This is a genomic window from Brumimicrobium glaciale, assembly GCF_004152935.1.
GTDB classification, from domain to species: domain Bacteria; phylum Bacteroidota; class Bacteroidia; order Flavobacteriales_D; family Crocinitomicaceae; genus Brumimicrobium; species Brumimicrobium glaciale.
Window position 1 is genome coordinate 519,043 of the sequence record NZ_SETE01000001.1, and the last position, 230,686, is coordinate 749,728.

Genomic DNA, 230,686 nt, shown 5'->3' on the forward strand with positions numbered 1-230,686 from the left:
TCAGAAGTTTTGTTGCAACAGCTTTGTTTGGTGCAATCTTCAGTTGGTTGCACTACAAATTACAATGGCAAAGTGTAAATAACCTAGCAGTATATTTTGATGCTAATTTAATGAGCAGTAATCCTGGTTTAGGAAATTACAGAGGTGTTCAATTGAGCGCAATTTTAGCAGCCAATAAAACATTGTTGGGTTATATAATTATCACAGGAATTGGTGTGTTAGGTTTCATACTGTTCCACCAGTTCGGTTCTTTGAAATATAAAGTAGCACGATATAATTTTCACCGTTCGGAAAGGATTATTAAAAAAGAAAAGAAAAAGGTTTTGGAAATTCGGTAATGGATTTTAATGTGGTGGCGCAATGCCATGTGGTGGTGCAATGCCATGTGGAGGCGCAATGCATTGCGCCTCTACATGGCATTGCATTTTTATTTTGCTGCATTAAAATACCTAGCCACACCTTTTCTATCCCAATCTTTAATCGCTTGCAATGGGTCCGACTGTCTCAAAATATGTTTTTTTACACTCCAACTAAAAATCTTCGCTGCGAATTTTTTCATTGGGGACACAGATTCCTTAACACTTTCGAAATACGTTGTAATTGTATCTTGTCTGAAATGTAAAATCTCTTCCAAATCATCTCCGTCTGCATAATATCCACAATGGAAATTATGATTTGCAAAGGCATTTTTTGGGAAATCTAATTCACCTAATCCAAATATTTTGAAAGATCTTGAAAGGAAATCGTGGTAACTGATTCTGCACTCTTCTCCACCACCAAGATTAAATATTTGCTTCGACAATTCATCTCTTTTTTCTACAGCATTTGCAAATGCTCTTCCTGTATCTTTTGGCGTTGTGATTTCCATTGAAGTTGCCAAAGGCATGTGGAACATCAATCCTGAAATCTTGTGATTGTCGGCTCCCATAATTGCTGATAATCGGAAAATACTCCAATCCAACTGACTATTTTGTAAAGCATTTTCGGCTTGAATTTTTGTTTTTGCATATTCATCTCCAACGCTTGGTTGAAGTGGATCGCCCACTTTAATCATTGGATTCTCCAATCTATCTCCATAAACAGAAACGGATGAAGCATACAAGAAAAATGCATTTTTAGAATGTTCCTCTAATACTGAGATGAGGTTTTTTGTTCCTTCCACATTCACTTTAAAGGCCAATTCAGGCATTTCATCTGCTAAGGGTGGAATAATCGCTGCCAAGTGAATTACAAAATCCACATCTTTGGCCATTCCAATTAAATCTTCTCTTTTCGAAATATCGCCATAATGGACCGTGACTTTATCTGAATAAGCTTCATAGAATTTTTCTGTTCGTTTGTTCTTTTGATCAAAAGCAACGATTTCTAAATCCTTATTTTCGCATAATTTGTTAAGCACGTTTTGTCCAACAGCTCCTGAGCCACCTGTTAATATGATTTTCATGTTTTAATATTTTTAAACCGAAATAAATCGGTGTGATTTTAATTTTTAATTAAAGTTCAATTAAGATAGAATTTAATACGGTTGTTGGGTTCGTTGATAAGATTTTTTAACAAGTAAGCAAGGTTTCTTTTTTGATTGAACTTAAGTAAAAAGCGTTATTTTTATTCACCTTGGAATACTTGAATGGCATAAATGATTCCAGAATCTTTTCTTATGGTAACAGCAAAACCAAAATATTTATAACTCATGTTCTGCATGTTTTCACGGTGTCCTTTTGATGCTTTCCAGGATTCAAACATTTCCGAAGCAAGTTCATTTAAATATTCTGAATTCTTTGTTTTATCAAAATCGATATAGGTATAAGTGGCATTTTCACCAACAATATACTGAGCTTTATAATTCCCTGTTTTAATCATTGAAACTCTTCTCACTGGAGTGCTGTAAGGAATGTTATTTGACTGAAGATGGCTTAAATCGTTTATAGCAGCATTATAATCTGATTGCAATTTAGCTGCTTGATCAAGTTCCTGGTCTGATTTAAGTTCACTTCTTTTAGTTATTTTATTTCGGAATTTGTTGACCAAGTCAAGCATTTCTACATTGAGGAACTCCTCTTGTTCTTTGCTCAATTGTCCGGTTATTGGAACGTAAACCAATAATGAACAAGTTTCCATTGTTTTGGGTAGATATTTAACAGATTTCTCTGCTTTTCTTAATGAAGAAAACTTGTGTGAAACCTTATCAAATAAGCAATCGATAACTTTTTTGTCATTTTCAGATTTCTGTTGATAATTGTATTTATTGTAAAATTCTTCCTTTGCTTTTTCTAACCAAGGCTTAGAATTACTTGAAGATTGTCCTAAAGAAATAAACGGAAATAAGATCAATATTAAAATAAGATTGCGAATCATAACAGTTCCTTTATGAGTGAATAGAAATTATAAACAGGGATTCATTTTCAATCAAATATCGATAAAATTTTAGAGAATTAATTTATTTCTCCATAAATTCTAAAATCTCATCATAACGATTATTGAAAGACCAAAAATACTGAAGCACCATTGGAATATGTCTTTTATTAATGATGTCCAGTTTCACATCGGGTTGAAATTTATTTAATTCTTCCAAAAATTTCCTTACCGAAACATCAATCGATTTATAAGTTTTACTTCCCAAGTAAATCTTGAACTTTGGACTTTTATCAGTTAAGAAATAGATTGGTGAAGCGGCTTTCCAGTTCTCTGGATTATCTGTCCAAGTGGCGAGGTAATCATTCTCAACGGTTGGTGGATAATTTAATAAATAATTATGCATGTCCAAACCTGCAGCATCATTCAATATGATTCCGGCGATACTTTCTTCGTCAATTCCATATTTTGGATTTAGTGTTGCCAAGGCGATTAAATGACCACCAGCTGAATGTCCAGTTAAATAAATCTGAGAGACATCACCACCATATTGATCTATGTTTTCTTGAACCCATGTAATAGCTTCTGCAATTTGCTTGGTCATGGTTTCATAATTAGCGTTTGGACTAAGCGTGTAACCTGGAATTACGGTCACAACATCTTCACGCGCAAAATTCTTTCCGAAAAATCCATACGTTTCTTTCTTGCCAGAATTCCAGTTTCCACCATGAACAAAAATTAAAACTGGATTCTTTTTTTCCGTCTTGTTTTTGGGTTGATAAATATTCATTGTCGGAGTTTCAACACCAGCGACTATATTTTCTGAGTCAGCTGATAAATAGGAGATATCCTTGTGTTTTGTTATCGAACAACTGAATAAAATTGGTATAAAAAACAGGGAAATTATGGTCTTTTTCAGCATTTAAATTTGAGATTAATTAATCTTTAGATTTGTAAGTCAAGCGAATATAATCAGATAAAAAACAATTAAAATTGAATCTTGTTCAAGAATCATACGCAATAAACTTTTATTTCTGTGTCAAAATAAAACATGTTATTCAGTCTATAAATAAAATTTCAATGTGGTAATTTCCTACAAATCTTAAGCAATTGATTTAAAAACACCTTCTAAAAATAGAATTTCCAATCTAATTAGTGTCCGCAAGAAAACTAATCATTTTTAAGTCTTTGATAAGAAAACTTCAAAGACTATTTAATCATTCATAATCCCATTATCAATCCATTGTTTAACCTGATTCACATTACAGTCACTTAATTTTGAACCTAAATACGGCATAGCAACATAACCAGGGTCATGATTGATGGTACCATATAATCCGCCAGAAGCCGCGAAAGGTAAAATTTCATTGTAAGTTGTTAGTGGAATTCCAGCAGAAGGAGCGGAGCCACTGTGACAACCCAAACAATTATCTTGAATAATAGGAAATACAGCACCTGAAAAAGTAAAATTGGTTTCGTCACAGTCAGCACAAAAATTGTTTGCTGCTCCTTGTTTAATCCATTTTTCAATGATGGCTATATCGGCATTTGATAACGGAGAATTTGGAGGTTCAGGCATAATTTTATTGGGATCTGTTTCTGTAATAACAGCGTACAGATTAGAATTTGCTGGATCAAATGGATCAACACCCGCAGTATTTATTATGCTTTGGTAAGAAGTTAAATCTACACCACCTTTTGAACTTCCGCCACCATGACAACCGGTAACAGAACAGTTTAACTGAATAATTGGCATTACATCTCTATTGAAATAAGCCGTATCGGGACTACATCCTTCTGGGTTATTGCCAGTAGTATCTGTAACAGTTTCCATTGGTTTAAAGGGCTGAATAGGTTCATGTCGACAAGATGAAGTGATACCTATTAAAAAAGGGATGAGGACTAATAAATAGTTATGTTTTTTCATTATTTAAATTCTTTAGGTTTTTTTACAGTAAAAACACGGCTTACATTGAATCCAAAATGAATGTCTCCTTTAAACCAATTACCTGTTGTTTCTCCAACTAAATAGCGTTCGGTCATTCCTCGACTATTGGTAAGGTGCAATTGGAAAACGTGACCTCCAGTTTCAAGATCAACTCCGATAGAAAATGAATTTTGCACATCTTCTCCACCAATTTTACTAGCGATTTGTCCTGGCGGGATATAATGATACTCAGCATTTAAACGGAGTGAGCCTGACAATCGAAATGATGTTCCAAGCCCTATTGCATAAATAGTGTTTTTATCTTCTGCCGTTTTTACAAGATTTCGGTGAATAACTGTTGGCATGAGTTGCAATGAAAAGAAATCTCCAAATTTTCGAGCTATTAAAAGTGAATGATTGAAGTTTAATCTAGACGAAAAATAGTTTATACGATCAGGATTCGCCCATTCGCGAGAATCAGCGTAAATATTTGAAACAATAGTAGCTGTAAATGGGAAGTTTTTAGCACCAGATTTTTGACGTAGAAACTTCCATTTTACCGTACCATCATAAGTTTTTTGAAATGAAGAACGACCAATACCGATATTTATATTGTCCGTTAAACCATATTCAAACCCCATTCGAATGGTAGCATTATCGATTCCAAATAAATCTCGCCAACCCGAATTTAATCTTCCAAATCTATGTCCGATTAAATATTGAAGAACTCCCTCCCCGTTGGTTTCTACAGAATGGCCACTTACCAAGCGAGTTGATTTAAAAGTCGCAATTGTATAATTTGTAACTGGTTCTTCTGTTTCTTCGAGCATGTCCAGCAAGTCATCTTGAGCTTGTAAAGTGCTTGTACTTATGCATAAGATGCAGACAATTTTAATCCATTTTTTCATAATCCATTTTTACCTTAATCTCAATTGTTTTGGAAATATTTCCACGCACAATTGATGGGATCTTAATTTCATAGTCCTCAGGAATGGCTATAAAAGTGGATGTTCCAATTATGTGATTTGAATTCGTTTTTGATAATGAAATTTTCTCTTCAATTTCTTTCGTCACTCCGTGAATGGTTAAACTACCTTTAATTGTGTATTCTTTTGGGTTTTCAGATAGTTCAGCGCTAGAAAAGTTAATTATCTTTCCTTTGAATTTTGCTTTGGGAAATTTTTCACTTTCTACATACTTCTCATTGAAATGTTCTTGCATCAATGCTTTTTCAAATGTAAATGCTTTCATTAATAGAGAAAATGCGATTTCTCCATTTTCTGCGTCTATTACACTTGAAACTTGATTGTTAATTGCTTCAATATTCTCTATATCTGTTTCAGAGAAAAACTGAATTGTACCTGTCCGAGTTATGTGTTTTTGTCCGAAGATTCCAAAACTGAAGCATAATAATGCTGTAATTAATGTTACTTTTTTCATGTTGTTTTTTAGTTATTAGGAGCTCCGTCATCGAGCCACTTTGTTATGTGTAAAATTTGACAATCTGATAATGGAACGCCAGGAGGCATGTCTTTAGAAATGAGAACCCGATTTTTAAATTCTCCATCATCAACTTTTGCTTTTATCTGATTGTAATTCTCAAAAGTACCAGGTGCAGTTCCTCCAGCTGTATGACAGCCAGTAACAGTACAATTCATATCAATAATTGGAAAGATATCTTTGTTAAAACTAACAGTAGTTGTATCGCAATCAACCTCTCCATAGAGATACTCTTCGTTATCTTTATAGCAGCTTGATAGCACTAATGCCATCGTTAAATAAACAATTGATTTATATTTCATATCTATTTTATTAACTGGGAGTTATTGAGAACGACATCCATTAAAAAGCCTTGACATTGCCCTTTTATAGTGACAATTGAACCTTTTGTAATTTCTTCATCTTGTTTGTATTTAAAAGAACAATTCACTCCGCCAGCCATTGCCATATCTGCTTCTAGAATAATATTTGAATCATTGTCATTGTTTTTGACACTGATCACTTTTCCTGTTACTTCAATAATTTTATTTTCATATTTTTTGAGTGCTTCTGATTCATTATTTTCAAATTCATTAAATAAATCATTAGCACCAATAACATAATCGGAGGTTGTATTTTCAAGTGTAGGTACTTTCTTGTTGAACATATAATACCCAATACCACCACCAACGATAATAAGGGATAAAATTCCTAATAGAATATATTTTTTCATTGATTTCATTTTATTTAATATTTAATTCAACTAATAATTGAATAGATCACATAATATATACGAAAAAAACAAGCGTTTGGATTTATTGTGTTGCTTTTAAATTGAAATTAATTCATTTTCAGACGAATAGGTGGTGATATTTGTGCCGAGTTATCTCACGTTGTGTCGACCTGAACTTAAAAATCCAACTGAAAATAATAGGTTTGTCTCATTAAATAAATCATATCCAATTTTAAGATCCTTCCATAAGTTAGTTTTGTCAGGATCTCTGGCGTACTTTTTATTCAGTTCTGCAAGTTTTTCATCTGTCAATTTCGCTGGGAAGATCGTAACTGGAATTGTTTTTTGACCATTGTTTCTCGCTTCAACTGACAGAATAAAAATTTCTTTAATGAGGTCGTTTGTCATTGGGAGACAGCCAATTGTTACGCATTCACCATGAATAAAGATGTCTCCGCCAAGTTTTCCTTTTATTCCTAAAATTCGATCTGACTTGTTGGGGTAATTAATTCCTAATGAAAGATGATATGTGCTCGATGGATTGAATCTATTGATATGATAAAATCCTTCAGGAACTTGTAAATCTCCTTGTTTTCTTTTTGGTCCTAGAACTCCAGAATTTCTGCAAACATCATATTTCTTAATCAATTGGAACTTCGCATCTGTTGAATTCTTTCCCCAGATTTCGACTTCCTTTTCGCTTTTAAATGCACGAATGTAGATTTGTAGTTTGCTGCGGTCTATTTCTTTGGTTTTCAATAAATTTAAAATCGTAGCTTCTTTGGCTTGATATGCTTCTCTAACACGTGGATATTTGAGTTGTTCTTGTTTGAAATTATCTGCGCTAAAAGCAAAAAATACAAAGCCCAAGAGTATAAGTATAAATCGATTGTACATGTTTGGTTTTTATTGGTTAACGAAAGGATGATAAAAAAGTTATAAAACCGACTCATATACGCTAGTAATTATTTTAAAAGTGTTACTGCGTTATTTAAAACTTTATGAATTTTGAAAAATATCTTGGAAGCTATGTACAGTGCTATTCTTAGCGTCAATTTTCAATCTATCACAAAATAAAAACTTTATTCTTAATGCCATGATTATGAAAAAATCAGTACTCATATTTCTATTTTTAATTGGAGCTGTAGCTTCTCAAGCCCAAAATATAAGAATTGCAGACAGCCGAGATTTTCTTTACTCCGACTTTTTTGTAGCTATTGTTGCTGGAGTGCTGTTGGCATTAATTTTCCAAATTGTATTGACAGCTTTATCTGTAGCAATGGGAATTACCATGATTGGGAATGTTAAAAAGAAATATGCCAGAAATAAAGCCAAATTGGATAGTGCGAGAGGTTCAAATGAATTTACTTTGGCTGATGATGATGATGATGAGGAAGGATTATCAGGAGTGAAATTCAGTTCTGCCTTTGGGATATGGAGTTTAATAACCACAGCAATTTCATTGTTTGGTGCTTGTGCTTTGGCCCTTAATTTGAGTTTTTTCGGAACTTTAGCTTCTAATTTAACGATTGCCTTAGTGATTTGGGCCTTGTTCTTTATGATTTTATTTTACTTAGAAACGAAGATTGTTCACACTTTAATTGGAGGTTTGGTAACTACTGCAACTGCCGGATTAAAATCTTCTGCGGGAATAGTGAAAGACTTGTTTAAGATTGCGCCTTCAAATAAAAAGGAGTCTGTGATTGAAAAAACAATGGATAAAGTAAGGCGAGATTTTGACGTGAATTTGAGCACAGATAAAATCACTAGAATATTAGATGATTTCCTTGAAGAAATGGAACAAGAGGAATTAAATTTTGAAGATTTAAAAGCCGATTTGACCAAGGTTATTGACAATCCCAAGGAATCTTTGTCAATAATTAAATCCAGGATCAATAAACTTGATGAAGGAGCCATTAAAGATTTAGTCACTAATAATAGATTCATCAATGAAAATGATATTGAAAAAATAACATCGGAAATTAATGAAGCTGTTGAAAATGTTAAGGTCAAAATTGATAAAATTGAAAGAAAAGTATTTGAGCAAATAGAATTAGCAAAGCGAAAAGCAGTTATTCAAGCTGAACATGCTAGAAAAACAGCAGCTTCTGCAGCTAGGTGGTTGGTATTAACTGTTGTTTTTTCTGGTGGAGCAGCAATGTTAGGAGCTTATTTAGAATTGCTGAAATAAAATTATATTTACTATTTTTAAGGCTCAAAAGGACGATTAAATAAAGCAGTCTATTGATTTTTAACTGATATCATGAGAGAATTTAAAGTTAATTCATTACCATTAAAGGACGTAATAGAAAGCTTATCCAGGTCTTTTAATGTTCCTTTCAAAGAAAATTGTGACGAGTTTTCATTGGCCATTCCTTCGCGTTTAGGAATAGGGCAAATTCGAGGAGTTAATTTTGACAATGGTTTAGGTATTATCACTTATGACTGTCAATTTTATGAAGATATTCGAATCAAATTTACTGTTGATGAAGTGCATCCCATAAAATATCTTTATTCTGCTCAAGGTTCAATTAAACATTCTTTTGCTAATGAATCTGAGGTTCATAAAATTGATCAATTCAAATGCGCTATTGTTGCCAGTGAAAAAAGTATTGGACATATTTTAACTTTCGCTAAAAATGAAAATCACAAGATCTTAAGTTTGGAAATAGACCGAGAGAAATTTTCAAAGAATGCAAAATGTGAAATTAACAGTCTCGGCTCCAAATTGAAAGCACTTTTTAAAGATACATTGGCAGAAAAAACGTTTTATCATGAAGGATTTTACGGTTTAGAATTCAAGGATATTTTTACGGAAATATTGAAGTACGAAGATAAAATGCTTATTAGGAAATACCACATGGAAAGTATTGCTTTGCGAATTTTTGTAAATCAAATTATTCAATATGAAGACGATTTAAGCGGAGAAGATAAAAGCTCAATAATAAGAGTGAATGAATTGAATAAAGTGGATGAGTTAAACAAATATATTCAATTAAATTTAGACAAGGATTTGACCATTTTAAGTTTATCTCAACAATCGGGCTTAAATCCTAATAAACTTCAATTCGCATTTAAACACATGTTTAAAGCAACTGTTAATGAGTATGTAACACATCATAGATTAGAAGAATCAAAACGTTTACTTCAAAATAAAAATCTGAATATCTCAGAAGTTTTAGGTAAAGTAGGATTTGAAAGTAATAGCTATTTCTCGAAGATTTTTAAACGAGAATTTGACATGAGTCCAAGTGAATATAGGAAATTGGTAGAGTAGGGTTTTTGATTCAAATTCTTTAAAATAACTTCCCTTGAATACTAACTGAATTCTTAATCAAATTCATCGCTCGGGTCCATTTAGAAAAAACTTCAATTGGAACTGGATAATCTAAATCTTTTAATTCTTCTTTGAAAATCCATGGAGCGAGAATCTTATTGTCATCAATGTGGCGCAATTCAGGAATCCATTTTGCGATATATTCGTTTGCTTTATATTTCAAACCTTGATTTACTGGATTCGTATAATAGATTTCAAAAGCTTGAACATGCCAATTCAACCAATTTGCACTTACGTCGTAATCAATTAATTTCGATTCAAAATAAGCTGCTCCCCAAGTCCAATCGATTTTTAAATCATGAACGAAATAGCTTGCACAATTCACACGACCTCGATTACTCATGTATCCGGTTTCGTTCAATTGTCGCATGTGCGCATCAATAAATGGAATTCCAGTTTTTCCATCTTGCCAACGTTTAAACTTTTCTGAGTCATTTTCAAAAGCGACATCTTTATTTTTAAAACCTTTGGTATGGAATATTTTATTGCCAAATTTCATTCCTTTAAAGGTGAAATAATCTCTCCAAACCAATTCAAAAACGAGCCACCAAGTACTTTGGTTTTTCTTGATTTCAGTTTCATATTTCTTTACTGTTTCATAAATCGTTCGCGCCGAAATACATCCCAAAGCGAGATAAGGTGAAAACTTCGAACTGTAATCCATTCCCAAAGACTTATTTCTTGACCAACGGTAACCTGTTAAATTTTCAGATTCAAAAGTATAATGTTGCAGTCTTTCAAGCGCTTTTTCTTCTCCTCCTTTTAGATAAGGTTGAGCAGCGTTGTATTCTTCCTCAGTAAATCCATATTTCGTGAAAGTTGGGAATTCTGTAGAAACTGCATTGGGATGACTTTTAAATTCTTTAGGAGTTTCAAACGTTGTTCTAGGATCACTTTCTTTAGCCGCTGGAATACGATAAGCTTTACTCGTTAAAGGAATTTTGTCAATTGTAAAAGGAATATCGTCAATGTGATAAAGCGTTTTTCCCCAATAAAAATTGAATTCAACCTCAGGCAATTTATCTTGCACTTGTTTTACCAAATTCAATTCTTCTGACGCATATTCGGTTTCTCCATAAACAGAAGAAATAGCGTATTCTTGAATTAATCTTGGAATGATTTCAACGGCGCTTTTATCGCTTACAATTAAATGGCCTCCATTATTTTCTAGCTTTTCCTTTAATGCATTAGCGGATTGCTCTAAAAATTTGAATCGATTAATATCTGATTTACGAAATCCTAATTTTAGATTTTCAAAGAGATGAGGTTCGACATAAAAGAAAAATACCAATTGTTCGCATTGTTCCACAGCTCTAGTTAAGGCTTCATTGTCATGAATTCTTAAGTCATTTTTAAACCAGACTAATCCTGTTTTCATGTGCTATTTCTTAAAATTATTCATTTTTACATCACTCAACATTTGATCTGCAACATCTTTGTTTTCGTTATTATGAAGGACAGAAATATCTCCTGTACTTTCAAATATAACCGCTTTCACTTCACTAAATTCATGCACATTGGCTTCTCTTAACTTTGCAATTAAATCACTTTCTCCAACATTACATTTTTTCAATGCATCATAAATAATTTCTCCTTGCCACATAATTAATTGCGGTTTATTGGTGAAAAGTTGCTTAAAGGCATCCACTTTTCTAACTAAAAATGAAAATAACGTTTGAAAAGCGATAATTGTAACCAAAGCAATTCCACCTTTCAGAAGTGACTGATCACTATTTAAAATAATGGAAGCCAAAACAGAACCGACTGCGATAGTTGAAGCGAAATCAAAACTCGACATCTTTGCAAATGTTCTTAATCCGAAAATGCGTGTGATAATTATGATAATAGTAAAGATTCCTAAAACGGAGAGAATCAACATAAGTGCGTCTTGTAATGTCATGAGTCGTTGTTTTATAGTATAGTTTCGATAATGAATTAAATATAATAAATGTTGAAGGTCTAAAGGAAATTATTTTAGGATTTTTGTGAATATTGAGATGGATTTTGCTGGTTTGTTTTCGAAAATGCTACAATTGAAATATGCCGTAGACACGTTCTGTTAGAAGGTGTTGATAAACGGCGAAGTAATTTGATAGCATTAAGAGGGATTAATTTTATTGATAGCATTCCGAGGAATCCTTTGTTAGTATAAAAACCAAACATCGCTAAAAAAGCGATGTAGTTTTTTCATTCCTATAAATCACTTTCAAGACGAAAAAGTCTTGAGCGATTTATAGGAATAAAAAAACCCGTAGCTAAAAAAGCTACGGGTTTTCTTTGGCGGAGAAAGAGGGATTCGAACCCCCGGTACCCTGCGGTACGCTAGTTTTCAAGACTAGTGCATTCAACCGCTCTGCCATTTCTCCGGGGCAAAGATACTCACATATATTTTTCCGGCAAGTGGAAAATGAAGATAATTTCAAACTATTTTATTTAACGCTGATTTTCAATAGCTAAGGATTGAATTATTTTTCTGTTTCCTCGATAAAAGTTACATTATAGTCAACAATCTTTATTTTTTTGCTGAAAACCTTAAATTTGCATAGCTTTATGCTTTATTTCAATTCGAAAATATGAAGAATATAATTTTGATGCTTTTTGCTGTTTTATTCATTGGTGTAACAGCGTTTGGACAAGATAAAAACCTAAAAGCTTTTTTGAGTGAAGGCCAATTCTATGCTCCAGAGGCAGGGAACTACATTGAAATTCAATTGAATTTTGTGGGATATAGTTTAGAATACATTGATAGGGCAGAGGAGAAATTTGCTGAAGTGGAAATTAGTCAAGTGTTTTCACAAAACGATACTGTGGTTGTAGCAGATAAATATTTGTTGAAAAGTCCATTGGTTATAGATAGCTTGGTGGAAGATTTTCATGATATTCAGAAATATTTATTGGCTCCAGGGAAATATAGATACGATTTAGTGATCAGAGATATCAATTCAAAAGAAAAACCCACTTCTGTTACAAAGACAATAAAAATTAAAGATATGACTGATGAATTGGCGTTTTCGTCTTTCATTGCTGCAGAGTCAATCAGATCAAATCCACAATTGCAATCTATTTTCACGAAATTGGGCTATGATGTTGTGCCAATGGTGGGAGATTATTATCCAACTGAAATTCAAAATTTACTTTATTATATAGAAGCGTATAATACTGATGCTACAATTGAAGATTCTGTTTACGTGGTGGAACAAAAAGTTATTGGAAGAGATGTGCGTTTAGATTTAGAGGAATACACACGTTATTTTAGATATAAAAATTCACCAATTCAATCCATAGCAAAAGTGATTGATATTAGTATGCTGCCAACTGGAGCTTATACTTTAGAGCTGAATTTGTTGAGTCGAGATAAGCAAATTTTAGCACGTTCTGCATTTGATTTTGATAGAAATAATACCGAAGAAGTAAATGATTTGTCGTTCCAATCTACAGTTTTAGATCCTGCTTTTGAACAGAGTGTTCCTGAAGATTCATTAGGATATTATGTAGCGAGTTTAATTCCAATCTCTCGTCAAGGTGAAGTAAAAAACATCATTCGTATATTAAAAGAGAAAGATAAGGAGCAGAATATGCGTTATTTACAAGCTTTTTGGCAACAAACTAGTCCTGAAAAACCTTATGAAGGTTGGGTGAAATATAAAGCACAAGTTGACAAAGTAGAAGCTTTATTTGCGACAAATTTCCAAGTTGGATTTGAAACTGATCGCGGTCGTGTTTTTCTGCAATATGGTGCTCCAAATACCGTTATTGAGCAACCTTCTTCACCAGCAGAATATCCTTATGAAGTTTGGCAATACGATAAAATTAAGCAGTATTCTAACAGAAGATTTATTTTCTATAGTCAAACTAACTTGAATAAGGATTACACTTTATTGCACAGTGATATGGTTGGCGAGCTTCAAAATTACAGATGGAAATACGCCTTAAATAAAAGAAGTACGCCAGATTCGAATTTAGATGATCCAACTGGTGGTGCAAATCCTCATTTTGGTGGAAATTCTTCGAGATATTACAATAGTTACTGATAAAATTTGTCGCATTTGAAAACTGCTGTTGTTATTCTCAATTGGAATGGATTGTCCTTTTTGAAACAATTCCTACCCACTTTAATTCAAAATACTTCGGAAGCTGCTATTGTTGTGGTGGACAATCAATCGACGGATGAAAGTATGGCTTATGTCAAAGAAAGTCATCCTGAAGTTGAAGTAATTGTAAATACAAGTAACGGTGGATTTGCCAAAGGATACAACGATGGTTTGAATCAGTTGAAAGGTCGATTTGAATATTATGTATTGATAAATTCAGATATTGAGGTGACGCCAAATTGGTTAGCTCCTTTGGTTGCAAAACTAGAGAATAACCCTAATATAGCTGGAGTTCAACCGAAAGTTTTGGCTTTTCACAAGAAAACACATTTCGAACACGCTGGTGCAAGTGGAGGATTTATGGATAAAAATTATTATCCATTTTGTCGAGGTAGAATTTTTGATGAAGTAGAGGAGGATCTTAATCAATACGATAACGACAAAGAAGTTTTCTGGACTACAGGAGCATGTATGGTTATTCGTTCAAAAGTTTACCACAAGCTCGGAGGGCTAGACGAAGATTTCTTTGCTCACATGGAGGAAATCGATTTTTGTTGGCGTGCGAAAAAGCAAAATCATTCATTTTATGTTGTGCCAGCTTCAAAAGTATATCATGTTGGCGGCGGAACATTGAATTACGAAAATCCAAGAAAAACATTTTTAAATTTTAGAAATAGCTTGTACACGATTCATAAGAATCATGTAGGATGGCTTTTTGGAAAGATTTTCTACCGGTTAATTTTGGATGGAATTGCAGCTGCGAAATACTTAGTAGGATTTCAATTCAAACATATTTTTGCGATTCTTAAAGCGCATGGTGCCTATTATTCGAATATTTCATATTTGAATAGAAAACGCAAGCAAATTCAGAATGAAAGTACAGAATACAATAAAGCTGGGTTGTATAAAGCTTCATTATTGTGGGCTTATTTCTTTAAAAGAATTAAGAAATTTGAAGGATTGAATAAACGATTTTTCGTGGAGTAGATTGGTTATGCTAAGAAATTACTTCTTCAATTTCAAGAAATAATCCAAAGCTAATTCATATCCAGTCATTCCAAAACCAAAAATGCAACCTACTGCAACTGGACTAATTAAACTCTCGTGTCTGAAAGATTCTCTTGCCGAAATATTCGAAATATGAACCTCAACTACAGGGATTTCGATTGCAGCAACAGCATCACGAATTGCAACAGAAGTATGTGTATATCCACCAGCGTTTAAAATGATTCCATCTGCTTTTGCATCATGTAAAGTATTGATTATTTCTCCCTCAACATTACTTTGATAAACAGAAACATGAACTCCTTCTTTTTGGATTTCGTGAATATATTCATCAAAACTTTTATCTCCATAAATAGAAGGTTGGCGTTTTCCAAGAAGATTCAAATTTGGGCCGTTGATGATTAGAATTCTCATATTGCTTTTATTTTCATTTAGTTATTCTGAATGTGAATTTAGAATATTTTCAAGTCAAACGAGTTGTTTTTGATTAACATCCATAAAATCAACATCGGTATTAAACTTTGGAGTGATTTTAAATTATTGAGTTCTCAAATCAATTCGTTTTACAATATTAATAAAATTACGTCAATACTCATATAATCCTTAAGGGATAACATGTGTTAACCTAAGACGTAAGTTCTAGGTTAACGTAATTAATACGTTACAAAGTGCTGGAAGCACGACACCATTTCTCTTTAATTTCATTAAATTCAACCCGTGGATCAATGGAAAATATACAATCGTGATTTTGTGAACTACCTAAAAATCGAAAGAGGATTGGCAGAGAATTCAATTTTTGCCTATCAGCGAGATTTAGAAAAACTCAGTGACTTCTGCTCTGATCGTTCCATTGAACCCAAAAAAGTAAGTTTAGAAGTGCTCAAAAACTTCATTGCTGATTTATATGATTTAGGATTGTCAGCTCGTTCTCAAGCAAGAGTAATTAGCGGAATAAAACAATTTTTCGATTTTATGGTTTTAGAAGGAATTCGAGATGAAGACCCGAGCAGTTTACTCGAATTACCTAAAATAGGAATGAAATTACCTGTATTTTTGAGTATAGCCGAAATTGATGAGATGATTGGAGCGATTGATTTAAGTAAGCCCGAAGGTCACCGCAATAAAGCAATGCTAGAAACTTTATACAGCTGTGGATTGCGTGTAAGTGAATTAATTAATTTAAAATTTTCCAATATTTTCTTCAAACAAGGTTTTATTCGCGTAATTGGAAAAGGAAATAAAGAACGTTTGGTTCCTGTGAGTCCATCTGTGGAAAAGGAAATCGGAATTTATGTTTCTGGAACACGGAACCACATGCATATTCACAAAGGTCATGAAGATTTTGTGTTTTTAAATCGCCGAGGAAGGCAATTGACACGTGTTATGATTTTTACAATTGTGAAGAATTTAGCATTAACGATCGGACTCAAGAAAAAAGTAAGTCCGCATACATTCCGTCATTCATTTGCAACGCATTTAATTGAAGGAGGCGCGAATTTACGAGCCATTCAAGAAATGTTGGGACATGAATCTATAACCACAACCGAGATTTATACGCATTTAGATCAGTCATTTATTCGAGAGGCGATAATTAGTTTTCATCCGAGGAATAAAAAATAATGGTAGAGACGCAATGCATTGCGTCTCCACCATAGCGCATTGCATCTCCACCATACCGCATTGCGTCTCCACCATTATAAAATCAAATCGTCCGCACATATCATTTTTAATATGAAATCCCATATGTCATTTTTTATTCGCAGTTGTCCTTGATATTTGTTATTTTTGATGAAAAATATAACTATGGGATGTTCAAGTTGTGGATCTGGAGGAGGAATTCCTACCGGATGCAAGAGTAACGGGACCTGTAGCTCTGGAGGATGCAATAAACTTGGCGTTTTCGATTGGCTTGCAAATATGCAATTACCAAGCGGAAAAAGTCAATTTGATATAGTTGAAATACGATTTAAAAACAGTCGAAAATCTTTTTTTAGAAATTTAAAAGGATTTGAATTGAATGTTGGCGACGTTGTTGTCGTTGAAGCAAGCCCGGGCTATGATGTCGGGGTTATTTCAGTTGTAGGAGAACTTTCCAGAATACAGCTTCAAAAAAAAGCACCAAACTTTAAGGCTCACGAAGCACGAAAAATTATTCGTCATGCTTCACAGGAGGATATTGATAAATGGGTGGCTTCGCGTAAAAACGAAGAAAGCGTGATGCACAAAGCGCGTGAAATGGCGATTCATCTGAAACTCGATATGAAAATATCTGATGTTGAATATCAGGGTGATGGTTCAAAAGCGACGTTTTATTATACGGCAAATGGTCGTGTAGACTTTCGTCAGTTGATTAAAGATATGGCGGATAATTTCCGTGTACGTATTGAAATGCGACAAATTGGTGCAAGACAAGAATCTGCTCGTTTGGGTGGAATTGGATCTTGTGGACGTGAGTTGTGTTGTTCAACTTGGTTGACAGACTTCCGTTCTGTAAGTACAAGTGCAGCAAGGTATCAGCAACTTTCATTGAATCCGCAAAAGCTTGCGGGACAATGTGGTAAGCTAAAATGTTGTTTGAATTACGAATTGGATATGTATATTGATGAACTGAAAAGTTTTCCATCTACAGAAATCAAATTGTATTCAAAAAAAGGATCTGGAATTCACATTAAAACCGATGTTTTCAAACGATTAATGTGGTATTTACATCAAACAGATGATAAGTCAGGACCTGCATTGGTAGCTCTTTCACCAGAACGCGCAAAAGAAATTATTGCGATGAACAAGGAGAAGGAAAAACCAGAGGATTTAAAAGACTTTGACCAAGCAACGTTTGATACGAAAGCACCAAAAGCACCAGATTATTCCAATGTCGTTGGACAAGATGATTTGAATCGTTTTGATAAAAAATTCACCAAGAAGAAAAAACGTAAGGGAGGTAAGAAAAAACCTACTGGAAATGCTGGAGGTGATGTTAAAACTGCTGACTCAAAAACTCCAAAGGCAATTGATAACAGTAAATCAAATGATGTGAAATCTGCGGACAATAGGCCAAAACCGAAAGGAAAAAGACCTGTTAAGAAGAATCCGAACGCAAAAGTAAATCCGAACGATAATAAGCCGGATGATAAAAAGCCAGCAGGGAAAAAACCTGTGAAACGCAATCCAGACGATAAAGCAAAACCAGTTGATAAAACTAAGTCTGCTGAGAATGGTAAGCCGGTAGAAAATAAATCTGCAGATAAAAAACCAAATACCAATAAACCAAGGCCTGCTAAAAAACGTCCGCCACGTAAACCGGGAGACGAAAGTAAGCCAACGAATAAAGGAAATAACGATAATGAAAAAAGCAGTTAAAACACTTTCTTTTATTACGGTTTTAGGACTGTTTACATTCTTGCAAAGCTGTGGTGAACAGCCCTACTTTGATCAAGTGCATAACTTTGATGATAAATCATGGGACAAAAAGGACACTGCTATTTTTATAGTAGATGTCCAAGATTCCTTGACCAATCATGATTTCATTATTTCGTTGAGAACAACAACGGACTATATGTACAGCAATTTGTGGATTTATGTTTGGGTTACTGCGCCAGATGGATCGACTTCAAAAGTTGCACAGAAAATTCCAATGGCAAGACCTGATGGTTCTTGGGTTGGAAGAGTTTCTGGATCATTGGTTGAAAGTAGATTGCGTTTTGATTCTAAGCCTTTCCCAATTAAAGGAGAGTATGTTTTCAAAATGGTGAATGCAACACAAGAAAAATCGATTACAGATGTGATGGATATTGGTTTAAGGATTGAATAAGATTTAAATGCTATTTAAAATGGTTTTAAAAACTGTTTAAACGAATAAAATTACAAACGACTGACTCATTGGGTTGGTCGTTTTTTTTTTTGAGATGGATGTTTTGAAACGATAGCCAAAAAGATGTTTTGTAAATACTTTGATTTGTAAATTTTGTGTACTAATGAACTAATAAGTTTTCTTTAAACCTTGTCCAATTTAGCCTTTGTTTAATTCCGATTCCGATGTAGGAAAAGTGAGTAGTAATAGTTTCTGAATCTACAATATAGTCTGCATAATGTGTTTCATAAGTTGCATAAGAACTTACAGTTGTAGTATTATCCCCAGTCGTTGTTTTAGCAACTCTAAAACTAAAATATTCATTAAAATTTCTGTTCATCTGGAACTGAACTAAAAAATCTAAATGATCATTAATTTTATAAGAAAGACCCATAAAATATCTAAATAAAATAATAGGATTATTTTCAACCTTGTATTGCTCCTTTTTATTTTTAAACTGTACAGAGTAAGAAACACTGCTGTTTTCAGAAAACACAAGAGCTTCATCATTCTCAAATTCCTTTGTGTAATCCTTGTAAATACGAGGAGCCCAATCGATACCAAAACTAATTTGCATATTTTCACCCAAGTTAATTCTTTTCTCTAAGCCTAAACTCGGTAAAAATCTGTAATTGTAAATAGAATGAAAACTTTCATTTAATTTTTGATTACCTCCTATTGGGTAGCGCAACTCGTAAAAAGTCTGCCCAAACCCAAATCCTAAATTCAAAAATATTTTCCTTTTTTGATTTAAGGACTGACTAAACTTAAACATGTATTCGGTATCGAAAGATGCATTAGGTTTTCTTTCTTTATTTGAAAAGAGATCAAAATACTTATCAGGATGGGTTCCAGAACCAAAGTAACCATTGTTTGGTGTGCCGATTGAAACAGTATATTTCAATTCTGTTTGGCCTAATGCCATGTTTGTAAAAAAAATAAATGATAAAAAATAAAAATACCTCATAATGAATATATTAATCTAAACCCCAAGTTAAATCGGCTAATTTTAATTAAAGTGTTGTTTAAAGGGTTTCGTGTGAATCCAATTCCATTGGGCGCTGTTGGTATGAATGAATATCTTGTAGTTGTAATATAATCATCCCTAATAACCAATTGACAATATGTTCTCAGTAAAATCTTTTCTGATATCTTAACTTTAGAACCAATATTAAAATAAGGAGTAAGAGCGCTAATGATTTTGTTTGAGTTATTTAATTTTATGAAATTGCTATACAATATGTTATTGAGCTGCGGAATGAGTAACTCATTAGTATTTTCAACTTGGAATGTTTTTCCTATTAGATAATCAGGAGAAAAACCACATTCGAAATAAACGGATGAATTTGTTTGTTTCATTATTTTCTCTATTCCTATCCCTATCTGAATCTTCAATTCAAGAGTAGAAAAGTTATAGAAACCTAATGATTTTCCTCCAGCCTCAAATTCTTGTTTAAATCTATTTTGTTGATAACCAGATCCAACATTATAGTAAAGTAAATTAAAAATTTTTTTTGATTCAAAACCAACCAGTAAGCTATTTGCAGTTCTGCTTTCTAAAGGATTAATGTTAAAAGGTTCTTCAACGTCAAAATTAATTGACGTTGAAAAACTAAAACTATTTTCATAATATATGCTTTGTGCAAGTGTCGTGTCAATTGAAACTAGACAAATTATTAAACCAAAATAGGTTCTTACTGACTTGACCAAAGATTTATACTTGCACATACTTCAGTGGTTTTAGTAATTCATTTTTCATAATTTTAGTAATAGGGTTACCAGTATAGGTTGCAAGTTAATAATAATGTTTAACTATTTTATCATTACAACAACTAATCGTATAATTCAATTTTCCTTTAAAATTGATTACTCTTAAAAAAGGAAAAAAGGATTCATCCGGTGCTCACCCAACGCTCGAAAATTCTGTCACTCCGATGACTTGCAACTACTGAGGAATACCTTTTGAAAGAATTGAGACTTAGCTAGGTAATCCAATTTAGTAAAAGATATGGAATTTGAAAACTGAATAACTCTTATACTAAAACGTCCCTACGCAAAAAAAAACGGCCACTACATTTCGTAGAAAGCCGTTCCAATATTTTTTATCAAACTCTTCTCGTGTCTTTTTTTTCTCTGCGTATCTCTGCGAAAACTTCGCGAATCTTTGCGTAATTCTTTTCACCGCAGGTGACTCTACCCTAATTTCATCTCGGGAACATTATCCGGAACAACCAACTTCCCTTCAGTAGCCTTTTGAATCTCTTCAACAGTAACTCCAGGCGCACGCTCAATTAAATGAAAAGCTCCGTCTTTTACTTCAATGTAAGCCAAGTTCGTTACGATTTTCGTTACACAGTTTACTCCTGTCAATGGCAAAGAACATTCCTTCAAAAGTTTAGATTCTCCTCTTTTATTGGTGTGCATCATTGCAACGATAATGTTTTCAGCAGAACCTACTAAATCCATTGCTCCACCCATTCCTTTTACCATTTTCCCTGGAATTTTCCAGTTGGCAATATCACCGTTTGCAGCAACTTCCATTGCTCCAAGTACAGTTAACTGAACATGATTTCCTCTGATCATTCCAAAAGAAAGTGATGAATCGAAAAATGCCGCTCCAGGTTTTGCGGTAATGGTTTGTTTTCCTGCGTTAATTAAATCTGCATCTTCTTCTCCTTCATAAGGGAAATTCCCCATTCCAAGCACTCCGTTTTCTGATTGAAACTCAACCTCGATTCCTTCTGGAACGTAATTAGCAACCAAAGTTGGAATACCAATTCCTAAATTCACATAAAAGCCATCTTCTAATTCCTGCGCAATTCGTTTTGCAATCCCAATCTTATCAAGTGCCATATTATATTCTGTTTTGATCTTAATTTAACAAAATCAAATATAAGTGATTTCTTTTGTTTTAGGATAGTTTTTGATAAAAACTCTTTTTTGAAGATGTGTTTTGATAAGGAATGTAATTTGATACATTAAAGTTTTTATTATTAGTTTGGAAACGTTAAGTTTAGGTAGTGTAAAAGAATTCATCTAAACTGAAGTGATATGACATTAAAAGATCTTATACAATCAAACTCATGGTTAAGTATTGAAACTATTTTGTTGAAATTATATCCAGGTGAAGAAGTAAATAGATTTGCTTATTTGGATGTTTTTGAAGAACTTTTGTACATGAATCCTGAAGACGCAGAGATTGAAATTGTGGTAGCAAATCAAACAGATGATTTTGACGGAGAGGAATATGTAGACGTTTCTGGCAGTTATAAAAACCCAAAAAACGAAGAAGAAGAGTTTTCGCAAGCACTTGAGTTTACTCCTTGGAATGAGTGGTTGGGAATGGAGATTAGTCAAGAAAGTTTACATCACTTTACTGAATTAGAAGTTATAGCACATTGTCTATTCGAAATGACTTTTATAGGTTTTGAAGAAGAGGTCATACAAGAAGAGATGGAATCCATTCAAAGTAGTATGGAAGATTATTTAAATATGCCAGAAGAGGAAAAGGAAGAAAATACGATTTCTTTCGAAGATATTTTTAAGGACTTGGATGATGAAGAGGAAACTGAAGAAGGTGAAAGCAAAGAATAGCTTTAATTGAAAAGGCTGTTTTAAGCTGAATTTGGTATTAGAAATATTTATGCATTTTAAAAAGTGTTGGAAGTGTCAAGTTTGAACCCCGTAATTTCCTAATTCGGTTACGAAAAGATATATTTGCCGCATCCAACATCAATAGATTTAAATATCAAATTACAAAGATGAATATCCAAAAACTCAAGATTCCCGCTATTATTTTATTCGCTATTATAATTGTGATAGGAATAAGTTGTAGCACAAAGACAGAAGAACTCAAGGATTTTAAGGAAGTAATGAAGTTGGAAAATATTGAATATACTTTCATTAATATGGATGAATATTTTCCTTCTAAGAAAGTTAAAAAAGCGGATCAAGCCTTTGTTTTCCCTCAAATAAAGAACATTCAACTTCCTGAAAGTTTCAATTCTAAAGAAGTTAATTACAATACGCAGAAATTTATTGACTCCTCTTATACCCAAGGTTTAATTTTTATACAAAATGATACCATTCTGTATGAGGATTATTGGAGAGGTCAAACAGGAAGTGTAAAACATATTTCTTGGTCTATGTCTAAATCTTACGTTTCTGCATTGTTTGGAATTGCCATGGAAGAAGGTTACATCAAGAGTGTTGAACAAACAGTGGGTGAATATTTACCCGAATTAAAGGGCTCTGGTTATGAGGGTGTGAAAATAAAAGATGTTTTGCAGATGTCAACAGGAGTGGGGTTTGACGAAACATATAGTGATCCGAATGCAGATATTAATCGATATTGGGATGATTTTGGAAATGGAAAGTCTCAAGACAAATTTGCTGCATCTTTAAAAAATGAAATAACACCAGGAACGTTCAATCAATATGTGAGTATTAACACGCATGTGTTGGGCATGATCATCGTGAAAGCTACGGGGAAAAGTTTAACAGAATATTTACAAGAAAAAATTTGGAAGCCCATTGGAGCCGAGTTCGATGCGTATTGGATTGCGGATGGAGAAGGAATGGAAATGGCACTCGGAGGATTAAATGCTGCTTTAAGAGATTATGCAAAATTAGGTAGACTTTATCTCAATAAAGGAAATTGGAACGGTAATCAAATTATACCTCAAAGCTGGGTTGAAGCATCAACGCATTCAACGGAAGAACATTTGCAAGCCAATAGCGAAAACTCATCCAGTCCAACTTTTGGTTATGGATATCAATGGTGGATTCCCGATGGTGACCAAGGAGAAATAATGGCTATCGGAGTATTTAATCAGTATATTTATATCAACCCAACAACGCATACTGTTATTGTTAAAAACTCAGCGAATAAGAATTATTATGATGGAAGTAATCTTTATGCTTCAACTACAACTCATTTGGAGTTTTTTAGGGCATTGGCTGGGGTGAAACGGAAATAATTGAGAATGGAAAGAAGTGTTTTTTTGAAAGCTAAGTGTGATAGGTGAAACAATCATTAAAATACCTAAGTATCACAAATATAATTGGATTTTCAATTGTCTCTCTTGCGCTTATAATTCATTATCTCGTAAAACCATTTGTATGGGGGGATTGGTTAATTGTTATAAATCTTCTGACGAGTACACCATTCATCATAGCTGGAGTAATGACTTTGAAAATGATTAAAAATCCTAATGAACGTCATATTCAAAATATGTTAGTCATAGTTTTTTTAATTATTTGGTTGCCAAGTTTAGGACTTCCTTTGGCATTCGAATATGGTGGTCTTTTAATCTGCTTATCGATTCTTTTAGTGGGTCTTTTGGGGTTACTTAAAGTTAAAGAACCAATGAATAAATTGATTTTTATTAATTTGGTGAGTACATTGTTTTTACTGCTTAATACTTTAATTGTTGTAGGGGTTATAATCGAAAAATGATTTCGGTTACAAAGTTTCTTAACATTGTTGATAATAGAAATTAAAACACAGAACAATTTTTAAATACCGCCGAAATTTCGTAAATTGGTATTATGAACGAAGTCTCTAAAATAGAATTAGATTTTATAATCGACAAATTGACTAACTCTATTGAGAATGTGAAAACTGGAGATAGTTTTCCTACAGAAATTTCGTTATTAAATTCTGTGGAATTAAAGTTGATAATTAAAAAGAATGGTTGGAATTTTAATTGGAATAAAGAATTTCAACAACCAGAAAAAGATGTTTACAAGCTAACAATAGTTGGTAATCCGAACATAATACAAGGACTTATATGTTTAGAGGTTAAGAAAGATCACGTATATATGCATTTAATTGAAAGTGCGCCATTTAATGTTGGGAAGTCGAAAGTTTATTTAGGTATTCCAGGTAATTTGGTGGCCTTCGCTTGTAAATTATCCTTTCAAAGAGGAGGTGAAGGTTATATATCATTTATAGCGAAAACTAAATTAATTGACCACTATATAGATACTTTAGATGCAATTCATTTTGGTGGCCATTTAATGGTGATAACAACTGAATCCGCATTGAAATTAATAGGTAAATACTTTAAAACATAAATATATGACACTAATAAAAGAACCTTTGGATGTAGACTTCGAAGTTGATCCAAGGCCATTAACTAAAAAAGAGGAAAAGGCCATTAGCGATTTTATAGAAGCTGACAAAGAAAAGCGCTTAGCTAAAATAAAACGAATGAATAAAAGAAAGGCTAAAGCGACTGAAAAAGCAGACTAATTACTGAGTAATTGGTAGCACTTTGTTTAACTTACTCTAAGTATTGAAGCTTTATCACCACAATTTTATTCAAATGAAGATAAGAGTGAAAATACGATTTCTCTAGAAGATTTTCTGTAAAAATTGGATAATGAAGAGGAGTGAAGAAAGCTGTAGCTCATATTGATTGTTTTATCCAGCAAACTCAAATCAAAATTATTATTATGCCAAGACAAAGTATTTCATTTACAGAACCAAATGATGAGTGGTTAAAGGCCCAAGTTGAGAACAAAGAGTATTCTAGTAAAAGTGAACTGGTTAATGATTTAATTAGAAAAGCTAGAAAACAGCAAAACGAGATTGATTGGATAAGAACAAAATTAGATAAGGCTGAAAAGAGTGGTTTTACTAATGATAGTAAAGAGCAGATACTAGCCGAATCAAAATCATAATATGATGGCACTCACCCTGAATATGACAAAATAGATGCTGACACAATTTAAAATTAAAGCTATGAACATTAAGCCCATTAAAATCGATATTGATTACCGAAATGCACTTGAGCGTTTAGAAGTGATTTTCGATGCAGCAGTTGACACAAAAGAAGGTGATGAAGCTGAAATTCTATCACTATTGATTGAGAATTATGAAAATGAGCACTATCCTATCGAAGCGCCCGACCCTATTGAAGCAACAAAAATCCGAATAGAAGAATTAAATTTACGTCAAAAGGATTTGGTTGGAATAATTGGTGGTAAAAGCAGAGTATCCGAAATTCTTAACAGAAAAAAACGATTGACTGTGGATATGATTCGTGAATTAGAAGTAATTCTTAAAATTTCCGCCTCTGTTTTGGTGAATGACTATCAAATTGTGAAAAAATAGGATAATATGCTTACCAGGTACTCTGCTAGTAAGTCTAGATTTATGTTCTAACTCTTTAACAGCACTCTTTGCTTTCTGATGAAAATAAGTATGATTTTACCTAATTGAAAGATAGGCAATATTTATTATTAATGATCTCAAGCAATCCGCGTTTATCCGAGAATTCACCGTAAGTGAAAAATCCGCGCGCATCCGCGTTGCTAAAACGGTGACTGAGCATGTCGAAGGCCCGCGTCATCCGCGTTCCATTACAGCGCAAACAAAAACCAATCCTCCTACAAAATAAACCCAACCCCAGCAGTAGTATTACTCTTCGTGTCAACCAAAATAAAAGCTCCATTTCCCTTGTTTTCATCATAAGCATCAAAATGAATTGGTTGTGCCAACTGAATCTCCACTAATCCTAAATCATTCATGTTGAGTTGACTCACTTTTTCAGTTGCACCAGTTGTATCGGTGCTTATTTTATGATTTATTGATTTCACTTTTGACTTCACCAATTTTACTCCGTGTTGTAAAAAATAAGTCGAAGCTGCTTCCAAAGGTTTGTTGTCCATCCAGCAAATCTTCGCCATAATACTTTTCGATTCTTTTGGAAGTTCTTCTGATTTCACAATTAAATCTCCTCGTGAAACATTGACATCATCCATCAAAGTAATCGTGATCGATGAACCTTTACTTGCGCTTAAATATTGCTGATCGAAAAATGAAATGGATTTAATTTGTGATTTTCTACCTGATGGAAGTACAGTAACGTCATCTCCAACTTTCAATTCTCCGCCTTTTAATTTACCTGCATAACCTCTGAAATCATGAAATTCTTCCGTTTTTGGTCGAATAACTGTTTGAACCTGAAAACGTGCTTTGGCTTCTTCTTGAATATCTTCCAAACGAATGTTTTCTAAATGCTCCATCATCGTTTCGCCTTTAAACCAAGCCAAGTTTTCAGATTTATCCACAACATTGTCTCCGTGTAAAGCACTCACTGGAATAAATGTAATATTTTGATCTTGGTAATCTGAACCTGAAATCAAGCTTTGGAAATCTTCAACAATTGCATTGTATTTTTCTTGATTGAAATCGATGAGGTCCATTTTATTCACGGCCACAACTATCTCTTTTGTACGCAATAAATTATTGATAAAAAAGTGACGTTTGGTTTGCTCAATTACTCCTTTTCGTGCATCAATTAAAATGATGGAAACTTGAGAAGTAGAGGTTCCTGTAACCATATTCCTTGTGTATTCAACATGTCCAGGAGTATCTGCAATAATGTAAGAACGGTTGGGTGTAGAGAAATAAATATGCGCCACATCAATTGTAATTCCTTGTTCTCTTTCTGCAACTAATCCATCAGTTGCTAAAGAGAAATCTAGATAATCGTAGCCTTTTTGTTTGCTGCTGCGTTCAATTGCTTCTAATTTATCGTCGGTTAAAGAATGTGTATCATATAAAATGCGACCAATCAATGTTGATTTTCCATCGTCTACACTTCCAGCCGTGCTCAACTTTAAAACTTTGTTTTTATTTCCTACCATTTTGAATGCTTTTACTGATTTTCGCTTTTCTATTTTCCTGATGTAATCCTAGAAATAGCCTTGTTGTTTTCTTTTTTCCATGGCTGCTTCCGAACGTTTATCGTCGATTCTTGCGCCTCTTTCGGAAATAGAAGATGCTGCAATTTCTTCCACTACTTTATCAATATCGAATGCTAAAGATTCAACGGCAGCAGTGCAACTCATGTCGCCAACAGTTCTGAATCGGACAATTTTTTCCACAACGAGTTCATCGTCTTCACGGAAAACATATTCATCATGTGCCGACCAAATCATTCCGTCACGTTCGAATACTTTTCTTTTGTGAGCGAAATAAATCGAAGGAATTTCCATCTTTTCTTTTTGGATATAGCTCCAAACGTCTAATTCTGTCCAGTTTGAAATGGGGAATACACGCACATTTTGTCCAAAATCTATTCTTCCATTCAACATGTCAAAAACTTCAGGTCTTTGGTTTTTTTCGTCCCATTGTCCGAAGTCATCACGAACAGAAAACACACGTTCTTTTGCCCTTGCCTTTTCTTCATCTCTTCTTGCACCGCCAATACAAGCATCAAATCCATGTTTTTCTATCGCTTGCAATAAAGAATCAGTTTGCAACATATTTCGACTGGCATATTTTCCACTTTCTTCTTGTACATTTCCAGCGTCGATATTGTCTTGCACATAATGCACATGCAATTCTAAATCTAATTCTTCCACCAATTGATCACGAAATGCTATCGTTTCTGGAAAATTATGTCCTGTATCAATATGTAAAAGTGGAAAAGGAATTTTAGCAGGATAAAAAGCTTTTTGCGCTAATCTTACGAGTGTAATTGAATCTTTTCCACCTGAAAATAGAATTACAGGCTTATCAAATTGACCAGCAACTTCTCTGAAAATATAAATTGCTTCGTCTTCTAATGGATTGTTAATTACTTTTTCATTCATAATTTAATGTTTTTCTATTCGAATTACTGATGAATTCCACATTCTCTATTTTCCAAAACTTTTGTAGGATCGTAATAGTTATTTTCGTTGGGTAAATGATGTTCTGCCAAGTATTCATCCAGCTCTTCATCTGAATAATTATAGAACGGACTTACTTTCAATACACCATCTTTTCCTTGAGAAACGATATCTATTCCATCACGAAAAGCAGTTTGACCTTTTCTTAAATTGGTAAACCAAACATCTGGAGAATGAATTTTCATGGCTCTTTGGAAAGGTTCTAATTTTACTTGATCGCTGAATGTTTTATGTTCTGGGGTATCTACTTCTGGAATTCCCAAAACAACATTTCTAAATCCAACAGATTGTTGAGGAACATAAATGTGAATATTCAAATGGAGTGTATCAATCAACTCTTTCGCATGACGATAAGTTGCAGATGTGTTGTACCCCGTATCGCACCAAACAACTTCTAGCGTTGGCGAAACTTGAGTTGTCAGATGTAGAATAGCACTTTCATAAGGTCTGAAATTCGTTGTGATAACTGGCTTGCTTGCATGTCGAATTGCCCATTGTACAATTTCTACTGGACTTTTATCTAACAATGATGCGTTAATTCCTTTTATATCCATAATCTATTTATTTCCCCATTTAATACCATTCCACAAGCGTTCATGGAAATAATAAAGGAGTGTTTTTGTCAATAATTCGAATGTTCCAATTGAAAAGGCTATACTTAAATTGCCCGAAATAAACCAAGAGATAAGAACAGTGTCTAATGTGCCTAAAGTCCGCCATGAGATTGCTTTAACAATACTTCTTGAATGTCGTTCTGACTTTCCAGTAGACTTTTGATTCGCTTTTATATTGTTATAAACTTGGTCTATTATCATTTTACTACATTAACCCTATCGACTTGATGGGGAATGGCAAAAGTATTTTTAATTTGTATATTAAAATATGATAAAAATCACTTTTTAGGAATGAGGGATGTTTTTATCTTTTGTTATGCTGCATGGACGATTATAATCTCCGCTGCAGTAGCACTACTGCCTAGTCTTATCTTGAAATACTTACTTGGAACTTTAGATTGTTACCTTCGATTGTTGCCTTCGACAGGCTCAGTCAACGGGATAACTCTTCGGTGACTGAGCTTGTCGAAGGCGGCGAATTCATTGCTATATCGGATGTTCTACTTAGAGCTTTCCATTGTAAGTTGCGCCAAGCTTTTTTGTTTCAAAACTTTTAAAGTACTATCGCGAACTTCCAGCATCAAACGATTGATTCCACATGTTTCTTCATCTGGACAATCGTCGCATTTTTCGTAAAAGTTTAGGCTAACACATGGCACCATTGCTATTGGACCACTTAACAAACGAATGATATCGCTCATAAAAACCTCCTTAGGATCTTTGAGTAAATAATATCCACCACCTTTTCCTTTTTTAGAAGATAGAATTCCTCCTTTTTTTAAGGTGAGTAGAATTGTTTCAAGAAATTTATGAGAAATATTTTCAGCTTCAGAAATGATGGCAATTGGGATTGCTCCATCACTTTCATGACTACAAATGTAAGTCAAGGCTTTAATTCCGTATTTCGTTTTTTTAGATAGCACTTTGCAAATTTAAGAAAGTTAAATCAATTTAGGATTTTCATTTGAATCGAACAAAAATTAAGAAAAAACATGATTATTCTCACATTCTCAATTTAGAATTCTTCAATTTTAGGGTTATTTCAAAACCTTCTTATCTTTGTCTTGTTAATATTTTAGCAAAGAATTATTAGTCAATGGAGATACGTAAAAAGAAAAAAGTTGGAGTTTTATTATTACAACTCGGAACACCAGATAGCCCAAGCGTCAAGGATGTAAAAATATATTTAAAAGAATTTTTAAATGATCCAAGAGTAATTGATTATAAATGGCTTCCAAGAACACTTTTAGTGAATGGAATTATTATTCCTTTTCGTGTGAGAGGTTCTTCCAAAATTTATAAAGAATTATGGGAATTAAGTGGTGGTATTTCTCCACTTGCGAAATACACAGAAAGTAAAAAGAAATTGCTTCAAGAGCGATTCAAAGATGATGATGTAACGGTTCACATGGCGATGCGTTATCGTGTGCCAACCATGGAATCTGTTTTGGAAGAAATGCGTCTTCAAAATTATGATCATATTATTGTTTTACCGTTATTCCCTCAGTATGCAAGTGCTTCGGGAGGAACTGCAATTGATAAAGCGGTTAAAATAATTAGTGATTGGTGGGTAATTCCTGAGATTTCAACTATTTCAGATTTCTATGATCATGAAGCATATATTGACGCAATTGTTGAAAGATCGAAAGAGTTCGATATCAAAAGTTATGACAAAATAATGTTCTCCTACCACGGCTTACCAGATCGCCATGTCGATAAAGTGTATGACGATGGCTTATGTGAAGATCAGCCGTGTGAAACTGAAATGAACGATAAAAATAGGTTTTGCTATAAAGCGCAATGTTATGCAACAACACGTTTAATCGCTGAAAAAATTGGTTTAACAGAAGATGATTATACAGTTTCTTTTCAGTCAAGACTTACAAAAAAATGGTTAACTCCTTTCTCTGATAAAGTGATTGAAGAATGGGCCGAAGAAGGAGCGAAGAGAGTGCTCGCTTTTAGTCCAGCCTTTGTCGCTGATTGTCTTGAAACATTAGTAGAAATTGGTGTTGAATATGATGAAGACTTCAAGAAAATGGGTGGAGAGATTGTTCAATTGGTACCAAGTACAAATGATCATCCGAGGTTAATTGATTGTTTGGAAGATTTAGTGAGACAGAAAATGTAATGAGTAGGTTTGGCACAGTAGTGGAACAGCAACGTAACACCGCCTTGTGAAGAGAGTAAAATATATTTTAAATGCCATTTGCTTTTGTGTGAATGGCATTTTTTTGAGTCAAAAATGTCTTTCTAAATCAGCTGAAATACGAAATCACCACAGTTTAAAATCCGCGATTATTCGCGTTGCATGCAGTTCTGCTGAGCTTGTCGATGCATCCGTGTCATCCGCGTTCCATTGAAGCACAGTACAAAAAATAGCGTGAAATTAATCCTTATTAAACCTCCAAGTATAACCCAAAACCAATTCCGAAGCTAAATATCCAAACCTTTGTTTGGCAATCGCACTTTTGTCATCTGGACGATTTCTCACTTTTACTTGGTGAACAAAACCTGCTGACAGATTCGTTTGTAGGAAGATGTGATTAAAGAATTCTAGTCTTAAACCCGGATGAACTGAAATTCCATAACCTGAAACAGAAATTGTTTTTCTATCAAATTGATTGGCGAAATTCAAGTCATTGAAAGACAGAATTAATCCTGTTGAAACTGCTGCTTGGGCACGAACTCTAAACCAATTATTTTCTCCAACAGATAAGAGATTGAAGTATCTTGCTAATTCAAAACGGATATAATTTAAGCCATCAGAATTTTCGTAATGGATATCATCATAATTTGTTGGAGACAATTGGTTGTCATATTGTCCGCTCCATAAATCACTTATTCCCGGTGTAACATATCCATCCAAAATAACATCTTGCGGATGATCCATCAAATATTTCATGTGATCATAACCAACAGTTAATGACCAATTGTCTTTGAAAAAGTAACCCAATCTTAGATTAAATTGTGGAATGGTGATTTTTTTAATGTCCAGATAATTCATTGATAATTTTTCAGGATTATCTGAAGCTGTCATGTCTTTCATCGTAAAATCATAGCCTCGTCCAACTAGCGTTAAATCACTTTTTGTGTAAGCGCTTCGATTATATCCCCAATAAAAATAGAATCCACCTTTATCCGTTTGGTTGGTACTTTGCGCTATTGTTGATGAATCGAATGATAAAATGATTCCAAAAATCAAGAGTAAAAGGGATTTGAATATAGTATGCTTCATTGTATTTTCTTTAACTAGTGCAAATTTACACTTTATTTCTGAGAGAGTTGAAAACAATGAAAAATGAAGAATTAAAAATGGGGTTTACTCATATTCATCGATCAATTATTCTTTGGCTAACACCGTCTATCCCGTTGGGAATTAATTAAGACAAAACAATCTATATCGGATACTCTCAATGAATTTCACATTAGTCCTTTAAGTATGATATGTAATACGGTAAGAACTCTGGTCCACGCTAATCAATTTTAAAAAATGAAAAGTTGAGTTCAAAAATTTTTCATTTTTCATTTTTCACTTTTCATTCTAGAACTTTCATTCATCATTTCAATAAAGCCCAATAATGTAAAACCTTTTCAATATCTTTACGGCTATGAAAAGGTTTGCCAATAAAGTAGTTTGGATTACGGGAGCTTCCTCAGGAATAGGGAAGGAGCTCGCGGTGCAATTAGCTCAATTAGGAAGTAAATTGATTTTGTCTGCACGAAATGTGGAGGAATTGGAGAAGTTGAAAGCGACTTTGGAAAATTCGAATCAACACATGGTTTTGCATTTAGACTTAGCTGATAACGGACATTTTTCGGAATTAGCGAAACGAGTAATAGAGAAATATCAACGCATTGATTACCTTTTTAATAGTGGCGGAGTTTCGCAACGTGCAGAAGCTTCAAAAACTGCTATTGATGTTGATCGCCGAATTATGGAGGTGAATTACTTCGGAAATATTGCCTTAACGAAAGCTGTTTTACCCTTTATGCAAAAGCAAAAAAGCGGACATATTATCATTACTTCGAGCATTGCTGGGAAGTTCGGATTTTATCTGCGTTCGGCTTATGCTGCTTCGAAACATGCTTTGCACGGTTATTACGAAAGTGTATTGCTTGAAGAAGCGAAAAACAATATTGCGGTGACAATCGTTTGTCCCGGGAAAATAAATACGCCAATTTCAACAAGTGCTTTGACCGAAGATGGAACTGCACACGGTGTGATGGATCACAATCAAGAGACGGGAATGTCGGTTGAGGAATGTGTGAATCAAATGTTGAAAGCCACCTTGAAGAAAAAGAAAGAGGTTTTAATTGGCGGAAAAGAAATTTTAGCGGCTAAGATTAAGCGATTTTCTCCAGCATTGTTTTGGAAGATTATTAAGAATCAAAGTCCAACATAAAGAATAGAGTTAACAACTTTGAAAATAAAATTTTAAAGACAAGGCTTGCGAAGATTTTTATTGCAGGCGTTTATATTTATAAATACGTCGCCCTGCGAAGTGCAGAGCTTGCCGAGGTAAGCTTGTCGATGGGACTGCCATAAAAAGCTAGCGAAACGCAGTATTTGAGGTCTTATTTTCAAAGAATAAAAAGGAAATTATGAAAATATTAATGGTATGCTTAGGAAATATTTGTCGTTCACCAATGGCAGATGGATTGATGCGTAAAAAAGTAGCAGATCATAAATTGGATGTTGTTGTAGACTCAGCAGGAACGGGAGATTGGCATGTTGGTCATTCACCAGATGAGCGCATGATTGAAACAGCTAAAAGAAATGGTGTACCGATTGATGAATTGCGAGGGAGACAATTTAAGGTAGAAGATTTTGATGCGTTTGATCGAATTATCGTGATGGATAAGAGCAATTTTCAGAACGTTAGAAAAGTAGCGAGAGACGAAAAAGATGTTCAGAAAATCGAGATGTTTTTAGATTTAACGCATCCAGGAAAAGATTTAGAAGTTCCAGATCCGTATTTTGGAGGAGACGAAGGTTTTCAAGATGTATTTGACATGTTGAATGCAGGAACAGATGTGATTTTAAAAGAATTAAAAGAAATTAAAGAAAATGACTAAAGGTAAACTATACCTCATGCCCACGTTATTGGGTTCAGAAACTTGGGATCACGTTATTCCAGCAAAAGTAGCAGAATTGGCTATAAATACACGCTATTTTGCAGTGGAAGATTTGAAATCTGCTCGTCGTTATTTGCGAAAATTGGACAGGACTTTTCCTATTGATAAATCAACGTTTTTTATCTTAAATAAAAATACACTGCCTACAGATTTATCGGCAATGTTGGCTCCTTTAAGAAATGGTCATAATGTAGCAATTATCTCTGAAGCTGGTTGTCCAGGTGTTGCTGATCCCGGTGCTGACTTAGTTGCTTTGGCGCATCAAAGAGGTGATTTTGTGAGTCCATTAACGGGGCCTTCTTCAATTTTATTGGGGTTAATGGCAAGTGGATTTAATGGTCAATCTTTTTGTTTTAATGGATACATTCCAAAAGAACGCAAGAAAAGAGTTTTCACATTTAAAGATTATGAACGTGAGGTAAGTAAGACTGGTCAAACACAGATTTTCATGGAAACACCTTTCCGCAATAATAACTTGTTGGAAGATTTACTGAATGAATGTTTGGACGCTACTTTTCTGTGTATCGCTTGTGATTTGACATTGCCAACAGAGCGTGTTCAAACCATGACGGTTGCAGAATGGAGAGAGAAAGCTTTTGATTTGAATAAAAGACCGACTATGTTCTTGATTGGAAAGCCTTTTGCGATGTAATTAAACGGCCTTAACTTATTGGTCTCACAAATATTAAAACAATGCACTTTAGGGCATCTAGCTTGAGCTTCTAAAGAGTTTTGTGTCCAACAATAAAATTTAGATGTTAGGCATTGACAAAAGTCTAACATCTAACATCTAAATTTTTAGATTGTTATAGAATTTTAATTTCATTTGGACCTATGGTGCTTTTAGTCCATAGTGCTTCAGTTTAAAACTACACATTTAGTCATGAGAGATATAATGTTAATTCTTCATTTTATTGGCCTTGCCATGGGATTAGGAACCGCTTTTGCACATGCTTTTTTAGGTTTTTCTGCTTCTAAGTTGTCAAATGATGAAGCGCTAAAACTCAAACTAAACACTCAGATTCTTGGCAGAATGGGAAGTATTGGACTTCTTTTATTGCTGGTTTCAGGTGTTTATCTTATTCTTCCTTATTGGAGTTCACTTTTATTGTTGCCTTTATTAGTGATTAAATTGGTGCTTTTTGTTTTACTGATTGTCCTTTTAGCATTGATAAACTTCTTAGAAATCAAAGCAAAAAAAGCCATTAATCCAGAGACTCTATATAGAAAAATGGAATTGGTGGGGAAGTTGGCTTTACTCACACCAATAGCAATTGTTGTTTTAGCCGTGGGTGTTTTTCACTAAGAAAGTAAAACGACGGATAGCGTAATTTATCAAATGGTTGGAAAAGAAAATTTACGAGGGTTTTCAATTATCTTGTCTATCAATTTTATGGTTCTACCACTATTTTAATGGGAACTCATACAATATGGATTCTAAAATATTTATCAATAATTATTCATTCTTCAAATAACAAGCTCCAGAGGAGCGACATATTAATAGCCAAGTACACTAGTGTACTTGGTTATTAATAAACAAAAAACAAACTCACCGAAATCGGCATAATTGCATGCAATTATACCGATTTCGGTGGGTTTGTATAGAGATGGATTACATTCATATCTACTAATATGTCGTTCCTCTGGAACTGAAAATATTAAACCCATGTACTGCAGTTATTTGAACGTAAAAATCGAAACATCTATATAAAACCAGTTTTGATAAAATGGAAAGGTTAATGGTTTAACCATTAAAATAGTGGTAGAACCAATTTTATAAAAGAGCTAAGTCTATTGTTAAGTTTTCCGATAGAATTTGAATAACATTTCAGGAAATCCAACAAGAAAGGTCTACATTTTCATAGCTTTATATGTTAGACCAAAAACTTATGAAAGCGAACTCATTTTTATCCAAGATTACTATTTTATCAATCTTTGTTTTGATGTTTACTGTTTCTGCGTGTAAAAAGGAAACTTCAAATCCAAATCCAACACCACCGTCAACTTCTAATTGGGATATGGAAGCTAATTTAATTTATGAGGATGGCAGCGTTGTTGATTTTAAATGCAATTTTGATACAAGTAATCCATTTGTCTATCCACAAGTTTCCCATGAAGATAGCGCTTCCTATTTTTTTCTGCCAGGAAATTATGGTCAAATCAACTTAATCATTCAAGGGAATATAAATGGACCAGGAAATTACAGCTACACAGATTGGCCTGAAGATGGAGATATTGGAGTCAATATCAATGTGATGGGTGTTGGGAGTTCTGGAGAATCTGAATTTTATGCGAATTATGAAAGCTATTCTGGAGCAGCCACTTTCAAAGTAATTTCTTTTGCCAATAACCATATAAAAGGAACTTTTTCTGGGAAGCTTTTTCAAGATGCAGGAAGTAAAGTAATCATCATCGAGAATGGTAGAGTGGAAACTGATTTAGTAGAATAGAAATTAAATATAACAAATCGTTAGTGAATCTCCTTCCACAACTAATCACTTATTAGTAAATTTGCAGAGCGCATGTTTAGGCATTATTTTGCTGACCTTAAATATTACCAATAGCGCATATTCAAAAAAAGACTATTGCAGAAGCAATAGAAAAGACATTTGATTTGAAATTTTATGTAATTTAAATACGAGTAAATAATGAAACAGATTTTATTAATTAGTGTACTTTTTATGTTTATTGGTTGTGCCTCAAAAACTGAGAAATTAAATTCAGGAATGAAGCCGTTTATGACCAAAAATTTCCCTGATGCAAATTATGAAGTCATTGTTACTAATGATCTTCATCAATTGGTTATGAATGATGAAGGGAACGTTATGAATCAAGACAATTATGAGCCAATTGCTGCAAAAACATTCAGTGAAATATATAAGGTTTTTCTGATGTCTTCAGAAAGTGCGAACACAGATTCTAAGTTTGAGATTCTATATGAAAATGAATCAATGACTTGGAAATCTGATCGACTTACACTAAATGAATTAAGTGAGATTTATAAGTCAAACTCAAAAGTTGACTAGAAAAATCATTGGTTTGTAAAGAGAATAAGTAAGAAACTCGTTGCTAAAAAGTGACGGGTTTTTTTGTGTTTTGGTTCTTGTTTCTTGTGATGTTATTTTCTCTAGATGTCTCTTTTATAAATTGTTAAGTTATGATGAGTATTAGCTAGTATTTATACTTATTCAATATCAATTCTCGTACTTTAAATCCAATCCATCCAACAATAAATCCAATTAATATTCCAACGATTAAATCCCCAGGATAATGTTTTCCGACATAAATTCTGCTGTATGAGAAAAGTAGAATCCAAACCGTTAGCGGGAAAACGATATATTTATAGTAAGGTTTTAATATTAACGCAATTAGTGTAATCATCGCCATGCCGACAGTTGCGTGAGAAGAAACAAATCCAAAATCACCACATTCCTTTCCTTTTGAAGCCAATGGAAATCGCATTTCAGTTCCAATTTCAAAAATATTACAAGGTCTTGGACGAGCAATTCCATGTTTCATTAAGTAGGAAATTACATAAGCAGTGGCAACAGTTCCAAGTATCATAAATCCACTTACGACTGCCGATTTAAAACCAGTTTTCCATAAAACCAATAAAGCGAGCAATCCGTATAATGGAAATGCCAAATATTTGTCAGTAATGAACAACCAGAATCCATCCCATGATTCAGTTCCCAAGTTATTCAGAAAAAGAAATAACTGATCATCAAGTTTTAGTAAATTTCCCATGTTGATTGTTTAAAAAGGAGAAACAAATTCTTCAATTTAATAGTTGATTTTTAGAAATAAAACCCTGAAATAAGTAATAATTTTTAATGCTTTTTTTTAAACTACTGACCAAACAATTGCAATTGTTCCCACTATAAAACAGTAGATAGAGAAATAAGAAAGTTTGCTCTTTTTCACAATTGAAATCATCCAAGTACATGCGATTAATCCTGTTACAAATGCGGCTACAAATCCTAAGGATAAAGATAGAAAAGGAATATTTTCTCCTGAGAATCCTCCATCTAAAAGGTCTTTTGCTATTTTACCAAATATCAATGGAACAACCATTAAGAAAGAAAAACGTGCAGATTTCTCACGGTCAATTCCTAAAAGAACTGAAGTTCCAATCGTAGCTCCAGAGCGAGAAACCCCTGGGAGAATAGCAATTGCTTGCGCGATTCCAATGATAAATGCATTCTTAAAACTCACATCCTTATTAGTGTTTTTCGCTTTGTCCGCTAGGAATAGGATGAGGCCTGTAATCAACAACATAAATCCGACCAACAAGATTTGACTATTGAAAAATGAATCGATTACGTCTTCAAAAAAGAATCCAACAAAAGCAGCTGGAATCATGGATAAAATGATTTTCAAAGAGAACATTAATTCATCATTCTTTTTGAATTGAAATAATCCTTTTAGAATTTCAGCAACGTCTTTTCTAAAAACGACAAGAGTACTTAAGGCGGTGGCGAAATGTAGCACAACAGTTGTCATCATGCTTAATTCTCCAACATCTTCATTCCCGAAAATAGCTTTCACGATTTCAAGATGTCCACTGCTCGAAACTGGAAGAAATTCCGTTAACCCTTGTACAATTCCCAGTATGATTGCTTCTAAGATTCCCATTTAAATTGTTTTTTAGAAAGCGCTAAATTAATCATATTTTTCTATGAATTATTTCCCTTTCCAGTTTTTGATGCTTTTGAAATGAATCATTCATTACGCTCCTTCAATACCTGCTCAATATCCTCTAATTTGAATCCTTTCGCTTTTAACAAAATCAAATAATGATACATCAAATCAGCGGCCTCATTCTTAAATAAATCGGCGTTGTCGTCTTTGGCTTCAATTACCAATTCGACTGCTTCTTCACCTACTTTTTGAGCCACTTTATTGATTCCTCTTCTGTACAATTGATTGGTGTATGAACTTTCATCATTTTCATCAATCCTTTGGTGAATAATAGATTCTAAAGTGTACATAAATCCTTTTGGAGTCTCTTCCTTAAAACAAGAAGTGCTTCCAGTATGGCAAGTTGGTCCAGCAGGAATTGCTTTAATCAATATACTGTCTTGGTCGCAGTCAATTTGAATGTCTACAACTTCTAAAAAGTTTTCTGAAGTTTCTCCTTTTGTCCACAGTCTATTTTTGCTTCGACTAAAAAATGTTACTCTTCGCTCAGCTTTTGTTTTTTCGTAAGCTTCCTCATTCATGTAGCCAAGCATAAGCACTTGTAAAGTATTGTTGTCCTGAACTACAACTGGAACTAAGCCATCTCCTTTTTTAAAATCTATCATCGTATTGCAATTTTTTGAGTTTTTAAATAATCTTTTAACTGTGGAATAGGTATTTCACCATAATGGAAAATACTTGCTGCTAAAGCACCTGTAGCACCCGTTTTTTCAAATACATCTTTAAAATGTTCCATTTTCCCTGCACCTCCTGATGCAATAATTGGAATATTCACTGCTTCTGAAACCTGTTGCGTAATGTCTAAAGCAAATCCACTTTTCGTTCCATCGTTGTTCATCGAAGTCAATAAGATTTCTCCTGCACCTAATGCTTCAACTTCTTTTGCCCAATTCACCGTTTTGAGTGGTGTAGCCGTTCTTCCACCATGAACAAAAACTTTCCATTCGTTGTTTTCAAATTTTGTGTCAATGGCGACTACTACACATTGACCTCCAAATTCTTGAGCAATTTCTTTGATCAATGTTGGTCGTTTTACAGCCGATGAATTAACACTGACTTTATCTGCTCCCGCTTTTATGATTTGACGCACGTCTTCAACCGAATTAATTCCTCCGCCAACGGTAAATGGAATGTTGATTTCTTGTGCGACTTTTTTCACTAAATCAATCAAAGTTTTACGATTTTCTATGGTCGCGGTAATGTCTAAAAAAACCAATTCATCGGCGCCTTCCAAAACGTACTTTTTTGCTAATTCGATTGGATCTCCAGCGTCTTTTATGTCAACGAAGTTAATTCCTTTCACCGTTCTTCCATCCTTGATATCCAAACAGGGTATAATTCTCTTTTTCAGCATGATTAAGCTATTTCGTTTATGAATTCGGTTAGTTGCTTCATTGTGATTTTACCTTCGTAGAAAGCCTTCCCAATGATTGCTCCTTCACAACCCATTTCATGGAGTAAATACAAATCCTGAATACATGAAACTCCACCGCTGGCAATGAGTTTGACTTTACTTTTCTGAATGATTTCCGAATAGAGTTCGTTAGAGGTACCGGCTAACATTCCATCTTTTGAAATGTCTGTGCATATCACATAGCTTGCGCCTTCTTTTTCATAATCTAAAATGAAATCTACGACATCAACATCAGCACTTTCTGTCCAACCGTTGGTTGCTATTTTTCGGTCTCTGCAATCCGCACCTAAAATAATTTTATCGCTGCCGTATTTTTGAAGCCACCCTTTGAATACTTCAGGCTGCTTCACTGCGATACTTCCTCCAGTAATTTGATTGGCGCCACTTTCAAATGCTATTTTTAGGTCTTCATCTGATTTTAATCCGCCTCCAAAATCTATTTTTAGATTCGTCTTCGAGCAAATTTGTTCAAGAATTTTGTGGTTGATGATTTGCTGTGCTTTTGCTCCATCTAAATCCACAACATGTAAAAAGTTTATTCCATTGTCTTCAAATGCTTTTGCAATTTCTAATGGATTTTCGCTGTATACTTTTTTTGTGTCATAATCTCCTTTGGAAAGTCTTACACATTTTCCATCTATAATGTCGATTGCGGGTATAATTCTCATAATTTCAAAAAGTTTTTAAGGATTTTCATTCCCACATCTGCAGATTTTTCTGGGTGAAATTGCGTTGCGTAGAAGTTGTCTTTGTTAAATGCTGCACTAAATGGATTGATGTAATCACAAGTCGCAATGGTGTTTTCACAAACCTCAGCATAATAACTGTGAACGTAATAAACATCTTCTTCCAATTCAACGTTTTCAAAGAGTGGACCTTGCAATTCCGTGCAATTATTCCATCCCATGTGCGGTACTTTTTCCTTTGGTGGAAATAATTTAACGGGTGTATCGAAGATTCCCAAACATTCGGTTTGACCTTCTTCAGAACTTTTGCACATGAGTTGTAAGCCTAAGCAAATTCCTAAAAAGGGTTGCGTAATGGAACAAATTACTTCGTCAAGTTTTCTCTCTTTCAAATATTTCATTGCAGAACTTGCTTCACCCACTCCGGGGAAAATTACTTTATCTGCAGCAAGAATTGTTGCTTTGTCATCCGTGATTACACTTTCATAACCTAAGTTGTTAAGTGCATTCTGAACAGACTGAATATTTCCTGCGTTGTATTTTATTATTGCGATCATAATGTGCCTTTTGTACTCGGAATACTGTAGTTGCCAGTCTTGCTCACGGCCATCTTAATTGATTTAGCAAATGCTTTGAAAATTGCTTCAATCTTGTGGTGTTCATTTTCTCCTTCTGCTTTAATGTTCAGGTTGCATCTTGCAGCATCACTGAATGATTTAAAGAAGTGCATAAACATTTCCGTCGGCATATCTCCAACCATTTCACGCTTGAATTCCGCTTCCCACATTAACCAAGGTCGACCACCAAAGTCAAGTCCTACTTGCGCCAAACAATCATCCATTGGTAATAAGAAACCATAACGTTCGATTCCTTTTTTACTTCCCAAAGCTTTTAAAAACGCTTCTCCTAAAGTTATCGCAACGTCTTCAATGGTGTGGTGTTCATCTATTTCTAAATCCCCTTTGACTTGAATTGCTAAGTCGAGGTTTCCATGCTTTGCGATTTGCTCTAGCATGTGGTCGAAAAATGGAATTCCAGTATCTAATTTTGATTTTCCACTTCCGTCTAAGTTGACTTCAATGGCGATAGATGTTTCGTTGGTAATTCGACTTACTTTTCCTTTGCGTGGAATGGCTTTTAAGAATTGATAAATTTCACTCCAGTTTTTCGTGCTTAATGCTGCTCTTTCATCTTCTTCTCCAATAAAAATGGCTTGAGATTTAAGATTAATTGCTAATTCTACATCTGTTGCACGATCACCAATTACAAATGAATTCGCTAAATCGTAATTTCCGTGAATGTATTTTTGCATTAATCCCGTTCTCGGCTTTCTTGTTGGTGCATTGTCTGCTGGAAAACTCTTGTCAATCAATATGTCATCGAATATCACTCCTTCATTTTTAAAGGCTTGAATGACTTTGTTTTGTGCTGGCCAAAAAGTATCTTCTGGAAATGAATCTGTTCCTAGTCCGTCCTGATTTGTCACCATGACTAACTCATAATCCATTTCTGTAGCGATTTTTGCCAACCACTGAAAAACGCCAGGATAGAATTCTAATTTTTCTAAACTGTCCAATTGATAATCTACTGGAGGCTCAATTACAAGCGTTCCGTCTCTGTCTATGAATAGTGCTTTTTTCATTGTATGTTTTTTAATCTATTAATTAATGTGTCGTTTTCTTCTGGTGTTCCAATTGAAATACGAATACAGTTTTTCACTTGCTTATTTCGATTTCGTGTAATGATATTTTGTTCTACCAATGTTGTATAAATTTGATCTGCATTTTCTACTTCAATAAGAATGAAGTTGGCATCTGAAGGGTAGATTTTCTTTACTTTTTCAATCTTTAAAAGTACGTTTTCTACTCTTTTTCGTTCGCTTAAAATCAGGTTTAAATTCGCTTCATAATTATTGAAGTTGTTCAGAGCTTCGTTTGCTGCCTTCTGATTTAATTGACTGATGTTGTAAGGCGGTTTCACTTTGTTGTATAAACTAATGATTTCATCACCAGCATAAGCTGTTCCTACTCTTGCAGCAGCCAATCCCCAAGCTTTACTGAAGGTTTGACTCACAATGAGATTATTGTATTGATTAATCTTTTTGGTAAGCGAATCTCCTTCTGCAAAATCGATATAGGCTTCATCAACAATTACAATTCCTTTAAAATTTTCAAGAATAAAGTCAATTGCTTTCTGGTCAATTAAATTCCCTGTTGGATTGTTGGGCGAACAGATGAACATCAACTTTATCTTGCTGTCATCGAAGTAAGGTTTTAAAGCTTCTAAATCAATTTGAAAATCTGCACTTAAAGGCAATTGTATTAATTCTACGTTATTGATTCCAGCAGAAACATCATACATTCCATAAGTAGGAGAGAAGGTCAATGCTTTGTCTTTTCCAGGATCACAGAAAATCCTAAAGGCCAAATCTATAACTTCATCGCTTCCATTTCCTATGAATATATTTTGCGGAGTGACTCCCTTTAAATCTGCTAATTTCTGTTTGAGTTCACTTTGGTAAGGATCAGGATAACGATTCATAGTTCCAAATGGATTTTCATTGGCGTCTAAAAAGATTCCTTCCTTTCCAGTGAATTCACTTCTCGCGCTAGAGTAAGGTTGTAATTCCAAAATGTTGGAACGCACAAGATTTTTAATTTCTATCATTTCTAATTTCATTTAATCTTAATGTAACGGCATTTTTGTGTGCAAATAATCCTTCAGCTTCTGCCATGATTTCAATGGCTTCACCTATATTCTCTATTCCTTGTTGATTCAATTCTTGAAAGGTGATTTTCTTAACAAAACTGTCTAAAGAAACACCGCTGTAATTCTTCGCAAAACCATTTGTCGGCAAAGTGTGATTTGTCCCGCTGGCATAATCTCCTGCAGATTCACAACTATAATTTCCTAAGAATACTGAACCTGCATTGGTAATGTCATTCACGTATTGATTGGCATTTTCTGAAGCGATGATTAAATGTTCAGGAGCATATTGATTACTAAATTCAATACATTCAACCATGTTTTTAAACACAATCGCTGTACTGTTTTCCAATGCTTTTAAAGCGGTGTCTTTTCTGGGTAGTAATTGAACTTGTCGCTCTACTGCAATTTTACATTTAGTTAGGGTTTCTTCAGAATCACTTAACAAAACCACTTGACTATCTGGACCATGCTCAGCTTGAGAAAGTAAGTCTGCAGCAACAAATTCCGGATTGCATGTTCTGTCGGCAATGACCAATACTTCGCTTGGACCAGCAGGCATATCAATTGCGACTCCCATTTGTTGAATGAGTTCTTTGGCTTTTGTCACATATTGGTTTCCTGGTCCAAAAATCTTATAAACTTGAGGGATTGTTTCTGTTCCAACTGCCATTGCAGCGATTGCTTGTGCGCCTCCAGCTTTGTATATCTTAGTGATTCCAACTAGATCTGCAGTGAATAAAATCGCAGGATTGATGGTTCCATCTTTACTTGGTGGCGTACATAAAATAACTTCTTTACATGCCGCTATTTTTGTTGGAATTCCCAACATGAGAATCGTTGAAAATAGGGGAGCGCTTCCTCCAGGAATGTACAGTCCGACTTTCTCTATTCCGACAGATTTTCTCCAACATTTTACTCCTTTTACAGTTTCTATAACTGCTTCAGTGGTTTGTTGTGAGGTGTGAAAAGTGTAAATATTACCATACGCCAATTGAATGGCATCCTTGAGTTCTTGTGGTACCGAAGTCTTCGCTTTTTCAATTTCTTCTTTGGAAACAGTCAGCTCGTTTAATGTTACTTTATCGAATTGAAGCGCATATTCTTTCAATGCTAGATTACCTTTTGATTTTACGTTTTCAATGATAGAAGTAACCAAATCACCGAGTTCTTTCTGATCTATTGCTGGACGCTTTGTGAGCGCATTCCAGTTTTCTTTTGTTGGATTATTATATGTTTTCATTAGCTCACCATTTTATCGATTGGTACAATTAAAATATCTTCAGCGCCTGCAGTTTTTAAAGAATCGATTACATCCCAGAATTCTCCTTCAGCAATAACCGAGTGCAAGGAACTCCAGCCTTCTTGCGCCAATGGAAGAATCGTTGGACTTTTTAGAACAGGTAGAATTTTTGTTACCGCTTCAATTTTATCATTGGGAACATTCAATAGAATGTACTTACTGTTCTTAGCTTTTTGAACGGCTTTAATTCTGAATAGTAATTTGTCTAGAATTTCTTCTTGTTCAGCATTCAGTTTTTTTGATTTTACCAAAACTGCTTCAGATTGAAGAATAACTTGTGTTTCCTTTAATCCATTTCTGAAAAGTGTATTTCCAGAACTTACGATATCACAAATTCCATCAGCCAAACCTATGTTAGGAGCAATTTCCACAGATCCTGAAATTGTGTGAATTTCAGCTTGAATATTGTTTTGGTCTAAGAATGCTTTTAAGGTCACAGGATAAGAAGTGGCAATCTTTTTATTGTTCAGATAGTTGATGCTTTCATCTTCTACATCCTTTGGTACAGCCAATGAAACCCTGCATTTTGAAAAGCCTAATTTTTCGACAATTTCAACTTGTTTTTGTTGTTCAATTAATAGGTTTTCTCCAACAATGGCAATGTCGACAGTTCCATCTTCTAAATATTGTGGAATATCTGAATTGCGCAGGTACAAAATCTCCATCGGGAAATTAGCTACGGCTACTTTTAATTGGTCTTTCCCATTGTCTATGGCAATACCACAAGCTTTTAGGAGATTTAGCGAATCTTCATTTAAGCGTCCGCTCTTTTGGATTGCAATTTTTAATTTACTCATTTCTTAATTTAAATAATGGTCTGAGTAAATTTTTGGGCACAAAAAAAACACCGTCTGATTTACTCAGCCGGTGTTTAATAGATATATTATTTTAATTACATATCATTATCAACTCGCCTGAGGGCAAATATGAAAATGATGATGATGTAATTGTATAAAATTCATTTTGTGTTTTTTCTTGGGGTAAATGTACTGTTTTATTTAAAATTTGAACAACTAGAATCAATTTTTATCAAAAAAGTGACAATTTGGATTTAAGAAGTTCCTATATTTTTAATTTTATTCCTCCTTCCATTTTTCAGGATTTTCGATAATGTACTTTTCGATATTGTAAAAAGCCCAATTATTCCTTATGACGTGGTCATGAAATCGAGTTTTCCATTTGAAATTAGAATTTATTAACCGTGCTTTCATTGTCACCGAAGATTTGAATCCTCTCATTATCGATCCAATATTTTTTGATTGAGGTCCAAATTTACTTTTCACATTGATATCGTTTAATGAATTTTGAGAATTGAATTCATTTTTGCCAATTCTAATAATAGCATGAATATGATTAGGCATTATTACATATTCACCCATCGTTAAATTCATGTCAGGCCTCATTTCAAAAGTTTTTTCCCATTCATTTTTTACAATTTCGCCTATTTTTGATAATTGAGCTTTTTTATCTGTAATTTCTCCAAAGAAACATTGTTTATCGTAAGTTAGAACAGTTATAAAATAGTCAGCGCACCAAGCATAATTCCAATTTACCCATCGAAATGTATCAACACGGTATTTGTTTTTATATAGCCTTTTCATGATTTTGATTTAAAGTGGTTGTTTTGTTTAATTACCATTAAGATAACCAAAATGTTTAGATTTTAGATTATGGTCATCATTTTTTTCCAGTGGAGGCGCAATGCATTGCGCCTCCACGGGAAAAAAATGCACCACCACAATCCAAAATGTACCACCACAATTCAAAATAATCCCACCACAAAACAAAATTACCCTACCACAATCCAAAATTACCACCCCACATTTTAAAAATTCCCTACCTTTACCACCCATAACCCTGCAAAATTCAAAAACAACCCACATACCGTTCCATTTGGAAATTAGCATTACCAGCTATGCTTGGTGGAATCGTGGAACCCGTTCTTTCATTAACAGACCTCGCAGTAGTTGGAAATATCGGTTATGATAGCTTTGCAGATTCCAACGAAAATCTATCGGCAGTTGCAGCAGTGGGAATTGCAGGAAGTTTAATTTCTGCTTTGGTTTGGATTTTTGCTCAAATGAAAAGTGCAATTTCGGCAGTAGTTTCGCAAGCTTATGGTTCAATGAGAATGCGCGTAATGTCCAGTTTGATTCCACAAATGATATACTTCAATGCCATTGTTGGAGTTTTGGCTATGCTAGGAACATATTTTACTTCCGCTTGGGTTTTCGAAAATTTACTTTCTGCAACTGGTCCTATTTTGGAAGATGCCACAGCGTATTTCAATATTCGGGTTTTAGGATTTCCTTTAACGCTAATCACGTTCTCGATTTTTGGCGTTTTTAGAGGCGTGCAAAATACGTGGTGGGCCATGGTGATTTCAATTATCGGAGGAAGTGTGAATATTATCTTGGATTTTATTTTCGTCTTGGGTTGGTGGGATTTAGTTGAGCCAATGGGAGTAGAAGGAGCAGCTTGGGCAAGTTTCATTGCTCAGATTGTGATGTTTGTGCTCACCATTTACTTCCTGTTGTATAAATCAAAAATCAAGTTAATTCACACTTTAAGAATTAGTCCAGAGTTTGTAGGCCTTTTATTGATTGCTGGAAACCTTGTCTTGAGAACAATTGTTCTAAATATTGCTTTAATGTTAACGCACAAATTCGCCAATATTTACGGAACTGCTCAAGCAGCAACTCACGCTGTAATGCTTAATTTATGGATGTTCTCTGCCTTCTTTTTGGATTCTTTTGCAACTTCAGCGAATGCTATGGCAGGGAAATTCTTGGGAGCGAGAAATAAAGAAGCAATGCAAAGAAACCTCAACCGTAATCTGCTTTTAAGTGTAATTGTCTCTTTTGCTTTGGCCGGATTACTCTTGATTTTTAATAGTTCGGTAATGGGATTGATTATTAATAACGAAGAAGTTTGGAATTTATACCCTTTAATTCTACCATTATTTGCGCTTTGTTTACCCATAAATGCACTTGCTTTTACTTTGGATGGTGTTTTTAAAGGAATGGGAAAAGCAAAGTTTTTGAGAAATATCTTATTTATTTCTACAATATTTGGATTTTTACCTGTATTATTAATCGGACATCAGTTTATGCCGGGACTACAAATAATATGGTATGCGATTATAATGTGGATGGTACTGCGCGGATTTATTCCTTACTTTTATTTTAAAAAGTGGATAAAACGTTTTTAATAGACTCTTTTTATAACGAACAAAAGTTATTTTTGTTGGGTGTTTGGTTATCAACCCACTCAAAGTTGATGTCCGTCATTAATAACACATAAATATATTTAATAGAATAGATGGGTACAGTAGATTTAGACGCAATATATATAGATGCAATTTGGTTATCAATGGCTTTTTTAAGTGGATTGTTGATGAAGCGTTTAGGACTTCCTGCATTGTTAGGCTTTCTTGCGACTGGATTTTTCCTTAGTATTTCAGGTTTTACAGAAGGTAATTTAAAGGAAATTTTAGGTCCACTTTCTGATTTAGGGATTATCTTGCTCTTGTTTACCATCGGATTAAAAATCAAAATTAAGCAACTGATTAAACCCGAAATATTGATTACTGCTTCCTCTCACATTATTATTACAACACTTGCTATAGGTGGAGTTATTTTTGGGGTGAGTTTCTTAGGAATTCAGTATTTCGCTGATATGTCAATTCAATCTGCATTGACAATTGGTTTTGCATTGAGCTTTTCAAGTACTGTTTTTATTGTAAAGTCACTTGAAGAACGTGGAGAAATTACTTCCCGACATGGACGTTTTGCTATTGGAATTTTGGTTGTACAAGATATCTTTGCGGTTGTCTTTTTAACGGTTTCTAAAAGTGTAATGCCTTCTGTTTGGGTATTGGCTTTGCCTATTTATTTATATGTCATAAAATTAGTTTTAGACCGACTACTTAATAAAGCGGGTCATGGTGAATTACTGACTGTTTTTGGTTTCTTCGCACCTCTAATTGCTGGCGCACTCGCTTTTGACTTAGTTGATTTGAAATATGACCTAGGTGCTCTGGTAATCGGAATGCTAATGGTAAATCATCCAAGAAAAGAGGAGCTGTACGACAGAATGTTGAGCTATAAGGATTTCTTTTTAATTGGATTCTTTATCAATATCGGATTGTCGGGAGTACCTTCATTAACAAATATCATTATCGCGTTTTCACTTCTGATATTCGTAGTATTCAAAGGACTTTTGTTTATTCGAATATTCTCTTATTTCCAACTACGGGCCAGAACAAATTTCCTGACTTCTTTGCACTTGTCAAATTACAGTGAATTTGGACTAATCGTGGGTGCTGTTGCTGTTTCAAATGGAATGATAGACAGTGATTGGCTGACAACGTTAGCTATATTTATGAGCCTTTCTTTCTTACTTTCTTCACCAATTATTTCTCGTTCTTATGAATTGTTTGAGAAATATCAAGGTACATTAACGAAGTGGAACAGAACATCAAAAGAGATAGATAAACAAGCTCAAATTAGCGGAGAAGCAAAGTATGTTATCATTGGTTTGGGAAGTATTGGTTTGCCTGCTTATTATCACCTCAAGGAAAGTTTTCCAGACTCTGTAATTGGAGTCGATTATAATGGAGACAAGGTCAATCAACTTAAAGAAGAAGGGAATAATGTTGTTTGGGGAGATTCCACCGATAGAGATTTCTGGGATGAATCGAATTGGGAAAGAGTAGATGTTGTTGTTTTAGCAATGAGTGATTATGCCTCAAATCACAACACGATGAAGCAAATCAATAAAATGAAAACGAGAGAATTCAAAATTGCTGCTATCTGTCATTATGAAGATGAAAAAGAAATATTCGAAAAACTGAATGTAGATTATATCTATGACTATAAAAGCTCAGTTGGAGAAGATTTCGCGCAACACGCAATGGAGAAAAGCCGTAAAGTGGTACTTTAAATCAATTACGAATTTTCTAATTACGAATTACGAATTCGTGGTTTGTGTTCGCTTTGCTCAGGTTGATTTATAAAGATATAGCGGGTCTTTAAAATAAATAAGGTTTGAATTTCTCAGTGTATTAGTAATTAGAGTTCTACTCAAAGTCATAAAACATACTATTCAAGTATTAAATACGATGCTGATAATTCGTAATTAATCATTCGTAATTCATAATTACCTAGTGTAGTCTTTGAAAACCTCTTCCAAGGTCTTTTCTTCTTTACGAATCGTCAAAATCAGTAAATTCTCTTCTTGCGCATACGCTGCAATGGTTTTACGTAAGTCAATTCCAGAATCAGATTTGACTAAGAATGTTGTTTTGGTAATTTCTTCAACCCTTGAAATATTTGGAACTTTAGCTAAACGATTTCTAGAAATTTCAGTATCAAATTCAACAAATACCACCTGACTATTTACATCGGATTGTAATTCACTAGCTTTTGCATTGGCTACCAATTTACCGTTTTTGATAATGATTACTCTGTCACAAATCGCTTCAACTTCCTGCATGATATGCGTTGAAAGCATTACTGTTTTTTCTTTACCAATTTTTCTGATTAACTCACGAATTTCTGACAATTGATTTGGATCTAAACCAGAAGTTGGCTCATCTAAAATAAGTACCTCAGGATCATGAATAATTGCTTGAGCTAATCCAACCCTTTGTCTATATCCTTTCGAAAGTTGCCCAATTACTTTGTGTTGTTCTTTTTGCAGTCCAACCAATTCAATTACTTCAGCAACTCTGTCTTTTAGCTTCTTTACTTTGTAGATTTTCCCCACAAAAGCTAGGTATTCCTTAACGTACATGTCCAAATACAATGGGTTGTGTTCAGGAAGATAACCGATTTTCTTTCTTACTTCAAGCGAATGCTTTTTTATGTCCATTCCACAAACTTCAACGCTTCCTTCTGTTGCAGGAATAAAACTGGTAATGATCTTCATTGTAGTCGATTTTCCAGCTCCGTTTGGACCTAAGAAACCTAAGATTTCACCGTTTTTCGCTTCAAAAGAAATATTGTCTACTGCGGCTTGTTCTCCGTAGTATTTGGTAAGATGTTTTACAGAAATTGACATGGTATAATTTTATAGTACGAAGATAGGATATTGTAACATTTTGAGTCTTATAATCTGTTAAAAGATTTTGTTGTTCATGTTTTTCGAAGGAAAATCGCGCGTTAAACATTACCAATTAAACATTAATAATTATTTCCATGGTTTTATCCAAAAAAGCAAATTCCGCATACTGGGCGAACCCAATAGCGGAATTTGTAATCATTAATAGAAGTACGAAAACGTTCTTCATATTTTAAATTAGTTTACTGCTGGTGCACCACTGTTGTTAACAGGTGCTCCTCCTTGAGGTGCAGCTTTTACATTTCCTTTGATACGAATAGTTTTTGTTGGCTCGTTAGTCGCATTTGATTGTAACGTAACGCTTTTTCCAATAATCCCTACACGTTTAGTGTCATACTTTACTTTTATAACTCCTGATTTTCCTGGAGCGATTGGCTCACGTGGCCATTGTGGTACAGTACATCCACAAGATCCTTTTGCGTTTGAAATAACTAAAGGCTCGTTTCCTGTGTTTGTAAACTTAAATTCACAAGTTCCGTCTGCATATTGACTAATTGTTCCGTAGTCATGTGTTTCTTTTTCAAATTCAATTTGTGCTCCTGATTCAACAGCTGATTGAGCGATTGCTGAGTTCATTCCTAAAAATGCGGTGAACAATAGGCTTAGTGTAAATAGTACTTTTTTCATGTTTATAATTTTAGTTTCAACCAAATATATATCGAATTAACCTAGCATTCAGTTTTTTAACAAAGCCTTAACACGAAAGGCTTATTGAAGTTAAAGCTTTGTTAAAAAATGAGCTAAAACCTATCTTTTATGAAAAAAAAAACGGTTCTATATGATTTTATGTGGGTAGTTTTAAAATCTATGGTTTTAATTGAAGCTAAACGATTGTTAATTTGGTTCTACTTTTATTCAAATGGAAACTTTCTATTAAAATAAATTTCTCTTAATCTTATAAGTCCTTGTTAATTAAGTATTTATTATTCTAAGTCCCCGAGGGACGGCATGTTAATATGGATGGACGTAAGTCCATCCGCCAAACGATACAAACCGAAACAAAACCTAACAAAATCGACCTAATTGCATGCGATTAGGTCGATTTTGTTGGGTTTTGTATTATCTCTATTTGTTTTAAACCAAGGACTTACTTCCTTGGCTATCAATATGCCCTCCCGCCGGGAATAATTAATTGAAATACAGACCGCCATGTGCTTTCTTGTAAAAATGAAATGATAATTCTGATAAATACTTTAAAATACAACTCGTGTAGGTTACAGTTAAATGCGTAGTAGAACTATTAATTCTTTCGAAGGATTAAGATTACCCACAGTATTTCATATAGAGCCAAAAAAACCATCTGCATAGTTAACAGATTGGATTATAATTCTAACAAAAGTCTTTACGTGTTGTACTTTAAAAGATTAAATCGTATTGAATAATCTATAAATATTATTGCGGGTGCTCTGTTTTTACCTTTTCCATATCACCTATTATTTGAAGTTCAATAAGTTCTTCAAAAGATTTGTCGATATGTTCTAAACGAAATTCATATTGTTCACGCTTTTCTTCAGACAGATTTTCAATAGCCAACAAACGATTAGCATAATGCTTGATCTTTTCTTTGTTATTCATATTGTAATCGTAATAATTCATTTGCAATTCCAACAAACCAATTTTATCTTCTGTATTTGGATAGTTATTCAATAAAGTATCTCTCCATTTTACAGCTTCTTCCTCAATATTTAGTTGAAGATATATTCCAGCAATTTTCCCTAACGCTTTTTCTGCATAAGGATCATTTGGGAAGGTTTGATAAAAGTCTTTGTTTCTATTAATCGCTTCATGATAAGCAACCCTGTTCATTTTGTATTCTGGTGATTTAATCGCTTCATCCATCATGACTTTCAAAGAATCATCCATTTCCTTAATGGAAGCTTTCATACTTTCCACAGTCATTTCTTCTTTTTCTTCCTTTACTTCTTCATTATTTGAATTACACGAAGCAAATACAATCAGCACACTAAAAACGTAAATTATTTTTTTCATTATCTTTTTCTTTTAGTAACGGGAAATTTCATGCGGTAGTCTATATCAACTATACCTTTTGAAATATTAGCTAGTTTTTTAGTTAATAATTTTTTCTTTAGGGTAGAAAGATGATCTGTAAATAAGATTCCATCTACGTGATCATATTCATGTTGAATAATTCGTGCAGCATATCCATCATAAGACTCTTCATGGAATTTAAAATTCTCATCAAAATAGGTAATGGTAATTTTTTCTTTTCTAAAAACGTCTTCTCTAATCGTTGGAATACTCAAACATCCTTCTTGAAAAGACCATTCTTCACCTGTTTCTTCTTCAATAATTGGATTGATGAAAACTTTTTTAAATCCATCTAAACCTGCTGCTTTAGGATCTGGTTCGCCATCTTCGTCATCTTCTGCAAAAGGTGATGCATCAACAATGAATATTCTAATAGATTTTCCAATTTGAGGTGCAGCTAGCCCAACTCCATGCGCGTTATACATCGTTTCCCACATGTTGTCGATAAGTTCCTTCAAACCTTCATAATCCTTATCTATTTCAACTCCTTCAGCTTTTAATACGGGGTCACCATATGCTACAATAGGTAATATCATACTTTAATAATTTCTACAAAAGTAATGATTCAAAAGGACAAAAGCTTAATTTGATTAACGAATTGAACGGTCATTGAAAAGTACATACCCAAAGCTTAATTGCGTTACAAAAGATTTATCTTGCTTCGGGAAATAATTCGTTGAAAGCCTCAATGGACCAATAGGTGTATGGAAAATTAATGAAGCACCAATCATTGGAAGTCCTTCTTCAAATAAATCAGAATATCCGAATTCACCTTCATCTTGAAAACGAATGATTTGTCTAAATGGTTGAAAGAAATAAGGCTCAATTCTAAACTCGAAATACTTATTGTAATTAAAGATCAAATTCAGACCTCCTCCAATAAATTGTGGTGCTCTATATTCCCTTAAAAACAATGGTTTACTATCTGGAAGTGGTGAGAATTCTGTCATATTTAAAATCGAAGCAGTATAATTGGCAAAAAGCGATTGAGAATTTAGAACAGCTTTTCCATACAAACCAATTTTAAAGTAGGAACCGATATCATAAAATTTTTGTCCTTCCAATGACACATTTATCCATCGGTGCTGTCTTCTTAAATCATATTCTTTGTCAGGAATATTTCCAGAAACACTATTTTCTTTTCCTTGAACATAGCGAATACTTGATTTCAAAAATGCTCCTTTTGATGCCCATTGTTTTCTATTTAAGGTGTTGTATTCAAAATTTAAAGCTACCGATTCTCCAATGAAACTGGTTACATCAGCTGTATCACTTTCTGAAAAATTTAATGTTTGATAATATTGATCTGTGTTTTCAAAAACCTTGATGTCCAAAGAAGTTTTACCATTACTTGTGGTTGGAATCCCAACATTTATACCATAATACATTTCATTTTGAATCAAAAATGAAGGATTAATATCTTCAAAGAAAGTCGATGAACTTCGGTAATAATCCCATCTATTTAATACAAAAAACGGACTTATTCTGATTGGAAATAGGGTTGGTAAATCATAATCTACTTTAATTTTAGTAGAACCATAAAATTTCCCGAAGTATGCTTCACCATGAACTCCAACCGCCCCTTTGCCTAAATCCCAATAAGATAAACCAATGTAGGCTGTGTTTACTGGACGTGAAGAAAAATGTCCTCCAACACTTAACGTTAAAGGTTTTTGCTTTGTAACATCTAATGAAAGAGCAAAAGTGGAATCACTCTCTTTTTCTAATGTAGGAAAAATGTACTTAATTTGATGTGTAGCATAAGCTCTGTAGTAGCGTTTTCTAAATTCGTCAAGTGTAATTGGTTCTTTTAAAGTGTCTCGTTTAAAATTGTCTTCAACGAAAGATACATCAGCAGGAGTGTATGAAGAAACTTTAATTGAACTGATCTTGATAGGTTTTAACTTTGCTCTAAATTTAATTCTTCGTTCTTCAAGTTCAGATACTTTAACTCGTTTTTGAACATACAGAAGAATACTGTCAATATAAACCTGTGCAGCATCATATCCACTTTTAATGGCTTCATCAGCTCTTTCAAACTCAAAGGTTCCAAGGTCGTTTTGAGGTTCTATAATCACACCGTAAGAACAGGGGAGTTCAAAGTTTGTCTTCTGTACAAACATGGTTGTGATTTGACTAATGATATCATCTTCACTAGGCGCCGAAGCGTTTAAAGAAACATTACTTCCTACAATATAGTCGACAGGAAATTCATGGTAAAGGACATCAGCAGGGAAGTTATTGTAAAGTCCACCATCAAAAAATAATTTTCCATCTATTCGAATAGGGTTAATGTAGAATGGATAAGTCATGGAGGCTCTAACAGCTGCATTCAGATCTCCTTTTTTAAAAATCACACTTTCTTTTAGGTAAATATCAGAAGCCACACATCTAAATGGAACAAATAGCGAATCGAAATCTTTTCCAACCGAGGCTCCAGTATGTCCAATAAGGCGCATCGTTTCGAAGTCTAAATAGGAAGGAGTTAAGAAATTTGTAGGAAGGGATTTCACGAAAACACTGTCTTTTGCAAAGTTGATGTTCAACATTGAAGCGTCTTTTGATTTTTCCCTCAATAAAAAACGTTCTTCTTTTGAAACTGTACCTGAGGTCATTTTTTCAAAATGTTCTGATAAAATATAAGCTTTTATCTCATCTGGTGAATATCCTGAAGCATACAAAGCGCCAATTAATGCTCCGGCACTGGTTCCTGAAATATAATCAATTGGAATTTCAGCTTCTTCTAATGCTTGGAGCACGCCAATATGCGCTAAACCTGTTGCACCTCCGCCACTTAGGACGACTCCTACGCGTTGAGCTGAAACATTTGTAGAGCAGAATACACCAAAAACAAATAAAAAAAGTAAAATCTTGTCTTTCAAGCTATTTTAAATGAGTTAATTTGTACAAAAGTATAAGATTTTACCTTAATTCCGAAAAAATAATAAATGCTTGAAGTTTTAGACCACATTGGATTGTTTGCTTTTGCTATAAGTGGTATGTTGACAGCTGCAAACAGAAATCTTGATATTCTTGGTGGATATATCATTGCTTTTATCACTGCTTTAGGTGGTGGAACGATTAGAGATTTACTGTTAAACGTTGATATTGCTTGGATGACTTCATTGTCTCAACTGCTTGTCGTGATTGGTGGTGCAACAATAGGAATGATTTTTAGAAAAAAATTAAGGTCTTGGAGAAGAACATTGTCTATCTTTGACACCGTAGGAATTTCGGTGTTCACTATTGTGGGTGTCCAAAAAGGATTATCTCATGATGCTTTGGCAATAACGGCGGTGTTTTTAGGCATGATAACAGCAACTTTTGGAGGATTGTTGCGTGATGTTTTGTGTAATGAAATACCATTGATTTTCAAAAAAGAAATTTATGCCATACCTTGCTTGCTAGGAGGAACGTTTTATTTGCTAGGCGATTATTTTGGTCAAGGTGATACCACCTGGCTTTTGTGGTCAAGCATGATTTTTATCATCGCATTTAGAACTTTAGCGGTACTGTTTTCATGGAAACTACCATTAATAAGAGAATTTAAATAATACAAATGAAAGATTTAGTAATTACTGTTAAAACACTTTTCGGATTTGAAGAAATACTCAAAGAAGAATTGAATGAATTGGGATACGATAACGTTGAAATTTTAAATCGAGCGGTTCAACTGAATGGTGATTGGGAAGATGTTTACCGTCTTAATTACCGTTGTCGATTAGCAATCTCTGTTCTTGTAAAAATTAAATCTTTCAATATATATAAGGAAGAAGATTTATATAAAGAAGCAAAGAAAATTGACTGGCCAGCTTATTTTGATGTAGATAAAACATTTGCAGTTAAAGGTGCAGTTTTTTCTACGCTATTCACGCATACGCAATATCCATTTTTAGTTGTTAAAGATGCAATTGCCGATGTGTTTAGAGAGAAGTGTGATGACAAACGTCCTGATGTGAATTTGAAATCACCGCAGGTTATGTTTGATGTTTATATAAAAGAAAGAAACGTTGTAATTTCCTTAAATACAAGTGGTGTTCCTTTGTTTCAAAGAGGTTACCGACAAGAAGTGGGTGAAGCTCCAATGAACGAAGTACTTGCTGCAGGAATCTTGCGCATGTCAGGTTGGGACAGAAAATCAACTTTGATTGATCCAATGTGTGGTGCTGGAACTATTGCAATTGAAGCGGCTCTTTGGGCTGCAGATATTCCAGCAATGATTGAAAGAGGTCACTTTGCATTTAAGAATTTTAAATCTTTTGATGCTGATGCATGGGAAAGAGTTAAAGGCGAAGGAAATAGTCGTCCGATTAAATTGGGGTTTGATATTTTAGCTTCTGACATCGACGGTGAAATGATTCAAAAAGCACGTAGAAATAGTAGAATGGCTCCAATCGGAAACATGATTACTTGGGATATTAAAGATGCTCTGGAATTAGAAGCTCCAAACGAAAAAGGAATCATGATTTGTAATCCGCCTTATGGAGAACGAATGGGTGAGGAGGTTGAAGAATTGTATACAGAAATGGGAGATTTGTTTAAGCAAAAATTCTTAGGATATGATTGCTGGGTAGTTTCTTCTAATGTTGATGCCTTAAAGAATATTGGTTTAAGACCGAGTAGAAAAATTAAAGTTTTCAATGGTAATCTTGAATGTAGTTTGCGTCAGTTCCAAGTTTTTGCTGGATCAAAAAAATATGACAATACTGAAGATGAAGAGGACGGAATTATTGCTAAGCCGAGAGGAGTCAGAAGAGAAAAGCGCAAAAGAGAAGAAAGAGTTGAAGAGGAATTTGTAAACGAAGAAAGAGCTTCAACACCAACAAGAGAGGAGAAGCCTTCAAGATATGATGATGAAAATCCAAGAGATGATAAGCCTTCTGAAAAAAGAGTAGCGAAAGAATACAATCCAACAAGAAGGGTGATTTCGACTCCAGAAAGAACTGAGCCTCGTAAGAGTGCTGCTTCAAAATATGGTGCAGCAAAATCTTCTTATTTAGCAGCTGATGATGATTCGAAAGATAATTCTGACGATGATAGAGCATCTAGCTATTCTTCACCTAGAGAGGAAGCTCCAAGAGAAGAAAAAAGAAGTGTTGCCAAAAAAGAAACCAAAGAATACAATCCAACACGCAGAGTAATTGAGTCAGAACCAGCTGCACCACGTGAAAGTGCTGCTTCAAAATATGGTCAAGCGAAATCTTCTTATCTTTCTGTAAATGAAGATAAAAAGGAGAGTGATGATAAAAAAGAATCTACTCCAATTGCTGCAAAAGAAGATTCAGTAGAGAAAGAAGAACCGAAAAAAGTAGAAAAGAAAGCTGCTGAGCCAAGACTTGGAGCATCGAAATATGGTCAAGCACCTAAATTCATGGCTGCTATTGATTCAGATGACAAAGAAGGTTCAAAAGAAGAAGTAAAGTCTGAACTTGAAGCGGAAGAACCGGCAAAAGAAGCAAAAGCTTCAACTAAAAAAGAAGAGGTAAAAGAAGAAACTGTTGATGCTAAAGAAGAGAAGACTGCAGAAGTTCAAGAAGAAGCTAAACCTGAAACTCCAATTGAAAAAGTTGAAGTAAAGGAAGAGACTATCGATTCATCAGAGCAAACAATTGAAGAAATTCAAGAAGAGGCTAAGGAAGAAGCTAAACCTGAAACTCCAATTGAAAAAGTTGAAGTAAAGGAAGAGGCTATCGATTCATCAGAAGAAACAATTGAAGAAATTCAAGAAGTTGCTGAAGAAGCTGAAGAAGAAGTAAAAGCTGAAACTCCAAAAAAGAAGAAAAAAGACATCGATTTAGAAGATGATTTGGAGGAGCCTAAAGAAGAAGAAAAGTCTTTGAAAGATAAAATTGAAGAAATGAAAAAAATGAGAAAAGGGGAGTAGTTTTCTTTTACTTTTAAATATTAAAAGTCCCGAATTGACAAATTTTTGTTGGTTCGGGATTTTTTTATTGAGTTACATTCTGAAAAATATCCGAGGAGCACCGTGGTTTGAATCATATCATTGAGTTGCTCCTTCAGAGCGCAAAAAAAACACTTAATACAACAGGGCGCGTTGCATCCTGCTGAATTAAGTTGGGCTTTCAGCCCGTTTAAAATTTCCCACTGAATGTATTGACATCCATCCAAGAAAGTATATCTCAATTAGAGTTATTTAAAAATGTCATTAACAAAGCATTTCATCTATGAGCAATGTCCCTCTGAATGAATTATCTCAAAAAAAAACATCGCAGCAGTACAACTGCAGCGAAGCTTTTTTTTTGAGATAATTCTAAGTAAAGTAGCTAATGCAGATTTAGAATCCGAAACTATAATTTCTTAGTTATATTTTTTGTTAGCAAGCGCTGCGCTGAGCCTGTCGATGCGGCGCGCTTGTTTTGAAAAATAATGAGTTGACTTTTGTCAATGCGATGCCCAGAGCTTGTTGTGGGGATTTATTTTTCAAAACGAGTGCAAAGCAGCTAACGGTAATTATAGTTTAAAATGAATCTCCTTCGACAACTTCAACTCTTCTGGCTCCACCTTTGGCGTATATCCAAACAAGCGCATAAACTTAATCGCTTTAGCGACACGATCTGGCACATCACTGTCCCAATTTTCATCATCTTCATGACGTGTAATTTTTGCTAAAACGTCATCAGCGTTGATGTTTAATAAACTATAATCGAACTGAGAAAGTGCTTCAATTTTTTCGTTGTCAATCATGTAAGTAAGCAATCCTTTTAAATGATTTGGAACAATAACATCCTTAAATTCATACAATTCTCCATTATTGTAATTGATTGCTGGATAAATGTACATCTTTGCATTTCTTCCAAATCCCTTTCCGAAAGCTTCAAGTAAACCACCATTTAGGTGCGTGTAATATTGCTCATCGAAAATATTGTGGATATTGTAAATTCCTAAAATGATTCCCATTTTATATCCTTTGGTGATATCACTTAAATAATCTACCATTTCATAATAGCGCAGATAATTTGAAATCATTACAGTATAACCCAAAGCTCCTAAAAGCTCTGCTCGGTCAACAAAATCCATATCCGAGATTTGTCCGCCAGAAGTTAAATCACGCAATGTCAATTCAAAAACCTCTCTAACATCTTTTTTCTGAACTCCTTCTTCCTCGTAGAATTTTCCTCGGGCACTGTTCAACATGTCAATATGCACCTTAGTAACGGGTCTAAATCGTCCACGCATTAGCAGAATATTCTTCTTGTATAATTTACTCGCAGGCTGAAGAACTTTACCTGTTTGATCAAACATTGTAGCTTCAGTAATTCCTCTTTTTACAAGATTAAGCGCTAAGATTCTATTGTCTATTTGTTCAAAGTCTGGACCTTCAACATGCAACATGTCAATTTCAATTCTGTCTTTTGGTAAATGATGGACTAAACTATTGATGAAATAATCTAACTCTCCAGTCGCATGAAAATAAGCTGCATAAATCAAATTAACACCTAAAATCCCTAAAGCTTCTTGTTGCGCTCTGTTGTTATGATCGTGCATTTTAACATGCAAAATGATATGATTTGGTGGAGTGTTTGGATTAATTTGAAATCTCAAACCTACCCAACCTTGACCTTGATTTGTTTTGTGGTAATTTAATGACTCTACGGTATTGCAAAATGAGAAGAATCGCGTATGTTCTTTTCGAGAATCTAAACTAGTCGTCACCATTTCATACTCTTTTTTGAGCATGGTTAACAACCTTTCCTCACTGACATAACGTTTCGCTTTTCCGTAAATACTATCAGACACTTTCATGTCATAAGCAGAACTCGCAAAGGCAATTGTTCCCGAGCTTCCTCCAGCCCTAAAAAAGTTTGCTGCAACCTCTTGACCAGCGCCTATTTCAGAAAAGGAACCATAAATATCTGAGTTCAGATTTATCTTTAATGCTTTTTCTTCTGTTGTGAGTCTTCTCCGGTCTTCCATGAATCATTTTTATTGTGAACAAATAAACTAAAATAAAGGCGTATTTCATAGGTGATCTATGAAAAAATCAACCAAGTTGGTAAAGAATCAGTGTGAGCTAGGTTTTTTGAATTTTGGGTTGTTCAAAAACTTATGATCAGTAAATGTTTTTAAGAAAGTTTTTATCAATTGATGTTCCTGAGCATCCAGTTGAACACCACCTTGGTGAGCGAATTCTATCATCGGGTCAATGGTCGGACTTTCCACGATTCCAAAGGAATAATGGTTGATTACTTCATCTAAATTTGAAAATCTTCCGTCGTGCATGTAAGGTGCTGTGAATTCAATATTTCTTAAACTGGGAACTTTAAATTTCCCTTGATCGTTAGTATTCCCTGTGACTTTCATTCTTCCAATATCTGAAAAATTATCATCCAAACCATTGTTTGAAAACAAACCTTGAACTTCCATAAGCGGTCCATCATGACAATGCAAACAATCTCCATTTGTTAAGCTGAAGAACAAATCCATTCCTCCCCATTCTTCATTCGTGATTTGGGTGTAAAGATTCTGCTCAAATGCATTCAAAGGTAGGTTGTTTCGGTATTTGTACATCACATCATATTTTGATTGACTCGAGATAAGCGTTCTTAAAAACTGGGCAATAGCTTTAGAGATATGAGTAGAATCAAAATCTACAACTTCAAAAACACGGTAGAAATCATTTTGATATCCTTCAATTGCATTTAGTTTTTGTGCTGTAGCATCCCAACTTTGATTCATTTCAATTGGATCTCTAACCGGATGCAAAACTTGCTCTTCAAGTGTTTCTGCTCGACCATCCCAAAAGTAAGCACTTTGCCAACCTAAATTAACCAATGACATCGATTGACGAACGCCGATTGTTCCATTTACTCCGCTTGAAAATTGATTAGGATCAGAAAAACCATTGGCTTGATTGTGACATGAAGCGCAAGAAATAGAATTGTCGAGACTTAAACGTGTGTCATAAAAAAGCCTTCTTCCTAGTTCAACTCCCTCCACTGACATAGGATTGTCTTCTGGAATTGGCATCGCTGGAAAATGACTTGGAATTTCAAGTTGATAAGGAGTTATAGACATATCGACTTCATTCTTCTTACAAGAAAAGAACAAGATTGAAATAAATATGAATATTATCTTCTTTTTCATACTTCTATTAATGTTTAACTTTTTCTAATGTATAATTATTAAGGTTTAACGTGGTTAGCGCTGGACTTTTCCACAATTTTAACGCAGTTAAAATTCAATATCCACGCGCGTTAAACATTAATAATTAAACCTTACTTACTTAACGCTTTCACGAAGTTATTTATTACTTTTTCGCTTAAAGCAATTTGCCCTGGATTTGTGTGCGAAATTCGTTCTGTTTTGATGTCAATATCTTCTGTTTCACCATCAAATATTTTATACAAATCCAGTTGAATATTGGTTTCAAATAATTGACTGTTTACTTTCATCCAATTTAAACCTTGAAGACTAAAAGACCTCAATAAATCATCATTTCCAATATGATAAGCGAAATTCGTCATCTCAGAACCATCTTGCAATGCAGAAGTATCTGCTTTCCCTTCAATCATCACAAAAATATAACCTGTATTCCATCCCCAATGCATATCTCCAGAATTTAGAATAAACAAAGGATCATCGGCATCTCTAGCAGAAGGATCTTCATGATTTTGTGTTGCGTCAACTCCAATATTTGCAGTTATAGAAGTGAATTCAGTATAATTCCCAACGCCTTCCCAAAGCAAACGTTTGTCCTTTTCAAATTTATAAACGCCAGATTGAAAAAGCTGTTTTCCGTTATCTTTGAAATTGGTCATGATAATATTCAACTTTGTAAATTCAATTGTATATCCTTCTTGTGTTGTGTAAGTCTGATTAAATTCCATCGGAACACCCTGATAATTGGGGATAATGTTTACACGTGCTTTTAATTCCATTTCCTCTGGAGAGACTTCTTTTGGTTGCTTGTTGTTACAGGAATACATTAAGCCAGCGAAAAAGAGAAGTAGTAAAAGTTTTTTCATTGTGTTTATTAATTATTTAAATGTACAATATTTTTTCTTGAGAATCAAAAATCTTTCGGTAGTGGGTCTGATTTTATTTAATTGTGATGCATTTTTAGCTTCTTCATATTACAATCTAAAAATGAGCTGACCTTACAGGACGTATATGTTTGGTATTGTATTTCAACCCAAGGCGATGCCTTGAGTTGAAATAAGCTGACCTTTCAGGCCGATTTCTTAGGTTGATTTCATAAGATGTAAAATACAATTCCTAATAAATATCTATACGGGCTGAAAGTCCAACTCAATTCAGCAGGATGCAGCGCGTCCTGCGAAATAAGTAATATAATCCTGCGCCCTAAAAGGCCAATTCACATAATTTTACGTTCAAAACCATCTAAACTTGATCAATTAATAAAGTGATGTTTTGTTAATTTTTTACATCTCTATCTTGAGAAATAGAATTCTAATAATAGATTGAAATGTAGAGGAGGTAGACATAAGTTCTTCTCAAAAATCAAATAATTAATCTCTTAAAATTCCATTTAAAGACGATTTATATATTAAATTAGTTGGTTCTTCATATATACAATCATGCAAAACGAAACAATAAAGCCACTTACAATTTATAGCGCTTCTGCCGGAAGTGGAAAAACATTTTCTTTGGTTCAAAATTACCTTAAACTGACTTTGGGAGATAATATTTCTCAGAAGAATTTTGGTAAAATATTGGCCATGACATTTACCAATAAAGCAGCATGGGAAATGAAAGAACGCGTTATTCAAGCTTTAGATTGGTTGGCTTATCCTGAGCGAAAAAGTGAAAAGGAAAATAAGAAAGCAAAAATGTTATTGTCGGCGACTCAGGTTACGACAGGTTTGCAGCCACATGTGATTCAAGTACGTTCGAAAAGAGTTTTATCTGAAATTCTGCATAATTATGAAGATTTTAATATCCTGACAATTGACAAATTCAGTCTGCGTTTAATTCGAACTTTTAGTCGGGATTTAGATTTGCAAGAAGACTTCGAAGTGACTTTAGATCAGAATGTTTTACTAGAACAAGTGATCGATGAATTGATGTCTAAATTAGGAAAGCCAAATGAAGAAAAGGTGACCAATTTAGCATTGAATTATGCAAAAAGTAATGCTGATGAAGGAGATAAATGGAATTTTAGAGGAAGCTTAATTGAATTCAGTAAAGTCTTGACCAATGAAAAAGACCAAGACTACATTCAAGAATTATTGAAAAAAGATTTCAATGAGGAAACATACAAAGAGATTAACGCTGAATTAAAAGAGCTAGGAGCAAAGCATTTACAAAAATGTTTGGACATATATCAATATTTTCAAACCCTAGGAACTTCAGAAAGTGATTATCCTGGTAAATCACGCGGAATTCATCCGATATTAGAAAGCTTGCCTTCACGTACTTTGACAGATGCTAAACCTCCTTCAGCTGCTATAATCAAGACGATTAGTGGAGAAAGTGTGAAGCCTGCGCATAATGTTGATGGTCCATTGATGGGTATGATGGAAGAGCTTTTCGCAATGGAAGCCAAGCTTTCGGAACGTGTTTATACTTTGATTAAGATTAAATCGAACTTTTATAATCTGGCTTTACTGAAATATATTTCTAAGGAATTAACGATTTTCAAAGAGAAGAAAAACATCATCGGAATATTTGAATTTGGTCAGCGCATTGCCGAATTATTGAAAAAGGAAAATGCTCCTTATATATACGAACGATTAGGAAATCGCTACAATCACTATTTGTTGGATGAATTTCAAGATACGAGTAGATTGCAATGGGTAAATCTTATTCCGTTGGTTCATGAATCAATGTCAAATAACTTTGAGAATTTAATTGTTGGAGATCCAAAACAAGCGATTTATAGATTTAGAAATGGATTGGTTGAACAATTTGTGAAATTACCTGCCATTTATAATCCAGAAAATGATCCGAATTTCGCTCAGCTTTCTGAGTATTTCCTTCAAATGGGAAAGAAAGTTCCTTTGGAAGATAATTACCGTTCAAAAAAGAACATTGTGGAGTTTAATAATACTTTTTTCAAGCGCATGTTGGGAGAAATGCCAGCACATTTTGAAGAGTATTATAAGGACATTCGCCAAAATCCAAAAGGAGCAGACGGAGGATTTGTTTCCATAGATTTTATTCCAGAAAAAAACAAAGAGGATGTAAATGAACTAGAGAATACCTTTCTTTTGGAGAAGGTAAGTAAAAGTATTGAAGATGGTTTTGATCCAGGAGATATTTGTGTGCTAACCCGAGGAAAAAAGGAGGGAAGACGTTATGCAAAAGGATTAATCGAAGCAGGGAAAGGATATAAAATTGTAAGTTCAGACAGTTTGTTGGTTTCTTCAGATGCTTCTGTTGGATTATGTATTGACTATTTGAATTTAAGAAGAAATAGCGGAAATAAAACCACTCAAATTAAATTTGCAACGACATTTTATCGCCATCAAAAGAAAGATCCAATTGTGGAATTGAACAACTTTTGGAGGAATGAAAAGGTTGGGAATTTTGACTTCGAAGCATTTGTAGTAAAAGAATTCGACGCAATGGAAGAACTGTTTTTTCCTTATGAAAATCTATATGGTTTAGGAGAGAGTTTTATTGCTTTAATGAAAATGAGTGAACTTAGAAATCCATATTTACATCACTTGTTAGAATTGTATCAAAACTACGATCTAAAATTTGGTCCAGATATTCGTGGATTCATTGATGAGTGGAATGCAAAGTTGAAAAACAGTACCATTCAAATGCCAGAAAACAAAGATGCCATTAAGATTATGACGATTCATAAATCTAAAGGATTAGAGTTTCCTGTGGTGATTATTCCTAATTTAAGTTGGGGCATTAAAACAAGTTGGGGAAATCATTTTGTGGAAGCAGAGCAGGATGTTGTTTTATATTCTAAACTGAGTAAAACTAATGTTCCTGACTATATGATGAGTGCTTATAAATTGGAATATGATCAATTGTTATTGGATGAATTAAATACTTTGTACGTGGCATTTACGCGGCCAAGTGAGCGTTTGTATGTGATGGCAGAAACGAAGCAGCCTTCTGCAAAAGATGGATTCTTTACACAAATTAATCAGCCTGTTGCATTATCAGTTGAAACTTGGAGTGATGAGCAAGTAACGGAAAAAACAGAAGAATTCATCAAGTTTGGTGAGGAAACTAAAATCATAAAAGACGATTCAAAAAGTGGAGGAGAAGGAACGAATTTCATCCCAAAAGACTTAAGTGATTTCCTATGGTTTCCAGAATTGTCATTACAAGATGAAGAAGCATTAGAAAAAGAAGTCTTCAATGAAGAACAGCAATTTGGAAATGAATTGCACTTGGTTTTATCAGAGATCAAACGTGACAATCCAATTGATAAAGTGATTGCTAAATTAAAAATGGAAGGTTTAATCGATCCAAAATTCGAAGAGGAAATCATGAAAACTGCCAATGCAACTTATGCGCTTTTAGAAGATCAAGATTTTGCCAAGAATGCAGATAAAGTATTAGATGAACAAGATATTCTCATCAGCGAAAAGGAAGTTAAACGTCCTGATAAAATATACATCTCAGGAAGTAAAGCTGTAGTGGTAGATTTCAAAACTGGTGAGCCATTGAATAAACACAATTCGCAGGTTTTCAATTATTGCAAGCAATTGAGCGATATGGGATTTGAGGAGACAGAAGGGTATTTATTGTATACGCAGAATTTAGAGTTGAAAAAGGTGAAGTAGATTTTCGAATAATAGCTGCCGCAAGTTTGTAACTCATGGTTGCTATTATTCTAAATTCCTCTACAAATTTGAATAAAGAATCTATTTAATACTAATCTCCAAATTCTTACCTAATCCCGTTTCTATTATTTTTCTTAAAGTTCCTAATTCGATATCGCTTTTATCATTTTCAATTCGGGAAATATGGGCTCTGGAAGTTCCACTCTTAATAGCTAATTCCTGTTGAGTTATACCTAATGATAATCTAGACTCCTCAATTAATTTCCCTACTTTTAAAGCTGATTCTAATTTTTCAGTTCGACTATACTTTAACAATACATCTGCTCCAATTTGATATGGAACTTTCATTTTCTCTTTTATTCTAAAACTACTCCACCTCTTATTCCTAAAACCCAAATTTTCACATTTTCTATAAACAACTTAAAATATCAAATCAGAATATGTAATTTTATTCTTTATTCTTTATTGTATTGCAATAAACAAACACTATTAACATAAAACTAAAAATGACAATATGTTAGATTTTTTACTCAGCGGTGATGCCTTAATGGCTTTGCTAACCCTTACTTTTCTGGAGATTATTTTAGGGATTGACAATATTCTATTTATTTCCATTAGTGCAGGGAAATTACCAGAAAATCAGCGCAGAAAAGCGACCAATCTCGGTTTGCTTTTGGCATTGGTTCAGCGTATTATTTTATTGTTCTTTGTTTCGTATTTAACCAAATTACAAACTCCTTTTTGGACCGTTGAAACATCTTGGATTTCATTTGAATTAAACGTTCAGAGTTTGATTCTACTTCTTGGAGGTCTGTTCTTGCTTTATAAAAGTACGACAGAAATAATGGAGAAATTGGAGACGGATAAAACGGAAGATCTTAAAAAACAAAAACCTAAATCATTAAAAGATGTGATTCTACAAATCTTGGTGATTGACCTCGTTTTCTCAATTGATTCAATATTGACCGCTGTTGGAATGACCAGCGGATTACATCCAAATAACAATTACACTTTGGTTTTGATGATTATTGCAGTTATTATTTCTATTATCGTGATGATTGCTTTTGCCAATAAAATTAGAGAAGTTATTGAAAAACATCCAAGTATGCAGATTTTAGGATTGGCATTTTTGATTTTAATTGCATTCTTGTTAATTACCGAAGCAGCGCACGTTTCTCACGCTATTGTATTCAATAATGAAGTGGGAGTAATTCCAAAAGGTTACTTGTATTTTGCGATTGCATTCTCATTAGGAGTTGAAATAATCAATATTCGAATGAAGAAATCTAAGACGAAAAAAGCGGAATTATCAAATAAAGAAGATTAATTTTATTCAGAACACTTTGGTCATTTTAATGTGACTGAAGTGTTCTTTTTACTAGAAATTATAAAAATATCCATTCACTCTTTTAACTGCTTTTAGCGTAGTGATTTCATCTTCTTCCCAGTATTTTCTTCCCCAATCCATCTTCGGGTGAAGGGTTACCTCATTCACAATTGAAGTTATGTACCTCGCCTCAATTTCGTCTACATTTTTGTAGGGTAAACGCGAATAATCTTGAATAGATTTGTTGAAAATCATGCTGTAGAATGTTGATGCAATTAAAAACGAACCCAATTCACTCTGGTGGTAATCATCACTTGCATATAAGTTGTAATTTGGATATTGATCTCGGGTTTTTTCCCAAACTTTTCCTACTGGGGCAACAGCTACTTTGTACATCTCGCTGAAACGATTGTATTGTTTTTGAAGACGCTCTTGCATTTCTTCATATTCAATAGATTTCCTTTCATATTCAATGTAGATTCCATCTTTATAACCCCATGTCATAAACAATAAAATTTTTGCATTTGGATGATGACGACGCACACTATCGATGATTATTTCTCCGTATTTAAGTGTTTTCTCCTTCAATTGGTGCTCGGCATATAAAGGCTCATAACTCAAGGCTTGCAAAATTACATAGTCCCAAGGTTCTGCTTTAATCATTTCATAAGTTTGTGGATTTTTCGCATGAAAAGCCCAATCTTTTCCACCTGTTGTAACTTGGGCAGTATATAAAGATTCTCCTTCTCGTTTAGCAATACGCTCTAATTTCTTAGGCATTTGATAATTCATCGTGAAGCTATTTCCAATGAAAAGAACATTTTTGGTTTGCCCAATTCCATAAACAGAAAAGATTAAAAACGATAGAAAAAGTATATGCTTCATTTGATTTTTTTAAAACAGGATTTAATTATTAATGAGTGAATTGAAAGCTTAAATTATGGATTAAAAATCCTTAAATATTGTCCGCCGTTGTATTCAGCAGCATAAGCACGCAATCCCCATTTTGTATCTCCACCAATAATAGAGCCATCATACAAAGAAAATTGAGCGTCAGAGCAAGGGTCGTTTAAAACCAGGAAGTTACTCGGGTCTGGCACTAATCCTGTTTCACAATCAAAACTTCCTTCTGCTGGGGAATGTCGGTCAAAAGCAACGAAAACTTGCATACTTTGACGATAAACGATAACTCCTTTCGAACCAATTCCAGACACATAAGCCCATCCGCCAACTCCTTGCAGATCGACATAGGAAGGTAAATTGAGATTTATATTCGCATCAAAAGAATAATAAGGAACAGGATGTTGCTTATTTTTCGTACAGCTAAGTACTGTAAGAATCAATGCTAAAAAGAATAAATTGCGTAAATTCATTATATATTAATAATTGTATACAAATTTATAATATTTAGAACGATTTCCGTTGCTCGAAAGTATTTCAATCTTTATAATTTTTAATTTAGGACACAGAAAGTCATCTTATTTGGTCAACATCTAAAAATGGATCATGTTTACAAAATGTTATTTATTGATCAAAATTGACCTCAAAAAGTAGTTAACTAAGTTCCATTTTCAAAAACTCTTCTTCGGTTTTAAAAATCCAAGATTTATTGTTTTCATGAAATTCAGAAAGATATTCTTGTTCCGCTTGTCCTGGTGTTGGAATTAAAATCCCTTCATTTTTTGTTTCAATTAAATCCATTAATGTTGAATATCCAGCTCGACTAATTACAGTTTTACTTTCTAATAATAATTCAGTGAATTCTCCATGACTTGGAGATGAAATTGCTGTAATTAATTCGGAATTTAAACTTTCATCATACAATTCTTCTGGAATAATAACCGCAGATTTTTGATTGCTTTGCTCCATTTTTTTAATGAATAAATCTAACAATTGCTTATTGTAAGGAGCTGGTCCGCTAATTATTCCCAAATACTTGTATTGTTTCACCTTCGAAGTTGAATTTTCTTTTAGTACATTTTTGAAACGAGAACAAGTTCCAATAAAATACTTATTCCTGAGGTTTCCATTACTCAATTTACCACTGAATTCTTGCTCAATTGTATCAGGAATCCAAATTTCATTAAATTTTGAAAGCAGTTTTCTATTCCACATTTTAGCTAATAAATTCCAATCTGAAACAGGAAGATTCACTTGGTGAGAAATAATAACACTTTTTACTTTTTTTGAAATAAAACCAAACCGTTGATCTGAAATAATTAAATCAGGATTAAATTTCTCAACCAAATCCTTTACTCTTCGTTTTTCATCTTGTAGAAATAAGTGCAGAGCGCGGAAATTTTTTATAATATCTAAAGTCCAATTTCCATTTCCTTTAAACTTGAAAGGATATCCTTCGTGTGGCACATACCAAATTTCAGGAAAATAATTTCTATAGAAACGCTCCTGACTTTCATCACAACAAATAATTACTTCGTTTTCATTCGCTAAAAGCCATTGAATTATGGGGACAGTTCTACTGACATGACCCAAGCCCCAATTTAATGGGCTCAACAAAATTCGAGAATGTTTGATAGATTTTATGAGCGTTTGATGCACGTCAATGAGAAGTTTCTATTTTTGTACGACCAAGTTAATAAATAATGGCTAAAAACAAGCTTTTTAAATTCGACGAGATCACGAAAATGGATCACGTTTTAGAACCGTCTGTTGAAATGACGCTCAACAATGAAATTGATTATAAAGGAGATTGGCATTCCCGATTCTTTAAAAATGACAATCCAATAATTTTAGAATTGGGCTGTGGAAAAGGCGAGTATGCTGTTGGATTGGCACGGAAATATCCGAATCAAAACTTTATAGCTGTAGATATCAAGGGAAATAGAATTTACATCGGAGCCAAAGAAGCGGAGGAAGAAGGATTGAACAATATTTTCTTTTTACGAACCAAAATTGATTTTATAGATTATTATTTTGAAGAAAAAGAAGTTGATGAAATTTGGTTAACATTTTCAGATCCCCAACCGAATAAACCAAATAAAAGATTGACTTCAAAGACTTTTATTGATCGTTATAGAAAAATTTTAAAGCCGGGTGGAATTATTCATTTGAAAACGGACAGTGATTTACTTTTCGCATCAACAGAAATAGAGATTAAGGAACATAACTATAACTGCCTTTTTACAACTTGGGATTTGTATGGAGATTTAGATAAATTGCCGCAAGCGAGTCAAGATATTTTGAAGATTAAAACACACTACGAAGAGCTCTTTACAAAGAGAGGATCTCAAATAAAATATTGTAAGTTTACTGTGAATTAATCAATTATTGATGAAAAACTTCGATTCCATAAGCAGTCAAACAAAAGATTTTTTTCAACGTGTTTTTGAAATTACTAGATTGATTCCTGAAGGACGTGTGACCTCTTATGGAAGTATTGCCAAAGCACTAGGAACGGCGAAATCTAGTCGGATGGTAGGTTGGGCAATGAATGCTTCTCACCGAGAAAAAGATATTCCAGCGCATCGAGTAGTCAATAGAAATGGCGTTTTGACAGGTAAAATGCATTTTTCTCCCCCAGAAATTATGCAAGAACGTTTGGAGAAGGAAGGAATTAAGGTGATTGATGATAAAATTGTAGATTTTGAGAAGTATTATTGGGATCCGCAAACAGAACTAGGAAATTTCTGAATATAAAATCCATTTTCTGCGTTGCATTAAAATTTGAAAGCAGTCATTGACAAGAGTCAACTCCTTGTATTTCAGATTCCAACGCGCCTTGCTAATGAATCTTATATTTAGAAATTAGGATTTTAACGAGTGAGTTCTCGTAGGCTTTGATTTTTTTCTCCCGCAGATATTCGCAGATTACGCAGATTTTTTTTGGAATATGTGAGCGCTATGTTCAAAATGTTATCCATGAAACTATCTTTTTTTATTCATTTCTATTCCTCTTCTCTTTTTCTCCGTGTATCTCTGTGAAACCCCTCCTTTATCTCTGTGTAATAACCAGTGCCACAGGTACTCTCTGCGTCCCGACAGCTGTACGGGACTCCGCTCCTCCGCGCAACTCTGCGAAATTCTTCTTCTTCTTCTTCTTCTCTGCGAATCTCTGCCCCTCCGCGAAACTCTGCATCATTCTACTTCTACTCTTTTTCCTCCCAAACCCACTTTAAATAAAAAACATCCTTATTTTTGAACTATGGTATTTGTAACAGGAGGTACAGGATTATTGGGGAGTCATTTGTTGGTTGAATTAACCCAGCAACATGATAAAATCACGGCTATTTATAGAAACAAATTGAAAATAAATACCGTAAAAACGTGCTTCGATTATTACCTCAAAGAGAAGTCTGCAATGCATTTTGATAAAATCAATTGGGTCGAATGCGATGTCCTTGATATTCCCTCGTTAGAAGAAGTTATTCAAGGACATAAGGTAGTCTATCATTGTGCTGCTATTGTTTCTTTTAGTAAGCGAGATTTCAATCAAATGATGGAAATTAACCGTTATGGAACAGCCAATATGGTGAATTTAGCATTGGAATTTGGAATTGAAAAGTTTTGTTTTGTGAGTTCAACTGCAGCGGTAGGAAATAAAGATATTCCGGAGAATGTTGAAGTAGACGAAAATGGAAAATGGATTTTGACCGATGAAACAAGCGGTTATTCAGTTACAAAATACAGTGCAGAAAAAGAAGTTTGGAGAGGAATTGAAGAAGGTCTGAATGCTGTTATTGTAAATCCATCTGTGATTTTTGGTGCTGGAGATTGGGACGAAAGTTCGATGAAAATCTTTAAAACCGTTGGAAATGGATTAAAGTTTTATTCTCCCGGAGCCAATTCTTTTGTTGACGCAAGAGATGTATCAAAAATTATGGTAGAATTGATGAACCGAGAAATATTTAATGAACGCTATTTATGTATCGGAGCAAATGTTTCATTCAAACATCTTTTCGATTTAATTGCTAAAGAATTGGATCAAAAACCGCCAAGTAAAAAGGTTAATCCAATTCTAATGGGAATCACCTGGCGACTTTCTGTGCTTTGGGCAGTCTTGACTTTCTCAAAACCTTTGATTACAAAATCTGCGGCAAGAAATGCTTTCAATACCATTAAATACAGTAATCAAAAAATAAAAAATGCAATCGGGTATGAATTTTATTCGATTGAAGAAACTGTGAAAAATGCTGTAAAAGGTCGTTTGAATTAATGTTATTTTTGAAACAATAATTATATTTCCATCTTTTTAAGATAATGCTCAAAACACTATCCAACATAAGACCAAAAAAGTTCATTTTTCCAATGATGCTCCTCGCTTTGGCTTGGATTTTCTACAATCATCCTCATGTGAGTGAAATCGCAGCTGGAATTGCAATTCTTTTGTTTGGAATTATCATGTTGGAAGACGGATTTAACGCTTTTGTTCAGGGGCCAATGGAGCGAATGCTCAAGAAAATGTCTGAAAGCGTCAGTCGTTCCTTTAGTTTTGGATTTATCACCACGGCCATCTTACAATCGAGTGGATTGATTAGCGTTGTCGCAATTTCGTTTTTAAGTGCAGGATTAATCTCCCTAAAATCGGGAATTGCCGTTGCTTTTGGTGCCAATTTAGGAACAACTTCAACAGCTTGGTTAGTTTCTACACTTGGTTTTAAACTCGATATTGCTTCGTTCGCTTTTCCTATTTTAGCATTTGGAATTGTGTTTGTTTTACAAAAGAATTCTGCTGTAAAAGGAGTTGGATATGCCTTAGCTGGGTTAGGATTTTTCTTTTTGGGAATAGAATTCATGCAAACTGGTTTTGAAACCTATCAAGACAAATTTGATTTATCGAGCATCACTTATGACGGATTGCCTGGTGTATTTGTTTTTGCCTTTATAGGAATTTTACTCACCATTATTTTTCAATCTGGTAGTGCAGTGATTGTTCTTGTTTTGACTATGTTGCAGACTTCTCAACTTGAATATTTCAATGCTCTGGCACTTGTCGTTGGAGCAAATATTGGTAACGTGGGCACAATGATTCTTGGAGCATTAAATGCAAATACCAATGGAAAACGACTTGCAGGAGCACAAGTTATATTCAAATTATCAGCTGGAATAGTGAGTTTGCTTTTGATATTTCAATTGGCAGATTTTGTTGATTTCTTTGCCAAGAATGTTGGAGTGGATGAAGATAATTTCGCAATAAAACTTTCAATATTTCATACTTTATTTAATCTCATTGGTTGCGTTTTAATGATGCCTGTTTTACATTATATCATTAAGTTTTTAAAACGTTTAATTCCTGATAAGAGCGATGATACTATGGAGGTTGCTAAGGCTAAATTTTTAAATAAAAGTGTCTTGAAATATCCGCAATCTACCATTCGCGCATTATTAGATGAGAGTAAGAATTTATTTGAAGAGACAACACTTACAATTGTAGCTAAAGGTTTGTACATCGATCCAAAAGCGATAAGAAGTGAGGTAGATATCGAAGAGATTATAGCTGATGAGGAAAGCGAATATGACATTGATGTGGAGGAAATGTACTACACAAAAGTCAAAATTATCTATGGTAAAATCATTAAATATGCAACACTTTCAGAAAGTGAGTTTGCATTAACCCCTAAAATTTTATCAGCATTTGGCAGGGTAAAGGATGCGAGTAGAAATCAAGTTTTGATTATCAAAAATATACGAGGTTTACATAAAAATGTGAAAATGTATATCAATTCGGATAACGAATATATTGAAGAGGAATATGAAAAAATGAGAAAGTTTGTTGCACATACATTGAGACAAATTCACATTCTCCAAAAGAATCCTGAATCGGTAAGTACAATGATGAAAATTGATGAGATCAAAGAAACTGCTTCAACAAGAGATTTATTGTTGAGCGGAAGGTTTGAATATCTTATTCGTGAACGCAAGATATCGAGTATTATGGCTTCCTCATTAGCCAATGACAGTAGTAATGTCAATGAAATTGTTCTAAAATTGATTGAGTCAGCTGAATTGCTTTATATCGAAAGAAATTATTTGTTAAAATTGGCTGAAGAAGGATAGGCTTTTATTTAATAAATCACAACATCTTCAAAATATTCTAAACCTTTTAGATGTTGTCTCAGAATTAGTTTTAATTTCATAAGAAAAGAAACCATGACTTTTGCTATTGGTGTCGTAATTGGAATTTTAATTTTAGCTTTTATTTTGTTCGCAAGTGAAAAATTCACAGTGGATAAAACAGCATTTTTTATTCTTGTAAGTTTACTCATCTTTGGAATTGTTACTCCCGAAGAAGCGGTTTCGGGATTTTCCGATAATGCTGTGCTCACCATTTTATGTTTAATGATTATCGCAATTGGATTAGAGAAAAATGGCGTTGTTTCTTTGATGGCTCAAAAAATCATTCCGATTACTAAATATCCGCTGTGGTTTTTCTTACCTCTCTTAATGATTACCGTCGGATTTTTATCTTCTTTCGTTGCAACAACAGCGGTGGTAATTATCTTTATTAAATTGGTTAATGAATTGGATAAACAAGGGAAAATTGATCGTTCTAGGGTTTTATTACCCATTTCATTTGCCGGAATTCTTGGTGGAAGTTGCACTTTAATGGGAACAAGTACGAATTTAATTGTTTCAGATATTTCTAGAAAGAGTGGAATTGGTCGCTTTGGATTCTTTGAATTCTCTGCTGCTGGAGCTATATTTTTGTTGGTTTCAATTCCAATTATTTACCTTTTATCAAAGAAGTTTTTACCAAGAACTCCTAAAGCTGATGAATCAGATTCGGACAATAAATTTGAATACATCACGGCTGTAAAAATTAAATCGGAGTCTAAATTAATTGGGAAAAAAGCGAATGAAACAGCAATTTGGGAAGAAAATGACATTCGATTAGTTAAAATTCAACGGGGAAGACGGCATTTAAGTTTTGACTTAGAATCGGAAATTTTACAGGAAAACGACATTCTTTGGCTTGACATGACAATCGAAAATATCACTTCACATACAGAAAGTTTAGGATTGAAAATTTTAGGTGTAGATCAAAACCTGATTGAAGAACAGCTGACCAATGAATACCATGAGGTTATTGTATTGCCGAATTCTCGTTATATCAACATGACTATTGAGGAGTTCAATTACAGTCTGCCTGACAACGTTTTAGTTAAGGGTGTGAGCAGTAGTAAAAACAAATCGAATCATGGAAGTTACTTTAATAAATTCGTTTCAAAGAAATTTCTAATACCAGGAAATCGTGTTTTATTATCTGGAGATTTAGGTGAAATTCAGAAAATTGCGAAAGACAATAATCTTCTTTTTGCCAACACCGTTATTACGAATCCATATATTCCAACCTACAAAAAAGTGATTTGTTTGGTCGCTATTCTAATGGTTGTTGTTTTATCCGCTACCAATACTTTCTCTATTCTTAAAAGCTGTTTGCTGGGAGTAGGATTGGTCTTGTTTACAGGATGTATTCAATTAAAAGATGCTTATGCAGGAATAAATTGGCAAGTAATTTTCTTATTGGCTGGAATGATACCATTGGGTGTAGCCATGAAAAACACAGGAACGGATGTATATATTGCTGAACATTTATTTTCACTTTTAAAGGCCGTTCCCACTTCAGTTACTGTTTCCATAATTTTTGCTTTTACGATGCTCATGAGCGGTTTCGTGTCCAATAATGCTACAGCAATAATTGTAGCTCCAATTGTAATCGCTGTTGCTGCAAAGTTGGGAATTAATCCAAAACCATTATTGTATGCAGTAATGTTTGGTGCGAATTTTAGTTTTTATACTCCGATGGGATATCAAACTAACGCTATTATTTATGGAATGGGGATTTATAGATTCAAACATTTCTTGATTATTGGAGGAGTACTTTCAATTGTTTTATTGATTTTAGCTTCAATTTTATTGCCAATAATGTATTTGTAAAATGGTAATCTTCATCCAAAATAGTGGTGAAATTTAACTGCTATTTGTGATGTTTATTCTTGAAATCAAATTTTATGATACGTTCATTGCACTATTTCAATCCCAACTTTTCAACCAAATCACCAATCGAGAATTTTTTCATTTCAGTTTCTAATTCACTGAAACTTTCCTTCGTCGCACTTTTAATAAATTCACCATTTTCTAATAAGTGAATTTCATCACAGGTTTCTGCTAAAGTTGAAAATATGTGAGATGAAATTATTACTGTTTTTCCTAATTCCTTAAGTTTTTTGATGATCTCTACAATCATGATATTACTATGAATATCTACACCATTGAAAGGTTCATCCAAAATGTAAACATCATTTTCTTGCAGGAGAATTGCTGTTAAGGCTAATTTCTTCTTCATTCCTGTTGAATAAGTTGACGCATATTGATTCAACGGTAAATCAAAAATATTCCTCGAATTTATTTCTATATTTTTGATTTTACGTGCATATAAAAGCAATTGAATATATTCTTTTCCTGTAATTCGAGTGAAGAAATAGGGATCTGTAAACAGTAATCCCAAGTGATTTTTTAGTTGGTCATAATGAGTACCAATTTCTCCTTCGTATTTTTCTAATTCTGCGATACATCTAAATAATGTCGTTTTTCCAGAGCCATTTTCTCCAACAATTCCATACACTTTTCCTTTTTCAAAAGAGATGTTGATGTCTTTTAAAACGAGCTTATTTCCAAATGACTTTGATAAATCTTTAATGTGAATCATTGTCTAATATAAAGTTTAATTGTGTAATGGATTTAGAATAGAAAATAGGAATAACAATCAGCAAAAGAGGAGGGAAGAATACACTTGCAAATAAGAGAATGCCTTCAGGTAAGTTCATTTCATTGGGGAAAACTGAATATTTTGCTAAAATCATAGCGATGAGATATAAGTAGCTCAGCATCAAAAATACTAATGATATTTTTATTTCCTCTGGAAAAAATACAATTAACGAAATGATTATTGGGGAAATTAATAGCGTAAGAAATAGAATTCCTGTTCTAATTTTATTCATTAAAAATCCTTTAGAGGAAAGACTAAAATTCCAAACATAAATTTCATTTTCAGGTTTCGAATAATAAGTTAAAACAACAATTGTAATGAGTAGCATTGAGAAAATTCCCAAGTTAAAATTCCCTGCTAGAATCGATTGATAAGTTATAAAATAGGCAAGAGGAAACATGAGAAATGTCTTCCTAAATCCAACAAGAAATTCAAATGGTTTTCTGCCAAAAGGAGTCGGAATAGTGTAATTAAAACTATTGCTGAAATTAAAAATAGAGAGAAAAGTTGATAAGGGAATTAGAATTAAAACCAATAAAAAAGAGTTTTCAAATAACAGGAATAGTACAAATGGCAATCCAACTAAAAGATTCTCTATGCTTCTTAATTTTCTATAATCGTTAGTTGAGAATACTGTTTTCAGAAAGTCATTTCTACCGCTTTCACTTAATTTTGAGATTAAGGCAATAGCAATTAGACAATAAATATATTCAGCAAATTCTGTTAGAGAAAAAAGAGTGAATGAGATTCCATAGAAGATTAAAAATGTTAATCCATAACCAAGGATTGGACTTAATCCAATTTCATCGATTTTCCTGTTGAATAATGAGAATTGTAGCTTGAAGTACGCTTTCATTTTTTGAATTATTGACTTTGAAAACGCATTTAGAGTTAAATTGTTGTTTTAGGAAATTCTAAAATATTTTATTTTCAGCGTACTTATAAAACAACCTTTCTAAACCCCAATATCCTCATTCCACAACTCAGGTTTTTCAGCGATAAATTGATCCATTAATTCCTTGCATCTTTTGTCATCTAGCACAACCACTTCAACGCCATTTTCTTTCAATAATTTCTCAGCTCCAAGAAAAGTTTTATTTTCTCCAATGACCACTTTCGGAATTCCATAAAGTAGAATTGTTCCAGAACACATGGGACAAGGAGAGAGTGTTGTATATAAAACAGATTCCTTATAAACGGATGCCGGTTGTCTTCCTGCATTTTCTAATGCATCCATTTCACCATGTAGAATTACGCTTCCTTTTTGAACTCTTTTATTGTGTCCGCGTCCAATAATTTTCCCGTTGTGAACTAAGACTGAACCAATCGGAATTCCACCTTCAGCAATTCCAATTTCAGCTTCTTTGACTGCTTCTAAAAAATTTGTATCCATGTTTTTTTGTTTGAAAAAGTATAGTGACAAGTTAGAAATAAAATTAGACTCCCATTCTAATAACAAAAAAGGGAGTCTAGTTTTATGTTTTTGTTATGGATTTGTTGACCACAATGAAGCGCTTTTTAACATTGCTCTTTTTGGTAGTTTTAACCCAGCCATAATTATTTCTGCAAAATCTTCAGGCTGCAAAACACTGTCTTGAGAATCTTTATCTGCTATACCTAGTTCAACCGACATATCAGTTGCAATTGTACTTGGAGTTAAAGTGCAAACTCTAATGTTGTTTTTACGCACTTCTTTCATTAACGATTCCGACATTCCAATAACGGCAAATTTAGAAGCTGAATAAGCAGATGTACTTGCGTTTCCACTTAAGCCTGCAGTTGATGAAACATTAATTATTTCACCTTCGTTTTGCGCTATTAAATGTGGTAGAACCTCTTTTGTCACATAATACATTCCCATAACATTGGTTTGAATTATTTGACTCCATTCATTTACTTCCATTTCGTTGAAAGTTCCGAAAGCTGCAATTCCAGCATTGTTCACCAAAATATCAACACCACCTAGTTCTTCAATGATTTCTTTGATTCCTTTTTGAACTTCTTTGTAGTTACCTACATCAAAAATAGAATAAATTGCGTTAACTCCAATCGCTTTTAATTCTGCAACTGTTTCTTGCAAAACTTGTTCATTTCTACCTGTGATTGCTACATCGATCCCTTCTTTAGCGAAAGCAATTGCTGTTGCTTTTCCAAGACCTCTTCCACCTCCTGTGATTATTGCTTTTTTGTTATTTAAAGTTCCCATATTGATTTTTAGAATGTGATGTAATTCTGATTTAATTGTTGAGTATCTCAAGATAATCGCCTAATTTATGAAAAAATAGGCGTAGTTGTTCAAGTTGAAAATCTAAAATAGGTTAATGAATTATTCCATAGTTTTCATTTATCTTCGATTTAAAAATCAAGCTGATTTAAGACAAAAAAGCCCTAATAGATTGCGATTTATATCGCATGAATTAATCCTTGTTAATTACCTTAAGAATTTTACTTGCAAAATCAAGTTGACCTTCCTCGCTTGTTAAAATTGTTCTATCTTCTTGATTGGAAAGAAAACCTAGTTCTACTAAAGCACTTGGACAATTTACGTTTTTAAGAATATTAAAGTTTGCGTTCTTTATTTGATTGTTAGCGATACCAAAAATTTGTGCAATATTTTGGGCCAACTGTTGAGATTTTTCAATCTCCTTATTGTTTTCACTGATGTATATTTCAGTACCGCTTTTACTTTCATCTTGATGGAAATTTGCATGTAGAGAAATTACAAAATCAGGATTTATTTTATTGATCATTTTAGTTCTATCTTCAAGAGAAATAAATGCATCTGAATTCCTTGTTAGAATAATCTTTGTATAATTACTTTTATGATTTTCTTGTATCTTTTTAGCAATACTCAATACCACATCTTTTTCACTAATATTTTCAAACTGTGCTCCCGAATCTTTCTCACCGTGACCAATATCAATTACTATGATTTTTGTGTTAGTATCCGCAAATGCGAAAGTGAATGTCAATAATGCTATTCCGATAAATTTTAAAATGTTTTTCATTGTTTCAGTTTTAATAAATAGTGTTTTAATGTTTCGTATTAATCCAGTTTAAATTTAATAAAATATTTGAATTAGATATTGATTAAAACATGTAAGTTGTTGTCAATCAAATGTGGAAAATAAAAAATACCAATAAATATAATTACTGACTAATATGTAAGATCCATAAACCAAAGGTTATTCATTGTTATTATCTTCAAATATCCTTTTTATATGGCTGAGGGTTTTTTACTAAAATAATTTTAAATAACGCATTCATTAGAAAATACAATGGGGTTTTAATTATTTGAACTAATTTTGCTTAAATAAATACAACTTATGAGATTCTATAAACTATTACTTGCAGCGACATTTATCTTTGTTAGTCTATTTTCAAGCGCTCAAACTTATATAAAACCAAGATTTGTTGGAACGCCTCAACCAGGAACTTGTAACAATACAGTGGTTTGTGAAGTTTATAACTTTGTAAATCATAATCAAGCGCGGCTAGTCAATGAACATGATAATAATTTGCAAGTAATTCAGCACTTAGACACTATTCATAATTTTTGCTATGATATTGGTCTGATGCAAGATCATAACTTTGCGCTCGTTAGTTCAAACGGTTTTTATCCTACATTTTATGTATATATTCCACCCGCTCTGCCAAAATATGAATTTAATATCATCAATTATCAGCCGCCAACAGCTGATACTGTAAGAGATGGGTCTATTACTATTCAATTTGATAGTGTAATGACTAGTTCTTCATTCACCTCCACTTTTATCGACGCTAATAACTCATTATTAAATATTGTAACGTCTTATCCAGATAACTACACTGTTAGCTTTGACAGTTTAAGTGAAGGAATGTTGTATTATGCATTTCAGGAAACGGTTAATAACCAAGTTGTTAATGAAAACTATATTTATTTAGGAGATTTTGACAAAGAGATTGTTGATACAGGCTTGCAGGTTTCAGTAAATTACCAGCATTCGAATGGGAATTGTGAAGGTTTTATTGACGTTTTCCCTACCCAGATTTATCCTAATAGTAATATGATGATTGTTTGGAATGATGATCAAGTATCTAACAGTTTTTCAAGAACGGCTTTATGTCCAGGAATGTACGCTTTCCATGTGATTGAAGCATCACCTGCTATGTGGTATTCTGGTTATATTGATACCATTATAATCACAAACAGCAATGATAGTTTTATCGATTCAAGTCTCTATAATGTTATCCTTGATGACACAATTACTTATCAAATCGACAATTGCTCCTTTGATTACAATTTACCAATTGACTCTGTGGATTACCATTTAGACACTATTTCGCTGTCGCAAGGTTATTTAACAGGTTTGTTTCAATTAACGATATATCAACAACAGCAAATAACCTATGTTGAAGATACAGTTTATGCCTTAATTAATTCTAATACATTATTAGACATTGTTTTATATTGTAACAATACTTCAAGTTTTTTAGAAACGAAAACGCCTACTCCAGATTTTCAGAGTAAGCAATTTTTAATTATGCTTAATAGCAATGGAGTCATGCATGGGAACGAATTAAGTCTAACATCTCAGAGTTATCCAACTATTTCAATTTTCCCTAATCCAATGGTTAACGAATTGAATATTAATTCTGGAAGTGAATCAACCATAGATTTGATTTATTTAATTGATTTACAAGGTAAGAGGCAAATTTTTAATACTCCAAAAACCTCAAATGTTAGTTTAAATGTTTCTGAACTTTCAAATGGAACTTACATTTTGTGGTACAATATAAATGATACATGGTATCAATATAAGATCGTTAAATAACCAACTTCTTTACCGTTATAAAAACAATCAGCTCATTTGGAATGTGAAACCAAATGAGCTGATTTTTGTAAAAAGCTCTCCGTAATTTTAAGAATTATGTAAAGCCTTTTCAATGGACTGCCCTCCACTAATAATTTCAAAAGTCTGATTATGTTTTACATCGTCTGCTAAAGCTTCAACCAAAGTTTTAGCGACATCTGATCTTGAAATTTCACCTTGCTTATTTAACTTTTGCTGAAGCTCAATTTTTCCTGTTCCATCATCATTCGTTAAACCTCCAGGTCTAACAATGCTGTAATTCAATCCACTCGCTCTTAGATACTCATCAGCATTTTGTTTTGCTTTTAAATATTCTTCAAGTTCTGGCATTATTGATGGATTATCGGCTCCCATAGAACTTAACATTACAAACTTTTTCGCTCCAGCTTTTTTTGCAGCATCAGTAAATCGTTTTGCTCCTTCTTGGTCAACTTCCTTCACTTTGTTTCCTCCTGATCCGGCTGCGAAAATTACTTTATCTGCATTTTTTAATGCATCGCTTAAATCATTTTCTAAATCACCAAGAACAGTTGAAACATTTTCTTTTTCGAAACGCTCTTTTTGTTCTTGCTTTCTAACCATCGCAATTGGAGTATAGTTTTCTGATTTTTTCAGTAAATCAATAATAATTCTTCCTGTTGTTCCATTTGCTCCTGCGACTAATATGTTTTGTTTTTCGTTTGACATTTTATTGTTGTTTTTTAGTTTTTGTTTGATTTGTTCTAATTGAAAATGTACGTATAACTAAAGGAAAAACAAGGTTGTTTATGATATTTTGGATTGAATAGAAGCTGTTTTAAAGGTTTTTAACGGTTGTTTAAAAGATAATTACAATTAAGATGAATCAATAGGTCATGATTGTTTATTGGTCTCAGAAATAGTTAAAACTATGCTCCCGATAAGCCATCGGGATTAGTGCATCTAGCTTTAGCTTCTAAAAACCTTTATATTAAACATTAGATGTTAGAAAAAAGACAAAAGTCTAACATCTAACATCTAATATCTATTTTTTTTGATAGTTATGGAATTTTATTCTCAAATGAACCTATGGCACTTTCAGTCCATAGTGGTTCAGTTTTGGCTTGATGATAACTTTCATTTTCAAGCACTTATTCAAATATTTCTATTCTTTCTTCACGTCATAACGATCAAGCATCATCACTTTATTCCATGCTGCAACGAAATCCTTGACAAAGCGTTCCTGTCCATCATTAGCACCATAGACTTCAGCAATGTTGCGCAGTTGGGCATTGGAGCCAAATATGAGATCACATCGGGTTGCTGTGTATTTTGTTGCTCCGCTTTTTCGGTCGTTAATATTGAACAGCATTTCGTTTTCATTTTGGGGGACCCACTCAAAGTCCATACTTGTTAGCACCTGGAAGAAATCATTAGACAATTGGCCTGGGCGATCAGTAAATACACCGTGTTTTGAGTAATCGTAATTTTGTTCCAATACACGAAGTCCACCTACTAATACGGTCCATTCTGGAGCATTCAAGCTAAGGAGTTGTGCTCTGTCCAGAAATATTCGTTCAGATGGAACTCGGAAATCTACTTTATCATTGTGGTAGTTTTTGAATCCGTCAGAAACTGGCTTCAGATAATTGAAACTTTCTATATCAGTAAGTTCTTGTGTAGCGTCTGTTCGTCCTGGCGTGAAAGGTACTTGAATATCTGTTCCTGCATCTTTAGCAGCTTTTTCAATTGCAGCACAACCACCTAAAACGACTAAATCAGCTAGGGAAACTTCCTTGTCACCTGATTGATTAGCATTGAAATCGCTTTGAATTGTTTTAAGCATCTTAAGAACCGATTTTAGTTCAGAAGGTCTATTCATTACCCAGTTTTTCTGCGGATCTAGTGCTATGCGTGCTCCATTGGCACCTCCTCTTTTGTCAGAATGACGGTACACAGCCGCTGAGGACCATGCTGCAGAAACTAAAGCTGATACACTTAAATCACTACTTAGGATTTGTTTTTTTAAATCGACGATATCGTTATCGTTCACCAATTCATGTTTACAAACAGGCACTGGATCTTGCCACAACAAGTCTTCCTTCGGTACTTCAGGACCCAAATAGCGATCTCTTGGTCCCATATCCCTATGTGTTAATTTATACCAAGCTTTTGAAAAGGCTTCTGTGAAATAATCAAAGTCATTTAAGAATTTCTCACATATTTTATTGTAAGCTGGATCTACCTTTAAAGCAATGTCTGAAGTCATCATCATTAAATCATTCATCGTTCCATTTAGATGTGCATCTGGAGTTTTAGGAGCACTTAAATCTACAGGAGTCCATTGAATGGCTCCGACAGGACTTTCTATCTTTTTCCACTCAAATTTAAACAAGTTGATCAAGTAGTTATTGTCCCATTTTGTTGGATCTGGCGTCCATGCACCCTCAATTCCATTGGTCATTGTATATTGTGCAAATCCAGTACCTTCTGGGTTCTGCCAGCCCATCCCCATGGCTTGAATAGGCGCGGCTTCTGGCGCTGGACCTATCTTATCGGCAGTGACTTTGCCGTGACTTTTTCCGAATGCGTGTCCACCGGCTATTAAAGCTACCGTTTCCTCATCGTCCATCGCCATGCGTTTGAAGGATTCTCGAATTGCTCTTGCGGAATCCATTGGTTCTCCATTTCCACCAGGTCCTTCTGGATTTACATAAATTAAAGCCTGATGGGTAGCGCCAAGCGGATTTTCAAGATCACGGTTCTCATCAGAAGGTTCTCCCTCCCAACGAAGCGTTTGGGTTACCATCTTATCAGGATGACCGTCTTTGTATTCACCTACTTTTGATTCCTCAAAAGGCTTGCCGTCCCAAAATTCTGGTCCCCAGTAAGTGCTTCGGTCGGGTTCCCAAGCATCACGTCTTCCACCACCAAAACCATAGGTAGGAAAGCCCATGATTTCTAGAGAACAATTACCCGTCAAAACCATAAGGTCTGCCCAAGAAAGTGCTGCTCCATATTTCTTTTTAATAGGCCATAAGAGACGTCTAGATTTGTCGGTATTTCCATTGTCCCACCAAGAATTGATAGGTGCAAAGCGTTGCAAGGCCTGTCCTGCGCCACCTCGGCCATCGGCAATACGATAAGTTCCAGCTGCGTGCCACGCCATTCGAACCATTTGTGGACCGTAATTATTGTAATCTGCTGGCCACCATTCTTTTGAATCAACAAGTAAAGCTTTAATATCTTCCTTCAATTGCTGAAAATCAATTTGATTAAAAGCTTCGCTGTAATTTTCATCACTTATCGGATTGGCTGCCGGCTGGTCTTGGTGTAGCAGTTCTACTTGTAATCGGTTGGGCCACCAATCATCTACTTGGGGATGAGTTCCAGCTGCGCCTCCCACGCGGGTACCTCGAAATGGACATTTTCCTGAATCTTCTGGATTATCATTATTTTTCATATTAGATTTTTTTTTGAACTATTAAATTACTGATTAATATCAATAATATTCCGAAAACGAACTTCTTCTGCATTCGAGTTTGCGCGTTCGACATGCAATGGTTCTAAAATTCTTTTGTTACTAAGTTTTCAATGTGATTCATGGTTCTGATAATGAGAGTCTTGTGTTCTTTTGTGTTGATTTATTTAAAATATCTTTAAATTATGCAAAAACAAATCATCACTTATTAAAGCTTTATTAAAATTTACTAAAAATTGTTAGAATCTGAAAATTGGACAAATTTAAAATGTAATTGACTTATCATTTTTATTTTAGAATGGGTTTGATACATCTGAAATAAGCTTAATGTTTCCTGTTTTTGATTATTCGATAACTTTGAAGATGATTTTTTAATTGATACTTGTGTTTGTTCTTATGTTAGAAATTAGCAAAGGGTAAATCGCAATTCCTCAAAAAAAAATAGCGAATCAAGTTTAAAACTCAAGTCTCCATTTCTAATTTGTGTGTGAATTAAATTTTAATCTTTTCATTAAATATTTTGCTGCTCATTCGAAAGCAGCTAAACTTCATCGATTAGTTTGCAAATGATCTTATTCTAAAATAATTTTGTAATGTCCAACAAGCGCATGACGTTCAAAGGACAATAACCATAAATCAAGTGATTTTCTTTCTTGGTCTGAAAAGTGAAATATTGGACCATCAACCCCAATTTTATGACTGTCTAGCCATTTGTTGTCTTTATCCAAAAACATTGCGTAGTAGGAAGAGTTTTTTGATTTGGTCTCAATGTGTTTTGTGTATCCTTCATAGAATGAATGATTTCCTATCCCCATTGAATTTTTCCAACCGTTACTTACTTCTTGCTCACTAAGCATTGGGAAGGCGTTGAGATTAAGTCCACCGATAACTAATTTTGTTTCTTTATCGGTTATTCTATGTTTAAATTCTAAAACCATTTCGTAAAGTGTGTCACGACTAGACTTAGTTTTAATTTTCAATAATTCAACATTTTTTAAATGATAAAGTCTTCCTAATTCCGTTTTTCTAGGATCTTTTTTATTGTAGAAACCTGGTGAAGAAAATGTCGCAAACAAAGTAGAATCAGATTGAAGATCTCGCATTGTTTTAAAAGTATCTGGTTTTATAATCTCTTTGAATTTCTTTTTTCTTGCTCCAGTTAAAGGATACATTTTGTCTGATAAATCTTGAAATTCTATTTTCACAGTATCGATTACTGTTCTGAGAATATCTAAATCAACTTTTTCGCTTTTCGGATCTACCCATTTTTCCATTGGTTTCTTGTAAACTGAAAACGGAATATCGTTTTTTTTCTCAAAAAGTTGAGCATATAGGTTTTGGGGGAAATCAAACCACCCATGTGCATAAGGCAATGTTTCTCCCTCTTCTTCAACGAATAAAATAACTTCCCATAAGTAAGAATTGAGACAATTTCTCGCTAAATCTACTCTCACTATTTTATTCATGTTAGAAGAAAACTCATCTTGCATAAAATGAATTTGATTTCTGTTCCATTCTTGATTTATACATGAAATATAACTTAGGTATTCGTCAGATTTTATAGACTCAGGAATAGTTGGAATAAGTTCCGAGATATCTAAGTTGTCAAGTGAAACCGAATCTGAATTATTAGAGTAAAAAGTAAAGTTCCACTTGAATGTTTCTGAAGTGCTTTCAATTTTACCTTCTGTAAAAAAGATGTTTTTGTAATTTTTTGACCGGAACCCAATGTCTGGATTGTCTGGATATTCGTTGTCAGACATGTTCGTTATCACAAATGATAAAGGTTTTTCTTCTTCTTTCTGATCTGACTTTTGACTATTCGTGTTACAGCTGATGAGTAAAATTGTCAATATGATTATGGATAGAAGATTTTGTTTATTCATTTCTTCAATTTTTGTTTGTAAAGGATTCATGATTGGGAGTTGAGTCATTTTAAAGTAATGTGAATAACTAAAAGTACTTACATCAACGTCCCTATTTTGCTAATGTACAATTATTTTATTGTCGTCACAACCTTGCGTATTCATTGTGATTAATCGGTTTTTTGTAACAATTCTATAGGTCAACATGAGGTTAGTTTAGATCATGTTTTAAATAAAAAAAGCGACTCAAGTTTAAAACTCAAGTCGCTATTTTAATGTGCTTTGTGATTAAATTTTACTTCAATCTTTTTAATAAATATTCTGCAACTAATTCTGAAGAAGCAGGATTTTGACCTGTAATCAGTAAACCATCCTCAACTGCGTAAGAAGCCCAGTCGCCAGCTTTAGAGTAAATTCCTCCGTTCGCTTTTAACATGTCTTCAACCAAGAATGGAACGATAGAAGTTAGTTGAACCGCCTCTTCTTCACTGTTTGTGAAACCAGTTACTTTCTTTCCGTTTACTAATGGAGTTCCATCAACGTTTTTAGTGTTTTTGAAAATTGCTGGTGCGTGACAAACTGCGGCAACAATCTTATCATTTTTGATGAAATCTTCAATCAATGCAATAGAATCTTTGTCTTCCGCTAAATCCCATAGTGGCCCGTGACCTCCAGGGTAAAAGACAGCATCATAACCCTCTTGATTTACAGAAGCTAATTTCACTGTTTTTGATAAAGCTTCTTTCGTTTCTTCGTCTTTGTGGAATCTTTCCGTTGCTGAAGTTTGCGCATCTGGCTTATCACTGCTCGGATCAATTGGTGGTTGACCACCTTTTGGAGAAGCCAATGTAATTGAAACTCCTTTGTCTTTTAGTAAATAATAAGGTGCTGCGAATTCTTCAATCCAAAATCCTGTTTTCTCTCCTGTGTCTCCCAATTGATCATGAGACGTCAATACAAATAATACTTTCATAATTTCTTTTATTTTTTAAAGTTTAACTACCATTTTTCCTTTGTTCTTTCCTTCGAAAAGATCTAAGAAGGCTTGTGGTATATTTTCAAATCCTTCTTGAATTGTTTCTGTGTATTTCAATTTTCCTTCTTGTAGCCATTCCGCTAATTGCTTAATTCCTTCTTGATGTTTATCCGCAAAGTCACCAATTATAAAGCCTTGCATAGAAGAACTGTTCTTTACTAAAAACGGCTGTACGCTTATGCTTTTTGGTGGTGTGGTGTCGTTATAAACCGAGATTGCTCCGCAGTTGATTGTTCTTGAAAATTTATTAATGTTAAATAGAACTGCGTCTGAAATTTCACCACCTACATTGTCAAAATAAACATCTACACCATGTGGACAAGCTTTTTCAATCGCTTCGGACATGTCTTTAGTGGTTTTGTAATTGATTCCTTCATCAAAACCGAATTCTGATTTCAGCATTTCAACTTTCTCATCAGTTCCTGCAATTCCCACTACATGTAAGCCAAGTATTTTTCCAATTTGACCAACGATGCTTCCTACAGCTCCGGCAGCTCCTGAAACGAGAAGTGTTTCCCCTTTTTTAGGTCTTCCTATTTCTGTTAATCCTAAATAAGCGGTAAGTCCAGTCATTCCCAAAATCCCCAAATATGCAGAAAGAGGAGCTTTATTGGAATCAACTTTTATCAATCCATTGGTTTTCGCTACTTGTGTTTCTTTCCATTTTAGCATTCCAGATACGAAATCTCCTTCGCTAAAATTAGCGTCTTTAGATGCTAAAACTTCTGCAATAACACCTGAAGAAACAGGTTCGTTAAGCACAAATGGCGGAATATAAGAGGGTGCATCGCTCATTCTTCCTCTTAAATATGGATCTACAGAAACGTATTTAGTTTTTAATAGAACTTCTCCGTCTTTTAGTTCAGGAATTGCTGAATTGGTAAAGTCAAAGTCTGTTAGCTCTGGCTTTCCTTTTGGTCTGTTTTTTAAATTTATTGTTTGTGTTGTGCTCATACTATTTTGATTAAAGTTTTATACTATTCCATGCCATTTCGTAAGCCTCGTTGACATGTGTTTGTGTTAATTTATTTATTCCGCGTTGTTGCATATTCATTAAAAATGCGATTGGATAAACAGTAAATGCATAAAGCATATAAGGAGAAACGGGCTTAATAATTTCTTCTGTTATTCCGCGTTTCCAAAGCTCAATTAGTGGATGTAAATGTTTCAATCCTTCCTGTCTGCTTAATTCATCTATCATTGGTGTATTGTCACATTGCGATAGAAATAAAGCCTCATCGACTTCTTTTAACTTGAATTTGGCAATGTTCATCCAGATTTTTTTAAATCCTTTTTCTACAGCGAAATTCTCCTCATAATCTTTGAAAGCAAATTGTGTGAAAGCCTTCTTTACTTCGATGTAAGCTTGATTAACTAAATCTTGTTTGTTTTCGAAATAGAGATAAATTGTTCCCGGAGAAACATTAGCCATTTTTGCAATTTTTGACATTGGAGCAGCGTGAAAACCATCATTGTTTACAAGGTTTATAGTTGCCTTGATAAGTGCTTCTCTTTTTAACTGACTTTTTGGAATTGTGCTCATGTTTTATTTATTGCTGATGCAAATGTATAAATAAAAATGAACGTTCATTCATTTTATGTGGAAATTAACTTTATTTGGTGAATAAATATTAAAGGTATATTTGAAGTTTCTAGACTAGTTAAGCAGTACTTTTATTGGTTCTAACACGAATTTAATGGAAGTCTATAATAAGTAAAAGTTCCAAAAATTGTTTAAAAGAGATTCCTCGGCGTTTTTATTCTTTTGGAAGAATAAAAACTTTGTCGGAATGACAGCTCGTCGGGTAGGTTTTCGGAAAAAAATGCTCCTCAAGCGGAGCTTGAGGAGCATTTTTTTCCGATTTACAGAACTAAAACCTTGTCATTCCGACAAAGTGAAACGCCGAGGAATTCGCACTTTGTCGATGTTAGACTTTATAATCGCTTAGAAAGCTTATTTACATAAACACCCATTAAAATAAGGGTAGAACCCTTTTATTTCAAGATTAAACATTAGTATTTTAGGAAAAAAATAAACAATACGATTCTTAATCCATAATTGACTCATAAATAATTAAATTTATGAGTCATTTGAAAGCTTTGTACATAAGTTGAATTTCAGGTGAGAATTTAAAAACTATATTATGATGAAAAAAATCTTACTATTTGGGTCAATTTTATTTGTAGGATCCCTTATGGCTCAAAGAACTGGAACAAACACTGCTAAAATAGATTTCACTCAATACCCAACAGTTCCAATAGAAGGAATGGAAAAACTTGGAATTCAGATTTACACTGCCGACCTTCCTTTTAACAAAGATACACTGCGACAATATCTTGGTAACATGGATATGATGAAATCCGATGTTGAACAATTGTCAAAAGTAGGTTTTCAAGGAATAAATGAAGTTAGCTTAGTTGGTGGTGAAGGAGATATAACTATCGATATGGCATTTGGATCACCAACAATCGTCTCTAAAGAACAAAAAACATCGTCTTGCGCGGGTTCTCCAGAAGGTTGCACGCAGTATTATTACACCATAAAATACCGTTTACCTGCATTGGTTCAAGCGAGAAACTCTGTAGGTGTTTTGGAAACTTGGGAGTTGAATTCTTTAATGAATCTTCAATTTGGTAATGAACAAGTAGAGCAATTCGAAAAATTAGAAAATGGATCATCTACCTCCATTCATGTAATCAACTACAGAAGCGAAACCCAATTAACTTCAGCTTTCAATGAAATAGGAGAAGCATCTTTGGTTCGAAAAGGAATCGTTAACCATATCGGAAACATGGCAGAAAGTGTTTACGAACATCTTTTCTTTGAAGAAACTACATTGAAACTTGACATTGCTTTTGGTAAAGGAAATGCTGCGGACTATACCGAAACCGAAGAAGCTTCTTTAAGTGCGGTTGCAGCTTTGGAAAATAATAATTATCCTTCCCTACAAAGTTCTATCAAAATTTGGGAATCTTGGTTAGACCGTTACGATTCAGAAGATAAAAAGGCTGCAGTTAATGATAAAGTAGCGCAAGGTTTTCATGGAAATCTGAGTATTGCATATACGTTTACTGAAGAGTTTAGCAAGGCCCGAGATCATTTGGATAAAGCAGTAGAATTTTCCCAAAGTGGATTTGTAAACGAAAATGAAGTGAAAGACCTTAAAGCATTTTATGCTTTTATCGACAAACAAGAAAAAGTAAAAAAATACAATAGTGATTTAAACCCTACTGAGTTTTTTATTGCACCCGATATTAAAAAATTATTAGGTAAAAGAAAGTATAATGAGGATATCGATTTTTTGATTGCAGAAGATAAATATGCAGAAATTTCTAAGAAACATAACGCAAATGCACCAAAAAAAGACCTTAGCGAAATGACTGTTGAAGAGTTTATTAATCAAGATTCTCAAGAAGGTGGAGCTAATGAAACTAATGATGAAGAAGTTTCATTAGAAGGTCGAGTAGAGAACGATATGCTTATTTTAAGTGGACTTGTTGATGCAAACATGAGAGGAAAAGCACTTCCAAGTTCTATTTGTGAGTATCCTGAAATTAAAACAATTCGAGCTCGAAATATAGGGTTTACAAGTATTCCAGATTGCATGAATCAGTTGACTAAGCTCGAAAAATTATATATTAATAGTAATTCATTTGAAGTTTTACCTGATGTATTTGCAACAATGAAGAATTTAGAAGTTCTTGATATCTCCAGCAATAATTTGAAAAGTTTACCAGCTTCAATTTATACGCTAACTCACCTAGAAAAGATTTATGTTTCAGGTAATCAATTGTCTGACGCTGATATGAAGAAACTAGTAGAGTCTCTTCCTAATACTAAATTCAAATAAATTTCAGCTCTTCCTTCTACTTTTTTATTCCTTAATGAATAGAATTTGGGAAGGAGGAGTTTTTATTGATTCAATTCAAGGGTCTTTTTTTAGAACAAGGATTTTTGGTTTTAGGACTGTTAGCTTTAAAGGTTTTTTATCATGAAAAGGTAGGTTGAAATTTTAAAGGAAGTTCACTAACATCAGAAAGTTTTTGTTTTAGATTGTCTTTAGAATTATTTCTTTTGAGTAGAACTCAAAAGAATACCCACCAAACTTCCCGTGATGCGTCATAGAAATGGAAACATTCAAAACCTCATCTTTAAAATAAAGCAAAGGAACTCCAGATTCTGTTTTTCTAATTTCTAAATCATCAGCATCTAAATTATTAATCTTCGAGAAATCTTTAATTAATTCTTGACGGATAAAGACACTTTGCTGGTGAATATCATTTTCGGGAAGTTTAAAAATAGAAGTCTCTATTTCAGAATTGCTGGAAGTAGAAGTACTGAAAATATAGTTTTCATTAATTCGAGTTTTCGTTTTTAGAATTAATGAGTCAATCTTAACTTTTCCATTTTCTAAATCCTCCAAACTACATTCAATCTTTCTCGGATTAAAAAACCTTTCTCCACCAGCTTGAATAAATACTTTGTAAGCGCTTTCTTTCATGCTCCACATTTTCCAAACGGTTGTGAATTTGTCTTTAGAAGCAGTAATTAAACCTTGCTCTTTTGGTGTGAATAGCTTATCAATAAAACCGGGTCTTTCCCAACCGATAGTTTTTGAGTCAGATGTTTTGCTGGAAGAGCGTTTCGTTTCTTTAATATCCACGATGTCGTTTCCGACCATTATTTTTCTGCAACTTTAATTTTAATAATCTCTAAAGCAGCTTTCACGCTCAACATTTTGTCCATCGAATCATTGTCAATATCAATATCGTATTTGTCTTCGATATCTAAAATTATATCTACAAGATTTGCTGAATTTATCTTTAAATCTTCTATGAAATCTGTGTCTTCATGTAGATTTTTATATGCTTCTTCGTCTTGAATATAAGGTTTAATTAAGATTTTTAATTCGTCAATCATTTCTATTTTATCACTCATTATTTCTTGATTTTTTTAAATATTATACAACCGTTTACATCACCAAATCCAAAACTTGCTTTGGCAACAATATTAATTTCTTTTTCTATTAATTTTTGAGGAATTTTATCTGCTGAAATTAGGGAAATAATCTCTTCGTTTAAATCCTCACAATTGATGTTTGGAAAGATAAAATTGTTTTGAATTTGTAAAACACTTGCCACACTTTCTATTGCTCCCGAAGCTGATAAACAGTGTCCAACCATCGATTTCAAAGAATTAATATATGGAAAATCATCTCCTTTTAAATCTAAAGCTTGCGACCAGTTTTCAATTTCGGTAAAATCTTTTATTGTTGCCGTTAAATGTCCGTTTATTGCATCAATATCCGAAGCTTTTATATTCGAATTTTCTACAGCTTTTTTAATGCAACGTTGCACCGATTCTGAATTAGGTGCTGTCATGGAACCACCATTTCTTTGTCCACCAGAATTGACTTCTCCACCTAAAATTTCAGCGTAGATTGTAGCATTTCTTTCCAATGCACTTTCTAAAGATTCTAAAACTAATGCACCAGCGCCACTTCCGGGTACAAATCCAGAAGCCGAAGCACTCATTGGCCGAGAACCTTTTTCTGGTGATTCGTTGTGTTTGTAGGTTAAGACACGCATTGCGTCAAATCCTCCCCAAACATAAGGGCCTTCATCGCTTGTTCCGCCAACAATCATTCGTTTTGCTCTGCCTGCTTTTATTCGGTCAAATCCCATTAAAATAGCTTCGGTTCCAGTGGTGCAAGCGGAAGAATTTGTAGTGACTTGGTTTCCTAGTCCTAAAATCCCTCCCAAATATGCACTCACGCCGCTTGCCATTGTTTGGGCAACGACGGTGCTTCCTAATCGCCTAACTTGTTTATCGTCTACTTTATAAATGGCTTCTCGAAATCTTTCAATTCCAGAAGTTCCAGCTCCGAAAATTGTTCCGCTGTCATAATCAGTGGTTTCGGAAATTGAAAATCCTGCATCTTTCCAAGCGTCCATTCCAGCCATGCAGCCATAAAGAATACCAGAGCTGTTAAAACCTCTCAGTTGTAATTCGGTTAAATATTCTCGTTTTAATTCTTCTGATACTTTTGGTTTTCCGCCAATGCAACAGGAGAATCCTAAGTCCTTTAAGTGCGGATAAAATTCAACTCCTGAAATTCCATTTTTTATGGCGTGCGTAAAATCTGTTAATCCAATTCCATTTGGAGAAACTACACCAAGACCCGTTATTACAACTCTGTTTTCCATAATTTGCTATTGAATTCAGTACTTTACTTCAGTTTTTTAGTAGCAATCATTCCGGCAATTTTACCTCTGCAAACCAATTCTTCATTTAAGTTAAACATTTCAACCTTACATTTCAATTTATTGAACCGAAAATATTCCTTTTGACTTTTTACAATGACTTTTTCGCCGGGGAAAATAGGTTTATAGAAATCAATTTCTGATGAGGTTAAAGCAATTTGTATTTCATCAATAGATTCTCCAGATTCATTCATCAAGTAAATTCCAAATGAAACTAAGCCAATTTGAGCCATGGATTCCGTTAAAATAACACCTGGCGTAACCGGATTATTTTTAAAATGCCCTTTATAAAAATCATGATTTTTATCGAAAGTGTAAGTTCCAGAAATCCCATTTTCATTTACTTCTAAAATCTCATCTACAAATAGAAAAGGCTTTGCGTAAGGAAGTTTGGCTATAATTTCTTTGAAAGTCATCATTTGAATTGTTTTAGCTTAAATATTTTCTAGCGTTTTGAAGTATGCTTACCATTTCAATAACAATCTTTGTGCTGTAAATCCGGGGCCAAAACTCAACATTAATCCAATATCTCCTTTTTGAGGATTTTGCTCCATAAACCTTTCCAAAACATAAAGGACAGTTGCGCTCGACATGTTACCATATTCTTTCAGAACCGCTTTTGTGTTGTCAATGTTCTTTCCTAAAGCTCCAAATAATTCTTCAATGGTTTGCACAATTTTCTTTCCTCCGGGATGAAAAATCAAGTGATCTACATCTTTAATTTCTAGTCCGTTTTTCTCCAGAAATGGATGAACAATCATTGGGAAATGGGACGCAATTTTTTCTGGAACCTCTTTGTCTAAAACCATTTGAAGTCCAGTGTTTTTTAATTCAAATCCCATCATGTGCTCCGCATTATAAAAGTGATACATGGCATCATCAATTATTTGTGGACCTTCTTCATTTTCGTAAGAAGAAAGAATCGTACAAGCACAACCGTCTCCAAAAATTGCAGCACTCACAATATTTGTCATTGAATAATCTTCAATTTGAAAAGTCGAAGTAGGCGATTCTACAGCAATCACAACAGCCCGTTTATTTGGATTCGCTTTCAAGAAGTTATTGGCGTAAATCATTCCTGAAACTCCAGCTACACAGCCCATTTCTGTTACAGGAAGTCGAACAATATCTTGATTCATATTCAATTTGTTAATCAAATAGGCATCAACAGACGGAATCATAATTCCAGTGCAACTCACGGTTATGATATAATCAATATCGGTCGGTTTTAAATTGGCTTTGTCTAACGCTTTAGTTAAAGCACCTTCCGCTAACTTTATAGTTTCTCGCTTATAAATATCGTTCTTTTCCTCGAATGATGTTTTCATAAACACTTCTTCTGCAGCCATGATTGAATATCTTCTATCGACTCCAGCATTTTCAAAAAGTTTAATCACTTTTCGCTGGTATCTTTCTTCTTGACCGTCCAACCAAATCTTTAGAAATGGAATTATTTCTTCGGTTGACCTTGAATAGGGCGGAAGTTGTGTTGCTACAGCTGTTATTTTTACGCTCATGATTTCTTAATTATCCATTGGTAACGAAATGCCCAACGCCAAGTTATAGTGCTTTTGTATTTTATTTCTTTTGAAAACCGTTCGAAGTCTTCGCGTTTAAATGCTTTTAAAATGGAGGTTAAACCGTCTTCTCGTGTCATCTTGTTTTTTATTCCAGAGGTAACAATATTAAAAAGAAAGTAAGCCATTTTGTGTCTGTGTAAATCATTTATTAAAACTCCAATTGTGGAGTTTTTCACCAAGGTTTGAACAAATTTCAATGCAACCTCATCTTCAAAATGATGAAGAAATAAAGTACACATGGCAATGTCGTATTTGTGTGTTTCAAATTGTTCTCCTAGAACATCTTCTTTGCTAAAATTTAGTTCAGGAAAATCAGTTGATAGCTTATTCGCATAATCAATAGTTGCTTGATTTGCATCTATTCCTAACAATTGAAATTTGTAACCGTTACTTCTTCCAAATTCAGCTACTTTTCTCAGCATATCTCCATTTCCACAACCCAAGTCAACTATACTAATTGTTTTGTCCTTTGGCTGATTTACTAGAATCTTTTTCAGACCATCAATGGTGATATTATTTCCACCAAGCCATTTATTAACCTTAGCCAATTGGTCAAGTGAATTAATCAACAAATCTCCGCTCATGTCAAGATCATCCATGATCTCAATTTCCTTGCTTCTGTGTTTTGTATCTATCATTATTCTAATTCTGCTTTCATTGGTTTTCCATGTGTTTTTTTAATTACATGCGGCAAAATAAACGGGAAGGTTTTTAAAAATACCATAATTATTTCAGAAATTAAACCAAGTCGGAATAACCTTGCGATGATATGTCCTGATTTTAACCGAACGCTAAATTCTTTGTTCCAAACTTTAGTGTATTCTTTTTCTAATTCTGCTCTGGATTTTATCTTTCCGGATTTATATTTCAAGATGCGCAAAGAAGCCATTTGAGCTGCTCGAATTGCCATGCTCATTCCATTTCCCGCCAAAGGATGAATCATTCCTGCGCTGTCACCACACATTAAAATATGATTTTCTACGGGCTGTTTCGAAGAAAATGAAACTTGACTTATCGTTAAAGGTTTCTCGAAAGTCATTTCATAATTCTCAAAAACTTCTTTCAAATATTTGTTTTTACTCAAGACTTTCTGTTGAAAATCTTCTATGTTTTTATGTTTCTTGAATGATTTATAATCTGCGATGTAGCAAACATTCACTAAATCAGTTTCTACTTTGGAAATCCCACAATATCCTCCTACGAAATTATGTAATCCAACTGTATTTTCTGGAAAATCACCTTTATAATGAGCTTTTATTCCTAAAAAAGGAGTCTTTTTCTGAATGAATTCGCGTTCCATTTTTATATCCAAATTAGAACGTTTTCCAAAAGAACCAATCACTAATTCCGATAAGTAAGGCTCGTCTTGATTTGTATAAACCTTAAATTGATTGTTTTTAAATTGAATATCAATAACATTTTCATGCAAGATTTCAGCTCCATATTGCTTGGCTAATTTCGATAATTCCCAATCGATACAATAGCGACTAATTCCAAATCCTCCGAAAGGTAATTTAGCGCTAATAGATTTGCTCTTGTTTGTGCTTAAAGTAAAATCAGTAATTTTTTTAGCACCGAATTCGAAAGGATCAAAACCCAATGCATTCAAATAGGGCAGGACCTCATTAGAAATATATTCCCCACACACTTTATGTTTCGGATATTCGTTTTTTTCAATCAAAAGTACGGACAAGCCTTGCTTTGATAAATGTACAGCAGATGTTAATCCAGCTAGTCCTCCTCCAATAATGATTGTATCGTAAGTCATGAATGGATTATTTTTGTAGGGTTTGTGAGTGGGTATAACAATTTGGTAGGGTTTTGGTTTAGAGTAATCTCAACTCTATTATTAAAATCATTGATGGCACTAATTGGGCGAGAATTCATAATTATTTTGGGATATTTCAAATATTTCGTTGAGATGTTCTTTAATTACTTCAAAATTTTCTTCTGGTGTTTTAATACTTGTTGTCAATATTTCATTGTATTCATCATCTAAGGATAATTCGCAAAAAGTAATTACAATATATGGTTCATCTTCATAGGCCAGTTCATTCTCAATAAATACAGATATTCCATATTTGATTTTAGTATTCTGAATCGTTGTTTTGTAAAGTCCAAAATCACGATAATAGCTTAAGTTTTCCTTTGTGATAATTACAGATTCTCTACCAAAGATATTCCATAATGTTGGGCGGGTCAAGATCCAGAAAATAGCAACAGAAAATAATATAGCACCAATTTTAACAGAAGGGTTATTGGTCTTTGAAGTAATTGAAATTAATAGAATGGGCAATGAATAAAGACAAATATTAATTGATATAAGAAACCATTTCACCCAGTTCCTCACCTTACTTTCTAATGTAACGTACAGTGTTTTACCATCTGAGAATATTAGTTTATCATTCATTCAAATTCTTTTGTCTTTCGATTCTTGCTCTTGCTTCAATCATAAGCGAATGTAGTTTTTGCTCTAACTCTTTTTTGGATGGTAATTCAGTCCAATATTCAGCTACCATTATACCGTCTTTTTGCATTTCTAATAATTCTATTTGCTCATTGCTTTTACCTGCACAAAGGATTAATCCAATAGGTGTGTTTTCACCTTCTTGCTTTTCGTATTTGTCGAGCCACTTCAAGTAAAGTTCTATTTGTCCTTTATGGCTAGGTTGAAATTCGCCCAATTTTAATTCAATGGCAACCAGTCGCTTTAATTTCCTGTGATAGAATAAGAGGTCTAAATAGAAATCTTTACCATCAAGAATGATTCGTTTTTGTCTTTCTATAAATGAGAAGCCTTTTCCTAATTCTAAAATAAAATTTTCCAACTCCTTAATGATTGCACTTTCTAAATCATTTTCTAAATATCCGTCTTTTAATCCTAAGAAATCAAGGAAATATGGGTCTTTGAAAGTGTTTTGAATAGGTTCTAATTCTTGAGATGCTTGTACATTGGCTATTTCGTTACGCTCAAAAGCTTTGCGTTCGATTTGATGAGTTAAAGTGCGTTTACTCCATTTTGATTCTATTGATTTTTCAATATAAAACTGTCGTGCTTCTTCAGTTTTTACGCCTAGTAATACGATAAAATGTGTCCAACTCAATTGTGTCACCAGCGGTGACACAATGTTTTGGTCCGGAAATAAATCAGCAAATTGCATCATTCTTCTCACGTTTCTCAAGGTGTAACTTCTACCAAACTTCTGTTCTAATTGTTTTGCTAAAGTGGCAATAACCTGTTCGCCATACTCTGCTCTTTCATTTTTTAAAATGTGTTCACTAATTTTTTTTCCGATGTACCAATAGGTCATGGTGAGAATGCTATTTACCTGCTGTTCGACTTTCCTTTTTCCTTGCTCAATAATTTGTGCAAGATCTTTAAAAAGTGAATTGTCTATTTCTTTATTCATATGTAAAATGCTTGAATTAGATATCTAATTTTTAATTTGAAATATTTTATGTTGATATTTTGAACATATAAAAAACCAATTATTCATCTACTAAATATAAGCTTTTGAATCCAAATTGGAGCATTTTTTAAATTTAGATAAACTACTTCTCTCTCTCCACTTTTGTCGATTACCTTCTGTATTTTATTAATCTCTTCTTCTGTGACATTCTTTTCCCCAATTTATTTTAACTATTGGGATATAAGTCTTTTACTAAAAAAAGAAGTTATTCAAAACAATTCTTCTTTAAACCTAATCTTACTTTTTAAGCTATTCAATCGTGAATCCTTATTCAAATGATTGTGCTTCCTTTGAACTTGAACAACGACAATACTAGGGTTCTTCTTAAATTTTTTGCTCAATTTTAAAATCAATTCTTTATCAAAATCAGGGTATTTCGCTAATTCGTTTCTTTCTTTATCTGACATTAACATACGATAAGCAAATGAATCTGCTTCCTCTTCTTTTTCATAATCAGGGAGAATACTTTCAATTCCGTCTAAGAAAAAGTCCTTTTTACCGTGGTACAAAACGTGTCCTAAAGCGTGATAAAATGTAAACCAAAAAGCATTATAATCATTCTTTAAGTCAGTCAGTTGAATAAGTGGAGTTCTGATGTTTTTAATCCATCTTGTTGCTCCATAAATTGGTGTCTTTGAAATGGAAGGCGTATAAACAATAGCTAAACCAAACGAAGCGGATAAATCTTGTAATTCTTCTAACCAAGTTGCTGAGTGTTTGAAAGCAATATCTTGAATTTTTGAGAAACTACTACGTAATTTTTTTTTATCGAAAGTGTTTATTGTTAATTTCTCTGCTTGTAATTCTCCATAGCGCAACCAAACAGAAATTGCATGTGGTTCAGTTGTGTGTTTAAGTCCAGGTTTAAATGTCAGAGAACTATCATAGTAAATAGCTGACCATTGCAAAGGAGAAGCAACTCTAAAAAGCTTCAGTAAATTACTTGCAAGTTCGGCTTTATTTGCAGTTTTTGGAATTAATCCTAACGACTTCATTTTGGACAAAGGAAAAGAAGAAACCCATTCTTCATATTCTACTAAGTGTTCCATTTTTTCAATTTCCAATAATTCATCTTGATAAGTGCGTTCCAAATTCAACCAAAAGCTTGCAGGAACATCTAATACATATTCTAATTTAGTTGCTGTTTCTTTTGTGATGGGTGCTTTTCCTTTTATTAACTCATTTAATTTTGGAATAGATCTACCCAATCGCTCAGCTAATTCGGCTTGCGACATTCCAATATAATCAATATGCTCTTGTATGCTTTCACCCGGACAAGAGAGTAAGGATTTCTTTAATTCTAAATCATTCATAATTTCTCCTTTTAAAACTAGTGAGGGTCTTTTACAGATTCAATTTTGATAATTGTTATCGCTTTTAAATCTATTCCACCATCTTCTAAAGTTGGCAAAGGATTATGGTCTATTTCAAATAAAATTCTCCAGTTTTCTTGAATATCTATTGACCAAGTTCCTTTATCTTTTCCTATATGTTGATGTAGTCGCAATACAGGATATTTTGAAATTACCTCTAAGTTTTCTGAACTTTCAAGTTGAATTAGACGTTGCTTTATTTTCTTCGCCAAATTTCCATAAGTCTTCGCTAAACCTTTATCGGTTGTGAGCGATTTCTCCAGTTTGTTATTTCTGTAGGATAACTTCATTGCGAATATACAAAACTATTTACTTAGTTGGTTAATCATTTTTATAATTTTTAAAATTCAGATTTGGATTTTAGGTGAATTTCATAATTAAGGTAGTGATTTTTTAGAATAAAATGGATTAATGAGGAAACATTTCTAAAACCTAAAACAATCAATAAACCAAACCATATTTCAACAATTAGTCTCCCAAACCCTCCCAAAAACTTTATTTCCCAACAAACCACCACTAATTCCCCTCAAATTTCTACTTTTGCTGAAAGATTAATCTATGTTACAATCAATGACAGGTTATGGGAAGGCATTCGGGACTTTTTTCAATAAGAAAGTTACCGTTGAAATGCGTTCTCTCAATAGCAAAGGGACAGATGTTCATTTGAAAATTCCAGGAACTTATAAAGCTTACGAGTTGCCGATTCGCAAGATGATTGGTAATGCACTTGAACGCGGAAAAGTGGAGTGTTTGATTACCGAAGAAAGTATCGAAGGAAAAGCAAAAGTGAGTATCAACAAAGATTTGGCTGTTGCTTATTACAATGAAATGAAAGCTTTGGCGGATGAAGTAGGAGAGGAACCAAAAGGTTTTTTGACTTCGATTATGCGATTGCCTGAAGTTTTGCAAGCTCAAGAATCTGAGGTTTCTGATGAAGAATGGAACGAAGTACAAGCTTTGATTGAAGAAGCATTGAAAAACATCACTCAATTTAGAGAAGAAGAAGGTCAGTCCTTAATTGCTGATTTCACTTCGTCGATCGATGAGATTGATAGATTGTTGCAAGAAGTTCCTAATTATGAGCAAGTACGAATTGATATTATTCGTGAACGCATGCGCAAGGGATTAGAGAAATTAACGGATGGAGTAGATGAAAATCGATTTGAACAAGAATTGATTTATTATATCGAAAAGCTGGATGTTTCTGAAGAGAAAACACGTTTACAGCATCATTTAGATTATTTCAAAACAACAATGAATGAATCTGGAGCGATGGGAAAAAAACTAGGATTTATTTCACAAGAAATTGGTAGAGAAATCAATACTTTGGGAAGTAAAGCTTATCATGCTGAATTACAGAAAATTGTTGTTGACATGAAGGATTATCTTGAAAAAATAAAAGAACAAGTACTCAATACGCTTTAGAATAGGAATGGAAAACGATCAAAAACAAACCGGAAAATGCATTATTTTTTCAGCACCATCTGGGGCTGGGAAAACAACAATAGTTCGCGCTTTACTCGAACGAATGGACGAACTCGCTTTTTCTATTTCGGCATGTTCTAGAGAACCTCGTGTTAATGAATTGCACAAAGAGGATTATTACTTTCTTGGTGTTGATGGATTTAAAGAAGAAATTGCTGACGATTCTTTTATTGAATGGGAAGAAGTTTACGCAGATCATTTTTACGGAACATTAAAACATGAGGTCGATCGACTTTGGTCGGAGAACAAAGTAGTGGTTTTCGATGTTGATGTATACGGAGGAATTAATTTGAAGAAATATTTTGGCGATTCAGCTTTGAGTTTTTTCATACAGCCTCCATCAGTTGAAGTGCTTGAGGAAAGATTACGCAAGCGCCAAACAGAGACAGAAGATAAGATCAAAACCAGAATGGAAAAAGCTGGTGAAGAGTTATCTAAAAGTGTACACTTCGATAAAGTGGTAGTCAATACAGATTTAGAATTGACCATCGAAGAAGTGGAAGAAATGATAAAAGAATATATTAAGGAATGAAAGTAGGATTGTACTTCGGAACGTTTAACCCTATCCACATTGGACATTTAATTATTTCCAATTACATGGCGGACTATACTGATTTAGATGAGGTTTGGTTGGTGGTTTCGCCACAAAATCCGCTAAAAAAGAAGAAATCGCTGTTGGAAGATTATCACCGTTTGGCGATAGTAAGAGTTGCGATAGAAGACAATAATAATCTACGTGAAAGTGACATTGAATTTAAAATGCCACGTCCATCCTACACATCAGACACTCTAGCTTACCTCAAAGACAAGCACCCAAATAATGAGTTTCACTTAATTATGGGAGAAGATAATTTGAGAACGCTTCACAAGTGGAAGAACTTCGAAAATATCTTAGAAAACCATAAAATATTCGTTTATCCAAGGGTTTTAACGATTCAAGAAGAACAAGAAGTTGAACAAATTGGATTTTTACCGGCAAACGAATTACAGAATCACAAAAATATCATTATGTGCGATGATGCACCAGTAATGAAAGTGAGCTCAAGCTTTATTCGCCAAGCGATCAAAGACAAAAAAGATGTGCGTTACTTGTTGACAGAGCCGGTTCAGAAATACATTGAAGAGATGAACTTTTATAAATAATTTTTGATTGAAAACGTCAAATACTGCGTTATGCTTGTTTATAATTACAGTCATTTATAAAAATAAACTTCTGAATTAGAACCTTCACAAGCCTTGTCTTTGACGTCTTCATTTCAAAAATGGGTTTTGGCATTTTATTTAATGAAAAGTGAAAAATGAAGAATGAAAAATTCGTGGGGCGTGAATTATGGTTTGAATGAATTCGATGGTTTTTTTGATTTGTTACAGCGTTTTTCGTGGCGTTTTGATACGTTTCAATTGTTGTGTTTTTTCATAATGTAGAGCCACACGGCCGTGTGGCTCTACATTATGAAAAAACACAACCACAAAAAATCCTTGAAAATCCGCGTTGCATGCATTTGCGTCATCCGCGTGCCATTACAGCGCAAATATGACGCCTAAGTACCCATCCATCACTCCAAAATCTTCTTCACCAACTCCTCCTCAATTTTCTTAGGCTGATACTCTTCGCTTCCATAAACGAAAAACGTATTATTTCCAAACGCTCCATACGAAGGCAAAATTCTATTTTCTGGGAGCGCTCTTGCCATGAAATATACTTTGTCGTTTTCGATTACTTTAAAGAGTGCAAATTCAATTTGTTTATTATCAATTCGAATAATTCTATTCTCGATAAATTTCAATGATTTATTTTTATCGAAATACGCATCTTTATAGTGATCAAAAGCAATATAGCCAATCATTTGCTCAAAGGATAGTAAGCCATAAATTGGAGTTTCTGAAACTGCCATTACCTTAGCGTAAGAAATAGCTACTGCAGCATCCTTTTTGACAAGTCGCTTCACTTTACCTGATGTTTTTTCTCCGATAATTGTTTTCCATGCGGCTATACTTCCAACTTTGTGATCATTTGAATTTTTATTCCATTCAGTTAACATTTTCGAAAACTGCTCTTTCGGAATTCCGTATTCATACATTATTTCAAAATAGCGAAATGCTGCCCAAGGTGGTTGAGTGTCTTTGGTTATTGCTTTTATAAATTTTTCGCTCGTAAAATAAGCTTGGAAAAATGGCTTCTCTAAAAGTGTAGGAATTGTAAAACTGATATTCCATGATAAACTATCTTCAAGTAATTCGGCAAATACAGGCCAAACTTCCTCCAAGAATTTATCTTTAGGATCAGTAATCGCTAAGACTTTATAAAAATCTATTGCATTAATTTTATTCGTTTTGGCTTCATTTACAACTGTCATGTAATCAGCGGCTCTTCTCATTTTTTGCAGATTGTACAAGGCTGAAACTGTCACAAATTGATTTTTACTTGTCGTTCTTTCTCTCCAATATTCTAATAATTTTTTGTCTGAATTCTCCCAATCTTTTGCATATACAACTGAAGAAAGGAGTATTCCATCTTCATCAAAACTATTCCAAAACTGAGCAGGCCACTCTAACATTTGTGTTAACATACTGTCTCCAACATGTCCTTCTATGATCAATTCCTCAACTGCCATTCCGCCATTGATCATGATTTCATTTTTCAATTTAGGAACATTGATTTCATGCATTGAAATAGCGTCATTCACCATGAATTTTAAACTGTCCAGAAAGGATAAATTTTTGTATTGTTCTTCAGCTTTTTGAGGATATGTCAAGTTCGCTATCACAATGTTTTTCCCAACTAGCGTAGCTTTTCCTTTAAATTTATTCTCTGAATCTGGATAATAAATACTGAATTCCATGAAAGGGTTTTGAGCGTCTAGATAAAAAGAGGTGTCAATTTCATAATTCAAATCTTCACTTGGCCAAACGATTTGATCAGTTAATAAGTCTTTTACTTTCTTTTGAGAAAATGCCCAAGAATGAAATTTTTTCACCAAAACGTGATAAGCAATGCTTGTCTTAGCATCTGTAAAAGTATAGTTTTTAGTTTCTCTAAATTGCTTGCCGTCTAAATCTAAAACTTCCATTTTAAACCCATCTTTGGTCATCAATGTTTCAAAATCTTCATTTTTTACTTCTACTTCTTCATTTATTTCTGGAAAAGAATAAAGCGTATCAAAACTATTTAAAAACTCATCTTTTCGGATTTTGTCGTTTCCTATATATTCTATAAACTGAATGACATTTCCCGTTTGTCTAATTTTTCCATAAACGGTGTAACCATTGACTTGAGCAGTGTAAGATTTCAAGAGGTATTCACCTTTTACGTGACGCTCATTTTCTATTTTAACACTGTCTGAGTGGTAACGGGTAAGAATGTAATCTCCAAATTCCTCATGGGTATGACTGATTGTGTTATCCGTCATAATACTTTCGTAAGCATACAAAATCTCTCCATTCAAAGGATTAATCCATTTCGTATCCCAAACATTATCAAAATCTAAAGTCCTTGTTTCTGAGAAATAATTCTTCGGAAATTTCAATTGCATTGTTTGAGATTCGCTGATTACTTTTTCGGAAAAGCTTTCATCCGTTGGGTCACCTGAAAACTTAAAGCCATTAAAGAAATTCAAGTGACGATTGGAATTCATAAATCGATAACCTCCTTTAGCAGAAAGTGTGTACAAAACATTCTTCTTTTTGAAAACACGCACCCATTCTTTCGTTCCATCATTTAAAGTTACCAACCCTTGATATGCCTTCGAATTATCTTCTAGAATAAGTGAGTCAAAGCGACTAATAGAAAGTTCAGGATCTAAGAAATAGTTTCTAACATTTTTAGTTAAATTGACTTCTACGCCATAATTATAAATAGAAAGTGAATAAATATTTCCTTGTCCCAATTCTTGATATTGGATCAATCGATCAGCATTTCCTAATTCTTTGACAGCTGGCTTTCCTCCAAATTTTAAAGAAGCTCCATAACGTTGATCCAGATAATTGTATTGATTACACTGCTGTAAATCAATTTCTGCTTGTGATTTCTTCTTAGTGAATTCAGATTTAACGACTTTAACAGTATATCCTTTTTGTCTTAATAGAGGAACAATTCCACGCGATCCTAATAAATGCGATGCGCCAACAGCAATGAATGAAGATTTGTATTGGTGTATTAATGTATCAATCCCATTTGTCATTTTTATATTTCGATCAACAATTAAATCCTTGTATAAATCGATAAACTCTAAAGTTGAATTTCGGGTGTACTTATGTAAATCTCTAGCGTTTCCCTCCAAATACTTCTGTTTAAGTTCACTTCTAGAAATTAGTCGGATATTTTTTGGAGCGTTGGGATCAAGAAGATTGTTCAGTCCTATTTTTAGCTGATCTTCAATTGTTTCCAAAGGATGGAAAGCTTTGCTGCAGTTATCCGCAACTTGCTTGAAATACATATCAATAAACTGCGGCCTTCCTTCATCAGAACCGTAAGCTGTATAAGTTACTTTATCAGCTCCTCTGGCAGGAACGATCCATTCCAAGAGGTAAGATTTACTGTAACCAACATCAGGAGAAATGGTCGATTCATCCAACATAAATTCAGTAATGTCAGTTTCTAAAACCACAGCTTCAGCTTCATGTAAAGCGGAATATAAAGCATCTGGAAATTCAAAAACATCATTGTCATTGCTGTGATAGGTGCCAAATAAAAAGGCTTTCCCTTGCATATCTGCACGAGAAATTTCCCAAAGTAATTGGTAATTTGATCGGTCAATCACTTTATTCTGTCCAACAGAATGAAAAGATAATATTGCGATAAATAAGGATAAGCAATGGCGCATAAATTTATGAGGTGTCTTTTAGTTTTCGTGTTCTTTTAAATTACTATGAAACACTTTTCCATTTAAAATAACAGTTTCTATATTGTTTTCTCCAAAAGAATAAGGAATTCTTGCCAATGATGAAATTTGATGTGTAATCATAATATTTGCTTTCTTTCCAACAGTAATCGAGCCATGCGTTTCAGAAATCCCCATCGCATAAGCCGTGTTTAATGTTGTAGCATTTAACGTTTCAATCGGCGTCATGTTCATTTTTGCACATGCAATTGATGTTAACAGTTGCATATTTCCACTTGGCGATGACCCAGGATTAAAGTCAGAAGCCAATGCTAATGGTAAGTCTGCGCATAAAACTTGCCTTGCTTTTCCATAAGGAATTGACAAAAAGAAAGAACAGCCAGGTAAGAATGTTGGCATGGTGTGACTCCCTTTCAAAGATTTGATGTCTGCTTCATTTAATTCTTCTAAATGGTCAACAGAAAGAGCTCCGTGATCCACAGCAGCTTTTATCCCTCCCATAATAGAGAATTGATTTACGTGAACTTTAGGAATCAGATTGTATTTCGCTCCTTCTTTTAGCAAACGCGTCATTTGTTCAACCGTGAAATAATTTCTTTCACAGAAACAATCAATATAATCTGCTAAGCCTTCTTCTGCGATTTTTGGTAACATTTCATTGATCATCAAATCCATGTAGCCATTGTGATTTTCTTTATATTCATTTGGAAAAGCATGCGCTCCTAAGAAAGTAGCTTTTATTGCCATTGGCGAAGCAGCTTTTAATCTTTTAATAACACGCAACATCTTTAATTCTCCTTCAACAGATAATCCATATCCAGATTTTATTTCGATAGCTCCAGTACCGTATTCAGCCAAACCATGAATTCTTTCCAATGCCTCTTTAAACAAAGTATCTTCATCCATTTCTTGAAGTCGGCCAGCAGAATTTAGTATTCCACCACCTTTTAAAGCGATTTCTTCATAAGACAATCCTTTTATACGGTCTTCAAATTCTTCTTCTCGTGTTGCTGCAAAAACAGCATGTGTATGTGAATCACAAAATGTAGGTAGCACAAATTTCCCTTCAGCATCAACTACTTCAAGATCTCTCCAATCGTTGATTCCTCCCCAGTCTTCCATCTTTCCATAAGCAATAATTTGATCGTCCTCAATTGCTAAAAAAGCGTTTTCAATAATGTCTCCATTATCCATCTGCTCTCCTTTTTTATATTTCGGTATGTTTTCTCCTGCTTGAAATAATCCTTTGATATTCTTAATCAATATTTTTGCCATAACACTAAATTCTATCTTTTAATATAGCTCAAATTTAACCGAAAGAGTTCTTTTTCCAAATCTTTAAGCATTGATTAGCAGTATAAATTTAAGATTCTACAAAAGTCAGTCACAATTTGATGAATAAAGTCACCTTTTTCAGTATAAATTAAGGAATTCAATAAAAGCGTAATTCTATTTTAATGAATGATGCATAGACAATTTATTTATGTAACTTTGTCCCCTTGAAAACTATCAAGTGATGTCAAAAGAAGTAAAAATATTTGCCGGAAGAGCCACTCAAAAATTGGGTGAAGAAATTGCGAAAGAGTACGGAATTCCTTTAGGGGAAGTTACGGTTGCTGAATTCAGTGATGGAGAATTTCAACCTTCTTTTGAAGAAACAGTTCGTGGAAAAGATGTTTTTATCATTCAATCAACGACTCCTCCATCTGATAATCTAATGGAATTGTTGTTAATGGTTGATGCTGCAAAACGTGCTTCGGCGCGTAAAATTATTGCAGTAATTCCTTATTTTGGTTTAGCACGTCAAGATAGAAAGGATAAGCCACGTGTAGCAATTGGAGCTAAATTAGTTGCCAATATGTTGATGGCAGCTGGTGTAGATCGATTAATGACAATGGATTTACATGCAGATCAAATCCAAGGTTTTTTCGAAGTTCCTGTTGACCATTTATATGCTTCAACAGTTTTCTTTCCAGAAATTCAAGAAATGTCAAAGAGTGGAAATGTTGTTATGGCGGCTCCAGATGTTGGAGGAGCAAAACGTGCAAATTCATATGCGAAGAAGTTGAACTTAGGTTTATCAATTTGTCATAAGCAAAGAGCAAAAGCAAATGTTATTTCTGAAATGACTGTAATAGGTGATGTTGAAGGAAAGGACGTTGTGCTTGTGGATGACATGATTGATACAGCTGGAACTTTAACAAGAGCTGCAGATCTTTTGATGGAAAGAGGAGCAAAAAGTGTTCGTGCATTTTGTACGCATGCTGTACTGTCAGGCCCAGCTTACGACCGTATAGAAGCTTCAAAAATTACAGAATTGATCGTTACAGATACAATTCCGTTGAAGAGACAAAGCGATAAAATTCGTGTCGTTTCTGTTGCTGCCTTATTTGGAGATATTATCCAAAAAATGGTGCACAACGAATCAATTAGTAAACATTTTATCATATCATAATTAAAACAAAACAATGAAAGTAGTACAATTGAGCGGTTCGCTTAGAGCGAGCGTAGGAAAAAAGGAAACAAAAGCTGTTCGTAAAAATGGTGGAGTTCCTTGTGTACTTTACGGATCAGGAGAGCAAACATGCTTTTCAGTTCGTTCAGTAGATTTAGAGAAATTAATCTTTTCACCAAACGTATACCAAGTAGAATTGGATATCGATGGGACAAAGAAAATGGCGATTATTCAAGCAAAACAAATGCACCCGCTTACAGATAAGCCAACGCACGTTGATTTTCTTGAATTAGCAGATGATAAACTTGTAAAAGTGGGTATTCCAATCCGTGTTACAGGTCGTTCTAAAGGTGTATTGAATGGTGGTCGTTTAATGACAATCTTCCGTACATTGAAAGTAGAAGGTCTTCCTAAAGATCTTCCAAATGAAGTAGAAATTGATATCACTCCATTACGTATTGGTCAGTCAATTCGTGTTAGAGATATCGATATGCCAGGTGTTAAAACATTGGAAAATGAAAGTGCTGTTGTAGTTTCAGTGAAAATGTCTCGTGGTGCTGTTGATACAGACGAAGAAGAAGGAGAAGCAGGAGCAGAAGGTAGCGAAGAAGCTGCTGATGCAACTGAAGAATAAAAAATCATATACTCTAAAATGTTTAAGGCCTCGACAAATTTGTCGGGGCTTTTTTATATCCTAAAATTCAAATTTATCCGGTTTTTTGGAAGCGATTATTTTTGTTCGTTTAAGTGGATACATCCTTTTGAACCTTTGCAAGTAGCTCGTTGATTATTATTTAAATCATTAGTTTTTTGAATGTTTTTATTTCCTTACTCTAAGTTTATCGCTTTATTCATTAATACTAAAAATTATTTATCTTATATTTGTAGTAGCTAGGGCATTATGATTGCTCTCTTAGTTTTAATCGATCCATATATTTGTTGTTTTACTTATAAATAACCTTGAATCATTTTCTTAAAAATTTAATAATAGTATAATCTAACCTCCATGAATAAAATTACAGACTCACTCTTTTACCTGATTTTCCTCACATTTCCTTTGATTTTAAGCCAAAAGGCTTTTGCCCAGGACATAGCGATTAATGAAGTGATGACCTCTAATAATACTGTTATCGATGATGAAGATGGTGACTATTCAGATTGGATAGAGTTATATAATTACGGAAGCGCTTCTGTGAACTTAGGCGGTTTCGGTATAACAGATGATCCAACTTCATTGTATAAATGGGTTTTTCCAGCAGAAACAATTCAACCGGGAGAATATATCTTAGTTTGGGCCTCTAGTAAAGACAGAGCAGTTCAAGGTCAGCAACTTCACACCAATTTCAAATTGAGCTCAACCGGTGAACCTATTATATTGACCAATGTTTCTGGAGCGATGGTAGATCAAGCTGCTGCTGTGGAATTACAAGCTGATGTTTCTTATGGTAGACAACCAAATGGTACAGGTGCTTGGTTGTTTTTCTACTCAAGTACTCCAGAAGCTTCTAATACAGGGACTGGACTTTCTGAATTGTTATTGCCACCCACTTTTTCTCATGAATCAGGATTGTATACAACAGGTTTCAACCTCACATTATCGCACAATAATGCCGCTGCAGATATTGTCTATACTTTGGATGGTTCTGAGCCTACACCAAGTAATTTATCAGGAACAGTTTTTAATTTTAAAAACGATTATCCAACGCAAATAGGAAGTTCGCCAGGTCCTCTTTTATCAGAAAGTTATACTTCCAACTCTTATGTGTCGCCCATAAATGTTTACGACCGATCTGCTTATCCAGACCAGTTAGCTGCAAAAAATACGCGTCAATCAAATCATTACGTTCCTACAAATCCAGTTAGAAAAGCAACTGTTATCAAAGCAAAAGCATTTGTTAACGGAATCGGTTCAACGACAGTTTCCAAAACATTCTTTGTTTGGAGTCAAGGGAATCCTTTTGATATTCCAGTAATATCTTTGCAGATACAGGAGGATTATTTATTTGATTATGACGATGGAATTTATACATCTGGTGTTGATTTTGATACTTGGAGAGCAAATAATCCAACCAATAATCAACATTACAGACCTGAATGGAATAACTACTGGAGAAGCGGAAGTCAGTGGGAATATCCGGTTAGTATAGAATTATTTGAGTCTACTCCAAGTCTAATGAATTCCGTTTTAAATTTGAATGGTGGTTTTAGAATTCATGGAAATAACTCAAGATCATTGGGTATAAAAAGTCTTCGTCTATACGCTAGAAGTGAATACGATAGTAATAACCTTTTTGAGCATGACTTATTTGATAATTCAATACCTGGAACACCTCTTCCTAACAACAGTTTTAAAAGAATGATGTTGAGGGGAAATGGAACTGGTGGACCAGTTGCTTATGATGTTGTTTTCAATAATGTAATGCAACCTATTTATGATGGAGTAACAAGAATAAAACCGATTATTCATTTTATAAATGGAGAGTATTGGGGACTTACAGCATTAAGAGATCGATTTGATGATAAATATTTTGCTTTAAATTATGGTCTTAATGATGATAATATAGTAATTATAGATTGTAAAGGAAGTAATTGTGATTTAGACGAAGGTATTAGTGGTGATTACTCTACCTTCATTGCGATGCGTGACTATATAATTAATAATGACATGTCGGATCAAGCTTTGTATGACCAAGCGGCTGGTATGTTAGATATGGTTTCTTTTATTGATCATATTGTGATGGAAGTTTATGCTGCAAACGATAGTTATGAGCGTAAATTCTGGAAAGTACGTAATCCTGAAAATACTACTTTTGGAGATGGGAAATGGAGGTTAAGTGTTCAAGATTTCGAAGCTTCATTAAAAGATAATATCAATTGGTTGGAGAATTTAGCGGATATAACAAGTTCTCCAAATGGAGCATTTCTAGGTCATTTATTGGATAATGAAGGCTTCAAAATTCAATTCGTAAATAGATTTGCCGATGTTTTAAATACTGTCTTTACAGAGGATTATTTTAATGGCGTGGTTAATCAAATCTTTAACGAGATTACACCTTATTTACCTGAAGATGCAAACCGTTATCCTAAAAGTGACTTCTATGAACAGTCGGAGAAACTTGAATTGTTAGATTGGGGAACAACAAGACAAGCAATTCAACAAGATCAAATTAAAGCTTATTTTGCTTTCACTGAAGTTTTAGATTTCACGTTGAATGTCTCAGATGAGAATGCAGGATATATCAACATCAGTACAATTGATATTAAGGAATCTACTCCTGGAGTTCCTCAGAACCCTTATCCATGGACAGGTCAGTATTTTCATACTATTCCTGTAACTTTAAAAGCAATTGCGCTTCCAGGTTATACATTTTCTCATTGGTCAGGAGATGTTAGTGGCACAAATTCTACAATTGAAGTAACAGCAACAGCTGATATGCAAATCCAAGCGAACTTTGATGCTATTTTAAATCCGCGTGAAGTGGTTTATTTTTGGTTGATAGATTCGGATATTCCAAATGATACACCACTTGAGGATTTTAGCGTAACTTTTGCGAGTAACAGTCTTCCTGCTTCACTTACATATAACTCTTGTTTAGTTGGATATCCGTTTACTTTAAGCGACCCAAATTGGAGAAAAGCATCTTTTGAACGCAAGAATGCACCCACTCCATTAAATTATTATCCTGAAGCTAACAATAATGTGTCTTATGCAAATTCTAATATGAGAGGAGCGCAAGTTAAGCAACCATTTAAGTCTGGAAATTTAGAAAACAATTTGGTTTTTGATGTTCCAACTACTGATTATGAAAATATATCCTTTTCAGTTGCAGTTATGTCTAATGGAGCTGCAGAAACTATGCTAATTGATTACTGGGACGGTTCTCAATGGATTTCAACTGATTTAGTGGATCCTTCAAAAATGATTACCTCGACTTATGAAGTGTTAGATTTTGACTTTTCTAATGTGACCATTGCAAACGATAATCCTGATTTTAAGATTCGAATGCGATTTGACGGTGCTAATATGACTGTAGAGAGTGGTGACGAAGTAATTATGAATAATATTGTGTTGGCCGGATCTGTAAAGCTTTCTACTGATAACTTATCTGAGTTGGCAACCATTAAAGTATATCCAAATCCAACAACTAACTTGATCAATATTGAGGCTTCTAGTAAAGTAGATGCAATTGCTGTATATAATATTTACGGACAAGAGATTCTTAAGTCTTATCCAAATAAGTTGAAGAGTACTATTAACATAGAGTCATTTGCTCCAGGAGTTTATTTGATAAAAATAGTTTCAAATAATTCAGAGGAAACAGTTAGAGTAATAAAGAGATAAAAAATGTTGGTTCACGTTTGTTCAGCCTTCGTTTTTACCATTAAAAGATAAATATTAGTATTGACAATATAGGGCGGGTTATTATCCGCCCTATATTTTTTAACACCTGCAAATCATTCCTTTTCCCAATCAACAATACAGGAAACTCCTTGCTACTATGAATTCATGACTTAAGTCATTTTTTTGTCAATAATTTAATATCCGATAGTTTTGCATTTGATTTTATTTACCTACATTCGCGGTAATTACAGAACAATTATCTTTCTTAACTTAAGGAAGTTGTGATTAAAAAGCCATGTTAAAATCATTAACATACTAGAATCACTCATTTGTTTTTAACGTTCTAACCTATCCGACAATGAAAAACAAAACCAACTTTTGGTATTATCAAATCGTTACGTCATTTTTTTTGCTTTTAAGTCCATTCGCATTCTCACAAGACCTAGCTATTAACGAAGTCATGACCTCTAATAATACTGTTATTGATGATGAGGACAGTGAATATTCTGACTGGATAGAAATCTATAATTATGGAAGTTCTCCTGTGAATATGGGAGGCTTTGGTATTACAGACGATCTTACTTCACTTTATAAATGGGTTTTTCCAGCTGTAACTATCCTGCCAGGTGATTTTATGTTAGTTTGGGCTTCTAGTAAAGACAGAGTAGTTATAGGGCAGCCTCTTCACACCAATTTCAAATTGAGTTCATCGGGTGAAGCAATTATATTGACCAATTCTTCTGGCGGTATGGTAGATCAAGTTGCTGCGGTTGAATTACAGCCTGATGTTTCTTACGGTAGACAGCCCAATGGAACAGGGGCTTGGAAGTTTTTCTATACAAGTACGCCAGAGACATCGAACATAGGAACTGGACTTTCTGAATTGTTACTGCCTCCAACTTTTTCTCATGAATCTGGATTGTATGCTTCAAATTTTAATTTATCTCTGACACACCTTAACCCAAATGTCCAAATCATTTACACTTTAGATGGTTCCGAACCTGATTTAGGAAACTTAACAGGAACGGCTTTTAATTATAAAAATGATTATCCAACACAAGTTGGAGGTTCTCACGGACCACTTTTAACTGATAGTTATACTTCAAATACATATTCTTCACAGATCAATATTTATGATAAATCTTCTGAACCAGATCAGTTGGCTTCAAAAAATCCTCGTCAACATGTACAATATGTTCCAATAAACCCAGTAAGAAAAGGATTTGTGATAAAAGCAAAAGCTTTTGTAAATGGAATTGGATCCACTACAGTTTCAAAAACATTCTTCGTTTGGAGCCAGGGAAATCCTTATGGTCTGCCAGTTATCTCTTTACAAATGCAAGAAAACCACTTGTTTGATTATGACGACGGAATTTATACTGCGGGTGTTGATTTTGACACTTGGAGAGCAAATAATCCAACAAATAATCAATATTACAGACCAGAATGGAATAACTATTGGCGAGACGGTGAGCTTTGGGAATACCCTGTAAATATTGAATTGTTTGCCTCGACTCCTACCACATTAAATTCTGTAATGAATAACAATGGAGGCTTGAGAATTCACGGAAATAACTCTAGAGCTGGAGCTATTAAAAATCTTCGAATTTATGCGCGAAGTGAATATGACAATAATAATATGTTTCAACATGACTTATTCGAAAATAGAATTCCTGGCACATTAGCTCCAAATACTGATTTTAAAAGAATGATGTTGCGTGGAAACGGAAGTGGAGGACCAATTGCTTATGATGTAGCGTTCAGTACTGCGATGCAACCAATTTATAATGGTGTTGCGAGAATTAAACCAGTTGTTCATTTTATAAATGGTGAGTTTTGGGGACTTACTGCAATAAGAGACCGTATTGACGATAAGCATTTTGCTTTAAATTTTGGTCTTAACGATGAAAATATTGTCATTATCGATTGTAAAGGAAGTAACTGCACTTTGGACGAAGGTGTAAGTGCAGATTACGCTGATTATATTGCGATGCGTGATTTCATTACCAATAATGATATGTCAAACCAATCACTATATGATCAAGCGGCTAGTCAATTAGACATGGGCTCTTTTATTGACCATATAGTGATGGAAATATATGCTGCAAATAATAGTTATGAAAGAAAGTACTGGAAGTCTCGTAATCCTGAAAATAATACTTTTGGTGATGGAAAATGGCGTTTAAGTGTTCAAGATTTTGAAGCGTCACTAAAAGACAATACCAATTGGTTAGCATATCATACTGATTTAACTGGTTCTCCAAATGGTGTTTTTTTAGCTAATTTAGTTGCCAACGAAGGATTTAAGATTCAGTTTATAAATAGATTTGCTGATGTTTTAAATACAGTTTTCACAACAGAATACTTTAATGCTGTTGTCAACCAAGTATTCGATGAAGTTACTCCTTACTTAGCAGAAGATATTAACCGTTACCCAAGAGATGATTTCTTTAAGCAAACAGAAAAAAATAAATTGTTAAATTGGGGTACGACTAGACATGAAATTCAGCAAGATCAAATTAAAGATCACTTTACAATTACTGAAGTTTTAGATTTTACGCTGAATGTGTCAGATATAAATGCAGGATATGTGAAGATTAACACGATTGATATTAAAGAATCAACTCCAGGAGTTACTCAAAACCCCTATCCTTGGATTGGTCAGTATTTTCATACTATTCCTGTAACTTTAAAAGCAATTGCACTTCCTGGATATACATTTTCTCACTGGTCTGGAGATGTTAGCGGTACAAACTCTACAATAGAAGTTACTGCAACAAGTGATATGCAAATTCAAGCTAATTTTGATGCTATTGTGACTCCGCGAGAAGTAGTTTATTTTTGGTTGATGGATAAAGATCTTCCAAATGATACACCTATGGAAAACTTGAGTGTAACTTATGCTAGTAATAGTTTAAATGCTTTACTTACTTATAACTCATGTTTAACTGGGTATCCATTTACACCAGCAAGTGCTAACTGGAGAAAAGCATCTTTGGAACGTAAGAATGCACCAACTCCGTTAAATTATTTTCCTGATGCTAATAACAACGTGTCCTATGCAAATTCTGAAATGAGAGGTGTTCAAGTGAAGCAACCGTTTAGGTCTGGAACTTCACAAAACAATTTGGTTTTTGATGTTCCAACTAAAGATATTGATAACATAAGTTTTTCTGTTGCAGTTATGTCTACCGGAGCTGCAGAATCCATGCTAATAGATTATTGGGACGGATCTCAATGGACTTCAAATAACTTGATAAATCCATCACAAATAATTACATCAACCTATGAGGTTTTAGATTTTGACTTTTCTAATGTTACTATAGCAAACAATAATTCAGACTTTAAGATACGAATGCGTTTTGATGGCGCTAATATGACTGTTGAAAATGGTAATGAAGTGATTATTAATAATATTGTGATGTCAGGTTCGGAAATTCTTTCGACAGATATCCAATCTAAATTGTCAACAATAAAAGTTTATCCAAATCCAACAAGTAACTTACTTAATATTGAGGGAAGTAGTAAGTTAGATGCAATTGCTGTATTTAATATTTATGGACAAGAGATTTATAAAGCCTTCCCAAAAGAATCGAAAAGTTCAATTAATATGGCGTCTTTTGCGCCAGGGATTTATTTAATAAAAGTTGTTTCTAATAATTCAGAAGAAACGGTTAGGGTGATTAAAAGATAAAACAGAAGGGTCGATTCCTGAATTTATCATAAAGCATCTTTCTATTCAGTTAGGAAGGTGCTTTTTTTATGGATTTGTTTCCATCTGTTTAATTAATCGATTGCAATCTTGAGAGGAAGGAAGCTAATGTGGACGTTTTACAAACCGCCCGTACATCATCTTTTCTTGAGAATGATTTCCAAAAAAAAAGAGTATAAATGTTCTATTTAATTCATCGATTGCAATTATGAGAATAAGGAAGCTAATGATGGGGACGTTTTACAAACCGTCCGTACATTATCTTTTCTTGAGGATTATTTCTAAAAAAAAAAGAGTATAAATGTTCTATTTAATTCATCGATTGCAATTATGAGAATAAGGAAGCTAATGATGGGGGCGATTTACAAATCGCCCGTACATTATCTTTTCTTGAGATTGATTTCCAAAAAAAAGAGTATAAATGCTCTGTTTAATGCATCGATTGCAATTATGAGAATAAGAAAGCTAATGATGGGGACGATTTACAAATCGCCCGTACATCATCTTTTCTTGAGAATGATTTCCAAAAAAAAAGAGTATAAATGCTCTATTTAATTCATCGATTGCAATTATGAGAATAATGAAGCTAATGATGGGGGCGATTTACAAATCGCCCGTACATTATCTTTTCTTGAGATTGATTTCCAAAAAAAATAGAGTGTAAATACTCTATTTAATTCATCGATTGCAATCATGAGAGGAAGGAAGCTAATGCTGGGGACGGTTTACAAACCGTCCTTACATAATCTTTTCTTGAGGTTGATTTCAAAAAAAAAGAGTAAAAATGTTCTATTTAATTCATCGATTGCAATTATGAGAATAAGGAAGCTAATGATGGGGGCGATTTACAAATCGCCCGTACATTACCTTTTCTTGAGAATGATTTCCAAAAAAAAAAGAGTCCAAACAATTAAGTCTGAACTCTTTTCAATATGTTATAATTCTATTTATTGGTAGAATCTATTTTCTGATTTAGAAAGTTCTAGAGCAAGGCGCGCTTTGTTTTTAAAATTATAAGTTGACTTTTGTCAATGTTAATTTTTAAAACTAAGTGCAACGCCGCTATCGAACTTTATAAACAGAAAAGACTAGTAACGGTAGTGCTCTGGTTTATATGGCCCCTTAACATCAACTCCGATATAATCAGCTTGATCATTAGAAAGAGTCTCTAACTCAGCACCAACTTTCGCAAGGTGTAATTCAGCAACTTTCTCATCTAAGTGTTTTGGTAACATATAAACGTCGTTTTCATACTTGTCAGTATTCATCCATAATTCCATTTGCGCCAAAGTTTGGTTAGCAAAAGAGTTAGACATTACAAATGATGGATGACCTGTAGCACAACCTAAGTTTACTAAACGACCTTCAGCCAAAAGAATGATATCTTTTCCGTCTAAATCATATAAATCAACTTGTGGTTTAATTTCGTCTTTAGATGTAGCATTTTCGTTTAACCATGAAACATCGATTTCATTGTCAAAGTGTCCTATGTTACAAACGATTACTTTGTCTTTCATTTTCTTGAAATGACGACCAACAACGATGTCTTTGTTTCCAGTTGTAGTAACAACGATATCAACACGGTCAACAACGTTATCCAATTTTCTTACTTCAAAACCATCCATTGCAGCTTGTAATGCACAAATTGGGTCAATTTCTGTTACAATCACACGTGCACCAGCACCTTTAAGTGAAGCAGCAGAACCTTTTCCAACATCTCCGTATCCACAAACAACAGCAACTTTACCAGCCATCATTGTATCTGTAGCACGACGAATTGCATCAACTAATGATTCTTTACATCCGTATTTGTTGTCAAATTTAGATTTAGTAACTGAATCGTTAACGTTAATTGCAGGCATAACTAAAGTACCAGCTTTCTTTCTTTCGTATAAACGGTGAACTCCTGTAGTTGTTTCTTCAGAAAGTCCTTTAATGTCTTTTGTTAATTCTGGGTAACGATCAAATACCATGTTCGTTAAATCTCCACCATCATCAAGGATCATGTTTAAAGGTTGACCGTCTTCAAAAGCAAATAAAGTTTGCTCGATACACCAGTCAAATTCTTCCTCATTCATTCCTTTCCATGCGTAAACTGGAATTCCAGCTGCTGCAATTGCTGCTGCTGCATGATCTTGAGTTGAAAATATATTACATGAAGACCAAGTTACGTCTGCACCTAACTCAACTAAAGTTTCAATTAAAACAGCTGTTTGAATTGTCATGTGCAAACAACCTGCAATACGCGCTCCTTTAAGTGGCTTTGATGCACCAAATTCTTCACGTAAAGACATTAACCCTGGCATATCTGCCTCGGCAAGTCTGATTTCTTTTCTTCCGTAATCTGCAAGGCTAATATCTTTAACCTTGTATTTTAATTGTTCTTTTGCTTCGCTCATTTCTTTATTTTTCTTAAATCGATTACAAAAGTAAGCAATTAAAAAGTTAATATCAAAATCATCAAGGATTTAAAATTATACTTTGTCGTAAGTTCATTATATATGGATTGAGAATCCTAATGAGTTGCCATGAAATCTAATAGCATTAAAAATATTTTATATAAAGACATGTTTATCCGAATATATGCGCGGCGTCATTGAGAAATATGATTTATAGCAGATTTTAAGTTTTCAAACTCATTTCTCATTGTCACACAATTGTCATTGACTATCTTTATACCGTAATTTAAAAACAAACATTATGATTGATTCACAAATTAAATCAAAATTAAAGATGTTCGCATCCTTTTCTCTCTTGTTAGGGGCGGCATCTTTATCTTCATGTTCAGGTGGTGCGAACCAAGAATCTGAAACAAGAAAAATGAACTCAGCAGACATTAAAGTGGTCTCTGAAATGAAGGCAGAATTGACTTCTCCACCTTTCGTTCCAAAATCTACAGCCAATAGAGAAGCAACAAAGCTGATCGTAGATATGGAGATTTTAGAGCAAACAGGTGAAATGGCCGACGGTGTTGAATACGTTTATTGGACATTCGGAGGAACGGTTCCTGGAAGTTTCATTAGAACGAAAGTTGGAGATGAAGTAGAATTTACTTTGAAAAATCACCCAGATAATAAATTGCCTCACAACATTGACCTTCATGCAGTGAATGGACCAGGAGGTGGAGCAGCTTCTTCATTCGTTGCGCCAGGACATGAGATTACTTTCTCATTCAAAACATTAAATCCAGGTTTGTATGTTTACCACTGTGCTACTGCGCCAGTTGGAATGCACATCGCAAACGGAATGTACGGTTTGATCTTGGTTGAGCCAGAAGGAGGACTTCCACCAGTAGATAAAGAATACTACATAATGCAAGGTGATTTCTATACAAAAGGAAACTTTGGAGACCAAGGTGTTCAGCCTTTCGATATGCAGAAAGCTATTGATGAAGATGCAGACTATGTAGTTTTCAACGGTAAAGTTGGAGCATTAACAGGTGATAACGCATTAACAGCAAAAGTTGGTGAAACTGTTCGTCTATTTGTTGGAAACGGTGGACCAAACTTAGTTTCTTCTTTCCACGTAATTGGTGAGATATTCGATAGAGTTCATGTTGAAGGTGGAGATTTGGTTAACACGAATGTTCAAACAACTTTAATTCCTGCCGGAGGTGCAGCAATCGTTGAATTTAAAGTAGACGTACCTGGGGAACTTGTTATTGTAGACCACTCTATTTTCAGAGCATTTAATAAAGGTGCATTAGGTATGTTGAGTGTATCTGGTGATGAAAATAAAAAGATTTTTGCTGGAACAATTCAAGAAGGAATTTACTTACCAGAAGGAGGTACAATTCAATCGATGCCAGTTGAAGCTAAAGTAGATCAACCAATTGTTGAATTGAGTAAATCTGAAAAAATGGCAAATGGTAAAAAGCTTTACGGTTCAACATGTTTTGCATGTCACCAAGCGAATGGAGAAGGTATCGCAAATGCATTCCCTCCTTTAGCAAAAGCAGATTATTTAAATGCTGATGTAAGTCGTGCTATTGAAATAGTTCTTCGTGGTAAAACAGGAGAAATTACTGTAAACAGTAAAAAATACAACAGTGTAATGACTGCACAGAACTTAACTGATAAAGAAGTTGCTGCTGTTATGACTTATGTTTACAATAGTTGGGGTAACAACGGAACAGAAGTTACTGAGGAAATGGTTAAAAAAGTACGTAATAAATAATACGTATCTTATATAATATTACAAACCTTAAAATTTTAAAGTCATGTTTTCTAAAATTGTTAGTATAGTATCAATTGTGTTTTTCTCTCTCACGAGCTATGGACAATCGGAAGGCATGGCTTTAATTAAAGGGGGAACTTATATTCCACTTTATGGTACAGATTCAATGCCCGTTAAAGTGGATAACTTTCACATCGATAAATATCCTGTTACAAATGCAGAATATGTTAAGTTTTTGGAGGAAAATCCGAAATGGAAAAAGTCAAATGTAATTGCACTTTATGCAGATGGAAATTACTTGAGACATTTCACAAATGATTCAAAATTAAAAGAAGGTGAGCTTCTAAACGCTCCAATGACAAATGTTTCATGGTTTGCAGCCAAGAAATACTGTGAGTGTTTAGGGAAAAGATTACCTACTTTAGATGAATGGGAATATGTTGGAATGGCAGACGAGAAAAGAGCTGATGCTCGTTCGAAAGATGATTACAATAAATTCATATTAAGTTGGTATGAAAAACCAAATTCACACAACCAAGAAATTGGAAGTACATTCAAAAATTACTACGGAGTTTATGATATGCACGGACTCGTATGGGAATGGACGCAAGACTTTAATTCGGTATTGATTTCTGGAGAATCTAGAAAAGATGTTGATGGAAGTAGCAATCTATTTTGTGGTGGTGCAGCAGTGGGTTCATCAGATTTGATGAATTACGCAGCATTTATGCGTTACGCATTTCGAGGCAGTATAAAAGCAAATTATTCAATCAGAACATTAGGATTTAGATGTGCTAAATCAATAAAATAATAGCCATGAAAAAGTATATCATATTAAGTTTAACTGCTTTGTTTTCATTAGGAATGTTAAACAGTTGTTCTGATAAAGAAGCTGAAGAAGTTCAAGAAGAGGAAGTAGAATTAAAAACTGAGAAAAAAGAATTTACTGGTGAATTGCCAGAGCTTTCAGTGTATAATTTACCGTCAAATTGGACAAATCAAAATGGTGAAGATATTCAATTGGAAGACTTAAAAGGAGATGTAGTTGTGGCTGTAATGATTTACACTACTTGTAAAGCTGCGTGTCCAAGATTGGTTGCCGATGTGCGCAGAATCTACGACAAAGTGAGTGACAAAGCCAATAAGCAAGTTAAATATGTATTTGTAAGTATTGACCCAGACACGGACACACCAGAAAGAATGAAAGAATTTGCAAAGGAAAACGAAATGGACAGTGATCAATGGGTTTTCTTAAGAGGAGATATTGATGATACACGTGAATTTGCAGCAGTTCTTGCCGTGAGTTATAAACGTATTTCTCCATTGGATTTTTCACATTCGAATATCATAAGTGTGTTCGATCAAGAAGGAGTTTTGGTTCATCAAAAAGAAGGTTTAGGAGTTGATGATTCTGAGACTATTGAGGTAATTGAGAAATTGGCAATGTAGGGTTAAGGTGTCGCAGAGTTTCGCGGAGGAGCAGAGTTTCGCAGAGAATAAAAAGAAGTAGATATACGCAAGTTGTCAATGTTGATGTTATTTTGAAATTGGCAATGTAGGGACGATTTGCAAATCGTCCGTACTTATCGCCAATCGAAATATCCTTACGGTAAAATTTTAATCAAAAACCATTTGTTTTTTTTGTAGGCCGCACTGCATGGCCAATCAAAATACATTACATTCATAATTCATCATTATTTCAAATCGCCAATCGAAATACCCATCCAATATTTGCACAAATCCCTTCTCCTTCCTTTTGCCTTTCGTTTCTCAGCGCTTTCTTTGCTCCTCTGCGCAACTCTGCGTAATTCTTTCTTTTCTTTCACCCCAATATATGCACAAATCCCTTCTCTTTACTTTTGTCTTCCCTTTCTTAGCGCCTTCTTTGCTCCTCTGCGCAACTCGGCGTAATTCTTTCTTTTCTTTCACCCCAAAGTTTGCATCAATTCTTATAATTTTATAGTTTTAGAAAACGCTGATTAATTCAGTGTTAAATTTTAAAACAACAATAGAATGAATAGCAACAGATCATATGGAATTGGTGGGAGCACACCTGAAGAAGAACTTTCAAAATTAAGTGTTCCAAGTATTCAACCTGAACCAATTAAAAGGGAGGAATTCCAAAATAGAATCGATAAAGCTTGTGCTGCTCTAAAATCAAATGGACTGGATGCACTGTATATCAATGCAGGAACCAATTTATACTATTTTACGAATACGCAATGGAACCCTTCAGAACGTTTAGTAGGCGCTTTACTTTTTGCTGATGGAACGTTAAAGTATGTCGTTCCAGAATTTGAAATCGGAACTTTTAATGATTTTATTGGAATAAAAGGAAAATTCATTCCATGGGCAGAGCACGAGTCGCCAGTAGAGAAAATAGCGGAAGTTGTAAAAGAAGGATTAAAATTGGCAATTGATGATTCAACTCGTTTTACGAATGTTTCACGTTTTCAGGAACACAAAAAGTTTCAAATTAGCAGTGCGGAAGAATTAATCAGAGACATCAGAATGATTAAAAGTGAAGCCGAAATTGCACACATTCAATATCCGATGGATTTAACAATGCAAGTGCATCAAGCAACTGCAAGAATTTTAAAACCCGGAATCACAACAGCTGAAGTTGTCAATTTTATTCATAAAGCACATCAAAAACTAGGAATTGCAGCGGGTTCTTATTTCTGTATTGTTCTATTTGGAAAAGATTCTAGTTTCCCTCACGGAGTTAAAACTTCAAAAACATTAGAAGAAAATGAGATGGTTTTGGTTGATACGGGGACACAATTCAATGGATATATTTCTGATATCACAAGAACGTATATTTATGGTGATGCTTCCGAGAAAGAAAAGGAGATTTGGAACAATGAAAAATCTGCACAATTAGCTGCGTTTAAAGCGGCACAATTAGGAAATCCTTGTGGACATATTGACGATGAGGTTCGTGTACAATTAGAAAAAGATGGTTTAGGTCCAGATTATGATTTGCCAGGATTACCACACAGAACTGGTCACGGTATTGGACTCGAAATTCATGAACATCCGTTTATTCTCAGAGGAAATGATATTAAGTTACAAGCAGGAATGACGTTCAGTATTGAACCAATGATTGTCGTAGAAAATGAATTTGGTGTAAGATTAGAAGACCATGTGTATATGACGGAAAATGGACCGAAATGGTTTACTGAGCCGAGTTTTAGTATTGAGAATCCGTTTGGGGTTTAAAGGTGACGCAGAGTTGCGCAGAGGAGCAGAGAAACGCAGAGAAGAAGAAAAAGAGGTAAATATTGTTTAAAGATTGGCAGTGTAGGGACGATTTGTAAACTTAGCGAAGCGATCTCATGACCAAAGGGAGTAATCGTCCGCACTACAATGCCAATCTAAATGTGTTCATGGTGAAAGATTAATCACAAACGTTTCGAAGGGTTATTAATGTTATGTTTCAATTGGTAATGTAGGGACAATTTACAAATTATCCTTACTACAATGCCAATCGAAAAACCTTGTTAATATTATTGTCTGTTGATTTGAAAATTCAACTATATTCAAAAACAGCGCGTTAACAATTGACTCCTATCGCGTTAATAATTTACCATTAAACATTATTTTTCTCTTTTCTTATCAGTTGTAGAGCATCCAATCTCACCCGTGCTTTATTGATTATTGCCGACAGCGTATTACGTTCTTCCATCGCTGTTTCAATTTCATCTGGTCTGATGTGTTGATTCTTTTCTTGCAATGAAGTCAGTCGGTCTATCTCGTGATTCAGTTTAAGTTTCATTCTTTTTAATCCTTTTTCAATTTCTTTATCTCCTAAATCTTTTGCGATTTCTGTTGCAGAGGAAATCATATTTGGAATTAAGATATCTACGAATGCATCATTCTCCAATAAAGCATCAATTCTACTAGGGATAAGATTCTTGTTGAGCAATTCAATTGAATATAAATCTGTGACTTCTTTTCCTGTATGATCCACCACAATTCTGATTGGAGTATGTGGAAGAAAACGGTCGATATCTATACTTTCTTTTCCCGCTGTTTCTAAAACGAATATCAATTCAAGTAATAATCCGGAGCTGCCAGAACTTTTAAGAATTCCAAAACTAGCACTCCCAAATGTTGAACTCATTACCATATCTATAGCTCCAGTTGCCATTGGGTGATCCCAACTCAAGAAACTAATATCGTCTCTGCTGATTGCTCTTTTTCTATCAAACGTAACTTGAATTCCTTCTTGTGGAATTGTCGGAAAAACATCAGCATTAAAAGCTCCTGGATGCAATAAATAAGTTCTTGCCGCTAAATCTTCCATCTCTACATCAAAGTGATGAAAGACTTTTGTTAAGTAGTTTTCTAATGCTTTGTCTTTGTCCTCTGCTTTAATTTGTTTAATTAACTTTTCAGCAACTTTCGGTCGAAATGAATTCATTTCTAAAAGTTTGTCGCGTCCTTCAGCTAAATTTTTCTTGAGTTCTTTTTGAAAATCTGCTGTTTCTTTGATCAGTTTTTCTAGTTCAGAATTCACTTCTTCAATTGATGGGTTTTTAGTAATGTTTAATAATCGATCACTAAATAAACGAGAAATATTATCTCCGCCTTCAAGGTTAGTATTAAAAGCATTTAAACCTTCATGAAACCATCTTACAATGCTGCTTTGAGGACTTCCAACGATATATGGAATATGAATATTGATGTCGTTTTTCTGTCCAATTCTATCTAGACGACCAATTCTTTGTTCCAATAATTCTGGATGAAATGGTACATCAAATAAAATGAGGTGATGAGCAAATTGAAAGTTTCGACCTTCACTTCCAATTTCTGAACACAATAGAATTTGAGCACTGTCATGATCGGCAAACCAAGCTGCGTTTTTATCGCGTTGGACTAATGATAAATCTTCATGGAAAACACCAACATTCAAATTGATAGCTTTACTGATCGCAGCTTCTAAAGCCAAGACTTTTTCCTTGGTAGAACAAATCAATAGAATTTTCTCAGGATATATTTCTTCCATTTTGGTTAAAACCCATTTTACACGCGGATCTTTATTGAACCAAAATTCTTGTTCACCGTTTTCTTCTGCATCCCTATTCATATCATAGGAAAACTCATTCGTTAATCGTTCAATCCAAAGATTATGATCCTTCTCTATTTGAAGTGGAACAACATGAGCAATTCTTTTTGGGAATCCGCTCATTGCTTGTCGGGTATTTCGAAATAAAACTCTTCCTGGACCATGTTGATCAAGCAAATCTTCAATCAGATTGTGTCTTGAGGTTTCATTTTTAAAATCTAAAGCAGCTATTCTTTCTTTAGAAAATGTTGATTCTGATAGCTTCTTGTCTTTTGGTTTTATGTCCGCTCCTGAGGATAGCTTTTCAACTAAATCAGCAATGTCTTTATTTCCCTCAGGTTCATTTTTGAAATCTTCGAAATTAGTATAGCGATTCGGATCAAGTAAACGCAGTCGAGCAAAGTGACTTTCAACTCCTAATTGCTCTGGAGTAGCGGTTAAAAGTAATAATCCTTCAGTCGCTTGACTCAATAAATCTACAATACTGTATTCTGGACTTACTTCATCAACAGACCATTCCAAGTGATGTGCTTCATCAACAACCAACATGTCCCAACCTGCTTTAATCGCTTGAGAAGCTCGTTTTCTTGAACCTGCTAAAAACTCTGTACTGCAAATAATCAATTGATTGTCGAGAAAAGGATTTCCTTCTGGAGCGCTTTCTTCAAGAGATTCACAACGTTCTTCATCGAAGATATTAAACCATAAATTGAATTTTCGCAAGACTTCCACAAACCATTGGTGAATCAAAGATTCTGGAACAAGAATAAGCACGCGTGAAATTCTTCCAGTCACCAATAAACGTTGCAGAATCAAACAAGCTTCAATTGTTTTTCCAAGTCCAACTTGGTCTGAAAGTAAAACACGAGGAGCGAATCTTGAACTCACTTCATGTGCGATATACAATTGATGAGGTATTAAATCTATTTTTCCACCGACAAATCCATGAACAGGAGAAATTTTTCTTTGGTAATCATTGTAAAGCGTTTCTCTGCGTAAAGCAAACATTTCAGGAGTATCAATATCGCCCATAAAAAGTCGATCGTCAACATTTGTTGTTGCTGTTCCAGCGCCTATTTCTGCTTCAAGCATATTTGTATCCTTCCCAAAATAAACGTAAATATTTCCTTCGAGTTGGACTTTTTCAATCAGCATTGATTGGCCTTGATGGTCTATAATAGTATCTCCAACTTTAAAAATAATTCTATTTAAAGGAGCACTTTCTTTCGCGTAAAGACGCATCTCATCTGCAACAGGAAAATGAATTTGTACTTTGTCTTTACTTACTTCTAAAACTATTCCCATTCCCAATTCAGGCTCTCCAGAACTGGTATATCTTTGATTAGGAAAAAAATCTTCCATATTTAAAATTGCTTTTTTTGATTGTCAATCGAATTGCAAAGCTACTTCAATTTGAGAGAAAGGGAAGAATGACGCAAAGTTTCGCAAAGGAGCAAAGTCCCGCAAAGTTGCCGGGACACAAAGAAAGAGAAGAAGAAGCGCCTTTGGCTCTTTTTTTACATAGAGATAAAGGAGTGATTTCACACCAGTGCGTAGCTTGTCGAAGTAGAGATTCACAGAGAAGAATTTAAATAAAGATTAAAAGATTATTAATGTAGAGGTTGTTTAGAAATTGGCAATGTAGGGACGATTTGCAAACTTTGCGAAGCATTCTCATCACCAAATGGAGTAATCGTCCGCACTACAGTTCCAATCAAAATACATCATTAATATTTCGAATTCCTCAATTACTCATACTTTCATTAGAGCCTTTCACCAATCCTAACCAACCATCCAAGCGTTAATAATTAAATTAAACATTAAAAATTAACCATTAATTTAAATCGCTTGTCGAACAATTTGTTTCAAAAACTTCTCAGTAATTAAATACGTCGGTTTCACACCTGTCAATCCAAGACCTCCAGATGCTAGCGTACTTCCAGTTTCCAATGGATTATCTGAAGCGTAATAGGCGTATCTTACTTTTACGTTCGAATTAATACTGTTTCGGATTCTCGAAGCGGCTTGAATTGCTTTTTGATAATGCGCTCCTTCCATTTCTAATCCTACCACATTCCATGTTGATTTTTTGAAATAACTCAACATGTCTTTGTTCTGTAACGAAGTTCCTAAAACTGTAATCATGTGTCCATCACTCGCTTCGATATCTTCATTTTCAAAATCGGCCAAAGTGATTTCATTTTCAAATGGGTAATTGTCTGTTGTTCCTTCAAAAACATGCGCTTGTGGAATCATAAGATCTCCCTTGTTTCCTTTTAGAATTCCGGCTTTCCCCATGATAGATACAGAGTGAACATTCAGATTTACAGGGCCGTTTTTAGCTGCTTTATATGGTTTTAATAATTCATCCATTGTTTCAAATGCTTGTTCACCAAACGCATAATCCATTACGATAAGTACAGCATTTGTATCGTCAATAACAGCTGATAAATAGCTCTTATCAAAGTCCATTTTAGCTAAATCGAATATCTGAACATCAATGTTAGTTCCTGAAACATCTTTGAGATAAGTCATTCCTTGGTTAGTTGCCAAATCACTGATTTGCTTTCTGTCTTTTGAATTTTCTGGCTGACTTAATCTTTCAAAAACCTCTCTTTTATTCAGTTCTTCTTTCTTACTTGTAATCGTTTGTTTACTGAATAAATAATTCATCACACTGTGCATATTCGCACTAATAATGTGAACAGGACGCTCCAAAAGATCCTGATTCTCTAATTCTCTTTTTATGCGATTTGCCCAACGTTCTCCATGCATGTGGTGACCTGTTCTTTCACGCAAGACTGGACTAAATAAGATGATTCTTTTATTGATTTCTAGCACTTCATCAATTGCTAATTTTCCTAGCCAATAAATTACTTTGAGTAAACGGTTTGGCATTTCTTCAGTAGCAAGTGCTTTATGAACAGCTAAAACCTCTTCAAATGTTCTTCCTAAAATGTTTGCAGAATGGAACATCGCAACTTCCAATTCTTCATTAGAAATCTCTTCTTGTAAAATGATTTTTTCAAATTTCTGCCATTCTAAAGTTAATGTTCCTTTTTCATTGATAATAACTCGATTAGCAATCTTGTGAGATTCAATAAACAGGAAAGTAAGGTGAGTCAAAATATCATAAATATCTGATCGACCACGCGTAATTTCCACATTCATTTGGTCTTTATCAATTCGGTAACAATTCCTTCTTCTTTTCGGAGGAATAATTGATTTCATGTTCGATAATTGATATCCTTCATCTCCTGTAAGATTAATGATTGGACATTCCTCAATTCCATTTGGTAAACGGTCAAGCACATATAATAAACCACTTAATTCTACTTTATCTTCACCAATAGAGCCATAAATTTCAGGTTGTAATGCGAGCAAACCTTCCCTCAATGTTCGTCCAGAAACGCCCATTGGTTTGTAGAATCCGCGGTTAAATAAGTGACGCATTGCAATGTAAATACGTTCTATAGCTTGTGTTGCTTCTTGTGCTTTGGTGCGTTTTTTTTCGCTCATATATTTGGTAATTTTAATTTTAGATTATTTTAAAAACGATTTGAATTTAAGCTGACTATTATGTGTTGACCTAGATCATAATCGATGTAATTCTAACGAATATAGTAAAAAGGGTGGTTTAATTGATATTAAGTTTTTGTTAAGTGAATGAGAGGTGTGGATTTATTTTTTTGAGAATGACGAATGATTGAATTAAAATTCAGAATTTTTGTATCTGCTATTACTAAATTATTCTAAATGTTTTCCCATAATTTTTTTGTAGGAATAGTGTGACGCTTATCATTTTTATGAGAATTTAAAATCTTTTCTACGAATTCAGGCTTATAAATATCTCCCTCAGCTTTTTGCTCGAATTCCTTTCTTGAAACCGTTCCTTCTTTACCGTATTTGTTGTCTAAATGTTTGTTTTTTGTTTCTGGATTATTTGTTTTCATGTTTTTTTCTAAGTTTAACTACCGAATTTATGATAACTCATCTAAATATTCAATCTTGAAATAAGTTTTATTAAACCATAACTCGAAAGAAGGATCAAGGAATTCATAGCCAGATTCTATTTCTTGGATAATATCTTTATGGATAAGAATGAGCTTGTTTTTACTTACATTTCGTGGAGTACCTAATTTATATTTTTGCATAACTTTTGAACTTGTAAGTTGATGCTCGCCTTTGCAAACTGCTTTTAATAAATTAAGTTGAGTTGCGCTTATATTTTCAATCTCGTTTTGATATAAGGGAGTGTTTGCATTAATTAGTTCTTCTAATGCGCTTGATATTTGCTCTTCGTCAACTGTTGATTTAGTTTTTTGCCAAGTATAATGTGCCATTTGTTGAACATACCAAGAATGATTTTTCATTAATTGTGGGATTTTTGAAGCCCAGTTTTTAGAAATGTTTTTACCTGATTTTTCGAAACTTTTTTGAATAAAGGAAATCCATTTTTCTTCACTTATCTTCTGTAACAACATAATATCACCAAAACGATAGAATGGTTTGGAAGAATTATTAAAAATATCCGTCATCATGTGCCTTTTGCTTCCATACAGGCAATATGTTACTGATTTTTGCCTTTGCCAGATTGCTCTCATCTTTTTCTCCAGATTTTCAAAGTCTGGAAAATCGGTAAGGTTTTGAAATTCATCCAAACAAATAACGAATCGGATATTCTTATTTCTAGCAATAACTTCCGGAAGGTTCAAGATCTCTTGCTTATGTTTTACTAATTCGTTCCAATCAAAACTTACTGAAAAATCGTTTGATGGGTCGATTCCAACACTAATTTTAGGAATTAGTTGTTTAAAAAATATTTTACCAGACTTCATCCAGTCTTGCCATTGAGAGGAAGATGCCTTTATGACCTCTTTTGTGAATGTCTCTAAAAATTCCTCTTCAGACGAAACAGAAAACAAATCAATAACCACTGTTTTTATATCATTTTTTTCGATGTTTATTTCAGAAATGACCTTTTCTACTAAACTTGATTTGCCCCATCTTCGTGGTGAAATGATAGTAGTATTGATACCTTGAACTAAATTATTCTTCAATTTATCTGATTCCACTTCTCGGTTCGTAAAGGAGTCTAAACTGACCGTTTTGCCATACATAAAGGGTGATTTTCTCATTTTATACTATTTGGTATTATACTTAAAGGTATAAAATAATTTAACATAGTTAGGCTTAAACGAATGTTAATATAATTCTTTAACTATTAATCTTATTATCAGTTACATATAGCCGTATCAGTCCTTTTTCTAAAGCTCTATTTGCCATTAAATAATTCTAAGTAGGCTTAAAGTTGCCATAAAAACTATTTAATTCAAGTTAGAACCAAAGAAGACATCATTTTATACCAAGTTCTTTTTTAATTCTCTCTATTTCCTCTTTGTCCTTCACTTGATGTGAATATTTACTCCAACTCGTGCCATAGATTGTCTTATTACAACATTTATGAAGTGTTTTATCGACTAAAAACTCAAATCCTTCATCGCTGATGAATATTATGTTTTGAAATGATAATTATTACCTGCCTCTTTCAGCATTAGTCCTATCAATAGCATCTTGTTCGTAGTCAAATGGTGTTATCTTATCGTCTTTAATCCATCCTTTACCTCTGCCTGTATTCATAACTGTATTCATAAGTATTTCCCACTCAACTCTATCTTTCATATCTAGCATTGCATCAAATTTGAACCATCTTGCCAAACGAGCTTTAGGAACTTGTCGTCTGCACAAGGTAGCTACTTTCTCTCTTCTTCTATCAACTAAAGATAAATCACTGTAGTTCGTTAGTCTTTTGTACTCTTCATCTGTTGGTATTCTTATTTGTCCTAAATATTCCTGTTCCATGATTTTACTGTTTTAGTTTACATACCGATTTTTATTACGATTCGAAGACACATATTTTAATTCAAAAATTGATAGGTACCTGAATTTACAGAACCTATATTGATTAGCACTTTGTTAAAGTTTATATGAAAAAGCAATTATCGAAAATAGCATGATTTTGACAGCTACTTAAGTTGGGTTTGAATAATTATTGTAATGAAGTTACTAACTCCAAAAATTATCAATTCTAAATTATCAATTACCCACCGCTATATGCCGAAACTTTCTATTTTTGCAGAAGTCAAAATTATATCAATGAAACATACGAAAATAAAAGCGTTATTGGAATCGTCTGAAGTAGGCGAAAAAGTTATTGTAAAAGGTTGGGTGAGGGCTTTTCGAAGCAATCGTTTTATCCAGATTAATGATGGGTCAACGATCAATAATATCCAAGCGGTAATTGAATATGAAAATTTTGATGAAGCTATTCTGAAAAAGATCAGTACTGCTGCAGCTGTTGAGGTGCGTGGAACTTTAATCGCTTCAGAAGGAAAAGGTCAAGCCAAAGAAATTGCTGTTGATTCTGTTGAAATCATTGGGGAAGCAAATCCAGATGATGTTCAGAAAACAGTCATGCAGCCTAAAAAACATAGTCTTGAATTCCTGAGAGAACAAGCGCATTTACGTTTCAGAACGAATACTTTTGGAGCGGTGTTTAGAATTCGTCATGGTTTGACATTCGCTATTCATAAATTCTTTAATGACAAAGGATTTTACAATTTACATACTCCAATTTTAACTTCCTCAGATGCTGAAGGAGCGGGTGAAATGTTCCATGTTACGCACTTAGACTTAAATAACGTTCCAAAAACAGAAGACGGAAAAGTTGATTATTCACAAGATTTCTTCGGAAAACCAGTGAATTTGACAGTTTCAGGTCAATTAGAAGCTGAATTAGGGGCTTTGGCTTTAGGACAAGTTTATACATTTGGACCAACATTTAGAGCGGAAAACTCTAATACTTCTCGTCACTTGGCGGAATTTTGGATGATAGAACCAGAGGTTGCTTTTAATGACTTGAAAGACAACATGGATTTGACGGAAGAATTCTTAAAATATTTGTCTAATTATGTTTTAGAAAATTATGCAGACGATGTTCAATTTTTGAATGACCGTGATGCTCAAGAGCAAAAAGCGAAGCCAGAAAAAGACAGAAATCCACTGACTTTAATTGAAAGATTGCAGTTTGTTGCTAGTAATGAATTCAAGAGAATTACTTACACTGAGGCAATTGAAATTTTAAGAAATTCTAAACCTTATAAGAAAAAGAAATTCAAATATGACGTGGAATGGGGAGTAGATTTACACTCTGAACACGAACGTTATTTGGTAGAAAAAGAATTCAATTGTCCAGTAATTATAACAGATTATCCAGCTACAATTAAAGCGTTTTATATGCGTCAAAACGACGATGGAAAAACAGTTGCAGCAATGGATGTTTTATTCCCTGGAATTGGCGAAATCGTTGGAGGTTCACAACGTGAAGAACGTTTGGAGATCTTAAAAAGCAAATGTGCAGACTTTGACATTAGTGAAGAAGAATTGTATTGGTATATCGACACACGTAAATTTGGTACAGTTCCTCACGCAGGTTTTGGATTAGGATTCGAGAGAATGGTAATGTTTGCCACTGGAATGACGAATATTCGTGATGTAATTCCTTTCCCTAGAACGCCGGGTAACGCTGACTTTTAGAGTTGAAGGGTGACGCAGAGATGCGCTGAGGAGCAGAGATTCGCAAAGAAAAAAGAGGTTTTTTCGTTGCACTCGTGGGGTTTATTACACAGAGATTCACAGAGGTTTTTCACAGAGTAACACGGAGAAAAAAAGTGAGTTTTTCCGTGGTATTCTTTTTTTTCACACCAAAGATGAATTCCTGTGCTCACCTCTTTGAAAACCCTAAATTATTCTCGGAGTATCTCTTTGAAAACCCTCATATTCCACAAGCTCAGTGCATCGCCTTTAGCTCAGTGAAATAAAAACTGAGCGTAACGACCCTTAACTAAAATACAAATCTCTTTACCCCGTTTTTCAATAATTTTTCATGAAAGTTGATTAACAATCCTAAATCAAAACCTCCCAATTTCATGTATGTTAAGATTTGTGCCGTATGTACATCTGTAAAATTTTCAACTACTTTTAATTCAACAACTATCCTTTCTTCAATCAATAAATCTATCCGATAACCATGATCTAATTCAACTTCTTTGTAGATAATCGGCATAGCAACTTCTCTTTGCACAGACAATCCTCTTATCTCTAATTCATAAGCTAAACATTCATTATAAGCTGATTCAAGAAGACCTGGCCCAAGTGCGCGATGTACTTCAATAGCTCCACCAATTATTTCAGAAGTAAGATTGTTATCTTTCATAGTCAATTTTAACTCTAAACTAATGTTTTTCAGTCTACAATAGTAATACGGAACTCTTTTTTCTCTAATCACCAAAGGTGACCTTCTCCATGCTTCTCTGTGAAAACCCGCCATTTTCTCTGTGTATCTCTGTGAAAACTCTCATTTGTCTCCGTGTAAAAAAAAAACTGAGCGAAGCGAACCCCAAACTAACCCCAAAACTTAGAGATGTGTTTGGAAATACTCTGAACTAAGCCAAATATTTTTAATTTTACATTGAAAGAATTATTAGAATCAAGCTTACTAACCCTGAGTTAACAATAAAAACAGTAAATTGGCTAATTATATTAAGCCTAGAAATTAATAATTATGGCACTTAGACAGTCATTTTCCCAGAAGATGGAGCAGAAGCTCTCACCACAGCAGATTCAGTTAATGAAATTGTTGCAGGTGCCAACCATGGAATTGGATCAACGAATTAAACAAGAATTGGAAGTGAATCCTGCCCTTGAAGAAGGTAAAGAGGAGGTTGAAGACGAGTTTGAGCAAGAAGAATACGAAGAAGAAGCAGGAGAGGACGAAAGAGATTTCGATATTGATGAATATCTAACAGACGACGAACCTGCATATAAAACTAGCATTTCAAATAAAAGTAAAGACGACGAAGAGAAGTCAATGCCACTTTCTGCTGGTAAAACTTTCCAAGAATTAATGTTGAGTCAGCTCAATATGCAAAAGCTCACAGAAGAAGAGGTGCTTATTGCGACTTACTTGATTGGAAGTTTAGATGACGCTGGATATTTGGAACGTGATTTAGAATCTATAGTTGATGATTTAGCTTTTTCACAAAACTTAATTACAACTGAAGCAGATTTAGAAGGAATCTTGCATTATGTTCAGCAATTAGATCCACCAGGAGTAGGTGCGAGAGATCTACAAGAATGTTTGACTCTTCAAATGGAGAGAAGACAAGATGGGGATATTACGCGCTATACTGCTTTGAAAATTTTGGAAGATTACTTTGATGAGTTTACTAAAAAACACTACAAGAAAATCACCGCAAAAATGGAGATTTCTGAAGAGGATTTAAAAGATGCTGTTCATGAAATTATTCGTTTGAATCCAAAACCCGGAGGTTCACTAAAAAGTTCGTCTAAATCTTTGCAACAAGTAGTTCCTGATTTCCAAATTATGGATGAAGATGGAAAGCTTGTTTTGTCATTGAATGGAAGAAATGCTCCAGATTTAAAAATTAGTCAAGGCTACAAGAAGATGTTGCAAAACTATTCTGAAGGCGCAAAACTAAAAAAGTCAGATAAAGAAACGCTTACTTTTGTTAAGAGTAAATTGGATTCTGCAAAATGGTTTATTGATGCAATTCAACAGCGTCAAAATACTTTGTTGTCAACAATGACGGCAATTATGAATTATCAAAAAGAATATTTCTTAACAGGAGACGATATTCAATTGCGCCCAATGATTTTGAAAGACATTGCAGAGATTGTAGATTTAGATATTTCAACTATTTCGCGTGTTGCCAATTCAAAATACGTGCAAACACAATACGGAACTTTTTCATTGAAACATTTTTTCTCAGAATCATTGTCAACAGATTCAGGAGAAGAAGTTTCAACAAGAGAGGTGAAGCAAATTTTGCTAGAAGCAGTTGGAGACGAGCACAAACGCAAGCCTTTAACGGATGAGAAATTAGCCGCTTTATTGAAAGAAAAAGGATACAATATTGCGAGAAGAACGGTTGCTAAATACCGTGAACAGTTACATATTCCAGTAGCACGACTTAGAAAAGAACTTTAATGAAACAAATTTCGAAGCTTCTTTCATGGATTTTTTCGCCATTATTCACACCTATTTATGGTTTGCTGATTGTTCTGTATTTACCAGTTCAGTCCAGTTCATTTGTAGCAAGTGAATCTTTGTATATGTTACATCCTGATGTGAAATTCTTGTTTTTATTGCTCTTTTTGGTATTTATTGTCATGGCGCCTGGACTATCTTTGGTTGTATTGCGACTCAATAAAACCATTACTTCTCTACAAATGGAAAGCAAAGAAGAACGTTTGACACCAATTGCGATAATGACGTTTTACTGCATAATATTGTATTTGTTTTTAATGTTTCAAGCAGAAAATGCAATGATTCCATCGATTATTAAAGCAATGGTTGTTGGAGGGGCTTTAAGTGCTTTTATCGCTTACTTTATCACAAAAAAATCTAAAATAAGCTTGCACGGAATGGGAATGGGCTCACTTTTCGGCTTCGTTTATATGTTTTCTGTACCACTTGAACAATCTCCACTTATAATGCTGACGTCAGTATTGGTAGTAGGTGGATTGGTTATGACAGCGCGATTATTTTTAAAAGCACACTCATTAAAAGAAGTCGGAGCAGGTTACCTTTTAGGATTTGCATCACAAGTTATTTGTATTTATTTTTACCCTTAAAAATTATCAAACTATGAGAAAATTATTCAGCATCACTATTTTGTTGTCTTCAATGGCCTTTTTGACAAGCTGTGGAATGACCAACGGTGGAGGCATAAAGAGTTTCAATCTTTTTACTATTCAAAATGATAAAGAATTAGGGAAACAAGTAGCCGCAGAGATTGACGGAAACAAGCAGGAATACCCTGTTTTAGACAGTGCTCAAAATCCTATTCCATACAAGTACTTGTATGACATGAGAAATAAGATTTTGAACTCAGGTAATGTTACCCACAAAGACGATTTTGCTTGGAGAATTAGAATTATCAAAGATGACAAAACGAAAAATGCTTTCTGTACGCCGGGTGGTTACATTTATGTGTATACTGGATTAATTAAGTATTTGGATTCTGAAGAACAATTAGCTGGAGTTTTAGCACACGAAATTGGTCATGCCGATTTACGTCATTCCACACGCCAAATGACAAAACTGTATGGTGTTGATGTAATGTTAAGCATTATCGCAGGTGACCGTGCATTAATTAAAGATCTAACGTCAAGTATTATTAGTTTGAAATTCTCAAGAACTCATGAAACGGAAGCAGATAAAGCTTCAGTAACTTATTTATGTCCTACAGATTATGACGCTGCTGGTGGTGCAAAGTTCTTTGAGAAAATTGAAGCAGAAGGTGGAGCATCATCACCAGAATGGTTGAGTACTCACCCTAGTCCTGCAAATCGTATTGAATTTTTCTATAACCAAGCAACAGAACAAGGTTGTACAGGAAAAGAAACTTATAAGAGTCGTTATCAGCAGTTGGTGAGATCATTACCTTAATCAGTATTGAGTTTTGAGTAATGAGTCTTGAGGAAGCATTTAAGGTCAAAAGAAAAATAACATGATTCTAACAACACAAGAAGGAAAGAAAATTGATTTAAGTAAAGGAGTAGATTTGTCTATTCCTTTATCTAATGACAACAAAAACCCACTAGCTTGGTATGTAAAACCGCCAAGGTTTGAACCTGTGATGGAAGATGGTTGGATTGGTTCTGTTAAAGATGGCGGAGCCGTAAATTTTCGAAATATCTTTTTTAATCCACATGGTCATGGAACGCATACTGAATGTTTGGGGCACATTACCCCAGAGATTTATTCAATTAATGAGCATTTAAATCAATATTTCTTTCAAGCTGTTGTAATCAGTATTTCTCCAGAAGTTATAGAAGAAGACACTGTGATTACACCGAAACAATTGGAATCACTTAAACAGTATGATTCAATTGAAGCTTTAATTATCAGAACACTTCCAAACACAAAAGAGAAGAAATCTAGGAATTATTCAGCTACAAATCCTCCTTACATTGCTATAGAATGTTTGGAGATTATAAATACTTTAAACATCAAACATCTTTTGATTGATCTACCAAGTGTAGACAAAGAAACAGATGGAGGAGAACTGGCATTCCACCATGGATTTTGGGAAGTTCCGAGCAGTCCTAGATTTGATAGAACAATTACAGAAATGATTTTCGTTCCAGAAGAAGCTAAAGACGGAGCGTACTTGTTGAATTTGCAAGTCGCTCCTTTTGAGAATGATGCTGCGCCAAGTCGGCCAGTGATCTTTCCTTTTATTTAATTATCTTTAAAGACTCAATACATCAGTATGCGATATTTAACTTTTCTCGTGGCGTTATTGCCATGCCTTGCTTTTGGGCAATTAGATTCTCCTAAAATAATTGATTTTGAATTCATAAATCAGGAGAAGTCTGCTGTTCCGAAAAATTCACGCTTAGAATTGGGAGTAACTTTACCTGATTCAATTTTGGAATTAATTCAAGTTTATATGGATGGGATTCCTAATCAAAGAGAAGGTTTGAATCCATTTATGAGCTGGGATATTGATGTTAAAGCACATTTTACACATATTAAAAGTCAATCTAAATTTGCAGCAATAGGATTTTGGTTTACGGATGTTGAACGAAATCAAGAAAAAAACAAATGGATTCAACTGGAGACAGATCATCAATTTAGAATTAGATATGCTCCAACAAATATAGGAGAATACCGAGTGCATATTTCAGTTTTAATTAATAAAAAACTAGCTTATGTCTCTGATGAAGATTTTTTTACCGTTGTGGATTCTGATTTTAAAGGATTTGTTTCATTGAATGACAGTACGGAATACTTGCAAAGAGATGGGGAAACAATCATTCCAACAGGAATAAATCTTTCTTTTCCAAGCAATAACAATAATTTAATTTACAGTTTGAGTAAAACTGAAACTTTAGATTTAGCAGTTTGGGAGTCATTTAATAAATCAGTAAAAGACTATGTTACAGAAGGTGGAGAGTACTTTAGATTTTTCATGCATCCCAGTGTTTCTGATATAGAATTTGAAGAGGTTGGATTTTATCAGGACAGACAAAACCTAGCTTGGGAGATGGATCAAATGATCTCTTTTTGTGAAGCAAACAATACGTTAATTCAATTTAATTTAATGTATCATTCATATTTTATGAAGTTGGGAGACTATTATCAATTCCGATATGATTATGCCAATTATTGGCTTGATGAGAAATCACCATATAAAGATCCAAATCTACCTTCTGGTTATTCTGCTATGTTAAATAGTGATACTCCTTCCGACATGTTTTTAAAAGAAGAGGGAATGCGCTATTTAAAACAAAGAACTCGTTATATAGTTGCAAGATGGGGTTATTCAACAAGTCTTTCTGCAATTGAGCTTTTGTGTGAGCCATGGCATATTAATGAAAATTCTTCTAAAGGAGAATCGCCTTATGACGCAATTTCTGAATCAGGCGATGTCGCAAGAAAAGCAGTCTATGAATACCACAAACAAATAGGAAGTTATATAAAAGATACTATTCAGTATAACAATCATTTATTGGCTGGAGTTGGTAGATTTCCTGTTGGTAAAACTGCGATTTATTCCCATCTAACTGAAGAAACACCAGGTTTTGTAGATAGCACATGGTATTTGGATGATCTAGATTTTCTTTCAATTTCCTATTATTCGCGTAGTCCGGAAAAATTGATTCATTCGAAGTCAAGCTCAAATAATGAGTTTGGGAGTGAAGAAAATTCAATGGCAAAAACTATTGAAAGATTAAAAAAAACATATAATAAGCCTGTTCTTTTCGGAGAGTCTGATCATGGAGATGGAACCCATGAATGTTCCGATTATCAAGGCCATAAAATAGATGTAATGCGCTATCCATTTACGGGAGCTATTGGTCATTTTATTTGGGCCGCTTTTTTACATTCTGAGGAAGAAAGGAATGTTGAGGGAGCTAAAGATGAACGCGTTTCTTGGCCAGATATTATTGATGCAAAGAACTATTACAACAGCAATTGGTTCTTGGAAATAATAAATAATAAAACAGCTTTAGGGCGAGAGAAAAGCAGCTTTAGTTCATCTGAAAAAGATATTGTAGAACATCAATATATAATAGGTAAAGATCATGAAATAGCAGCTGGTTATGTCTATAACAGAACATTCAATGTTCAAACTGCAGGTGCTTCAAAAGAAGAGGGTTTAAAAGAAAATGCTTGTGATCAACTGGATGCGGGATATACAAATCCAACAGTGATTTCATGGCGACCGAATAGAATGAAAGTAGAGGGTTTAAAGTCTTTTAGTAAATATCGTGTTTTGTATTACGGATATTCTGACCAGTCACTTTTATTGCAAGCGGAGTTAAGAACCTCTTTATTTGGGAAGTTAAAATTGACACACCCTTTGCTTGTTCCTGAGAAGTCAAAAACGCCTTTGCTTTGGTATAGAGTCGAGAAAATGAATTAATAAAAATTTAATATTGAGTATCAATCAAAATTTCGTAAATTTGATATCTTGTAGATTAATGTTTTTATGGCAAAATATACCTTAAGTTTAGAAGATGATTTTAATTTTGACATCATAGGCTTATGCAGTCATCAAGGAGATTATAGAGTTTGTTGGTCAATAAATGAACATATGGGTTTAAGACTCAGGAAATCTATTGAACCCTTCATGGTTTCTGGAAAAAATGGAGTAGTAAATTCGTCTCATTCCTTTTATGAGTGGGAAGATGAAGATGAAAGTGTGATCTACTATTTTATACAAAATAAAAGCATGGGTAAATTTTTAATTCCAGAGAAGTCACAAATTGATTTCTTCTTGGTAATTAAAGAAGCGGGAGTTGTAGATGTCGATAATTTGTTGGCTCAGCTCAAAAGTATACCGAGTATTTTGACCGCATTTAGTTTTGATCCTTACGATTTAAAATCTGCAAATAAACTCATATTTTAAATTAGCTGGATAAAAATACTCAATTAAGAAAATAAACAATACAGAAATGAAAAGAACAAAAATTGTAGCTACGTTAGGACCTGCTTCGTCTTCTAAAAAGGTTTTAAGAGGCATGATGGAAGCGGGGATGAATGTTGCAAGAATCAATTTTTCTCATGGTGCATACGAAGATCATGAAAAAGTAATCGGAATTATTCGTGAGCTTAATGAAGAAACAGGTTTAAATATTGCAATATTAGCCGATTTACAAGGACCTAAGATTCGTACCCGTGAAATGGAAAACAATGGAGTTGATCTAATTCCAGGGGAAAGCGTGCAAATTGTAAACGAAAAAGGAGTACTTGGAACAAGTCGTAAATTTGCTATAAACTATGCACAACTTGCTGCAGATATTAAGGCAGGTGAATTTATTCGTTTGGATGATGGTAAACTAGAACTAGAAGTTGTTTCAACAGACGGGAAAGTAATTCAAGCTGTGGTAACACATGGAGGAATTCTTTCGTCAAATAAAGGAGTGAACTTGCCAAATACTGTAATCTCATTGCCTTCTTTGACTGAAAAAGATCTTGAAGATTTACAGTTTGCAATGGATTTGAATGTAGACTGGATAGGTTTGTCATTTGTGCGTTCAGCAAGAGATATCATCGAATTAAGACACATCATAAATAAGCACCACAACAAAGCGAAAATAGTAGCTAAAATTGAAAAGCCTGAGGCAATTCAAGACATCGATGCAATTATTCGTGAAACAGATGCAATTATGGTTGCACGTGGTGATTTAGGAGTAGAGATTCCAATGGAAGATGTGCCTTTGGTGCAGAAGATGTTGATTAAGAAATGTTACTTGCATGCAAAACCAATTATTGTTGCTACGCAAATGATGGAAAGTATGATTGAAGATTATACTCCAACAAGAGCAGAAGTAAATGATGTTGCTAATGCTGTTTTAGATGGAACTGATGCTGTTATGCTTTCGGGAGAAACTTCTGTAGGTAAACATCCAATTACGGTAATTCAAGCAATGGATAAAATTGTCCGTAAGATTGAAGAATCTGACTTGATTTACTATAAAGAAGAGATTCCGGAGAAGAATCAAGAACGTTTTATTTCTGACTCAATTTGCTTTAATGCAACGCGCTTAGGAAATAGAGTAGATGCAAAAGCAATTGTGACAATGTCATTTTCTGGATATACTGCTTATAAAATTGCTTCTCAACGACCAAAATCACAAATCTTTGTATTTACAAGTAACAAAGAGATTTTGACTCAACTGAACCTAGTTTGGGGTGTGCGTGCAATTTTCTATGATAAAATGGTCAGTACAGATCATACTATTGCAGATATCAAATACATTTTGAAAGAAAAAGGTTTCTTGAAAAAAGGTGAATTGGTTATTAACGTAGCCTCAATGCCTATCGAGTCAAAAGGAAAGTCAAATATGTTGAGATTGAGTTATATTGAATAATAGAAGAGTTTATTTTTAACGGTATTTAAATGCTGTTTAAATTATGAAGATAAAAAAACGCCCAGTAAATTTTATTTACTGGGCGTTTTGAATTGTAAAGTTTACAATTAGTTAATTATATATCTTACTGCAAGCGCAGAGTTTATACCAAAACCTCCACTATTTACTAAACCAACACTTGGTCCAGCTTCAAGTGAGATTCCAATAGGAATACCTGTATTTGGTTCTAGATTGAAATCTAAACCTATAACAGCGTCAGCTCCTATGAAAAATCCGCTTTGGTATTTATGGTTCTTGTATTTGTACTTATAGTAATCGTCGTCATCCCAGTCGTAATAATAACTGCTACTCCATAAACCTAAAGTTCCACCTACACCAATATACCAATCCATTCCATCGGTCCATCCTGTTTCTCTTTGCCATTCATAAAGTATCTGACCTGTAAGGTGACGCGTACCACCTCCAAAAGTCATGTCTAAAAAGCTACCGCTTCCTATATTAACCTTGTAGTTGACACCGGCTCCTCCATAAGGGCCTCCTCCTGGGCTTAGCGACTTAATTCCTATTCCAGAGCCATAGCTTTGGGCATAAGAGAACGATGCTAGCATAATAACAGTTGTAAATAGCAATAATTTTTTCATAAATTTTAATAATTAATTTAGAACAATGTACGGCTATCGGAGGAAATAAAACTATAAAATTAGTTGTAATTTCATAAAAAAGACTAATGCATATATTGAACTTTTTTACGTCATTTATTTAGCGTTTTAGTTTTATTAATCTTCTTGGGTGCGACTAAAATCTCGAATCTTATCCTGTACGTTTTACTATAGAATCGATTTGTAAAGGAATGTATTGACGTTTACTAAAATGATTGACGGGCCCATTGAGGTTAAACAGATTCTTAATGAAGGAAAAGTTGATTGAGATTTTTCTATCTTTGTGTAAATTGTGTCCGCAGGAAAACTAAATATTTTTAAGTCTTTGATAAGAATATTGTCTAAGACAAGGCTTGATAAATTTTGAAATGTCAGGAGTTTAAATTTATAAATGCGATGCCCTGTATTGTGCAGAGCTTGCCGATGGGACTGCAATTAAAAACACTTTTGCTGAGCTTGCCGTAGAAAGCAGAATGCAGTATTTGGAGTTTTTTTGTAAAGATTAAATAACAATAATTCTCATGAAAGGTGTATTGATTTTAGATGATGAAGAGGAAATCCGTGAATTATTGGAATATAATCTAACAAAACACGGATTTACTTGTTTTTTAGCCAGTAACGGAAAAGAAGGTTTGGAGCTTTTAAATGAGCACAAAGATAAGATTGATCTTGTTCTATTAGATGTTATGATGCCAATAATGGATGGAATTGAGGTGTGTGAAATCATTAGAAAAGACCCTGTTTATGATGGAATTCTAATTTGCTTTCTCACAGCACGTAACGAAGATTATAGTCAAGTTGCTGGTCTAGATGCCGGTGCAGATGATTACATAGCAAAGCCCTTAAAGCCAAAAGTACTCATCAGTCGAATCAATGCACTGTTAAGAAGAAACAATGGACGTTTTAGGACAGCTGAGTTGGGCGATTCGGAACTTACAGTAGATAGAGACAAATACGTTGTCACTTTAAAAGGTGAAAGTATTCATTTGCCAAGAAAAGAATTTGAACTATTGGCACTCCTTACTTCGAAACCAGGTAATGTTTTTGATAGAGAAGCTATTTTAACTTCTGTTTGGGGAGTGGATATTGTTGTAGGTGATCGAACTATCGATGTACACATAAGAAAGTTACGCGAAAAGATTGGTTCACATTATATACAAACAGTAAAAGGTGTTGGTTATAAATATGTTGATGAAAAACTAAATTGATTATTTTTTTTCGGCCATAAAACATTATCAGATCTTTTGTGTTACTAACCTTAATTGTTTTAGTCAAATAGTAATGATGTTTATTTTTTATTTAAATGTCTAGTTTTAGTTTGATATTAATAAGAAGTCATTATTTTTGTGCGACATTTTACAACCCATGAAATAAGGGGTATTAACCGTTTAATAGGATGAAATTAGAAACCATATACGTTATCGAAGACAATAAGTTTGGGAAAGCCATCACTGAATGGGCAGAGGATAAGCGTATACAAGTGGTTCCAGCAAACCAAAAGAAAGACGATTTAAGCGAAATCGTGAATGGTGTAGTTTTATTCCATGAAAATCACAATTTCACAAAGGACGATGATGATATGCAAACAGAAATGAGCAGAGGAAACATTCCAGTTCATAAAGTTGATATCAATGGAACTTTGGCAGCTACTAACTCTAACTTCAATATGTGGTTGGATAGAAATAGACCGCAATCGCTTTTGATATTAGGAGATGAGGAGATAGCTAATAATGCAAATCTTCAGAATTTCTTAAAAGGAATCGAGAATTAATGCTGTAATTCATAAATTCAATCGTTTAACTCACTCCTTTTTTTTCTTTATACTTCGTTAAAATTTTAAATCGTAACTATACTTTGACAGGCTCTGCTGAGGTGGTTACGCTTGTGGATTTTGTATTGTCTAAAGAAAAAAAAGCGAAATTTAAGCACCTTTACCTATGCGTTAAAGTACTAGTAACATTCGTCTGTCTTTTCAATAACCTTAAGAATTTTTCTTGGTTGATCCTTATACATTGATTTTATTGAATCCATCTTTTCAATACATTCGATGTGTTTACCTGTTTCGTACCTTGAGGCACTTATGCAATCGCAATAATCCGCCATCAAAGCATCCAATTCAGGGTCGTCACAACTTGAAAAAAGGACAATAGAAACTACAGTGGCTAAAGAAAGGTAGAATGTCTTTATTCCTGATTTCATTATTTAACTGCCTTTAAAGCATTCAACTTCATGTCTTTTACCATACTCACTAATCCGTTAGAACGAGTAGGAGATAAGTGCTCTTGTAATCCGATTTCCTTAATGAATTTAAACTCTGATGTTGCAACGTCAGCAGGTGATTCATCATTAACAACACGGATTAATAACGCGATTATTCCTTTCGTGATTATCGCATCAGAATCTGCCGAAAATTTCATTTTGTTGTCCTTGCAATCTGCATGCAGCCAAACTTGAGATTGACAACCTTTAATTAATCGGTCCTTTGTTTTGTATTGTGCTTCAATCAAAGGTAAATCTTTTCCTAACTCAATAATGTATTCGTATTTGTCCATCCAATCATCATAAAGGGCAAATTCATCTATTATCTCTTGTTCTTTTTCTTTAATACTCATGTCTTTAAGTTTGGTTTTAATTAAAAATTCAGTTCGATTTAATCTTTAAGCATTGGAATAATTCTATTTAATGCAGCAATAAACACATCAATTTCTTCCTTTGTATTGTAAAGTGCAAAAGAAGCACGAATAGTTCCTGGGATACAGAATTGATCCATGATTGGCTGTGTACAATGGTGACCAGTTCTCACGGCAATTCCCATCTTATCAAGCAATGTTCCTACATCATAAGGATGAAGTCCATCAATCAAAAATGAAATTACACTCGTTTTTTCTTTGGCTTCACCGTAAAATTTAATTCCTTCAATTTTAGTCAGTTCAGCAGTTGCATAATCAAGCAATTCTTGTTCATGTTTTAAAACCTCCTTCATATCAAGTGAATTCAGGAATTCAAAAGCAGCTCCTAAGCCAATTCCACCAGCAATGTTTGGTGTTCCTGCTTCAAATTTATGCGGCAAAACATTATAAGTCGTTTTTTCGAAAGTCACTTCCTTTATCATATCACCACCACCTTGGTATGGAGGCATTTGATTCAATATTTCTTCTTTTCCGTATAAAACGCCAATTCCTGTTGGACCAAATAATTTGTGTCCTGAAAAAACATAAAAGTCACAATCTAATTCCTGCACATTTACTTGAATATGCTGAATACTTTGTGCACCGTCAATTAAAACTTTCGCTCCAATGGCATGTGCTTTTTCTATAATATATTTCACATCATTTACAGTTCCTAAAGAATTAGAAATGTGTGTTACAGCTACCAATTTAGTCTTATCAGAAAGTAACTTGTCGAATTGATCTAACTCCAATTCACCTTTTTCATTCATTGGAATAACACGTAATTTACATCCTTTTCGTTCACAAAGCATTTGCCAAGGAACAATGTTAGAATGATGCTCCATTGCCGAAATAATGATTTCATCGCCAGCATTCAGCAATTCCCCAAAGGAAAAAGCTACTAGATTAATTCCATCAGTTGTACCTTTCGTAAAAAGCACTTCGTAATTTTCTTTAGCACCTATATGTTTTTGAATCGTATTTCGTGCATTTTCATAGGCAGTTGTTGCCTCCTGACTCAATGTATGAACTCCACGATGAATATTTGCATTTTCCTTTGAATAGTAATCACTAATGCGCTGAATAACTGATAAAGGCTTTTGTGTGGTAGCACCATTATCAAAATAAACCAACGGTTTCCCGTGAATTTTCTCCGCTAAAATCGGAAACTGAGAACGAATTGATTGAATATCCATAGCTATAAATTTGATTACACACAAAGGTACAAAGCTATATTTACAATAAACACCTTTGCGCGCTATATTCTATTTCAAGATGCTTTAATGTGACATTTGTTTTGGTTTTGGGCGTGCCCCAGAGCATTCTTTTTATGGGTTTTAAAGCTCTTTCAAATTATCGCTTTAAAAAGAATGCTCTGGGTCGGGTCATCCGTTATATCTTTTGTTTTGAAAAAAAAAACAAAAGGATGCCACTGCTCCCCCTCACGCAAGAAGACTTCAATGTCTATTATCACACTTTGTTTCAATTGACTTTTCCTTTTTATCTATAAACGTAATACTGCTGCAACCGAAAGAGTGATAATTAAAACCGAAGATAACTTCAGGTTTATCTTTAAATAATTGACCTGTATATTGTGAGTTAAGAGCATTGAATTCAGAACCTTCTCCACTATAATACATTGTGTCAAAAATCTTACTATTTGTCGCAGTATCGATAATGAATAAGTGCTTTGCCCAAACATAATTATGCCTTTGAACATCTTGAATGAAATAGCTTAGTTGACCAAATTTAAACTTATAGGCCTTATCATAAGTAATATTTAAACTATCTTCCATTCGCATAGAATTTGGAATTTCATTTCTTTCTATCTCCATCCACTCAATGTTTTCTAATTTTTTTTCGACAAATGGATTGTGCTGACCAACATATACTAAACTGTTCTCATCATAATTCCCCTGATTTATCAAAGAATCATCAACTTCAAACCCAATCAGGTATTCATATTGTGTTAATTCATATTCTCCACCAATTTCGTAAGGACTTAGCATCGCAACAACTTTGGCAGAATTTACAGCAGAAACACTAAGGGAGTTATTGACATAATCATAAATAAAAATAGAGTCGTTTTCCGTTGTATTTGTTCCATTTAAAAACCTGGTTCTATAATCAATGTTTAAAGTGAAGTAATCTAATTCTGATTCATCCATTTCATTTAGGTCTGGAATTGCAGAAGAATCGGGATGTGCAGAAAGTATATAAATATCTGACATTGAAATCATATTTCTCATTTCAATATCATTCCCAAAACTAGTTACTCTAAAAATATTGAGTTCTTGAGCATAAAAATTAAAGGAAAAGACTAAAAAAAGTGAAAACAATGTAATTAACGGCTTCATTTTGGATTTTTTAAGAGCTTAATCATGTTCTTAACCAAAATTAAGAAAAAAAGCTTCAACCTCCATTTCTAAACATTCTGAAATTCATATATTGGGTTCAACAAACTAATAAACTAAAATTTATATTATGAAAAAAGTATTTGTATACGCTACAGTAATCGCAATGTCATTCGCATTTAATTCATGTGAAGAAAAAACAGTAGGAGACGAAATGGAAGATGTTGGTGAAGAAATGGGCGAAGCTGGTGAAGCAGCAGGTGACAAAATTGAAGAAAAAACAGAAGAAGTTACTGATAATTAATTTTTAGGCACTGATTACCAATATGTCAAATATTCATATATTTGTCCAATATCTAATAACGGTTAACTAAAATTTATTTTATGAAAAGAGTATTTATTTATGCTACAGCTTTCGCAATGTCTTTAGCTTTCGTATCATGCGAAGAAAAATCAGTTGAATCTGAAATGGAAGATGTTGGTGAAGAGCTAAACGAAGCTGGTGAAGCAGCTGGTGAGAAAATCGAAGAAAAAACAGAAGAGGTTAAAGAAAATGTTGAAGAAACTTCAACTGATGTTAAAGAAAACATCAAAGAGACTTCAACTGACGTAAAAGAATCTGTAAATAAAGGAGCAGAAACTGTTAAAGCGAAAACAACAGATACGAAATTGAAAGTATATAAAGAAGGAGAAGAGCATCCTAAGAAAGCTGAAGAGCATCCATTAAAAAAGGAGAATACTTCAAAAGAAAAGCCAGCTTTACAGAGAAAACTTTAATATCTGATATTATAAAATATAAAAAAAAAGCCTATCATTGATAGGCTTTTTTTTATGTCTTATTTTTGATCTTCATATTTCTTTTTGTACTTGTCATACAACTTTGTCTGAACATTGGAAAGGTCAACGAATTCACCATTGATTATTCCAAAAATTAAATTATTTGTACGCATATCCAAAGGTGTTCCTTTATTCACAAAAAGGGTTGCTATTTTCCCTTCTTCGATACTCCCAACTATTTTATCAACCCCTAATATTTTAGCCGTACTTAAAGAAATTGCTGTAATCGCTTCTTCTTCTGTTAATCCATAAGCCATTGCTGTTCCCGCTAAAAAAGGAATGTTTCTAGAGTTCATTGTCTCCATTCTCCCTGAGTTTTGAATACAAAATAATACACCCGCTTCTTTGAGTAAAAATGGCAGACGATAGGGAAAGTCAACCGGATCGTCTTCATTTTCAGGTAAAGTGTGACCTCCTTTAATTATAACAGGAATATTAGAAGAGTTTAATTGATCTGCCACTTTGTGCGAATCATAACCACCAATTATTACTGGATATTTTATCTTTAAATCACGTTGAAAATCAATAATATCCAATAAAGCACGCATTTGATCTGCATGGATATACAGTCTTTTTTCGCCATTAAAAAGAGCTCTCATTGCTTCAAAGCGTGGATCATACAAATCCTTTGAACTACTATAAGACAATGCCGCTTCAAAAAATGCTCTAATTTCTTTAAGCTGCGAACTATAATCCTCGCTAGATTTTTTAGGTGTTGACCAACCACCTGAAACCGTTGAGGGCCAATTCAAGTGAATTCCATCGTCTTTTTTTAAAACGGCATCTTCCCAGTTCCAACCATTTAAACTCATTACAGATGAAGAACCTGAAATTACTCCGCCTTCCGGAGTGGCTTGAGAATAGAATACGCCGTTTGTCTTTACCGTTCCAATGATGTCCGATTCTACATTGAATGCAGTAAGTGAACGAACATGTGGATTATAAGCACCTACTTCGTTAAAATCTCTAGTTGCTCTAACGGCATCAATTTCTGTTAATCCTAATTTAGAATTTGGTGCGAAAAATCCAGGGTAAACATCCAATCCCTTCAAGTCAATAATGGTGTCCCAAGCGGATTTATCTAAATTGTGAGTTAAAGCGTTGTCAACCAAAATGATTTTATCACCTTTTATTCCAACTAATCCTTGATTAATCACTTTTCCATTTCCAACATGAACTCTTCCTTTAGAAAGTAAAATGGTTTTTTGTGCTGATCCAGAAAGACCCATACACAAGAAAATTGTAATCGTTAAAATAATTCTTAATACTTTCATTTTCTAATCTTTTGAATCTCCAATTGTGTCACAATGCCAATGCTTTTCCTTTTTCTTTTCGAATGGCTTTTTTGCTTCTCCGTTTTGATTAGAAATTAACATTTTACTAATTATACGCGCTTTTTCAGTTTGAATTCTATAAAAATGATCTACGCTTTTCCAAGAATCATAAAGTAAATCACCATCGACAAATGTCTTGGAAACTTGTGCATTAATACTTAATGGATTGTCGGTCCAGATTACAACGTCAGCGTCCTTTCCTTTCTTTAAACTTCCCATTCTGTCATCAAGGTGCAATAGTTTTGCAGGATTAAGCGTTACCATTTTCCATGCATCTTGTTCCGACATTCCTCCGTATTTTATGGATTTTGCAGCTTCTTGATTTAAGCGGCGTCCCATTTCAGCATCATCAGAATTTATCGCCACAACTACACCTTGTTCCTGCATTAAATTCGCATTAAAAGGAATTGCATCTTTAACTTCATACTTGTAGGCCCACCAATCTGAGAATGTACTTCCGCCAGCGCCATGTGCAGCCATTTTATCTGCTAATTTATAACCTTCTAAAATGTGTGTAAATGTATTTATAGTGAATCCCATAGAATCAGCAACTTTCATCAGCATATTGATTTCACTTTGCACATAACTATGGCAACTTACGAAGCGTTCACCGTTTTTAACTTCCCAAACTGTTTCCAACTCTAAATCTATTGCTGGAGCAGTAATGTTCTTACGTTCCGCTTTTTTTGGAGATAATTCATTGTATTCTTTCCATTTTTTCTTGTATTCCTCTGCACGAATAAAGGCATCGTAGAAAACCTGCTCAACTCCCATTCTTGTTTGCGGAAAACGTACCGTTTGGTTATCTCCCCAGTTGCTTTGTTTTACATTTTCACCCAAGGCAAACTTTATGAATTTTGGCATGTCTTTCACCAACATTTGTTCTGGAGAATAACCCCATTTTAATTTGATGATTGCAGATTGGCCACCAATTGGATTCGCTGAACCATGCAGCAGTTGAGAAACAGTAACTCCTCCAGATAATTGACGGTAAATATTGATATCATCATTTCGAACAACATCAGCAATGCTAGCCTCTGCAGAAACCGCCTGACCACTTTCATTTACTCCTTTTGAAATAGCAATGTGTGAATGTTCATCAATTATTCCAGAAGTTATGTACATTCCTTTACATTCGATTTCAATTGCATTTGCTGGAATACTGAAAGTTCCTGATCCAATAAAATCAATTTTTCCGTCCTTAAGAATAATAGTCCCTTTTTCTATGACTCCTTCTTCTTCATTTGTCCAAAGTGTTGCATTGCGTAATACGTAAGTTTTCTTTTTTGGCAATGTGTCAAAACCATAAGCCATGTTGGGAAACCAAACTTTTCCAACGGAATTTGTGTCGACAACTACTTTGTTCTTTTCAATCTCCTTTTGGTCTACTTTAAGTCGCGATAACTGAATCCCAGCCCACTTTACCCATGTTCCGTCTGGCATTTGACCTTGACCAATAAATGCATCAATTTTCGGACTAAAGTTTCCGTGGAGAGTAACCACTCCATCATATTTATTGTCTCTTACTTCAAAATGAAATACTGCGTCTCTGTAGTCTACTTTAACACCAACTTTCGATTTTAAAGTATCGACTTTTGATCTCATTGTGCTAGAATCTACAATGGTTTTATAGCTAATCGCAGTTCCTGTTGGTTTTTCAGCTGTTCCTTTGATGTCAATAACGTAAGAAGTTCCAGGAATGCTTATTCTGTATTTTCCACGAATATCAACTTCTGGCTTGTCGGTAACAAAATGCTGTTTTCCCAAAGACCAAGATTCTTCAAGAACTGCATTTTTCACCTCAAATGGATCTTTATCGAACACAGAAAAACTTGCGATTTTACCTTCATCTAAAGTCCCCAGTTGATCTTCAATTTTAAATATTTCAGCAGGAATTGTTGTTAAAGAAGCCAAAGCATCTTCACGAGAAAGTCCACGTTCTAAAACATTATGAAAATGTTTCCAAAAATCTTCTGGCTTCGTATGTCCTTTTGATGAAATAGCAAACTTTACATTGTTTTTCTTCAGTATAAAAGGGTTTGATGGAGATAATTCCCATTCTTTTAAATCACTTAATGGAATTTGCTGAGAAATATATGGATCACCTACATCGTAAGGGTCTGAAAAATTGATAGGTAAAATCATTGGCTGTTTCCAGTCCTTAAAATCATTGATTTGCTCAAATTCATTTCCAGCTCCTAGAATAATGAAATCCAATTCAAATTCATCTGCAATTTTCTTAGCCCTTAGAACTTCTAATTTGTCATTTACATTAAAAATCATTGGACCAGAAAGCTGCTCGTTTAAGGCACTTAATGATAAGTTTCTTGAAAGGTTTTCTTCATTGTTTTTATAATATTCTGCATCATAAAGTGCTTGACGCAATAAAGCGATTACACCCATTTGTGAAGAGGGATAGGTTTGTTTCGAAACACCTTTTTCGAATGAGAAATAGGCGCCACCTTTTGATTTTAAAATTGCGTCTTTATGTGGAATGTCGCCCAGCGCTACAATTGCTCCACTACCTCTGGCAATTCCATCATCAATATGAGTTACAGCTACAGAAAACCCCATTTTTTGAAGTGTTTCTGATGCTTTCGAGTCCACTTTAAATTGACTTGCTGCATCTGTTTCCGGGTGAATTGATTCGTTCCAATAATACGCTCCTTCTTTACTGGTTTCAATTTGTGGATTTGGCGTATTTTGCGGGCTTTCAGCTTTAGGTAAACCAATAGAGGAGTAGCTTTCAATAAACGAAGGAACAATTGTTTTTCCTTCCATGTCTATTATAATTGCGCCATCGGGAAAACGAACCATTTTACCGACGGAAATTATTTTTCCATTTTCAATAACCAATGAACCTTTTTTGATAATCTTGTCAGGGCTCACAATAATCTTTGCATTGCGCAAGACATAAATGGAAGCCTCTGATTTTTTCATACCATTATTTGGTACAGGGGTTTGTCCAAAAGAATATGAACAAAAAAGCAGTATTAAAATCGATAGAATATATGTAGTTCTCATGGACCTTTCAAGTTATAAAATGCGAAATTAATCATTTATAAAGAATCGATAATTTAATTTGGTTGTTTTTAGGTATATTTGACCAAAAAATAAGTAAATGAAAGGATTAGTAGCAGCTCACTCTGGATTAAGATACATTGTACTCGCATTAATGGTTATTGCGATATTTAATGCAATCGCAAATTTGAAATCAAATAAGTACGAAAAGAAGGATAAAATGATCAACCTTTTCGCAATGATTTTTATTCATATTCAATTGTTGTTAGGATTGGTTTTGTATTTCATAAGTCCAAAAGTTCAATTCGTAAAAGAAACAATGAGTGAACCTATTTTGAGATTCTATACAGTAGAGCACATTTTGTTAATGGTCTTGGCTATTATTTTTATCACATTAGGTAGAAAAAAAGCAGAAAAGCAAGCAGAACCAGCTAAGCGTCATAAAATGATTTTGAGATATTATGGTTTAGGATTGATCATTATTTTTATTGCAATTCCATGGCCTTTTATTTATGACGTAGGTGCTGGATATTTCTAGCCAAAATTAGTTAAGATCAATCTAGTTATATAAAAAAAATTCGTATTATCATTGAATGGAAGTAGGTAAATTAACAGAGAGTTTAGAAGGGGAAAAAGCGGTTTTAGTAGGAGTAATCGTACAAAATCAGTCAGAAGAAGAAGCAAACGATCATATCGATGAGCTTGAGTTTTTGGCACGTACTGCTGGAGCTATCACGCAAAAGAAGTTTATGCAAAAACTTCAGATGGTGAATTCCAAAACTTTTCTAGGAACGGGTAAGATTCAGGAAGTTAAAAAATACGTTGTTGAAAATGAAATCGATATGGTGATTTTTGACGACGAGCTTTCCCCAGCTCAATTGCGAAATATTGAAAGATTATTGGAGGTGAAGATTTTGGATAGGAGTAATCTTATTCTTGATATTTTTGCTTCAAGAGCTCAAACTTCTCATGCCAAAACACAAGTTGAATTAGCTCAATATCAGTACTTATTGCCAAGATTAACCAATATGTGGACTCACCTCGATAAGCAAAAAGGGGGAATCGGGATGCGTGGTCCTGGTGAGCGTCAAATTGAAACTGACCGTAGAATCATTAAGGACAGAATCACTTTATTGAAGAAAAAGCTAATTGATATTGACAAGCAAAAAACTGTTCAACGTGGAAACCGTGGTCAGCTTGTACGTGCAGCATTGGTGGGATATACCAATGTTGGGAAAAGTACAATTATGAATGCACTCAGTAAATCTGATGTGTTCGCTGAGAATAAACTTTTTGCTACGCTAGACACAACCGTTAGAAAAGTAGTGATTGAGAATCTTCCATTCTTACTGACAGATACCGTTGGATTTATCAGAAAACTACCACATCAATTGGTTGAATCTTTCAAATCAACATTAGACGAGGTAAGAGAAGCTGATCTTTTAATTCACGTTGTAGATATTTCTCATCCTAATTTCGAGGATCATTATCGAGTGGTGAATGAAACGCTAGCTGAAATCGATAAAACTGAAAAGCCAACAATCCTTGTTTTTAATAAAATTGATGCTTACCAATATGTTAAGCAAGATGAGGATGATTTATCTCCTAAAACAAAGGAAAACTATACGCTTGAAGAGTTGAAAAAACAATGGATGACTAAAATGGACAACAGTAAATGTATTTTCATTTCAGCAGAAGAAAAAACCAACTTTGAAGAGTTAAAGCACGTGATTTACGACGAAGTAAAAACTGTTTTCCAAATCCGTTATCCTTATAATAACCTTTTGTATAAAGACAATTACGAGTAGATATTTACGAATAAATTACGAATTACGAATTTTGATTTCATAATTAGAAATTCCTATTTAGGAAATTTCTAATGCCTTATTTAATATAATCGATCCTAATTATAAGAACGAATCAATCAAACAATCTGAAAGATAAAATAATTTCAAATTGGATAAAAATTTATAATAAGTATGGCTTTTATAATAAGCTTATAAAGCATTGAAATAAATAGCTAATGTTAAAATAGATGATATTTTAAGGTTAGTTTTGTTTTTGAACTTAAAAACCAACATGTTTTCCATCCTGACCTTAAAATTAGGTTTTTTTTAAGGTTAGTCGTGGTTTTCGCCTTAAGTTGAATGAATCCTATTTTTTTTAATTTTTAAAAATCTCAATTTGTCTCATTGTAAAGATAATTTACAATCTATAAATTCGATTCCCCAAAACCAATCAAGAATCCCAATCCCAACAATTCGTAATTCGTAATTCCAACATTCGTAATTGATTACTAAACCATCACAAATTGATGATCTTTCAATAAAGCTCTCAATGCCGGATCTGGTCCCAAAAACTGTTCTCCAAATTTGTCCATTTCCTCTTTTGTTTCAAGTGATAGATTTTCTTGAATCTCTTCAATGTATGTTTGTCCTATCACAAATGGCGTCATTGTTGGAATAATTTTTCCACCTTGAAATTGTCCTACAATATGATACTCATCATTTAGTTTAACTTCTTCATCAGAAAATAAACAAGCAGATTTCCAATCAGACCTCCAGTTTTTGTCCCAGCGGTTTTGTCTTTTCTGTAAGAATGAAGCACCACCCATCATTTTCATTAAGTAGGCTTTAGATTCTTTGCTCATTTTCTCACCTTGCTTTTCAGCACAAGGAATACAAATTGCTACTTCAAACAAAGTAACATCTTGACCTTCGTCTACTCTTTTGTAGGCTTTTTCAATCGTGTAGGGTGTGTTTCCATTACTCAATTCACGATCACAAACTTTACAAGCTGTGAAAGGTTGGTCATCGCTGTCCGAGTTGAAATCATCGGGAATGTCTAAATTCATAGTTTTAAAATATACAAAGTTTAGTGAGAAAGTGAATCTCTTTCTTCTATTGCTTTTAGATACGTTTTAAGGCTTTGTTCGTCTCTTTTATCAAGTATAAGCAAACGGTTATCAGCTTCCACAACAATGTGATTGTCTAATCCTTGAACGATAGCTAATTTGTGATTGGGTAAATTAATCAAACAATTCGATGATTTAAAAACATGGGTGTTGTCACCTTTTACGCTGTTTCCATTTACATCTTTGTCTAAATGGTCGAATAAACTTCCCCAAGTTCCAAGGTCGCTCCAATCAAAATCAGCCAAAATCACATCAACGTTTTTTGCGCTTTCCATGATGGCAAAATCTATAGAAATATCCTCACATTTTCTGAAAGCTTCGTTAACGAATTCATATTCGCCAGGAGTGTTGTAGATTTCGAAATTATCACAGAACAACTCATGCAGGTCTGGTTTGAATTTTCTTAACGCTTTTAAAATCGTTTTCGCTTTCCAAACAAAAATTCCTGAATTCCAGTAGTAATCTCCACTTTTCAAGAAGATTTCAGCCATTTCACGGTTCGGTTTTTCTGTAAAGTGTTTTACTTTTGAAATCTGTCCCGCTATAATATCACCATCTTGATGAAATTGAATGTAACCATATCCTGTATCAGGACGTGTAGGTTTAATTCCGATAGTTAGAATCCGATCTTCTTTATCTGCACGAATTAATGCCGTTTCAATGATGCGAGCAAATTTCTCCTCTTTTATTATTAAATGATCTGAAGGCGCAACAATTAAGTTAGCATCTTTATTTAACGCATAAATTTTAGCAGCTGCATAAGTAATACAAGGAGCTGTATTTTTTCGTTCAGGTTCTGTTAAAATTTGATTTGCTTTAAGAAATGGCAGTTGTGTTTTTACTAACTCAACATAGCTTTCGTTGGTAACAATATAGATGTTCTCGTCAGGAACGACATTTGTTAATCTATCATACGTTAATTGGATTAGTGTTTTCCCGATACCCAAAACATCTAAAAATTGTTTAGGACATTCTTCGACAGACATTGGCCAAAAACGACTACCAACACCACCGGCCATAATTACCGCGTAATTATTCTCTCTCATCATTCATCTTTTAATGGCTCAACTTCCGCCAATCGATTGACGAGATATTTTTTGCCAGTTTTTACTTCCGTGCAAAGATACTTTCTTCTGCGCAATATTCCACGCTGAAAGGTCATTTTACCTAGTCGGAAGTACATATTGTTACCAATATTCTCCAATAACTCCATGTCATGATCCACTTCGTTAAATTCTCGAAGTGCTCGCATAAGATGGATATCGCTACAACTGGAAGCTTTCAAATTATGTAAACTTCTCATTAAAGCTTTTTCTATCGTTTCAGGTAATTCTTTTTGCTCTAAAACAGGAATTAAAAGTCGCTTAAATTCATTTTTCCATTCTATGCCATGTGGTAAAACTTTTCCGCCGTATTTTACATGAGTTGTCATGTGGGCAAATTCATGAACGGTTGTAATTAAAAATGCATAAGGATTCAAATCACCATTTATAGAAATGCGATGTGGTTCTCCATTAAACGGTGGACGATAATCTCCCGCTTTTGTTTTTCTTGGTTTGCTGATTCTAAATGCAAGTTTTTCTGAAAACATCAAATCTACAACATAAGGAATGTAGCACGCTGGAATATACCGTATTAAAGCTTTTGATATGTTTTCTCTTTTTGAATTCACGCATCAAATGTAATTATAAGATTAATTTTTATCGAATAAATTGTCTTGTTTAAGAATAAGCTATTAATTTAGCGTAAGTAATGAGCTATATAACAAGCATAGGAAAATACGTTGGAATGATGAGGGAGGTGTTCTCCAAGCCAGAACGCTTCAAAGTCTACTATACACGTACGATAGCAGAAATTAATTCTATTGGGATTAATTCTGCGGGAATTGTTGCAATACTATCCGTTTTTATGGGAGCTGTAATTGCATTGCAGACGGCCTCCAATATGGATAGTCCGCTACTGCCCAAGTATACGATTGGTTACATCACAAGATCAAGTACGATTTTAGAGTTTTCACCGACTATTATTTCGCTGATTCTAGCAGGTAAAGTAGGTTCGAATATTGCCTCTGAAATTGGAACAATGAAAGTGACAGAACAAATTGATGCCCTTGAAATAATGGGTGTGAATTCTTTGTCTTTCCTTGTTCTCCCAAAAATTATCGCCGCTGTTTTCTTCTTTCCATTTTTGATTATTTTCTCTATGGGATTGAGTATTCTTGGAGGTTATTATTCCGTTACTTCAGCTGGTTTAGCTTCTCATGAAGAATTCGTGTTCGGACTCCGTGCTTTTTTCAAGTCAAGCGACATTGTTTATGCTTTAGTTAAAACCTGTGTTTTCGCCTTTATCATTGTCTCTGTTTCTTCTTATTTCGGATATTATACCAAAGGTGGAGCATTAGATGTTGGAACTTCATCTACACAAGCGGTTGTTTGGAGTAGTATCGTGATTCTAATGGCTAATTTTGTGCTCACCCAATTAATTTTGATGTAATGATTGAAGTGAAAAACATAAATAAATCTTTTGGTGAAAATCATGTTCTGCATGACTTCTCAGCACAATTTGAAGCAGGAAAAGTAAATCTTATTATAGGTCAATCTGGACAAGGTAAATCTGTACTTACGAAATGTATCGTTGGTTTGATGGAGGTTGATTCTGGAAGTGTGCTTTATGATGACAGAGACTTTTCTAAAATGAACAGAAAAGAAAGAAAAGAAATCAGAACCGAAATTGGAATGCTTTTTCAAGGTTCTGCGCTTTTTGACTCTATGACTGTTGAAGAAAACATCATGTTTCCTTTGAAGATGTTTACGAAAATGTCTAAAAAAGAAATGTTGGACAGAGCAAATAGTTGTTTAGAACGCGTAGATCTATCTGGAAGAAATAAACTTTTACCAGCGGAGTTAAGTGGGGGAATGATGAAAAGAGTTGCTATTGCAAGAGCGATATCTATGAATCCAAAATACCTTTTCTGTGATGAGCCTAACTCTGGATTAGATCCAAGCACCTCACTTTTGATTGATAGTTTGATTCAGGAAATCACTTACGAATACAATATGACTACTGTCGTGATAACTCACGATATGAATAGTGTGATTGAAATCGGAGATCACATTGTGTTTATCTACAACGGAAGAAACTGGTGGCAAGGAACGAAAGAAGAAATTATTAAAACTGAAAATCAGGAAATAATTGACTTTGTATATGCTTCTAAGTTCATGAAGACCTTAAAAGGGAAACTCGCTTAATATTTTATCATTTTATTTTTTATCATGAAAATTTATCACAATCCACGCTGTTCAAAAAGCAGAAGTGCGCTACAATTATTGGAAGAAAAAGGCGTTGATGTTGAAGTTGTAAAGTACCTTGAAAACACACCCAATAAAGAGGAATTGAAAGATTTACTCAAAAAGCTAGGGATGAAAGCAGAGCAAATTGTTAGAAAAGGAGAAGCAGACTATAAGGAGAATTTCAAAGGAAAAACTTTATCTGATGACGAATGGATCTCAGCGTTTATTGAATATCCAAAGTTAATTGAGCGACCAATTTTCGTTAAAGGAGACAAAGCTGTTGTGGGAAGACCACCAGAAAATGTGTTGACTTTATTGTAGAAATCAATTTTAATCAGCGTGCTAACTTTTTTTTTCGCAGATTGTAATGATCAAAAGATACAAAAACTATTTCCTCGCTAACAAAGGCGTGAAGTTTCAACAGAGTGTTTTTAATTCACAGATTTTGAACTAAAATGTGATACTGTTTAGAACTATGCATTTATTCCAATTCAAATTGAGAAAAACTGTATTCATTATTCAATTTTGAACGGGATTTATTCCAAATGTTTATGTGCACAGTTTTGGCATTTTTAAATGCTAAGAATTCAGGATTGATAAAGAAATATGAATTCGGTTTTTCTGATAAATCGATACCTTGCCAATGAACTGAATTACCATTTTCATCCACCGCTTTAAAAACCAATAATACCTCCTTTTGATAATCACCTTTTAATGTTTTAAATTCAATTAATTGATCCTTTTCCAGCGGAAGATTTAGCGTTAACAGCGAATGAAACTCTTTGTCATTTGTTTTTACAGATTCATTTTTATGTGATAGTCTTAGCGCTTTTTGACCACTTTGAATCGCTTCAAAAAATTGCATCATTGGGATGTTATCACTTTGCATTATTTCAGGAGATAAAACCAAAGCTTCAAAGAATTCATTGGCTGAATTTATCGTCCAAAGATCTTGAATTTTAACTTCGTTGGGATTAAGGTTTTTCGGTAGATTATGAATGGGAAGAGATAAGTTGATTTGTTCATTGTTGTTTGCTGAAATTGATTCTTCAGTAGGGAAAGGATCTACCAAATATGTTTGACCTTTAAATACACTGTCAAAAACCTTAAATTGTTGAGTATTGAAAACCTCAAATATGATTTTAGTTTCAATCTTACTTTCTTGAATAAGTCGATTGAGTTTGTCTCTAACAAATATTGAAAAATCTGTGTAATCTTTAAATAAATGTATGGTTTCAAGATTATAGAAAACCTTCATGTCAAAGCAAATTAATTTTTCTTTCCATTCTTCTTGCTGCGCTTTTCGTAAAAAATCAGATAACTTAATAAGAGTTGAGTTGTAATGGCATTCACTTATTTTGGAAAGTTCATCGTCATTGAATAAAGAAAAATTTATCAAAGAACCATTACAATTATAAAGACTGTCATCATGGAAAATCCACAGAGTAGAATCTGCACTGAGTTGTAAATCCATTTCGCTTCCATCAATCGAATTTATGGCATTAGCAATGGCTTCCCACGAATTTTCTATCAATTCAATGTTTCCATTTTCATTAATAGTTCCACTTCCTTTATGACCTATAAAGCTAATGTCTTGAGGGATATTTAGCTCTAAAAAAACATCTGGTTGTTTACTGCAGGATGAAATTAGGAACAGTGAAAAAACAAGAAAAAAGATTGAGAATAATGATTTCATATTATACTTTTATTTCGAATCAAATGTAATCTATAAAATTATCAGTTTTTCTCTAAAACTACTATTTATAGAGAATCAAAGCGAATTATATTAGTTGATTTTAAATGAATAGGCATATCCTTTCACTCAAAACGAAATTTTCCAATCATTAATTAATAGAAATAATGTTACTTTTGAAAATGGAGTATAAACTTCGAATTTCTTACTATTAAAGTATTTCCAAAAAAAACTGAATTTCAAGTTATATGACCAAACAAAAAATCAAAGAATTTCGATCAGTCGCTGTCATAGCATTGATGTCCTTGATATTGCTTTGGCAAAACATTGAACAATCTCCTTGGAGAGAGAAAGAAGTCATTCAAACAGATGCAAAAGTTTACCACATCTACTTGCCTGCTACCATAATCAATAAAGATCCTTTTCTTGAACTCGAAACTCCTGATAAAATAAAAAGGTATGGAACGCATACTTCACCTATTGGTAGGAATGCCGTGAAAATGAGTATGGGAGTTGCAATGATGAATTTACCATTTTTTTATGGTGGACATCTTTACGCACTTTCCAATGATAATTACGCTGTGGATGGTTATTCCGAACCTTATCAATTGGCCATTTCCTTATCGTCTGTTTTTTATATGATTATGGGACTTATTTTCCTTTGGTTAGTTTTAAAAAGAACGTTTTCGGATTTAATAAGTTTGCTGACTATCCTTTTCATTGGAGTCGGAACAAATTTATATTACTATTCTATTTATGAAACAGGATTGTCACATCCTTGTACTTTTTTCTTGCTTTCAGCACTCTTGTATTTGATTCACAATTGGTTAAGTCAAAAAAAGATGTGGAAAAGTATTTTGATGGGTGCGATTTTAGGTCTAATTGTACTTGTTCGGCCAATTAATATACTTTTTATTCTGCCACTTATACTTTTGTTTAAAACCCAAGATTTAAAGTGGAGCGCTTACTTAAAACAACTATTTCTTCCATTTTCTTATGTCTTGGCCATTGTTCTAGGTGGGTTTTTAATCATTTTACCTCAACTCATTTTCTGGAAAATACAAACAGGAAGTCTTGTGTATTACACTTATGGCGATGAAGGTTTTTTCTGGTCAAACCCGCATATATGGGAAGGCTTGTTCTCGTTTAGAAAGGGTTGGTTCATTTATACTCCTTTAATGCTTTTTGCGCTATATGGAATGGTCAGATTGTATAAAATTCAAAAGATGTATTTCTGGGCAATTGCATTCTTTTTGCCTCTTTTTTTATACATTACATTTAGTTGGTGGAGTTGGTGGTACGGAGGAAGTTTTGGTGCGCGGACACTTATTGATATTCTTCCTTTTATGGCGTTTCCCTTAGCGGGTTTAATTGATTGGATTTTTCAAAAAAGATGGCGTTTGATTATTTTAATCATTCCTCTCTATTTCGTTTATGTAAATCTTTATCAATCCTGGCAGTATTCACACAAAATGCTTCATTACGATTCCATGACTTTTGAAGGATATAAAACAATATTCTTAAAACATTATACACCAGACGAATATTGGGGCCAACTGCGCAAACCTGATTATGTTAACGCCTTAAAATATGGAATTGAAAAGGTTTCTCTTCCCATACTAAATGACCCTGTTCCCACTTTTTCTGAAGAAGATATTCAAAATATGATTGAATATATTAAAACTGATGAAAAATGGATAAAGGAAATTGAACTTAAAGCAATGGATAGAAATCAATCTGTAGATTCAGTCCTTAGGAATCATGTGATATGGTTGTTCGAGAATAAAAAGGTAAAGTAGTTTAACTTTAGTACTAATAAAATGACCAAACAAACTTTTAAAAAATACGGTTCAGTTGCAGTCCTAGCTTTGATGTCTTTGATTTTACTTTGGCAGAATATTGAAAATGCGCCATGGGAAAAACAAAGGATTATTCGATCGGATGTTTCTATTTATTACACTTATTTACCTGCGACGATAATAAACAACGATCCATTTTTCGAACTTAAAGACACACTCAATTCAGGAAAGTACCGAGTACGCACTTCAGAAATTGGAAGGAATTCTGTAAAGATGAGTATGGGAGTAGCTTTTATGGATCTACCTTTCTTCTATGTTGGCCATCTTTACGCTCTTTCAAGTGACAAATATGAAGCAGATGGATATTCCGAACCTTATCATTTAGCGATTTCTATTTCTTCTGCTTTTTACACTATAATGGGATTCATTTTCCTGTGGTTAGTTTTAAAAAGAACGTTTACTGAATTGGCAAGTTTGCTGACTGTTATTTTAATTGTTTTTGGTACTAATTTATATTTATACTCTGTTTATGAAACAGGAATGTCACACCCTATTACCTTTTTCTTGCTTTCAGCGCTATTGTATCTCGTTCAAAATTGGTTGAATCGAAAAGGGATATGGAAAAGCTTTTTAATTGGAATCCTTTTAGGGTTAATTGTTCTTGTTCGACCAATAAATATTCTTTTTATTTTACCGATTATCATTTTACTGAAAAATAGAGATATAAGTTGGATCGCATATTTTAAAACTCTTTTCCTTCCTTTTTCATACATAATTCCAGTTCTTTTGGGTGGAATATTAATCATTCTACCACAGCTTATTTTCTGGAAGTTTCAAACAGGAAGTATTTTATCATATTCTTACGGAAAAGAAGGTTTCTTTTGGTTGAATCCGCATGTTTGGGAAGGCTTATTTTCTTTTAGAAAAGGATGGTTTATTTATACTCCGTTAATGTTCTTTGCATTGTTTGGAATGGTGAGATTATTCAAAATTCAAAGAATGTATTTTTGGGCAATTATCATCTTTTTACCGATTTTCTTTTATGTTACTTTTAGTTGGTGGTGCTGGTGGTACGGAGGAAGTTTTGGTGCTAGAACGTTAATTGATATTTTGCCTTTTATGGCCATACCTTTGGCAGCGCTGTTAGATTGGATGCTTGGAAGTAAATGGCGTTATGCTTTGCTTCTTATCCCATTTCTTCTGATGCGTGTAAACTTATTTCAGTCTTGGCAATATGGGAAAGGGATTATTCATTTTGATAGTATGACATGGGAAGGTTACAAAACCATCTTTTTTAAAGATTACACACCTAATCATTATTGGGGATTACTTCAAGAACCTGACTATAGTGGTGCTGTTAATAACGGAGTAGAAAAAGAACTATATCCTGTTGTAAGTAGCGATCCTCAATCTCCAGTTTATGAAAAAAGTATTCAAAATACGATAAAGTATTTAAAATCGGATGAAGGTTGGATGAAGTCTGTTCGTGAAAGAGCTGAAAACAATAATATTTCAATAGACTCCTCTTTAAGGGTTACAGCAATTTGGGTATTAGAACAATAGTGATTTTAGATTAATGCAGATTGAGGAATTCAGAACCCTAAAATTCCTTCACCTCAAAAGGATTAAAATTCTCTAAAGCTTCCACTTCTCTGATTGTGTTTTTCTCTACACGTAAAACTCTTCCTGGAAATTTTTCTACCAATCCCATATCGTGAGTGGCCATCAATAAAGCTGTTCCTTCTTTGGCAATTGCATGTAACAAATTCATAATTGCGCCAGAAGTTTCAGGATCTAAATTTCCTGTTGGCTCATCTGCTAAGATCAATTCTGGATTGTTTATTAAAGCTCTTGCGATAGAAACCCTTTGTTGTTCACCACCAGAAAGTTCGTGTGGCATTTTGTAAGCTTTTTCTTCGATTCCAACCATTCTTAGTACTTCAAGTCCACGTTGTTCCATTACCGCTTTCTTTTTCCAGCCTGTCGCTTTCATGACAAAAAACAGGTTTTTCATCACAGAACGATCAGTCAGCAATTGAAAGTCTTGAAACACAATTCCAATCTTTCTTCTCAATAAAGGAATCTCACGTTTCTTGAGTTTGTTAAGGTCAAAACCAACAACTTCTCCTTCTCCATCAACAAGACGCAGGTCAGCATAAAGCGTTTTTAGAAAACTACTCTTCCCAGAACCCGTCTTTCCAATGAGGTAAACAAATTCTTTGGAAGAAATTGTTACGTTAACATCTTGCAAAACAGTTACTTTTTTCTGCTCAACTCTTCCTTGAATAATATTGATTACCTTCTCCACTTCTGATTGTTTTTACAAATATCAACAAAATAATAAAAGAAATTAATGGAAGCAAATAACAATCTTAACAGATTTGCGTTTAAAACTTTTCAGCGCTTGCAATTTTCCCATCGCTATACTCCCTATTTTTATAAGTTAAAGTAAATGTATTTATTAAAGTCGTAAGATGATTACACCACGTGGTTTTATTTTTCTCGTTTCCATCCTTCTGTCAACAGTTGTTTGGAGTCAATCCACTGAGAAATACAGTGGAGAATATGCTGATTTTTACAGGGCAGAGGAATTGTTTGAAAAAGAGCAGTACGGCGCTGCACGAGAAGTTTTTACTACTTTCTTAGCAGGTTTTCACGAACAGGAAGATCCGCAATATATTAAGGCGCGTTACTATGTTGGAATTTCCGCATTGGAATTGTACAACACCGATGCGGTGAAAATATTAATGGAATTCAATAATGATTACCCTGAGAGTATTTATAAAAACGGAATCTATTTTAAAATTGGAGAACACTTTTACCAAAGAAAAAAATATCAAGATGCGAGAGAATGGTTAGATAAAACCGATCCTACAGCAATTGATACAGCTTCAATTGCAGCTTATCATTTCAAATTAGGATATGCTAACTTTCAATTAAGTGATTATCCTGCAGCAAGAAATGAGTTTTTCGACATCAAAGATGGAAACTCAAGTTTTAGCGCTCCGGCTTTGTATTATTATTCTCACATTGCTTATAAAAACAAAACGTATAGTGAAGCCTTGGTTGGTTTTTTAAAATTAAGAGAAAATCCAACTTTTAAAGATGAGGTTTCCTATTATCTCACTCAGATTTATTATTTACTAGGAGATTATGAAAAAGTAACTGAATTTGCTCCAGATTTTTCAGCAGAAGAAAATGGAATCAGTAACAATTCTGCAGAAATGAACCTCTTAATTGGTGACGCATATTATAAAGTTGAAAAATTCGACGAAGCTGTTGCCTATTTAGAAGATTATAGCAACAGAAAACAAATGACCAGAGATCAAAGTTATTCTTTGGCCTATTCTTATTTCAAAAGTAAACAATACGATAAAGCGATTAAAATGTTTGACCGTGTTTCTCGAACAGAAGATCAGCTAGGACAAACTTCTTTTTATCATATTGCGCAATCTTATCTATATAAAGAAGAACTCAATTATGCGAGAACGGCTTTTAGATCTGCTGCAGCTTTAGATTTTAATCTTGTTGTGCAGGAAGATGCGCTTTATAATTATGCGGTTTTATCTTACAAATTAGATTACAATCCATACAACGAAGCAATTAAGGCTTTTGAATTTTTCTTAAGAGAATTTCCAAAATCAGAAAGAAAAGAAGACGTGTATAGTTATTTGGTGAATGTTTATTCAAGCACTAAAAACTATGAGGAGGCTTTAAAATCATTGAATCGTATTCCAGTTTTAAACATCAAGTTGAAAACAGCATATCAAGTAGTTTCTTATAATATGGGAATTGAAAAATATGAGCGTGGAGATTATCCTGGGTGTGTAGAAGCATTAAAAGGTGTTGCGAAATATGATATCGACCCAATGATTACGGGGAAAGCAAAATTCTGGGAAGCTGACGCACATTACATGATGGCAGAATGGAAATTAGCAATGAAGGAATACAGAGAGTTTTTGAATGTTCCGGGAATGAATGATTTAACACTCAAAGAAGCTGCGTATTACAATATTGCCTATGCTTATTTTGAACAAAAAGATTGGACGCAAGCCATTCAAGCTTTTAGAACATTCACGCAATTAAATAACATTCAAGACGATATTAAGTTGGCAGATGCTTATGCGAGAATTGGAGATTGTTATTACACCAAAGACGATCCTGATTTCCAAAAATCGGCATTGAATTATGAAAAAGCTTTGAGTTATGAAATCGCAAAAAAGGATCAATATCTTTATTCTTTGTCTAAGGTTTATAAACTAATTCCAGGAAAAAGAGACGCACAGATTTCTACTTTGAATAGAATTTTAAAAGATCATCCAAAATCATCTTTTGTAATTCCAGCGAAATTTGACATCGCAATGAGTTATAAAAATGGTGGAAATTATGATCAAGCATTAACTCATTTTGATAATATCGTAAAGAATTATCCAAACAATATTTTAGTAAAAGATGCATTGATAGAAATTGCAGATATTAAATTCAAGCAACAGAAATATCAAGAATCTGAGAGCTATTTCCGCCGTGTTTTGAGCGAGTTTACTTTGGATGATCAAACATGTAAAAGAGCAACGCAAGGAATTGTGGATGTTTACAGAGCTACTCGTCGCCAAGATGAAATCGTGAGTTTAAGCAAAGAATATGCATGTGCTGATATTTCAGAAGACGATGAAGAAATTTTCTTCTACGAAACAGCAAGTGAATTGTATGTGAATGAAAATTACGATGAAGCAATTCCAGAATTGAATAAATACTTGAAGCGCTATCCAAATGGTCGTTTTTCAGTTCAATTGTTGAGTTATTTGGCGGACATATATTACCAAAGAAGTGAAGAGAACTTAGCGATTACTTATTATGAAAACATCATTAATCGACCAAATTCAGCTTATACAGAAGAAGCATTGGTGAGAACTTCAAAATTATTGTATAACAATAAGGAGTACAGTCGGGCTTTGCCACATTATGAAAAGCTAGAAAGTTTGGCGTCTAAAGCGCAAATTATTTTCAATACCCGTGTTGGATTAATGCGTACAAATTTCATTCTTGAGAATTATGCTAAAGCTGCCGTTGCTGCAAATAAAGTATTGCAAGATGAATTGTTGGATGATAAAGAAGTTCGCATTGAAGGAAATTACATTGCTGGAATGTCAATGTTTGAAACAAAAGAGTATCAAAAATCATTGACTTTCTTGCGTTGGACAGCAGATAATACAGGTAAAGTTAGAGGGACAGAAGCTTTGTATACTTTAACGTTTGCTAATTATCATTTGAAAGATTATGCAAATGCGGAGAAATTACACAATGAATTATTGAAACGAAAGCCAGCTTATGACTTTTGGATTGCGAAATCTTTAATTCTTCAAGCAAGAGTATTTATGATGAAAGATGATTTATTTCAAGCGGAACAAACCATCAATTTAGTGATAAATAATTACCCGAATCAGGAAGATGGTGTATTGCAAGAAGTAGACAAAGTGAAGTCTGAATTAATGCAATTGAAAAATTCGCCAAATAACTTTGAGGACGATACAAATAGAATGATTGACATAAATAATGGAGGCGATGAATAAGCACGTAGTTTTATTTCTAAGCGCAATTACAAGCGTATTTTTTACTTTACCAACTGCCTTTGGTCAAAAAGAAGGGGATGTAAATATCGTAACGAGTTCAGATCGTTCGATTGCGCCAGCATCAAGGATTTATTTACGTCCAACGATGATTGACACTGCAATTACTTCACCTGTTTTGGTTTATCCTTTATTGGTGCTCAAAGAAGAAACTTCATTTGAAGTAGAAGGAATAGAACCCGCAAATATTCGCCACCGTCCTCAGCTTACTCAATTATACAATGGCTATGCTAAAGTGGGTGGAGGAAGCCGTTTGATGGGATTAGGAGAAGTGTACTACAATTCAACACGTTCTAGAAAGTTTAATTGGGGAGCACATGCTTTACATCATTCAGAATGGGGGCAAATCAGTGATTATGCGCCTTCTCAATATGACAAAACATCAGTTAAAGCATTTGGTAAAGTTGAAGAAAGCCGATTCTCTTATGGAGGTGGAGCGCATTATCTAAACCAAGGTTTACATTATTACGGATTTAAAAATCCAGATGCAGACAGAGACAGTATCAAACAGCGTTATCAATCCTTTGGATTTAATGCGTTTTACGATTCTCACAAGAAAGATTCAGCAATGTTGAATTATAGAATTGGAATTGAATATGATAATTTCAGTGATAGAAAACCAGAAATTGACAGTCTTGAAGATTGGAGAGGAAAAGAAAATTATTTTGGAGTAAAAACAAGTTGGCAATACAATACCAGCTCAAATGTTTTATTGTCAAACTTACGTGCCGATTTGAATGTTGGATACAACGGGTATAAATATGGAATTGGAGACACTTCAATATCTCTTTTAGACACTGGAATTGTATCTAAAAATACGGTAATTCAATTGCGTCCAGTAACAAGCTTTTACGGGATGAATGAAAAGCTAAAATTCAAAGTTGGAGGTGAATTTGCATTAGATATTCACGATGAAACGAAAGCAAGTTTATATCCAATTGCAGAAGTGCGTTATTCCTTATTCAACGATATTTTTATTCCTTATGCTGGAGTTGAAGGAGGGTTGCACCAACAACGTTTCGCTCATTTAGCAGGAGTAAATGAGTTTATTGGATCAAATAATCAAATTAAAAATGAAAGTAGATACGAGTTTCATTTCGGGATCAAAGGAACTTTGACTTCTCGCATTAGTTTTAACGCCAATGTAGCATTTAAGAACTGGAGAAATCACGCTTTATTTACAAATGACACGATTTATTCATCAGGAAATCAATTCCGCGTAGAATATGACACGATTTCTGTAACAACAATTTCAGGAAGTATTTCCTACCAACAAAATGAAAAATTGAAAATCGATGTAATTGGAAGATTCAATACTTATGCAGCGAACAACAATCCTTATGCATGGAATTTGCCACAAGTTGAATTAATCACTAGAGGAGCATACAACATAGCTGATAAATTAATCGCAAAAGTTGATTTCACATTGAAAACAGGAGCTAAAGCAAGAGTTTTTGATCCAACAGTTGAAGGAGCTGAGTTGGAAGACGGAATTTATTACAGAAGTTTAGGTCCAATAGCTGACTTAAATATTGGTGCAGAATTTAGGTATACAAAACGTTTATCAATTTTCGCAAATTTCAATAACGTAGCCGCACAAAGCTACCAACGTTGGAATGGATATCCAGTAAATGCATTTCAATTTATGGCTGGATTGACTTTTAGGTTTTAAATCATTTAATAGGTTGTCTGATGAAAAATATCTATTTTAGATTAAAATCTATCAATGATGAATACGAATGAACTTAAAAATAAATTAATTGACCAGATAAAAGCTTCTACAGATAATGTTTTACTGGAGGAGCTTTATAATTATCTTGTTCAAGATAATAGTACGCGAGAAGTATATCAATTGAGCGAAAAGCAAAACCTTGCTATAGAAGAAGCAAGAGCCCAATATAAAAGAGGTGAGTTTTTAACTGACGAACAATCGAATAAGGAAATTGAAGAATGGTTAGGCAAGTAGTCTGGTCAAATAGGGCGAAAGTTGATCGAATGGATATACTTGAATATTGGAAACTTAGAAATGATTCTAATCAGTATAGTTTAAAACTAAATAGTTCATTTAAAAATACAACTAAATTAATCCGGAACTATCCTAGAATTGGCCGACCTACAAATAAAAAGAATGTGAGGATTGTTGTAGTTAAAGATTATCTGATGATTTACGAAATCCTTGATGTTCATATTCTTATAGTAGCATTGTGGGGGAGCAGACAAGACCCAGATGGTTTACAAAGATTTCTTAGATGATATTAAAAATCACCAAACATTTAACTGTTATCTTATTCAATACATTTTAAATTCACAACCATGTGTCTAATCGCATTTGCCTATAAAATTTCTAAAGAATATCCCTTAATTCTTATCGCTAATAGAGATGAGTTTTATGATCGTCCAACGCAAAAAGCACATTATTGGGATGAAGAGATGCAGCCTGAAATTCTTGCAGGAAAAGATTTAAAAGGAGGAGGAACTTGGTTTGGGGTAAGTAAAAACGGAAAATGGGCTGCGGTAACTAATCACAGAGATATTGAAAATATTAAAGAGGATGCACCAACGCGCGGAGATTTAATTCCTAATTTTTTAGCATCTGCTGAAACAGGAGAAGAATATCTTTCGAATTTACGAGAAGAAGCTTCAAAGTATAACGGGTTTAATCTTTTGGTAGGAGATGAAAAAGGACTATTTCATTATTCGAATATTACTGATGAAATTACCGAAATCCAACCAGGAATTCATGGAGTGAGCAATGCTTTGTTAAACACACCTTGGCCGAAGTTGGAAGTAGCCAAAAATGAATTGGAAGATAAAATTCAGAAGAATACAATTGATCAAGAAACTTTGTTTTCCATTCTCAAAAATGAAAAGAAAGCCGTATTGCATCAACTACCTAACACTGGATTAACAAAAGAATTAGAAATGGCGATATCCTCTATTTTTATCGATACAAAAGGATATGGAACCCGCTGTTCTACTTTGCTTTTTATAGATAAAAATGGAGGCGTAAAGTTTGTAGAGCGAACTTATAATGGGGGGGGATTGAAAAATAGAGAAGATGAGTCTTTTAAGTTTCATAGTCTATAAGTAATTGATGTGCTGTGTATTAATGGTTTAGTCCCAGCGAGACGGTATATTAATAGAGATGGACGTAAGTCCATCTTTTAATGATATAATCCACTACAAAACCCGACAAAATCAAAATAATTGCATGCAATTATTTTGATTTTGTCGGGTTTTGTTTTGTCGTTCTTTTTTTTACACCGAGGACTTACGTACTTGGTCATTAACATGTTGTTCCTCTAGGGTTTATAGTTTTGAGTGTATGTTATACAGTTCTTTATTGATTAAAAGTTGAGGTATTCGAATTTCAAATTGATCTTTTACCTCCTTGCATTTCCCCCAAAATATCTTAAATTACACCTTGTTATAAAATTCAAAACAATCTATGAACATTAATTAAGTTTAAAGTGTTTTGTATCTATAATAAGTAAATGTACTTTTGCACCCATACGATTCTAACAAATGGCGAAATATAAACCAGGTCAACTTTTAAAAGACATCAATAATCCGGCAGACTTAAGAAAGTTAACGGAAGAACAATTACCTCAAGTTTCTGAGGAAGTGCGTCAATACATTATTGATGTAGTATCCGAAATTGGTAATTCACACTTTGGCGCAAGTCTAGGAGTTGTTGAATTAACGGTTGCTTTGCATTATGTTTTTGATACACCAACCGATCAATTGGTTTGGGATGTTGGACACCAAGCTTACGGTCACAAGATTTTGACTGGAAGAAGAGATTCTTTCCCTACCAATCGTACGAAAGGTGGAATAAGTGGTTTCCCAAAACGCAGCGAAAGTGAATATGATACTTTTGGTGTAGGACATTCTTCTACTTCAATTTCTGGAGCTTTAGGAATGGCGGTTGCCAATCGTTACAAAGGTTTTCCTGAACGTCACCACATTGCCGTAATTGGTGATGGAGCAATGACAGCAGGTTTAGCATTTGAAGGTTTAAATCATGCTGGATTCGAGAAAGACGCTAACTTATTGGTGGTTTTGAACGATAACTGTATGTCGATTGACCCAAATGTTGGTGCGTTAAGAGATTATTTAACGGACATCACAACTTCTCATACGTACAATAAAGTAAAAGATGAGGTTTGGGCAATGTTGGAGAAAATTTCAAAATTTGGTCCAGATGCTCGTTCAGTTGTCAGTAAAGTTTCAACTGCTTTAAAAGGAAGTTTATTAAAACAAAGTAATCTTTTTGAAGCATTAAATTTCCGTTACTTCGGACCAGTTGATGGTCATGATGTAATAGGATTGGCAAAAATATTAGAAGATTTAAAAGATATTCCTGGCCCTAAGATTTTACATTGTATTACTAAAAAAGGAAAAGGATTCAAATTTTCTGAGGAAGGAAACCCAACTCAATGGCACGCGCCAGGAGTTTTTAATAAGGAAACTGGTGAGATTGTAAAGATTGTTCCAAGTTCTCCTCAACCTCCAAAATACCAAGATGTTTTCGGACATACCATCGTTGAATTAGCAGAGAAAAATGAGAAAATCATGGGAGTAACTCCTGCGATGCCTTCTGGTTCTTCGTTAAATATCATGATGGAAGCAATGCCAGATCGTTCATTCGATGTGGGAATTGCAGAACAACATGCAGTAACTTTTTGTGCAGGATTGGCAACACAAGGTTTAGTTCCATTCTGTAATATCTACTCTTCGTTCATGCAACGTGCCTATGATCAGGTTATTCATGACGTAGCATTGCAAAATTTAAACGTTGTTTTTTGTTTAGATAGAGCTGGATTTGCTGGAGCAGATGGAGCAACACACCACGGAGCATACGATATCGCATATATGCGCAGTATTCCGAACATGATTGTGTCAGCACCAATGAACGAGTCAGAGTTGAGAAACATGATGTTCACAGCGCAGCAAGAAAACATGGGGCCATTCAGCATTCGTTATCCAAGGGGTAAAGGAGTAATGACAGAATGGAAAACTGTGATGAAACCAATGAAAGTTGGAACTGGTCGTAAAGTAACAACTGGAGAAGACATCGCGATTTTATCTATTGGTCATCCAGGAAACTTCGCACAAGATGCCATCAAAGAATTGGAAGGAATGGGCGCTTCGGTTGCTCATTACGACATGCGATTTGTAAAACCATTAGACGAAAGTTTATTGCATGAAATATTTACAAAATTCGATAAAGTAATCACCGTAGAAGATGGTTGTATTATGGGAGGAATGGGAAGTGCAATTCTAGAATTCATGGTAGACCAAGGTTATTCTTCGAAAGTAAAAAGACTTGGAATTCCTGATCAATATGTTCACCACGGAACACAAGAACAACTTTTTGAAGAAGCAGGATACGATGCCAAAGGGATTATTAAAACTGTATTAACGATGTTGCCTGATTTGAAGAGTTCGTTGAGTTCGGAGGAGAAGGTTGGGTAGGCCTTTGGCCGCTTCTGGCTGTAGGCTATATGCTGATCTATATTTAGCTTTTTTTGATGAAATTCTTTCCTTAAATTTTATTTATAGAAAAAAATGATTTTAAAAAAGCAAAGTATTTTTTTGAAAATTATCATCTCAATCTGTTTTATTCTTGGAACCATTAATTTATGGTCATTTTACGACCCTTTTATTGCTTTTGAAATTATTGAAAGCTGGGAAATACTTGACATGATTAATAGAATATTAGGTTTATTTTATGCAATCGCTGTAATAATAACTTTGATTAGAATTTGGAAAAATACCAAGTGTGAAAAAGAAGAAAGGAATATGTGGTTCTTTTTAACGATTCTTTTTCCGCTACTATTTGGAACCATTTATATTTGGAGTAAAGAAAATGAAATTTCAAGTCGATCTATTTAAATGGTTTATTAAGTAATTTGTTACTAATCAAACTAAAGGAAACCAATAAATATGAAAGGGATTTTAGAGAAAAAATCAAAGTTCTTCACCATCTATTTTATAGTTGTTACTGTATTGTATATCCTTGGAATTAGCTTCGTTTCAGGACAGGTTAAAAACTACATTCCAATTTTCTATATGTTTGCTGGATTTGTGTTTTTTGCAATCAATTTTTCAATTGAATTAAATCACTTTAGTGTTTTACTTAAGAAAGTAGATCCATTGCTTTATAACGCCTATTCAATTAGTTTTGGTCCCTTTAAAGGTAGAAGATTGAACAATTTAATCATTTTCAATGTTTCCAAAGAAATTAAAAATATAGGGAATACGGAGCTTATTCAACGTCATAAATTACTTCTAAAATTAGTGAAGGTTATTGTGCTCTCCTTTATCTCGATGCCAATAATATTGGTGCTGTTTTTTTATTAAGGATAAAAAATGCTAATCATTTTAGTATTTAATCTGTTTCCAAAATTCACTTCAAAATCGTTTATTGAATGACCCTAAGCACTCATTTTTTCCATACCTTTAATCCGTAAAACTATAAACAACTAATATCTCATGAAAATAATATTGATATTCAGCATTCTATTCCTTTCTTTTGCTTCATTTTCTCAAAAGCAAAAAGTCAAAGTTAAAAATGACATCGTTACTCTTGATGGAAGTCCTTTGTTTAAGATAGTTTCAAGTAATTATCCTGATGGATATACTTTTTATAGTCTTGATGATGATAAATTAGCCGTTTTTAATTCTCAATTTTACAATGATCCCAAGCAAGTAACAGCAGGCAGTCCAGAAGGTAGAGTAGGTTATTTTGAGATAACATTTTTCAATGAGGATTTGGATAAATGTGAAATCCGAATTGTGGGCTTTAAAAAGCAACTAGCACAACACATTATCTCAGCGGGACTAATAGTTGATGGTGAATTAGATGAAACAGCTGTTAAACAGTTCTGTGTTATCAATGGCTCGAAGTTTTCAGAAGATCGCAAGAATAGCGGTACGACTATCATTATTAATAATAACTAAAAATCGTTGTTCTGTAACAGGTTTCTTCTTTATCCAAAACGGAACTTATTAAGATGTTGATTTAAATGATTTTACTTATGACTTAGATTCACTTTAATACCATATTCTGACTAAACGTTAAAACAACCTTATTTTTAATGTATAAATTGCTCTTTTATGTAGTAATTTACTTTTCGATTTTAACACCATAGATTGAAAGCAGAGAAACATCCACTACAAGTGTAAATCTACGAAATCCGCGCTAATCTGCGGAAGAAAAAATAGAGTGAGAAAGAGAATGAGAGCGGAGAAAAACCATTCCACCAACCAATCATCACCAAACCAAAAAACTACGAAATCCGCGCTAATCTGGGGAAGAAAAAATAGAGTGAGAAAGAGAGTGAGAGCGGAGAAAAACCATTCCACCAACCAATCATCACCAAACCAAAAAAAAATCTACGAAATCCGCGCTAATCTGTGGAAGAAAAAATAGAGTGAGAAAGAGAATGAGAGCGGAGAAAAACCATTCCACCCAACCATCACCAAACCAAAAAAAGTCTACGAAATCCGCGCTAATCTGCGGGAGAACAAATAGAGTGAGAAAGAGAATGAGAGCGGAGAAAAACCATTCCACCAACCAACCAACCAACCATCACCAAACCAAACCAAAAAAAAAAGTCTACGAAATCCGCGCTAATCTGCGGGAGAACAAATAGAGTGAGAAAGAGAATGAGAGCGGAGAAAAACCATTCCACCCAACCATCACCCAACCAAAAAAAAATCTGCGAAATCTGCGAAAATCTGCGGGAGAAACACCAAGCCAATCAATACTTCACAAAGACATTCTTAGCCTCCGTAAAAAACTTCATCGCTTCCCAGCCACCTTCACGTCCAACACCAGAAGACTTCACTCCACCAAACGGCGTACGTAAATCCCTTACCAACCAAGCATTAATCCACACAATTCCAGCATCAATTTCATTCGCCAAGTTATGTGCACGTTTCAAATTATTCGTCCAAATCGTAGCAGACAAACCATATTCCGTAGAATTTGCCATCATTAGCACTTCTTCTTCAGTTTCGAAAGGAGTAAGAGTAACCACAGGACCAAAAATCTCTTCTTGATTCGTTCTGCAATCGAATTTCAATCCTTCGATAATTGTTGGCGCTAAATAAAATCCTTGATCATAAGGTGCATCTAGTTTTACTTGGTGTCCACCCGCTAGGATTGTTCCACCTTCTTCTTTTGCCAATTCTACATAACTCAAAACTTTCTCCATGTGTGATTTTGAAACCACAGCTCCCAATTGTGCTTTTGGATCAGTCGGATATGAAACTTTAGATTTCTTAATCTTCTCTACAAATTCCTTTTTGAAACGTTCATAAATTCCTTTCTGAACGAATATTCTTGAACCACACAAACATATCTGACCTTGATTAGCAAAGCTTGAACGAATTGTCGTGCTCATCATTTCATCGAAATCACAATCATCGAAAATAATGTTTGGATTCTTTCCACCTAATTCTAAAGAAAGCTTTTTAAACATCGGAGCAGCAATCGTAGCAATCGTTTTTCCAGTTGTTGTTCCACCAGTAAAAGAAATTGCTTTAGTTAACTTATGTCGAACAATTGCATCTCCTGCAGTATGTCCAAATCCGTGAACTATATTTAAAACTCCTTTTGGGAAGTCGATATCTTCCATTACTTTACACAATAAATAAGCAGTATAAGGAGTAATTTCAGAAGGTTTTGCAACGACACAATTTCCAGTTGCCATTGCTGGTGCAATCTTCCATGAGAATAAGTACAAAGGTAAATTCCATGGAGAAATACATCCCACAACTCCTAATGGTTTGCGTAAAGTATAATTAATTCCAACGCCGACCATTTCATGAGATTCAGAAGCGAAATGTTGAATTCCAGTAGCGAAAAACTTAAAATTTGAAATGGCACGCGGAATATCAACATGTTCCGCCAGCTTAATTGGCTTTCCATTGTCACGACTTTCTGCTTCAACGAATTCAGTCATTCTAGCTGCTATTCCATTAGATAATTTCATCATCCAATCTCCACGGTCTTCAATACTTAATCCAGACCATCCAGGAAATGCCGCTTGTGCTGCTGAAACTGCTTCTTCAACATCTTCCGCTTGAGAATCTGGTATTAAAGAATACGCAATTCCTTTTGCTGGCTCAATATTGTCGAAGTATTTTCCTGCTTTTGGAGCAACAAACTTTCCATTGATGTAATTTTGAATTTTTTCCATGTTGAAATATCTTAATCGTGTCTTGTAAAATTAAAAACTTTTGGCAATCTGATTGAATGTCTCTTAATTAAGCGATTTCTTTCGTTTTCAATCTGAAAGTTGCCATCATCAATATTCCAAACAATATACAAGCAAATAATAAGTGCGCTGTTTGAACTAATCCAGGGACATTGAAGTGATTCAATATTACTCCACTTAATAATTCAATCGCCAACATCGCAAATATCCAATGAATGATTCTTAAATCTTTTCGTTTTCTTGAAATCCAGAACATCACTGCAATTAATCCTAAAACTAACCAAGAGGAACTTCTGTGAATAAAGAAAATTATCCCGAGATTCTCAGCCCAACCTTCTCTTCCAATTCCTGCTTTTGTAAGGTGATCAATTTCTTCTCTTACTTGTGTTCCTAAAAACATTTGTGCGAAAACCACAACGAAAATAAAGAAGACTAAAGCATAAAATGATTTGCTGACTTTAATGTTCTTTTGTTGTGATGGTGCGACTATTCGAATGATATAAATTTGTAATCCAATGATGACTAATGCGAAGAAGAGGTGAACTGTTATTGTCCAAGGAACTAAATTCGTTGCGACTACTATTGATCCAAACCATGCTTGAAATAAGAGGAAAACAAGGTTGATTGATGAAAGTACGATTAGTTTTCTTTTTCGATATTTTAAGATTATCCACAGAAAGACCAATAAAACTCCATTTCCAGCCATGAAACCAAACAAACGATTGGCGTATTCTGTCCAAGTTTTTCGGGCATTAAAATCTTCCTCTAATAGAATTGATTTGTCGTTACGGATTCTTTCAGCAGTTTCTTCCATTCCAACAGCCTCAAGCATATTGCTGAATTTGGCAACTTTCTTTATGCGTTTCTCACTAAAAACTTCCTTGTAATCTTCAGGTAAAGCTGACTTTTCTGTTGGAGGAATCCATTGTCCGAAACATTTTGGCCAGTCTGGACATCCCATTCCACTTCCGGTTATTCTTACGAAACTTCCAGCAATGACTACCAAAAATATAAAAACTAAAGTTATCCAATTGACGCGAACAAACCACTTTCCGTATTTCATTATCACCTATTTATTGTTTGAAAAAGCGTGAAAAAATCACTGCTCATTACTACTCAACAAAAATACTATACAAACTATTAAAAAGACTGAAAAGAGAATGTTTTTATTCTAATTTGAATTTATACGACGTTAAAAATTCATGTTTGTCAGAGGGGAGTTTTTTTGTTTTTCTAGTTCAAATATATGAATACGAAATTGTACACCTAAAATACTTGAATGAAAAATATTCGATGTTAAATGAAATTGGTTATTTTTAATCTTTAAAAACAAAACTATTATGAAAATTCTACAGACATGGATGTTACTTTTTTGCTGTAGCTTCTTTTGGTTAACTTCTTATAGTCAAGAGGATAGTCTAAAAGTTATCGTTGCAAATAATGTAGAAACTGATTCTACTGGTATTGATCCAGAAGCTCAGGAAGCCTACAATGAAGGAACAACAGCTTTTGAGAACAAGGATTATAGCAAAGCGGCAACCGATTTCAAAAGAGCAATTGAAATTTCACCAGATTTCATTAAAGCACATTCTAACTTAGCGTACACTTATCTTGCTGATAATAAGTTAGATTTAGCCACAAAACAGTTTCTACACATTTCTTCCATTGATGAAACAGCGCACCTGCCGTTTTTTGAATTAGGTACATTGGCTGAATTAAATGACAGTATAGAACTAGCTATTTCCTATTATTCTAAGGCAATTGAACGCATGACGAATGAAAAGACGTACTACTATCAGCGCGGAATTCAATATTTTAAATTACAACAATTCGAGAATGCAATTACTGACTTTTCTAAGGTTATTTCAATTGATAATAAATTTGCTGATGTGCATAATGACAGAGGAAGCGCTTATAAATTGAGTGGAAATATGACTAATGCCATTGCAGACTATAATAAAGCTGCAGACTTAGATAAGAAATCGGGACTGGCTTACAATAATCTAGGGAGTTTATACCGGGAACAAAAAGAATATGACCGTGCAATTACAGCTTATGATAAAGCAATATTAATTGATCAAAATAATTTCTTAGCATGGAACAATAGAGGTTTTGCAAAATTCGAAAAAGGAAATTATAAAGAAGCCCTTACTGATTTCAAAAAAGTGATTCTATTAAAACCAGATTATGCAATTGCTTACAATAACATTGCTGGAGTTTATATGGAAATGGAAGATTACCAAAATGTAATTGTTTCTTCAACCAAAGCAATTGAAAAAGACAATGATTTTGGAGCAGCTTATTATAACCGAGCGATTGGCAATGAAATGTTGCGCAATGAAGTGGCAGCTTGTCATGATTGGAATAAAGCAGCAGATTTAGGAATAAGAATAGCAGAAGAGTATTACACCACCAATAGTTGTGGGAATTTAATCGAAGGAAAATGAAGACAATAATTCTAATCTTAATTTTATCCGTTTTTAGTATTTCTTTAATTGCACAAGAAGTCACTTTTGATAAAAAGAACTTTAAAGACAACAAGAAAGAATTCAAGGAAGCAGAAAGTCAAATGGAAACTGCAGATGAATTGATGTTGCCACAACCATTTCCGCGTTACAGTCAAGCATTAGGATATTATTTAGAAGCCCAAGCTTTCAATCCGAAAAGTGCACATGTGAATTATCAGATTGGAATGTGTTATTTGAATGCGCCACAAAAGTTTAAAGCGCTAGAATATTTTCAAAATGCATTTGCGTTAAATGCGGATCTAAATGCTGATATTCATTACTTCTTAGGAAGAGGCTATCATTTGAAAATGGAATGGGACAAAGCAATTACCCATTATGAATTGCATAAAAGTCGAATTGATTCTAAAAAAGAGTTGGAGGCATTAATGGATGTTAACAAGAGGATTTTTGAATGTCAATCAGGTAAAGAACTTGTTAAAACCCCAGTTAGGGTTTGGATTGATAACATGGGCAAAGAGATAAATTCTGAATATCCTGAATACGGAATGGTTTTGACCGCAAATGCCTCTGAGATTTTCTTTACCAGTCGCAGACCAAATACAACAGGTGGTTTTAGAGATGAATTTATTGATGCCTATTTTGAAGATGTATATTCTTCTAATAGCTTTACTAAAAAAGGTTGGACATCAGCTGTGAACATTGGAAGCCCAATTAATACAGAACGGCATGACGCAGCAGTTGCAATGAATCCAGATGGAAGTAAAATGATTGTTTATATCGATGATAAAGGGGATGGTAATTTGTACGAAAGTGTTCGGAAAGGTAATCTTTGGAGTAAACCAAAAAAGTTTGATAACGCTATTTGTAGTCCTTACCATGAAGCATCGGCTTGGTATTCTCCTGACGGGAAGCAATTGTACTTTGTTAGCGAGCGACCTTTAGAGAAAAGGGGAGATCCAAAAGACAGAGATATTTATATCGCATCTTGGAATGAGGAGAAAGAAGAGTGGGGAAATGTTGAACGTTTGCCTGAGACCATCAACTCTATTTATAACGAAGATGGAATTTTTGTTCATCCAGATGGAAAAACTATTTACTTTTCTTCAAAAGGACATAACTCAATGGGAGGATATGACGTGTTTAAAGTGGTGAAACAGGAAGATGGAACATGGACAAAACCTGAAAACTTAGGCTATCCAATAAATACTCCAGATGATGATGTGTTCTTTGTTGTTGCGGCAAATGGACGTGACGCTTATATGACCTCTTTCCGTGAGGATGGATTTGGCGATAAAGATTTATACAAAGTTACCTTGTTGGGAGCGAAGAAAAATCCGATTTTAAGCGGAGAAGACATGCTTTTGGCGAATGCTACTGTTGCAATTCGAGCGGTTCAAATAGAGCCGAAAATTGAGGTTTCTGGAAGTCAATTAATGATTCTGAAAGGAATTGTTAGAGATGATGAAACGAAAAAACCTCTACTGGCAAGTATTGAATTGGTAGACAACGAAACCAATCAAGTGATTGCTGAATTTACATCAGACAGTGAATCTGGACGTTATTTAGTTTCTTTGCCGGGTGGAAAAAACTATGGTATTGCAGTGAAAGCGAAAGATTATTTGTTCCATTCAGAGAATTTTGATGTGAAGCAAGATGCAAGCTACAAAGAAGTTGAAATCAAGATCGACCTGAAAAAGGTGGATGTTGGAAAGTCAATTGTATTGAAAAACATTTTCTTTGACTTGAGTAAGTTCTCTTTGAGAAATGAATCAGAAATTGAATTGAATAGGTTGACACAATTGTTAAATGAGAATCCAAGTTTGAGGATAGAAATCAGTGGACATACAGATTCGCGCGGTTCTGCAGCATTTAATAAAGAGTTGTCTAAAAACCGAGCAAAAGCAGTTGTCGACTATTTAATCAATAAAGGAATTCAAAAGGATCGTTTAGTTTTTGCAGGTTATGGAATGGAAAAACCAATTAAAACGGATGCGGAAATAGCTAAAATGAGTCGTAAAACTGATAAAGAAGCAGCGCATCAACAAAATAGAAGAACCGAATTTAAGGTTTTGTCTAAGTAGGGAGACTTCGCTGATATCGTGCCTTCGACTACGCTTAGGTACCGATATCAAAGAAGTGATTGAGGTTGAGGAAAATAAAGGAGACGTAAAGGTCTTAGAATTAAGTTTTTTTCTCCCTGTCTTTTCTTAAATGATATCCCGTTGACTGAGTGCAGTCGAAGGCAATGGTTTCAAAAAGTACCTCGTTGATTGAGCATTCTAAGATAAAACCTAATTATTTCAATGTTATTATCATTCTTTTCAAAACGTTTTTTCATTTACCCACATTGCCTTCGACAGGCTCAGTCAACGAAGAGTAATCCGTTGACTGAGCCTGTCGAAGGTAACGCATCCAATCGGAATCCCTTCAAAAAAGAAATCTTCTTCTTCTCTATTCTCTAATTAAAAAATTCATTGAAACAGAATTAACACAATGACGCGTATTCTTCTCCGTCAACCTTTCTCCTTCAAAAACGTGACCCAAATGTCCTTTGCAATTCGCACAAACTATTTCAATTCTTCTTCCATCTGCGTCGGTAACACGTTCAATAGCTCCTTCGATTTCATCATCAAAAGAAGGCCATCCACACATAGAATCAAATTTTGATTCAGAAGTGTAAAGTGGAGCATCACATTGTTTACATGTATAAACACCATTTGCATTTTCATCTAGCAATGTCCCTGTAAATGGACGCTCTGTTCCTTTATTTATAATAACGTGTTCTTCTTCTTGGGTTAATTTGTTGAAATTTTGATTCTTTTCTGACATATCTTTATTTTTTATAAAACGTTTTGGCTCTTCAAATTGTTCATTACAAAGGTACCAAATTGTTTTCTATTTAAAATGATTCTAAATACCACATTTAAGGTATTGTCAATTCTTTGAAGCCTGTGTAATTTTGCCAAACATAAAATAAAACATAGAGATGATTAAAAAGATATTTGTTTTTACTGCAGCTGCAACGATGTTGATTGCGTGTAAAAAAGAAGGTTGTACAGATGAGCTGGCAACAAATTATAATACAGAAGCGAAGAAAGATGACGGTTCTTGTAAATACACAACTCCCGAAGAAGGAAGTTACACTGTTCCAACATCTTATTCATTTACAGATGCGAATGGTAATTCAACTGTAAGTTATGGAGGTCAAATTGATCGTTTGTCTCAATTAGAGGAAATGGTTGTGGTGATGAAGTCTGGAACTGGAGCAATGGTTTCAGAACAAACTTTGTTAGATATGTATGCTAACACCGGTGATAATGGAGCTGGAAACTTCTCTTTTTCTTCTTCAAAACAATTAGAAGATAAAACTTTTTCAAATGATGTTCAATTGTTTAAAAGCTGGATGGCTGATTTATCTGCAGCAAGTAATGATTTTGCTGAAACAGCTGCTAGTGGTCAAGCTGGAGTTTTAACTTCAGGAACAAGTAATTATTTATTTGATGCTAATGGATATGAGCCAGTTCAATTAATTGAAAAAGGTTTAATGGGAGCTGTTTTCATGAATCAAGCGGTTAACGGATATTTTGCAGATGCTAAAATGAATGTTGATAATACTAACGCTGTAGATGCAGCAAATGGAAAATTCTATACTACAATGGAACATCATTTTGATGAAGCTTTCGGTTATTTCGGAGTTGCAACAGATTTTCCATCTAGTATTCCAAGTAATTTCTGGGGAAAATATTGTGATAAACGTGATGCTGATTTGAATTCAAATTCTATCATGATGAATAACTTCTTGAAAGGTCGTGCGGCTATTTCAAATGATGATATGGCGACACGTAATGCAGCAATCAAACAGATTCGTTTAATGTGGGAAACAATTTCTGCAAAACAAGCGGTTTACTATTTGAATTCTGCAAAAGCGCAATTGGGTTCTGATAACGCTAAAGCATTTCACGCACTTTCTGAAGCTTATGCTTTTGCTTGGAATCTTCGTTATGCTCCATTGGAAACGAGAAGAATGTCACAAATGGATCATACAATTTTGATGAATATGTTCCCTGCAAATATGTGGGATATTTCGGTTGCAGATATCAATGCAATTGTTACGACTATCGACGGTAATTTTTAAAAAATAAAATAGAGAGATATGTTAAAAGGATTGATAGGATTTGTTTTAATACTGAGCTTTGGACTTCTTTTTTCTTGTAAAGATAAGAAGGACAAAGATGCAGATATTACTGACTTTAATAAAGGGGAGATGCTGGAAAATGTTTCAGCAAATATAATTCTGCCTTCATTATTTAAGTTTGAGACTGAAGTTTCGGATTTGAAATCAAGCTTTGTTACTTTTAAAAGTGACCCGACAAATGCAAACTTGAATGAAGTTAAAATGCATTGGAAAGCGAGTTACTTGACATGGCAAACATTGAAGATTTTTGATTTTGGTCCTATTCGTAATATCGGTTTCAAAAGTGCTACCGGAACATATCCTGTCGATCCTGCAAAAGTTGAGTCGAATATCAATTCTGGAGCTTACAATCTAGCAGCTGCTTCTAATTTAGATGCAATTGGATTGAATGCTTTAGATTACTTACTCTACAATTCAAATGCATTAACTGAATTTCAAAATAACGCTGCTTATGCAGATTATACTGAGGAAGTAATTCGAAAAATTTATAATGAAACCCAAGCAGTTGTTAATGGTTGGACAGCGTATAAAGCAGAATTCGATGCATCAACAGGGACTTCTTCAACTTCTGCGTTCTCTGAATTAGTAAATGAATTCAATAGAGATTACGAATTGGCGAAGACAGCGAAAATTGGAATTCCAATTGGGAAAGCAAATCTAGGTTTGTCAAATCCAGAATATGTGGAAGCACGTTACAGCGGAATTTCTTTCGAATTATTAGTTGAAAGTATCAAAGCGCTAAAAGCAACTTACAACGGAAAAGGACTCATAAAAGGTTCTAACGGACTTGGATTTAGCGATTATTTATTGAATTTAGAAAAGTCAAATTTAGACAATACGATTAACGATAAATTTGATGTTATTCAATCCAATGCAGAAGGTTTTACAATGACTTTAGAAGAGGCAATCAACGATCCAGGGATGCAGAATCAATTGGATGAATTGTATTTGCATCTTCAACAACAAGTCGTTAATATCAAAACAGATATGACAGCAGCGTTTGGAGTATTGATTACTTATCAGGACAACGACGGTGATTAGAACGATAACTCAAGGCTTTAAGGCTGGTTTTTTTAAGCAAACGGCTATAGCTCCATTAATTATGTTTCGCATAATTTTTGGGGCTATGCTGCTTTTTAGCAGTGTGCGGTTTATAATGAAAGGTTGGGTGGAAACACAGTACATTGAACCGCAATTTTTCTTTGGTTATTTAGGTTTTGAATGGATAAAACCATTGCAAGGAAATTTGATGTACATCCCATTTGTACTCATGGCAATCGCAGCTTTGTTTATCATGTTGGGATTTTTCTATCGCATCAGTACTTTCGTCTTTTTTGTATGTTTTACCTATATCGAGTTAATCGACAAATCGAATTATTTAAACCATTATTACTTCTTAAGTTTAATGAGTTTTTTGATGATGTTGGTCCCAGCACATCGTGACTTTTCAATAGATGCAAAGCTTTTTCCTTCCATTAGAAGAAAAGAAACCGCAGCTTGGCACATTGGCATTTTAAAATTTCAATTGGCTGTCGTTTATATTTTTGCTGGATTAGCAAAGATCAATGCAGATTGGCTTTTTGAAGCACAACCGCTAAGAACTTGGTTACAGGCGCACCATAATATTCCTTATGTTGGAGGGATTTTGAAGGCAGAAATCACAGCTTATTTCTTTAGTTGGATGGGTTGTCTTTATGATTTATTTATCGTGTTTTTCTTGTTGAACAAAAGAACCCGACCTTTGGCATATTTAGCCGTTATTTTCTTTCATATCGTAACTTGGTTGCTTTTCCCAATAGGCGTTTTTCCTTGGGTAATGATTTTCTCAACTACAATTTTCTTTAGTGCTCAGTTTCATCAACAGCTTTTAAATGGTCTTAAAAGAGTGTTTAAATGGTCAGAGAATATTCCAGAAACGATTAAAAATATGCCAACTCCAAATCCTTTTGTGAAATATGGAATCATCTTATATATTACTTTTCAGATCTTAGTTCCTATTCGTTTTTTGGCTTATCCTGGCCATTTATTTTGGAATGAAGAAGGTTTTAGATTTTCTTGGAGAGTGATGTTAATGCACAAAGAAGGTCACGCTACTTTTTATGTAACGGATAAGGCATCAGGACGAACAATTGAAGTGAACAATACCGATTATTTGACTATTCGACAAGAGGATCAAATGATGACGCAACCTGATATGATTTTGCAATTCGCTAAAATGTTGAAAAAAGAATATGACGGAAAAACATTTTCAAACAAGGAACAATCGATAACTTTGCACGATCCTGCTGTACATGCGGAAGTTTTTGTTGCATTGAATGGAAGAAATTCTCAGTTATTTATTGATAAAAAGCATGATTTAACAGCGTTGCCTTACAATTTGAAACACCGTGATTGGATAGAACCTTTTGAAAAATGAAAATAATATTTTTTATCATATCATTTTTAATCGTGTCCATAGTTTATGGTCAGGAGAATTACCGTGGAATAATCGCCGATCAACAAAACGATGAATTGCCTGGCGTAAAGATTCAGAATCTTAACAATAAGAAACTTTCGCGAACATCAATTGATGGCGTTTTTACAATTCAAGCAGCTGTAAATGATACCATTGAATTCACTTTTTCATTTTATGATACATTAAGAGTTATAGCAGGAAAAGAGATTCAATTGAACGGATCTAATCGATTGACAATGCGTTATGAAACTCAAGAAATGGGCGAAGTAATGATTATCAAGAAACGAATGGCTGATTTTAATGTTGGATTTATGCCACCCATTAAAGGAGTTCGTTTAAATACTGGAACGAATTCAATTATAGAATTAGAAAATTTAAGTGGAGCGAAATCAACAGGAAATGCACGAGAAATGTATGCGAAAGTTCCCGGATTGAATATTTGGGAAAACGATGGAGCAGGAATTCAAATTGGAATTGGAGGAAGAGGATTAAGTCCAAAAAGAACTGCGAATTTCAACACACGTCAAAACGGATATGACATCAGCGCAGATGCTTTGGGATATCCTGAAAGTTATTACACACCACCAATTGAAGCATTAAAAAGCATTGAAATCATTCGTGGTTCAGCTGCTTTACAATTCGGAACTCAGTTTGGTGGATTGTTGAATTTTGAAATTTTAGAACCAGTAAAACATACGCCATTCGAATTTACAACACGAAATACAGTTGGAGGATATGGATATTTCAGTACGTTTAATCGTATTTCTGGAACGCATAAAAGAATGTTTTATCAAGCTTATCACCAATACAAAAGGGGAGACGGATACAGAGACAATAGTCAGTTTTATCAGCACCAAGCATTCGCACAAATTGGTTATTATTTGAATGAGAATTGGACGGTTAGTGCAGAATTTACCCACATGAATTATGTCACGAAACAAGCTGGAGGATTAACCGATTTAGGATTTGCAGAAGATCCACGTCAAAGTATCAGAGATAGAAATTGGTTTGCTGTAGATTGGAATTTATTGGCGGTAAAATCAACTTACGAGATCAATAAATCGATTACGTTAGATATACGTGCTTTTGGAATGATGTCAAACCGAAGAACAATTGGATTCTTGGGGAAAATTACCCAAACGGATTTAGGAGGAAACAGAGAAATGATTTATTCTGATTTCATGAACGGTGGAGTAGAAGCGCGTTTCATGAAAAAGTACAGTTGGTTTAAAAATGAAGAAGGAAATACCGCCAAAGTAAAAGGAGCCTTATTGATTGGAGCAAGAGTTTATCAAGGAGAAACGCAAACCAGACAAGGAACCGCAGCAGATGGTGACGATGCTAATTTTATGTTTATTCATCCTGATGATGTAGAAGGTTCTTCCTTCGTTTATCCATCAATTAACCAAGCTTTCTTCGCCGAAAATATGTTTTTTGTTGGAGAAAAATGGAGATTTAATTTAGGGATGCGTTTGGAAAATATCTCCACAAGTTCGGAAGGTTTTTACAAACAATATGTCGTTCACCCTTTGAATTTCGACACGCTAATGGTTAATCGAGTAAATGATTCCAATACGGTTGCGAGAACTGTTCCATTATTTGGAGCGGGAGTTTCTTACAAAGCAGGAAAGAATTCAAGTTTATATACGAACATCACACAAAATTATAGAGCGATAAACTTCACCGATATTCGCGTAACAAACCCAAACGTAGTGGTCGACCCAAACATGAAAGATGAATATGGGTTTACTTCAGAATTAGGATTCCGTGGTTTATTGAAAGACATTATGATCTATGATTTATCGGCGTTCTATATTTTCTACGGAGACAAAATTGGACTGGCGCCAAAGCCGAAAACGGTTAAGAAGGAAAGAACAAATATTGGTGATGCACAAAATTATGGATTAGAAGCTTTTGCTGAAATCGATTGGTTGAAATTAGGTTCTAAGAGAAGAAATTGGTCACTGAATACTTTCGTGAATGCTTCATACATCAACGCCAATTACATCACCTCAAAAGAACCAAATTACATTGGTAATAAGGTAGAATATGTGAGCACTTTCATGGTGAAATCAGGAATAAGTTCAACGTTTAAAAGTTGGACATTAAAAATCCAAGGAAGTTTTAACTCACCACAATTTTCTGATGCCTCCAATGCCATTGAGCCTTCAGGTGACGCTGTAATTGGAGAAGTTCCTGCGTATTACGTTTTTGATTTCAGTGGAAGTTATAAATTCAAAAAGTATTTTCAAGTTGAGTTTGGAGTTAATAATTTTACGAATGCAAGTTACTTTACGAGGAGGGCGACAGGTTATCCTGGTCCTGGGATTTTGCCTTCGGATGGGGTGAGTGGGTATGTTACTTTGCAGTTTAAATTTGCTAAATAAAATTAATTACGAATTACGAATTATCAATTACGAATTCCTTGTAAATTCGAGAGTGTTTTATTATTCAATGAAGAATTTTGTATCGAGAACAAGAACGTTTCATATTGGAATCAGCACTTCCTCTCTCTTCACTCCTCTCTCTACTCTGATTTAGCGCCCTGTATCTGCCTGCGTTTCCAATCTGTTTTCTGTTGAAGCTACGCTGTGAGACACCCAAAAAGGAGCTTCCAAGGTCGCTCTTTTCGAGTGAACAGCTGAGCACAACAGTTCAACAGGATTCCCACCTTCCTCAGGGTCGAAAGAAACATTAGCGTTGAAATTGGCATTTAGGTAATACTTAATTGAAAGGAATTAAAAGTTTGGATGGTGCGGTGTTGAATAGGAATTTTTAGTTAGATTTATAGTTATTATACGGTGAAGCTTTACAATATTTCTGGATTTGGAAGGAGTTGTAGGGTTTGATTGGATGTGTAAATAAGTTGTTAGTATTTCTAAAAAAAACAAGAGTGATAAAAGACTTAATAATAGATTTGGCATATGATAGAATTACTCTTTCTCAAGCCCTAACAAGATCGAAACTTATCGCTAATCAAATTCAGAATGAAACATTTAAAAATTGGTTATCGAAAGAATTAAATGGTTACGAATATCAAGATACTGTTCTGCCCAATTATAGAAAGATTTGGGCTGAAATTGAACTTTTTATAGATTTTCCATTCGGCCGTTCACAAAGTTTCCCTGTCGTTCTGAATGATGCTTGGGGAGATGATATGAAAGATATGATATATAACCATAGAGTTATTGAACCCATTGCAATTGTAGAAAGTAATATCTCAACTTTTGAAAATGCAAAAGCGTATGTAAACATACCTGGAGGAATGGTTAATATCATTGCTGATATGTATAAAGAACAAATCCAACAACATAGGGGTGTTGCAAGAAGTGCAAGACGTCCTATTGGTAAAGTCCAACTTCAAAATATTTTGGAACAAACAAAACAAAAACTGTTAGATACTCTACAAGAACTTGAAAATCAATTCCCAAAACTTGAAAACGATTACACTATGAATGAGGAAAATCAAAAAGATGTTCAAAATATTGTAACAAATAATATTTATGGAGACAATAACCCTCTAAATGTTGCAACTGGACAAAATTTAACTCAAGGAGATATAAACCTCACAATAAGCGCAGAGAATAAAGAGAAATTAAAATCTTATGGTGTTAGTGAAAAAGAAATTTCTGAATTAGAAGCAATAGATTTAGAGTCACCTAAAGGAACACCGAATAGACAGTCCAAAATAATGGCTTGGCTAGGTAAAGTAACAGCGTCTTTAACAGCTAAAGGTATTTACGAAAAAGGTCCAGAATTAATACAATTTGTAGGTACTTTAATGTAAAAACGACTTACAATAACGTAAGTATTCGGCGTGCCAATAGGCCGAAACTGAATACCATGTTGACGAATCCGTTGTTCCTTGTGGGAAAAGCGAGTCAATATTTTATTTTCGAAAGTTGATTTAGTGGTTAAACGCATTGAAAGTTGTCAGTTTTGCCATCAATGATGTTATTTATTGTAAAAAATGCAAAAAAGGAAGGATGAGAACAAGACACAATATCATTGCTTCACCTACCTGAAGTGCTTGATTTTATTGAACGTTCTTTAGCTTATTGCATGGATTTACAAACGCTGTAAAAAGTATAAATAAACCCTGTTGAAAATGAATTTATAGGAAAAGCGTATTATTACATAAGGAATTCTTTTTACCCTTTCATTTTAGCACTCCAAAAACGAAGAGGATATCCATCCAAATCAAAGCGACCTTAAAGTTTGCTCATAGTGCGGCATAGTTCAACTCCATTTTATCAATTATTTTCTACTCGTCAATTAATAGACTTCTTGGTTGACTATTAATTTTTTACGACTATCTTTAGCTATTGAAAGAAAAAAACCGATAATACGCTAGTAAGTTGAGCATAATTAAAAAAGAATCTAAGACCAAAAGATAGCACAAAAACATTCTTTTTATTAAACTCGAAAAAAAATATATGAAATACAGCTCAAATATTAATCCGTAATCAAGATATAAAAGTCAATATAATTTATGAAAAAAATACTTTTTTTAATATGTCTCCTTGCATCAAGTGCAATTTCTTTTAGTCAAGTTGTTAAATTTAAAATCACATCAGTGTCCTTTAGAGATTATGATGAAACAACTGAAACATGGGACGAATGGAGTGAAGGAAAAGAATTAAACATTCTTGGGTTTATTGATAGTGAAAATGAACGAGTAAAAATTTTTTCTGAGACAGAACAAAATTATGATGTGATTGAAAATAAGGGTGAAAGAACAGATAATGATGGCGACGATGTAGTTGAATGGATCTGCGTAAATGAGGACGGTGTAAAATGTTCACTAAAACTAATTACAATAAACTCTCAAGATAAACGCAAACAACTTTACATAAATTTTAATAATTTTATGTTGGTTTATAATTTCTACTTTTTGGAATAATTAACTATGCCTAACAACTAAGTATTCGGTGTGTCGATAGGTTAGCGCTAAATACTGAGTTGACGGATCCGGTGTTCCTTATGGGGAAATCGATACAATACTGTATTTTGAAAAATTATTTAGTGGTTATAAGACTCTGAAACGAACATGAATTTTACCCTTTCATGGATTTATTTGATTTAGTTTTCACAAAAGTCGATTATTGATAACGACTTTAATTGGGTTGAAAATGAAGTCGTTACAAGTTGCCGCATTTTAAAAACAGAAAATCCCTTCAAAACCCCACTACCACCTCTCCTCCAAAACTTCATAAGCCTTCTGAATCTCTATAAATCTTTTCTCGGCAATTTTCTGATGCGCTAATCCTTGAGTGGCAAAAAACATCTGGATGATGCAATTTTACTAAGCTTCGGTATGCTTTTTTAACTTCTTCCTTTGTAGCATTTTTGGAAACATCCAAAACCTTGAATGCAAGTTCTTTCGCAGAAATTCGCGAATTTGAATTTTCTGAAGATTTAGTTCTTTCTCGTTTCTGAGTATTTATCGCAATAGTGCTGTCAAAATCCTCCATCGATAGTTTTAACAAATTGTTTATGTCTTTTAATAATGCTATTTCGTGTTTGTTCATAGCATCATCAACATTTGATAGACCTGCCAGAAAGTGTTTCGTCAATAATCTCTAATTAAGATAGAATGACTTCGATTAGAGTCATTTAAATAATTATTACTATATTTGTTCTGTGTTCGCGAATTGCAAACATAGAACAATACAGTGAAATGAAAGGACAAGACATAGTTATACTAGTTTGGATTGCAAGTGAAGAAACTTCTGGCAATAAAGATTGGGTGATACGCGATTTGGCTCATGATCTAAATATTAGCACGTCAACGGTCCATTCTTCTTTATCAAGCATGGAAACTGCAGGATTATACGATAAAAATTCCAAACGAATCAGTAAACAAACATTGCTCGATTTTCTTAAGTATGGCTTCAGTATAGTCTTTCCCATAGTTTATGGAGCAGAAACAAGAGGTATAATAGTACCCCTTAAGGTAATTGGTGAAGAAATGAATTTGTCTTCTGAAAAATATATCTGGAAGAACAGCAAAGGAAAAGACATATTACCTCAAATTACACCATTGTATAATGGAGCTCCAATTGCAACATTAAAAAGTAAAAAAGCGAAAGAGATAATTGGTTTGTTAGAGTGTTTGCGAATGACGCGCCACAAAAGAATGACTAAAATAGCTTTCCATAAACTTGAAGAAATGATTATGCCTAATTCTTCAAACCCTATGCTGGCATTAAAACAGAAGCATGAATAATACACAAATAAATAGAATAGCAATTCAACGGGTTAGTAAGTTATTCAAAGATTATCCAAAAGAAATAATGTTTGTAGGAGGTTCTGTTGTGAGCGAGTATATTGATGACCCTTCAGCACTTGATATACGGCCAACAGCTGACATAGATATTGTAATTCAATTATTATCACTTTCGGAATTAGAAACCATTCGAGAATATCTTGCAAAAAGAGATGTGTATGCTGATCAGGAGTCTAGTGTTATTTGTCGATTTAAATACGAGGATATAAAAATAGATGTTATGTCTACTAAGAATGTGGGTTGGGCACCCGGTAACGAATGGTACGAAAAAGGTCTAAAACAAGCAATAACTAAATCAATCGAGGGAATAGAAATAAAATTACTGCCTGTCGAATTTTTTATTGCTAGCAAAATTAGCGCATATAAAGACCGGGGTGAAGACCCGCGATACGACAAAGATTTTAATGATATAATATACATCCTTGATTATAGATCAACAATAATAGAAGACATTAAACATGCTGATGAAAAAGTGATAGAGTACATTATCCCTTTCTTAAAAATCTTGGTGAAGAAAGAATTAACTGAAGCCGTAAAACCCCAAATTATGGAGGTTGATTTTTCAGTTGAACGTGCTATCAAAATACAAAACTCATTATCGGAATTAATCGCTGATATAACTTCCAATAAATAAAAAACTATTGCAAGGAAAAAACACGATTCAAACACAATTGACATTTAATAATTTGACATGATTCCACAATAATGATGCAGGTCTTCGATCACGAATTAAAGTTGATTGTATTTTTTAAATTCACGTTTCCTTTGCGAATGTGTTGCGGTGACTGAGCCTGTCGAAGGCCCGCGTTCCATTACAGCGCAACCACCAAACCGCGTTAATAATTAAACCTTAAACATTAATAATTACTTAACGTAATCCTGCTTATGAACCAACATATACTGATTGTCATCCATTTTTAAATACCCTTGATCATAACAGAAAATATACTGACTTCCTTTTTTTGTCGTGTAAATATTCGTGTAATAATGAAAGTTAAAACCTTCTTCTGCCATTGTGATTCCATCCAGCGTTTTCTTTCCATCGGGATTCAATTTCTCTAGAATTCTTCTGTTTTTTCTCAGAATATTATTGATTCTGCGCATGTAATTACTGCTGTCTTCGTTCAATCTATTATTGAATGTATTTCTGCAATAATCACCACAAAATTTTTGGTCACGTCTGCCTGATAAAGGCGTTTCGCATTCTTGGCATAATCGTTTTTCTTTGGATTCCGTCATAAGTAGTTCGTTTAGGCTAATTTAATGAAAAAAAGTTATTGTTGGGATTCGTCCCAATCAATTCAACTTTTTTTAGCCTCCTAATTTCAATAAAATCTGATTCCTCCAACGTTTTTTTTTAATTTTCAGCCTAAAGCCTAAAACTCCCCATTAATAATGTTTCATCAAGCGTTTAATACAACATGAAATATACGCCAAATGACGTATTGCTGAATCTTCATTCTAGCCATAAATTTGTGTAAAACAAAATATTATGAAACAGACTAAAATAATTATCGCAAGTTTAATATTGGTATTTGGACTAGGATTCAGTTCATGTAAAAAAGAAGGTTGTACAGATCCAGTTGCAACAAATTATAATGCAGAAGCTGAAAAAGATGACGGAAGTTGTGAATTTGCTCCAGCTGGCCCAACCTCTGCAGCTCCAGGGTCTTACTCCCCAAGTTTTGCAGGTGAATTTGGTGCACTCATCGCCATTAAAACAATAACTACATCAGAATCACCTTTTGGTACAGTGGATACAGAGTTAGGAACTGCAGTTGCTGTTTTTAGTGTAAATTCTGGAAGTTCATTTGTTGGTGCAGGAAATGTAACTGTTGATGGAGAAGGTCTTACTTTGCAGGAAAATAAATCTTATGTTTATTTACCTAGTCAAATAAATCCTTTAGGCTTAACATTTGGTTCAACAGTGAATTGGGAAGGAACTGGTTCTACATGGGAGGCATTTACAACTTCCACAAATCAAGATTTCTCTTATGTTGACCCTATAACTTCGGGTGATATTTCGAAGTCAAATGATTACATTTTAACAAGTGGTTCAATAGCAAATGCAGATTCAATTTTGTACGCGGTTTATGGATCAAGTGGAAACAAACTTGTAATTGTTGCAGGAAATAACACTTCACACACATTTACCGCTTCTGAATTGAGCGGATTAGGTGAAGGTTCAGGTTACGCGCAAGTTGTAGGATTAAATTATGACCAAAAAGTAATAGGAACTAAAGATTATTGGTTAATCAATGAAACGGTTAGAACAAAAACGATTAATGTTAAACCGTAATCTTCCTCTTTAAGATGTGTAAACCCTAACAATTAAATCAAAAAAGTGCTACAACTCGTTGTAGCACTTTTTTTGTGACCCATCAATTTATTGACTTACGTCAAATAGTTTGGCTTGAAACAATACTAGTTTTGCCTATCTAAAAATTAATAACAATTTATAAATGGAATTAGCAGAATTGGACACAATGCAAACGACCAATAAGGAAAGTCAAGAGCGATTAGAAAAAGCATTGGTCCACCTTAGAAAAGGGAATGGAGTTATCTTAACTGACGATAAAAACAGAGAAAATGAAGGAGATTTAATATTCTCGGCACACAACATGACCAATGAGCACATGGCGCTTATGATTCGAAAATGCAGTGGTATTGTTTGCCTTTGTTTGACGAACGAAAAAGCCGATTCTCTTGATTTGCCTTATATGGTGAAGGAGAATACAAGTAGTTATCAAACGCCATTCACAGTCACAATAGAAGCAAAAGAAGGCGTGACCACAGGAGTTTCTGCCAAGGATAGATTGACCACCATTCAAGCTGCGAGTAATGAGAAAGCCAAAAGCAGTGATTTGGCAAAACCAGGACATATATTTCCATTGAGAGCAAACGATAAGGGAGTTCTAGGAAGAAAAGGCCATACAGAAGGCAGTATAGATTTAATGAAACTAGCAGGCTTACAACCAGAAGCAGTACTTTGTGAATTGATGAATGATGATGGAACAATGGCAAATTCGGACACTATCACAGCATTTGGTCAAGAGAATAATTTGATGGTCCTATCTATACAGGATATTATTCATTATCGTAAATTTGTAAGAGACTATAATTAGATGACAAATAAAATCGAACTCACAAATTTCATAAAAAAGAATATCGACATTGAGGATGTAGATTTAAAAATAGTGCTGTCTTATTTTAAAACTATCAAAAAGAGTAAAAATGAGATTTTACTTTCAAATGGGAAAAATAGTCAGGTTAGTTATTTCGTGAAAAAAGGTTGTTTGAGGTTGTTTTACCTAGATGATCAAGGAAAAGACATTACCCGTTATATAGCATTTGAAAATCAATTTGCGACTGAGCTAGTGAGTTTCATCACCAATCAACCTGCGCAAGAATCTATTCAAGTAATTGAAAACAGTGAATTGTTATACATCTCTCACGAAGACTTTAGACATCTTTTGGAGATTGTTCCCAAATGGAAAGATTTTTACAACATCTATTTAGAAAAAGCCTATGTGAATAATTCTAAAAGATTAATCTCATTTACAACGCTAGATGCATCAGAACGATACAAACAATTATTTAAAATAAACCCAAACATTGTTAAGCGTTTGCCAAATAAGATTGTAGCTTCTTACATCAATATTTCTCAAGAAACTTTGAGTAGGGTGAAAGCTAAAATTTATGCTCAAATTCCCAATCTGTAGAAGTTGGAGTTCTAAATAGAAAATTAATTAAATAGCTGCATTTTTTCGACGATGGCAGTTGGAAATATGTGATTTATTCTTTTAAAAATAATAAAATTAAAATGCGTATCCGATACTTTACCAGTAAATTTAGAATTAAACTTAAATCTTCCATAAAGACACAGTTTTAATAAACATGGTATATTATTAATTTCAAGATATTACAATATTTAGGATTCATGACGCAAGAAATCCGTGATCATCCGTGTCATCCGCGTTCCATTACAGCGCAAACCATTTGCTAGGTAATAGAGCTTAAATTATTTTTTTACTGTAAAGATCCCAATAGGCATTAAAATTAAAAACCCCAAAACATGAAATATTCTTTGTTACTCGCTCTATTTTTATTCCAAATGATTGGTTATTCTCAATCGACCGATACAACTTCTAGCTCCATCAAAACAGATGACAAATTGTTATTGACTATTTTCCTTAAACATGATCAAAGCATGAACTTGAATGAAATAGAAAAGATAAGAACTGATCAAGGATTTTACGAGAATTTCCCGCCAGAAGGTGTTTCAGTTGTCAATTGGTTTGTAGTTATGGGCGTTGGCCAAATGGTGGTGCTAGAACTTCCTGCCTCAAAATTAGCCGCTGTAAATTTAGCAATTGAGCGAACAGCATGGAAAGCTTTTAAATCAGAAATTTATCCAACTTACGATCTATATCCTATCATAGAAAACAAACTAAAGAATAAATCTAAAGTAACTTACTAGAAGTTTTAGTTGTCATAAATAGTTTGCACGGAAAACACTTTGACCGAAAACAGCAATTAATAACAAATAACTATGGCGATTTACGCAATTGGAGATATACATGGTAGTTTAACAGCTTTGAAAACTATTTTTGAACAAGGGTTGATAAAGGAAAATGACAAAGTAGTTTTTCTTGGCGACTATATTGACAAAGGAACCGACAGTAAAGAAGTCCTGAATTGGTTGATAGAAAAAAGCAAAGTTTACGATTTTGAATTTATGCTTGGTAATCATGAGATAATGATGATGGCCGCCAAGTCTTCGCCAGAAAAATATGTGGATTGGGTGCATAATTATGGCGGAATCCATACTTTATATTCGTATGATATGGAGGATAACTTAAATTGGATGAACGATATCGATAAAACACATTGGAACTTTATCGATTCTTGTAAACCCTATTTGGAAATTGGAGCATTCATATTCGTTCATGCAGGACTGGAACAAAACAAAAAGCTAAACGAACAGAAAAAGCATCATCTATTTCATAAGAAATATGAACAACCCTTAATTTATGATTCAAGTAAAACTGTGATTTGTGGGCATACTGCTCGAGTAAATGGAAAAATAGCAGATTTTGGCCATACAATTTGCATTGATACTTTTGCACACGGAGGAATGTGGTTAACTTGTTTGAATGTGGAAACAGGTGAGTTTCTGAAAGCAAATAACAAAGAACAAATAGAAACGGGAAAACTAAAGCGTTATGATAATACCCTGAAAAAACGCTTTAAAGCACGTGTGTATAAGTGGTTCTCCTCGTCATCCAATGATGACGAATAAGGATTGCCCTGTTCATTTAAATCAAAAATAATATTGGTTGGGTTCGTAAGGGCGTTTTGCAAAACACCCCAACGAATATCCAACCTAAATACTCAATTGTGCGGACGATTTGCAAATCGTCCCCACGAGTATTGACCAATATTTTTTATTAATGATCGTGCGAAGCCTCCCCTTTCATCATTTCCGCAATCAAATAATATGCTCCGTTTTGAACAATCTTCGCGTTTTCTGGCAATGGCGTTAATAAATCAATAGCAACCCATCCACCTTCATGCTTTCCAGTTTTTACTTCAACCATTTTGAACTCGTATTCTTCTTTCTGCTGTTCTTCAGTTTGTGTATTGATGAAGATATACGTTTTTCCTTCTTCAGTGATTACTGCTGCTTCTGGTAAAGCCATTAAATCGTTTTCCTGTGTGAAAATTTTTCCTTTAATGTACATTCCTGCAACTAAATGAAAATCTTTTTCTTCGATATCAGCATGAATGTGTACTGCTCTTGGCGATTCCTCAAAACGTTTTCCAACAGAAATAATTTCTGCGTGTAAAGGCTGGGTAGAAGTGGCAACGGTAAATTCAATTTTCTGACCTTTTTTGACATGCATAATGTCTTTTTCGAAAACCATGAAATCGGCATGAACGTGTTCTGTATTCACGATTTTAAACATCGATGTTTGTGCATCAACGAATTGTCCTAATTGAATGTCAACAGCTTCAACTGAACCTGCAATTGGACTAATCACTGGAATTCTGTCATACAGTTTTCCTGATTGAATGTAATTTAAACTCAGATTTAACTGTTTCAATTGTGCAGCATATCCATTCAAATCTCCTTTGTTGGACAAGTATTCTGACTTGATTTTTTGCAACTCTTTTCCAGCTCCAATTTCAGCATCAGATAACTTTTGTTGTCTGTCCACTTGTTTAGAAAGGTATTCATCATTGTTGAATGCCTTGTAATACGCTGTTTGAATATTGATGAAATTCGGGTGACTCAAATACGCGATTGTTTGCCCTTTCTTGATATTTGTTCCTTCAATAACTTCAATCGCAACTACATTTCCACCGATGATAGCAGTGATTGTAGCTTCGTGCTGCGGCGGAACTTCTAAACTTCCATTCGTATAAACAATGCCTTCAAAAGTATGGCTTTGCATTGTGTCGAGTTCAATTTTTAAACTCTTGAACTTTTGTGGCGAAAGATGTACTTCATCTGTTGAATGATCATGATCCTCTTCTTCCGTTTGATTCGCTTGGCTTGTTTCGTTGCTTGTACAGGCAGAAAATGCCAGCAACAAAAATGCGCTAATGATATATGTGAATTGTGTTTTCATTTTTAATGTTTTAAGGAAAATTAATTCCATTGTAAATAGTATTCCAATAAATAACGCTGAAGCAGATAATTATCTAAAGCACCCCAAGCGTCAACCTCTATGCGAATTGCAGTTCTTACCGTTTGTAGAAACTGCGTATAATCAATAGCACCTTCTTCAAAAGCAGTAATTGCACTTTTTCGTTGTAATTGTGCTAAAGGCAAAGCTTCTTCTTGATAATACATCCAAGTATTTCTCCATTTTTGGTATTCTTCGTAAGTGGAATTGATTTCCATCTGAAACTCCATTTCTTGCTGCTGATAATTTTGCTCTGCAATCTTTCTATCGATTTTAGCAGCTTGTGATTGTCCCAACTGTCGATTAAAAAGCAATGGAATATTTAATCCAATTTGATAGGTGTAAAATCCTGTTTGTGCTCCGATCTTTTGCTCACCAAATTGTCCATTAAATGTGGGTAAATATTGAGAATTCTGCTTTTTAATTTTCGCATCTGCAATATTTATTTGCTGTTCATAATAGGACATCAACGGATGATTTGATACAGAATCTGCATTCAATTCAATGAGTTCAATAAAGTTATCTGAATCAATTTCAGGGACAGTGTAAATTGTATCACTCACCAACCAAAGGTTTAACTTCTTTATGGCTATCAAATACTCATGGCGCTTTTGATCTCTTTTTATTCTTAATTCATTGGCTTCGTTAGCCGTTGATAAATAAGACAAATTAGAAACATCTTGAAGCTCATAACGTAGCTTTTCTGTGCTTTTGATCTTCGTAAAAACAGTATCCAACGCTTGATAAACTTTATAAATCGACTGACTTGTATAAACTTCTGACCAAGCTTTTTTCACTTCATGTCGAATAGAAAGTTGAGACAATTCTAACGCTTTTTTAGCTAAAATTACCTGTTGATTTTGAAGCTTTAAGGCTGGAGCAATTCCAAATAAATCTATTTCTTGTTGTTGAATTCCAATTCGGGTATAAACTCCATCCGAACCATTTCCAAATTCTTCTTTTCCAGTGTAAACCGTAGTATTCCCAAAGTTCCAAGCGGTTTTCTTCAGGACTTCTTGTTGATCGATTTCTAATTGTTTCGCTTTCAACATCGGCAAACGCTTTAAGGCTTGCTCTTGCGCTTCTTCCATTGTAATCGACGGCCAATTTTCTTCAAGCGTCGTTTGCGCATTAAACATTGGAGTAATTAAAATAAATAAAACTCCAATTCCCATCGCTAATGACGGATTCGCAGTAATTTTATTAGTTCTTTCCTTTCTTTTTTCTAAATACATGTATAAAATAGGTAAGACAATTAAAGTAAGAATTGTTGCACTGATCATTCCTCCAATTACAACAGTCGCTAATGGACGTTGAACTTCAGCACCTGCCGAAGCAGAAAACGCCATCGGTAAGAATCCGAAAATATCCGTTGTTGCTGTCAACATAATTGGACGAATACGTTCTCTCGTTCCTGTGAAAATTCGTTCTTTAATATCTGTTACTCCTTCCATTTTTAATGAATTAAAACGATTAATTAAAACCAAGCCATTCAGCACGGCGACTCCAAATAATACAATAAATCCAACTCCTGCAGATATACTAAATGGCATATCGCGAATCCACAAAGCATAAACTCCACCAATTGCCGCCATAGGAATAGCGATATAAATCATGATGGATTGTGCGAATGATTTTAAAGCAAAATAAAGTAAGATGAAAATCAAAACCATTGCGATTGGAACAACGATCATTAAACGATTGGTAGCACTTTCTAAATTTTCAAATTGACCTCCATACGAAATGTTATATCCCGGTGGAAGGTTTAATTCATTTTTCACTTTTTCCTGAATGTCAGTAACTACAGACTTTACATCTCGTCCTCTTGTATTAACACCAACATAAGTCTGACGATAAGTGTCATCTCGTGAAATCTGCATTGGTCCAGGTTCGTATTCAATTTCTGCAAATTCCTTTAACATCACCTGAGAACCATTCGGTAAATCAACAAATAACTTTCGAATGTCATCAATCGACGAACGGTGTTTTTCTCCATAACGTACAACCAAATCGAATCGTCTTTCCCCTTCGTAAATTGTTCCTGCGACTCCACCAGCTAAGGCTGTGCTTAAATAGGTGTTCAATTGCTCAATCGAAACTCCATATTGTGCCACTTTATCTCTGTCAAATTTGATGTTGATTTGTGGTAAACCTGAAGTTCTTTCTGCGTTAACATCTCCAACCCCGTCAATGTCTTTAATTAGGTCTGCGAGTTCTGTTGCTTTTTTGTTGAGGACTTCTAAATCTTCTCCATAAATTTTAATAGCAACATCTTCTCTAACTCCTGTTAGCAATTCATTAAAACGCAATTCAATCGGCTGACTAAAAACGATGTTTACTCCGACCAAAACTTCCGCTAATTTATCTTCCATTAAATGAATCAATTCCTCTTCATTTGGAGCGCTTGTCCATTTGCTGTGGTCTTTTTCAAGAATCACAAACATATCGGCAATGTCCATTGGCATTGGGTCGGTTGGAATATCAGCAACTCCAATTCGCGAACCAGCAGATTTAACTTCTGGGAAATTCTCCAACAAAGTCATCTCAATTTTCTTGGAAGTGGCAATCATTTCTTCCAAACTACTTCCAGGACGAATCAAGGCTTGGATGGCTAAATCTCCTTCTTTTAATTGTGGAATAAATTCTCCTCCCATTCTGGAAAAAGTGAAAAATGTCATTCCTAAAATTACAACTGCAATGGCAATAACTGCCAATTTGAACTTCATCGCAGCTTCCAAAATTGGATGATAAACTTTGTTTATTCCGCCAATAATTGAATTACTGAATCTTTCTAATCCTGCTTCAAATTTTGCGTACCAACTTTTCTTATTTTGAACAGGACGCATAAATAACGCCGCCATCATTGGAACATAAGTCAAACATAGGATAATGGCTCCAATCATTGCGAATCCAAATGTGAATGCCATTGGTTTAAACATTTTCCCTTCAACTCCCGTCAAGAATAGAATCGGCATAAAGACAATCAGGATAATGATTTGACCAAAGAATGCAGATTCCATCATCGTGTTACTCGCTTGAATTGCGACATTGTCCATTTCTTTTCGAGAAAAACTGAGCGTTCCTTTGCGCATTCGTCTTTGAATTTCAAAAACAGTTCCTTCAATAATAATCACCGCACCATCGATTATAATTCCGAAGTCAATTGCTCCTAAACTCATTAAGTTTGCCCAAACTCCAAATTGTTTCATCAGAATAAATGCAAACAATAAGGCCAATGGAATCGTCGTCGCGGTAATTAATCCACCTCTAAAACTTCCGAGTAAAATTACCAATGCGAAAATTACAATTAGCGCTCCTTCAATTAAATTGGTAGCAACTGTATCTGTGGTTCGTCCAATTAATTCACTTTGGTCTAAGAATGGAACGATTTTCAAGCCTTCTGGTAAAGAAGATTGTATTTTATCGATGCGTTCTTTAACATCCGTGATTACCTTGTTTGGGTTGGCGTCTTTCAACATTAAAACCATTCCACCGACAGATTCTTTTCCGTCTTTCGTGAATGCTCCGTAGCGCACTTGATGTCCAAATCCTACATTTTCAGCAATATCTGCAATGGTAACTGGAATTCCATTTTCATTTTTTACAGGAATTTTACGAATGTCATCCAAAGAACGAATTAGTCCTTCTCCACGAATGAAGTTGGCCATTTTATTGCGCTCAATGTAAGCTCCACCAGTATTGGTGTTGTTCTCTTCAAGTGCTTTATAAACATCACTAATGGTGACATTCATCGCTTTCAATTTATCAGGATCTATGCTGACTTCGTATTGTTTAATATTTCCACCAAAAGCATTTATTCCAACAACACCATCAATTAAAGTCAATTGTCGGGCAATAATCCAATCCTGAACAGAACGTAATTCTGTAAGTGTGTAAAGTGAATCGTATTCTGGATCAACTTCGATGTTGTATTGGTATATTTCTCCCAATCCTGTTGTAATTGGTCCCATACTAGGAGCTCCAAACTTACTTGGGATATTTTGACGAACGTCAATAAGTTTTTCTTGTATTAATTGTCGGGCATGGTAAGTCCCTATTTCCTCATTAAAAACAATAGTCACCACCGACAATCCGAAGCGTGAAATCGAACGAATTTCTTCAACTCCCGGTAGATTTCCCATTTCTAGTTCCACAGGATAAGTCACGAATTGCTCGATGTCTTCTGTAGATAAATTTGGAGAAACCGTCATTACCTGAACTTGATTGTTGGTAATATCAGGTACTGAACCTAGATTAATGGTTTTCATTGAAAATATCCCAAAACCAATAATGGCTAAGGTCATCAATCCAATAACTAACTTGTTATTTATGGAAAATGATATAATTCTATAAATCATTTCTTCTTGTATTATAAATTAAAATAAAAGGTTTACGAAAGTGTAAATCCTATAAGGTTTGGACGTTTTGAAAGTCCAAAATACACTGCTTTTTAAACAATGTTTAATTTATACCAATTATCACTTCAAATGCTTTGGAGAGAATTAACCACTTCATTCGAATTCTGATTTGGTATTATACAAGAAAAATTGGGGGACCTCTTTGATTTTGATTTTGTTGATCTGGCGGAGAATAATTAGGCGTTGTGTAATCAACAATTTCTTTTGAACTTTCAAATGCTGGGATGAAAAATGCTGGATATTTTAAAACAGCAATTATAGCTAAAGATTTTATATCAGCCACGTGATTGTGAACGTTTGCAAAAAATCCAAACTCACATTTTTCTTTCGGATTATCCACATCATCAAAAATATGCTGTAGGATATTAATCACAGATGTCTCATCGTCATGATCTTCATGTCCTATATGTGCAATTTCTGGACTGGAATTCGAAGAATTATGAAAGTGATTGTTATGAATCGAAACAATATGTTTTTGATGTTCATATTCGCTTTCACAACGCGGCATAAGGTTATTAGTAAGTCCGACCAAATAACCGACAATTAATAAAACCGATATGAACCAACGAATTGCTTTCATTTGACTGCAAAGGTATGAATTTTAAACTATTCTTTTAGTGTTTTGCCTTGGCTAGGGTGTTTTTCATCCTGTTTTTAAATAAGAAATGGAATACTTTATTTAGGATGTTTTTTTTTAAAGAGGTTCCTCGTCGTTTTACTCTGTCGGAATGACAAGGTTTTCGAGTGTTGAGTGGGAAGAAAGTTGCTGAAGCAGAGCTTCAGCAACTTTCTTTCCAAAAATCACAACATGATTTGTCATTCCTCCATTTTATAGAACCAAAGGTTTTATAAAATGGAGGAATCCCTTTTTTTTCAAACTGTTAGTTAGATTATCTCATTAGCAAAAACTGCAATTATCAATTGTCCATTTTTAATTATCAATTATTCCCCACGTTAATAAATATTAAAGGTTCAAGAGAATATTTGCTGCCGAAATAAAAATTATTAATTTAAAGCTAAATCACTTAATCCGATCATTTATAAGCGGATTAGCGTGTTTTAAACTAAAAACTTGTATTATGAAAAATGGAAAATTGATAGCTACATTAGAAGGTTGTATAGTTCATTGTAATCATTGCGCAGACGCATGTTTAGATGAAGACAATATAAAAATGATGGTGGATTGTATTCGAAATGACCGTGTTTGTGTAGAAGTTTGTTCAGCTTTGAAAAATATTTTAGGCACCAGTCATACAAATGTGGACGGATTGGTGAAATATTGTGAGCAAGTTTGTCGAGAATGTGCGGATGAGTGTGCAAAGCATGAATCTCAACATTGTAAAGATTGTGCAGAAGCATGTCGTCAATGTGCAGAAGCTTGTAAAGAATATCTTGCTTATAAACATATATTGTAAGACCGCTTTTTATTATTCACCAATTCTATGTTTTATAAAACGATACTAATATTTTATTTCTTTATGCTCAATTCAACAAACCATGCTCAAATTTCCATTCCTCAATCCATATTAAGTGAAGCAGAAACTGCTTTAAGTTTTTATCCTGAGTTAAAAGAAATTAATCTTGAAATTAGATTCAAAAAGAACATCAAGAAATCGACCATGCAGGCTAGACCTAAAATAGGAAGTTTTTTCAAGAGTAGAAAGAAGAGAGATTATCTCATACTAATTAGTGAAAAATTTAAAATTTCAGATAAAGAATTTTCAACTTTAGATGTTCCAACAGATGTTTTAATTGGTTGGATTGGTCATGAACTCGGACACATCATGGATTATCAAAATAGAAGTAAATTAAACCTTGTTTGGTTTGGACTGAAATATATTTTTTCAGCGAAATCTATAATAGAAGCAGAGCGTTCAGCCGACACATTCGCTGTTGAAAGTGGAATGGAAGATTACATATTAAAAACCAAAGATTTTATATTGAACAATGCTGGAATAACTGCTTCGTATAAGTTGAGAATTCAGAAATTTTACCTTTCTCCTGAAGAGATAATGGAGATTGTGAATGAAAGAGATGAGTCAATTACGAAAGATTCAATTACGAATTACGAATGAAACAATTACGAATTTGTTGAACTACATCAACTTTCTCAAAGTAATTAAAAAAGAGCTACTGCGAGTCTTTGACTATTGGTCCAATTTTTAAATAATTCGTAATTCGTAATTTTTTTTAATTCGTAATTAGCGACTTTTAACGAATTTAGAAAATTCATTAAACTTCTCTTCATTCATTACTTTTTCCAATTTAACCTGTCCACCTTTCTTTTTATTTGCTCCAGACCAATCATAAAATACCGAAGTTGGAATTAATTTAACTTTCAATCCTTTTAAAGCTTTACTTCGGGCAACTTTATAGTTCTTATTTCCTTCTTTAAGGTAGTTGTCAATTGCTTCACTTATTTTTTCACTGTCTAATTCTTCATCAACGCCGATGTACCAAAAGTGATAAAATTCACCATCTTCAGCACGTTTTGCACAAACAGTATATTCTGTGATTTTCGTTGAGAATTCATCCTCTAATTGCTGCATTGCATCATCCATTTTGTTGACTGATAATTGCGATCCAACGGTATTTAAAAAGAATTTTGTTCTTCCCGTAATTTTTATTTCAGCTCTTTCAACATCCGTAAATTCAATGGTGTCGCCAATTTCATATCTCCATGCTCCGCTAACGGTGCTAATAATTAAAACATATTCTTGGTTAAGTTCCACATCTTTCAAACTTATCGAAGGTGCGTTTTCCACCAAAGAACCATCTTGTTGAATATATTGCGCTTCAAAAGGAACGAATTCAAAGTAAATTCCATTGTCGACTAACAATTGCATCGCATCCGTTTCTGGTCGGGTTTGAGATGCGATAAATCCTTCTGATGCAAAATAAGTGTCAATAACTGTTATCGGGTGACCGAGTAAATCATTGAAACTTTTTTCATAAGTTCTAAATGCTACTCCTCCGGAAGTATAAACTTGAAAGTTCGGCCAAATTTCATGGATGTTATTGAGCTTATGATATTCAATTACTTTCTTAATCATCAATTCAATCCAAGTTGGAATACCGCTAATTGCACCAATATCCCAATTTTTTGCATTTTCTGCTATGGCTTGAATTCGAGCTTCCCAATCATCTATTTTTGAAATATCTTCTCCTGGTTTATAATATCCTTTAAACCAAAATGGAATGTTTTTGGTACTTATTCCGCTGATTTCTCCCTCAAGATAGTTTTGGTTTTCCTTCAAATTTGTTGAACTACCTAACATCATGATGTCTTTTTCAAACAAATCTGCTTCAAAATCAAAATTGCTTAATGCAGTGACTTGTCTTATTCCAGCTTGTTTGATTGCGTCCAACATGTCATCGGTAATTGGAATTCGCTTACTTTTTTTTCCTGTAGTTCCAGAACTTAAAGCAAAGAATTTAGGTAATCCAGGCCATGTTACGTTTTCTTCTTCACTGTCATAACGGTGCCACCATTCATCATTTATTTTATTGTAATCAAAATAAGGAATTGACCCTGAAAAAGTTTTTTCTATGTTTTCAGATTTCAGTATTTCTTCAAATTTATAATGTTTACCGAATGCGGTATCTTTAGCTTGATTTAGTAAACTTTTAAGAACCTCTTCTTGGGCTTCTACAGGATTAACTTCACTCGATATAAATCCTTTGAAATCGATAAGTCCTTTTATTATATTTCCAAATACAGGCATAAAATTCTTTGTTGTGTGAGTAGTTAAAAAAAATCTAATTCTATCAAATTTGAAATTCAATGAATTTCCAAATGGAATAAAATATTCAAAAGCTCAAAATTAAAGAAAAATGAAGTTTTCCTAAGTTGTCATATGTTTAAAATTCTTAAATTTTCATTTGAATATTCAAGTTGATTCATTTCTAATGGAAACTTTAAAATACCTTAATTTAATTCCAAACCTTAATGATTTAAGTGCTTAACAATAATTAACACGTTACAGATTGACAGTGGCTTAACAATGAACATCTTTGTAAAACAGAACAAAAATTATGGAAGAAAATACATCATCCTCAATCACACCGGCTGATTCAATTCGTCAGTTGACAGAGAAAATACAAAATGAAACTCCACTTATCGATATGATTAATAGGGAGTTGTCAAGTGTTATTGTTGGTCAAGATAGAATGTTAGAGCGCTTATTAATTGCACTTTTAGCAGATGGTCATATTTTATTAGAAGGAGTTCCCGGATTGGCAAAAACATTAGCAATTAATACCCTTGCCGATGTTGTTGGTGGAGAATTTAGCCGTATTCAATTTACACCAGACTTATTACCTGCAGATGTTACAGGTACACAAATTTACAATCAAAAAACACAAGAATTTTCAGTTACTAAAGGACCAATATTTGCCAATTTTATATTAGCGGATGAGATCAATAGAGCTCCGGCAAAAGTTCAATCTGCTTTGTTGGAAGCGATGCAAGAAAGACAAGTTACAATTGGTGATGAGACATTTAAATTGCCAGTTCCGTTTTTAGTAATGGCAACGCAGAATCCGATTGAACAAGAAGGAACATACCCTTTGCCAGAAGCACAAGTTGACAGATTTATGTTGAAAGTAAGGCTAGATTATCCAACTCCAGAAGAGGAGATGCAGATTTTACGCAGTAATGTGAGAAGAGAAGGTTTGAACAAGGCAAAAGCTGTTGTGAGTCCAAAGGATATTCTTCGCTTGCGTGAGTTAGTACGAGAAGTATATTTGGATGAAAAAATCGAGAAATACATCATCGATATTGTTTTTGCGACAAGAGATCCTGAGAAATATGATTTAACAAATTTAACACCTCTAATTGCTTTTGGAGCTTCTCCACGTGCGAGTATTAATCTTGCTTTGGCAGGAAAAGCAAATGCTTTTTTACAAGGACGCGCTTACGTAATTCCAGAAGATATTCGAAATATAGCCGTTGATGTAATTCAACACAGATTAGGATTGACTTATGAGGCAGAGGCCGAAAATGTAAGTGCCAAAGAAATTGTTGAAAAAGTTTTGGCAAGAGTTGAAGTTCCGTAAAGTATAATCTGAATGGAAACGAAAGAACTACTGAAAAAAGTAAGAGAGATTGAGCTCAAGACGCGTGGACTCACCAAACAGGTGTTTTCAGGAGAATACCATTCCGCTTTTAAAGGAAGAGGTATGACTTTTTCAGAAGTTAAAAACTATCAATTTGGTGATGATGTAAGAAGCATTGATTGGAATGTAACCGCCCGATTCAATGAACCATTTGTAAAAATATTTGAAGAAGAACGAGAGCTTTCAGTTTTTATGGTTTTAGATATTTCGGGATCTAATAATTTTGGAACTCGAACAAGATCAAAAAAAGAATTAATGTTGGAAATAGCTGCCGTTCTTGCTTTTTCAGCAGTTGCTAACAACGATAAAGTTGGAGCAGTATTTATTACTGATGAGGTGGAGAAGTTTATACCACCAAAAAAAGGACGTTCACATGCTTTAATGATTTTAAGAGAATTGATACTTTTTAAACCTAAAAATAAGGGGACTAATTTAAACGAAGGTCTACGCTTCTTTAGAAATGTAGTCAAAAAACGAAGTATTTGCTTTTTAATAAGTGATTTCTATGATGAAAATAACTTTGTTGAAGGTTTGAAAATTGCAAATAGAAAACATGATATGGTCGCCTTACGCATATTTGATCCAGTTGAAAAAGAACTCCCAAATTTAGGATTGATAAAAATGTTTGATGCAGAAAATAATGTTGTGAAATGGGTGAACACAAGTTCTAAGAAAGTGAGAACTCATTATAAAAATCAGTTTATAAAAAGCGAGGAAAATTTGAATGTTCAACTTAGAAAATCAGGAGTTGATTATGCCTCCCTTTCTACTGATGGGAAGTATTTAGCGGAATTAAATAAACTTTTCTTAAAGCGAAGTAGATGATTAAATGGTGCTTAAATATCATTTTTTTGCTGGGAGTTTCATTCTCTTTTGGACAGCAATTGAACATTAGTTTAGACAAAGAAGAAGTTAAAATTGGTGAACCATTTACCTTGACTTATTCTGTGATCAGTACTGTTAAATTAGACAGTATTGTCTATTTTGAATACAACGATATTTTTCCTGGGAAAAACAGTTCAGATATTGAAAAAGAAGGGATTAATGTTACTTATGATATTGAAATTTCAAAAGGATTTTCAGATACAAATTATCAAGACGGAAAAGATTTTATTTGGACAGGAAGCTATGAACTTATCGCTTGGGACAGTGCATTCGTTATTATTCCTCCAGAAATAATTACAATCGAGGACAGTATTTTTATTTTTCCAGCAGGATTAATTCACGTTTTAAGTCCAGAAATTAATGCGACCCAACCTATTTATGATATCAATGAATCATTTACAGAATTACCCAGTAAAAGTGCTTTCTTACAATTTATTAAGCAAAATTGGTTGTGGGTTACAATAGCTTCTGTACTCTTAATAGCAGTTGGGATTTACTTGATTAGAAGGTCCCAAAAAGAGCCGACTCCATTAAGTTTAAGAGAGAAAACACTAGCGCAAATTGATCAATTGGAAAAAAGCAGAGCGTACGAAGTCAATTTGAAAGAATATTATTTTGAGCTTTCTGTGATTTTAAGAAGATTCTTTGCTGATCATTATCAGAGTAGAGTAATGGATAAAACCACCGCAGAAATTGAGGTTATTTTGGCTAAAAATGGCTTAGATAAAGAAATGATTCTTTTAACACGGCAATTGTTGATGCAATCAGATTTAGTGAAGTTCGCTCAATCTGTACCTGAATTGCAAGAAATTCAAAATGTAACTAACAACGCGAGACAAGTGATAAATGAAATTGCAGATTTATACCTGAAAGATGAAAAATAGTATGCTCTTAAATATCAGATTTTGGGAATATGAATTTTTCTCTCCGCATTGGATGTGGTTACTTTTGCTGGTTCCTGTTGTTTTGTTTTTCCGATATTACAAACTAGAAAGAAGTGAAGGTGTTGTTAAATTCTCTCAACCTTTAAGTCAACTTAAAAACATTGCATTCACACCAATAAAATGGGTGATTCTAGGAATTTATGCCTGTTTAGGAATAGGATTGTCTTTATTGATTTTCGCCATGGCATTGCCTGTATTTCCATTCTCAGATGACAATGATAAGCAATACGATAATGGAATAGATATTATGATTTCCATGGATGTTTCTTTAAGTATGTTGGCAACAGATTTTTTGCCAAATCGATTGGAAGCTGCGAAAGAAGTTGCTAAGGAGTTTGTCGATGGACGAAGCTCTGACAGAATTGGGTTCGTGGTTTTTGAAGGAGAAGCTTACACCGCCTGTCCACCAACTAGGAATTACGATTATCTAAAACAAACTATTGATGAAATACAATCTGGTAAAATGGAGCCAGGAACAGCAATCGGAACTGGATTAGGAACCGCAGTCGCAAGATTAAGAAACGATACCGTAACATCAAAAGTGATAATACTTTTGACCGATGGCGATTCAAATCGTGGTGAATTATCTCCTTTGTCGGCCGCTGAATTAGCGAAGAATAAAGGCATCACAGTCTACACAATTGGAGTGGGTAAAAAAGGAATTGTAAAAATGCCAATTAATACTCCTTTTGGTCAGATTTATAGAGAGACACAAGTTAATATTGATGAAGGTTTGTTAGAAAAAATAGCCACCTCAACTGGAGGAGCTTATTTTAGAGCAACGGATAAAAATTCATTAAGAACAATTTACGATACAATTGACAAAATGGAAACGCGAAAAATGGTCAACAATACCATTAAAAGAGAGCCACCTTATCGTCCAGATTACTTCCTTATTTATGGTTTGATTTTAATTTTTGTCGGTTTTGTCGCAGAACAATTATTGCTAAAGAAAAATGCCTAAAAGAAAATTGACATATACTTATCGTTTGCCATTCTTTACCGGATTTGTGCTAGGTTTTGAATTCATGTTTTGGATTATTATGTGGCAATTAATGTCGATTTTTGGTGTCTTTTCACCTGAATCATCAGCAGAGATATTGTCATTTCTTCATCCGAAATTCGCATGGTTATTTGTGTTGTTGCCAATTTTAATGATCGTTTTCTTTTACCAGTTATTCAAGCGCAATCAATTGGTTAACAATATTGGAAGTATTAATACGCTTCATACATTCTTAAAACCCGTTGCTACACGTAAAGTTTTCTGGCGATATTTCTTGATTAGAAATGCTGTGGTTTTTATCATTTTCGCTTTAATGCAGCCTGCTTTAGGTACTAAAAATGTGCAAGGACAATCCAATGGCATAGAATTGATTTTCGCTGTAGATATTTCTAATTCCATGAATACCCGAGATATTCAAGGTGGGGAAACCCGCTTAGAAGTTGCCAAAAGAGCAATGAACCAATTGGTTAATCAGTCGGCAGCAGCGCGTGTAGGATTATTGGTTTTTGCAGGAAGTGCTTATCCTCAACTTCCACTTACTGCGGATAAAGAAGCTGCTAAAATGTATATCGATGAACTAAATACAAGTTTTATTTCAAATCAAGGAACGAATGTCGCTGCGGCTTTGAAGGAGTCTAGTCGCTTTTTCTCCAAGCAAAGAACAAAGAAAGTTTTGATTCTTATAACTGATGGAGAAGATCATGAAGGTGGACTTAAAGAAGCTTATAAAGCTATAAAAAATAAAAATATTGAAGTCTTAATTCTAGGGATTGGAACAGAAAAAGGAGGAATTGTACCAAGAGATGAGTCGCCAAATTCAGTTTCTTTAAAAGATGAATTGGGCAGATCTGTAATTTCAAAAGTGAATTTAACAATGCTGGAAGAAATAGCTAACAATCTAAATGGAGATGTGATTTTGTCAAACGAATCTTTTCCGAATGTTTCTAAATTTTTAACTCAAATTAACAGCAAATCAAGTGATAACCTAGTAAATTTGGACTTCAAAGTAAAAGAGAATAGGTACCAATGGCCTTTATCAATTGCGATTTTATCGATTCTTCTTTTATTTATAGGGGAATCAATTCCCAAACCAAAGAATAATTCAAATGATGCGTAGCGTTTTATTCATAACTGTAACTTTCTGCATGACAGGGTTCGTAACTGGACAGTCATGGGGAGATTCTTTGCGTATTGGTAAAAAATATTATCAAGAAAAACAGTTTGATAAAGCCTATAAAACATTGTTAGAAGCTCAAAAATTAGCACCAAGCACAATCGATTTATCACAAGATATTGGAAATGCAGCCTATAGAAATGAAGATTTTGAAATGGCAGAAAAAGCATTTCGTGCCGCAGCTACTAAGGACAATGACGAAAGCAAAAATGCCCAAAATTGGCACAATGTAGGCAATAGCCAAATGAAAGCTAAAAACTACCCAGCTGCAATTGAAAGCTATAAACAGTCTTTGCGTAAGAATCCAACAGATGAAAGAACACGTTACAATTTGGCGGAAGCTCAAAGAAGATTAAAAATTCAAGAGGAACAAGAGCAGCAACAAAACCAAGATCAACAAAGTCAAGACGATCAAGATAATAATAACCAGCAGGAGAAGAGTGATCAACAAGATAAAAATAATCAGTCTGAAGGAGACGAAAACAAAAATCAGCAACAAAAACCGACTGAACAGGGTGGATCTCCAAATGAGAATGCCAATTCGGAACCTGAATCTAAATTGTCTGATCGAAAAACAGAGCGTATTCTTGAGGATTTATTGAAACAAGAAATGCAAACTAAAAAGAAAGTTAGAGGAATGGAATCGGGTAAAAATCAAGAGCAAATTAAATCTGGGAAAAGATGGTAAGGCTAATGTTCTTATATATCGTCCTATTTTTTGCAGTTGGCTTTTCTTTTGGTCAAAATGCAATTGTTGAATTAGAAATTAATCCAAAAACTGTTGAAAAAGGACAATCTATTTCTGTGACTATAAAAACAAATGTAGATGGTCAGACGGACATGAATTTACCCGACGAATTTATCCAATCTGGAGCTGTTCAATCGGGAATGTCATCTTCAATCGTTTCTATTAATGGGAAACAACAAGCTGTAAGTTTCAAATATCAAGCTTTTACAGGTTATTTCGAAAAAGCAGGTTCTTATGTTATTGGTCCAGTTATAATAAAAACGAGAAATGGCGAAATACAATCAGAACCGCAAACGGTTAGGGTGATAAAACGTCAAAATATGATCAGCGAAGATCCTGGGAAGAACATGCATCAGATGATTTTTGGGATCATTGAGCAGTCCAAAAAGGAGCTCTACGAAGGTGAACCTTTAGTTTTAGAAGGAAAAGTATATTCACAAGTTGATGTTTTGCAAGTAGAAGGGTTTAATCCATTTGTTTTTGGTGGTCCATCTGATAATCATGTGTTGGCAATAGCAAACCCAAATCAAACGAATAGTTCTTATGATGTTATTAATGGAAAAAATATCCAAACCTTCAAAATAGGTAAGATGGTGATTTTTCCAGAAAAAATAGGAACATACAAGATAAAGCCTTTTCAATCTGTTTTGTTGTATAATGACCCACGCACAAATTATCCGGAGCGCGTAAAAATCGTTTCGAATGAAACAACTGTTGTAATAAAACCACTTCCCGAGGGAATGCCAAAACATTTTATTGGTGCTGTTGGACAGTTTGGAATTACAGCTAAATTTTCAAATACAAATTTAGATCAAGGTAAGGTTGTAGAATTAAAGGTGAAAGTTCAAGGAAATGGAAATCTTCATAATATTGAAAAACCTAAGATTTATTTACCAAGCGGATTGGTATTCTATGGCGATGCAGAGATTGTTGATTCTATTAGCTATTCAACAAGAGGATCGGAGGGAAGTAAAACATTTACCTACTTTATTCAAGTGAATCGTCCAGGAAACATTCAAATTAATCCGATTAAGATTGCTTATTTTAATCCGAAAACGGCGAAATACGAAACTGCTCAATGTAAGGTAGAAACCCTTCGTGTTATCTCTAACGGTGAAGAAGTGAAAGAAATTCCAAAACCTCAAAAAGAAGAAGTTAGAACACCTACAATGCAGCCTTATATCACAGATAAAATTGGTGTAGATCGTTCGTCTAGTCCTCTATTGAATGGTTGGCAAGGAGCAGCTCTTATATTTTCACCATTAATGTTAGGCTTGTTTTTAGGCCTTGGAGTTCGCATTAAAAAACAAAAAGAAGATGCTTCTAATTTCAAGAAATCATCCACGCAACATAGAGTTGATGCTTTGTTAGGTATTTATAAATTAAGAGAAGAAAATAACAATACTGATAAACTAGGAGAGCTTACACGCTTATTGATTCGTTTTTTAGCACGTGAATTTAAAGTAGACAATGGAGAAATTACTAGGGTATTTTTAAAAGCAAAGGTTCCTGATGAAATTTCCGAGGAATTATTTGAAAAAATGGTTTTCGTATTTAATGATTTAGACTCGAAAAAATATGGAGGAAGTATTGATAATTCAGATGTTTCGCATTTAAAAGATGAGGTTGAGTACATCGTAAAATCATTTGAAGAATGAGGTTAGTTTTACTTTTTATAGTTTTGTTTACTATTTCCTTTAATAGTAAAGCTGAGGATTCATTATTTAATAGTGGACTTGATGAAATAATGCAAAATGATTTTAAAAAGGCACAAAGTGAATTTTTAGATGACATAAAAAAGCAGCCATCGTTTTCATCTTATTATAATTTAGGAGTAGCTTCAGGAAGTTTGGAAGAATGGAGTAAAGCGAAATGGGCATTTGAATCTTCGTTAAAATATAAACCATTAAACGGAGATGCTCAATTTAATGCGAAGTTCGCAACTAATAAATTGAGTCAGAATAACATGTGGACACATCCATATCCATGGTTGGAGCGTGTGGTTTTAGGATTTGGAGCAACTACTTGGACAATTTTTGTATGTATTTCTTCAATCTTTCTCGGATTGCTTATTTTTAATATCGTTTCAAGACGAAAATCTAAATTTAAGAAATGGTGCTTGCGTTTAATTTCACCGGCTATACTACTTTTTGTAGTTTCCTTTTATGGAATTTATTCCATCAATAAACATTACAATATAGAACGTTATGGAATCATGAAATCCCCTAAAACTCATTTTTATATTTCTCCGAATGGCGTGCAAATTAAAGATGAAATTGATGCTGGAAGTAGATTGAGATTGATGAAGTATTTCAAGGACAGCACTTGGGTTCAAGTTAAGTCTAAAGGCAATAATTATTTATGGATTGAGAGTAAGGATTTGTTTACTTACTAGGAGTTAGTTTTAAAATCATTTATTGATTTTTATGGTTAATTGCCTTTCTTATATTTAGCCTAAAAATAGAAACTGAATAATCAGACTTATGAGAGTTTTCATCATTTTAATATTCATATCCACTTTGTCAAAAGTATTTGGACAGTCAGACTTAACAGTTCTTCTGAAAAATGTTCAAACTATAAACTTGCCCTTCACAACAGAGCAGGGAAAGAATAAAGAAAGAGAGAAAAAGAAAATTCTTGAGTCCTCTGACAGTTTATTTATCATGTAAAAACTGAATAGTAAGCTCCCAAAGAAAATAAATCCATACGGAAATTCACCTTTTGGACAAATTGATTGTCAAGACGCATCAAATTGCGACAAGCTCGAAAACCTAAAAGAAATTTCAATTTTATGGTTCCTTAAAGTGAGTGAAAACAATTTCTTATTATACTTAGAATTTGAAAAAGACGGACAATTCGGATTGGTGTTTGGCGCTTTATTGAGTATGAATGAAAACGGTGAGCTAGTTGACTGGTTCTTCTCTGATGGAAGTGCAAATAGTGGAAATCCCAATGGTAATGTAAGTAGAGATTTCACAATTCAAAAGGACACAACCATTCTTATTGAAGAAGCTTCTTGGGGTAACAATACAATTTCCTATGGGTTTAATGCAGAATTTAAAATAGCTAAGAATTACGATGATAGTTATAGTGATCATTTACATGGTGAGTTTGAACTGAAGAGTTTGAGTATTAAATACTAAAACAAAAATAAATACCATCAATATGCAATTGCCATATAAATTCAAACACTATTTTAAGAGCGTATATCTTTTGGCGTTAGGCATTGTTTTTCTTTTGACATCTTGTTTCTATTCAGGTCAATACAATGCCACTTATAAGGTTCAGAATGTAAAGACGAATGAAAGCGTTCAAGAACTTTCGATTGAGTTTATTAATCAATTGGCAGATAAGAATTCATTAAGTTCAGATCAAAAATTCAACGGAATTGATACCCTAGGTTTTCATGGTTCGCCTTACCATTCCTTTAAATTCTGGTTTGAAATAGAAGATTCCAACACAATTGTAAAATTAGATTATTGGGGTAATTTTGGAAGTAGAAAAGAGCAGCCTTACAAAGACTTTTTTAATTAACTTAATGAGTTTATGGAAATAAACTTTATTGTGATTAAAAAAGACATCAAAGAAGTGAATAATTTGAAAGGCAAAAAGTAATAATCCATAAAATTTAAATAGCACATTCCTTTTGGGAGTAATTCTTTTTTGATAGATTGTTGTCAAGATTCATTGTTTTATTGTAATATATTGATATTCAAGCATCCCTTGTTTTGTTTTTTCGTTCCTTTTTCTATATCTACAACAATATTGAACATTTATTTCTAGTTTGAAAAGAGTTTAATCTTCTTCATCTAGCCAATTATAATTACCTCCATCGCCTCATCCCTTAACATTGATTTAATATACCTTTAATTTTCCCTTAAAAAGAAAAGAGATTTTCATCCGCACCTTTGTTCTAAATAATTAAAGAACTTAAAAATGAAAATTAGAAAATTAAAAGTTGGCGGATTAATGGTCATTGCGACACTGACATTTGCCACTGCATCTTGTAAAAAAGAAGGATGTACAGATGAAACAGCAATCAATTTCAGCGAAAAGGCTAAAAAAGATGATGGTTCATGCAAATACGAAGAAGTTGTAAGTGATGGTTCTACGGTAATGGTTTCTCAAAATGTTACCAAAAACACTACTTGGACAAATGATAAAGTGTATGTTTTGAATACAAGAGTAACTGTTGTTTCAGGAGCAACATTAACAATTGAAGCAGGAACAATCATAAAGGGTGAAGTTGGGACAGGACCAAACGCAACAGCATTAATTATCGCTAGAGGTGGAAAATTAATGGCAATAGGAACATCAACTTCTCCAATTATCTTTACAACGATAGCAGACGAAATTAAACCAGGTCAAATTGATAGTCCAAACATGAGCGCTGGATTAGATGGACTTTGGGGAGGAGTAATCGTTTTAGGTAACGCACCAATTTCTGCAGATAATCCTTCAGTTCAAATAGAAGGAATTCCACCATCAGACCAAAATGGTTTATACGGAGGTTCAGATGCAACAGATAATTCAGGAATTTTAAAATACATTTCTATTCGTCACGGAGGTGCTAATATCGGTGAAGGAAACGAAATCAACGGTTTGACACTCGGTGGTGTTGGAAATGGAACAATCATTGAAAATATTGAAGTGGTTTCTAACCAAGATGACGGTGTTGAATGGTTCGGAGGATCAGTTAACGTGCGAAATGTAATTGTTTGGAATGCTGGAGATGATGCTTTAGATACCGACCAGTCTTGGAGTGGAACATTAGACAACTTCATTGTTATTGCAGGAGAAAGTACAGATCACGCATTAGAAATTGACGGACCAGAAGGTTCATTCCTTGCTGCACATACATTGAAAAACGGATCTATTAAAGGAGCAGCTAATTCAGAATTAGGAGATTTTAGAGATGGAGCAAGAGGAACGTTTGAGAATATTTACTTCTTTGGATTCCCAAATCCAGCAACTGATGGAAGAGGAGATTTATCTTTGAGTGGTCAACCTTCAATGGATAATTTCGCAAGTGGAATGCTAAACTTTTCAAATATTCAAGTAACACTTCCAAGCGGAGTTATGTTAACTGATGTATTCAAAAATGGAACTGATGTTCATGCAACAAATGTTTCTGAAGGAGCTAACACTGTTGGTGCAGATGTAACTCCATTTTTAGGATGGACACTTTCAGATAAACGCGGAGAATTAACAAATTTCTAAATCAATATAAAACTAAAACAACCTAAGAGCTAATGCTTTTGGGATTGTTTTATTTATTGCTTTTAAATAATGACTTTTATGAAATTACATTTAATATATTTCACATTTCTTTTTATCGGATTATCAACTGTTGGATTTTCTCAACAAGGATTTATTAACGGAGTAATTGATGACGAAATAACGGGCGAGAAACTTCCAGGTGTTCGGGTAATGGTGAAGAATCATAAAATCGGAGCTTATTCTGATCTGGATGGAGGTTTTGATATTTCATTGCCGTCAGGAACTTATGATTTACAAGTAACATACATGGGTTACGATACCTTGACTGTGAGTGAAGTAGTCGTGAAATCAAATGAAACTACAGGCTTAGCTGTTCTTAAAATTAAATCACAAGTGAGTGATTTTGAAGAAGTAGTTATTTCTGCAAATCGTAAAACGAATACTGAAAATGCGATTCTATCCTTAAAGCAGAAGTCAACCAATATGATTGATGGAATGTCTTCTGCTAAATTTCGTAAAACTGGTGATTCTGATGCGGGTTCAGCAATGAGAAGAATTCCAGGGGTTTCTTTAAGCGATGGGAAATATATTTTTATTCGCGGAATAGGGGACAGATACAGTAAAACATTATTGAACGGATTAGAAGTTCCAGGTTTAGATCCTGACCGAAATACAGTTCAAATGGATATTTTCCCGACTAAAATTATTGATAATATTGTTGTGTATAAATCTGCTTCAGCCGACTTACCAGCAGATTTCGCAGGAGGTTTAATTGATATCACATTAAATAGTGCAGCTACAGAAAGTACTCGTAGTATTTCAATGAGTACCGCATTCAATCCAAATTATCATTTTAAAAGTAATTATTTAACCTACGAAAAAAGCGGAGCAGATGTTATGGCTTTGGGAAAAGATTCTCGTGCTATTCCTGCAGAAAATAATATTCCATTTTTCGCAGAAACTATCGCTGATCCAAATGGTGCAAAAGCCAAACGTTACAAACAAATCTTAGGTTCATTTGACCCTCAACTGGCAGCAATGGAATCAAGTTCTATGATGGATATTGGAATAGATGTAAATGTTGGAGATTTATTTAAGAAAAAAGGATATACAATAGGGTATAACTTCAATGTCTCTTATAAAAATGAAACTCAGTTTTTTGAAGATGCTTTATTCTCAAGATATGGTTTGTCAAATGACAGAAATGAGAACAAATTAGAATTGAGAGAACTTCAGAAAGGAAATTATGGTGAAAATAATGTTTTATTGAGCGGAATGTTTGGCTTAACCTTAAATACCAAAAGATCTAAATACAATTTCAATCTTTTGCATTTACAAAATGGAACATCAACTGCAGGAATTTTTGATTATGACAAAACAGATCAAGGGGCAGTTTTTTCTGGATTTCAACACAATCTAGAATATGCACAACGTTCATTATCGAATGTAATTATTTCTGGAAGTCATAAATTTACAGGAAGTGACTGGTCACTAGATTGGGCTTCGTCAACTTCTTTGTCTTCTATTGATAATCCTGATATTCGTTTTACGAGATACGAAGAAAGAAGTGATGGAAGTTTTAATATAGGAACAGAATCAGGATTTCCAGAAAGAATCTGGCGAGAATTAAATGAGATCAATACTTCTGCAAAAGTTGATTTATCAAAGAAAATAAAGCTTTTTGGAAATGAAGGCCAGTTTAAATTTGGAGCAGTTCAGAATTACAAAAAGCGTGATTTTAAAATCCGTTCATTTCAAATTAATGTAAGGAATGTAGAATTAACTGGAGATCCAAACGAGCTTTTTGCAGAAGAAAACTTATGGCCTTATAATGGTGATATTTCAAAAGGAACTACATTTGAAACGCCATTTATTCCAGTTAATCCAAATCAATTTGAATCTTCTGTATTGTCAACTGGAGTTTATGGTTTAACAGAAATTTCTCCTGTTGATCGTTTAAAAATTGTTTTAGGATTAAGAACAGAATTGTATAGTCAGAAATATACTGGAAGAGATCAATTGGGGACAAATGTTTTGAATAATGATGTGGTTTTAGAAGAATTAGGCTTTTTTCCTTCAATGAATGTTGTGTATGCTGTTTCTGAAAAGCAAAACATCCGCATGTCTTATGGAAGAACAACAGCAAGACCATCATTTAAAGAATTGTCCTATTCTGAAATCTTAGATCCAATTACCGGAAGAACTTTTATTGGTGGATTATTTAGAGATGCCAATGATGTTTTAGGAGTTGAATACTGGGATGGTAATTTAGTAAGTACATCAATTCATAATTTTGATTTACGTTGGGAAATGTTCCACGGAAGAGGACAAACTTTCTCCATCAGTGGATTCTATAAAATGTTTAATAATCCAATAGAAGTTGTTCAATTCGCTACTCAAGCGGGAGCTTTTCAACCAAGAAACGTTGGAAACGGAACAGTTTTAGGATTAGAACTTGAGGCACGACAATCATTAGATTTTATAGCTAAAAAGCTAAGTAATTTTAATTTAGCAATGAATGTGACTTTAACGCAATCTCAAATTGAATTAAGCGCAACAGAATACGAATCGAGAGTTACGAATGCCAGATCAGGACAAGAAATTAGTGAGTTCAGAGATATGGCAGGTCAAGCACCTTGGATTATCAACGGAGGAATTGAATACAAAGGAAATCGAGGTTTTGGAAAGAATCTAGCAGCTGGAGTTTACTACAATGTGCAAGGAGAAACCTTATTGTTTTCTGGAATTGCAGACCGACCAGATATTTACACTGTTCCTTTTCATGGAGTAAACATGAACGTTTCGAAGAGTTTTGGGAAGAAAGATCAGTTTAATGCTGGAATTATGCTAAAAAACATCACAAATGCTAAAAAAGAAGCTGTTTTTAAATCCTATGAAGCAGAAGACCAATATTTCTTCTCTATTCGTCAAGGAACGACGGTGAGTTTGAAAATGAGTTATAATTTTTAATGCCTCTTTTCCCTCTTTTGCGCCTACGCAAAAGCCTCTGCACTGGTACGGACGATTTGTAAATCGTCCATGCTGGTGCTGAGGGAAATATCAAAATAACTGCATATAAAAACAACTGTTACTACTAGAGAAAACGACTGTTACAACGAGATGAAATCTCGCGGTAACAGTTTTAAAAAAAAAGTTATAAATCAAAAAAGAGGGATAGAAATAATGATACTATAGCGCCATTATTTCTATCCCTCTTTTTTGAACACACACACCACAAAATCAGTTACCACGAGATTTCAATTCGCGGTCTGATTTAATTATAGTCCAAGTGGTTCTTCCTCTCAAAATGTTGGGGTTTTTAACCTCTTTTGCGCCTGCGCAAAAGCCCCTGCAACGGTACGGACGATTTGTAAACTTAGCGAAGCGATCTCATGACCAAAGGGAGTAATCGTCCTTGCTGGTGCAGAGGAAAACAGCCCATCATTAAAACCTAAAGCATCCTCGAATATTCTCCCTATAAATCGAAGAGAAGATCCCTTCCAATTCCAAAATCTCCAATTGCAAAGCCCTCAACCCCACGCCCCGGCTTTAAACGAAAAGCTTGTTGAACTTGTTTGCCCAATTCCACAGCGATAAAAAGCGACAAAAGAAGCTCTTTTAGCGCTGATTGGATTGGTGCAAAACAAGGAGACAACTTGAAGGTGGAGACGGATTAAGGCGCCCAAAAAGAAATAATCACTGCAATTTTCCTTTGTGTATAGTAAGGACGTTTTGCAAAACTTCCCTACTACACGCAAACATATATAAACAAACGCTCAGCAAATTGTCCGAATCATCTTAAATCTTGATTTTAACCATAATTTTCGAAAACAAACCTTCCGATTACTTGATAATTTTCCTAATTTTCATTTGCTTTGTTGATTACAATTAATTGAATCAAATAATGAATGCGGTTGAATTTTGAACATCAGAAAACGATTTTATTTTTAATACACGCAGGAATAAAAAACAACAAACAATGAAGAATATTTTAATATTAGGAGCAGGGTTATCATCTTCCTCACTAATACGTTACCTTCTCCAAAATGCGGAAAAGGAACAATGGCACTTGAAAATTGTAGATCAAAACAAAGAAGCTATTGAGAAAAAAATCAACGGATCGAAGTATGCAACGGCAATGGTTTTTAATGCTTTGGATCCTATCGAAAGAAGACCAGAGATTGAAAAAGCAGACATCGTAATCAGCATGTTACCAGCACGTTTCCACGTGGATGTAGCAAAGGATTGTATTCAAATGAAGAAAAATTTGATTACGCCTTCTTACGTTTCTCCGGAAATGAAAGCGTTGAATGAAGAAGCAAAAGAAGCTGGAATCATCATCATGAACGAAATTGGAGTTGATCCTGGAATCGACCACATGAGTGCGATGCGTGTAATTGATGAAATTCGTGATGCCGGTGGTGATATGAAAGTTTTTGAATCATTTACAGGTGGATTAGTTGCCCCAGAAAGTGATGACAATCCTTGGAATTATAAATTTACTTGGAATCCAAGAAACGTTGTTTTGGCGGGTCAAGGCGGAACGGCACAATTTATTCAAGAAGGACTTTACAAGTATATTCCTTACTATAAATTATTCCGTCGAACAGAAATAATCGACATCGATGGATACGGTCGTCTTGAAGGATATGCCAACAGAAATTCATTGATGTACCGGGAGTTATACAATTTGGAAGGAATTCCAACAATTTACCGTGGAACATTGAGAAGGGTTGGTTTTTCTAGAGCTTGGGACGTTTTTGTTCAATTGGGAGCAACGGACGATTCTTATACTTTGGAAGGAAGTGAGAATATGAGTAACCGTGATTTTATAAACTCATTTTTGCCATACAATCACAGCGATTCTGTTGAATTGAAATTACGTCACTACATGAAAATCGACCTTGATGATTCACTGTGGGACAAATTGGTTTGGTTAGGAATTTTTGATGGAAACACGAAAATGGGATTGAAAAATGCCACACCAGCTCAAATGTTACAAAAAATTCTTGAAGCGAAATGGGAATTGAAACCAGACGATAAAGACATGATTGTGATGTACCACAAATTTGTTTATTTATTGAATGATGAATTAAAAGAAATCACTTCTGAAATGGTAAACATCGGTGAAGACCAAACGTTTACTTCAATGAGTAACACTGTTGGTTTACCAGTTGGGATTTGCGTAAAGAAAATATTAAACGGAACAATTCAATTAAAAGGAGTTGTTATTCCAACCCACAAAGAAGTGTACACTCCGATTTTAAAGGAATTAGAAGAATACGGAATTGTGTTTAAAGAAAAACAAATTCACCCACCAAGATTGTACAATACAGAAGAAACGTGGAAGTAAATCTAAATCGTTAGAGACGCGTTTGTAAAATCGTTAGAGACGCGATGCATCGCGTCTCCACGTTTTACAATTGCAACAGCGTCTTTCGAGTTTTTGAGAGTAATATGTTTAGAATTAATGAAAGCGTTGTTTGAGAAATCATTCAACGCTTTTTCAATTTTGCGCGCAAGTTATGAGTGTGACTGCGATGACTGAGCATTCTAAGATATAACCTAATTGTTTTGATGTTATTTTCATTTTTTCAAAACGTTTTTCCATTTGCCTTCGATGCCTTCGACAGGCTAGTCAGCAAGATTGACCTTCGGTGACTGAGCATTCTAAGATATAACCTAATTGTTTTGATGTTATTTTCATTCTTTTAAAAACGTTTTCTATTTGCCGCATTGCCTTCGACAGTCAGTCAACGGATTGCTCTTCGGTGTCTTCGGTGACTAGAGCCTGTCGAAGGTATCGAAGGCGTTCCAATACAGCGAAATCCCGTTAATAATTAATCATCAAACATTAATCATTAAAAAAGTCAAGCCAAAACTTCACCCCAACAATTACCAAAACATACACAAACCCAGGAAGTGCAATTAAATTGGCTAATCCGATTGCCAAAATTCCCCCTGCTATTGCAATATAAAGCGCTTTTCTTCTAGAGAAAATTAAGTTTTTCCATGATTGGATTTGGTAAGCTCCTGTCTTCACAAACATAGCTTTGTATTGCTGATAATTTCCTAAAATTACCAACGGCAATAAAATATATCCTTGAGGAATTGGAAGTCCAGCTTCTTCATAGCTTAAAAACGCTACAATTTGTTTAGGGAAATCAATTCCTGGAACAATAAAATAGACTGCGATTTGTGAAATTATAATAACAAGGAACATCAAGATAGAATTGAAAATTAACCTTCCATACCTTAATGAAAAAGGAAAATTAATTTTCTGAAATTGAATGATTTTATTGACTTTGATGTACACAAAAACTTCTGTGGCAATTAAATCGATGAAGTAGAAAAGAAGAATAAAGTAAATTCCCCATTCAAAAAACACCAAGCCCAAGATTGGGATTACCGCTTCACTGATTGCGTTTACTAGTTTCAAACGATTCATTAGAATCTAGTATTTTTTACGCAATTTTTCAGCTGCTTCTTTTGCTGGAATGAAATTTTTATCTATTTTCAATGCTTCAGCATAATATCTTCCAGCTTCCGGAAATCTATCCTGCTCATAATACAATTCACCCATCTGAAACCACGCTGGAGTATATTGCGGATTTACATCAAGCGCTTTGTCATAATAATACGCAGCGCTATCCAATTCTTTTTGATAATAATGTTTGATGTATGCTTGATTGAAATAAGTGATGTAAAAATCAGGCTCAAACTTTTCTATTTTACGGTATTCTTTTAATGCATTATCATATTCACCCAAATCTTGCAAACTTTTAGCAACTCCATAAATGGCATTTAGATTTTCTGGTTTTAAATCCACAGCATTTTGATAATATTGAAGTGCTAATTTGTGTTTCCCCATAGATGTCAACAACCAACCAGTATTCAGATGTCCAATAAAAAACTCTGGATCAATTTGAAGAGCAGTTTGGTAACTTGAAACAGCCAAGTCATTTTTCTCTAAAGTTTTATATATTGAACCTTTCAAAACGTAAGCATCACGGTAACGTTCATCCATTCTTAAAGCATCGTTGATGTATTTAATTGCTGTTTTAAAATCCCCTGTTAATGAATATGTATTGGCTAATTCCACCAAAGTTTGAGGATCTTTAGGTTTTAATGAAAGAATATATTGATAATGGCGTTTTGCTCTTTCGATATCAGATCGTGGCGTTTCAGGCTTATTTATTAATGTCCAAGCATACAATTGACGTGCTTTTATATTTGTTGAATCGATTCTAAACGCTTTTGCTCCGGCATTTAAGGCACAACTGAAATTCATATTTTCTTTACAAATCTCTCCTTGACGAATCCAAAGATTTATGTTTTCGGGATTTTTTTCTAGACTATCTGAAATTTGAGCTAACTCATCTTTTTCAATGTTTACTTCTTCTTTTACAAAGAATTGATCATCATCTGTTTTGTTTTCTGAGGTACAAGAAAACAATAGTCCGAAACCTAAAATCGTATATAAAAACCTGTTTTTAATCATAATTTTCTAACTTAATGGGGCAAAGGTAAACAATTAACTTTGTTGAAAGCATCGCTTTTCTTAATTCTTAAAGTTCAGATTCCGTGCAGAGGCTTATCTTAAAACTACGCTTAACGCAATAATAATCTCTATATTTTTCGAGCCCGCAGCATTTCTCTTTTTCCTGGAGGGCCTGGAATTTTTTCTACTTCAAAACCTAAACTGATTAAACTTCTGCGGACATCTCCTTTAGCACAATACGTAACAAAGATGCCATTGGTTGACAAAGCATCATACATTTTTTGTAAAACTTCAGTTGTCCACATGAAAGGTTGAGCTCTCGGGCCAAATGCATCATAATAAATCAGGTCAAAAGATTCCTTTTCGGGAATATAATCTTCCATCTTTTGTTCAACTTTCTTTAAAGTAAACGATTCACTTATTGCTACAAATTCATCCCATTTTGCAGTATGTAGCTTTTGATAGGATTCACTAAACGGAGCAATATACTCTAGTTCATCATACTTTAAAAGTTCAATATCTTCCAATGTTACAGGGAAAGCTTCTAGACCTGTGTAATGAACAGTCTTGTTGTCATTTTGACCTGCAATTACAGTAATTATAGTATTTAATCCAGTCCCAAATCCAATTTCTAAAACGCTTACTTCTTTTGTTTTTATTTCATCCCAACCACTTTTGATGAAAACGTGCAATGCTTCTTGGAGCGCTCCATGATTAGAGTGGTAATGTTCGTATATGTCTGGCATATAGATCGTTTTTGATCCGTCTTTTGTTGTGATTATTTCTCTTTTCATGTTTATATCTTTTAAAAAAATGAATTCTAAATAGTTTCACTTTTAGGAGTTGTTTATCGTAACTTTGTATGTGCAAAACTAATGATTGTTTTCGGTTATGAAGCAACTAAGAAAAAGCACCAATCAAGGCTCTAGCCAGATAAAAGTTATACAGCAAAATAGAGTTTTACACAATCTTAAAAGATGATGACATTAAAACCGAGTTTCAGATTGGTTTTAAATATATTTGCAATATGGAGAAGCAGGATAAAAAAGATGGAAAAGTTGTAGTCAGTAGGAGCACGCGTGGTAGCAAAAGTCCTATGGATGTTGGGCGTATCCCGCCACAAGCTACTGATTTAGAGCAGGCTGTCTTGGGTGCCATGATGATTGATGGTACTGCCATGAATAACGTAATTGATATTCTGCGTACTAAAGATGCTTTCTATGATCCTAAGCACCAGGCAATTTTTGAAGCGATGTCAGAATTGTACAATACCACAACTCCAATTGACTTGCTAACGGTGACGGAACAATTACGTAAATTGGCAAGTTTAGAAAAAGCAGGTGGTGCGTATTATTTATCGACTTTAACCAATAAAGTAGCTTCTGCGGCTCACGTTGAACACCACAGTAGAATTATTATTGAAAAATATATCCAACGTGAAATTATTGGAATTTCTAGCGAGATTTTAAAGGAAGCATACGACGAAACGAAAGATGTTTTTAGTGTACTTTCAAAAGCGGAGGAAGAACTGTTTGCCATTGCTCAAAACAACATGAAGAAGAGCTACGACACCATGCAAACTGCCATGAAAGGTGCAATTGAGGAAATTGAAAGTGCCCGTGGAAATAAAGATGGTGTTTCTGGAGTTCCAACTGGATTTAAAGCATTGGATAAGATGACCTCTGGTTGGCAACGTTCGGATATGATTGTAATTGCGGCGCGTCCTGCAATGGGGAA

General features: G+C 34.1%; 205 protein-coding genes, 1 tRNA gene and 1 pseudogene (2 of these 207 running past the window's edge). 106 read left to right on the forward strand and 101 right to left on the reverse strand.

The genetic code is table 11. From position 1 onward, the window contains the following. Window positions 1–338, forward strand: partial view of an MFS transporter gene (locus ERX46_RS01960; protein WP_130092150.1) — the 3' end only. 1,225 nt of this gene lie to the left of the window's left edge; only the last 338 of its 1,563 coding nucleotides appear in the window; the start codon falls outside the window, past its left edge; it ends in the stop codon at window positions 336–338. An 89-nt stretch (window positions 339–427) separates the two neighbouring features. Here ERX46_RS01960 and ERX46_RS01965 read toward each other — a convergent pair whose 3' ends face one another. The 9 genes from ERX46_RS01965 to ERX46_RS02005 all read right to left on the reverse strand — a co-directional run bounded on the left by ERX46_RS01965 (window position 428) and on the right by ERX46_RS02005 (window position 7,388). Next, window positions 428–1,444, reverse strand: coding sequence for an NAD-dependent epimerase/dehydratase family protein (locus ERX46_RS01965; RefSeq protein WP_130092151.1), 1,017 nt, complete (start codon window positions 1,442–1,444; stop codon window positions 428–430). A 161-nt stretch (window positions 1,445–1,605) separates the two neighbouring features. Beyond that, the gene (locus tag ERX46_RS01970; RefSeq protein WP_130092152.1) at window positions 1,606–2,355 is read right to left on the reverse strand and encodes a CAP domain-containing protein; all 750 of its coding nucleotides are present in this window, start codon (window positions 2,353–2,355) and stop codon (window positions 1,606–1,608) included. 82 nt (window positions 2,356–2,437) lie between these two features. Continuing rightward, window positions 2,438–3,274, reverse strand: a complete 837-nt coding sequence (locus ERX46_RS01975; RefSeq protein ID WP_130092153.1) for an alpha/beta hydrolase — start codon at window positions 3,272–3,274, stop codon at window positions 2,438–2,440. Window positions 3,275–3,565: 291 nt separating this feature from the next. After that, window positions 3,566–4,279: a c-type cytochrome domain-containing protein gene (locus tag ERX46_RS01980; protein WP_130092154.1), complete on the reverse strand. Its 714-nt coding sequence runs from the start codon at window positions 4,277–4,279 to the stop codon at window positions 3,566–3,568. Further along, window positions 4,279–5,187 carry a DUF5777 family beta-barrel protein gene (locus ERX46_RS01985; RefSeq protein WP_130092155.1) on the reverse strand — a complete coding sequence of 303 codons (909 nt, stop codon included), beginning with the start codon at window positions 5,185–5,187 and terminating at the stop codon, window positions 4,279–4,281. Before ERX46_RS01985 ends, ERX46_RS01980 begins: the two co-directional genes overlap by 1 nt. Then, window positions 5,171–5,719, reverse strand: coding sequence for a YceI family protein (locus tag ERX46_RS01990; protein WP_130092156.1), 549 nt, complete (start codon window positions 5,717–5,719; stop codon window positions 5,171–5,173). The genes ERX46_RS01985 and ERX46_RS01990 overlap by 17 nt, the downstream gene beginning before the upstream one ends. 8 nt (window positions 5,720–5,727) lie before the next feature. Next, window positions 5,728–6,051, reverse strand: coding sequence for a hypothetical protein (locus tag ERX46_RS01995; protein ID WP_130092157.1), 324 nt, complete (start codon window positions 6,049–6,051; stop codon window positions 5,728–5,730). 32 nt (window positions 6,052–6,083) lie between these two features. Further along, on the reverse strand, window positions 6,084–6,491 hold the full coding sequence (locus ERX46_RS02000) for an OB-fold protein (protein WP_165366121.1): 408 nt from the start codon (window positions 6,489–6,491) through the stop codon (window positions 6,084–6,086). 150 nt (window positions 6,492–6,641) lie between these two features. After that, the gene (locus ERX46_RS02005) at window positions 6,642–7,388 is read right to left on the reverse strand and encodes a L,D-transpeptidase family protein (RefSeq protein WP_130092159.1); all 747 of its coding nucleotides are present in this window, start codon (window positions 7,386–7,388) and stop codon (window positions 6,642–6,644) included. Window positions 7,389–7,593: 205 nt separating this feature from the next. On the opposite strand from ERX46_RS02005, the gene ERX46_RS02010 reads away from it, so the two are divergent. Together ERX46_RS02010 and ERX46_RS02015 are read left to right on the forward strand one after the other, a co-directional pair. Then, entirely contained in the window at window positions 7,594–8,682 is a 1,089-nt protein-coding gene (locus ERX46_RS02010) for a hypothetical protein (protein WP_130092160.1), read from the forward strand. Window positions 8,683–8,754: 72 nt separating this feature from the next. Further along, a complete protein-coding gene (locus tag ERX46_RS02015) occupies window positions 8,755–9,768 on the forward strand; it encodes a helix-turn-helix domain-containing protein (RefSeq protein WP_130092161.1) in 1,014 nt (337 codons plus the stop codon). A 19-nt stretch (window positions 9,769–9,787) separates the two neighbouring features. Here the strand turns inward: ERX46_RS02015 and ERX46_RS02020 are convergent, their stop codons facing one another. From ERX46_RS02020 to ERX46_RS02030, 3 genes are all read right to left on the reverse strand, one after another. Beyond that, entirely contained in the window at window positions 9,788–11,206 is a 1,419-nt protein-coding gene (locus ERX46_RS02020; RefSeq protein ID WP_130092162.1) for a DASH family cryptochrome, read from the reverse strand. A 3-nt stretch (window positions 11,207–11,209) separates the two neighbouring features. Beyond that, complete coding sequence (locus tag ERX46_RS02025; RefSeq protein ID WP_130092163.1) at window positions 11,210–11,728, reverse strand: DUF421 domain-containing protein; 519 nt, start codon at window positions 11,726–11,728, stop codon at window positions 11,210–11,212. 378 nt (window positions 11,729–12,106) lie between these two features. Next, a tRNA-Ser gene (locus tag ERX46_RS02030) sits at window positions 12,107–12,194 on the reverse strand. 207 nt (window positions 12,195–12,401) lie between these two features. Between ERX46_RS02030 and ERX46_RS02035 the strand changes: the two genes are divergently transcribed. Next, window positions 12,402–13,859, forward strand: a complete 1,458-nt coding sequence (locus ERX46_RS02035) for a GWxTD domain-containing protein (protein ID WP_130092164.1) — start codon at window positions 12,402–12,404, stop codon at window positions 13,857–13,859. A gap of 6 nt (window positions 13,860–13,865) precedes the next feature. After that, window positions 13,866–14,906, forward strand: coding sequence for a glycosyltransferase family 2 protein (locus tag ERX46_RS02040; protein ID WP_242494516.1), 1,041 nt, complete (start codon window positions 13,866–13,868; stop codon window positions 14,904–14,906). Between the two features lie 18 nt (window positions 14,907–14,924). Here ERX46_RS02040 and aroQ read toward each other — a convergent pair whose 3' ends face one another. Further along, window positions 14,925–15,338, reverse strand: a complete 414-nt coding sequence (gene aroQ / locus ERX46_RS02045) for a type II 3-dehydroquinate dehydratase (protein ID WP_130092165.1) — start codon at window positions 15,336–15,338, stop codon at window positions 14,925–14,927. Between the two features lie 303 nt (window positions 15,339–15,641). On the opposite strand from aroQ, the gene xerD reads away from it, so the two are divergent. The 3 genes from xerD (at window position 15,642) to ERX46_RS02060 (ending at window position 18,732) form a co-directional block, all read left to right on the forward strand. Then, the gene (gene xerD, locus ERX46_RS02050) at window positions 15,642–16,544 is read left to right on the forward strand and encodes a site-specific tyrosine recombinase XerD (RefSeq protein ID WP_130092166.1); all 903 of its coding nucleotides are present in this window, start codon (window positions 15,642–15,644) and stop codon (window positions 16,542–16,544) included. Between the two features lie 183 nt (window positions 16,545–16,727). Further along, window positions 16,728–18,281 (forward strand): PSP1 domain-containing protein, encoded by a 1,554-nt coding sequence (gene ricT / locus ERX46_RS02055; protein ID WP_130092167.1) that lies wholly within the window; start codon window positions 16,728–16,730, stop codon window positions 18,279–18,281. Beyond that, the gene (locus tag ERX46_RS02060; protein ID WP_130092168.1) at window positions 18,265–18,732 is read left to right on the forward strand and encodes a gliding motility lipoprotein GldH; all 468 of its coding nucleotides are present in this window, start codon (window positions 18,265–18,267) and stop codon (window positions 18,730–18,732) included. The genes ricT and ERX46_RS02060 overlap by 17 nt, the downstream gene beginning before the upstream one ends. Before the next feature lie 160 nt (window positions 18,733–18,892). Here ERX46_RS02060 and ERX46_RS02065 read toward each other — a convergent pair whose 3' ends face one another. The 3 genes from ERX46_RS02065 to ERX46_RS02075 form a co-directional block, all read right to left on the reverse strand. Next, the gene (locus ERX46_RS02065) at window positions 18,893–19,696 is read right to left on the reverse strand and encodes a hypothetical protein (protein ID WP_130092169.1); all 804 of its coding nucleotides are present in this window, start codon (window positions 19,694–19,696) and stop codon (window positions 18,893–18,895) included. Between the two features lie 38 nt (window positions 19,697–19,734). Next, on the reverse strand, window positions 19,735–20,499 hold the full coding sequence (locus ERX46_RS02070) for a hypothetical protein (protein ID WP_130092170.1): 765 nt from the start codon (window positions 20,497–20,499) through the stop codon (window positions 19,735–19,737). A gap of 465 nt (window positions 20,500–20,964) precedes the next feature. Continuing rightward, entirely contained in the window at window positions 20,965–21,624 is a 660-nt protein-coding gene (locus ERX46_RS02075; protein ID WP_130092171.1) for a 3-oxoacid CoA-transferase subunit B, read from the reverse strand. Window positions 21,625–21,822: 198 nt separating this feature from the next. Here ERX46_RS02075 and ERX46_RS02080 point away from each other — a divergent pair, with 198 nt between their 5' ends. The 7 genes from ERX46_RS02080 to ERX46_RS02105 all read left to right on the forward strand — a co-directional run bounded on the left by ERX46_RS02080 (window position 21,823) and on the right by ERX46_RS02105 (window position 25,891). Further along, on the forward strand, window positions 21,823–22,365 hold the full coding sequence (locus tag ERX46_RS02080) for a DUF6557 family protein (protein WP_130092172.1): 543 nt from the start codon (window positions 21,823–21,825) through the stop codon (window positions 22,363–22,365). Window positions 22,366–22,532: 167 nt separating this feature from the next. Beyond that, window positions 22,533–23,750 carry a serine hydrolase domain-containing protein gene (locus tag ERX46_RS02085; protein WP_207214100.1) on the forward strand — a complete coding sequence of 406 codons (1,218 nt, stop codon included), beginning with the start codon at window positions 22,533–22,535 and terminating at the stop codon, window positions 23,748–23,750. 44 nt (window positions 23,751–23,794) lie between these two features. Beyond that, a complete protein-coding gene (locus ERX46_RS02090) occupies window positions 23,795–24,229 on the forward strand; it encodes a hypothetical protein (RefSeq protein ID WP_130092173.1) in 435 nt (144 codons plus the stop codon). A 92-nt stretch (window positions 24,230–24,321) separates the two neighbouring features. Then, window positions 24,322–24,849: a hypothetical protein gene (locus ERX46_RS02095; RefSeq protein WP_130092174.1), complete on the forward strand. Its 528-nt coding sequence runs from the start codon at window positions 24,322–24,324 to the stop codon at window positions 24,847–24,849. 4 nt (window positions 24,850–24,853) lie between these two features. Beyond that, window positions 24,854–25,027, forward strand: a complete 174-nt coding sequence (locus tag ERX46_RS17440) for a hypothetical protein (protein WP_165366122.1) — start codon at window positions 24,854–24,856, stop codon at window positions 25,025–25,027. A 203-nt stretch (window positions 25,028–25,230) separates the two neighbouring features. Further along, window positions 25,231–25,458 carry a ribbon-helix-helix domain-containing protein gene (locus ERX46_RS02100; RefSeq protein WP_130092497.1) on the forward strand — a complete coding sequence of 76 codons (228 nt, stop codon included), beginning with the start codon at window positions 25,231–25,233 and terminating at the stop codon, window positions 25,456–25,458. A gap of 61 nt (window positions 25,459–25,519) precedes the next feature. Beyond that, on the forward strand, window positions 25,520–25,891 hold the full coding sequence (locus ERX46_RS02105) for a helix-turn-helix domain-containing protein (protein ID WP_130092175.1): 372 nt from the start codon (window positions 25,520–25,522) through the stop codon (window positions 25,889–25,891). Between the two features lie 275 nt (window positions 25,892–26,166). Here ERX46_RS02105 and ERX46_RS02110 read toward each other — a convergent pair whose 3' ends face one another. The 5 genes from ERX46_RS02110 to ERX46_RS02130 form a co-directional block, all read right to left on the reverse strand. Then, complete coding sequence (locus ERX46_RS02110; RefSeq protein ID WP_130092176.1) at window positions 26,167–27,429, reverse strand: sulfate adenylyltransferase subunit 1; 1,263 nt, start codon at window positions 27,427–27,429, stop codon at window positions 26,167–26,169. A 48-nt stretch (window positions 27,430–27,477) separates the two neighbouring features. Continuing rightward, a complete protein-coding gene (cysD, locus tag ERX46_RS02115; protein ID WP_130092177.1) occupies window positions 27,478–28,380 on the reverse strand; it encodes a sulfate adenylyltransferase subunit CysD in 903 nt (300 codons plus the stop codon). A 23-nt stretch (window positions 28,381–28,403) separates the two neighbouring features. Then, window positions 28,404–29,012: a phosphoadenosine phosphosulfate reductase domain-containing protein gene (locus ERX46_RS02120; protein ID WP_130092178.1), complete on the reverse strand. Its 609-nt coding sequence runs from the start codon at window positions 29,010–29,012 to the stop codon at window positions 28,404–28,406. 3 nt (window positions 29,013–29,015) lie between these two features. Beyond that, the gene (locus ERX46_RS02125) at window positions 29,016–29,273 is read right to left on the reverse strand and encodes a DUF2061 domain-containing protein (protein WP_130092179.1); all 258 of its coding nucleotides are present in this window, start codon (window positions 29,271–29,273) and stop codon (window positions 29,016–29,018) included. Window positions 29,274–29,572: 299 nt separating this feature from the next. Next, window positions 29,573–29,995, reverse strand: a complete 423-nt coding sequence (locus tag ERX46_RS02130; RefSeq protein ID WP_130092180.1) for an RrF2 family transcriptional regulator — start codon at window positions 29,993–29,995, stop codon at window positions 29,573–29,575. Window positions 29,996–30,168: 173 nt separating this feature from the next. Between ERX46_RS02130 and hemH the strand changes: the two genes are divergently transcribed. Continuing rightward, window positions 30,169–31,203, forward strand: coding sequence for a ferrochelatase (gene hemH, locus ERX46_RS02135; protein ID WP_130092181.1), 1,035 nt, complete (start codon window positions 30,169–30,171; stop codon window positions 31,201–31,203). A 258-nt stretch (window positions 31,204–31,461) separates the two neighbouring features. On the opposite strand, the gene ERX46_RS02140 is transcribed toward hemH, so the two are convergent. After that, window positions 31,462–32,310, reverse strand: a complete 849-nt coding sequence (locus tag ERX46_RS02140; RefSeq protein ID WP_130092182.1) for a hypothetical protein — start codon at window positions 32,308–32,310, stop codon at window positions 31,462–31,464. 373 nt (window positions 32,311–32,683) lie between these two features. On the opposite strand from ERX46_RS02140, the gene ERX46_RS02145 reads away from it, so the two are divergent. From ERX46_RS02145 to ERX46_RS02170, 6 genes are all read left to right on the forward strand, one after another. Then, a complete protein-coding gene (locus tag ERX46_RS02145; RefSeq protein ID WP_130092183.1) occupies window positions 32,684–33,478 on the forward strand; it encodes an SDR family oxidoreductase in 795 nt (264 codons plus the stop codon). Window positions 33,479–33,677: 199 nt separating this feature from the next. Next, on the forward strand, window positions 33,678–34,151 hold the full coding sequence (locus ERX46_RS02150) for a low molecular weight protein-tyrosine-phosphatase (RefSeq protein WP_242494517.1): 474 nt from the start codon (window positions 33,678–33,680) through the stop codon (window positions 34,149–34,151). A gap of 16 nt (window positions 34,152–34,167) precedes the next feature. After that, window positions 34,168–34,863 carry an SAM-dependent methyltransferase gene (locus tag ERX46_RS02155; RefSeq protein WP_242494518.1) on the forward strand — a complete coding sequence of 232 codons (696 nt, stop codon included), beginning with the start codon at window positions 34,168–34,170 and terminating at the stop codon, window positions 34,861–34,863. Between the two features lie 231 nt (window positions 34,864–35,094). Then, on the forward strand, window positions 35,095–35,517 hold the full coding sequence (locus ERX46_RS02160) for a hypothetical protein (protein WP_130092186.1): 423 nt from the start codon (window positions 35,095–35,097) through the stop codon (window positions 35,515–35,517). A 583-nt stretch (window positions 35,518–36,100) separates the two neighbouring features. Continuing rightward, the gene (locus ERX46_RS02165; protein WP_130092187.1) at window positions 36,101–36,661 is read left to right on the forward strand and encodes a hypothetical protein; all 561 of its coding nucleotides are present in this window, start codon (window positions 36,101–36,103) and stop codon (window positions 36,659–36,661) included. A 198-nt stretch (window positions 36,662–36,859) separates the two neighbouring features. Further along, window positions 36,860–37,237: a hypothetical protein gene (locus tag ERX46_RS02170; RefSeq protein WP_130092188.1), complete on the forward strand. Its 378-nt coding sequence runs from the start codon at window positions 36,860–36,862 to the stop codon at window positions 37,235–37,237. Between the two features lie 145 nt (window positions 37,238–37,382). Here the strand turns inward: ERX46_RS02170 and ERX46_RS02175 are convergent, their stop codons facing one another. From ERX46_RS02175 to ERX46_RS02230, 12 genes are all read right to left on the reverse strand, one after another. Further along, window positions 37,383–37,958, reverse strand: a complete 576-nt coding sequence (locus tag ERX46_RS02175; RefSeq protein WP_130092189.1) for a phosphatase PAP2 family protein — start codon at window positions 37,956–37,958, stop codon at window positions 37,383–37,385. Window positions 37,959–38,054: 96 nt separating this feature from the next. Next, window positions 38,055–38,846 (reverse strand): undecaprenyl-diphosphate phosphatase, encoded by a 792-nt coding sequence (locus tag ERX46_RS02180; protein WP_130092190.1) that lies wholly within the window; start codon window positions 38,844–38,846, stop codon window positions 38,055–38,057. Between the two features lie 86 nt (window positions 38,847–38,932). Then, entirely contained in the window at window positions 38,933–39,517 is a 585-nt protein-coding gene (gene hisIE, locus ERX46_RS02185) for a bifunctional phosphoribosyl-AMP cyclohydrolase/phosphoribosyl-ATP diphosphatase HisIE (protein ID WP_130092191.1), read from the reverse strand. Beyond that, complete coding sequence (hisF, locus tag ERX46_RS02190; RefSeq protein WP_130092192.1) at window positions 39,514–40,266, reverse strand: imidazole glycerol phosphate synthase subunit HisF; 753 nt, start codon at window positions 40,264–40,266, stop codon at window positions 39,514–39,516. The genes hisIE and hisF overlap by 4 nt, the downstream gene beginning before the upstream one ends. 2 nt (window positions 40,267–40,268) lie before the next feature. Then, entirely contained in the window at window positions 40,269–40,994 is a 726-nt protein-coding gene (gene hisA, locus ERX46_RS02195; RefSeq protein ID WP_130092193.1) for a 1-(5-phosphoribosyl)-5-[(5-phosphoribosylamino)methylideneamino]imidazole-4-carboxamide isomerase, read from the reverse strand. Next, window positions 40,991–41,569: an imidazole glycerol phosphate synthase subunit HisH gene (hisH, locus tag ERX46_RS02200; RefSeq protein WP_130092194.1), complete on the reverse strand. Its 579-nt coding sequence runs from the start codon at window positions 41,567–41,569 to the stop codon at window positions 40,991–40,993. The genes hisA and hisH overlap by 4 nt, the downstream gene beginning before the upstream one ends. Continuing rightward, window positions 41,566–42,654 (reverse strand): bifunctional histidinol-phosphatase/imidazoleglycerol-phosphate dehydratase HisB, encoded by a 1,089-nt coding sequence (gene hisB / locus ERX46_RS02205; RefSeq protein ID WP_130092195.1) that lies wholly within the window; start codon window positions 42,652–42,654, stop codon window positions 41,566–41,568. Before hisB ends, hisH begins: the two co-directional genes overlap by 4 nt. Next, window positions 42,651–43,679 carry a histidinol-phosphate transaminase gene (hisC, locus tag ERX46_RS02210; protein WP_242494519.1) on the reverse strand — a complete coding sequence of 343 codons (1,029 nt, stop codon included), beginning with the start codon at window positions 43,677–43,679 and terminating at the stop codon, window positions 42,651–42,653. The genes hisB and hisC overlap by 4 nt, the downstream gene beginning before the upstream one ends. Further along, on the reverse strand, window positions 43,666–44,961 hold the full coding sequence (gene hisD, locus ERX46_RS02215) for a histidinol dehydrogenase (RefSeq protein ID WP_130092197.1): 1,296 nt from the start codon (window positions 44,959–44,961) through the stop codon (window positions 43,666–43,668). Before hisD ends, hisC begins: the two co-directional genes overlap by 14 nt. Then, entirely contained in the window at window positions 44,961–45,818 is an 858-nt protein-coding gene (hisG, locus tag ERX46_RS02220) for an ATP phosphoribosyltransferase (RefSeq protein WP_130092198.1), read from the reverse strand. The genes hisD and hisG overlap by 1 nt, the downstream gene beginning before the upstream one ends. A gap of 279 nt (window positions 45,819–46,097) precedes the next feature. Further along, window positions 46,098–46,622 (reverse strand): transposase, encoded by a 525-nt coding sequence (locus tag ERX46_RS02225; protein ID WP_130092199.1) that lies wholly within the window; start codon window positions 46,620–46,622, stop codon window positions 46,098–46,100. A 27-nt stretch (window positions 46,623–46,649) separates the two neighbouring features. Continuing rightward, window positions 46,650–46,904 (reverse strand): hypothetical protein, encoded by a 255-nt coding sequence (locus ERX46_RS02230; RefSeq protein WP_130092200.1) that lies wholly within the window; start codon window positions 46,902–46,904, stop codon window positions 46,650–46,652. Between the two features lie 32 nt (window positions 46,905–46,936). Here ERX46_RS02230 and ERX46_RS02235 point away from each other — a divergent pair, with 32 nt between their 5' ends. Together ERX46_RS02235 and ERX46_RS02240 are read left to right on the forward strand one after the other, a co-directional pair. Then, a complete protein-coding gene (locus tag ERX46_RS02235; protein ID WP_130092201.1) occupies window positions 46,937–48,232 on the forward strand; it encodes an MATE family efflux transporter in 1,296 nt (431 codons plus the stop codon). 110 nt (window positions 48,233–48,342) lie between these two features. After that, window positions 48,343–49,965 carry a cation:proton antiporter family protein gene (locus ERX46_RS02240; protein ID WP_130092202.1) on the forward strand — a complete coding sequence of 541 codons (1,623 nt, stop codon included), beginning with the start codon at window positions 48,343–48,345 and terminating at the stop codon, window positions 49,963–49,965. A 216-nt stretch (window positions 49,966–50,181) separates the two neighbouring features. On the opposite strand, the gene gldA is transcribed toward ERX46_RS02240, so the two are convergent. Both gldA and ERX46_RS02250 read right to left on the reverse strand, forming a co-directional pair. Further along, window positions 50,182–51,084, reverse strand: coding sequence for a gliding motility-associated ABC transporter ATP-binding subunit GldA (gene gldA / locus ERX46_RS02245; protein ID WP_130092203.1), 903 nt, complete (start codon window positions 51,082–51,084; stop codon window positions 50,182–50,184). Window positions 51,085–51,321: 237 nt separating this feature from the next. Continuing rightward, window positions 51,322–51,771, reverse strand: a complete 450-nt coding sequence (locus tag ERX46_RS02250) for a DUF1573 domain-containing protein (RefSeq protein ID WP_130092204.1) — start codon at window positions 51,769–51,771, stop codon at window positions 51,322–51,324. A 129-nt stretch (window positions 51,772–51,900) separates the two neighbouring features. Here ERX46_RS02250 and ERX46_RS17745 point away from each other — a divergent pair, with 129 nt between their 5' ends. Continuing rightward, a complete protein-coding gene (locus ERX46_RS17745; protein WP_262708067.1) occupies window positions 51,901–52,026 on the forward strand; it encodes a hypothetical protein in 126 nt (41 codons plus the stop codon). Window positions 52,027–52,536: 510 nt separating this feature from the next. On the opposite strand, the gene ERX46_RS02255 is transcribed toward ERX46_RS17745, so the two are convergent. Genes ERX46_RS02255 through ERX46_RS02265 form a run of 3 tightly spaced genes read right to left on the reverse strand, consistent with a single transcriptional unit; the run spans window position 52,537 to window position 56,075 of the window. Continuing rightward, window positions 52,537–53,133 carry an outer membrane protein assembly factor BamD gene (locus ERX46_RS02255; RefSeq protein ID WP_130092205.1) on the reverse strand — a complete coding sequence of 199 codons (597 nt, stop codon included), beginning with the start codon at window positions 53,131–53,133 and terminating at the stop codon, window positions 52,537–52,539. Beyond that, entirely contained in the window at window positions 53,133–53,729 is a 597-nt protein-coding gene (gene def, locus ERX46_RS02260; RefSeq protein WP_130092206.1) for a peptide deformylase, read from the reverse strand. Before def ends, ERX46_RS02255 begins: the two co-directional genes overlap by 1 nt. Window positions 53,730–53,783: 54 nt before the next feature. After that, a complete protein-coding gene (locus ERX46_RS02265; protein WP_130092207.1) occupies window positions 53,784–56,075 on the reverse strand; it encodes a patatin-like phospholipase family protein in 2,292 nt (763 codons plus the stop codon). A 66-nt stretch (window positions 56,076–56,141) separates the two neighbouring features. On the opposite strand from ERX46_RS02265, the gene ERX46_RS02270 reads away from it, so the two are divergent. Then, entirely contained in the window at window positions 56,142–56,747 is a 606-nt protein-coding gene (locus ERX46_RS02270; protein ID WP_130092208.1) for a trimeric intracellular cation channel family protein, read from the forward strand. A 5-nt stretch (window positions 56,748–56,752) separates the two neighbouring features. Beyond that, window positions 56,753–59,077 (forward strand): THUMP domain-containing protein, encoded by a 2,325-nt coding sequence (locus ERX46_RS02275; protein WP_130092209.1) that lies wholly within the window; start codon window positions 56,753–56,755, stop codon window positions 59,075–59,077. 587 nt (window positions 59,078–59,664) lie between these two features. On the opposite strand, the gene ERX46_RS02280 is transcribed toward ERX46_RS02275, so the two are convergent. From ERX46_RS02280 to ERX46_RS02290, 3 genes are all read right to left on the reverse strand, one after another. Further along, window positions 59,665–61,128 (reverse strand): TonB-dependent receptor, encoded by a 1,464-nt coding sequence (locus tag ERX46_RS02280; RefSeq protein WP_130092210.1) that lies wholly within the window; start codon window positions 61,126–61,128, stop codon window positions 59,665–59,667. Between the two features lie 87 nt (window positions 61,129–61,215). Further along, on the reverse strand, window positions 61,216–62,298 hold the full coding sequence (locus ERX46_RS02285) for a cytochrome-c peroxidase (protein ID WP_207214101.1): 1,083 nt from the start codon (window positions 62,296–62,298) through the stop codon (window positions 61,216–61,218). Between the two features lie 131 nt (window positions 62,299–62,429). Further along, the gene (locus ERX46_RS02290) at window positions 62,430–63,179 is read right to left on the reverse strand and encodes an MbnP family protein (protein ID WP_130092211.1); all 750 of its coding nucleotides are present in this window, start codon (window positions 63,177–63,179) and stop codon (window positions 62,430–62,432) included. Between the two features lie 573 nt (window positions 63,180–63,752). Here ERX46_RS02290 and ERX46_RS02295 point away from each other — a divergent pair. Continuing rightward, entirely contained in the window at window positions 63,753–66,926 is a 3,174-nt protein-coding gene (locus ERX46_RS02295; RefSeq protein WP_130092212.1) for a UvrD-helicase domain-containing protein, read from the forward strand. 81 nt (window positions 66,927–67,007) lie between these two features. Here the strand turns inward: ERX46_RS02295 and ERX46_RS02300 are convergent, their stop codons facing one another. Beyond that, the gene (locus tag ERX46_RS02300) at window positions 67,008–67,274 is read right to left on the reverse strand and encodes a helix-turn-helix domain-containing protein (RefSeq protein WP_130092213.1); all 267 of its coding nucleotides are present in this window, start codon (window positions 67,272–67,274) and stop codon (window positions 67,008–67,010) included. Between the two features lie 166 nt (window positions 67,275–67,440). Here ERX46_RS02300 and ERX46_RS02305 point away from each other — a divergent pair, with 166 nt between their 5' ends. After that, entirely contained in the window at window positions 67,441–68,253 is an 813-nt protein-coding gene (locus ERX46_RS02305) for a TerC family protein (RefSeq protein WP_130092214.1), read from the forward strand. 51 nt (window positions 68,254–68,304) lie between these two features. Here ERX46_RS02305 and ERX46_RS02310 read toward each other — a convergent pair whose 3' ends face one another. The 3 genes from ERX46_RS02310 to ERX46_RS02320 all read right to left on the reverse strand — a co-directional run bounded on the left by ERX46_RS02310 (window position 68,305) and on the right by ERX46_RS02320 (window position 70,770). Further along, window positions 68,305–69,138, reverse strand: coding sequence for a DUF4886 domain-containing protein (locus ERX46_RS02310; protein WP_130092215.1), 834 nt, complete (start codon window positions 69,136–69,138; stop codon window positions 68,305–68,307). A gap of 53 nt (window positions 69,139–69,191) precedes the next feature. Beyond that, window positions 69,192–69,626 (reverse strand): Rieske (2Fe-2S) protein, encoded by a 435-nt coding sequence (locus tag ERX46_RS02315; RefSeq protein WP_130092216.1) that lies wholly within the window; start codon window positions 69,624–69,626, stop codon window positions 69,192–69,194. Window positions 69,627–69,807: 181 nt separating this feature from the next. Continuing rightward, a complete protein-coding gene (locus tag ERX46_RS02320; RefSeq protein ID WP_130092217.1) occupies window positions 69,808–70,770 on the reverse strand; it encodes a glycosyltransferase in 963 nt (320 codons plus the stop codon). A gap of 86 nt (window positions 70,771–70,856) precedes the next feature. Here ERX46_RS02320 and trmB point away from each other — a divergent pair, with 86 nt between their 5' ends. From trmB to ERX46_RS02345, 5 genes are all read left to right on the forward strand, one after another. After that, window positions 70,857–71,534: a tRNA (guanosine(46)-N7)-methyltransferase TrmB gene (trmB, locus tag ERX46_RS02325; RefSeq protein WP_130092218.1), complete on the forward strand. Its 678-nt coding sequence runs from the start codon at window positions 70,857–70,859 to the stop codon at window positions 71,532–71,534. 10 nt (window positions 71,535–71,544) lie between these two features. Continuing rightward, window positions 71,545–71,904: an MGMT family protein gene (locus ERX46_RS02330; protein WP_130092219.1), complete on the forward strand. Its 360-nt coding sequence runs from the start codon at window positions 71,545–71,547 to the stop codon at window positions 71,902–71,904. Between the two features lie 511 nt (window positions 71,905–72,415). After that, window positions 72,416–73,426, forward strand: coding sequence for an NAD-dependent epimerase/dehydratase family protein (locus ERX46_RS02335; protein WP_130092220.1), 1,011 nt, complete (start codon window positions 72,416–72,418; stop codon window positions 73,424–73,426). A gap of 44 nt (window positions 73,427–73,470) precedes the next feature. Continuing rightward, entirely contained in the window at window positions 73,471–75,267 is a 1,797-nt protein-coding gene (locus ERX46_RS02340) for a Na/Pi cotransporter family protein (RefSeq protein WP_207214102.1), read from the forward strand. A 93-nt stretch (window positions 75,268–75,360) separates the two neighbouring features. Then, window positions 75,361–77,148 (forward strand): SLC13 family permease, encoded by a 1,788-nt coding sequence (locus ERX46_RS02345; protein ID WP_130092221.1) that lies wholly within the window; start codon window positions 75,361–75,363, stop codon window positions 77,146–77,148. Between the two features lie 91 nt (window positions 77,149–77,239). Here ERX46_RS02345 and ERX46_RS02350 read toward each other — a convergent pair whose 3' ends face one another. From ERX46_RS02350 to ERX46_RS02370, 5 genes are all read right to left on the reverse strand, one after another. Next, complete coding sequence (locus ERX46_RS02350; RefSeq protein ID WP_130092222.1) at window positions 77,240–77,920, reverse strand: ABC transporter ATP-binding protein; 681 nt, start codon at window positions 77,918–77,920, stop codon at window positions 77,240–77,242. After that, a complete protein-coding gene (locus ERX46_RS02355; protein ID WP_130092223.1) occupies window positions 77,907–78,836 on the reverse strand; it encodes an ABC transporter permease in 930 nt (309 codons plus the stop codon). Before ERX46_RS02355 ends, ERX46_RS02350 begins: the two co-directional genes overlap by 14 nt. A gap of 99 nt (window positions 78,837–78,935) precedes the next feature. Further along, window positions 78,936–79,373: a nucleoside deaminase gene (locus ERX46_RS02360; protein WP_130092224.1), complete on the reverse strand. Its 438-nt coding sequence runs from the start codon at window positions 79,371–79,373 to the stop codon at window positions 78,936–78,938. A gap of 93 nt (window positions 79,374–79,466) precedes the next feature. Next, complete coding sequence (locus ERX46_RS02365) at window positions 79,467–80,186, reverse strand: 3-ketoacyl-ACP reductase (protein ID WP_130092500.1); 720 nt, start codon at window positions 80,184–80,186, stop codon at window positions 79,467–79,469. A 211-nt stretch (window positions 80,187–80,397) separates the two neighbouring features. Continuing rightward, window positions 80,398–80,988 (reverse strand): N-acetylmuramoyl-L-alanine amidase family protein, encoded by a 591-nt coding sequence (locus tag ERX46_RS02370; RefSeq protein WP_130092225.1) that lies wholly within the window; start codon window positions 80,986–80,988, stop codon window positions 80,398–80,400. A 318-nt stretch (window positions 80,989–81,306) separates the two neighbouring features. Between ERX46_RS02370 and ERX46_RS02375 the strand changes: the two genes are divergently transcribed. After that, window positions 81,307–82,794: a T9SS type A sorting domain-containing protein gene (locus tag ERX46_RS02375; RefSeq protein WP_130092226.1), complete on the forward strand. Its 1,488-nt coding sequence runs from the start codon at window positions 81,307–81,309 to the stop codon at window positions 82,792–82,794. An 87-nt stretch (window positions 82,795–82,881) separates the two neighbouring features. Here the strand turns inward: ERX46_RS02375 and ERX46_RS02380 are convergent, their stop codons facing one another. The 6 genes from ERX46_RS02380 to ERX46_RS02405 all read right to left on the reverse strand — a co-directional run bounded on the left by ERX46_RS02380 (window position 82,882) and on the right by ERX46_RS02405 (window position 90,716). Next, window positions 82,882–83,520, reverse strand: coding sequence for an SDR family oxidoreductase (locus ERX46_RS02380; RefSeq protein ID WP_130092227.1), 639 nt, complete (start codon window positions 83,518–83,520; stop codon window positions 82,882–82,884). Between the two features lie 436 nt (window positions 83,521–83,956). Further along, complete coding sequence (katG, locus tag ERX46_RS02385) at window positions 83,957–86,254, reverse strand: catalase/peroxidase HPI (protein WP_130092228.1); 2,298 nt, start codon at window positions 86,252–86,254, stop codon at window positions 83,957–83,959. Window positions 86,255–86,844: 590 nt separating this feature from the next. Continuing rightward, the gene (locus ERX46_RS02390; protein WP_130092229.1) at window positions 86,845–88,158 is read right to left on the reverse strand and encodes a hypothetical protein; all 1,314 of its coding nucleotides are present in this window, start codon (window positions 88,156–88,158) and stop codon (window positions 86,845–86,847) included. Window positions 88,159–88,432: 274 nt separating this feature from the next. Continuing rightward, window positions 88,433–89,110: a type 1 glutamine amidotransferase domain-containing protein gene (locus tag ERX46_RS02395; protein WP_130092230.1), complete on the reverse strand. Its 678-nt coding sequence runs from the start codon at window positions 89,108–89,110 to the stop codon at window positions 88,433–88,435. Window positions 89,111–89,125: 15 nt separating this feature from the next. After that, window positions 89,126–90,127: an NADP-dependent oxidoreductase gene (locus ERX46_RS02400; RefSeq protein WP_130092231.1), complete on the reverse strand. Its 1,002-nt coding sequence runs from the start codon at window positions 90,125–90,127 to the stop codon at window positions 89,126–89,128. 10 nt (window positions 90,128–90,137) lie between these two features. Further along, window positions 90,138–90,716: a TetR/AcrR family transcriptional regulator gene (locus ERX46_RS02405; protein ID WP_130092232.1), complete on the reverse strand. Its 579-nt coding sequence runs from the start codon at window positions 90,714–90,716 to the stop codon at window positions 90,138–90,140. 601 nt (window positions 90,717–91,317) lie between these two features. Here ERX46_RS02405 and ERX46_RS02410 point away from each other — a divergent pair. Continuing rightward, window positions 91,318–93,024, forward strand: a complete 1,707-nt coding sequence (locus ERX46_RS02410) for a leucine-rich repeat domain-containing protein (RefSeq protein WP_130092233.1) — start codon at window positions 91,318–91,320, stop codon at window positions 93,022–93,024. A gap of 198 nt (window positions 93,025–93,222) precedes the next feature. Here the strand turns inward: ERX46_RS02410 and ERX46_RS02415 are convergent, their stop codons facing one another. The 11 genes from ERX46_RS02415 to ERX46_RS02465 all read right to left on the reverse strand — a co-directional run bounded on the left by ERX46_RS02415 (window position 93,223) and on the right by ERX46_RS02465 (window position 102,150). After that, the gene (locus tag ERX46_RS02415) at window positions 93,223–93,855 is read right to left on the reverse strand and encodes a 4'-phosphopantetheinyl transferase superfamily protein (protein WP_130092234.1); all 633 of its coding nucleotides are present in this window, start codon (window positions 93,853–93,855) and stop codon (window positions 93,223–93,225) included. Then, complete coding sequence (locus ERX46_RS02420) at window positions 93,855–94,112, reverse strand: phosphopantetheine-binding protein (protein WP_130092235.1); 258 nt, start codon at window positions 94,110–94,112, stop codon at window positions 93,855–93,857. Before ERX46_RS02420 ends, ERX46_RS02415 begins: the two co-directional genes overlap by 1 nt. Next, window positions 94,112–95,380, reverse strand: a complete 1,269-nt coding sequence (locus ERX46_RS02425; protein WP_130092236.1) for a beta-ketoacyl-[acyl-carrier-protein] synthase family protein — start codon at window positions 95,378–95,380, stop codon at window positions 94,112–94,114. The genes ERX46_RS02420 and ERX46_RS02425 overlap by 1 nt, the downstream gene beginning before the upstream one ends. Before the next feature lie 23 nt (window positions 95,381–95,403). After that, the gene (locus ERX46_RS02430) at window positions 95,404–95,853 is read right to left on the reverse strand and encodes a 3-hydroxyacyl-ACP dehydratase FabZ family protein (RefSeq protein WP_130092501.1); all 450 of its coding nucleotides are present in this window, start codon (window positions 95,851–95,853) and stop codon (window positions 95,404–95,406) included. 48 nt (window positions 95,854–95,901) lie between these two features. Beyond that, window positions 95,902–96,954: a type III polyketide synthase gene (locus tag ERX46_RS02435; RefSeq protein WP_130092237.1), complete on the reverse strand. Its 1,053-nt coding sequence runs from the start codon at window positions 96,952–96,954 to the stop codon at window positions 95,902–95,904. Further along, window positions 96,951–97,655 (reverse strand): methyltransferase domain-containing protein, encoded by a 705-nt coding sequence (locus tag ERX46_RS02440; RefSeq protein WP_242494520.1) that lies wholly within the window; start codon window positions 97,653–97,655, stop codon window positions 96,951–96,953. Before ERX46_RS02440 ends, ERX46_RS02435 begins: the two co-directional genes overlap by 4 nt. After that, window positions 97,655–98,785, reverse strand: coding sequence for an NAD(P)/FAD-dependent oxidoreductase (locus ERX46_RS02445; protein WP_130092239.1), 1,131 nt, complete (start codon window positions 98,783–98,785; stop codon window positions 97,655–97,657). The genes ERX46_RS02440 and ERX46_RS02445 overlap by 1 nt, the downstream gene beginning before the upstream one ends. Window positions 98,786–98,884: 99 nt before the next feature. Further along, complete coding sequence (locus tag ERX46_RS02450; protein WP_130092240.1) at window positions 98,885–99,427, reverse strand: hypothetical protein; 543 nt, start codon at window positions 99,425–99,427, stop codon at window positions 98,885–98,887. Next, window positions 99,420–100,427 carry a PDDEXK nuclease domain-containing protein gene (locus ERX46_RS02455; RefSeq protein ID WP_130092241.1) on the reverse strand — a complete coding sequence of 336 codons (1,008 nt, stop codon included), beginning with the start codon at window positions 100,425–100,427 and terminating at the stop codon, window positions 99,420–99,422. The genes ERX46_RS02450 and ERX46_RS02455 overlap by 8 nt, the downstream gene beginning before the upstream one ends. Before the next feature lie 269 nt (window positions 100,428–100,696). After that, the gene (locus ERX46_RS02460; RefSeq protein ID WP_130092242.1) at window positions 100,697–101,800 is read right to left on the reverse strand and encodes a helix-turn-helix domain-containing protein; all 1,104 of its coding nucleotides are present in this window, start codon (window positions 101,798–101,800) and stop codon (window positions 100,697–100,699) included. Between the two features lie 17 nt (window positions 101,801–101,817). Continuing rightward, window positions 101,818–102,150 carry a type II toxin-antitoxin system RelE/ParE family toxin gene (locus ERX46_RS02465; RefSeq protein ID WP_130092243.1) on the reverse strand — a complete coding sequence of 111 codons (333 nt, stop codon included), beginning with the start codon at window positions 102,148–102,150 and terminating at the stop codon, window positions 101,818–101,820. 268 nt (window positions 102,151–102,418) lie between these two features. Between ERX46_RS02465 and ERX46_RS02470 the strand changes: the two genes are divergently transcribed. From ERX46_RS02470 to nadD, 3 genes are read left to right on the forward strand one after another with little or no spacing between them, the layout of a single operon-like run. Continuing rightward, window positions 102,419–103,285, forward strand: coding sequence for a YicC/YloC family endoribonuclease (locus ERX46_RS02470; RefSeq protein ID WP_130092244.1), 867 nt, complete (start codon window positions 102,419–102,421; stop codon window positions 103,283–103,285). A 7-nt stretch (window positions 103,286–103,292) separates the two neighbouring features. Next, window positions 103,293–103,877, forward strand: a complete 585-nt coding sequence (gene gmk / locus ERX46_RS02475) for a guanylate kinase (RefSeq protein WP_130092245.1) — start codon at window positions 103,293–103,295, stop codon at window positions 103,875–103,877. Further along, window positions 103,874–104,488, forward strand: coding sequence for a nicotinate (nicotinamide) nucleotide adenylyltransferase (gene nadD / locus ERX46_RS02480; RefSeq protein WP_130092246.1), 615 nt, complete (start codon window positions 103,874–103,876; stop codon window positions 104,486–104,488). The genes gmk and nadD overlap by 4 nt, the downstream gene beginning before the upstream one ends. A 413-nt stretch (window positions 104,489–104,901) precedes the next feature. Here the strand turns inward: nadD and ERX46_RS02485 are convergent, their stop codons facing one another. Together ERX46_RS02485 and hutI are read right to left on the reverse strand one after the other, a co-directional pair. Then, window positions 104,902–108,168, reverse strand: coding sequence for a TraB/GumN family protein (locus ERX46_RS02485; RefSeq protein WP_130092247.1), 3,267 nt, complete (start codon window positions 108,166–108,168; stop codon window positions 104,902–104,904). 18 nt (window positions 108,169–108,186) lie between these two features. Beyond that, window positions 108,187–109,461 (reverse strand): imidazolonepropionase, encoded by a 1,275-nt coding sequence (gene hutI / locus ERX46_RS02490; RefSeq protein ID WP_130092248.1) that lies wholly within the window; start codon window positions 109,459–109,461, stop codon window positions 108,187–108,189. Between the two features lie 241 nt (window positions 109,462–109,702). On the opposite strand from hutI, the gene ERX46_RS02495 reads away from it, so the two are divergent. The 4 genes from ERX46_RS02495 to ERX46_RS02510 all read left to right on the forward strand — a co-directional run bounded on the left by ERX46_RS02495 (window position 109,703) and on the right by ERX46_RS02510 (window position 118,677). Next, the gene (locus ERX46_RS02495; protein ID WP_130092249.1) at window positions 109,703–110,641 is read left to right on the forward strand and encodes a ribose-phosphate pyrophosphokinase; all 939 of its coding nucleotides are present in this window, start codon (window positions 109,703–109,705) and stop codon (window positions 110,639–110,641) included. A 13-nt stretch (window positions 110,642–110,654) separates the two neighbouring features. Then, complete coding sequence (locus ERX46_RS02500; protein WP_130092250.1) at window positions 110,655–111,275, forward strand: 50S ribosomal protein L25; 621 nt, start codon at window positions 110,655–110,657, stop codon at window positions 111,273–111,275. Between the two features lie 372 nt (window positions 111,276–111,647). Further along, window positions 111,648–114,983, forward strand: a complete 3,336-nt coding sequence (locus tag ERX46_RS02505) for a CotH kinase family protein (protein ID WP_130092251.1) — start codon at window positions 111,648–111,650, stop codon at window positions 114,981–114,983. 358 nt (window positions 114,984–115,341) lie between these two features. Further along, window positions 115,342–118,677 (forward strand): CotH kinase family protein, encoded by a 3,336-nt coding sequence (locus ERX46_RS02510; RefSeq protein WP_130092252.1) that lies wholly within the window; start codon window positions 115,342–115,344, stop codon window positions 118,675–118,677. A 1,106-nt stretch (window positions 118,678–119,783) separates the two neighbouring features. On the opposite strand, the gene ahcY is transcribed toward ERX46_RS02510, so the two are convergent. Beyond that, window positions 119,784–121,094 (reverse strand): adenosylhomocysteinase, encoded by a 1,311-nt coding sequence (gene ahcY / locus ERX46_RS02515; protein WP_130092253.1) that lies wholly within the window; start codon window positions 121,092–121,094, stop codon window positions 119,784–119,786. 301 nt (window positions 121,095–121,395) lie between these two features. On the opposite strand from ahcY, the gene nirK reads away from it, so the two are divergent. The 4 genes from nirK to ERX46_RS02535 all read left to right on the forward strand — a co-directional run bounded on the left by nirK (window position 121,396) and on the right by ERX46_RS02535 (window position 126,093). Next, complete coding sequence (gene nirK, locus ERX46_RS02520; RefSeq protein WP_242494521.1) at window positions 121,396–122,871, forward strand: copper-containing nitrite reductase; 1,476 nt, start codon at window positions 121,396–121,398, stop codon at window positions 122,869–122,871. A gap of 43 nt (window positions 122,872–122,914) precedes the next feature. Next, a complete protein-coding gene (locus ERX46_RS02525; protein ID WP_242494522.1) occupies window positions 122,915–123,682 on the forward strand; it encodes a formylglycine-generating enzyme family protein in 768 nt (255 codons plus the stop codon). Window positions 123,683–123,687: 5 nt separating this feature from the next. Further along, a complete protein-coding gene (locus ERX46_RS02530) occupies window positions 123,688–124,320 on the forward strand; it encodes an SCO family protein (protein ID WP_130092254.1) in 633 nt (210 codons plus the stop codon). Window positions 124,321–124,884: 564 nt separating this feature from the next. Further along, window positions 124,885–126,093: a M24 family metallopeptidase gene (locus ERX46_RS02535; RefSeq protein WP_130092255.1), complete on the forward strand. Its 1,209-nt coding sequence runs from the start codon at window positions 124,885–124,887 to the stop codon at window positions 126,091–126,093. A 370-nt stretch (window positions 126,094–126,463) separates the two neighbouring features. Here the strand turns inward: ERX46_RS02535 and rapA are convergent, their stop codons facing one another. The 5 genes from rapA to ERX46_RS02560 all read right to left on the reverse strand — a co-directional run bounded on the left by rapA (window position 126,464) and on the right by ERX46_RS02560 (window position 133,804). Further along, on the reverse strand, window positions 126,464–129,304 hold the full coding sequence (gene rapA, locus ERX46_RS02540) for an RNA polymerase-associated protein RapA (protein ID WP_130092256.1): 2,841 nt from the start codon (window positions 129,302–129,304) through the stop codon (window positions 126,464–126,466). 477 nt (window positions 129,305–129,781) lie between these two features. After that, on the reverse strand, window positions 129,782–131,461 hold the full coding sequence (locus tag ERX46_RS02545) for a DUF6909 family protein (protein WP_130092257.1): 1,680 nt from the start codon (window positions 131,459–131,461) through the stop codon (window positions 129,782–129,784). Between the two features lie 233 nt (window positions 131,462–131,694). After that, window positions 131,695–131,895 carry a DUF2683 family protein gene (locus ERX46_RS17575; protein WP_207214103.1) on the reverse strand — a complete coding sequence of 67 codons (201 nt, stop codon included), beginning with the start codon at window positions 131,893–131,895 and terminating at the stop codon, window positions 131,695–131,697. A gap of 27 nt (window positions 131,896–131,922) precedes the next feature. Next, window positions 131,923–133,017, reverse strand: coding sequence for an AAA family ATPase (locus ERX46_RS02555; protein ID WP_242494523.1), 1,095 nt, complete (start codon window positions 133,015–133,017; stop codon window positions 131,923–131,925). A 460-nt stretch (window positions 133,018–133,477) separates the two neighbouring features. Beyond that, on the reverse strand, window positions 133,478–133,804 hold the full coding sequence (locus ERX46_RS02560) for a hypothetical protein (RefSeq protein ID WP_130092259.1): 327 nt from the start codon (window positions 133,802–133,804) through the stop codon (window positions 133,478–133,480). Window positions 133,805–134,098: 294 nt separating this feature from the next. Here ERX46_RS02560 and asnS point away from each other — a divergent pair, with 294 nt between their 5' ends. Continuing rightward, complete coding sequence (gene asnS / locus ERX46_RS02565; RefSeq protein ID WP_130092260.1) at window positions 134,099–135,538, forward strand: asparagine--tRNA ligase; 1,440 nt, start codon at window positions 134,099–134,101, stop codon at window positions 135,536–135,538. A 307-nt stretch (window positions 135,539–135,845) separates the two neighbouring features. On the opposite strand, the gene ERX46_RS02570 is transcribed toward asnS, so the two are convergent. Then, window positions 135,846–136,331, reverse strand: a complete 486-nt coding sequence (locus tag ERX46_RS02570) for a GxxExxY protein (protein ID WP_317127169.1) — start codon at window positions 136,329–136,331, stop codon at window positions 135,846–135,848. A gap of 234 nt (window positions 136,332–136,565) precedes the next feature. Between ERX46_RS02570 and rpoN the strand changes: the two genes are divergently transcribed. The 7 genes from rpoN (at window position 136,566) to pyk (ending at window position 144,412) form a co-directional block, all read left to right on the forward strand. Next, window positions 136,566–138,011 carry an RNA polymerase factor sigma-54 gene (gene rpoN, locus ERX46_RS02575; protein WP_130092261.1) on the forward strand — a complete coding sequence of 482 codons (1,446 nt, stop codon included), beginning with the start codon at window positions 136,566–136,568 and terminating at the stop codon, window positions 138,009–138,011. After that, complete coding sequence (locus tag ERX46_RS02580; protein WP_130092262.1) at window positions 138,011–138,658, forward strand: hypothetical protein; 648 nt, start codon at window positions 138,011–138,013, stop codon at window positions 138,656–138,658. The genes rpoN and ERX46_RS02580 overlap by 1 nt, the downstream gene beginning before the upstream one ends. A gap of 13 nt (window positions 138,659–138,671) precedes the next feature. Next, on the forward strand, window positions 138,672–139,475 hold the full coding sequence (locus tag ERX46_RS02585) for a M48 family metalloprotease (RefSeq protein WP_130092263.1): 804 nt from the start codon (window positions 138,672–138,674) through the stop codon (window positions 139,473–139,475). A gap of 61 nt (window positions 139,476–139,536) precedes the next feature. After that, entirely contained in the window at window positions 139,537–140,274 is a 738-nt protein-coding gene (locus ERX46_RS02590; protein WP_130092264.1) for a cyclase family protein, read from the forward strand. Window positions 140,275–140,301: 27 nt separating this feature from the next. Then, on the forward strand, window positions 140,302–142,461 hold the full coding sequence (locus ERX46_RS02595) for a hypothetical protein (RefSeq protein WP_130092265.1): 2,160 nt from the start codon (window positions 140,302–140,304) through the stop codon (window positions 142,459–142,461). A gap of 66 nt (window positions 142,462–142,527) precedes the next feature. Continuing rightward, complete coding sequence (locus ERX46_RS02600) at window positions 142,528–142,947, forward strand: IPExxxVDY family protein (RefSeq protein ID WP_130092266.1); 420 nt, start codon at window positions 142,528–142,530, stop codon at window positions 142,945–142,947. Window positions 142,948–142,993: 46 nt separating this feature from the next. Further along, window positions 142,994–144,412 carry a pyruvate kinase gene (gene pyk / locus ERX46_RS02605; RefSeq protein WP_130092267.1) on the forward strand — a complete coding sequence of 473 codons (1,419 nt, stop codon included), beginning with the start codon at window positions 142,994–142,996 and terminating at the stop codon, window positions 144,410–144,412. Window positions 144,413–144,519: 107 nt separating this feature from the next. Here pyk and ERX46_RS02610 read toward each other — a convergent pair whose 3' ends face one another. Further along, window positions 144,520–145,053, reverse strand: a complete 534-nt coding sequence (locus tag ERX46_RS02610) for a hypothetical protein (RefSeq protein ID WP_130092268.1) — start codon at window positions 145,051–145,053, stop codon at window positions 144,520–144,522. Between the two features lie 539 nt (window positions 145,054–145,592). Here ERX46_RS02610 and ERX46_RS02615 point away from each other — a divergent pair. Together ERX46_RS02615 and ERX46_RS02620 are read left to right on the forward strand one after the other, a co-directional pair. Then, a complete protein-coding gene (locus ERX46_RS02615; RefSeq protein ID WP_130092269.1) occupies window positions 145,593–146,279 on the forward strand; it encodes a response regulator transcription factor in 687 nt (228 codons plus the stop codon). Window positions 146,280–146,467: 188 nt separating this feature from the next. Beyond that, the gene (locus tag ERX46_RS02620; RefSeq protein WP_130092270.1) at window positions 146,468–146,842 is read left to right on the forward strand and encodes a hypothetical protein; all 375 of its coding nucleotides are present in this window, start codon (window positions 146,468–146,470) and stop codon (window positions 146,840–146,842) included. A gap of 179 nt (window positions 146,843–147,021) precedes the next feature. Here ERX46_RS02620 and ERX46_RS02625 read toward each other — a convergent pair whose 3' ends face one another. The 4 genes from ERX46_RS02625 to ERX46_RS02640 all read right to left on the reverse strand — a co-directional run bounded on the left by ERX46_RS02625 (window position 147,022) and on the right by ERX46_RS02640 (window position 150,097). Then, window positions 147,022–147,270 carry a hypothetical protein gene (locus tag ERX46_RS02625; RefSeq protein ID WP_130092271.1) on the reverse strand — a complete coding sequence of 83 codons (249 nt, stop codon included), beginning with the start codon at window positions 147,268–147,270 and terminating at the stop codon, window positions 147,022–147,024. Continuing rightward, window positions 147,270–147,683 (reverse strand): SufE family protein, encoded by a 414-nt coding sequence (locus ERX46_RS02630; protein ID WP_130092272.1) that lies wholly within the window; start codon window positions 147,681–147,683, stop codon window positions 147,270–147,272. Before ERX46_RS02630 ends, ERX46_RS02625 begins: the two co-directional genes overlap by 1 nt. A gap of 38 nt (window positions 147,684–147,721) precedes the next feature. Beyond that, the gene (locus tag ERX46_RS02635) at window positions 147,722–148,936 is read right to left on the reverse strand and encodes an aminotransferase class V-fold PLP-dependent enzyme (protein WP_130092273.1); all 1,215 of its coding nucleotides are present in this window, start codon (window positions 148,934–148,936) and stop codon (window positions 147,722–147,724) included. Between the two features lie 261 nt (window positions 148,937–149,197). Continuing rightward, window positions 149,198–150,097, reverse strand: coding sequence for a hypothetical protein (locus ERX46_RS02640; RefSeq protein ID WP_130092274.1), 900 nt, complete (start codon window positions 150,095–150,097; stop codon window positions 149,198–149,200). Between the two features lie 127 nt (window positions 150,098–150,224). On the opposite strand from ERX46_RS02640, the gene ERX46_RS17445 reads away from it, so the two are divergent. Together ERX46_RS17445 and ERX46_RS02645 are read left to right on the forward strand one after the other, a co-directional pair. Beyond that, window positions 150,225–150,398, forward strand: coding sequence for a hypothetical protein (locus ERX46_RS17445; protein WP_165366124.1), 174 nt, complete (start codon window positions 150,225–150,227; stop codon window positions 150,396–150,398). Between the two features lie 80 nt (window positions 150,399–150,478). Continuing rightward, on the forward strand, window positions 150,479–150,871 hold the full coding sequence (locus tag ERX46_RS02645) for a hypothetical protein (protein ID WP_130092275.1): 393 nt from the start codon (window positions 150,479–150,481) through the stop codon (window positions 150,869–150,871). Window positions 150,872–150,930: 59 nt separating this feature from the next. On the opposite strand, the gene ERX46_RS02650 is transcribed toward ERX46_RS02645, so the two are convergent. Next, on the reverse strand, window positions 150,931–152,205 hold the full coding sequence (locus ERX46_RS02650; RefSeq protein ID WP_130092276.1) for an amidohydrolase family protein: 1,275 nt from the start codon (window positions 152,203–152,205) through the stop codon (window positions 150,931–150,933). 3 nt (window positions 152,206–152,208) lie between these two features. Further along, window positions 152,209–155,205 (reverse strand): amidohydrolase family protein, encoded by a 2,997-nt coding sequence (locus tag ERX46_RS02655; RefSeq protein WP_165366125.1) that lies wholly within the window; start codon window positions 155,203–155,205, stop codon window positions 152,209–152,211. Between the two features lie 181 nt (window positions 155,206–155,386). Here ERX46_RS02655 and ERX46_RS02660 point away from each other — a divergent pair, with 181 nt between their 5' ends. Further along, window positions 155,387–155,824 (forward strand): cytochrome B, encoded by a 438-nt coding sequence (locus ERX46_RS02660; RefSeq protein ID WP_130092278.1) that lies wholly within the window; start codon window positions 155,387–155,389, stop codon window positions 155,822–155,824. Between the two features lie 55 nt (window positions 155,825–155,879). Continuing rightward, window positions 155,880–157,094: a GTPase HflX gene (gene hflX / locus ERX46_RS02665; RefSeq protein ID WP_130092279.1), complete on the forward strand. Its 1,215-nt coding sequence runs from the start codon at window positions 155,880–155,882 to the stop codon at window positions 157,092–157,094. Window positions 157,095–157,582: 488 nt separating this feature from the next. Here the strand turns inward: hflX and ERX46_RS02670 are convergent, their stop codons facing one another. From ERX46_RS02670 to ERX46_RS02680, 3 genes are read right to left on the reverse strand one after another with little or no spacing between them, the layout of a single operon-like run. Then, window positions 157,583–158,140, reverse strand: coding sequence for a hypothetical protein (locus ERX46_RS02670; RefSeq protein ID WP_130092280.1), 558 nt, complete (start codon window positions 158,138–158,140; stop codon window positions 157,583–157,585). A gap of 20 nt (window positions 158,141–158,160) precedes the next feature. Next, entirely contained in the window at window positions 158,161–159,246 is a 1,086-nt protein-coding gene (locus ERX46_RS02675; protein WP_130092281.1) for a mannose-1-phosphate guanylyltransferase, read from the reverse strand. Next, window positions 159,246–159,872 (reverse strand): SprT family zinc-dependent metalloprotease, encoded by a 627-nt coding sequence (locus ERX46_RS02680; RefSeq protein ID WP_130092282.1) that lies wholly within the window; start codon window positions 159,870–159,872, stop codon window positions 159,246–159,248. The genes ERX46_RS02675 and ERX46_RS02680 overlap by 1 nt, the downstream gene beginning before the upstream one ends. A gap of 80 nt (window positions 159,873–159,952) precedes the next feature. On the opposite strand from ERX46_RS02680, the gene ERX46_RS02685 reads away from it, so the two are divergent. Genes ERX46_RS02685 through arsC form a run of 3 tightly spaced genes read left to right on the forward strand, consistent with a single transcriptional unit; the run spans window position 159,953 to window position 161,811 of the window. Then, window positions 159,953–160,693, forward strand: coding sequence for an MlaE family ABC transporter permease (locus tag ERX46_RS02685; RefSeq protein ID WP_130092283.1), 741 nt, complete (start codon window positions 159,953–159,955; stop codon window positions 160,691–160,693). Next, a complete protein-coding gene (locus ERX46_RS02690) occupies window positions 160,693–161,448 on the forward strand; it encodes an ABC transporter ATP-binding protein (RefSeq protein WP_130092284.1) in 756 nt (251 codons plus the stop codon). Before ERX46_RS02685 ends, ERX46_RS02690 begins: the two co-directional genes overlap by 1 nt. A 24-nt stretch (window positions 161,449–161,472) precedes the next feature. Then, window positions 161,473–161,811 (forward strand): arsenate reductase (glutaredoxin), encoded by a 339-nt coding sequence (gene arsC, locus ERX46_RS02695; RefSeq protein WP_130092285.1) that lies wholly within the window; start codon window positions 161,473–161,475, stop codon window positions 161,809–161,811. Between the two features lie 160 nt (window positions 161,812–161,971). Here arsC and ERX46_RS02700 read toward each other — a convergent pair whose 3' ends face one another. Beyond that, entirely contained in the window at window positions 161,972–163,186 is a 1,215-nt protein-coding gene (locus ERX46_RS02700) for a glycerophosphodiester phosphodiesterase (RefSeq protein ID WP_130092286.1), read from the reverse strand. A 245-nt stretch (window positions 163,187–163,431) separates the two neighbouring features. Between ERX46_RS02700 and ERX46_RS02705 the strand changes: the two genes are divergently transcribed. Then, window positions 163,432–164,982, forward strand: a complete 1,551-nt coding sequence (locus ERX46_RS02705) for a glycosyltransferase family 39 protein (RefSeq protein WP_130092287.1) — start codon at window positions 163,432–163,434, stop codon at window positions 164,980–164,982. A gap of 21 nt (window positions 164,983–165,003) precedes the next feature. Then, entirely contained in the window at window positions 165,004–166,545 is a 1,542-nt protein-coding gene (locus ERX46_RS02710; protein ID WP_130092288.1) for a glycosyltransferase family 39 protein, read from the forward strand. A 229-nt stretch (window positions 166,546–166,774) separates the two neighbouring features. Here ERX46_RS02710 and ERX46_RS02715 read toward each other — a convergent pair. After that, window positions 166,775–167,290: pseudogene (locus ERX46_RS02715) on the reverse strand (cell division ATP-binding protein FtsE); the annotation flags it as partial. Window positions 167,291–167,456: 166 nt separating this feature from the next. On the opposite strand from ERX46_RS02715, the gene ERX46_RS02720 reads away from it, so the two are divergent. The 9 genes from ERX46_RS02720 to ERX46_RS02760 all read left to right on the forward strand — a co-directional run bounded on the left by ERX46_RS02720 (window position 167,457) and on the right by ERX46_RS02760 (window position 177,575). Then, the gene (locus ERX46_RS02720) at window positions 167,457–170,552 is read left to right on the forward strand and encodes a tetratricopeptide repeat protein (RefSeq protein ID WP_130092290.1); all 3,096 of its coding nucleotides are present in this window, start codon (window positions 167,457–167,459) and stop codon (window positions 170,550–170,552) included. Next, a complete protein-coding gene (locus tag ERX46_RS02725) occupies window positions 170,545–172,281 on the forward strand; it encodes a hypothetical protein (protein ID WP_130092291.1) in 1,737 nt (578 codons plus the stop codon). Before ERX46_RS02720 ends, ERX46_RS02725 begins: the two co-directional genes overlap by 8 nt. A gap of 54 nt (window positions 172,282–172,335) precedes the next feature. Then, window positions 172,336–172,575 (forward strand): hypothetical protein, encoded by a 240-nt coding sequence (locus ERX46_RS02730; RefSeq protein ID WP_130092292.1) that lies wholly within the window; start codon window positions 172,336–172,338, stop codon window positions 172,573–172,575. Between the two features lie 29 nt (window positions 172,576–172,604). Next, window positions 172,605–172,862 (forward strand): type II toxin-antitoxin system RelE/ParE family toxin, encoded by a 258-nt coding sequence (locus tag ERX46_RS02735; protein ID WP_165366126.1) that lies wholly within the window; start codon window positions 172,605–172,607, stop codon window positions 172,860–172,862. A gap of 60 nt (window positions 172,863–172,922) precedes the next feature. Beyond that, a complete protein-coding gene (locus tag ERX46_RS02740) occupies window positions 172,923–173,696 on the forward strand; it encodes an NRDE family protein (protein WP_130092294.1) in 774 nt (257 codons plus the stop codon). Between the two features lie 438 nt (window positions 173,697–174,134). After that, a complete protein-coding gene (dxs, locus tag ERX46_RS02745) occupies window positions 174,135–176,087 on the forward strand; it encodes a 1-deoxy-D-xylulose-5-phosphate synthase (RefSeq protein ID WP_130092295.1) in 1,953 nt (650 codons plus the stop codon). Window positions 176,088–176,180: 93 nt separating this feature from the next. Beyond that, window positions 176,181–176,507 (forward strand): hypothetical protein, encoded by a 327-nt coding sequence (locus ERX46_RS02750; protein ID WP_130092296.1) that lies wholly within the window; start codon window positions 176,181–176,183, stop codon window positions 176,505–176,507. A 51-nt stretch (window positions 176,508–176,558) separates the two neighbouring features. Next, window positions 176,559–176,975, forward strand: a complete 417-nt coding sequence (locus ERX46_RS02755; RefSeq protein WP_130092297.1) for a hypothetical protein — start codon at window positions 176,559–176,561, stop codon at window positions 176,973–176,975. A 132-nt stretch (window positions 176,976–177,107) separates the two neighbouring features. Further along, complete coding sequence (locus ERX46_RS02760; RefSeq protein ID WP_130092298.1) at window positions 177,108–177,575, forward strand: hypothetical protein; 468 nt, start codon at window positions 177,108–177,110, stop codon at window positions 177,573–177,575. Between the two features lie 803 nt (window positions 177,576–178,378). Here the strand turns inward: ERX46_RS02760 and ERX46_RS02765 are convergent. Both ERX46_RS02765 and ERX46_RS02770 read right to left on the reverse strand, forming a co-directional pair. Further along, window positions 178,379–179,821: an aldehyde dehydrogenase gene (locus ERX46_RS02765; protein WP_130092299.1), complete on the reverse strand. Its 1,443-nt coding sequence runs from the start codon at window positions 179,819–179,821 to the stop codon at window positions 178,379–178,381. A gap of 67 nt (window positions 179,822–179,888) precedes the next feature. Then, window positions 179,889–180,902 carry a COX15/CtaA family protein gene (locus ERX46_RS02770; RefSeq protein WP_130092300.1) on the reverse strand — a complete coding sequence of 338 codons (1,014 nt, stop codon included), beginning with the start codon at window positions 180,900–180,902 and terminating at the stop codon, window positions 179,889–179,891. Between the two features lie 277 nt (window positions 180,903–181,179). On the opposite strand from ERX46_RS02770, the gene ERX46_RS02775 reads away from it, so the two are divergent. Together ERX46_RS02775 and ERX46_RS02780 are read left to right on the forward strand one after the other, a co-directional pair. Further along, entirely contained in the window at window positions 181,180–182,286 is a 1,107-nt protein-coding gene (locus ERX46_RS02775; RefSeq protein WP_130092301.1) for a tetratricopeptide repeat protein, read from the forward strand. Further along, window positions 182,283–184,388 carry an OmpA family protein gene (locus ERX46_RS02780; RefSeq protein ID WP_130092302.1) on the forward strand — a complete coding sequence of 702 codons (2,106 nt, stop codon included), beginning with the start codon at window positions 182,283–182,285 and terminating at the stop codon, window positions 184,386–184,388. Before ERX46_RS02775 ends, ERX46_RS02780 begins: the two co-directional genes overlap by 4 nt. Before the next feature lie 370 nt (window positions 184,389–184,758). On the opposite strand, the gene ERX46_RS02785 is transcribed toward ERX46_RS02780, so the two are convergent. Then, a complete protein-coding gene (locus ERX46_RS02785; RefSeq protein ID WP_130092303.1) occupies window positions 184,759–185,136 on the reverse strand; it encodes a methionine-R-sulfoxide reductase in 378 nt (125 codons plus the stop codon). A 157-nt stretch (window positions 185,137–185,293) separates the two neighbouring features. Between ERX46_RS02785 and ERX46_RS02790 the strand changes: the two genes are divergently transcribed. The 6 genes from ERX46_RS02790 to ERX46_RS02815 all read left to right on the forward strand — a co-directional run bounded on the left by ERX46_RS02790 (window position 185,294) and on the right by ERX46_RS02815 (window position 193,860). After that, on the forward strand, window positions 185,294–186,442 hold the full coding sequence (locus tag ERX46_RS02790; RefSeq protein WP_130092304.1) for a DUF4856 domain-containing protein: 1,149 nt from the start codon (window positions 185,294–185,296) through the stop codon (window positions 186,440–186,442). 18 nt (window positions 186,443–186,460) lie between these two features. Next, window positions 186,461–187,543 carry an imelysin family protein gene (locus ERX46_RS02795; RefSeq protein WP_130092305.1) on the forward strand — a complete coding sequence of 361 codons (1,083 nt, stop codon included), beginning with the start codon at window positions 186,461–186,463 and terminating at the stop codon, window positions 187,541–187,543. After that, on the forward strand, window positions 187,536–188,918 hold the full coding sequence (locus ERX46_RS02800) for an HTTM domain-containing protein (RefSeq protein ID WP_394345101.1): 1,383 nt from the start codon (window positions 187,536–187,538) through the stop codon (window positions 188,916–188,918). The genes ERX46_RS02795 and ERX46_RS02800 overlap by 8 nt, the downstream gene beginning before the upstream one ends. Next, window positions 188,915–191,344, forward strand: a complete 2,430-nt coding sequence (locus ERX46_RS02805) for a TonB-dependent receptor family protein (RefSeq protein ID WP_130092307.1) — start codon at window positions 188,915–188,917, stop codon at window positions 191,342–191,344. The genes ERX46_RS02800 and ERX46_RS02805 overlap by 4 nt, the downstream gene beginning before the upstream one ends. 506 nt (window positions 191,345–191,850) lie before the next feature. Continuing rightward, entirely contained in the window at window positions 191,851–192,744 is an 894-nt protein-coding gene (locus ERX46_RS02810) for an AbiTii domain-containing protein (RefSeq protein WP_130092308.1), read from the forward strand. Between the two features lie 705 nt (window positions 192,745–193,449). After that, window positions 193,450–193,860, forward strand: coding sequence for a hypothetical protein (locus ERX46_RS02815; protein ID WP_130092309.1), 411 nt, complete (start codon window positions 193,450–193,452; stop codon window positions 193,858–193,860). Window positions 193,861–194,167: 307 nt separating this feature from the next. On the opposite strand, the gene ERX46_RS02820 is transcribed toward ERX46_RS02815, so the two are convergent. Then, the gene (locus ERX46_RS02820; RefSeq protein ID WP_165366127.1) at window positions 194,168–194,488 is read right to left on the reverse strand and encodes a J domain-containing protein; all 321 of its coding nucleotides are present in this window, start codon (window positions 194,486–194,488) and stop codon (window positions 194,168–194,170) included. Window positions 194,489–194,637: 149 nt separating this feature from the next. On the opposite strand from ERX46_RS02820, the gene ERX46_RS02825 reads away from it, so the two are divergent. Together ERX46_RS02825 and ERX46_RS02830 are read left to right on the forward strand one after the other, a co-directional pair. Next, entirely contained in the window at window positions 194,638–195,186 is a 549-nt protein-coding gene (locus ERX46_RS02825) for a hypothetical protein (RefSeq protein WP_130092311.1), read from the forward strand. After that, complete coding sequence (locus tag ERX46_RS02830; RefSeq protein ID WP_130092312.1) at window positions 195,179–195,880, forward strand: hypothetical protein; 702 nt, start codon at window positions 195,179–195,181, stop codon at window positions 195,878–195,880. The genes ERX46_RS02825 and ERX46_RS02830 overlap by 8 nt, the downstream gene beginning before the upstream one ends. A 230-nt stretch (window positions 195,881–196,110) precedes the next feature. On the opposite strand, the gene ERX46_RS02835 is transcribed toward ERX46_RS02830, so the two are convergent. Further along, window positions 196,111–196,485: a hypothetical protein gene (locus tag ERX46_RS02835; RefSeq protein WP_130092313.1), complete on the reverse strand. Its 375-nt coding sequence runs from the start codon at window positions 196,483–196,485 to the stop codon at window positions 196,111–196,113. A gap of 253 nt (window positions 196,486–196,738) precedes the next feature. Between ERX46_RS02835 and ERX46_RS02840 the strand changes: the two genes are divergently transcribed. The 5 genes from ERX46_RS02840 to ERX46_RS02860 all read left to right on the forward strand — a co-directional run bounded on the left by ERX46_RS02840 (window position 196,739) and on the right by ERX46_RS02860 (window position 200,548). Continuing rightward, entirely contained in the window at window positions 196,739–197,545 is an 807-nt protein-coding gene (locus ERX46_RS02840) for a hypothetical protein (RefSeq protein WP_130092314.1), read from the forward strand. Window positions 197,546–197,708: 163 nt separating this feature from the next. Further along, window positions 197,709–198,371 carry a 3,4-dihydroxy-2-butanone-4-phosphate synthase gene (gene ribB / locus ERX46_RS02845; protein ID WP_130092315.1) on the forward strand — a complete coding sequence of 221 codons (663 nt, stop codon included), beginning with the start codon at window positions 197,709–197,711 and terminating at the stop codon, window positions 198,369–198,371. Continuing rightward, window positions 198,372–198,968, forward strand: coding sequence for a Crp/Fnr family transcriptional regulator (locus tag ERX46_RS02850; RefSeq protein ID WP_130092316.1), 597 nt, complete (start codon window positions 198,372–198,374; stop codon window positions 198,966–198,968). A gap of 353 nt (window positions 198,969–199,321) precedes the next feature. Beyond that, complete coding sequence (locus ERX46_RS02855; protein WP_130092317.1) at window positions 199,322–199,726, forward strand: hypothetical protein; 405 nt, start codon at window positions 199,322–199,324, stop codon at window positions 199,724–199,726. Between the two features lie 72 nt (window positions 199,727–199,798). Further along, window positions 199,799–200,548, forward strand: a complete 750-nt coding sequence (locus tag ERX46_RS02860; RefSeq protein WP_130092318.1) for a metallophosphoesterase family protein — start codon at window positions 199,799–199,801, stop codon at window positions 200,546–200,548. Between the two features lie 148 nt (window positions 200,549–200,696). Here ERX46_RS02860 and ERX46_RS02865 read toward each other — a convergent pair whose 3' ends face one another. The 3 genes from ERX46_RS02865 to ERX46_RS02875 form a co-directional block, all read right to left on the reverse strand. Further along, on the reverse strand, window positions 200,697–201,881 hold the full coding sequence (locus tag ERX46_RS02865; RefSeq protein WP_130092319.1) for an efflux RND transporter periplasmic adaptor subunit: 1,185 nt from the start codon (window positions 201,879–201,881) through the stop codon (window positions 200,697–200,699). Window positions 201,882–201,901: 20 nt separating this feature from the next. Next, window positions 201,902–206,296: a CusA/CzcA family heavy metal efflux RND transporter gene (locus ERX46_RS02870; protein WP_130092320.1), complete on the reverse strand. Its 4,395-nt coding sequence runs from the start codon at window positions 206,294–206,296 to the stop codon at window positions 201,902–201,904. A 175-nt stretch (window positions 206,297–206,471) separates the two neighbouring features. Continuing rightward, window positions 206,472–206,936, reverse strand: a complete 465-nt coding sequence (locus tag ERX46_RS02875; RefSeq protein WP_130092321.1) for a hypothetical protein — start codon at window positions 206,934–206,936, stop codon at window positions 206,472–206,474. 499 nt (window positions 206,937–207,435) lie between these two features. Between ERX46_RS02875 and ERX46_RS02880 the strand changes: the two genes are divergently transcribed. After that, window positions 207,436–207,771, forward strand: coding sequence for a four-helix bundle copper-binding protein (locus ERX46_RS02880; protein ID WP_130092322.1), 336 nt, complete (start codon window positions 207,436–207,438; stop codon window positions 207,769–207,771). A gap of 63 nt (window positions 207,772–207,834) precedes the next feature. Next, a complete protein-coding gene (locus ERX46_RS02885) occupies window positions 207,835–208,431 on the forward strand; it encodes a hypothetical protein (protein WP_130092323.1) in 597 nt (198 codons plus the stop codon). Between the two features lie 126 nt (window positions 208,432–208,557). Here the strand turns inward: ERX46_RS02885 and ERX46_RS02890 are convergent, their stop codons facing one another. Continuing rightward, on the reverse strand, window positions 208,558–210,081 hold the full coding sequence (locus tag ERX46_RS02890; protein WP_130092324.1) for a GH3 family domain-containing protein: 1,524 nt from the start codon (window positions 210,079–210,081) through the stop codon (window positions 208,558–208,560). A 310-nt stretch (window positions 210,082–210,391) separates the two neighbouring features. On the opposite strand from ERX46_RS02890, the gene ERX46_RS02895 reads away from it, so the two are divergent. From ERX46_RS02895 to ERX46_RS02955, 13 genes are all read left to right on the forward strand, one after another. Further along, the gene (locus ERX46_RS02895) at window positions 210,392–211,414 is read left to right on the forward strand and encodes an AAA family ATPase (protein ID WP_130092325.1); all 1,023 of its coding nucleotides are present in this window, start codon (window positions 210,392–210,394) and stop codon (window positions 211,412–211,414) included. A 12-nt stretch (window positions 211,415–211,426) separates the two neighbouring features. Then, window positions 211,427–212,299 carry a DUF58 domain-containing protein gene (locus ERX46_RS02900; protein WP_130092326.1) on the forward strand — a complete coding sequence of 291 codons (873 nt, stop codon included), beginning with the start codon at window positions 211,427–211,429 and terminating at the stop codon, window positions 212,297–212,299. 26 nt (window positions 212,300–212,325) lie between these two features. Then, window positions 212,326–213,243 (forward strand): hypothetical protein, encoded by a 918-nt coding sequence (locus ERX46_RS02905; RefSeq protein WP_130092327.1) that lies wholly within the window; start codon window positions 212,326–212,328, stop codon window positions 213,241–213,243. Window position 213,244: 1 nt separating this feature from the next. Next, window positions 213,245–214,267 carry a vWA domain-containing protein gene (locus ERX46_RS02910; protein ID WP_207214104.1) on the forward strand — a complete coding sequence of 341 codons (1,023 nt, stop codon included), beginning with the start codon at window positions 213,245–213,247 and terminating at the stop codon, window positions 214,265–214,267. Next, entirely contained in the window at window positions 214,260–215,423 is a 1,164-nt protein-coding gene (locus ERX46_RS02915) for a VWA domain-containing protein (RefSeq protein WP_130092329.1), read from the forward strand. The genes ERX46_RS02910 and ERX46_RS02915 overlap by 8 nt, the downstream gene beginning before the upstream one ends. Further along, window positions 215,413–216,168 (forward strand): tetratricopeptide repeat protein, encoded by a 756-nt coding sequence (locus ERX46_RS02920; protein WP_130092330.1) that lies wholly within the window; start codon window positions 215,413–215,415, stop codon window positions 216,166–216,168. Before ERX46_RS02915 ends, ERX46_RS02920 begins: the two co-directional genes overlap by 11 nt. Next, a complete protein-coding gene (locus tag ERX46_RS02925) occupies window positions 216,162–217,886 on the forward strand; it encodes a BatD family protein (RefSeq protein WP_130092331.1) in 1,725 nt (574 codons plus the stop codon). Before ERX46_RS02920 ends, ERX46_RS02925 begins: the two co-directional genes overlap by 7 nt. Beyond that, window positions 217,883–218,623, forward strand: coding sequence for a hypothetical protein (locus tag ERX46_RS02930; protein WP_130092332.1), 741 nt, complete (start codon window positions 217,883–217,885; stop codon window positions 218,621–218,623). The genes ERX46_RS02925 and ERX46_RS02930 overlap by 4 nt, the downstream gene beginning before the upstream one ends. A 409-nt stretch (window positions 218,624–219,032) precedes the next feature. After that, entirely contained in the window at window positions 219,033–219,371 is a 339-nt protein-coding gene (locus ERX46_RS02935) for a hypothetical protein (RefSeq protein ID WP_130092333.1), read from the forward strand. A gap of 22 nt (window positions 219,372–219,393) precedes the next feature. Next, window positions 219,394–219,762 (forward strand): hypothetical protein, encoded by a 369-nt coding sequence (locus ERX46_RS02940; RefSeq protein ID WP_130092334.1) that lies wholly within the window; start codon window positions 219,394–219,396, stop codon window positions 219,760–219,762. Window positions 219,763–220,164: 402 nt separating this feature from the next. After that, window positions 220,165–221,448 (forward strand): hypothetical protein, encoded by a 1,284-nt coding sequence (locus tag ERX46_RS02945; protein WP_130092335.1) that lies wholly within the window; start codon window positions 220,165–220,167, stop codon window positions 221,446–221,448. 78 nt (window positions 221,449–221,526) lie between these two features. Then, a complete protein-coding gene (locus ERX46_RS02950; protein WP_130092336.1) occupies window positions 221,527–224,418 on the forward strand; it encodes a TonB-dependent receptor in 2,892 nt (963 codons plus the stop codon). A gap of 1,009 nt (window positions 224,419–225,427) precedes the next feature. Then, entirely contained in the window at window positions 225,428–226,801 is a 1,374-nt protein-coding gene (locus tag ERX46_RS02955) for a saccharopine dehydrogenase family protein (RefSeq protein ID WP_130092337.1), read from the forward strand. A gap of 501 nt (window positions 226,802–227,302) precedes the next feature. On the opposite strand, the gene ERX46_RS02960 is transcribed toward ERX46_RS02955, so the two are convergent. From ERX46_RS02960 to mnmD, 3 genes are all read right to left on the reverse strand, one after another. Next, window positions 227,303–227,896 carry a hypothetical protein gene (locus ERX46_RS02960; RefSeq protein ID WP_130092338.1) on the reverse strand — a complete coding sequence of 198 codons (594 nt, stop codon included), beginning with the start codon at window positions 227,894–227,896 and terminating at the stop codon, window positions 227,303–227,305. A gap of 6 nt (window positions 227,897–227,902) precedes the next feature. Next, on the reverse strand, window positions 227,903–228,949 hold the full coding sequence (locus ERX46_RS02965; protein WP_130092339.1) for a tetratricopeptide repeat protein: 1,047 nt from the start codon (window positions 228,947–228,949) through the stop codon (window positions 227,903–227,905). Between the two features lie 128 nt (window positions 228,950–229,077). Further along, a complete protein-coding gene (gene mnmD / locus ERX46_RS02970) occupies window positions 229,078–229,743 on the reverse strand; it encodes a tRNA (5-methylaminomethyl-2-thiouridine)(34)-methyltransferase MnmD (RefSeq protein WP_130092340.1) in 666 nt (221 codons plus the stop codon). Window positions 229,744–230,045: 302 nt separating this feature from the next. Between mnmD and dnaB the strand changes: the two genes are divergently transcribed. After that, window positions 230,046–230,686 carry the 5' end (the start) of a replicative DNA helicase gene (dnaB, locus tag ERX46_RS02975; protein ID WP_242494529.1) on the forward strand. 865 nt of this gene lie beyond the right edge of the window, so 641 of the gene's 1,506 nt are visible here — the first part of the coding sequence; the start codon lies at window positions 230,046–230,048; the stop codon falls past the right edge of the window.

Bases quoted from the DNA above. Each gene is read 5' to 3' on its own strand.
- ERX46_RS01965 (WP_130092151.1), bottom strand. From the start codon at position 1,444: ATGAAAATCATATTAACAGGTGGCTCAGGAGCTGTTGGACAAAACGTG.
- ERX46_RS01970 (WP_130092152.1), bottom strand. From the start codon at position 2,355: ATGATTCGCAATCTTATTTTAATATTGATCTTATTTCCGTTTATTTCT.
- ERX46_RS01975 (WP_130092153.1), bottom strand. From the start codon at position 3,274: ATGCTGAAAAAGACCATAATTTCCCTGTTTTTTATACCAATTTTATTC.
- ERX46_RS01980 (WP_130092154.1), bottom strand. From the start codon at position 4,279: ATGAAAAAACATAACTATTTATTAGTCCTCATCCCTTTTTTAATAGGT.
- ERX46_RS01985 (WP_130092155.1), bottom strand. From the start codon at position 5,187: ATGAAAAAATGGATTAAAATTGTCTGCATCTTATGCATAAGTACAAGC.
- ERX46_RS01990 (WP_130092156.1), bottom strand. From the start codon at position 5,719: ATGAAAAAAGTAACATTAATTACAGCATTATTATGCTTCAGTTTTGGA.
- ERX46_RS01995 (WP_130092157.1), bottom strand. From the start codon at position 6,051: ATGGCATTAGTGCTATCAAGCTGCTATAAAGATAACGAAGAGTATCTC.
- ERX46_RS02000 (WP_165366121.1), bottom strand. From the start codon at position 6,491: ATGAAAAAATATATTCTATTAGGAATTTTATCCCTTATTATCGTTGGT.
- ERX46_RS02005 (WP_130092159.1), bottom strand. From the start codon at position 7,388: ATGTACAATCGATTTATACTTATACTCTTGGGCTTTGTATTTTTTGCT.
- ERX46_RS02010 (WP_130092160.1), top strand. From the start codon at position 7,594: ATGAAAAAATCAGTACTCATATTTCTATTTTTAATTGGAGCTGTAGCT.
- ERX46_RS02015 (WP_130092161.1), top strand. From the start codon at position 8,755: ATGAGAGAATTTAAAGTTAATTCATTACCATTAAAGGACGTAATAGAA.
- ERX46_RS02020 (WP_130092162.1), bottom strand. From the start codon at position 11,206: ATGAAAACAGGATTAGTCTGGTTTAAAAATGACTTAAGAATTCATGAC.
- ERX46_RS02025 (WP_130092163.1), bottom strand. From the start codon at position 11,728: ATGACATTACAAGACGCACTTATGTTGATTCTCTCCGTTTTAGGAATC.
- ERX46_RS02035 (WP_130092164.1), top strand. From the start codon at position 12,402: ATGAAGAATATAATTTTGATGCTTTTTGCTGTTTTATTCATTGGTGTA.
- aroQ (WP_130092165.1), bottom strand. From the start codon at position 15,338: ATGAGAATTCTAATCATCAACGGCCCAAATTTGAATCTTCTTGGAAAA.
- ricT (WP_130092167.1), top strand. From the start codon at position 16,728: ATGGGATGTTCAAGTTGTGGATCTGGAGGAGGAATTCCTACCGGATGC.
- ERX46_RS02060 (WP_130092168.1), top strand. From the start codon at position 18,265: ATGAAAAAAGCAGTTAAAACACTTTCTTTTATTACGGTTTTAGGACTG.
- ERX46_RS02065 (WP_130092169.1), bottom strand. From the start codon at position 19,696: ATGGCATTAGGCCAAACAGAATTGAAATATACTGTTTCAATCGGCACA.
- ERX46_RS02070 (WP_130092170.1), bottom strand. From the start codon at position 20,499: ATGTGCAAGTATAAATCTTTGGTCAAGTCAGTAAGAACCTATTTTGGT.
- ERX46_RS02075 (WP_130092171.1), bottom strand. From the start codon at position 21,624: ATGGCACTTGATAAGATTGGGATTGCAAAACGAATTGCGCAGGAATTA.
- ERX46_RS02080 (WP_130092172.1), top strand. From the start codon at position 21,823: ATGACATTAAAAGATCTTATACAATCAAACTCATGGTTAAGTATTGAA.
- ERX46_RS02085 (WP_207214100.1), top strand. From the start codon at position 22,533: ATGAATATCCAAAAACTCAAGATTCCCGCTATTATTTTATTCGCTATT.
- ERX46_RS02095 (WP_130092174.1), top strand. From the start codon at position 24,322: ATGAACGAAGTCTCTAAAATAGAATTAGATTTTATAATCGACAAATTG.
- ERX46_RS17440 (WP_165366122.1), top strand. From the start codon at position 24,854: ATGACACTAATAAAAGAACCTTTGGATGTAGACTTCGAAGTTGATCCA.
- ERX46_RS02100 (WP_130092497.1), top strand. From the start codon at position 25,231: ATGCCAAGACAAAGTATTTCATTTACAGAACCAAATGATGAGTGGTTA.
- ERX46_RS02105 (WP_130092175.1), top strand. From the start codon at position 25,520: ATGAACATTAAGCCCATTAAAATCGATATTGATTACCGAAATGCACTT.
- ERX46_RS02110 (WP_130092176.1), bottom strand. From the start codon at position 27,429: ATGGTAGGAAATAAAAACAAAGTTTTAAAGTTGAGCACGGCTGGAAGT.
- cysD (WP_130092177.1), bottom strand. From the start codon at position 28,380: ATGAATGAAAAAGTAATTAACAATCCATTAGAAGACGAAGCAATTTAT.
- ERX46_RS02120 (WP_130092178.1), bottom strand. From the start codon at position 29,012: ATGGATATAAAAGGAATTAACGCATCATTGTTAGATAAAAGTCCAGTA.
- ERX46_RS02125 (WP_130092179.1), bottom strand. From the start codon at position 29,273: ATGATAATAGACCAAGTTTATAACAATATAAAAGCGAATCAAAAGTCT.
- hemH (WP_130092181.1), top strand. From the start codon at position 30,169: ATGGAGATACGTAAAAAGAAAAAAGTTGGAGTTTTATTATTACAACTC.
- ERX46_RS02140 (WP_130092182.1), bottom strand. From the start codon at position 32,310: ATGAAGCATACTATATTCAAATCCCTTTTACTCTTGATTTTTGGAATC.
- ERX46_RS02145 (WP_130092183.1), top strand. From the start codon at position 32,684: ATGAAAAGGTTTGCCAATAAAGTAGTTTGGATTACGGGAGCTTCCTCA.
- ERX46_RS02150 (WP_242494517.1), top strand. From the start codon at position 33,678: ATGAAAATATTAATGGTATGCTTAGGAAATATTTGTCGTTCACCAATG.
- ERX46_RS02155 (WP_242494518.1), top strand. From the start codon at position 34,168: ATGCCCACGTTATTGGGTTCAGAAACTTGGGATCACGTTATTCCAGCA.
- ERX46_RS02160 (WP_130092186.1), top strand. From the start codon at position 35,095: ATGAGAGATATAATGTTAATTCTTCATTTTATTGGCCTTGCCATGGGA.
- ERX46_RS02165 (WP_130092187.1), top strand. From the start codon at position 36,101: ATGAAAGCGAACTCATTTTTATCCAAGATTACTATTTTATCAATCTTT.
- ERX46_RS02170 (WP_130092188.1), top strand. From the start codon at position 36,860: ATGAAACAGATTTTATTAATTAGTGTACTTTTTATGTTTATTGGTTGT.
- ERX46_RS02175 (WP_130092189.1), bottom strand. From the start codon at position 37,958: ATGGGAAATTTACTAAAACTTGATGATCAGTTATTTCTTTTTCTGAAT.
- ERX46_RS02180 (WP_130092190.1), bottom strand. From the start codon at position 38,846: ATGGGAATCTTAGAAGCAATCATACTGGGAATTGTACAAGGGTTAACG.
- hisIE (WP_130092191.1), bottom strand. From the start codon at position 39,517: ATGATAGATTTTAAAAAAGGAGATGGCTTAGTTCCAGTTGTAGTTCAG.
- hisF (WP_130092192.1), bottom strand. From the start codon at position 40,266: ATGCTGAAAAAGAGAATTATACCCTGTTTGGATATCAAGGATGGAAGA.
- hisA (WP_130092193.1), bottom strand. From the start codon at position 40,994: ATGAGAATTATACCCGCAATCGACATTATAGATGGAAAATGTGTAAGA.
- hisH (WP_130092194.1), bottom strand. From the start codon at position 41,569: ATGATCGCAATAATAAAATACAACGCAGGAAATATTCAGTCTGTTCAG.
- hisB (WP_130092195.1), bottom strand. From the start codon at position 42,654: ATGAAAAAAGCACTATTCATAGACAGAGACGGAACGCTTGTAATTGAG.
- hisC (WP_242494519.1), bottom strand. From the start codon at position 43,679: ATGATAGAAATTAAAAATCTTGTGCGTTCCAACATTTTGGAATTACAA.
- hisD (WP_130092197.1), bottom strand. From the start codon at position 44,961: ATGAAAACATATAATAATCCAACAAAAGAAAACTGGAATGCGCTCACA.
- hisG (WP_130092198.1), bottom strand. From the start codon at position 45,818: ATGAGTAAATTAAAAATTGCAATCCAAAAGAGCGGACGCTTAAATGAA.
- ERX46_RS02225 (WP_130092199.1), bottom strand. From the start codon at position 46,622: ATGAAAAGGCTATATAAAAACAAATACCGTGTTGATACATTTCGATGG.
- ERX46_RS02230 (WP_130092200.1), bottom strand. From the start codon at position 46,904: ATGTGGGTTGTTTTTGAATTTTGCAGGGTTATGGGTGGTAAAGGTAGG.
- ERX46_RS02235 (WP_130092201.1), top strand. From the start codon at position 46,937: ATGCTTGGTGGAATCGTGGAACCCGTTCTTTCATTAACAGACCTCGCA.
- ERX46_RS02240 (WP_130092202.1), top strand. From the start codon at position 48,343: ATGGGTACAGTAGATTTAGACGCAATATATATAGATGCAATTTGGTTA.
- gldA (WP_130092203.1), bottom strand. From the start codon at position 51,084: ATGTCAATTTCTGTAAAACATCTTACCAAATACTACGGAGAACAAGCC.
- ERX46_RS02250 (WP_130092204.1), bottom strand. From the start codon at position 51,771: ATGAAAAAAGTACTATTTACACTAAGCCTATTGTTCACCGCATTTTTA.
- ERX46_RS17745 (WP_262708067.1), top strand. From the start codon at position 51,901: ATGAAAAAAAAAACGGTTCTATATGATTTTATGTGGGTAGTTTTAAAA.
- ERX46_RS02255 (WP_130092205.1), bottom strand. From the start codon at position 53,133: ATGAAAAAAATAATTTACGTTTTTAGTGTGCTGATTGTATTTGCTTCG.
- def (WP_130092206.1), bottom strand. From the start codon at position 53,729: ATGATATTACCTATTGTAGCATATGGTGACCCCGTATTAAAAGCTGAA.
- ERX46_RS02270 (WP_130092208.1), top strand. From the start codon at position 56,142: ATGCTTGAAGTTTTAGACCACATTGGATTGTTTGCTTTTGCTATAAGT.
- ERX46_RS02275 (WP_130092209.1), top strand. From the start codon at position 56,753: ATGAAAGATTTAGTAATTACTGTTAAAACACTTTTCGGATTTGAAGAA.
- ERX46_RS02280 (WP_130092210.1), bottom strand. From the start codon at position 61,128: ATGGAAGACCGGAGAAGACTCACAACAGAAGAAAAAGCATTAAAGATA.
- ERX46_RS02285 (WP_207214101.1), bottom strand. From the start codon at position 62,298: ATGAAAAAGAAGATAATATTCATATTTATTTCAATCTTGTTCTTTTCT.
- ERX46_RS02290 (WP_130092211.1), bottom strand. From the start codon at position 63,179: ATGAAAAAACTTTTACTACTTCTCTTTTTCGCTGGCTTAATGTATTCC.
- ERX46_RS02295 (WP_130092212.1), top strand. From the start codon at position 63,753: ATGCAAAACGAAACAATAAAGCCACTTACAATTTATAGCGCTTCTGCC.
- ERX46_RS02300 (WP_130092213.1), bottom strand. From the start codon at position 67,274: ATGAAAGTTCCATATCAAATTGGAGCAGATGTATTGTTAAAGTATAGT.
- ERX46_RS02305 (WP_130092214.1), top strand. From the start codon at position 67,441: ATGTTAGATTTTTTACTCAGCGGTGATGCCTTAATGGCTTTGCTAACC.
- ERX46_RS02310 (WP_130092215.1), bottom strand. From the start codon at position 69,138: ATGAAGCATATACTTTTTCTATCGTTTTTAATCTTTTCTGTTTATGGA.
- ERX46_RS02315 (WP_130092216.1), bottom strand. From the start codon at position 69,626: ATGAATTTACGCAATTTATTCTTTTTAGCATTGATTCTTACAGTACTT.
- trmB (WP_130092218.1), top strand. From the start codon at position 70,857: ATGGCTAAAAACAAGCTTTTTAAATTCGACGAGATCACGAAAATGGAT.
- ERX46_RS02330 (WP_130092219.1), top strand. From the start codon at position 71,545: ATGAAAAACTTCGATTCCATAAGCAGTCAAACAAAAGATTTTTTTCAA.
- ERX46_RS02335 (WP_130092220.1), top strand. From the start codon at position 72,416: ATGGTATTTGTAACAGGAGGTACAGGATTATTGGGGAGTCATTTGTTG.
- ERX46_RS02340 (WP_207214102.1), top strand. From the start codon at position 73,471: ATGCTCAAAACACTATCCAACATAAGACCAAAAAAGTTCATTTTTCCA.
- ERX46_RS02345 (WP_130092221.1), top strand. From the start codon at position 75,361: ATGACTTTTGCTATTGGTGTCGTAATTGGAATTTTAATTTTAGCTTTT.
- ERX46_RS02350 (WP_130092222.1), bottom strand. From the start codon at position 77,920: ATGATTCACATTAAAGATTTATCAAAGTCATTTGGAAATAAGCTCGTT.
- ERX46_RS02355 (WP_130092223.1), bottom strand. From the start codon at position 78,836: ATGAAAGCGTACTTCAAGCTACAATTCTCATTATTCAACAGGAAAATC.
- ERX46_RS02360 (WP_130092224.1), bottom strand. From the start codon at position 79,373: ATGGATACAAATTTTTTAGAAGCAGTCAAAGAAGCTGAAATTGGAATT.
- ERX46_RS02365 (WP_130092500.1), bottom strand. From the start codon at position 80,186: ATGGGAACTTTAAATAACAAAAAAGCAATAATCACAGGAGGTGGAAGA.
- ERX46_RS02370 (WP_130092225.1), bottom strand. From the start codon at position 80,988: ATGAAAAACATTTTAAAATTTATCGGAATAGCATTATTGACATTCACT.
- ERX46_RS02375 (WP_130092226.1), top strand. From the start codon at position 81,307: ATGAGATTCTATAAACTATTACTTGCAGCGACATTTATCTTTGTTAGT.
- ERX46_RS02380 (WP_130092227.1), bottom strand. From the start codon at position 83,520: ATGTCAAACGAAAAACAAAACATATTAGTCGCAGGAGCAAATGGAACA.
- katG (WP_130092228.1), bottom strand. From the start codon at position 86,254: ATGAAAAATAATGATAATCCAGAAGATTCAGGAAAATGTCCATTTCGA.
- ERX46_RS02390 (WP_130092229.1), bottom strand. From the start codon at position 88,158: ATGAATAAACAAAATCTTCTATCCATAATCATATTGACAATTTTACTC.
- ERX46_RS02395 (WP_130092230.1), bottom strand. From the start codon at position 89,110: ATGAAAGTATTATTTGTATTGACGTCTCATGATCAATTGGGAGACACA.
- ERX46_RS02400 (WP_130092231.1), bottom strand. From the start codon at position 90,127: ATGAGCACAACACAAACAATAAATTTAAAAAACAGACCAAAAGGAAAG.
- ERX46_RS02405 (WP_130092232.1), bottom strand. From the start codon at position 90,716: ATGAGCACAATTCCAAAAAGTCAGTTAAAAAGAGAAGCACTTATCAAG.
- ERX46_RS02410 (WP_130092233.1), top strand. From the start codon at position 91,318: ATGATGAAAAAAATCTTACTATTTGGGTCAATTTTATTTGTAGGATCC.
- ERX46_RS02415 (WP_130092234.1), bottom strand. From the start codon at position 93,855: ATGGTCGGAAACGACATCGTGGATATTAAAGAAACGAAACGCTCTTCC.
- ERX46_RS02420 (WP_130092235.1), bottom strand. From the start codon at position 94,112: ATGAGTGATAAAATAGAAATGATTGACGAATTAAAAATCTTAATTAAA.
- ERX46_RS02425 (WP_130092236.1), bottom strand. From the start codon at position 95,380: ATGGAAAACAGAGTTGTAATAACGGGTCTTGGTGTAGTTTCTCCAAAT.
- ERX46_RS02430 (WP_130092501.1), bottom strand. From the start codon at position 95,853: ATGACTTTCAAAGAAATTATAGCCAAACTTCCTTACGCAAAGCCTTTT.
- ERX46_RS02435 (WP_130092237.1), bottom strand. From the start codon at position 96,954: ATGAGCGTAAAAATAACAGCTGTAGCAACACAACTTCCGCCCTATTCA.
- ERX46_RS02440 (WP_242494520.1), bottom strand. From the start codon at position 97,655: ATGATAGATACAAAACACAGAAGCAAGGAAATTGAGATCATGGATGAT.
- ERX46_RS02445 (WP_130092239.1), bottom strand. From the start codon at position 98,785: ATGACTTACGATACAATCATTATTGGAGGAGGACTAGCTGGATTAACA.
- ERX46_RS02450 (WP_130092240.1), bottom strand. From the start codon at position 99,427: ATGAATGATAAACTAATATTCTCAGATGGTAAAACACTGTACGTTACA.
- ERX46_RS02455 (WP_130092241.1), bottom strand. From the start codon at position 100,427: ATGAATAAAGAAATAGACAATTCACTTTTTAAAGATCTTGCACAAATT.
- ERX46_RS02460 (WP_130092242.1), bottom strand. From the start codon at position 101,800: ATGAATGATTTAGAATTAAAGAAATCCTTACTCTCTTGTCCGGGTGAA.
- ERX46_RS02465 (WP_130092243.1), bottom strand. From the start codon at position 102,150: ATGAAGTTATCCTACAGAAATAACAAACTGGAGAAATCGCTCACAACC.
- ERX46_RS02470 (WP_130092244.1), top strand. From the start codon at position 102,419: ATGTTACAATCAATGACAGGTTATGGGAAGGCATTCGGGACTTTTTTC.
- gmk (WP_130092245.1), top strand. From the start codon at position 103,293: ATGGAAAACGATCAAAAACAAACCGGAAAATGCATTATTTTTTCAGCA.
- nadD (WP_130092246.1), top strand. From the start codon at position 103,874: ATGAAAGTAGGATTGTACTTCGGAACGTTTAACCCTATCCACATTGGA.
- ERX46_RS02485 (WP_130092247.1), bottom strand. From the start codon at position 108,168: ATGCGCCATTGCTTATCCTTATTTATCGCAATATTATCTTTTCATTCT.
- hutI (WP_130092248.1), bottom strand. From the start codon at position 109,461: ATGGCAAAAATATTGATTAAGAATATCAAAGGATTATTTCAAGCAGGA.
- ERX46_RS02495 (WP_130092249.1), top strand. From the start codon at position 109,703: ATGTCAAAAGAAGTAAAAATATTTGCCGGAAGAGCCACTCAAAAATTG.
- ERX46_RS02500 (WP_130092250.1), top strand. From the start codon at position 110,655: ATGAAAGTAGTACAATTGAGCGGTTCGCTTAGAGCGAGCGTAGGAAAA.
- ERX46_RS02505 (WP_130092251.1), top strand. From the start codon at position 111,648: ATGAATAAAATTACAGACTCACTCTTTTACCTGATTTTCCTCACATTT.
- ERX46_RS02510 (WP_130092252.1), top strand. From the start codon at position 115,342: ATGAAAAACAAAACCAACTTTTGGTATTATCAAATCGTTACGTCATTT.
- ahcY (WP_130092253.1), bottom strand. From the start codon at position 121,094: ATGAGCGAAGCAAAAGAACAATTAAAATACAAGGTTAAAGATATTAGC.
- nirK (WP_242494521.1), top strand. From the start codon at position 121,396: ATGATTGATTCACAAATTAAATCAAAATTAAAGATGTTCGCATCCTTT.
- ERX46_RS02525 (WP_242494522.1), top strand. From the start codon at position 122,915: ATGTTTTCTAAAATTGTTAGTATAGTATCAATTGTGTTTTTCTCTCTC.
- ERX46_RS02530 (WP_130092254.1), top strand. From the start codon at position 123,688: ATGAAAAAGTATATCATATTAAGTTTAACTGCTTTGTTTTCATTAGGA.
- ERX46_RS02535 (WP_130092255.1), top strand. From the start codon at position 124,885: ATGAATAGCAACAGATCATATGGAATTGGTGGGAGCACACCTGAAGAA.
- rapA (WP_130092256.1), bottom strand. From the start codon at position 129,304: ATGGAAGATTTTTTTCCTAATCAAAGATATACCAGTTCTGGAGAGCCT.
- ERX46_RS02545 (WP_130092257.1), bottom strand. From the start codon at position 131,461: ATGAGCGAAAAAAAACGCACCAAAGCACAAGAAGCAACACAAGCTATA.
- ERX46_RS17575 (WP_207214103.1), bottom strand. From the start codon at position 131,895: ATGAAAACAAATAATCCAGAAACAAAAAACAAACATTTAGACAACAAA.
- ERX46_RS02560 (WP_130092259.1), bottom strand. From the start codon at position 133,804: ATGGAACAGGAATATTTAGGACAAATAAGAATACCAACAGATGAAGAG.
- asnS (WP_130092260.1), top strand. From the start codon at position 134,099: ATGAAACATACGAAAATAAAAGCGTTATTGGAATCGTCTGAAGTAGGC.
- ERX46_RS02570 (WP_317127169.1), bottom strand. From the start codon at position 136,331: ATGGCGGGTTTTCACAGAGAAGCATGGAGAAGGTCACCTTTGGTGATT.
- rpoN (WP_130092261.1), top strand. From the start codon at position 136,566: ATGGCACTTAGACAGTCATTTTCCCAGAAGATGGAGCAGAAGCTCTCA.
- ERX46_RS02580 (WP_130092262.1), top strand. From the start codon at position 138,011: ATGAAACAAATTTCGAAGCTTCTTTCATGGATTTTTTCGCCATTATTC.
- ERX46_RS02585 (WP_130092263.1), top strand. From the start codon at position 138,672: ATGAGAAAATTATTCAGCATCACTATTTTGTTGTCTTCAATGGCCTTT.
- ERX46_RS02590 (WP_130092264.1), top strand. From the start codon at position 139,537: ATGATTCTAACAACACAAGAAGGAAAGAAAATTGATTTAAGTAAAGGA.
- ERX46_RS02595 (WP_130092265.1), top strand. From the start codon at position 140,302: ATGCGATATTTAACTTTTCTCGTGGCGTTATTGCCATGCCTTGCTTTT.
- ERX46_RS02600 (WP_130092266.1), top strand. From the start codon at position 142,528: ATGGCAAAATATACCTTAAGTTTAGAAGATGATTTTAATTTTGACATC.
- pyk (WP_130092267.1), top strand. From the start codon at position 142,994: ATGAAAAGAACAAAAATTGTAGCTACGTTAGGACCTGCTTCGTCTTCT.
- ERX46_RS02610 (WP_130092268.1), bottom strand. From the start codon at position 145,053: ATGAAAAAATTATTGCTATTTACAACTGTTATTATGCTAGCATCGTTC.
- ERX46_RS02615 (WP_130092269.1), top strand. From the start codon at position 145,593: ATGAAAGGTGTATTGATTTTAGATGATGAAGAGGAAATCCGTGAATTA.
- ERX46_RS02620 (WP_130092270.1), top strand. From the start codon at position 146,468: ATGAAATTAGAAACCATATACGTTATCGAAGACAATAAGTTTGGGAAA.
- ERX46_RS02625 (WP_130092271.1), bottom strand. From the start codon at position 147,270: ATGAAATCAGGAATAAAGACATTCTACCTTTCTTTAGCCACTGTAGTT.
- ERX46_RS02630 (WP_130092272.1), bottom strand. From the start codon at position 147,683: ATGAGTATTAAAGAAAAAGAACAAGAGATAATAGATGAATTTGCCCTT.
- ERX46_RS02635 (WP_130092273.1), bottom strand. From the start codon at position 148,936: ATGGATATTCAATCAATTCGTTCTCAGTTTCCGATTTTAGCGGAGAAA.
- ERX46_RS02640 (WP_130092274.1), bottom strand. From the start codon at position 150,097: ATGAAGCCGTTAATTACATTGTTTTCACTTTTTTTAGTCTTTTCCTTT.
- ERX46_RS17445 (WP_165366124.1), top strand. From the start codon at position 150,225: ATGAAAAAAGTATTTGTATACGCTACAGTAATCGCAATGTCATTCGCA.
- ERX46_RS02645 (WP_130092275.1), top strand. From the start codon at position 150,479: ATGAAAAGAGTATTTATTTATGCTACAGCTTTCGCAATGTCTTTAGCT.
- ERX46_RS02650 (WP_130092276.1), bottom strand. From the start codon at position 152,205: ATGAAAGTATTAAGAATTATTTTAACGATTACAATTTTCTTGTGTATG.
- ERX46_RS02655 (WP_165366125.1), bottom strand. From the start codon at position 155,205: ATGAAAAAATCAGAGGCTTCCATTTATGTCTTGCGCAATGCAAAGATT.
- ERX46_RS02660 (WP_130092278.1), top strand. From the start codon at position 155,387: ATGAAAGGATTAGTAGCAGCTCACTCTGGATTAAGATACATTGTACTC.
- hflX (WP_130092279.1), top strand. From the start codon at position 155,880: ATGGAAGTAGGTAAATTAACAGAGAGTTTAGAAGGGGAAAAAGCGGTT.
- ERX46_RS02670 (WP_130092280.1), bottom strand. From the start codon at position 158,140: ATGAATTTAGACATTCCCGATGATTTCAACTCGGACAGCGATGACCAA.
- ERX46_RS02675 (WP_130092281.1), bottom strand. From the start codon at position 159,246: ATGAGAGAGAATAATTACGCGGTAATTATGGCCGGTGGTGTTGGTAGT.
- ERX46_RS02685 (WP_130092283.1), top strand. From the start codon at position 159,953: ATGAGCTATATAACAAGCATAGGAAAATACGTTGGAATGATGAGGGAG.
- ERX46_RS02690 (WP_130092284.1), top strand. From the start codon at position 160,693: ATGATTGAAGTGAAAAACATAAATAAATCTTTTGGTGAAAATCATGTT.
- arsC (WP_130092285.1), top strand. From the start codon at position 161,473: ATGAAAATTTATCACAATCCACGCTGTTCAAAAAGCAGAAGTGCGCTA.
- ERX46_RS02700 (WP_130092286.1), bottom strand. From the start codon at position 163,186: ATGAAATCATTATTCTCAATCTTTTTTCTTGTTTTTTCACTGTTCCTA.
- ERX46_RS02705 (WP_130092287.1), top strand. From the start codon at position 163,432: ATGACCAAACAAAAAATCAAAGAATTTCGATCAGTCGCTGTCATAGCA.
- ERX46_RS02710 (WP_130092288.1), top strand. From the start codon at position 165,004: ATGACCAAACAAACTTTTAAAAAATACGGTTCAGTTGCAGTCCTAGCT.
- ERX46_RS02720 (WP_130092290.1), top strand. From the start codon at position 167,457: ATGATTACACCACGTGGTTTTATTTTTCTCGTTTCCATCCTTCTGTCA.
- ERX46_RS02725 (WP_130092291.1), top strand. From the start codon at position 170,545: ATGAATAAGCACGTAGTTTTATTTCTAAGCGCAATTACAAGCGTATTT.
- ERX46_RS02730 (WP_130092292.1), top strand. From the start codon at position 172,336: ATGATGAATACGAATGAACTTAAAAATAAATTAATTGACCAGATAAAA.
- ERX46_RS02735 (WP_165366126.1), top strand. From the start codon at position 172,605: ATGGATATACTTGAATATTGGAAACTTAGAAATGATTCTAATCAGTAT.
- ERX46_RS02740 (WP_130092294.1), top strand. From the start codon at position 172,923: ATGTGTCTAATCGCATTTGCCTATAAAATTTCTAAAGAATATCCCTTA.
- dxs (WP_130092295.1), top strand. From the start codon at position 174,135: ATGGCGAAATATAAACCAGGTCAACTTTTAAAAGACATCAATAATCCG.
- ERX46_RS02750 (WP_130092296.1), top strand. From the start codon at position 176,181: ATGATTTTAAAAAAGCAAAGTATTTTTTTGAAAATTATCATCTCAATC.
- ERX46_RS02755 (WP_130092297.1), top strand. From the start codon at position 176,559: ATGAAAGGGATTTTAGAGAAAAAATCAAAGTTCTTCACCATCTATTTT.
- ERX46_RS02760 (WP_130092298.1), top strand. From the start codon at position 177,108: ATGAAAATAATATTGATATTCAGCATTCTATTCCTTTCTTTTGCTTCA.
- ERX46_RS02765 (WP_130092299.1), bottom strand. From the start codon at position 179,821: ATGGAAAAAATTCAAAATTACATCAATGGAAAGTTTGTTGCTCCAAAA.
- ERX46_RS02770 (WP_130092300.1), bottom strand. From the start codon at position 180,902: ATGAAATACGGAAAGTGGTTTGTTCGCGTCAATTGGATAACTTTAGTT.
- ERX46_RS02775 (WP_130092301.1), top strand. From the start codon at position 181,180: ATGAAAATTCTACAGACATGGATGTTACTTTTTTGCTGTAGCTTCTTT.
- ERX46_RS02780 (WP_130092302.1), top strand. From the start codon at position 182,283: ATGAAGACAATAATTCTAATCTTAATTTTATCCGTTTTTAGTATTTCT.
- ERX46_RS02785 (WP_130092303.1), bottom strand. From the start codon at position 185,136: ATGTCAGAAAAGAATCAAAATTTCAACAAATTAACCCAAGAAGAAGAA.
- ERX46_RS02790 (WP_130092304.1), top strand. From the start codon at position 185,294: ATGATTAAAAAGATATTTGTTTTTACTGCAGCTGCAACGATGTTGATT.
- ERX46_RS02795 (WP_130092305.1), top strand. From the start codon at position 186,461: ATGTTAAAAGGATTGATAGGATTTGTTTTAATACTGAGCTTTGGACTT.
- ERX46_RS02805 (WP_130092307.1), top strand. From the start codon at position 188,915: ATGAAAATAATATTTTTTATCATATCATTTTTAATCGTGTCCATAGTT.
- ERX46_RS02815 (WP_130092309.1), top strand. From the start codon at position 193,450: ATGAAAAAAATACTTTTTTTAATATGTCTCCTTGCATCAAGTGCAATT.
- ERX46_RS02820 (WP_165366127.1), bottom strand. From the start codon at position 194,488: ATGAACAAACACGAAATAGCATTATTAAAAGACATAAACAATTTGTTA.
- ERX46_RS02825 (WP_130092311.1), top strand. From the start codon at position 194,638: ATGAAAGGACAAGACATAGTTATACTAGTTTGGATTGCAAGTGAAGAA.
- ERX46_RS02830 (WP_130092312.1), top strand. From the start codon at position 195,179: ATGAATAATACACAAATAAATAGAATAGCAATTCAACGGGTTAGTAAG.
- ERX46_RS02835 (WP_130092313.1), bottom strand. From the start codon at position 196,485: ATGACGGAATCCAAAGAAAAACGATTATGCCAAGAATGCGAAACGCCT.
- ERX46_RS02840 (WP_130092314.1), top strand. From the start codon at position 196,739: ATGAAACAGACTAAAATAATTATCGCAAGTTTAATATTGGTATTTGGA.
- ribB (WP_130092315.1), top strand. From the start codon at position 197,709: ATGGAATTAGCAGAATTGGACACAATGCAAACGACCAATAAGGAAAGT.
- ERX46_RS02850 (WP_130092316.1), top strand. From the start codon at position 198,372: ATGACAAATAAAATCGAACTCACAAATTTCATAAAAAAGAATATCGAC.
- ERX46_RS02855 (WP_130092317.1), top strand. From the start codon at position 199,322: ATGAAATATTCTTTGTTACTCGCTCTATTTTTATTCCAAATGATTGGT.
- ERX46_RS02860 (WP_130092318.1), top strand. From the start codon at position 199,799: ATGGCGATTTACGCAATTGGAGATATACATGGTAGTTTAACAGCTTTG.
- ERX46_RS02865 (WP_130092319.1), bottom strand. From the start codon at position 201,881: ATGAAAACACAATTCACATATATCATTAGCGCATTTTTGTTGCTGGCA.
- ERX46_RS02870 (WP_130092320.1), bottom strand. From the start codon at position 206,296: ATGATTTATAGAATTATATCATTTTCCATAAATAACAAGTTAGTTATT.
- ERX46_RS02875 (WP_130092321.1), bottom strand. From the start codon at position 206,936: ATGAAAGCAATTCGTTGGTTCATATCGGTTTTATTAATTGTCGGTTAT.
- ERX46_RS02880 (WP_130092322.1), top strand. From the start codon at position 207,436: ATGAAAAATGGAAAATTGATAGCTACATTAGAAGGTTGTATAGTTCAT.
- ERX46_RS02885 (WP_130092323.1), top strand. From the start codon at position 207,835: ATGCTCAATTCAACAAACCATGCTCAAATTTCCATTCCTCAATCCATA.
- ERX46_RS02890 (WP_130092324.1), bottom strand. From the start codon at position 210,081: ATGCCTGTATTTGGAAATATAATAAAAGGACTTATCGATTTCAAAGGA.
- ERX46_RS02895 (WP_130092325.1), top strand. From the start codon at position 210,392: ATGGAAGAAAATACATCATCCTCAATCACACCGGCTGATTCAATTCGT.
- ERX46_RS02900 (WP_130092326.1), top strand. From the start codon at position 211,427: ATGGAAACGAAAGAACTACTGAAAAAAGTAAGAGAGATTGAGCTCAAG.
- ERX46_RS02910 (WP_207214104.1), top strand. From the start codon at position 213,245: ATGCTCTTAAATATCAGATTTTGGGAATATGAATTTTTCTCTCCGCAT.
- ERX46_RS02915 (WP_130092329.1), top strand. From the start codon at position 214,260: ATGCCTAAAAGAAAATTGACATATACTTATCGTTTGCCATTCTTTACC.
- ERX46_RS02920 (WP_130092330.1), top strand. From the start codon at position 215,413: ATGATGCGTAGCGTTTTATTCATAACTGTAACTTTCTGCATGACAGGG.
- ERX46_RS02925 (WP_130092331.1), top strand. From the start codon at position 216,162: ATGGTAAGGCTAATGTTCTTATATATCGTCCTATTTTTTGCAGTTGGC.
- ERX46_RS02930 (WP_130092332.1), top strand. From the start codon at position 217,883: ATGAGGTTAGTTTTACTTTTTATAGTTTTGTTTACTATTTCCTTTAAT.
- ERX46_RS02940 (WP_130092334.1), top strand. From the start codon at position 219,394: ATGCAATTGCCATATAAATTCAAACACTATTTTAAGAGCGTATATCTT.
- ERX46_RS02945 (WP_130092335.1), top strand. From the start codon at position 220,165: ATGAAAATTAGAAAATTAAAAGTTGGCGGATTAATGGTCATTGCGACA.
- ERX46_RS02950 (WP_130092336.1), top strand. From the start codon at position 221,527: ATGAAATTACATTTAATATATTTCACATTTCTTTTTATCGGATTATCA.
- ERX46_RS02955 (WP_130092337.1), top strand. From the start codon at position 225,428: ATGAAGAATATTTTAATATTAGGAGCAGGGTTATCATCTTCCTCACTA.
- ERX46_RS02960 (WP_130092338.1), bottom strand. From the start codon at position 227,896: ATGAATCGTTTGAAACTAGTAAACGCAATCAGTGAAGCGGTAATCCCA.
- ERX46_RS02965 (WP_130092339.1), bottom strand. From the start codon at position 228,949: ATGATTAAAAACAGGTTTTTATATACGATTTTAGGTTTCGGACTATTG.
- mnmD (WP_130092340.1), bottom strand. From the start codon at position 229,743: ATGAAAAGAGAAATAATCACAACAAAAGACGGATCAAAAACGATCTAT.